Here is a 224,006-nt window from a genome sequence, read left to right as displayed (position 1 = left end):
GTGACCACCGAGTTCAGGCCCTTGAGCGCCGGGCCGATCTCCTTGCGGTTGTCCGCGACCAGGCCGGAGAGCTGGATGCCGAGCGCGGCGGAGCTCTTGAGCAGCGAGTGGATCGCCGCCCGCCGCCTGGAGATCTCCTTGAACAGCTTGTCGCCGTCCTTGATCAGAACGCCGAGGTCGCCGGAGCGGTCGGAGAGCACTCCGGTGACTCCGTTGGCGTGGTCGAGGAGTTCACGCAGGGCCTGGTCGCGCGAGGCCACCGTCCGGGAGATCTTCGAGAGACCTTTGATGGACGCCCGGACCTCGGAGGGCGAGTCCTCGAAGGTGGTGGAGATGGTGTCCAGGGCGGTCGCCAGCCGGGCCGTGTCGACCTTCTCCGTGGTCGTCGTCAGATCGCTGAATGCCGCCACGACGTCGTACGCCGGTACCGTCCGGTTCAGCGGGATCTCGCTGCCCGGCCGCAGTTGGCCCGTCCCCTTCGGCTGCAGTGCGAGGTACTTCGCGCCCAGGATCGTCTTGATCCGGATGGCCGCTCCGGTCCTGGTGCCGAATTCCGGGTCGCCCTTGACCCGGAAGGTCACCTTCACATGGTCGCCGTCCAGATCGACCTCGTCGACCTTGCCGACCTTGACCCCGGCGATCCTCACCTCGTCGCCGGGCTTGAGCCCGCCCGCTTCGGAGAAGGCCGCGGTGTACGTGTCACCGTTGCCGATCACCGGGAGGCTGTCGGCATTGAACGCGGCCGCGGCCAGCAGCGCGAGCGTGGCGGTGCCGACGGCCCCGATCACCACGGGATTGCGCTCACGGAAGGGAATCATGAGCACCTCGCCCGGGCGACGTGAAGCTCGGGAGTGATGACCTGCCTGGTCTTCGGCAGCACGATCCGGCCGTCGAAGTCACAGAGGTAGAAGTTGAACCAGGAGCCGTACGAGGCCGTCCCTGTCAGCTTGTTGAGCTTGCTCGGCAGCCGCTTCAGCACGCCCTCCACGGTCTTCTCGTTGTCGTTCAGCGTTCCGGTGAGGTCGGTCAGCCCGGCGATGTCGTCCCGCAACGGCGGACGGGCGTCCTCGAGCAGACCCGAGGTGGCGTCGGTCAGGGCACCGATGTTCACCAGCGATTCGCCGATGGGCTTGCGGTCGGCGGACAGCCCGGATATCACCCGCTGCAACTGCTTGAGCAGGGCGGAGAAGCGGGCACCGCGCTTGTCCACGGTCTTCAGCACCTCGTTGAGGTTGTCGATCACGGACCCGATCAGCTTGTCGCGGCCGGCGAGTGTGGTGGTCAGCGACGCCGTGTGGGCGAGCAGGCTGTTGACCGTCCCGCCCTCGCCCTGCAGGGTCTTGATGATCTCGGTGGCGAGCTGGTTGACGTCCTTGGGGCTCAGTGCCGCGAACAGCGGCTTGAAACCGCCGAGCAGCGCATTGAGATCGAGTGCGGGCTGGGTCCTGGACAGCGGGATCCGGCCGCCGGGCTTCAGCCGCGTACCGCTGCCGGCACCTTCCGTCAGTGCGATGTACCGCTGCCCCACCAGGCTCCGGTAGCGGATGACGGCGCCCGTGGTGGTGAGCAGCGGGCGGTCGTCGGTGACGCTGAAGGTCACCTCGGCCAGCGTCCGGTCCTTGATCTTCACCCCCTGGACCTCTCCGACCCGCACTCCGGCCACCCTGATGTCGTCGCCCTCCTCCAGGCTGGTGACATCGCTGAAGACCGCGCGGTACGTGTGCTCGGGGGCGAAGGAGATATTGACGATCGTCGCCGCGAGCAGCGTCGTCGCCAGCACGGTCACCACGGCGAAGAGAATGAACTTGACCAGCGGTGCCGTGGTGTCTGTGGCTCGGCTCACCTTCATGCGACACTCACCGCCGTTCCGCGTGCCATCGGGCCGAACAGCAGCGTGGCGACCGCCGGAACCCGGTCGGCGGGAACTCCCATGACCGGGGCCACCAGCGAGCCGATGGCCCGCTGCTCGGCCTCCGTGGCGGACACATTGGCCCCGCCGGGCAGTGCACCGCCCGAGTGCGTCCCCGACGTACCGTCATTGAGCTTGACGTCCGGTGCGGGCACTTGGGGGTGGGGCAGACCTCTGCAATCGGGTCCTGAGCGCTCTGCATAGCGCGGTTCCTCGCCGGGTCGGTACGCGGATCGTGGGCGGACGAATTCGAGCGTGATGCGCATCTCCCCGCCTCTGAAGGCCTTCTCCGATGCGGCCTCCTGCCGCACCAGGCCGTCGAGGAGACAGGGGTACTCCGGCGCGTAGCGGGCGAACAGCGACAGCGTGGGGCGGGAGACGCGGCCGAGAGTGATCAGCCGGTTGCCGTTCTCGTCGAGGAACGCGTCGGCGGTACCGGCGGTGGTGGCGGTCGCCGTGAGTGCCGAGGCCAGTTGGTCCTGCTTCTCGACAAGGGTGCGGCTCGTGGTGACGGAGTTCCGCAGGACGCGCATCAGATCGGGCGCCGCGTCGCCGTACACCTCGGCCACATCGGCGAACCGTGAAATGTCTTCCTTGAGGGACGGCATATGCGGATTGAGCTTGCTCAGATAGCCCTCCAGACGGGTGAGGTTGGCGCCGATCCGGTCGCCCCGCCCTTCGAGAGCGGTGGAGAACGCGGAGAGTGTGGCGTTGAGATCAGCCGGCCGCACGGTCCGCAGCAGCGGCAGCAGATCGTTCAGCAGCTGCTGCACCTCGATACCGGCCTTGGTGCGGTCCTGCGTGATGACGTCCCCGGCGCGGATGTGCCGGGCCGACGACCCCTGGGGCGGCATCAGATCGACGAACTTCTCGCCGAACAGCGTCTTGGGCAGCAGCCGGGCCTGCACATCGGCCGGGATACGGGAGACGTGCTCCGGCTTGAGCGCGATGTCGAGCGTCGCCTTCTCACCGTCGGCCCGCACCTCTCGCACCTCGCCGACCAGCAGCCCGCGCAGTTTGACGTCGGCCCGTGGATCCAGCTGGTTGCCCAGGGTGTCGGCCTCCAGAGTGATCCGTACGACGGAGGTGAACGCCTGCTGATAGACGGCAACGGACAGCGACAGCAGGAGCGCGATGACGGCGATGAAGACGATGCCGTACAGCCGCAGTCGCGCGCCGCGCGTCGGGACGAGTCCTGGAATGCGCATCGGCACTACCCCGCAATCCGTACGGTCGTGTTGGCGCCCCAGATCGCCAGACTGAGGAAGAAGTCCAGAAGGTTGATGGCGACGATGGACGTCCGCACCGCACGGCCGACCGCGACCCCGACGCCTGCCGGGCCGCCGCTCGCGTAGTAGCCGTAGTAGCAGTGCACCAGGATGATCACGACGGCGAAGACGATCACCTTGCCGAAGGACCACAGCACGTCGACCGGCGGCAGATACTGCTGGAAGTAGTGGTCGTAGGTGCCCGCGGACTGGCCGTAGTAGCCGGTGGTGATGGTGCGTGCGGCGAAGTACGAGGACAGCAGCCCGATCACGTACAGCGGGATGACGGCGACGAAACCGGCGATCATCCGGGTGGTCACCAGGAACGGCAGCGAGGGAACGCCCATCACTTCGAGGGCGTCGGTCTCCTCGCTGATCCGCATCGCGCCGAGCTGGGCGGTGAACCCGGCCCCGACCGTCGCGGACAGGGCGAGGCCGGCCACCAGCGGGGCGATCTCACGGGTGTTGAAGTACGCCGACAGGAACGCCACGAAGTTGGAGGTGCCCAGCTGGTTGAGCGCCGCGTACCCCTGCAGGCCGACCTCGGTGCCGGTGAAGAAGGACAGGAAGGCGATGACGCCGACGGTGCCGCCGACCACGGCCAGCGCGCCGCGGCCGAAGCTCACTTCGGCCAGCAGACGCAGGATCTCCTTCTTGTAGCGGCGCAGGGTGCGGCCGGTCCAGGCCAGCGAGCGCCCGTAGAAGGACAGTTGGGTGCCTAGCTCCTCCAGGGAGCGGAGCGGAAGCCCCACGACTCGACTGATGAGCGCCACGGTCAGCCCCTCTGCGGAACGATTTGGAAGTACACCGCGGTCATCACGAAGTTCGTCACGAAGAGCAACATGAAGGTGATCACCACCGACTGGTTCACCGCGTCGCCGACGCCCTTCGGGCCGCCCTTGGCGGTCAGGCCCTTGTACGAGGCGACGATGGCGGCGATGGCGCCGAACACCAGAGCCTTCAGCTCGGCCGCCCACAGATCCGACAGCTGGGCGAGGGTGGTGAAGGAGGCGAGATACGCACCCGGCGTGCCGTTCTGCAGGATGACGTTGAAGAAGTAGCCGCCGGCCACACCGACGACCGACACCAGTCCGTTGAGCAGCACCGCCACCACCATCGAGGCCAGCACCCTCGGCACGACCAGTCGGTGGATCGGGTCGATGCCCAGCACCTGCATCGCGTCGATCTCCTCGCGGATCTTGCGCGCCCCGAGGTCCGCGCAGATCGCCGTGCCTCCTGCCCCCGCGATCAGCAGTGCGGTGACGATCGGTGAGGCCTCCCGCAGTACCGCGAGCACCGAAGCCGCGCCCGAGAACGACTGGGCGCCGAGCTGCCGGGTCAGGCTGCCGATCTGCAGGGCGATGACCGCCCCGAAGGGGATGGAGACCAGCGCGGTGGGCAGGATCGTGACGCTCGCGATGAACCAGGCCTGCTGGATGAACTCGCGTATCTGGAACGGGCGCCTGGGCAGGGTCCGTACGACATCCAGGCCCATCGCGAACAGGCTGCCCGTATGCCTGAGGGCTCCGGTGGGGGACAGGCTCATGCGCCGGCCGCCTTCCCGCGCACCGTGGCTCGCACCTGCCGCAGCGACTCCCGTTCGGCGATCGCCTCCCAGCGAGGCGGCCGGGTGATGCCCGCAGTGGGCAGAAGACGCGGCGTCAGATCCGGTATGCCCGGCGGTGTGGGATCCGCGCCCGCGCCGAGCTGCGCCAGCTCCTGCTCGACCTGGGCCGCATCCTTCTCCTCGGCCATCCCGATCGGACCCTGCATCCGGCCGTTGAGGAACTGCCGTACGACCGGCTCCTCACTCGTCAGCAGCTTCTCCCGGGGGCCGAACATCACCAGCTCACGCCGGAAGAGGAGCCCGATGTTGTCCGGCACCTGCCGCGCCGACGCGATGTCGTGGGTGACGATCAGAAAGGTCGCGTCGATCTGCGCGTTGAGGTCGACGATCAGCTGGTTGAGATAGGCCACCCGCACCGGGTCGAGCCCCGAGTCCGGCTCGTCGAAAAGGATGATCTCCGGATCGAGTACCAGGGCGCGCGCGAGACCGGCTCGTTTGCGCATACCGCCGGATATCTCGCCGGGCAGCTTCTCCTCGGCGCCGATCAGTCCGACCATGTCCATCTTCTCGAGCACGATCCGCCTGATCTCGCTCTCCGGCTTGCGGGTGTGCTCACGCAGCGGGAACGCGATGTTGTCGTACAGGTTCATAGAGCCGAACAGCGCACCGTCCTGGAACAGCACCCCGAACAGCTTCCGCACCTCGTACAGGTCGTGCTCGCGCAGGGCGGTGATGTCCGTGCCTGCGATCCGGATCGACCCGCGTTCGGGCCGCAGCAGCCCGACGAGCGTCTTCAGGAACACCGATTTGCCCGTGCCCGAAGGGCCGAGCATCACCGAGATTTCCCCGGCGGGCAGCGTCAGTGAAACGTCCTGCCAGATGACCTGGTGGCCGAAGGACTTGGTCAGCCCTTCCACACAGATCTCGACACCCATCCGGTTCACCCTTCAGCCGTGGAGCGGTCCGACATCTGCTCTACGGGGAGGGCGGGCCCGTCCGTCGCGACGGGGCGAAGATTTTTTTACGGGCCCGGAATCTGGGCGGAATCAGGGTGGAACAGTGGATGTACGCCGGTGTGCTAGCGGCTTGGGAGCACCGGCGGGACGGACGCGTTCGCCTCCGGCACTCCGGTGGGGAGCGGCTGCGACGGCAGATCCGACGCCGTCGGCAGGTCGGGCACGTCCGGTACGGCGGGCAGGTCCGGTGCGGACGTGAGGTCGGGCACGGCGGTCAGGTCCGGGACAGGGACCGCCGGCACGGCTGTTACATCCGGAATGTTCGGTATGTCGGGCCTGGGCAGTGGCAGTTCCGGCAGCGCGGGCAGCGGCGGCACGGTGAGCCCCGGGGCGCCGTACCGCTGCGTCCCGGCCGTGCCCTGCCCGGCATCCGGGCTGCCGGGGGACGGTGCCGCGCCCCCCGCTGTCGGCGACTGCACGTCCGCGAACTCCGAGACGGCGGGCACTGCCGGACGCGATCGGTGCGGCCCGTCCCCGTTGTGGACGTACGGCAGGATCAGACCCGCGACCGCCAGTGTCGCCGCGGTCGAGGCCACCGCCACCACCTGGGCATTGCTGCCCTGCGTGCGGCTACGCCCGATCAGCCACAGCCCCAGAGCGAGCGTGGCGGCCAGCGAATTGCGCAGCGTCCGGCGGGCCCGCGCCAGCAGTGACTCGACCGTCCGGTAGCTCAGCCCCATCTTGGTGGCCACCTGGCCGACGTCCAGATCCTCGGCCTTGAGCCACAGGGCCTCGGCCTGGCGGGCCGGCAGCTCCCCGCTCCGGCGCGCCAGCCATTTCGCCTCGGCCTGGTCGCAGACCGCCTCCTCCACCGGCACCGGGACCGGTGCGAGCAGCCTGGGGCTGCTGCGCACCTCGGTCTCGCGGTTGACCTGCCGGTACCGGTCCACGCACAGCCGCATCGTCACCGTAGTCAGCCAGGCGCCCAGCCGTTCCTCGTCCAGATGAGGGTTCTCGGCAGCACGCAGCATCGCCTCGTGTACGGCGTCCTCGGCGTCCTCCAGGCTCATGGACCTGCGGCGGGCCACCTTGAGCAGCTGCTCGCGGTGGGCCCACGCGCGCTGCCACCGCTCGTGGGCCGCTTGCGTGTCCGTCGTCATGAGGGCCCCTTCGCTCTCACCCCGGCCGGACACGGTGCTTGCCCGGCGCGGGGGAGATTACCGTCCGGTAGCGGGGGTTGTGGAGGGGGAGGCGCGCATCGATTCCGTTCCGTTGCTGGTCAACGTATCCACGCCGGGCAGCCCGGCAATGGGGCTCGGGACCGGAAGCAGCGGTGCTTCCGGTTCCGGGCCGCCGTCCGCACTCTTGGACGGCGAGGGCGAAGTGGAGGGCGTGGGGGAGGACTTGGCCCCGCCGTCACGGTCGTCAGGGCGGGCAGGAGCGGCTGAGGGGACCGGCTGCCGAGGCGTGTGGGACGGCTTCGGCTTCGGGCGGACGGCCGGTCCGGAGCCGTCGTCCGGCACGACCCGGTGACCTTCGAGGTAGTAGGCGAACCATGCCCTGACCGTGCGCAGATACGCAGTGGAGTGGTTGTAGCCCAGGATCGCGCGGTCCAGGTCAGCCGCATTGGACAGATCCCGCCCGCCCGCGCACACATAGCGCCCCGCAGCGAGCGCCGCGTCGTAGACATTGCCCGGATCGCGGTGTCCGTCGCCGTTGCCGTCGGAGCCCCAGACGGCCCAGGTCGACGGAATGAACTGCATCGGGCCGACAGCACGGTCGTACGCGGTGTCCCCGTCGTACACCCCGCCGTCGGTGTCCCTGATGGCGGCGAACCCCTTGCCGTCCAGCCTCGGGCCGAGGATCGGTGTGAGCGTCGTGCCGTCCGCGGTCACCCGGCCGCCGCGCGCCTGCCCGGACTCGACCTGGCCGATCGCGGCAAGCAACTGCCAGCGCAGCCGGCAGCCCGGCCTGCTGTCCGCGAGCTCCTTCTCGGCCTGCCGGTACGCGGCCAGGACGGTGGCCGGCAGCGTGCCGCCGACCGCTGCTCCGGAGCGCTCCGCGGCCTCCGCGCCGTCGGCGCCGACTGCCGCTCCGCGCGCCCTCAGCGGCGGAAACTCGGTGCGGTACGGGGTGTCGCCGGAGACGCTCGGCCCCGGCGAGGCCGGGTGAGTCTTCGCCGGGGCCGAGGCGTGTGCCGCCGGTCCCGGGGCCTGTGAGGCGGTCAGTGCCGCCATGGCCGCTGTAACGACCGCTGTCGCCTTGACACCTTTGCGCTTGCGCCCTGTCATGATGCAGACCCCTCCCAGTGCCGCTGTTGTGCGGCGTTTCTTCACCTGCTCTACGCGACACCGGCGCAGGTCCGTCGCACGGAGTCGGACCCTTTTCGGAGCTTTTCCGTGCCGGGAGGGCCGACGACGGCGCCGGAGCGCGCGGCTAACGTGGGGGCATGGTGCGACTGAGAGTGGAGTTCACGACCGAGCCGTTCGACCTGGACGAGCCGCCGGCGCACGCCCTGGCCGTCCGCGAGGTCGTGCAGGGCGCGGATCTGGACAAGGTGGACGTCGGCCCGTTCGGCAATACGGCCGAAGGTGGCGCCGAGCAGGTGCTGAGCGCGGTCGACGCGCTGCTGCGCAGGGCCCTGGACGCCGGGGCCACCCGGGTCTCGCTGCAGGTCAATGTGGTGGAGGGCGAGGAATGACCGGGCCCGCCGACCACGCACTCGCACAGGCGGTCAAGCCGCTCGTGGACGCCATGGGCGGAGAGCTGCTCGCACCCGGCGAAGCCCGCGAGGACGACGTCATACTCAGCTGGGAGGGCGAGGAGGTCCTCGCCGTACGTCTTCCACAGCTCGCGGACTCCCTCGACCACATCCTGGCCGCGATGGAGCGCAGACACGGCATGCCGCTGTCCGGGCTGGACCGCAAGACCAAGCAGCAGGTGGTACGGACACTGGAGGCGCGCGGCGCGTTCTCCGTACGACACGGTGTGGAGACGGTGGCCGGGGCCCTCGGGGTCAGCCGCTTCACCGTCTATAACTACCTGAACAGGGAAAACGCCGCGAAGAACGACTGAGGACGTACCGGTGCGGGCCGCCGTTCGGATGTCCGGACGGCGGCTTTTGCGTTGCCGAGTTTTCAACAAAGTGTTGACGTTGTGTTGCCGGAGGGCGTTAGCTATCCGCAGCCCGTCCAAACGCACAGCGAAAAACAGCCACGGAGGCTCGCGTGACTTCGAGTCCACAGCGCTTGCCGGGGGAGGCCCCCGAACCCCCGGCGGGTCTCACCCGGTTCAACACCTCGCAGGACAGCGCGGCCCTGGCCGCACTGCACGAGGCGTGCGCCAGTTCGGCGTGGGGGAGCAAGCTGCTCGCCCAGCGCCCGTACGCCACCGTGGAAGCCCTCCTCGACGCCAGCGACGCCGCCATGGCCGAGCTGAGCGCCGATGATCTGGCCGAGGCGATGGCGGGACACCCGCCGATCGGCCGGCCGAAGCCCGGGGACCCGACCTCATCACGCGAGCAGCGTGGGATGGCCGGCGCCTCCGAGGAGCTCAAGGCCGAAATGCTCGAGGGGAACCTGGCCTACCAGGACAGGTTCGGCCATGTCTTTCTGATCTGCGCCACCGGCGCGACCGGTGAGCAGATGCTCGAGGCGCTCAGGACCCGGATCGGCAACTCGCCCGAGCAGGAGCGGGAAATCGTCCGCACCGAGCTGGGCAAGATCAACCGTATCCGGCTGACCCGCCTCGCAGAAGAAGGAGAATGACGTCTTGAGCACCGAGACCACCGCGTCGGTGTCCACGCACATCCTGGACACCAGCATCGGACGCCCCGCCGAGGGTGTCGCCATCTCGCTCGCGGCCCGCAGCGGCTTCGACGCGGAGTGGGTCGCGCTCGGCGGCTCGAAGGCCGACGCGGACGGGCGCTGCAAGGACCTGCCGGCGCTGCCGGAAGGGACGACCCATGTACGTCTCGACTTCGAGACCGAGGCGTACTTCTCAGACAAGCACGGTGCCAACCAGCAAGCCGAGGCGCAGCAGGACGCCCCCCGCGTAAGGGACAGCGGTGCGTTCTTCCCGGAGGTGGCGATCACTTTCGCCGTCGAACCGGGCGAGCATTACCACGTACCGCTGCTGCTCAACCCGTTCGGCTACTCCGTTTACCGAGGGAGCTAGCAGACATGCCCACGATTCTCGGCCAGAACCAGTACGGCAAAGCAGAGAACCGCGTCGTCAAGATCACGCGGGACGGCGACACCCACCACATCAAGGACCTGAACGTCTCCGTCGCCCTCTCCGGCGACATGGACGACGTCCACTACTCCGGCTCCAACGCCAACGTCCTGCCGACCGACACCACCAAGAACACGGTGTACGCGTTCGCCAAGGAGCACGGCATCGAGTCGGCCGAGCAGTTCGGCATCCACCTCGCCCGTCACTTCGTGACCAGCCAGGAGCCGATCCACCGGGCGCGCATCCGCATCCAGGAGTACTCCTGGGAGCGGATCGCCACCTCCGACGCCAACTCCAAGTTCATCGGCTCGGACGAGGTCAAGCACTCCTTCGTCCGCAAGGGCCAGGAGCTGCGCACCAGCCAGATCACCTTCGACGGCGAGAACTGGGAGATCATCTCCGGTCTCAAGGACCTCACGGTCATGAACTCCACCAGCTCGGAGTTCTGGGGCTATGTCAAGGACAAGTACACAACGCTCAAGGAGGCGTACGACCGCATCCTGTGCACCGATGTCTCCGCCGCCTGGCGCTACAACTGGACCAGCGACGAAGACCGGATGCCCAACTGGGAGAAGTCGTACGAGCAGGCCAGGAAGCACATCCTGCAGGCCTTCGCCGAGACGTACTCCCTCTCGCTGCAGCAGACCCTGTACCAAATGGGTTCGCGGGTCATCAACAGCCGCAGCGAGATCGACGAGATCCGCTTCTCGCTGCCGAACAACCACCACTTCCTGGTCGACCTCGAGCCTTTCGGGCTCAAGAACGACAATGAGGTGTACTTTGCGGCCGACCGCCCGTACGGCCTGATCGAGGCCACCATCCTGCGGGACGGTATCGAGCCGCGGATCCCGGTCGACATGACCAACCTGTAGTAGTTCTGCTGTACCCCCGACGTTTGCGCCGGCGTCAGTCCCAGGGGGAGAGCGGGGGCATCTGCGCAACAACAGAACCCCGGACCCGGTCGTCACCCCGCTCGCCCCCCGGGTCCGTTCAATCAACTGGGAAGAACGAGGACCCGCCATGGCGGCTTCGCGCATCGTCATCGAGAACTGTTCCATCGCGACCGTGGACGCGAACGACACCGAGTACGCCTCCGGCTACATCGTCGTCGCGGACAACCGGATCGAGTCGGTCGGAGCGGGCAAGGCCCCCGCCGACCTGGAGAACGTGGTCCGCCGTATCGACGGCACCGGCCATCTCGCCACCCCCGGCCTGATCAACACGCACCACCACTTCTACCAGTGGATCACCCGCGGACTGGCCACCGACCACAACCTCTTCAACTGGCTGGTCGCGCTCTACCCGACGTGGGCGCGCATCGACGAGCCGATGGCCCGCGCCGCCGCGCAGGGCTCCCTCGCGATGATGGCCCGCGGCGGTGTCACCACCGCGATGGACCACCACTACGTCTACCCGCAGGGCTCCGGCGACCTGTCCGGCGCGATCATCGGCGCCGCTTCGGACATGGGTGTGCGGTTCACCCTCGCCCGTGGCTCCATGGACCGCGGCAAGTCGGACGGCGGCCTGCCGCCGGACTTCGCCGTCGAGTCCCTCGAGGGCGCGCTGGCCGCCACCGAGGCCACCATCGACAAACACCACGACGCCTCCTTCGACGCGATGACGCAGATCGCCGTCGCGCCGTGCTCCCCCTTCTCGGTCTCCACCGAACTGCTGAGGCAGGGCGCCGAGCTGGCCCGCCGCAAGGGCGTTCGGCTGCACACCCACGGCTCGGAGACCGTCGAGGAGGAGGAGTTCTGCAAGGAGCTCTTCGGGATGGGCCCGACCGACTACTTCGAGTCGACCGGCTGGCTCGGCCCGGACGTGTGGATGGCGCACTGCGTCCACATGAACGACTCGGACATCGCCGCCTTCGCCCGTACGGGCACCGGCGTCGCGCACTGCCCGTCGTCCAACGCCCGCCTCGCCGCCGGTATCGCCCGGGTCCCCGACATGCTGAAGGCCGGCGTCCCGGTCGGCCTCGGCGTCGACGGCACCGCCTCCAACGAGTCGGGCGAGCTGCACACCGAGCTGCGCAACGCGCTCCTCATCAACCGCCTCGGAGCCCACCGCGAAGCCGCTCTGAACGCGCGGCAGGCGCTGCGCCTCGGTACGTACGGCGGCGCACAGGTCCTCGGCCGCGCCGACCAGATCGGCTCCATCGAGGCCGGCAAGCTCGCCGACCTGGTGCTGTGGAAGCTGGACACACTCGCCCACTCCTCCATCGCCGACCCGGTGATCGCTCTCGTCTTCGGCGCGGCCGCCCCCGTCTCGCTCTCCCTCGTCAACGGCAAGACCGTCGTCGAGGACAACCACCTGACCACGGTGGACGAGGACGCCATCGCCCGCTCCGCGCGGGACGAGGCACAGCGCCTGGCGCGGATCGCCGCGCAGGACTGACCCGAAGGAAGTCCGGTCGAGGGGGACGGCCCTCGACCGGCGCCGTGGACCCGAGCGGGGTCCATGGCAGCCGTGACCGGGAGGTGCGGCACCGCCAATCGGTGCCGCACTTCCCGGGACGGTGACTCGTGTCTTCACACCCCAGAAGCCCGCGCTCACCGCTGCACCATTCGCACCACCTCCCTGATACCCGCGTCACCGCCGACGTGTACCCGACCGGAGGAACCACCCGTGGTCGTACAGCCCAGGTTTCCGAAAGATGCAGTCGCAGAAGATGCAGTCGCGGCGCCGGAGCAGAAGCATCCGGTTGATGAGACGCTGCCTCCTCTGAAAATGTTCACCAGCGGGCTGCAGCATGTGGCCGCGATGTACGCGGGCGTGGTGGCCCCGCCCATGATCGTGGGGCCCGCCGTGGGCCTCAGCGCCAAGGAGACCGCCTTCCTGATGGGGGCGAGCCTCTTCACCGCAGGCATAGCCACCCTTCTGCAGACGCTCGGCTTCTGGAAAGTCGGCGCGCGGCTCCCCTTCGTCAACGGAGTCTCCTTCGCCGGTGTGACCCCGATGATCGCCATCGGAAAGGACCGCGGAGCCGATGGCATCACTGTCATCTTCGGCGCGATCATCGTCGCCAGCGTGCTGGGCTTCGTCCTCACTCCGTACTTCTCGAAACTGGTCCGCTTCTTCCCGCCTGTCGTCACCGGCACCGTCATCACCCTGATCGGTGTCTCGCTGCTCCCCGTCGCCTTCAACTGGTCGCAGGGCGGCAACCCCACCGCCGACGGCTACGGCTCGATGAAGAACATCGGCATGGCGGCCCTCACCCTCGTGATCGTGCTCGCGCTGCGCAAACTGCTGCGCGGCTTCCTGCAGCAGATCGCCATCCTGCTCGGACTCGCCGCCGGCACACTCATCGCCATTCCGATGGGGATGACCAGCTTCGACGCCATCAAGAACGCCGATCCGGTCGGCTTCCCGACGCCGTTCCACTTCGGCGCACCGCAGTTCGAGATCGCGGCGATCGTTTCGATGTGCATCGTGATGCTGGTCTGTATGACCGAATCCACCGCCGACATGCTCGCCCTGGGCAAGATTGTCGACCGGCCTGCGGACGAGCGGATCATCGAGGGCGGGCTGCGCGCCGACACCCTCGGCAGCGCCATCAGCCCGCTCTTCAACGGCTTCATGTGCAGCGCCTTCGCCCAGAACATCGGCCTGGTCGCGATGACGAAGGTGCGCAGCCGGTTCGTCGTCGCCGCGGGCGGCGGCATCCTGATCCTGCTGGGCCTCTGCCCGGTCGCCGCCTCCGTGATCGCGCTCGTTCCGCTGCCGGTCCTCGGCGGCGCGGGCATCGTGCTCTTCGGCTCGGTCGCCGCCAGCGGTATCCAGACGCTGGCCTCGGCCGCTCTGGAGAAGGGCGAGAACGCCCTGATCGTCGCGGCCTCCGTCGGTATCGGCCTGATCCCGATCGCCGCGCCGGACTTCTACCACGCTTTCCCGAAGGACGCGCTCGTCGTTCTCGACTCGGGCATCTCCACCGGATGCATCGTGGCGATCGTCCTCAACCTGGCCTTCAACCACCTGGGGAAGAAGGGCAGTTCACAGGAGGGACAGCCGGAAGTCACCAACATCGCCGCTCCGGCCGGTGCACACTGAGCGCCGGAGGGCCGGGTGTCCGCGCGTGTGCACGGACACCCGGCCCTCCTGGTCTTGCTCAGCGACTGCTCAGCGACTGCTCATGGGCAGTGCTCAGTCGATGTGGAAACTCTGGCCGTAGACCTTCCAGTCCAGTGGCGTGTTGAGGTTGAAGTTGTTCTTCTTGACGAAGACCCGCTGGGCCGTGTCGACCCGGCTGGTGTCCTCGTGCGCCTCTTCCTGCTTCATCGCCCAGACCCGGGCGTCCAGGAACGCGTTCAGATAGGTCTCCTCGTCGCCGCCCTGGGCCGGAGTCTTGGCCTTGGCGAGAGCCTTCTTGCGGATATTGCTGAAGCCGGTGGAGTCGCCGCCGTCGCCGTGCATCACGATGGCGTCGTAGTAGATGAACTGGCCGAGGACGCCGATGCCGTCCGCCTTGCCGCGGTTGACCGAGGGATTGAAGTAGACCCGGTCGCGCTCGTCGTTCTGGGCCTTCTTGAACTCCAAGTCCTGGGCCGCCTTCTTCCAGTCCTTGGTGAAGTTCGGGTCGAGACCGGCGTGTGAGTCACTGCCATCGACCTTGCGCAGTGCGGGCAGGTACTTGGCCAGGACGTTCCCGGGCTCGCGGTCGGTGTACAGCTCGACCAGAGCCAGCATGTCGCCGGTGCCGGAACAGAAGCCGATGATGCCGGCCGTGTAGCCGCGGCCGTCGCCGATGTCCTCGATGTACTTGTACTGCGCCTTCCAGTCCAGCGAGGAGTTCTCCGCGCTGGACACGATCTGCATGGCGATCTCCTTCTTCGCCGGGTCGTCGAGCCCGATGGCGGCGGGGGCCACGGTGGCGCCGACATGCTCGGCGGGCTCGTCGGAGGTGGCCGCGACGGCGGTGGCCGGCACGGCGAGGAGCGCCACGCCGAGCGCGATGCGGGGGAGGAACCTGAGCGGACGTGGGGCGCGTACGTGGGGGGTGGGCACCTTGCCTCCATAGGGAGTTCGTCGTTCCGTGTTCTGTTAGGAAGCTTTCCTATCAGAGTGCGGAAGCGGCGTACAACCCTTCTGCGTGCGGGAGTTGGGGCCCGCCGCACCGACCTGCGTCTCAGTTGCCCGGGTTCAGTTGCCCGGGTTCGGTTGTCCGGGTTCGGTTGCCCGGGTTCGGTTGCCCGGGTTCAGTTGCCCGGGTTCAGTAGCTCCGCGCTGCTCGCCGGCTCCACGCGGGGCTGCCCGTTGATGCGGTGCCGCTCGATCGAGGAGCGCCGGTAGACCTCCTCGCGCACCCGCTGGATCTCACCGATCGGCCGGTGGTCCTCGCGTGTGCGCCAGGGGGTGATCGACGTACCGTCCGCGGCGGTCAGATTCTCCTCGCCGCCGATGTCCTGCTGCGGGATCGCGATCCGGGCGACGGTCACCCACGGCGAGAGCTGCTCGGGCCACTCCACCGAGGTGTTGTCCACCGGCATCCGCGTCAGATCGGTGTTGAGCTGCACCTGCAGCTCGAACTCGTGGTCGCGCTCACCGGCCTCCGCCACCAGCGTGTTGCGGAACGCCTCGCCGTCCGCCCGCACATCGACGGTGAGATGCGTGACGGGCGAGACGGGAACGGTCCGCACTTTCGCGATGTGGTCGCCGTGCCGGAAGGCGCCCATGCTGTTGTACGTGTACGAGAGGAGGTTCTGCCGCGGCACCTGCGTGAAGGACAACATCGCGAACAGCTCGTCCCACAGCCACTCGTCCGAGGACTCCAAGGTCCCCCGCCTGGTGAGGAATTCGCCCATCCATGACTTCCGCCGAGCCGGGTTCACCAGCGCGTCCGGCAGCTCGCCGAACAGCTCCTCGATGACCATGTAGTCGTACGCCGTATTGGCGAAGAAGACCCGGTTGTTGATCAGGTTGAGGTCGAAGGTCGTCGCCTCGGCCTCATCGGTGAGCAGCGAGTCGCCGGGCACCCCGAACATTTTGATTCCCATGCCGCAGGCCGCACCGAGCAGCGAGTCGGCCCGCAGATGTCCGAGCCCGTTGGAGTAGCGGACGACGGCGTCGTACGTACCGGGCTCGGCGAAGATCCCCTGGGCGTAAGGCCCCGGCAGCTCACCCACCGTGACGGTGGCCTTCACCAGCCCGTACGTCTTGCCGTGCGCCGTCCTGACCGCGCGGCTCACGCCCTGCCGCTCGACGGACTTCCGGGTGCGCCGGGCGACGTTGCTGACGACCTCGTCCAGCTCCTGCTGGTAGGTGGGTCGCTCGACGGGGGTGTACGTCTCGTACCTGACGAAATCCATGGCGGGCCTCTCCTCTGTCGCGTGTTCTACGAGAAAGATAGCCTGCAATTAAGTTGTGCACGATGTAACCGGTTGTGACGGTCGCCACGTCGAATCGCCGCGGTTTCTGGTTTGCTTTTGGTTGCTTCTGGTCGTGCTTCTGGTCGGCCGGTCTTCTGTCCGGGCTCAGCTCAGGCGGTCGACCAGCTGCCGCAGCTGGTCCCGCAGCCGGTCGGCCTCATCCGCGGTCAGCCCGTACCTGAGGCCCATCGCCGTCGGGACCCGCTCGGCCGGCTCCCGCAGTGTCTCGCCCCGCTCCGTCGCCGCCACCATGACCAGCCGTTCGTCGTCCGTCCGCCGCTCCCGCCGCAGCAGCCCGGCCGACTCCAGCCGCTTCAGCAGCGGCGACAGCGTGCCGTAGTCGAGGCCGAGTGCCGCGCCGAGCTCCTTCATCGGGACCTCGCCGCGCTCCCAGACGGCCAGCATCACCAGATACTGCGGATAGGTGAGCTCCAGCTCCGCCAGCACCGGCCGGTACGCCGCGGTCACCGCCCGGGAGGCGGAGTACAGCGCGAAGCACAGCTGGTCGTCGAGCACGGTTGAGCCTGTCCGGTTCTCACCCATGGCCCTATTCTGCGTCGATGCGGTAACTGTCGCCGTACACCTTCCAGCGCAGTGGCGGCTCCAGGCCGAGCCTGCCCTCCCGTACGAAGACGCGCTGAGCCGTCTCGATGCGGCTGGTGTCCGTGTGTGAAGGCTCCTGCCGGATCGCCTCCACGCGCGCGTCCAGAAACGCGTTCAGATACGCCTTCTCGTCGCCGCCCCGCGCCGGCGGCTTCGCGGTGCGCAGGGCCTTCTCCCGCAGCGTGCGGAAGCCGACCGACCCCTTCGTGTCGCCCGACCCGTGCATCACATACGCGTCGAAATAGATGAACTGCCCAAGCGCGCCAAGACCGTCCCGCTCGGCCTGCCGCACCGAGGGCGTGAAGTACGCCCGGTCCCGCTCCGCTTCCTGCGCGGCCCGGAGAGCCGGGTCGGAGAAGGCGGCGCGCGCCCACGCGTCGGTGAACGGACGGCCGAGGCCCTCGTGCGACTCGGTGCCACGGACCGCCCGGAGCGCGGGCAGGAACGGCGCCAGTGCATTGCCGGGCCGCGCCTTCGTATAGCGCTCGACGACCGCGAGCATGTCGCCGGTGCCGGAACAGAAGCCGATGATGCCGGCGGTGTAGCCGCGGCCGTCGCCGATGTCCTCGATGTACTTGTACTGCGCCTTCCAGTCCAGCGAGGAGTTCTCGGCGCTGGAGACGAGCCGCATCGCGATCTCCTTCTTCGCCGGATCGTCCAGCCCGGCGGCGGCGGGCTTCTCATCGGACCCCGCGCACCGGGCAAGCATCAGCAGCACCAGCGCGAGCAGCGCTCTGAACAAGGACTTCATGACGTTTCCCCCTCCCGGGGTCAGCGCCCCGGCCACGCCATGAGGTTACTGAACAGCTCCGCCTGCTCGATCGCGTCGTCCAGAGCGTGGTGGGTGTGTCGCCGCTTGGAGAGCAGTCCGCGCGGCATGGTGCCCTTGGCGACGGCGCGCAGGGGGAGCCGCGCCTTGGTCGCGTACAACGTCTTCATGTCCAGACATCCGGAGTGCCCGAAGGGGCTCACCCCGGTGAAGCGCATCAGATACCAGTACAGGAAGGTCCAGTCGTACGAAGCCGGGTAGCCGCACATCACCGGCTGCGCGCCCTCGCCCACCGTGCTGCTCACCTCGCGCACCCAGGCGCTGAACTCGGCCATTGCGGCAGCCGGTTCACTGCCCTCTGCGACCAGCCGGTCCCGGTCGAGCCCGCTGACCGCGAGGGCCTCGGGTACGAAGTCTTGGCTGATGGGCCGCAGTTCGCGGTAGAAGGTGTGCGCCTCGGGGTCGGTCGGCGTATAGCTCGCGGCGTCCTGGCGGCCGGCCACTGCCGCGCCGAAGCTGATCATCGAGTACGGGCCGGGGATCGGGCCGTCGGCCTCGATGTCGACGGAGATATAGAGGCTGGGCTTTACGTGACGTGCCATGCCGGGAGCATCGCATCGGCGCTGCTCCCGGCACATCCGGATATTGGGTGCGGACTGCTCACACCCGGTCCGGCTCCAACGCCCGGTCGACTCCGGTCGGTCCGGTGTCTGGTGTCCGGTGCCGCGTCCGCTGCCGTCCGGCGCGGCGTGCGCCTGAGGCGGCGGACGCCTCCTGCGCCCCACGGGCGGTCAGTCCCCCGGCTGCCAGTCGGGGCGGCGGCCGCTGAACCCGACAACCCGGTCGAGCAGCGGCGCGTTCTCGGGCACCTCCACGACGGGGCCGAACAGCCCGCCCCGGCCCGGGGCGTCGGCCGCCGGCTTCAGCACGCCGTACGACACCTCCAGGCTTGCCTCCCCGGGGGCGTACTCCTGCCCGGTCGCACGAGCCAGGTCCCAGCCGTGGATGACGAGTTCGTTCAGGGCGACCCGCCCGGCGATCGCGGCCGGGAAGGTGATGCCACCCGCCTGGGTGTCGCCGTCCCACGCCGTCGGCGCCGTCCAGGATTCCGCCAGCTCGTCCAGTCGCTGGGGAAGGACGGTGCGCCAGTTGTCGTCGAGGACGGGCAGGACGGACCCGGGGTCGGTGTTCGTCGACGGCCCGAAGTCTTTCCGTGCGGCGTCCCGGAAGGCGGTGGACAACCCGACGAGGTGGCCCAGCAGCTCCCGTACGGCGTACTGGGGACAAGGGGTCGGGTCATCGAGCCGGGCGTCGTCGACGCCGTCGATCAGCTGAGCCACGGCGCGGGCGGCGGGGTGCAGGTCGGGGGAGGAGGTCTGTGAAGTGGTGTCCATACAGTGCAGACGTGTCGGCCCGTCGAAAGTCATCGCTCCTTCGACCGAGTCATTCGTGGCCGGGTGGGGCCGGCGGCCGCCTTGCTGCTCCGCGTCTACCATCATCCGCTCGAAATGTGTCGCGAGAGGGCACGGCTTCCCACCGCAATGGTGAGCGCGACGACGATCAGAATCGCCGCGACTGCGAACGTGATCCGCATACCGGTGGCAACCGCCTCGGGACGCGCCGTTGTGACGTCGGTCGACGCCGACGCGAGCGCGAACACGGCTCCCATGACCGATGCGCCGGTGATGAGCCCGAGATTGCGCGACAGGTTGAGCATGCCGGAAGTGACGCCCCGCTGATCCGGGCGGATATCTGTCATGACGGCGGTGTTGTTGGCCGTCTGGAACACCCCGTAGCCGACGGTGATGACCACGATGGGGGCGAGGTAGCCGAAGATGCCGAGCGTCGCCGACGTCATGGACAGAATGAAGGAACCGGCCGCTATTCCGATGAGCCCGATGATGGTCATGCGTCGTACGCCAAAACGGTCCGCAATGCGACCGGCCGGCACACCGGTCAGCGCAGTGACAAGCGGACCGACCGACAAGACGAGTCCAACAAGAGCCTCATCGAGCCCGAGCGTTCGAGAGAGATAGAACGGCCCGACCACCAGCGTAGCCATCATCACCGTCGAGACGAGCGCGCTCATGGCGAGGCTCGCACTCAGCCCTGGATCGCGGAACATCGCCAGTCGGATCAAGGGTGATGCCGCTCTCGCCTCGGCGCGCAGGAAGAGGCCGACTCCGAAGGCAGCTGTCAACAGCAGAGCCATGTTGAGCGAACCGAAACTGCCGTGCCCCATTGTCATGGCGAGCGCATAGGCCGCGAGCGTCAGAGCAAGCAGCAGTGTGCCCACATGGTCGAAGCGGGCCCGATCGGTCCTGGACTCCCGCCGGTCAACGGGCAGGTAGCGGTGCGCGAGAAGAAAAGCCAGGATGCCCAGCGGTGCGTTGACGAGGAAGATTGCCCGCCAACTGAGTCCGGAGATCAGAACGCCGCCGAGCGATGGACCGAGAGCGGTGCCCATCGCGGACATCGTTCCGAGCAGCCCCATGGCGCTACCGGTCTTTGCCTTCGGAACCGTCTCACCAACAAACGCCATGGTGAGGGCCATCATGATGGCCGCTCCGAGGCCCTGCGCCGCCCGGGCGGCAATCAGCAGCCAGAGCGTGGGCGCGACGCCGCACAGGACCGAGGCCACCGTGAACAGCAGGATTCCGGCCAGTAGCAGCCGTCGGCGGCCGATGATGTCACCGAGCCGTCCGACGCTGACGATCAGGGTGGTGATGGCGAGGAGATAAGCGAGGACGATCCACTGGACTTCCTGGAAGGAAGCGGTGAACGCCTGTGCCAACGTCGGCAGGCCAACATTGGCGATGCTGGTGCCGAGCGAGGACAGCAACATGGACAGCGAAAGGCCGGCGAGCGCCCACCGAACCGAAGGCGTCCGCTCCGCACTTCTGGCTGCTGCCTCATCCTGTCCTGCACTGATTGGCTTCAACATGAACTCCGCTCTCTGTTGACTCCCGAAGCCCGGTCGTCAGGTGACGGCGGGCAGGGCAGCCGGACGTTGCCGGCAGGTGGTGAACGCTGTGGCCCAAGGCTGAGGGGATGACCGGAGGAGTCCGACCGGTTTCCCGGATGCGGGTGTGCCGGGCAGTGGTCACGACCGACTCCGAGGACCCGCCGGACGCCATCGCCTTCCCCAGCGGGTTCATTGCGCCCGACCCTCTGCGTGCGCAGGCCCGTTCCGGCCCGGGCGCCGCCGCCCCCCCGTGTCCGGCACGGTCACCGAGCCGGGCGCACGCCCGTGAAGACCGTGGTGGCGGAGAGAAGGAAGGCGTCGGGCCGTCGCAGGATGCCCTCCGGTGCCCGGGGATCGAGCAGCACGTCGAGTGTCTTGCGGTCCTCCACGTCCAGGGAATCGCTCATCGTCTCCTGAAGCCGGGTCAGCTGGGTGTGCAGGAAGGCGCGGGCCATCTCGCTCAGAGGCGCCGGCAGGTCGAGGAGGGATGTGAAGCTGCCGACGCGGGTGAGCCCGGCGCGGCTGAGCATCGCGGGCCAGTCCTCGACCACGGTGGTGCTGCCGGGCAGCTCGGCGCGCATGATCTCGAACCAGTGCTCCAGGGCGGCGTCGAGCCGGGCCTGGAGGCCCGGCCTGCCGATGCCGATGTCGCGTGGGAGGAAGCGCATGGGCAGGCCGCCCTCCGCTACGGCGAGCAAGCCGCCCGGCCTCAGCACACCGGCGAGCGCGTTCAACGCCCCCTGCTGATCGCCGAGGTGGTGCACGGCCTTGCTGCTCCAGACCAGATCCGCCGTGCCGAGGCCGCCTTCCCCGTGCTCGTCACCGCCGTCCAGGCCCTCGGGCAGCTCCGCGTGCCGGACGGCCACCCTGCCGCCGAGGCCGAGCCGCTCGGCGCGAGCCAGGGCGCGGTCCAGCAGCCCGGGCGTCCCGTCCACGGCGACCGCCTCGGCGTCCGGGAAGGCCTCAGCGAACACGCAGGTCATCACGCCCGGCCCGCTGCCGATGTCGAGGATGCGCCGGACCTCCTTCTCCGGGGCGAGCAGTTCCCTCAGACGGGCCGCCGTCCAGCGGAGGACCGGGAGCTGCAGTTCGCCGCTGTTCTCCAGTTGGGTGGCCATGACCTCCCAGTCGATGTCGGTGTGGTGGTGTCCGTGTCCGGAATCGTTGTGTGGGCTCATGCCGAGGAGCGTGCAGCCGCCGGGTGGCGACGGCAACTCTTGTTGCCGATTCCGGGACAGCGAGGTGGAATGCCCGCATGGACAAACCATCGCCCTACCAAGCGGTCCTCGACGAGGTCGCCCCCCGGCTCAGACGGCTGCGAGCCAAGCGCGGCCTCACCCTGGCCGCGCTCTCCGAGGTGACCGGCATCTCGAAGAGCACTCTTTCCCGGCTGGAGTCCGGACAGCGCCGCCCGAGCCTGGAACTGCTGCTGCCGCTCGCCGGTGCGTACGACGTGCCCCTGGACGACCTGGTCGGTGCCCCCGAAGTGGGGGATCCCCGGGTACGGCTGACACCTCGCCCCTTGCGGAGCGGCGGTACGTTCGTACCCCTGACCCGGAGCCCGGGCCCCCTCCAGGCGTACAAGATGATCATCTCCGACCGGGGTGCCGAGCCGGATCTCCGTACGCATGAGGGCTACGAGTGGCTGTACGTGCTGGACGGCCGGCTACGGATCGTCCTCGCCGAGCACGATCTGGTCCTCGGCCCAGGCGAGGCCGCAGAGTTCGACACCCGGCTGCCCCACTGGTTCAGCAGCGCGGACGGGCGGCCCGTCGAGATCCTCAGCCTCTTCGGGAGACAGGGGGAGCGCATGCACGTCCGCGCGAAGCCCCGCGTATGACGGTGCATGGGTTCACCGGGCCGGCGGTGGCACGGTCCGGACCGGCTTGATGTGGGCAGGCGTTCGAGGTTCGGGGAGGCGCCGGTCAGAGCACTAGAAAGATGTTTCCCGCACACTCGCCCGGTCCACGGGCACTGTTGTCGCCGTGATCTCCGAGCGATGCCGGTCGCCCGCGAAGGTCACTGTCAGGGTGTCGGGCGCGCTCTGTGTGGTGCTCGCCGTGAAGCCCTGGTTCGGCACCGCCGAGATGAGGCACACCCCGCCACTTCCGTAGCGCACGGTGACCGTCCCGCCCTGGGACGAAATGGTGTGCACACCCGAGCCCCCTTCCTCGCAACCCTGCACCTGGTTCGTCCCGGACGGCTCGTCCGGTGGGCGAAGGGTCTTCCGCGCCACGGGAGTCGGCGATGCCTTACGAGGCTTCTCGGTCTTCCTGGACGGCGCCGGGGCGGGCGCAGAGCTGCTCCGTGCGGGCGTGGGGCCCGGGGAGAGGCTGGGGCGCGGTGTCGCCGAGGCGGCGAAGTCCGTTGGCGCGGACTGCGCGACCGGCGCGGTCGGTCTGGTCGATCCCACCACGAAGTGGACCGTGATGATGACGGCCGTGACACTGGCCGCCGTGCACGACAGCCAGATGAGCAGGTAGCGCAGATACCGGGACACGACACCATAGTGGCGGACCCGCTAACGTGCCTGCTCATGGCCTCCGTACTTGTCGTCGAGGACGACCCTGTGATCCGGGCCGCGCTGATCGAGGTGCTCACCGCGCACGGCTACGCGGTGAAGACCGCGCACCAGGGTTTCGAGGCGCTGCGCGAGATCACCCAGTCCCCGCCCGACATCGTGGTGCTCGACCTGGGGCTGCCCGATCTGGACGGCCTCGACGTGCTCCGCATGATCCGGGGCATCTCACGGCTGCCTGTACTGGTCGCCACGGCCCGGGACGACGACACGGAGATCATCAAGCTGCTCAACGCCGGAGCCGACGACTACATGGTCAAGCCCTTTTCGGGCGGCCAGCTCGCCGCCCGGCTCGCCGCGGTACTGCGGCGGTCCGTCCCGGCCCCGGACGAACGGGGCCGACAGTCGGTGCTGCAGGTTGCGGACCTCAGGATCGACCCGCTGGCCCGCACCGCGCATCTCGCCGACCGTGAGCTGTCGCTGACCCGGCGGGAGTTCGACCTGCTCGCCTACCTCGCGGCAAACGCCGACCAGGTCATATCCCGCAAACGCATACTCGCCGAGGTGTGGCAGCAGCCGTATCTGGAGGACCAGACGGTTGATGTCCATCTCTCGGCGCTGCGCAGGAAATTGGGTGAAAGACCCTCGGATCCCCGCTATCTGCACACGGTGCGCGGTATCGGGATCAAACTGGTCACCTCCTCATGAGACGTGCCCTCGCGGGGATCGCCCTGTCCGCGACGCTGATGGTCGCGCTGTCCTTCCTCATCCCGCTCGCCCTGCTCGTGCGCGAACAGGCGCGGGACCGGGTGACCACCGCCGCCGAACAGCGTGCCGCCGCTCTCTCGCCGGTCCTCGCCCTGACCACCCGGCCCGCCGATGTCCAGCAGGCGGTCTCGGGGCTGGGCTCGGACGACCGGCTCGCCGTACGGCTTCCCGACGGAGGGCTCGTCGGCACGTTGCACGCACCGCCGGAGGCTCTGCAGCGTGCGGTCGCCCACCGGGAGACGCTGGCTCTGGACACCGCTCAGGGGTGGGTCTATCTCCAGCCGGTCGTCCTCGCCAAGGATCGCGTCGCGGTCGTCGAGGCCTATGTGCCGGGTGCGGATCTGACCCGGGGCGTGTGGGCCTCGTGGGGCGTCATGTCGCTGCTCGCGCTGGGCCTTGTGGGTGGCTCCGTACTGGTTGCCGACCGGCTGGGCGCCCGCGTGGTCCGCTCCTCCCGGAGCCTGTCGAGCGCCTCGCTGGCACTGGGGTCGGGGGACCTGGACGTACGGGTGGAACCCGACGGGCCACCGGAACTGAAGGAGGCCGGCGTCGCGTTCAACACCATGGCCGACCGGGTGGTGGAACTCCTCGCCATCGAACGGGAGATGGTCGCAGACCTCTCGCACCGGCTCAGGACACCGCTGACCGCCCTGTATCTGGAAGCGGACCTGATGGGCAGTTCACCGGGCGCCCGGCGGGTCACGGAAGCGGTCGCGCAGCTGGAGAGTGCACTCGACTCGATCATCACCGCGGCCCGTACTCCCCTGGCCGCCGGACCGGCCACCGGGGCAGTGCCGGCGAGGCCGTGCGACGTGAACGAAGTGGTCGCGATCCGGCTCGACTTCTGGTCGGTGCTCGCCACCCAGCAGGACCGGCCCTGCGAACGCTCCTTCACGCCGCGGCCGACACCCGTCCGGTTCCCGGAGGACGATCTCGCAGCCGTCGTCGACGCCCTGATCGGCAACGTCTTTCGGCACACCCCGCAGGGCACGGCCTTCGCCGTACGAGTGGAGCGCACCGACCGGCATGTGCTTGTCACGGTGGACGACGCGGGTCCCGGCGTCGCCGATCCGGACGCCGCACTCACCCGCGGAGTCAGCGTCGGCGGCTCCACCGGCCTCGGCCTGGACATCGTGGCCCGTGCCGCCCGCGCCGCCGACGGAGAGATGCAGATCACCCGCGCTCCCATGGGCGGGGCGCGGGTGCAGGTGGCGTTCGGGCTGGCGGGCGCCGACCGCTGACGGAACTTAGCGGCCCGCCCCGAAGTCCTGCGTCCACCACGGACCGCCGTCGCCGAAGTGCACGCCGACGCCTATCTCCTTGAAGGAGCAGTTCAGTATGTTGGCGCGGTGGCCGGGGCTGTGCATCCATGCGTCCATGACCGCTGCCGCGTCGGACTGGCCCCGAGCTATGTTCTCGCCCAGCGTGGACCAGACATATCCGGCGGCGTCCACCCGGCCGGACATGGTGGAACCGTCGGGGCCGGTGTGGGACATCACACCACTGCCGGCCATGACATCGCTGTAGTCGTCCGCGGCCTTGACCAGCTTTGCGTTCGACGTCAACGGCGAGCAACCGGCCGACGCGCGCTCCTTGTTGACGAGAGCGAGGACCTGGGCCTCGGCGCCGTTCGAGGACCCGCCCGAGCCGCCGGAGCTGCCGGACCGCGCGGCCGGCCGCTCCACGCCACCCGAACCACTCGTGCCGCTCCCGCTCTTCGCCTCCACCTTCGGTGACGCGGCCGGTTTCGCCGGCTGCTTGGGCTTGGCGGAGGCCTTCACGCTCGGGGTGGGGGAGGCGGAAACGCTGGGGCTGGCTGAGGGCAGCGCAAGGGGAGTGGCGCCGTCGGTGGTGGGGTCGGAATCAGTGCCTCCGGGTATATCCCCGGCAGCGTTGGTCGTGACCCGATCCGCCGTGCCGCCGCTCGGATCTGAACCGCCGGTGGCAAGAGTGACGGCGACACCGGCCGTCACGGTGAGTGCACCCACTGCCAGGACGACATTGCGCGCTCGGAGCCCGCCCTTGGGGCGGGCGTGGGAGCGGGGCTGGGGTCGAGCGGCTCGGCGGGAACTCATGCGTACGGCACCTCGGGAGGAGTCGAATCAAGCAGGGAAACCCCGGCAGGCGCGACCGCGCCCGCCGGGATTGTGGGGGGTTGACGAGAGCGTAGGCCCGATTCGGCGCGAGAAGGCGTCCGGCCAGGTCTTCTTCAAGAAGCCCTAAGAAAGCCCTAAGACTCCGTTCGGCTAGGCCCGGATCTGTGGCCGGGCTCCCCGGCGCCGAGCGCCCTCTGGTGCGGGTCGAGTTCGGTGTCGCCGGCCGCTCGGACACGCCGAGGCGACCCGGTCCTTCCATGCTCAGTGGGACGGCGGGGGCACCCAGGCCCCACCGTCCCCCACGGTCTCGCGCAGCCACATCGGCGTCTGCACGCCCGTCCAGGACAAGGTGCGGGTGGCCGAGGACGCGCTCGCCACGGCCGCGGCGGATCAACTCGGCGGGCGTTCGGCCCGATCTCCAGGGGCCATGCGGGCGCGTGAGCGCGAGGACCGGCTGTCCCCGGATCTCATCGCGCACATTTTCGCGGGCACCGAAGGGACGTAATTCATGGTGCAGTTCGCGAGGCCCCGTCAGAGCGGCGGGCGCGGTGATGACCTGACCGGCGCCGACACCACCGTGACGGGACACGGGGGCGTGCCCCCGCTGGTGAGTGCCGGGCGTGGATGGCCTCGCTCATTACTCGAAGGCGGACCTGACGTAAATTCGTGTGCTGCCCCGCTTGAATTTGTGCGCATAAAGATCGATACAGTTGTTGAGGTGCTCACTCTCAGGAGACTCCAAGGTTTCCGGGCAGCCTCCCCACAGCAGTAGATCTTTTTCGAGTGATTTCGGCTCGGGCACGCCGAGATGAGTGAAGGGTGCATCCGAGGCTTGTTCGGCAGGCGTGGGCTGAGTATTAGGAATCATTTTCTCCCCCTTTTGGACCATGCGCGACAGATAGTCATCCGCCGCTTTGTCCGGCACGACGAAAGCCAGGATCGCGGTGTCGTACATGTCACTGCTCTTCAGCCCGGCCCGCAGGTCCGAGGCGCCCGCGGGGATTCTGATTCCTATTTTTTTGCTAATACTCGCAGGAGTGACGTCATCTTTCCAGCAGCAGTCCGCTCTCTTCCGGCCCTCCTTGGATGAGGAGTTGTCGCCGGTCGACGTAACTGCCACGACCGTCGCCACAATGGCCGCGACAACTGCTCCTAGAGAAATGAGATAGCGACGCACGATTTCCTCGCTTTGAGTTGTTGTGCAGCCCATGGCTCAACGCTTGGCTCGTTCCCGGCCGGGATCCGTGCGCCCTCCATCGCGGCCTGGCTCATCCGGCGCCGGAAGCGGACCCGGGTTCGGTTCCAGATCGTAATGCTTGACGGAGCTACTGCCTTCCATGTCGAATTCTTGAGCCAGCCCGGTGGCGTGGAGTCGCCCCATTTCTCCGTCGGGGATCTCCATGGGCCCGATGGTCACACCCTTGTTCTCGTCCCAGTTGTAGCGATCCCATGCGTTGACCTGGTAGTCGAGACCCACCTTGGGCTCACCGTCCGCCCCGGGCGTGACCGTGACCACGCCGGTGACATTCGTCCTGGTGGATCCAACCGCGTAGTACCAGTTCGGCTGGGTGTCTTTCGAGAAGCTGTAGTCGCGATTCCCGGTCTCCACAGGCATGGCGACCGGCTTGCCTCCGTTCCGCTTGAACTCCTCCAGCGCCTGCGCACGCCACTCGTCCTGCTTCAGCCCGATGCTGCCCTTGACGTGTTTCTGGAGCCCATCGTCATCGTGCATCATCTTGTCGACCGGCAGATCCATAGGGTCACCGGAGTTGCCTATGTAGTGAGCCATATGACGCGCCGCGTCGTTGTAGCCCCACGCGTCGGCGCCATGGGAGAGCGCCCTGACCTTCTCCTGGGTCAGGAAATCGCCGTATTCGGCGTCCTCCCTGCCGTGCCGACCCGAGCCGGCGTCCGGAGCGATCCGCTTGACTGTGGGGGACATGACTCCAGCCGAGATCAGGTCGTCCTTGTGTGTACTCCACAGCTCGGCGCGCGCCTGCGGGCTCAGGGAAGTCCACATCCGCGCCACTTCCGCCCGCTGCTCCGCATTCGCGTCGTCCCCGAGAGAAGCGAGCTTGAGGGCCCGCGGAATCATGTCCTCGTCCAGCGAGGTGTACGTAGCGTGGCCGGCGTTATGGGGGTCACCGCCGTGGCTCTTCCTCAAGGCTCGCGTGGTAGCTGCGTCGATCTCTGCCGCGTGCGAGACCAGCCCGGTGAGGGTGTCCGCATACCACTGCATCAGGTCCTTGGTGCGCTGGTTGGTCCCCTCGGCTGTGCACATCGCTTCCATTACCTTCACCGTGCCGTTGCCGCCGTCGGTCACGATGAGACCTGGGTCCTCCTTCGCGGCATCCGCGGCCAGGTCCTTGGCCTGCTTCTGAATGTGCGTCAGTTCGCTGTGTGCGTCATCCAGGACGCTCCAGATGCTCTTGGCCTCCTGGTGCAGATCCAGGAACTCCTTCGCCGTCATACGGACGAATTCTTTGGTTACCGTTGCGTTGATGCCCGCCCACTGCGCGCCGTCGGATTTCTGCACCAGGCCGCTGTAGACCTCCGATCTGACCTTCTCGAGGCTGCTGACCATGGCCTTCCAGTCAGCGACCGCCGAGTTGAGCTTCCCGAGATTTACCTCAAGAAGATCCGTGTACGAGAATGCCCCCACCGACGCTCAACCCCCTGTCACTTCACGTACTTTGATATCTCGGACACCGACATTGCCGAGCCGTCACGGTGCTTCAGTGCGGCGGCGATCTCCACCTCGTCCTTGGCGTGAGCCTTCTTGGAGTAGTCGAGGTGGTTGGAGATGTGCGCGCACATCTGCAGGACTGTTTTGACCTGCGTGCCCCAGACTTCGAGCGTCGTACTGAGCTCGTCGCCCATCGTGAGGTGGTGCCCTGACAGCTCGGATGCCGCCTGGGCGGTCGACCCCGCGCCACCCCTGCTCATGCCCGCGCCTGCGATGTCGGCCTTCTTCTGCAGGTCACCGTGCAGCCGGAAGGCCTCGTTGCCGACTGCGCCCAAGTCGTCTTGGTGGACGACTAGATCGGCGTTTGCTGCGGATCCGGCGCTTTCGGTGTCTGGCTCGGTCTGGTTGAGCCGCATCTCTACGGGCTGCTGGTCCTGCGTCCCGGATTTGAGCTGTGCCCACTCGTCGTCAAATGTCATCGTTGCCCCCGCCCGATTAGCATCAATGCGAACGTTACCAATGATGTTGGCAGAAGAGGCTGCAGTTACGCTTGCAGGGCATCGCTGTAGCAAACGACCGTGACGCGGGGTGATGCCCCAAGTATGGCGGCCGTTCATGCCTTACTGGCTGTCTTGGCGTGCAGGGAAGGCGAGTTTGGCCCGTAGGTCTTGCCGGGGCGGCGGGGCGTGGAGTGACGCCCCAGCGGGTGGCGATAGGCGTCGGGCACAGTGAAGGTCAGGATCCCGACGCTGTATATGTCGGTCTTCTGGAGACCTGCCCGCCGATCGGAGGCGTTCTCCGGGATTTTGATACCGATCTGTTCAACGATGCTGGCCGCCGTGACGCCCTCCTCCCAGCAGCACCCACTTCCTCTCGCCGCTCCCCCCGGCGCGGAGTCGGTACGGTTCAGCACCACGACGGCGAAGGGAAAGGCCGCGGCTGCGAGAAGTGCCGCAAGGCAATGATTGGGCGAGGCACGAAGTCCTCAAGAGGGGTCTGGGTGGGGCAGGGCGGTCAACGCTTGGGTCGTTGGCGGTCGGTATCCGTCGCACAACAGCACGGCGATGCCAACGAGGATGGGGGGAAGTCTCGTGGTGGCTCTGGAAGTTGGCGGCTGGTCAGGCCTGCGGTCGCAAGAGCCCCGGAGGTCCTGCCATACGGTCGGACCGGACTGCTTCCCCGTATCCCGCGGGCGAGTGCCCTGCCGTTTCAGGAGCAGTCGAACCAGTGGCCGATGGGCCGGTCGGGGCACGACCGTCACTCGAAGATGTACATGCCGCCCGACTCGCCCAGCATCAGTCCGGCCGCCTTCTGCGCGGCGCGGCCCTGTTCGGAGCGGAACGTCTCTTCACCGTCGACGACGGCCCGGTCCTCCAACGGGAGCCAGGTGGGCCAGGACGCCCCGTCGTACTTCCGGATCGAGATGGTGAGCCGGTGAGCCATGCGCTCCCCGTAGCCGTCGCAGTAGCAGCGAGCCGCCAACTGAGCTGTTTCGGCCCGTCGGTTCGCCGGCGCGAGGGTGGAGCAGTATCGCCTCGTTGCGGAACGGGGCCACCTCCGGGAGGAGCTGCTCGACGTCGAGGGGGCGGTGCGGGGTGGTACGGCTCACCTGCGGCTCCGACGGGTCTGCGGTACGGGAGGGCAGGACTCCACGGCCGGGGACTGACACAGGCTGCCTGCTTGCGCGCGGATCGCTTGCGGAAGTATCAGGGCGAGTGGGCGCGCGACTAGGCGAGCGGTGTATGCAGAGGCGGGGCCGGTGTCCGCGACGGACGCCGGTCGCCCTGAACGCCCGTCGCCGGTGAAGGACGCATCGTGCCCCAGCGGGCGGCAAGTGTCTCGATGAGGAGCAGACCGCGCCCCGATGTCGACGACAGCTAGGCTGATCATCATGAAGCCGATCAGTCGACGCCGTACCTTCTTACCCGCCGTCCTGGCTCTGTTTCCCCTGCTGACCCTCGGCTGTTCGGCCCGGACGGATACCGATGGCGCGGGCGGCCCCAAAGGCAAAGGGCCTTCGCCCGCCAGTGCCGACGATGCGCCTCGCCCCGTCGAGGGTCTGGGGAACATCATCGTCGCCGGCCGGCCGGTCACCGGCTCGAAGCCGTCGGGGCATGCGAAACTCCCGTACCAGCGAACCTACGCGGCGGGGCCGTTGTATGCCGCAGTCACCGGCTATCGGTCGATGGCCTACGGGCAGGCGGGCCTCGAAGGCGTGTACAACGACGTGCTGTCTGCCGGCGTCAAGGGCCACGGCAGCCTTTCGGGCAACGTGGTCACGACGATCCGCCCGGACCTTCAGACGGCCGCAGCCGACGCTCTGGGAAGCCGGAAGGGCGCCGCGGTTGCCGTCGACGCCAGCAGCGGCCGCATTCTGGCGCTGGTGAGCACGCCCTCGTACGACCCGTCCGCCTTCAGCGGGTACTTCCCCTCGGACGAGAAGGCGTGGAAGGAACTGGAGGCCGACAGCGACAAACCCAAGCTCAACCGGGCGCTGCGTGAGGCCGTGGAGCCGCGCGAGACGTTCCACCTCGTCGTGGCGGCTGCCGCGCTCGAAAAGGGGCTGTACCGGTCGGTCGACGAGGCCACGCGCGCCCCGCTGCCCTACACCCTGCCGGGAACAACGACCGAACTCACCTCGGACGCCGCTCCGTGCGCACGCGCCTCGATCCGGACCGCGATCCGGTACTCGTGCGACAACGTCTTCGCCAGCCTCGCCGTAGAGCTGGGCCACAGCAGTCTCGCGGCGACGGCCGAGGCGTTCGGCTTCAACGACGACGAGTCGGATGTCCCCGTGCGAGTGGTGGAAAGCACCTACCCCACGGGCGATGTGAGGGAATCCGAGGTCGCCCTGTCCGGTATCGGGACGGGCGGGGTGAGGGTCACGCCACTCAAGATGGCCGAGGTCATGGCGGTGATCGCCAACGGCGGTCGGTCAGTTGCCCCTTCGGTGGTCGACTCCGTCGTCCTCGGCGACGGAACCGTACAAAAGCCCAAGAACGCGGCATCCTCTGCGCCGCGGCGCCGCGTCATCGGCCAAAGCACCGCCGTGCAGCTGCAGTCGGCGCTCAAGGACGCCTCTGGTGGGAAGAGCGCCGTCGGTACGACCGGCTGGGTCGCGCCGCCCACCGGATCGTACGGCTCCGAGCCGACCGCCTGGTCCGTGTCGTACGCCCGGGACAAGAGCGGTCGGCTGATCGCAATCGCGGTACGGGTGGACGGCCCCGGCAGCGGCGGGACCGGTGGTGCGCGCCCGGCGGTCGACGTGACCGAGCAGATGTGGTCGACTTTGTCCTGAGTGGGCGTTCGTCCCGTTGTTTGCGGTCGCTACTCGGCAAGCAGGAGGGCCCGGCGGACTCGCTGATCTCGGAGTTCGAGTCGTTGATTGAAGTAAACCGGGCCGCACGCTGCTACGTACAGAGCGCGAGCGTCGTGCCGCACTCGTGGAGCTTGGTGCCCTCGTTGCTGTATGGCTCATTTGGTCGCGGACCTCGGGGCTGACCTTCGTCCGCCGGAGGAACTCGTTCAGGCCGATCAGGCAGTGATTTTGCTGGTACACGGTAGTCCACCGCATTCGGTAACAGCGCCGGTATCGGGGAATCGGTGCGATGCCCGCCGATGAGTCCGGTCACTCATTTGTGGCGAGCGTAGGACGTGCGGGCGCACCCCTTGTGGGTGGGCGCAGCCTGTGGCATATAGGTCTGGACCATTGCCGTCGTCCGCGGAGGCCCGACCGTGCAACGTCCCCCCACACTCCCCGCTTTGGCCTGCGCGGCCGCACTTCTCCTCACCGCCTGCGGTGGTGAGGAGAAGGACACCACGATCCCCAGTGCACCCTCCGGCGTGACCGCCCAGGCGGGCAGCGCCACCTCCGTTCATGTCATGTGGGAGCAGGCCACGGACGACAAGGCGGTCACCGGATACGAGGTGTTCCAGAAGGGCATCAGGGTCAAGACGCTGCCGACCGCCAAGCAGATGGTGGACATCGACGGGCTGAGCCCGAGGACCGCGTACAGCTTCACCGTGCGGGCGCGGGACGCCGCGGGGAATCTCTCGAAGCCCAGTCCCGCGATCACTGTCACCACCCCGGCCCCCACGCCGGAGGACAGGAAGGCGCCCACGCCGCCGGCCAAGCTGCGGGGCAAGGTCGACGGAGGCCGGGCGGTCACCCTCAGCTGGGGGAAGGCTGCCGACAACATGGGCGTCACGTCGTACGACATCTACCAGGAGGACTCCCGCATCCACAGCGTGCCCGGCACCGAGACCAACGCCCGCGTCACCGGCCTGCGGCCCGGCACCGTCTACACCTTCACCGTCCGGGCGCGGGACGCCGCCGAGAACTCGTCGCCGGACAGCGCCGCCGTCGATCTCACCACCCTTGCCGCGCCCGGCGAAGGCCCCAGCACGGCTCCCACCGGTCTGAAGGCCACGGCCCGCAAGGGGAACGTCGATCTGGCCTGGACCCCGCCGGAGACCGGCGGGCCCGTCAAGGAGCATCAGCTGTTCCTGAACGGGAAGTTGGCCACCACCATCGTCTGGGGAGCCGAGCCGCCCGCCGGCTCGGCGACGTACACGATGATGGTCACGGACAAGCCCGGCACCCGCTACAGCATCAAGATCCGCGCCAAGCTCCCTGACGGGAAGTGGGGAGACTTCTCCGCGCAGCGCTCGGTGGTGATCGGCGGGGGCTGAACCTGGGTCCAAAGCGGCGGAGCGCGACAGCGTCTTCGACGACTACCGGACGGCAGGACCCCGAGGTCGTGTGGATCAGGTGCGGCTCACACGCCGACCGGCGCCGCCAGTTCGCCCAGGATCAGCTCTCGCAGCTTTGCTCGCGTCTCGGCGTCCGTCGAGTAGATCACCGTGCCGACCATGCCGCGTGTCAGCAGCACCTTGTAAGTGTTGCGGATGAGCCGGTCCACATCTGCCCCGGGGGTGGCCTTCTTGAACACCGGATCCTTCGAGGCAGTCCGGTCCGTGACCCCTCCAAGAAGAGCTGGACTGGACTGTTTACGGCGCATACAGCCTCCTCAGCCCTGATGACGTGGCACGTACAACCCTTCCCCGAACTGCCGACGTGCCCGAAGTCGCCCTCGGGAGTCGGGCGTTCGAGATTGTGCTAGCCCGTGAGCTCGCCGCTGGGGAGGCCGAGACCGCGTGGTTCGAGCGGCACGGCATCTTCAGCGCGAGGAGGACGAGACGGGTCAGCGGCTCGACATCCCCGTGCCGCCGAAGTACGCGTCCGCGGACTTCCTTAAGGCGTCCTACTGGTCGCACCGCGGGAAGCTAGACGTACCCAAGGAGCGGTTCATCTCCTACCCCGACGCGTCGCCTGACTCCGACCCGACGCTCCTGCTCGGTTGGGCCGGCTGGGACCATAAGGACCAGGTGCAGGCGTTGGTCAACGTGATCAACGACCGTACCGAGCAGGCCGGTTGGGACACTCCGCGCCTCACGCCGCTCATCGCGGGCATCCAGGAACTGATGCCGCGGGTCCGCCAGTGGCACGGTGAGCATGACGAGGAGTGGGGCGGTAACCCCGCCGAGGAGTACCAGGCGTACCTGGACGAGCAGCGCGGCAAGCACGGGCTGTCGGCGGACGACCTCACGGCCTGGCGCCCGGAGAAGAAGACACGCGGCCGGGCGAAGAAGACCGACTGAGCCTCGCGTACAGGCGCGTACAAAGGCGCCCCCGTCACCGGATCGCTTCCGGTGGCGGGGCGCCGTCGTTCGTGTGCGGTCAGCCCTGCGCGGCGAACTCCACGAAGGCAGCCCAGCCATCGGAGGAAACGCGAAGGGTCGGCCCCGCCGTGTCCTTCGAATCGCGGACGCAAACGGTGCCGGGGCAGGCCGCGACCTCAACGCACTCGCCGCCCTCGCCGCTGCTGTAGCTGCTCTTGAACCAGGCCGAATCCGGAACGGACTGCACGCGCGTTTCGACGTTCATCTCTCTCCAAGCAACTTCTCGACGAGGGCCAGCGATTCGCGCGGAGTGAGTGCCTGGGCCCGGAGGATCCCGTACTGTTCCTCGATCTCCCGGACGGGCTGTCGCTCCGTGTAGAGACGGCTGTCCTTGTGCGCCTCAACGTACGCGATCCTCCGCTCTTCCTTCGTCTCGATCAAGGTGAACGGGCCAGCCAAGCAGGCGTGCTCCTCACGGTCGGTCAGCATCACTTGCAACTCGACATTGCGACGCTGGCCGCAGAGCAGCATCTGTTCCAGCTGTCCGCGCATCACGCTCCGCCCACCCAAGGGGCGGTGCAGCAAAGCCTCCTCGATGACGAAGCTGATGGTTGGGAGCGGCGTCCGGGAAAAGATCTCCTGCCTGGCAAGGCGAGCGGCAACCCGCTGGGCCACGGTTTCCTCGTCCAGGAGCGGGCGGCGCATCGCGAACACAGCCCGTGCGTACTCCTCGGTCTGCAAGAGCCCAGGCACGGCGTGCGTCGCATACACGTGCAGCTCAACCGCCTGCGCTTCTAACCTCGCCGCATCCCTGAAGAACGCCGGATACTGCGCCCGCGCCACCTCCTCCTTGCTCGCCCGCAGCAACCCGCCCGCGTCCAGCACCTCGTCCGCCTTGTCGATGAACCTCGGCGGCGGGATCCGGCGCCCCTGCTCGAACGAGGCGATCGTCGACGCCGAGTACCCGGTCAGCGTCCCGAACTCCGGCCGCTCCAGCCCCGCCCGCAATCGGCACAGCTTCAACTGCTGCCCGAAGATGTGCAGGATGCCCGATCCCGGCTCGTACTCGTGCTCCGCCTGCTGCTGATCGTCCACGACCCCCGCACCTCCCGTACCGCCACGCCCGCCGCCGTCCACCACACCTGCGCGGCCAACGCACCGCCCCGGAACCGGTCACGCCCCGAGCCGCGTACATCACCGCGCGGAACGCGTACAGCCCGTGCCCGTCAGCGCGTCCCTCCTGGTCAAAGGTATGCACGCGTCGAGATCGTTTTCCGCATGAACCGAGCAATTACCCCGCCCGTGGCAGCCCAGCAACCCCCGCCATCCGCCCACGAGTTCACGATGCACTTCATCTCCACCCCACGCGGCGCCCGCCTCGCCCGCCGGCTCGTCTCGCACCGGCTTCACGAGTGGGGTCACCCTTACGACTCCACGCCCAACGAGACGATCACGTTCATCGCCGCCGAGCTCACCGCCAACGCCGTGCGCCACGGCCACGTTCCCGGCCGGGACTTCCACCTCCGCCTCACAGCGACGGCCGCAGCGCCGGCCACCACCCTCCGCATCGAGGTCGCCGACACCCGTACCGAGCGATGCCCCGCCCCCGAGTCCGCGGAGACGCCCCCACCCCTCGACGAGGAGTCGGGCCGCGGCCTGTACCTCGTCGCCCGGCTCGCCGACCGCTGGGGCGTAACACCCCGCCCCGGCGCCCCCGGAAAGCGTGTCTGGGCGGAGCTGCGACTGCCGACCGCACGTCGGGACGACGTGGATTGCTGAGGCGTATGGAGTGCGGGTTCGCGCGAGACGGGTCTCCTGCGTGTCCGGTTGGATCCAGAGTCCAGCCGTCAGGTCTTCGACGGTGCGGGCGGTGGGCTCACGCTCGGCTCAATCGTCGAACGCATGTAGAACCGTGTGGTGCCCGGTTTCACCTGGTGCGCGAAGAGCTCGATGCAGTAGTGGACATTCATCGCCTCGGGTGTTTTGACGTCGCCTGAGCAGAGGCCGCCGAGCCGCGTCCCTTCGACGATGGTCTCCGGCTCCGGCAGCCCCAGGTGACCGAAGCCCGCTGCCGGCTTGTAGCCCTTGTCCTCCGGGTGCAGGTTCGCAATCGTCACGGTGCCTGGACGGGTCAGCGCCGCGAGGTACTTCTCCGCCTGCGGGCTGGGCAGTGTGAAGGACAGCAGCCCGGAGTCGTAGCGCATGCCGACCTTGTACCCGGCGCGCCGGTCTGCTGCCTCTTCCGGTATCCGCGCGCCCATCAGGTTGCTCGTCCAGGCGAAAGTGGCACCCTCCGGCCAGCAGCACTCGTACTCCTGCTTCGTGAGATCGGCGTCCACTTCCGCAAACAGCCACGTAAGAGCGAGAACACCGGCAGCCGCGATGCTCGCAAGCACCCCCATGACGACGAGCAGCGGGCAGATCCACGTCAGCCGCCGGGGTGTACGTCGCGACGAAGGGGTGTGCTTGTGGGGTGAGTTGATCACAAACGGAGATCCTCTCAGTCGACTCCCCGCACGTATAGGCGGCTGGTGCTGTCGTCGAGGCGAGTGCACGGCGATCGCCAAAGAGTTCAGGTCGCCTGCGCACGGCGCGCAGACCTGCCCCTCGCGGACGTCAGGCAGCGTTTCGGGCTCCTTGAGGCCAAGACGGGAGAATGGCGTGAGGGGCCTGAGTGAGGACGCAAATGAGCAGCGGTATGAGGATCCGACGCCTGGCCGCGGGGCTCGCCCTGGCCTCCTTCCTGGTAGCCGGCTGCGGCGCCGACGGCAAGGACACATCGAGCAACCCCGCAGAACCGGGAGGCACCACCATGGACATGAGCCAAGCCGAGCGCAGGGCAGAAGAGCTGATCCAGCAGGCGGTCCGCGGCGTGAGCCCGGTGCCCCGGCTGGAGTCGTTCGGCGGTGGCGTCAAACCCTGCCTGGATCCGAGCGACGGCGGTTCGGAAGACAGGGTCACACTGACGAGGAACTACTGGTTGAAGGACATCCCGCGCGAGCAGTCCAAGGACGTCGTCCGACAGGTTTTCGAGAACTGGAGGGCCGGCAGCCATGCCATCGATGCCGAACCCGACTACAACCGCAACGTCGCTGTCGCCAATCTGCGCAGCAAGCCGGACGACTTCCTGATGCAGGTGGCGGCGGGCCTCGGCGGTCAGGTGAGCGTGGGTGTCACGTCTCCCTGCTTCTGGCCCGACGAGGGCAAGAGCCCTGTCCCCAATGCACTCGGATACCCGGCGCCCGGATCCAAGGCCGAACTCCGGGCGAGGCAACAAGCCCTGAGCGGCGTACAGGGGGTCTCCAGCCAGATTCTGGACACGTTCGCCGGAGGCCGTCCGTCACACGAGGACGCGTACGTATGGGTTCGCGAACAGGACGGTTCCTGCGTGGCTCAGCACCAGTGGACCTACACCTGCGGGGACGCAGAGACAGCCGCGCAGGCCTTCCAGCGCATGTTGCGCAAACTGGGTGAACGCGGCTGGCAGCTGGTCGACCCCCCTGACGATGCGGCGGCTCCGGGCGGCGGTGCCGTACTGGCTCTGACGCCTGATGAATACGAAGCTGGGGCGACGGTGGAGCGCGAGCGCGGCCGGGCGGACATCACCGTTTCCGCGGCGTGGGAACGGGCGTGGCCACCGCCCTACAAGCGTTGACCCGACCGGTGCCCCAGTCAGTGAGCCGACGCTGCTAACCCTGGGTGGAGAAGAAGACGACCTCTGCCCCGCCTGAGGATGCGGCGACAGCGGGTGCGCCCTGCTCGTCGGATGCGCCCTCCGGCGACTCCACTCCGAGGCCCCTGGGGTGGGAAACTGCCCCTCGTGCCTCCGACGAGATCATGGGGGCTCGGCGCGGGGGGAGCACACAGCACATGGCGAGCAAGGGCCATCCGGCACAGGGCGCCGACGGGCGCGGCATCTTCGACTGCGACGGGGCCCATCGCAGTCCGCTCAAGGGCGACTGCGAGCGGGTCTTCCAGTCCGGGATGGTCGTCCTCGACACCAACGTGTTGCTCAACCTCTACCGTTCCAACGCCCGCACCCGCGAGGACACGCTCGCCGTGCTCACCAAGCTCCGGGACCGGCTGTGGGTGCCGCATCAGGTGCTCACCGAGTTCTGGCGCAACCGTGAGCCGAGGTCCGTACTGCCGTCCCGCCTCGCCGAAGCGACCCTCGCGTTCAGATTCTCCGATGTGAAGGGCGCGCAGGCCGTGTTGGGGGAGCCGACGAGATTCGTGGCAGGTCTCGGATCCTGACAGGCGCCCGGCCTGCCGGATAAACCGCCGGGAGTGCAGTGCGCACGTGGGCGTATGGATGCATACGCGCCAACAACGATTCCGCCCGCGGCGTACGGCTGGCCAGGATGATCGCTCCTGAAGGACCGGAATGAGGGGGCGTGCCGGAGGGCTGCGCGGGCGCGACGCCCCCGGTGCTGTGCGGTACCGGGGGCGTCGCGGTGAAGTGGTGTGAATCAGCCGACCAGTTGCTCGTACGCCGACAGCGTCAGGAAGTCCTCGTAGTTCTCGTCCAGCGCCACCTTCAGCAGCAGGTCGTGCGCCTGCTGCCAGTTGCCCGACGTGAAGGCCTCCTCGCCGATCTCCTCGCGGATCGCGGCCAGTTCCTCCGCCGCGACCTTGCGGGCCAGGTCCGCGGTGGCGAGTTCGCCGTTCTCGAAGACGACGCCCGCGTTGATCCACTGCCAGATCTGGGAGCGGGAGATCTCCGCGGTGGCCGCGTCCTCCATCAGGTTGAAGATCGCGACCGCGCCGAGGCCGCGCAGCCATGCCTCGATATAGCGGATGCCGACCTGGACGGCGTTGCGCAGACCGTCGTACGTCGGGCTGGCATGCAGCGAGTCGATGGCGATCAGGTCGCCGGCCGCAACCGAGACGTCCTCGCGGAGGCGGTTCTTCTGGTTGGGGTTCGCACCCAGCACGGCGTCGAACGAAGCCATCGCGATCGGCACCAGGTCCGGGTGCGCGACCCAGGAGCCGTCGAAGCCGTCGCCCGCCTCGCGGTCCTTGTCCGCCTTGACCTTCTCGAAGGCGACCTTGTTGACCTCCGCGTCGCGGCGGGACGGGATGAAGGCCGCCATGCCGCCGATCGCGTGGGCGCCGCGCTTGTGGCAGGTGCGGACCAGCAGCTCGGTGTACGCGCGCATGAACGGCGCGGTCATTGTCACCGCGTTGCGGTCCGGGAGCACGAACTTCTCGCCGCCGTCACGGAAGTTCTTGACGATCGAGAAGAGGTAGTCCCAGCGGCCCGCGTTCAGGCCGGCCGCGTGGTCGCGGAGCTCGTAGAGGATCTCCTCCATCTCGTACGCCGCGGTGATCGTCTCGATCAGGACGGTCGCGCGGACAGTGCCCTGCGGGATGCCGACGTACTCCTGCGAGAAGACGAAGATGTCGTTCCAGAGGCGGGCTTCAAGGTGCGACTCCGTCTTCGGGAGGTAGAAGTACGGGCCCTTGCCGAGCTCGATCAGGCGCTTGGCGTTGTGGAAGAAGTAGAGGCCGAAGTCGACCAGCGCACCGGGGACCGGGCTTCCGTCGAGCTGCAGATGACGCTCCTCCAGGTGCCAGCCGCGCGGGCGCATGACGACCGTCGCGAGCTCGTCGGCGGCCTTCAGCGCGTACGACTTGCCGGAGCGGGGGTCGGTGAAGTCGATCCGGCGCTCGTAGGCGTCGATCAGATTGAGCTGGCCAAGGACAACGTTCTCCCAGGTGGGAGCCGAGGCGTCCTCGAAGTCTGCGAGCCAGACCTTCGCGCCCGAGTTCAGGGCGTTGATGGTCATCTTGCGGTCGGTCGGTCCGGTGATCTCGACACGGCGGTCGTTGAGCGCCGCCGGGGCCGGGGCGACTTTCCAGGAGTCGTCCGCGCGGATCGCGGCGGTCTCCGGGAGGAAGTCCAGCGTGGAGGTGCGGGCGATCTCGGCACGGCGCTCACCGCGGCGGGCGAGCAGCTCGTCACGCCGTGGTGTGAACCGCCGGTGCAGCTCGGCCACAAAGGCGAGGGCCGCGTCGGTCAGGACCTCTTCCTGCCGGGGCAGGGGCTCGGCTTCGACGATGGCCAGCGGGGACGGCGCTGGTGCGGACATGAGCTGTCACTTCCTTCAGCGGGCGGTGCCTGGCGGCCGCCGGGCGTACAGATACGGCACTCGGTGCCGCAAGAGCCGAGGTACGGTCGCGGGCGCCGTCTGGAGAGTCGGGCGCTTCTGACCAGTGGATAGTAGTTTCCTCATGGTGGAAGTTCAATGGTTTGTTGATATCGAGATTCTCCGGGTCGACAGATCATGGCGCTGAGTGCCACGCCGTTTACTCAAGGTGCGCCAGATCCTCGGCCGTGTCGATGTCGTACGGCTCGGCGATGTCGCCGCACTCGATCAGCGCGAGCGAGGACTCGTGCGCCTTCAGATACGCGCGTGCGCCGCGGTCGCCGACCGCGCTTGCCGTGATGTCCTTCCAGTGGTGCGCGCCGAACAGGACCGGATGCCCGCGCTCACCTTCGTACGCGGCCGCCGCGAGCGAATCCCGGGATCGGTACGCGGCGCGGATGCGGGCCACCGCCGCCGCTCCGATCCCCGGCTGGTCCACGAGAGAGACGAGCGCCGCGTCCGCTGCCGTGCTCTCGAGCGATTCCAGACCCGCTCGCAGCGAGGAGCCCATGCCCTCCTTCCACTCCGGGTTGTTGACCAGTACGCAGCCGGAGAGGTCGGCCTCCTTCCGTACCCGGTCGGCAGCCGCCCCCAGCGCCACATGCACCGGAGCGCAACCGCCCTCGCGCAGCACGCGCACCGCGTGCTCGACCAGCGGCCTGCCCCGGTGCGTCAGCAGCGCCTTCGGGCGCCCTCCGAGCCGCCGACCGCCGCCGGCGGCGAGCAGCAGTCCGGCGACGACCGGTTCCTTCCATGGTTCTGCGACATGTGCCATAAGGACTCCTTACCTCATATGCGGGCGAAGCGCTGCGTCGTTTCGTGTGCCGCGGACGCCCATCCGGAACCGCCCGCTCGACGGCCGTCGTCTGACGTGGAGAGCCCGAGGTGACCTTGGATAAGGTGCACCTCCAACACTGAACTTCGCCATGGGGGACGAGAGTCGATGAGTGGGCGCGCACACGAGGGAACGGTCTTCCAGCCGCTGGGCGAAGAGGATCCGCAGCACGTCGCCGGATACAAGCTCGCCGCCCGGCTCGGCGCCGGCGGCATGGGCAAGGTCTATCTGTCGTACACACCTGGCGGCCGTGCCGTCGCCATCAAGGTGATCAGGCCCGACTTCGCCCAGGACGCCGAATTCCGCCGCCGTTTCGCGCAGGAGGTCCAGGCCGCACAGCGCGTGCAGGGCCTGTACACCGCGCCGGTCATCGACGCGGATGCGGAGGCCAAGCAGCCCTGGCTCGCCACGGCGTACGTCCCCGGGCCCTCACTGGCCGACGCGGTCAGCGAGCACGGCAAGCTGCCGGTGGAGACCGTGCTTCTGCTGGTCGCCGGGATCGCCGAGGCGCTGCATGTCATCCACGGCGCGGGCATAGTCCACCGCGATCTCAAGCCTGCCAATGTGCTGCTCGCCTCGGACGGGCCGCGCGTCATCGACTTCGGCATCGCCCGGGCCGCCGACGCGACATCGCTCACCAGCAGTGGCGTCACCATCGGTACCCCGTCCTTCATGGCCCCGGAGCAGGCGGCCGGCAGCCAAGTCACCCCGGCCACCGACATCTTCGCCCTCGGCCAGGTCGCGGCATACGCGGCGACCGGCAAGGCGGCCTTCGGCGAGGGCACTTCACACGGTGTGCTCTACCGGATCGTCCACGAGGAGCCGGACCTCACTGAACTGCCCGAGCAGCTGAGCGAGTTGGTGACTCGCTGCCTGGCGAAGGACCCCGAGGCCCGGCCTTCGGTCGCGGACCTCCTCGCCATCTGCCAGTCCGCCAATGCGGAAACAGTGCTGCGCCGGCCCGAGGAGTGGCTGCCGGGCGCCGTCGCCGCCGAGATCACCACGCGCAAGGCGGCCCCGGCGCCGCCCGCGACCGCGCCGGCCGGCCAGGCCCCGGCCGCGTACGCTCCCACCGCCCCGGCACACGCTCCGACGGCGCCCGCGACCGCCGCGCCGATGCAGGCTCCGGCACCCGGCCAGGCCCCGGCCGGGTACGCCCCGACCGCCCGCACCGCCCCGGCCACCCCGCCGCCCGGCTTCGGTCCGCCGCCGCAGAACCCGACGTACGGCTACCCGCACCAGCAGCAGGCCGTCCCGCCGCAGGCTCACGCCTGGCAGGCGCCGCCGCCGCAGTACCACCACCAGCCGGTGCAGCCGTACAACACCCTCGCCACCCCCACCGCGCCGCCCAAGAAGAAGACGGGGCGCAATCTGGCCATTGCCGTCGTCGCCACGCTGGTGGTCGGCGCGGTGGCCGGAAGTCTCCTGTACCTCGCCCTCGGGGACAAGGGCAACGACAAGGGCAAGCAGTCGCAGGGCAAGGACAAGAGCAGCAGCAGGCCGGACACGGGCGGTCGGGGAGGCACCGCCCCGACCCCGGGGCAGAGCAAGTCGTCGGCGCCGGCGAATCTGCCGGACCCGACGCCCAAGACGTACAACGGCCTCAACGTGTCGGACGATTACGGCATCAACCTCGGCGACGAGCCGGTCAAGTCGGTTCCGGAGGACTCCAACGGCGACCTCGCGTACTCCTACTACGGCGTCTGGATCAAGGCCACCAACGGAAAGATGGTCCTGCTGCGCACCGGCCAGAACGCCGACCTGGCCACCTGCCGGGCCGAGACCCGGTTCACAGAAACGCTCGACGTCGGCAACCTGTCGAAGGGCGCGAAGTTCTGTGTGCTGAGCGAGTCGGGGAACGTTGGCCTGGTGACCTTCCAGGGGAAGTCGGCCGAGTCGGATCCCAGTCACTACGTAACCCTTGATGTGACGGTCTGGCGCGGTGCGATCGACTCCGTACAGCCGTCGTCCTGAATTACGTCCACGGAGTGGCGTCCACCGCATCGGATGGCGTTAACTGGCCCGCGACCCAGGGTGGCTGACCGACACCCATGGGTCACCGGCCGGCACACCGATGTGCGAGGGGGAGACTTTGTTGCGGAGCGTGGGGCAGACGCGGGTGACAGGGAGCGGCGAGGACCCGAGGGCGACGGAGCTGCGTCTCGCCGTCTCCCGGCTCCGCCGTGAACTCGCCGGGCATCCTGCGGAGTTCCCCGACCGGGGGATCGCCGAGGACGAACTGGCCGTGCTGGCCGCGATGGTGGCCCACGGCGATCCGGAGATCCCGCGTATGCGCCGCTCGCTGCTGCTGATCGCGGGTGCGATCGGTTCGGTCAGCGCGCTGGCGCCGGCGCTGATGGGGGTACGGAACGCGGTCGACCTCTTCGGCGAGGTACCGCCGCAGCGCCGCGCCTGAGGGCCGGGTCCGTCCGGCGGCCGGGCCCGAGGGCCGGTGTCGTGCGGCAGCCATGTCTGAGGGCCGGGTCCGTCCGCCGGACGGGCCGGAGGTTCAGAGGGAGATTCGCCGTTCGTCCGCGGCGATCGGGAAGTCGTTGATGCTCGCGTACCGGCGCCGCATCAGACCGTGCTCGTCGAACTCCCAGTTCTCGTTGCCGTAGCTGCGGAACCACCTGTCGTCCTCGTTGCGCCACTCGTATTCGAAGCGGACCGCGATGCGGTTGTCGGTGTACGCCCACAGCTCCTTGCGCAGCCGGTAGTCCAGCTCGTACTGCCACTTGTCGCGCAGGAACTCCACGATCTCCGCGCGCCCGCGGAGGAACACATCGCGGTTGCGCCACTCGGAGTCCTCGGTATAGCCGAGCGCGACCCGCTCGGGGTCACGGCTGTTCCACGCGTCCTCCGCTGCCCTGACTTTCTGCAGTGCGGTCTCGGCGGTGAACGGCGGGAACGGCGGCCTGTTCGCGGTCATGGCTCTCCCCTTCGAAACCCGGAGAACGTACGTTCTCCCGTCTGTGCCGTAGCCTAGGAGAACGGTGATTCTCACGCAAGGCGGGGGTTGGCATGGAAGCCGCAGCACTCGAGGCCCGAGTCCTCGACGCAGCCGAGACGCTGTTGTACGGGCGCGGACTGCAGACGGTGGGCATGGATGAGATCCGCAACGCGTCAGGGGTGTCCCTCAAACGCCTCTACCAGCTCTTCCCCTCCAAGGAGCGCCTGGTGGAGGCCTATCTGCTCCGACGTGACGGGCGGTGGCGCGCGGCGCTGGCGAGCCATGTCGACGCCCGGCCCTCGCAGGAGAACAGGATCCTGGCGGTCTTCGACTGGCTGGAGTCGTGGTTCGAGGAGCCCGGCTTCAGGGGCTGTGCCTTCGTCAACTCATTCGGAGAGCTGGGCGCCACATCCGAGGGCGTCGCGGCTGCGGCCCGCGGTCACGTCGATGCGCTGAGACGGTATCTGGCCGGGATGGTGGCTGCGGCGGGCCGCCCCGCCTGGTTGTCGGAGCCCCTCCTGCTGCTTGTGGAGGGTGCGATCACAACAGCCGCGATCTCCGGGAGCAGCGCGCCGGCAGGTCAGGCCCGGGAGGCGGCGCGCATGCTGCTGGACGCGGACCGCTCGCAGGTCCCGACGCCGTGAACGCGACTGCGCCGACGACCCATGTTCGCCGGCGCAGTCGCGTTCTTCTGCATCAGTCGTCGAGGGTCCTAGCCCTGCGCCGCCGTACTCGCGAGGGCCGCCGAGAGGTCCTGGGCGACCTCCTGGAGGATCGGCACGATCTTGTCCGTGGCCGCCTCGGTGACCCGGCCCGCCGGGCCCGAGATCGAAACCGCCGCTGCTGTCGGAGAGTTGGGCACCGAGACCGCGAGGCAGCGGACCCCGATCTCCTGTTCGTTGTCGTCCACCGCGTAGCCCGCGCGCCGCACCTGCTCGAGCGCATCGAGGAAGGCCTCGGGCGTCGTGATCGTCTTCTCGGTGGCGGCCGGCATGCCGGTCCGGGCGAGCAGGGCCCGCACCTCTTCCGGCGGGGTGTGCGCGAGCAGCGCCTTGCCCACGCCCGTGGAGTGCGGCAGAACCCGTCGGCCGACCTCCGTGAACATGCGCATGGAGTGCTTGGACGGCACCTGTGCGACGTACACGATCTCGTCGCCGTCGAGCAGTGCCATGTTCGCCGTCTCGCCGGTCTCCTCGACCAGGCGGGCGAGGTAGGGGCGGGCCCAGGTGCCGAGCAGCCGGGAGGCGGACTCGCCCAGGCGGATCAGGCGGGGGCCGAGCGCATAGCGGCGATTGGGCTGCTGGCGTACATAACCGCAGGCCACCAGCGTTCGCATGAGACGGTGGATCGTGGGCAGCGGCAGGCCACTGCTGGCGGAGAGCTCGCTCAGCCCGACCTCGCCACCGGCGTCGGCCATTCTTTCGAGCAGGTCGAAGGCGCGCTCCAGGGACTGCACGCCACCGCTGGAAGCGGTCTTGGCGGCGTCGGTGGTGCTGGCGCTGGACGTCGGCACGTCAACGGTCCTTTCGGGCAGGCGGGCAAGTCAGCAGCCTACCGGGCGCCTGCGCCCGGCACACCGCTCTCGTCAAGGCGTCCTTGCCGGTCAGGCACCGTTTGTCCCAGTGCCGGCGGTCGCCTCCGGCGATCTTCTGCCGGTCTCTTCAGTCAAATCTACCTTCTGCTTCGCGAAATTTCAGTTTCACCTTGTGGAAACATCCAGGCGTCCGGAGGTGGATCAGGAGGGTCTTGACGGACCGGAGTCCGGAGTGAAGACTTCTTCAACAGTTCGTTGAATTTCACAGTGCGGATTCGCCGTACAGGATCGCCGTCAGGATCGCTGAACGGAATGGATTCGCTGTACAACAGAAGGGAAGTGAGGATACGGGTGTCCGACAGGGACGTGAACCTGGTACTGCGCTCCACGCGCGTCATCACCCCGGAGGGGACCCGCGCCGCATCGGTCGCCGTCGCCGCCGGGAAGATCGCGGCGGTACTGCCGTACGACGCCGAGGTGCCGTCCGGGGCCCGGCTGGAGGACTTCGGGGACGATGTCGTGCTCCCCGGCCTCGTCGACACCCATGTCCATGTGAATGACCCCGGCCGCACTGAGTGGGAGGGCTTCTGGACCGCCACCCGCGCGGCGGCTGCCGGCGGCATAACGACCCTGCTGGACATGCCCCTCAACTCCCTCCCGCCGACCACCACGGTCGAGAACCTCGCCACCAAGCAGGAGGTGGCCCGCATCAAGGCGCATATCGACGTCGGCTTCTGGGGCGGCGCGATCCCGTCCAATGTGAAGGACCTGCGGCCGCTGTACGACGCCGGTGTCTTCGGCTTCAAGAGCTTCCTGTCGCCGTCGGGCGTGGAGGAGTTCCCGGAGCTCGACCAGGAGCAGCTCGCCCGTTCCATGGCCGAGATCGCCGGCTTCGGCGGACTGCTGATCGTGCATGCGGAGGACCCGCACCATCTGGCCGCCGCGCCGCAGGAGTCCGGACCGAAGTACGCCGACTTCCTCGCCTCCCGGCCGCGCGACGCCGAGAACACCGCGATCGAAGGCCTGATCGCGCAGGCGCAGCGGTTCAACGCCCGCGTACACGTACTGCACCTGTCCTCCTCCGACGCGCTGCCGCTGATCGCGGCCGCCAAGCGGGACGGCGTCAAGATCTCGGTCGAGTCCTGTCCGCACTTCCTCACCCTCACGGCGGAGGAAGTCCCGGACGGGGCAACGGAGTTCAAGTGCTGCCCGCCCATCCGAGAGGCGGCGAACCAGGACGCGCTGTGGGAGGGCCTGGCGGACGGGACGATCGACTGCATTGTCTCCGACCACTCGCCCTGCACCACCGATCTGAAGACCCCGGACTTCGCGTCCGCCTGGGGCGGCATCTCCTCGCTCCAGCTGGGCCTCCCGGCGATCTGGACCGAGGCCCGCAAACGCGGCCGCACGCTCGAGGACGTCGTCCGCTGGATGTCGGCGGCTCCCGCAGAGCTCGCGGGCCTGAGCCGGAAGGGCGCCATCGAGGCGGGCCGTGACGCGGACTTCGCGGTCCTCGCGCCGGACGAGACCTTCACCGTCGACCCGGCCGAGCTCCACCACCGCAATCAGGTCACGGCCTACGCCGGCAAGACCCTGCACGGAGTCGTCAGGTCGACGTGGCTGCGCGGCGAACGCATCGTGGAGAACGGCACCCTGGCCGAGCCGACCGGCCGGCTGCTCGAAAGGAACAACTGATCGTGTCCATACCTTCCTTCACCGGTGACGCCGGCCCGTTCGGCGGCGGCGACCCGTACGCCGACTACCGCACGGCCGACTTTCCCTTCGCCCACTACGCCGACCTCGCCGACCGCCGGCTCGGCGCGGGCGTCATCGCCGCCAACGACGAGTTCTTCGCCGAGCGCGAGAACATGCTGAAGCCCGAGGCCGCGGAGTTCGACCCGGAGCACTTCGGCCACAAGGGCAAGATCATGGACGGCTGGGAGACCCGCCGTCGCCGCGGTGTGAGCGCCGCGCAGCCGCACCCGACCGACGAGGACCACGACTGGGCGCTGGTACGGCTCGGTGCGCCCGGCGTCGTACGCGGCATCGTCGTCGACACAGCCCACTTCCGCGGCAACTACCCGCAGGCGGTGTCGGTCGAGGCCGCGTCGGTGTCCGGTTCACCCTCGCCCGAGGACCTCGTCGCCGACGACGTGAAGTGGACGACGCTCGTTCCCCGTACCGCCGTCGGCGGCCACGCGGCGAACGGCTTCGCGCTCGACGTCGAGCAGCGCTTCACGCACCTGCGTGTCAACCAGCATCCCGACGGCGGCATCGCCCGCCTGCGGGTCTACGGCGAGGTCGCGCCCGACCCGGCGTGGCTCGGCGTGCTGGGCACCTTCGACCTCGTGGCGCTGGAGAACGGCGGCCGGGTCGAGGACGCCTCCGACCGCTTCTACTCCCCGGCCACCAACACCATCCAGCCGGGCCGCTCCCGCAAGATGGACGACGGCTGGGAGACCCGCCGCCGCCGGGACAAGGGCAACGACTGGATCCGCTACCAGCTGGTGGAGCAGGCCGAGATCCGCGCGGTGGAGATCGACACGGCGTATCTGAAGGGCAACAGCGCGGGCTGGGCGGCGGTTTCGCTCCGCGACGGTGAGACGGGGGAGTGGGCGGAGATCCTCCCGCGCACGCGCCTGCAGCCGGACACGAATCACCGCTTCGTGCTGGCTGCCCCGGCGGTGGGCACGCACGTCCGGGTGGACATCTACCCCGACGGCGGCATTTCGCGCCTCCGCCTTTTCGGTTCGCTGACGGAGGAGGGCGCGAACCGCCTGGCGGCGCGCCACCAGGAACTGGGCGGCTGAGCCCGGGGGTCTTTCCCCTGCCCGCCCCTTCCCGTAGCTGGGGCTCCGCCCCAGACCCCGCGCCTCAATCGCCGGCGAGGCTGGTATGTCCGTCGGCGAGGAGCCCGTCCGGCGATTGAGGACACCCCGGAAGGGCGTACGGGGGCCTGGGGCGGAGCCCCGGTCACGCCGCGTGGCCGCCGTCCACCGACAGCTCCGCGCCCGTGATGTATGCCGCCTCGTCGCTCGCCAAGTACGCGACCAGGGACGCCACTTCCTCCGCGCTGCCGAAACGGCCCAGCGCCGTGTCCGCCTTCTGCGGCTCGGCGTACGGGCCGTCAGCCGGGTTCATGTCCGTGTCGATCGGGCCCGGGTGGACCAGGTTCGCCGTGATGCCGCGCCCGCCCAGCTCCCGGGCCAGCGCCTTGGTCAGGCCGGTCAGTGCGGACTTGCTCATCGCATAGAGCGTGCCGCCGGGACCCGGCACATGCTGCGCCATGCAGCTGCCGATGGAGACGATCCGCCCGCCGCGCTCCATCCGGGCGGCCGCCGCCTGCGCGGCGAGGAACACCGCCCGTACATTCACATCGAGCACCTGGTCCACATCGCCTGCGGACAGGCCCTCGATGGGACCGAGTACGCCGACGCCCGCGTTGTTGACCAGGATGTCGAGCCGCCCCAGCCGGTCCGCGGCCCGGCCGACGGCCGCGCCGGGCGCTTCGGCGTCCGCCGCGTCCGCCCGCAGCGCGAAACCCCGCTGCCCCGTCGCCTCGATCTTGTGGACCACCGCCTGAGCGGCCTCCTCGCCGCGCACATACGTGATCGCCACATCGACGCCCTCCCGCGCGAGCCGCAGCGCGATCGCCGCCCCCATGCCGCGACTGCCACCGGTCACCAGAGCCGTCCTGGACATTCCGTACCCCTTTTGTCAGTAGTGGTTACGACCTCAAGGAAAGCGGCCCTGCCTCCTCGGTGCTGGCGGCAAACGGACGTTGAATCCCCGTGTGACCCCCTCAGCAAGAGATCGTCGGCATCGCCATGCGGATGACTGTCATCTCGCTCGAGCCGGGCCGACCGATGAATTCCCGGCACGGGCGGGGTCCGAGTTGATGAACGGAACACCGCACCCAGGAAGCAGGCACTTGCCATGGCACAGCTCTCGATCACCACCTTTGCCACCCTCGACGGCGTGATGCAGGCCCCTGGCGGACCGAACGAGGACCCCAGCGGCGGCTTCGAGCTCGGCGGCTGGTCCGTGCCGTACGGCGACGACGACTTCGGCCGGTTCATCACGGAGGTCTTCGACCAGGCCGGCGCCTTCCTGCTCGGCCGCCGTACGTACGAGATCTTCGCGAGCTACTGGCCCAAGGTGACCGACCCCGCCGACCCGGTCGCGTCGCGGCTCAACTCCCTGCCGAAGTACGTCGCCTCGCGCACGCTCGGCAAGGCCGACTGGGCCGGCACCACGATCATCGACGGTGACCTCGCCAAGGAGGTCGCGGCGCTCAAGGAGCGCACGGACGGTGAGCTCCAGGTCCATGGCAGCGGCGGTCTCGCCCACTTCCTCATGGCGCACGACCTGATCGACAAGCTCAATCTGCTCATCTTCCCCGTCGTTCTGGGCACGGGCCGCCGTCTCTTCGCCAACGGCGCGGTACCGACCGCGTTTCGGCACGCCGGGGCCCGTGTCACGGGCGCGGGCGTGGCCATCCACACGTACGAGCTGGCGGGCCGCCCCGAGTACGGCACATACGAGGCCGAATAAAGCTTGTAGTACTCACGCGTCCACCCGGGTACGGTGATCGCTCCGCGTGCGAGCCGCCGAAGTCTCCACCCTGCCGGAACCCTTGGAGACCCAGGTGTCGTCGATCGCCGTACCCGCTGCTGCCCTCGCGCCCCGACGCGCCTGGCTCACCGACCTGCCCGTGCTGCTGGTGGCCGTGGTGTGGGGCGCCAGCTATCTCGCGGCCAAGGGCATCACCACCACGCACACGGTCGTCGCTGTGCTGGTGCTCCGCTTCGCGCTCGTCCTGCCGGTGCTGGCCGCGGCAGGCCACCGCAAGCTGCGGGCGCTGACCGGCGCGCAGTGGCGCGGCGCCGCTCTCCTCGGGCTCGTGCTGAGCGGGATCTTCCTGCTCGAGACGTACGGCGTCGTGCACACGTCCGCCACCAACGCCGGGCTCATCATCAGCCTCACCATGATCTTCACGCCGCTCGCCGAGGCAGCGGTGAGCAGGGCCCGGCCGCCTCGGGCATTTGTGGCCGCGGCCGGCCTCTCCGTCGCCGGTGTGGTGCTGCTGACCCAGGGCGGCGGCTTCAGCGCGCCTTCGCTCGGCGATCTGCTGATGCTGCTGGCCGCACTGGCCCGTACCGTCCATGTGCTGGCGATGGCCAGGATCAAGGCGGTGCAGAGTGCGGACTCGCTCTCCCTGACGACGGTCCAACTGGGCAGCGCGGTCGCCGTGTTCGCGGTACTGGCCGCCGTCCCCGGTACCGGGGCCTCGCCCTGGTCGGTGGCCGCCGGCTTCGGCCCGCGCGAATGGGCCGGGCTGCTGTTCCTCTCCCTGTTCTGCACGCTGTTCGCCTTCTTCGTGCAGATGTGGGCGGTACGCCGCACCTCGCCGTCGCGCGTCAGCCTGCTGCTCGGCACCGAACCGCTGTGGGCGGCCGCTGCCGGTATCGCGATCGCGGGCGAACACCTCGGCGCGCTCGGGCTGCTGGGCGCCGGCCTGGTCCTGGCGGGCACCACCTGGGGCAGGCGCGCGGCCGACCTGGCGGATTGCTAGGTTCTGGCGCCATGCGATCACTGACGTACGACATAGAGTTCCGGGCACGTGCCAAGCGAGTCCGGGCCTGGGGCTTCGGGCTGCTCTCCGCCGCGGCACTGCTGTGGGTGTGGTTCGGCGTCCAGCTGCTCACGCCGTACGACGCGGGGTATCAGTCCCTGTGCGAGGCGCGGCTCTTCACGGACCGCTCGACGGCCAACGAGGGGTCGTACAACGGCGACAACAGGTGCACGGCCGAACGGGACTGGCCCGAACTTCTGGGCGTACTCGGCCTGTCCGTCCCGGTCTCCGTCGTCGGCGCCGTGCTCTACACCAGCGGCAGCGTCAGCAACCGCATGAGCGAGCACCTCGCCGAAGTGACCAGGCTGAACGAAGCCGCCGCATAGGGCGCGTTTGAGAAGTAGCGCCGTCCGCCCGCAGAGCGGGCCGGATTTCCAAAATCCGCCCTAAGCCCTCCGGTAATGGTCCGCCATCATCAGCACCGCGAAGCCGACCACGGCGATCACAATGTTCGCGAAGATCTCCCGGCCGTGCAGAAAATCGAAGTACTCCGTGACGAAGCGCGCGAGCCCGAGAAAGCGGAACCAGCCCGTCAGCTCGCGGAGCACTCCACAGACACCCACGACCAGCAGCACCATGCCGATGCCTTCGAGAATCTTCTTCATACGTTGATCGTGGTCCGGTCCGCCGGGCCGTCGCGTCGGCCCTCGGGATGGGCCGCAGCTCCGAAAGTCTGAGCCCGCGCGACTTTGGTAGCTTCCTTCGGCCGCACGGCCGCATCCGGCTCCCACCTGCGTAGCTTTGTCGATATGACCCGCACGGAGTACCCCTGGCTGCTGCCCTCAGCGATGTCCGACCCGCGGGACCCGGACCTGTCCGGCGACCGGAGCAGGGCCAGGCCGCGCCGTACCGCACGCGACTGGATCGTCGACACCTCCGTCTTCGTCATCGCCGCGGTCATCGGCCTGCTCGCCTCCGAGGCGAGCCAACAGGCCGGCAACTCCGAGCTCGTCGTCTTCGCCGACCAGTTGGTGGGCGCGGCGGCCTGCTGCGCGCTCTGGGCGCGGCGGCGCGCACCGCTCGGGCTCGCGATCACCCTGATCGTCGTCAGCGTGGTGGTGCCGGTCGCCGCCGGCGCGCTTTTGGTGAGCCTGTTCAGCCTCGCCGTGCACCGCCCCTTCAAACCCGTTGCGATCGTCGGTGCCCTTGCCATCGGGGGCTCGGCCGCACAGGCCGCTGTCCGTCCCGACCCGGGCATGTCCTTCCTGGCATCGGTCGTCACCGGACTCATCCTGATTCTGCTGGTCATCGGCTGGGGCATGCTCGTACGAGCCCGCCGTCAGCTCGTTGTCGCCCTGCGCGAGCGCGCCTGGCGGGCCGAGACCGAGGCCGAGCTGCGCGCCGAGCAGGCGCAGCGCCTGGCCCGTGAGGCGATCGCCCGCGAGATGCACGATGTGCTCGCTCATCGGCTGACCCTCCTCAGCGTGCACGCGGGCGCCCTCGAATTCCGGCCGGACGCGCCGCCCGCCGAGGTCGCCCGGGCCGCAGGAGTGATCCGCGACAGTGCGCACGAGGCGCTCCAGGATCTGCGCGAGATCATCGGCGTGCTGCGCGCACCGGGCGACGGCGACGGGGCCGACCGGCCGCAGCCCACCCTCGCCACGCTCGACGCGCTGGTCGCCGAGTCCCGCGAGGCGGGCATGAAGGTCACCCTCGACAACCGCATCACCGACCCGGCCGCCGTCCCCGCAGCCACCGGCCGCACCGTCTACCGGATCGCCCAGGAGGGGCTGACCAACGCCCGTAAGCACGCGCCCGGCACGGAGGTCACCGTCGCCGTGAGCGGCGGACCCGGCCGCGGTCTCACCGTCGACGTGGCCAATCCAGCCCCTCTCGGTGAGGTGGCGAAGGTGCCGGGCTCGGGCCAGGGACTGATCGGTCTGACCGAACGCGCCACCCTCGCGGGCGGCAGGCTCGAGCACGGGGCGACGGCCGACAGCGGATTCCGTGTCCAGGGCTGGCTACCGTGGCCCTCATGACAATCCGGTTGATCGTCGTCGATGACGACCCTCTCGTACGGGCAGGGCTCGCTCTCATGCTCGGCGGGGCGGACGACCTCGAGATCGTGGGGGAGGGGGCCGACGGCTCCGAGGTCGAGGCGCTCGTCGACCGGCTCTCGCCCGATGTGGTGCTGATGGACATCCGGATGCCGGCCGTGGACGGTCTCACCGCCACCGAGACGCTGCGCCGCCGCCCCGACGCGCCCGAGGTCGTCGTCCTGACCACCTTCCACGCCGACGAACAGGTGCTGCGGGCGCTGCGCGCGGGTGCGGCCGGATTCGTGCTGAAGGACACTCCGCCGACCGAGATCGTCGCGGCGGTACGGCGGGTGGCGGCCGGCGATCCGGTGCTCTCCCCGGCCGTTACCCGTCAGTTGATGACGCACGTGGCGGAGCGCACGCACCAGACCCGCAGAGCCGCGGCGACCGAGCGGCTCACCTCGCTCGCGGAACGCGAACGGGAGGTGGCGGTCGCCGTCGGCCGCGGCCGGTCCAATGCCGAGATCGCCGCGACGCTCTATATGAGCGTGCCGACGGTCAAGACGCACGTCTCCCGCATCCTGGCCAAACTGGGGCTCAACAATCGCGTCCAAATCGCCCTGTTGGCCCATGATGCCGGTCTGCTCGACGAGGAGGAGCCGACGTAGGCTGACGCGATGACAATCGTCGATCTGGGGGAGTACGGAACGGACTTCATCGCGAACCCGTATCCGTACTACGCGCGCCTGCGTGAGTCCGGGCCCGTCCATGAGGTGCGCCTGTCGAACGGTGAGGAGATGCGGCTGATCGTCGGCCATGACGAGGCGCGGGCCGCGCTCGCCGTACTCTGCTGGAACGCTGTCCGGACCTGGCCCTCGACCCGGCCGCCGGTCCGCTCGACTGGCTGCCGGGCATTCTGATGCGCGGGGGTGCGAAGCCTTCCGGTGCGGTGGTAGCGGATCATCGACGAGTGAGCGCTTGGCCGGACTCCTCCGCCACCGACTTCCCAAGGAGCACGACGATGCCCGCACTTGACCTCGAAGTGGCCCGGAAGATTCTCGAAAGCCAGCCGTTCAGCCGGCTGCTCCAGGCACGGATCACCGGGTTCGGCGGCGGCGAGGCCGTGCTCGAAGTGGACATCCGCGAAGAGCTGCACCAGCAGAACGGCTATCTGCACGGGGGAGTGCTCGCGTACGCCGCCGACAACTCCATCACCTTCGCCGCCGGTACGACCCTCGGGCCCGCGGTGCTGACCGGCGGTTTCTCCGTCCAGTACATCCGCCCCGCGACCGGGCGCACCCTGGTGGCCCGTGCCGCCGTCGTGCACACTGGCCGCCGTCAGGCCGTCGTCCGCTGCGATCTGTACGCGGTGAACGCGGACGGCGAGGAGACACTCTGCGCCGTCGCGCAGGGCACCGTACTGTCCGCGCAGCAGTCCTGAAGGGGAGACGATGACCACCGAAGCAGCCATCGTCGATCTTGCCGCGCTCGGCGAGGACTTCACCCGCGACCCCTATCCCGTCTACGCCGGGTTACGGGCCCGGGGCCCGGTCCACCGGATACGGATGCCCGAGGGCTACGCGGCCTGGCTGATCGTCGGACACGAAGCGGGGCGTGCCGCGCTCGCCGATCCGCGGCTGTCCAAGGAGTGGCGCAATGTCTCCCCGGAGCTCGGAATCCGCCAGATCGCCTCGGGTGTCACCATGCTCAGCTCCGACGCACCGATGCACACCCGGCTGCGCAAGCTCGTGGCGCGTGAGTTCACGATGCGGCGGGTGGAGCAACTCGCCCCGCGCGTCCAGGAGATCACCGACCGGCTGCTGGACGAGATGGTGCCTGCCGGGCGCGCGAACCTGGTGGACGCGCTCTCCTTCCCGCTGCCCATGGCCGTTATCTGCGAACTGCTCGGCGTGCCGTTCCTGGACCGGGACACCTTCCGGTCCTGGTCCAACACGGCGCTCGCCGCAACCGACGGCGAGGCGCGGATGGACGCCTCCGCGAAGATGACGCAGTATCTGGCGCAGCTGCTCGCGGACAAGCGTGAGCAGCCCTGCGACGACCTGATGAGCGCGCTGATCCATACGGCGGACGAGGACGGCGACCGGCTCAGCCGTGAGGAACTGCTGGGCATGGCCTGGCTGCTGCTCGTCGCCGGGCACGAGACCACCGTCAACCTCATCTCCAACGGGGTGCTCGCCCTGCTTGCCCACCCTGACCAACTGGCCGCTCTGCGTGCCGACTTCTCGCTGCTCGACGGCGCGGTCGAGGAGATGCTGCGCTACGAAGGCCCGCTGGAGACGCCGACGTACCGCTTCACCACCGAGCCCCTGGAGATCGGCGGCACGACGATCCCGGGTGGCGGCGAACTGGTGCTGATCGCACTGGCGGACGCCGACCGCGACCCGGCGCGCTTCGCCGACCCGGACCGTTTCGACATCCGGCGCGACGGCCGCGGCCACCTCGCCTTCGGGCACGGCATCCATTACTGCCTGGGCGCCCCGCTGGCCAGGTTGGAGGCGCGGATCGCGATTCGTTCGCTGCTGGAGCGCTGCCCCGACCTGGCGCTGGACGCGCATCCGGCGGCCCTGACCTGGCGCACCGGCATGCTGATCCGCGGCCCGGAGAGTCTGCCCGTCACCTGGTAGGGGGTCCGGTCGTCAGGCGGTCGGTCGGCAGGTCAGGCGGTCGGTCGGCAGGTCAGGCGGCCGGTCGGTTGTCAGTCGGAGGGGATCTCCTCGAGCCGCACCGGACGGCGCTCCCGCCGCGACAGCTCGCACGCCTCCGCGATCCGCAGCGCCGCCAGTGCCTCCCGCCCGTCGCACGGATTCTCCGCCTCGCCCTGCACCATCCGTACGAACGCGTCCAGCTCTGCCTCGTACGCCGGGGCGAACCGCTCCAGGAAGCCCGGCCACGGCTTGTCCGCCGCGCGCGGGCCCTTGGGCTCGGTCGAGCTGATCGGCGTACGGTCGTCCAGGCCGACCGCGACCTGGTCGAGCTCGCCGACCAGTTCCATCCGTACGTCGTAGCCCGCGCCGTTGCAGCGGGTGGCCGTGGCGGTGGCCAGGGTCCCGTCGTCCAGAGTGAGCACCGCCGCAGCCGTGTCGACGTCGCCCGCCTCGCGGAACATCGCGGGCCCCGCGTCCGAACCGGTCGCGTACACCTCCACGACCTCGCGGCCCGTCACCCAGCGCAGGATGTCGAAGTCATGGACCAGGCAGTCCCGGTACAGGCCGCCGGAGAGCGGCAGATACGCGGCGGGCGGCGGGGCGGGGTCGGAGGTGATGGCCCGTACGGTGTGCAGCCGGCCGAGCGCACCCGACCGTACGATCTCGCGGGCCTTCGTGTAGCCCGCGTCGAACCGGCGCATGAAGCCCAGCTGGAGCAGGGTGCCGGCCTGCTCGACCTCATGGAGCGCGCCGAGCGTGCCCGGTAGGTCCAGCGCGATCGGCTTCTCGCAGAAGGTGGGCAGACCGGCGCGGGCGGCGCGGGCGATGAGTTCGGCGTGGGCGGCGGTCGCCGAGGCGATCACCACGGCGTCCACGCCCCAGGTGAAGATCTCGTCGGCACTCGGCGCGGCGGTGGACCCGGTGCGCTCGGCGACCTCGGCCGCCCGTGCCGCGTCGGCATCCGCCACGACCAGTGAACCGACCTCCCGATGGCGGCTGAGCACACCCGCGTGGAAAGAACCGATTCGTCCCGTACCGATGAGTCCGATGCGCATGGCCCAAAGGTGATGCCCGGCCCGCCGCCATGTCAAGACTTTGTCCTGACAACCGAACTTCACGACTTCCCGTCAACATTCACTGCGACTACGCTCGCTCCGTGCCCAAGCAGCCCAGACACGTGACGGACCCGTCCCTGTCTCTCCAGCTGAGCGTGGACCGCACCAGTCCGGTCCCGCTCTACTTCCAGCTCTCGCAGCAGCTGGAAGCAGCCATCGAGAGAGGGACCCTCACCCCCGGCAGCCTGCTCGGCAACGAGATCGAGCTGGCCAACCGGCTCGGGCTGTCCCGCCCGACCGTCCGCCAGGCCATCCAGTCCCTCGTCGACAAGGGCCTGCTGGTGCGCCGCAGGGGCGTCGGCACCCAGGTCGTGCACAGCCAGGTCAAGCGCCCGCTGGAGCTCAGCAGCCTTTACGACGACCTGGAGGCGGCCGGCCAGCGCCCGGCCACCATCGTGCTGCGCAATGCCTTCGAGCCCGCGAGTGCCGAGGTCGCGGCCGCCCTCGGCGTACCGGAGGGCAGCGACGTCCAGCTGATCGAGCGGCTGCGCTTCGCTCACGGCGAGCCCATGGCCCGGCTGCGCAACCATCTGCCGGCCGGCCTCTTCGAATGCGACACGGAGCGGCTCGAGGCCACCGGCCTGTACCGGATGATGCGGGCCGCCGGGATCACCCTGCACAGCGCCCGGCAGTCGGTCGGGGCGCGGGCCGCCACCGAGCTGGAGGCGGAGCTGCTGACCGAGGCGACCGGCGCTCCGTTGCTGACCATGGAGCGCACCACCTTCGACGACACAGGCCGCGCGGTCGAGTTCGGCTCCCACATCTACCGCGCCTCGCGCTACGCCTTCGAGTTTCAGCTCCTCGTCCGGCCGTGACCCGCCGGTCCTGGCGCCGCCCGGCCGTTTCCGTGCCTCGCGGTGACCCGGTCCACCCGCACGATTCGGTCACGTAAGAATGTCCTTCGCGTAAGAATGTTCGGACAAAGTCTTGACTGCGTCTCGGGACCGCCGTAAAAACGCATCCAGCCGCAACCGGGCGGCCGGGAGATAAGGCGGACCCACCATGCGTACCACCCGCACGGCAGCAGCCCTGCTCGCCGCATGTGCCCTGGTCGTCGTCGCTGGATGCAGCAGTTCCGGCGGCAAGGAGGCGAAGGACAGCCCCTCCAAGGGCGGCGGCGGAGGCGAACCGGCCACCACCGGCCGCCTCAAGATCGCCATGGTGACGCACTCCGGCGAGGGCGACACCTTCTGGGACATCGTCCAGAGCGGCGCCAAGGTCGCGGCCCGCAAGGACAACGTCGAGTTCCTCTACGCAGCCAACAAGGAGGGCAAGGAGCAGGCCCAGCTCGTCCAGACCTACATCGACCAGAAGGTCGACGGCATTGTCGTCACCCTTGCCAAGCCGGAAGCGGTCAAGGAAGTCGTCAAGAAGGCCGTCGCGGCCGGCATACCCGTCGTCACGATCAACTCCGGCGCCGAGTTCTCCAAGGATGTCGGTGCACTCAGCCATATCGGCCAGGACGAGTCCGTGGCCGGCGAGGCCGTCGGCGAGGAGCTCAACAAGCGCGGCAAGAAGAAGGCGATCTGTGTCATCCACGAGCAGGGCAATGTCTCGCTCGAGGCCCGCTGCGCAGGAGTGAAGAAGACCTTCAAGGGCACCGTCGAGAACCTCAACGTCGAAGGCACCAACATGCCCGCCTCCACCTCCTCCATCGAGGCGAAGCTGCAGAGTGCCAAGGACATCGACGCCGTCGTCACACTCGGCGCGCCGTTCGCCGCCGCATCCGTCAAGGCCAAGGAGGGCGCGGGCTCCAGCGCCGAGGTCAACACCTTCGACCTCAACGCCGAAGTGGTCAAGCAGCTCAAGGGCAAGCAGATCGGCTTCGCCGTCGACCAGCAGCCCTACCTCCAGGGCTACCTGGCCATTGACGAGCTGTGGCTCAACAAGACCAACGGCAATGTGATCGGCGGCGGCAAGCCGATCCTCACCGGTCCCGCCCTCGTCACCGAGAAGGACGTGCCCGCGCTGGAGAAGCTCACCGCCGACGGCACCCGATGACCTACGAGGCATACCCGATGCCCACCCTCCGACCTGCTGTGACACATACTTGGGCGGCCGGGGCGCGTCACCACGCCCCCCGGCCGCACCGGGAAGCACAGCGAGTTCGGCAAGAAGGGCACGGGGTCGTGGCTAGGGCAAGGACAGGGGTACGCGCGCTCGGCGCGGTGCTGGCAGCGGTACTCGGAGCCTCCCTGGCGGGATGCAGCAGCACAGGCGGCAAGCGCGCGGAGGACGCCCGCAAGGCACAGGCCGCCGCCGGCAAGGCCGCGGTGACCACCCCTCGCTGGACCTTCGCCATGGTCACCCACTCCGGCGACGGCGACACCTTCTGGGACATCGTCCAGAACGGCGCCGAGCAGGCCGCCGTCAAGGACAACATCAACTTCCTATACTCCCACAGCGACGAGGGCCAGCAGCAGGCCCAGCTCGTCCAGGCGGCGATCGACAAGAAGGTCAACGGCCTGATCGTCTCGCTCGCCAAGCCCGACGCGATGAAGGACGTCATCGCCAAGGCCGAGAAGGCCGGCATCCCGGTGATCACCGTCAACTCCGGCTCCGAGCAGTCCAAGGCGTACGGCGCGCTCACCCATATCGGCCAGGACGAGACGATCGCCGGCGAGGCCGTCGGCGACGAACTCGACAGACGCGGCAAGAAGAAGGCCCTGTGCGTGCTGCACGAACAGGGCAACGTCGGCCACGAGCAGCGCTGCGCCGGAGCGAAGAAGACCTTCGGCGGCCAGATGCAGAACCTGTATGTCGACGGCACCAACATGCCCGACGTCCAGGCGTCCATCGAGGCGAAGCTCCAGGCCGACCGCTCCATCGACTCCGTCGTCACTCTGGGCGCGCCGTTCGCGGACGCCGCCGTCCAGGCCAGGAAGACCGCGGAGAGCGAGGCCGAGGTCGACACGTTCGACCTCAACGCCAAGGTCGCCACCGCTCTGACGGCCGGCACCCTCGGATTTGCCGTCGACCAGCAGCCGTACCTCCAGGGGTACGAGGCTGTGGATCTGCTCTGGCTCTACAAGTACAACGCCGATGTCCTCGGCGGCGGGCGGCCCGTCCTCACCGGACCGCAGATCATCACCAAGAACGACACCGCCGAGCTGCAGCAATACACGGAGCGGGGGACCCGATGAGCGCTACCGCACCACCTGCCACACCGGACAGCACACCGGACAAGACCGACGAGCGGCTGCTGCGCACCTCGCCGCTTCGCAAGCTGCTGGGCCGGCCCGAACTGGGCTCGGTCGTCGGCGCCGTGGCGGTCTTCATCTTCTTCTCGATCATCGCCGAATCGTTCCTGCGGGCGTCCAGTCTGTCCACCGTCCTGTACGCGGCCTCGACCCTCGGCATCATGGCCGTACCCGTCGCGCTGCTGATGATCGGCGGCGAGTTCGACCTCTCGGCCGGCGTCCTGGTGACCAGCTCCGCGCTGATCTCCTCGATGTTCAGCTACCAGATGACGGCCAACGTCTGGGTCGGCGTGCTCGTCTCGCTGCTCGTCACGCTCGCGGTCGGTGTCTTCAACGGCTTCATGCTGACCCGTACGAAACTGCCCAGTTTCATCATCACGCTCGGTACGTTCCTGATGCTGACCGGCCTCAACCTCGGCTTCACCAAGCTGATCAGCGGCACGGTCTCGACCAAGTCCATCGCCGACATGGAGGGCTTCGAGTCGGCCAAGAAGCTCTTCGCCTCGCAGCTCACCCTCGGTGACGTCACGCTGAAGGTAACCATCCTGTGGTGGTTCGTCCTGGTGGCGCTGGCCACCTGGATCCTGCTGCGTACACGCTTCGGCAACTGGATCTTCGCGGTCGGCGGCGGCGCCGACGCGGCCCGCGCGGTCGGTGTCCCGGTCAACAAGACCAAGATCGGCCTCTACATGGGCGTCGCCTTCGCCGCCTGGATCTCCGGCCAGCATCTGCTCTTCTCGTTCGATGTGGTGCAGTCCGGCGAGGGCGTCGGCAATGAGCTGACGTACATCATCGCGGCCGTCATCGGCGGCTGTCTGATCACCGGCGGCTACGGCTCGGCGATCGGCTCCGCGGTCGGCGCGTTCATCTTCGGCATGACCAGCAAGGGCATCGTGTACGCGGAGTGGAACCCGGACTGGTTCAAGTTCTTCCTCGGGGCGATGCTCCTTCTGGCCACCCTGCTCAACGCATGGGTCCGTAAGCGTGCGGAGGCAAGCAAATGACGGCCCTCGTCGAGCTCGACAACGTCAGTAAGTACTACGGCAATATCCGCGCGCTGGAAGGCGTCTCGCTCGAGGTCCACGCCGGGGAGATCTCCTGTGTGCTCGGCGACAACGGCGCCGGCAAGTCCACCCTGATCAAGATCATCGCGGGTCTGCACCGGCACGACACGGGCACCTTCCTGATCGAGGGGGAGCAGGCGAACCTGGCCAGCCCGCGCGAAGCCCTGGACCGCGGTATCGCCACGGTCTACCAGGACCTCGCGGTCGTACCGCTGATGCCGGTCTGGCGGAACTTCTTCCTCGGCTCCGAGCCGACCAAGGGCGCGGGTCCCTTCAAGCGCCTCGACGTCGAGCTGATGCGCGAGACGACCCGTTCCGAACTGCTCCGGATGGGCATCGATCTGCGCGATGTCGACCAGCCCATCGGGACGCTCTCGGGCGGTGAGCGCCAGTGCGTGGCGATCGCCCGGGCCGTCTACTTCGGCGCGAAGGTCCTGGTTCTGGACGAGCCGACCGCCGCGCTCGGCGTCAAGCAGTCCGGCGTTGTACTGAAGTATGTGGCGGCGGCACGCGACGCGGGTCTGGGCGTCGTGCTGATCACCCACAACCCGCACCACGCCTATCTGGTCGGCGACCGCTTCGTACTGCTCAAGCGCGGCACCATGTCCGCCAGCCACACCAAGGACTCGGTCACCCTCGACGAGCTCACCCGGCAGATGGCGGGCGGCAGCGAGCTCGAGGACCTGCGGCACGAGCTGGAGAGGGCGCCGATGCCGACGCACCTGGGCGGTCACCCGGTGAAGGACGGGCCGCCCACGCCGTAGCGCGCCTGCGGTGGTCCGAACCGGGGCTCCGCCCCAGACCCTGCGCCTCAAACGCCGGCAGGGCTGGGTTTTCAGCCCGTCCGGCGTTTGAGCACCGGGGGTACCGGGGCGGAGCCCCGCGCCCCCGACCCCGCCGGATGGCAGAATCGGGCCCGGTGGGCACCGCCCACTCCGGGCCGTGACAGCACCCGGCCCCCGACACCCCACAGGGACATGAGCACGTACCGCGACTTCGCCCACCGAGGCTCTGCCCGCGCCACCGTCCTGAAGACTGTCGGCACCCGGGAACGGCGCTCTCACCTCTCCGCGCCCCGGGTTCCCACGGTCGGCATCGACATCGGCGGTACGAAGGTGATGGCGGGCGTCGTCGACGCCGACGGGGTCATCCTGGAGAAGATCCGCACCGAGACGCCGGACAAGTCCAAGAGCCCCAAGGTCGTCGAGGACACCATCTGCGAGCTGGTGCTCGATCTCTCCGACCGTCACGATGTGCACGCCGTCGGTATCGGCGCGGCCGGCTGGGTCGACGCCGACCGCTCCAAGGTCCTCTTCGCGCCCCATCTGGCCTGGCGCAACGAGCCCCTGCGCGACGCCGTCGCGGCCCGGCTCGCCGTGCCCGTACTGGTCGACAACGACGCCAACGCCGCCGCCTGGGCGGAGTGGCGCTTCGGCGCGGGCCGCGGCGAGGACCACCTCGTGATGATCACCCTCGGCACCGGCATCGGCGGCGCGATCCTCGAGGGCGGCCAGGTCAAGCGCGGCAAGTACGGAGTCGCGGGTGAGTTCGGTCATATGCAGGTCGTGCCCGGTGGCCACCGCTGCCCCTGCGGCAACCGTGGCTGCTGGGAGCAGTACAGCTCCGGCAACGCGCTCGTGAGAGAGGCCCGCGAGCTCGCCGCCGCCGACTCCCCGGTCGCGCACAGCCTCATCGAGCGCGTCGGCGGCAACATTCCCGAGATCACAGGCCCGCTCATCACCGAACTCGCCCGCGAGGGCGACGCCATGTGCATCGAGCTCTTCCAGGACATCGGCCAGTGGCTCGGCGTCGGCATCGCCAACCTCGCCGCCGCCCTCGACCCCTCCTGCTTCGTCATCGGAGGTGGGGTCAGCGCCGCCGACGACCTGCTCATCGGGCCCGCCCGCGAAGCCTTCCGCCGGCATCTCACCGGCCGTGGCTACCGCCCGGAGGCCCGGATCGCCAAAGCCCAGCTCGGCCCCGAGGCGGGTATGGTCGGCGCGGCCGATCTCGCGCGGCTCGTGGCGCGCCGCTTCCGCCGGGCCAACCGGCGCCGTGTGGAGCGCCATGAGCGGTATGAGCGCTATGCGCAGGCCATCCGTAACTCCAGCACCACCCGCCCCACCCAGGAACCGTAGCCATGACCGTGCCCCGACAGTCCACCTCTCCGGACGACAGCGCCCACCCTCCCGAGAACCGGCGCCATATGATCCGCCGCCGCTGGCTGACGGCGATCATCATCGTGCTGCTCGTCGGAGTCCCGGCCGGCTATCTGGTGATCTCCGCCGAGCAGAGCCGCGACAGCGGCCGGGACAAGGAGGCGGAGTCCTCGGCCACCAGCCTGCGGGAGACCTGGCCCTCCCAGACGAAGCGCCGTGTGTTCGAGGTGCCCATCCCGCCGAAGTCCACGGACGTCGCCTACTACGAGACGAGCAACTGGAAGACCAGCCGGCTGTTCGTGCAGTTCCGCACCACCTCCGGCGGGCTCGACCTGTTCCTGGAGGGCGTGGGGACGAGCCGCGCCAAGCTCCACGACGGCGTGGTCGCCATCAGCGCGCGTGACGCCGCGACGGCGGGCTGGGACTTCAGCGCCGGTCAGGGCGACTGGGCGGGCACCAGCCACCCGCAGAAGGACCCGCGGCCCACCCAGGACATCACCGTCGACCTGAGCGACACGGCCCGCCCCACGGTGTACGTGGTAGCGACAGCGACCCCCTGACCGGACGACGAAACTTCACTGGATAGCGTGGAGAGGGTGAGTGAGACGCAGACGCCCCCGAAGACCCTGCAGTACCGGATCGACGGTCCCGACGACGCCCCCGTGCTCATCCTCGGCCCCTCTCTGGGTACCACATGGCACATGTGGGACCGGCAGATTGCCGAGCTCTCCCGCCGGTGGCGGGTGTTCCGGTTCGACCTGCCCGGTCACGGCGGCGCGCCCGCCCATCCGGCCACCGCCGTCGCCCAGCTCGCCGACCGGCTGCTCGCGACCCTTGACGAGCTGGGCATCCAGCGCTTCGGTTACGCGGGCTGCTCCATCGGCGGCGCGATCGGCATCGAACTGGCACTGCGCCAACCGCAGCGGGTGGCCTCCCTCGCACTGGTCGCCGCCTCGCCCCGGTTCGGCACCGCCGACGAGTTCCGCCAGCGTGGTGTGATCGTCCGCACCAATGGCCTGGACCCGATTGCGCGCACCGCGCCCGAGCGCTGGTTCACCCAGGGCTTCGCCTCCGCCCAGCCCGCGATCGTCGAGTGGGCCGTCCAGATGGTCCGCACCACCGACCCCGGCTGCTACATCGCCGCCTGCGAGGCACTCGCGGCCTTCGACGTCCGCGGCGAACTCGGCCTCGTCGGCGTCCCCACGCTGGTCCTGGTCGGCTCCGAGGACCAGGTCACCGGGCCCGCGGAGGCCCGCACGCTGGTCGCCGGGATTCCGGACGCCCGGCTCGCGCTGGTCCCGGGTGCCTCCCACCTCGCCCCCGTCGAGCAGCCCGCCGCAGTATCCGATCTGCTCGAACGCCACTTCTCCACGGCGTGGCAGGACACGCTGTCGGCCATTCCGGCGCCGCCGGTCGTGCCCGCGATCTCCGCACCCGTGGCGCCCGTCGCCGAGATCGCCGCGGCCGCGCCCGAGCAGCCGCAGGCCGTGCGGACAGGGCGCCCCGACCCGTACATCGCCGGGATGAAGGTGCGCCGCGAGGTTCTCGGCGACGCGCATGTGGACCGGGCGACGGCCGAGGCCGACGACTTCACGGGCGATTTCCAGGAGCTGATCACCCGCTACGCCTGGGGCGAGGTCTGGACCCGCGAGGGCCTGGACAGACGCACCCGCAGCGTGGTGACGCTCACCGCACTGGTCGCGGGCGGACATCTGGACGAGCTGGCCTTCCACACCCGCGCCGCGCTGCGCAACGGACTGACCCCCGCCGAGATCCGGGAAGTCCTGATCCACGCGGCCGTGTACTGCGGCGTCCCCGCGGCGAATTCCGCCTTCAAGGTGGCCCAGGCCGTGATCCAGCAGGAGACCACCCCCAAGGCGTAGCAGGATGGGGAGCATGAGGCTCACGAAGAAGACGCATGCCTGCATCCGGCTCGAGAAGGACGGGCAGACGCTCGTCATCGATCCCGGCACCTTCAGCGAACAGGACGCGGCCATCGGCGCGGACGTCATCCTGGTCACCCACGAGCACCTCGACCACTTCAACGAGGACCGGCTGCGAGCCGCCCTCGAGGCGAACCCGGCAGCCGGGATCTGGACCCTGCGGAGCGTCGCCGAGAAGATCTCGGCGGCCTTCCCGGGCCGCGTCCACACGGTCGGCCACGGCGACACCTTCAGCGCGGCCGGCTTCGACGTACAGGTCCACGGAGAGCTGCACGCGGTGATCCACCCGGACATCCCGCGGATCACCAACGTCGGCTTCCTGGTGGACGGTTCGGTCTTCCACCCCGGCGACGCGCTCACCGTCCCGGACCACCCGGTCGAGACGCTGATGATCCCGGTACAGGCCCCCTGGAACAAGATCTCCGAGGTCATCGACTACGTACGCGAAGTGAAGCCGCAGCGCGCCATCGACATCCACGACGCGCTGCTCACCGATCTCGCGCGCCCCGTCTACGACAACCAGATCGGTGCCCTGGGCGGCGCGGAGCACGGTCGGCTGGCCCCGGGCGAGGCGACCGATCTGTGACACCACAACCCTGACCGCCACGCTCCGACCGGCCCCCTGGCTGCCCCCTGACCGCCGCACCGCTCACTGTCAGACCCCCCGGATAGGCTGTCGGGCATGCGCATCGCCACCTGGAACGTCAACTCGATCACCGCTCGGCTGCCCCGGCTGCTGGCCTGGCTGGAGAGCACCGGCACGGACGTGCTGTGCATCCAGGAGACCAAGTGCACCGAGGAGCAGTTCCCCGCCGACGAGCTGCGAGAGCTCGGCTACGACTCCGCGGTCAACGCCAACGGCAGGTGGAACGGCGTGGCCCTGGTCTCCCGGGTCGGCCTGGACGAGGTCGTCAAGGGCCTGCCCGGCGGACCGGACTACGGGGGTGCGCAGGAGCCGCGGGCGATCTCCGCGACCTGCGACGGCGTCCGTGTCTGGTCGGTCTATGTGCCCAACGGCCGCGAGATCGCCCACGACCACTACGCCTACAAGCTGCGCTGGCTGGAGGCGCTGAAGGCCTCGGTGGCCGAGGACGCGGCGGGCGAGCGCCCGTTCGCGGTCCTCGGCGACTTCAATGTCGCACCGACCGACGAGGACGTCTGGGACCCTGCGCTCTTCGAGGGCGCCACGCATGTCACCCCGGCCGAGCGTGCGGCGCTCGCCGCGCTGCGCGAGGCCGGGCTGTCCGATGTGATGCCCCGCCCGCTGAAGTACGACCGTCCGTACACCTACTGGGACTACCGCGAGCTGCGCTTCCCCAAGAACAAGGGCATGCGTATCGACCTGGTCTACGGCAACGAACCCTTCACCAAGGCGGTCGAGGACAGCTATGTCGACCGCGAGCAGCGCAAGGGCAAGGGTGCCTCGGACCACGCACCTGTTGTTGTCGATCTGGACATCTGACGGCGGTTGACGCGCGCCCTGTGGTGCGTACGGCCGCGGGGATGCGAGGCTGAGCAGTATGAACATCCCTTTCTTGGACAACTGGCTCAAGCGGCACGGCGGTGACCTGGAGGAGATGGCGGTCACCGCCGGAGCCGAGAACGACCCGGAGAGAGCGGCGGCCATCGCCGAGCTGCTCTCCGAGTGTGAGCTGCTGCGTGTCCGAGCGGGGCAGGCCGGGCTCGAACTGGACGACTCCCCGGCCTCGTTGACCGCCCTCGACCAGTTGCCTCCGCGCTGGCGCGACGACCCGGAGGAGCTGCCCTGGCTGGGCAACGACGCGGGTCTCTACCTCGGCACCGTGATCGTCCGTACGGTCCCCGGCGCGACCTGGCACATCTGGCCGGCCGGCCATCCCGTGGTGCGGCTCGTCTCCGGCCGCGAGATCGGGGTCGTGGAGGCGGGTCTTGACTGGGCGGTCAATGGAGCGCCCGAGCTCTCCCAGGTGTACGCGGAAGCGGCAGAAGCCTGACGTCGCGCCGGCTCGCCGGCCCGGCGACGATCATGGACGGCCGTACTTAATACGGCTTATGCCCCATTTATGCGTGTCGAGTGCGAAGTCTCTTATCGGGCTGGATAGTTTGCGCTGACCTCGACACAGCTGAGAGTGGGTGGGGCAACGTATGGCCGTCGATCCGTTGATCGAGCTGCGTAACGTCAACAAGCACTACGGACAGTTGCACGTTCTCCAGGACATTGATCTCACCGTCGGACGCGGTGAGGTCGTTGTGGTCATCGGCCCCTCCGGCTCCGGCAAATCAACACTCTGCCGTACGGTCAACCGGCTCGAGACGATCGAGTCGGGTCACATCAGCATCGACGGTCAGCCGCTGCCCGAGGAGGGCCGCGCGCTCGCCAAGCTCCGCGCCGACGTCGGCATGGTCTTCCAGTCCTTCAATCTCTTCGCCCACAAGACCGTGCTGGACAATGTCTCGCTCGCGCCCGTCAAGGTCCGCCGCCGCAAGAAGGAGGAGGCGGACAGGCGCTCCCGCGAACTCCTGCAACGCGTAGGCCTCGCCGACCAGGCCGAGAAGTACCCGGCCCAGCTCTCCGGGGGTCAGCAGCAGCGCGTGGCCATCGCCCGCGCGCTCGCCATGGACCCCAAGGTCATGCTCTTCGACGAGCCGACCTCGGCCCTCGACCCGGAGATGATCAACGAGGTGCTCGAGGTCATGCAGCAGCTCGTCCGCGACGGAATGACCATGGTCGTCGTCACCCACGAGATGGGCTTCGCCCGGTCCGCCGCGAACCGCGTCGTCTTCATGGCGGACGGCCGCATCGTCGAGGACCGCACCCCGGAGGACTTCTTCACCAACCCCGAGAGCAACCGCGCCAAGGACTTCCTCTCCAAGATCCTCAAGCACTGACGGGGGTGAGGACTCATGATGCGTACGAGACGTATGAGACGTGCTCTCGCGGTGCTGGCGCTCGTCCTGGCCGTCGCCGCCACCGCGGCCTGCGGAAAGGAGGGCAGCCCGCCCGTCAAGGGCCCGCAGACCGAGCGGCTGCCGCGGTACACCGTGGCCACCGGCTTCCAGCTGCCCGACTCGCCGACCTGGAACAAGGCCAGAAAGCGCGGCCATCTTGTCGTCGGCGCCAAGGAGGACCAGCCCTACCTGGGCGAGAAGGACCCGGCGAGCGGTCGCTACACCGGGTTCGACATCGAGATCGCCAAAATGGTCTCCGCCTCACTGGGCTTCGACCCGAACACCGTCCAGTTCATGACGATCGCCTCGGCGAACCGCGAAACCGCCCTGCAGAACGGGCAGATCGACTACTACGTCGGCACCTACACCATCAACGACAACCGTAAGAAGCTCGTCGGTTTCGCAGGCCCGTACTACCTGGCCGGCCAGTCCCTCCTCGTACGGGCCGACGAGCACGACATCAAGGGCCCCCAGGACCTGGCCGGCAAGCGCGTCTGCTCGGCCGCCGGATCGACGCCGTACCAGCGGATCGCGGCCGACTACCCGAAGGCCGACCTCGTCGCGTACGACACCTACTCCATCTGCGTGGACAACCTGCTGACCTATCAGGTCGACGCCGTCACCACCGACGACGCCATCCTCACCGGCTACGCGGCCAAGGTGCCCGAAGAGCTCAAGGTGGTCGGCAAGCCCTTCTCCAAGGAGCCGTACGGCATCGGTGTCCCGCGCAGCGACAACGCCCTGCGCTTCGCCATCGACGACGCCCTCGAGGCCAACGAGAAGAACGGGAACTGGAAGAAGGCCTACGAGGCGACACTCGGCCTCTCCGGAGTGCCGGCCCCACAGCCGCCACCGATCGACCGCTACCCGGCGAGCTGAGGACACCGTGTACGTACTGATCGACAACTTCTCCCTGTACTCCGAGGGCTTCTTCGGCACCGTCAAGCTGACGGTCTACGCCTCGCTGCTCGCCCTGGTCCTCGGCTTCATCATGGCCTCCTTCCGGGTCGCGCCCGTCCGCTCCCTCCGGGTGCTGGGCACGGTGTGGGTGACCGTGCTGCGCAACACCCCGCTGACGCTGCTCTTCTTCGCCGTTCTGCTCGGCCTGCCGCGCTTCGGACTCGTCCTGCCCTTCGAGCTCTTCGCGGTGATCGCGCTGGGCTGCTACACCTCCGCGTTCATCTGCGAGGCACTTCGCGCCGGCATCAACACCGTGCACAAAGGGCAGGGCGAGGCGGCCCGCAGCCTCGGCATGAACTTCGGCCAGACCCTCAACAGCGTCGTCCTGCCACAGGCATTCAGGAGCGTCATCCCGCCGATCGGCTCCACGCTCATCGCGCTCGCCAAGAACTCCGCGATCGCCGGCGCGTTCAGCGTCACCGAGCTGCTCGGCACCTACAAACCCCTCAGTGAGCTGGGCTACAGCATCATCTGGACCTTCGTCTGGATCGCCGTCGGCTACCTGATCATCACCCTGACCATCAGTGCGTTGTTCAATGTGCTGGAGAAGCGCTATGGAGTCGCCCGATGACCGATTCCACCGCCCTCTACGACATCCCGGGTCCCAACACCCGCAAACGTCACCGCACTTATGGTGTCGTCTCGACCGTCGTGGTCGTGGCGCTGTTCGGCTGGATCCTCTATCTGCTCTTCGACACCGGACAGTTCACCGCGACCAAATGGACTCCGTTCGAGTACAAGGGCATTCAGGAGCTGCTGCTGCGCGGACTTGGCAACACACTCATCGCCTTCGCCTGTGCCGCGGTGCTCTCGCTCGCCCTCGGCGGGGTCCTCGCCACCGGCCGGCTCTCCGACCACCGGCCGGTGCGCTGGGCGGCCACCGCGGTGGTCGAGTTCTTCCGCGCCATGCCCGTACTGGTGATGATCTTCTTCATCTTCGTGGCGCTCAAGGTGCAGCCGCTGCCCGCGCTGGTGGCCGGACTGACGCTCTACAACGGCTCGGTGCTCGCCGAGGTGTTCCGGGCCGGCGTCAACTCGGTCGAACGCGGACAGCGGGAGGCCGCGTACACCCTGGGGATGCGCAAGACCCAGGTCATGTCATACGTCCTGGTTCCACAGGGAGTTCGCGCCATGTTGCCGACGATCATCAGCCAGCTGGTGGTGACTCTGAAGGACACCTCGCTCGGCTATCTGATCACCTATGAGGAGTTCCTCCACGCGGGCAAGCTCATCGCCTCGAATCTCGACTACGATTTGCCGTTCATCCCTGTGGTGATGGTGATCTCGCCTATCTACATCGGGATGTGCATGCTGCTCTCCTGGTTCGCCAACTGGATGGCCAGGCGACAGCGGCGCAACCCGAAAACAGAGGCCGCGGATGTCGCCCCGGCCGAACCAGGGACGCTGCTGCCGGGTGTGCAGTAGCTCAGGGGCAATGGCCCGCCCGGCAGCAGCCGGTGATCACTTCTCGTGCAGCGGGACCGACAGATATGACGGGTCGGCTGCGGACGAGGAGAAGGTCAGCTGCGCGCCGGACGGGTTGTGCTCGATGTAGAGCGGGTCGACGGTGTCGACGACCACGGCGAGACGGTGGCCGGCCGGTACGTCGTAGGCGGTGGAGAACAGCTCCAGGTCGACGGTGAACGGCTTTCCGGGTGTCTCGCCGTGGAAGGTGTACGGCGCGTTGCTGACCAGCTTGCCGAGGCCGAGCGGGCCCACGTCGTAGAGATACGCGACGAGGGTGCCGCTCTCCTTGGTGCCGGTGACCGTGGTGTGCAGCTTCGTGGTGCCGCGCACCCGCTGCTCGGAGCCGTACCGCTCCGACTGCCAGACGGCGGCGAAGGCGCGCGGCAGCAGCGGGATCCACGCCATCGGGGGCACCTTGGCGAACTGGTCCAGGATGCTGGAGAGGAAGATGATCCCGCCGTCGGCGCCCGAGTCGATGTTGGCGTGGATCTTCTTGGTGCCGTCCAGCTCGATCTTCCGCTCCGTCGCCGCCACCGACTTCCAGTCCGGATAGCTCTCGTACGCGCCGGTGGAACGGGACTTGAGGCGGACCGGCTGCTCGCGCTCGACGCCGTTGTCGACGCCCTTGAGGTAGTGGTCGAGCCAGCGATGGGTGCTGGTCCAGGTGTCGTTGGGCAGGCCGAACAGTCCGGTGCCTTCGGCAGTGGCGTGGTCACCGGGGCGGAACTCCAGCCGCTTGGGGCCGGTGAGCTTCTCGTAGAAGTCCGCGTACTGGTTGGGTGGGAAGATCGTGTCGCCCCAGGCGTTGCCGAGCATGATGGCGGCGCCGTTGGCGTTGATCCGGTCCAGATAGGTGAGGGGAGAGCGCTTCTTCCCCCAGGCGATCAGTCCCGGTTCCTTGCTGACGTCGGCGGAGAAGAAGTCTGCCGTGATCCGCTGGAACTCCTCGCTCGGCCGGCCGGTGAGATACCCCGCTCCGGCGAGCATCGCCGTTGCCTGCAGATGCTGGGTGCGGCGGCTGTAGATGGACTCGCCGAGGTCGGCCCAGCCGCTGAGCGCCGCGACCGCCTTGATCCGCTTGTCGTGGCCGGCGGCCAGCAGACAGATGCCGGCGCCGTACGACATCCCGGCCATGCCGACCTTGGCGGGGTCGGCAGGGGTGTTCGCCAGGGCCCAGTCGATCACCTTGGACGCGTCCGCGATATCGGGCGGACCGGCCACCTCGATTTTGCCGCCGGACTGCCAGAAGCCGCGGACGTTGTAACTCACCACGACATAGCCCGAGTCGGCGAGCTGCTTGGCCTGGGCGAGATATTCGATCTGGGGCAGGCCCCAGCTCGTGGGCAGCACGATCACGGGGTACTTCCGTGTGCCGTCCGCGTCGGCGGGCGTAACGACATTGGCCTTGAGTACGGTGCCGCCATCACCCTTGATGTCGACGAACTGTACGTCCGGGGCGGCGGATTGGGCCTGAACACCGGCCGTCCGGGCAGCGGGTGCCACCCCGGCGGCCGCCCCTACGGCCGGTCCGGCGAGAAGCGCCACGGAGACCGTACCGATCGCGGTCGTGCGCAGAGCCTTGCGCGACTGTCCCACGGGTCACTCCTCACTCGTGTCAATGCAAAGTGACCCGACGGTAACCTGGGGGACTTACTTGAGGTAACTACTCGGTAAGTTACGCGAGGGTAACGATTATTGGACGTCGTGTCAGTGGGAGTGGAGTCCGGCGCCTGCGCCGGCCATCGCCGTGAGGTTCACCCCAACACGTCCTGCCGTGGCTGATGTTGCGCGGTGCGCACGACCTCGGCGCCGACGGCCACGTCATGCGCGAGGTACCCTCCACCCTTGACGATGATGATCGTCTCTTCGGGCTAGGCGTGCTGCAGGCTCGGTACCGGAGGCCAGGTCGTCGAGACCCTCGGCGAGTGGGAGAGACCAGTGGGCGGAGCCACCGACAACGCGCTGTGCCGCGCCTTCCAGATGTGTCCGGCCCGCCGATGACGGCCACCGTCGAGGCGCCGGCCGCGCGGCCCGCGTCCGTACTGCGCAGCGGCGCGGCGATGGTCGCCGGTTCCATCGCCTCCCGGGCCACCGGATTCGTACGGTCCGCCGTCGTCGTCGCGGCCCTTGGCACCGGCCTCCTCGCCGACGGCTACACGGTCGCCAACACCGTCCCGAACGTCCTCTACACCCTGCTCATCGGCGGAGCGCTCAACGCGGTCTTCGTTCCCGAACTCGTCCGGGCCGCCAAGGAACACGAGGACGGTGGAACCGCGTACACCGACCGGCTGCTGACCGCCTGCACCGTCGCACTGCTGCTCATCACGGCGGCGGCCATCCTCGCCGCGCCGTCGCTGGTCGCCTTCTACACCGACTACACGGGCGCGCAGGCAAGTCTGACCGTGGCCCTCGCCCGCTACTGCCTGCCACAGATCCTCTTCTACGGTCTCTTCACCCTGCTCGGACAAGTACTCAACGCCCGCAGCCGCTTCGGCGCGATGATGTGGACGCCGGTCCTCAACAACCTGGTCGTCATAGGGGTGTTCGGGCTGTACCTCGGGGTCGCGGCCGGCAGCGGCGGCACACTCGGCCGGTCCGGGGCCCGGCTGCTCGGCTGGGGCACCACGGCCGGCATCGTCGTCCAGGCGCTCGCGCTGATCCCCTCGCTGCGCGCGGCCGGATTCCGCTGGCGGCCGCGCTTCGACTGGCGCGGCAGCGGGCTCACCCGGCCGCTGCGGTCGGCCGGCTGGCTATTGCTGCTCGTACTGACCAACCAGTTCGCCTACTGGGTGGTGACCCGGCTGTCGACGTCCACCGCTAAGCACGCGGTGGAGGCGGGACTCGCGGGCGGGGCCGGGTACACGGCGTACACCAATGCCTATGTGCTGTGGGCCGTTCCGCAGGGCATCGTCACCGTCTCCCTCGTCACCGCGCTGCTGCCGCGGATGAGCCGGGCCGCGGCCGACAGCGATCTCCCGGCCGTCCGGCGCGATGTCTCGTATGCGCTCGGCTCCAGCGCGGCGGTCGTGGTCCCGGCGGCCTGCGCGATGTTCGCGCTGGCGCCGTGGGTGATGGGGAGCGTTTACGGGTACGGCAGGACCGGGCCGGACGACATCGCGGTGCTGGCCGGGATGCTGATGGCGTTCGCGCCCGGACTGATCGCCTTCTCAGGCCAGTACGTGCTCTCGCGCGGCTTCTACGCGCTCTCCGACACCCGCACCCCCTTCTTCCTCAACCTGGTGATCGTCGGACTCAACGCCGGGCTCTCCGTGGTCGCTTATCTGCTGCTGCCCGCGCGCTGGGCGGTGACCGGAATGGCCGGGGCGTACTCGGTCGCGCTCTTCGCGGGCTTCGCGGTCACCGCGTACACCCTGAACCGCAGACTCGCGACCGGCGGCCGGCCCGCGCTGCTGCGCTCGCCCGGCCTGAGGATGCACGGACGGCTGCTGCTCGCCTGCCTGCCGGCGGGCGCGCTCGGATACGCGGCGGCCCGGTTCGCCGACGCTGCCGGGGACTTCGCGGCGGCGGGCGCCGGGACGCTGACGCTGGCCGCGGTCGTCGCGCTGCTCGCGCGTCCGCTGGGCCTCACCGGAATCACCGCACTGCTGACCGGCGCCCGCCGGCGCCTGCGCCGCTGAACCACGCCGAATCGCCGGAAGGCACCACCGAGGTGACCGCCACCGGCACCGACGGTTCCTGCGGGCCGGAGCGCTGCTCGCTCGCCACCGGATGAGCGGAATTCAGCCGACCTCTGGTGTTCCCGTGGCGGACGTCCCAAGCTCTCGGTGTGGAGAATCCAACGGGCGACACCCCGCCGGCGGCGCTGGTGACCCTCCGGCTGCGCCGGCAGGTCGAGTGGGTGCCCGTCGCGGCGCTCGTGCTGGCCGTCGTCTGGGCCATCGCCGCCGGGGCGATCGTCGACGGCCCCAATGGCACGGCCGGCGGGATCGCCATGTCGGTGATCGGGGTGCCGATCGCCGTCCTCGCGGTCAGCTGCGTGGGCCATCTGGTGCGGCCGCTGCGGGTGAGTGCCGACGCGGCCGGGCTGACCGTGCGGCTGCCGGTCTGGCCGGCCAGAACAGTGCCCTGGTCCGGCATCTCGCGGGTGACCGCACTGCCGCAGTACGTCGTCGTCGGCTGTCGCGCGCCGGTCGGGAAACTGCCGCGGACCTGTCGGCTGCGGGCCGCGTACCGCAGACTCGCTCCCGCCCCTGACAGTGTGGCGAGCGGCCAAGGGCTCTGTTTCGAGACACTGGTATTCGAGCTGGATCCGGCCGAACTGCTGGACGCCATCAGGCAGTATGCGCCGGTGGGGCTCATGGTGACGGACGAAACGCGCCAGTAGGCCTCCACAAGCCCCTCTCCGCCCTTGCCCGGCGGGGCAGTTGACACCACCGTGGTGGTGTAGGCCTCTTCCGGCGATCGGAGCAGCCGTGGCCCCTTTCCTCCTGCCCCATTCACTGTACGGATCGGGCCCGCACCGGATCATCGCCGTGCACGGCTGGCTCGCCGACCGTGCCGACTACGCCGCGATGCTGCCGGACCTCGACCGGCACAACTTCACCTATGTCTTCGTCGATCTGCGAGGCTACGGCGAGGCGCGGGAAGCCCCCGGCACGTACACCACCACAGAGGGCGCCGCCGACATCCTCGCCCTCGCCGACCGGCTCGGCTGGGACTCCTTCTCGCTCATCGGGCACTCGATGGGCGGATCGGTCGTCCAGCGCGTCCTGGCCGCGGCCCCGCACCGGGTACGGCGGCTGGTCGGGATCTCGCCGGTGCCCGCGAGCGGGCTGCACATGCCGCCGGAGCAGCGGGAGCTGTTCGCCTCCGCGGCCACGAAGCCGGAGAGCCGGCGCGCCATCATCGACTTCACCACCGGGTCGGTGCGGCCGGACGCCTGGCTGGACCGGATGGTCGACCGGTCCGTGGACCGCAGCGACCCCGACGCCTTCCGTGCCTGGCTCGACTCCTGGGCGGAGGAGGACTTCCATGACGAGGTGGCGGGCTCGACGACGCCGGCGCTCGCGGTGACCGGGGCCCTCGACCCGGCGATCAGCGCGGACTTCATGCGCCGCACCTGGCTGCGGTGTTACGCACGCGCGAAGCTGGCCGAGCTGGCCTGCGCCGGACACCACGCGATGGACGAGACTCCGCTCCAGCTCATCCGAACGGTCGAGGACTTCCTTCGGGCGGACGGCCGCGTATGAGGCGTATGACAATGCCCGTATGACAAGGCCCGACCGGACCGTGCCGGACGTCTTCGATCCGCGGATCTACGCCGCCGGGCTGCCGCACGACGCCTTCCGCGAGCTGCGCGACCACCACCCCGTGGCCTGGCAGGAGGAGTACGAGGTCCTCGGCTGGCCCGCCGGACCCGGCTTCTGGGCGGTCACCCGCCACGCGGACGTCGTGCGGGTCCTCAAGGACTCCGGGACCTTCTCGTCACACCTCGGCGCCACCCAGATCCGCGACCCCGACCCGGCCGATCTGCCGTTCATCCGCCGCATGATGCTCAACCAGGACCCTTCCCCTCACTTCGCGGGGGAGACCCCGTCGGACCACGGGCGGCTGCGGCGGCTGGTGAGCCGCGCCTTCACGCCGGGACGCATCGACCGCTTCACCCGAGCGGCCCGGATCCGGGCGCGTCAACTCCTTACCGTGGCACGGGATATGGGTCCTGTCATCGACCTGGTCAGCGCCGTCACCGACGATTACGCCCTGCTCAACCTCTCCGATCTGCTGGGCGTCCCGGAGAGCGACCGGGGACTGCTGCTGAAGTGGACCGAGCGCGTCATCGCCTACCAGGACCCCGACGAGCCGCCGGTGCTCGGACCCGACGGCACGCCCGTCAACCCGCGCTCACCCGCCATGCTCCAGGAGATGTTCAGTTACGCCCAGCAGCTCGCCGCGTACAAACGGCGCCGGCCTGCAGACGACGTCATGACGTCGCTCGCGGCGTCGGAACTCTCCGACGCCGAGCTGGAGATGTTCTTCTTCCTGCTCACTGTGGCGGGCAACGACACCGTTCGCAGCGCAGCTCCGGGCGGCTTCCTGACGCTGGCGGAGCACCCGGACGAGCAGCGCAGGCTGCGGGCCGGAGAGGTGGCTCCGGACAGCGCCGTCGACGAACTGCTGCGCCGCCAGCCGCCCGTCCTCAGCTTCCGCCGCACCGCCACCCGGGACATCCGCCTCGCCGGGCAGCAGATCCGCAAGGGCGACAAGGTCGTCGTCCTCCACGCCTCCGCCAACTACGACGAGCGTGTCTTCGAGGCCCCGCACGGCCTCGACCTCTCCCGCTCCCCGAATCCGCACGTCTCCTTCGGTGACGGCCCGCATGTCTGTCTCGGCGCCCACTTCGCCCGGCTTCAGCTGCGCGTCCTGCACGAGGAGGCGCTGGATGTGCTGCCGCCATTGACGACCGCGGGCCCGCCGCGCCGGCTGGTGTCCAACTTCATCAACGGCATCAAGTCGCTGCCGCTGACCGAGGCCTAGCTTGCGGCGCGGTGGGAGTTGCGCGTGGCCGGGGCGGGCGTCTGCGCCGTCCGGGTCACATCGGCGACCAGCTCCACCACATCGGGGCCGTACGCCTGGGAGTTGACGACCTTGAGCAGCAGGCAGAAGGAGTTGTCGCCGTGCTTGCGGGCGAGCTTCTCGTGGTTGCGGGCCAGATAGCGGGTGGCCGCCTGGTTGGTGATCGCGCGCTGGCCGCAGAAGAGAAAGACGGGCCGCGCGTCCTGCCCCGCCGTGAGCCGCGCCAGCATGACGTACTCGGCGACGCCCGGCTCCATGCGGTAGCGCTCCGGGCCGATCTGGAAGGCGCCCTGGTCGGGGCCCGGCTCAGGGTCCGTGTTGACCTTCACGCTGGGGAGCAGCGACTGCAGATGCGCGGCCATCCGGCGATTGGAGAACGGGCCGCCCACACAGAATTCAGTACGCTCGCCGAAGCCCTGCTGGGCTATGTCGTGCCAGATGATCTGGGCATGCGAACCGCAGTCCTTGATCAGCGCGGAGAGCTCGAGCAGCGCGAAGACGTCGAAGCGGTGCACGGACCCGTCGCGGCCGGCCTCGCGGTTGACAACGAGCAGGGACTCGGAGTTCCCCGGCAGCCCGAAGAAGGCCTGCTTGCGGTGGAGTCTGCGCCGCCAGAGGTACGTGCGGGTGAGCCAGCCGAGTGTGGCGCTGACCCCGGCGGCCACCACGCCGAGCACGATATTGCGTACGTCGTCATTCATGGGCGCGCATGCTAGCGGTCTTGCGGACCATTGTTCGAGACGGGCCTGACGGGGCGGTCGCGGTAAAGTTACGCTGCGCGGACGTACGTTGACTGGAGGTACGGATGCGTCGCTCTACCGCACGGAATGTGTCGGTTCTGGCCGTTGCCGCGGCCGTGGTCTCGATCGGCGCCGCGGCGCCGCCGAGCCACTCGCCGCCGGTAACGCCCCCGGTCAAGACGCCCGTGGCGGCCGGCTACGGCGGCGCCGTCGCGAGCGTCGACGCGGATGCTTCGGCCGCCGGCATAGAGGTGCTGCGGCGCGGCGGCAACGCCGTGGACGCGGCGGTGGCCACCGCGGCCGCCCTCGGCGTCACGGAGCCGTACTCCGCGGGCATAGGCGGTGGCGGCTTCTTCGTCTACTACGACGCCACATCCCGTACGGTCCAGACCATCGACGGTCGCGAGACCGCGCCCCGGTCCGCGGACGCCTCTCTCTTCCTCGAGAACGGCAAGCCGATCCCGTTCGAGGAGGGCGTGACGAGCGGTCGCGGCGTCGGCACACCGGGCACCCCGGCGACCTGGGACACCGCGCTGGACGCCTGGGGCAGCAGGCCGCTGCGGCAACTGCTGCGGCCCGCCGAGCGGCTGGCGAAGGACGGCTTCACCGTGGACGCCACCTTCCGCTCGCAGACCGAGGCCAACCAGGCGCGCTTCGCGGACTTCCCGGACACGGCGAAGCTCTTCCTGCCGGGCGGGAAACTGCCGGTGGTCGGCTCGGTCTTCAAAAACCCCGATCTGGCGCGTACGTACAAGGAACTGGGACGCAAGGGCGTCGGCAGTCTCTACCGCGGTGAGCTGGCCCAGGACATCGTCCGTACGGTGCGCAAGCCTCCGGTGGCCCCGGGCGCGGCGCGGGTCGTGCGGTCCGGCGATCTGACGGCCGAGGATCTGAAGTCGTACGAGACGGAGCGCCGGGCCCCGACCAGGGTCAGCTACCGGGGTCTTGATGTGTACAGCATGGCGCCCTCCTCGTCGGGCGGTACGAGCGTCGGCGAGGCGCTCAACATCCTGGAGCGGAGCGACCTTTCGAAGGCCACGCAGGCGCAGTATCTGCACCGCTTCATCGAGGCGAGCCGGATCGCGTTCGCGGACCGCGGGCGGTGGGTCGGTGACCCGGCCTTCGAGGACGTGCCGACGAAGGAGTTGCTGTCGCAGCGGTTCGCGGACTCGCGCGGATGCCTGATCAAGGACAACGCGGTGCTCACCAGCCCGCTGCCTCCCGGTGACCCGCGCAGTCCCGGGGCGTGCGGGTCGTCGGGAACGGCCGCCCCCACCACGTACGAGGGCGAGAACACCACCCATCTGACCGCCGCCGACAAGTGGGGCAATGTCGTCGCGTACACCCTGACGATCGAGTCGACGGGTGGCAGCGGAATCACCGTGCCGGGGCGCGGCTTCCTGCTCAACAACGAGCTGACCGACTTCTCCTTCGCTCCGGCCGACCCGGCCGTCCACGACCCGAATCTGCCGGGCCCGGGCAAGCGTCCGCGCTCGTCCATCTCTCCGACGATCGTGCTCGACCACGGCCGTCCGGTGCTTGCGGTGGGCTCCCCGGGCGGCGCGACGATCATCACCACGGTGCTGCAGACGCTCACGGGCCGTCTGGACCGGAGTCTGCCGCTGGTCGACGCGATCGCGGCGCCACGCGCGAGCCAGCGCAACCAGGCGACGACGGAGCTCGAACCGGCGCTGTGGAACAGCCCGCTCCGCGCCGAGCTGGAGGCAATCGGCCATGCCTTCCGGCAGAACCCGGAGATCGGCGCGGCGACGGGCATCGAGCGGCTGCCCGACGGGCGGTGGCTCGCGGCTGCCGAGAAGGTACGGCGGGGCGGTGGCTCCGCGATGGTTGTCCACCCGAGCGGTACTCAGTCCGGCGGCTGACCAAAAAGGGCGAACGCCCGCGGCCCCGGCCTCAATGGTCGGTCGGGTCGCGGGCGTTGTGCTGCCAGGGGTTGACGCGGTCATGCAGAGGGCTCACATTTGGTCGCGAACGGGTAAGGAAACTTTCCTAACAGAAAGGCCACCCCCATGCGCACTCGTACGCTCGCGCTGGCCGCTGCTTCCGGCGTCGCCCTCCTCGCGGCCGCGGCGCTGCCTGCCACCGCCAGCTCGGCGCAGCATGCCGCCGTTCCGAAGGCCGCCGGCGTCAAGGAAGGTTCGGTCAGCGCGGCCGACCTGCTGGCCAAGGTGAAGAACTGTTCGCAGATCTCCAACGGCAAGTACAAGTCGGACACCGAGACTTCGGCGAACATTCCGGTCTGCGGGAAGAACGGAGCCGTGTTCTGGAAGGCCGACCTGGACGTCGACTGCGACGGCCAGGTCACCAGCAAGTGCAATGCCAACACCGACCCCTGGTTCCAGGACGACACGGCCTTCCACCAGTCCAACGGCAAGCCGCTGAACGCCGAGAAGCTGCCGTATGTCGTCGTGCCGAGCAGCAGTGGCATCTGGAACTACTCGAGCGCCGGGATCAAGGGTGGCGGTGTCGTCGCCGTCATCTACAACGACAAGGTGGAGTACGCCGTCGTGGGGGACACCGGCCCCAACAAGATCATCGGCGAAGCGTCCTACGCCACTGCGCAGGCGCTGGGCATCGACCCGGACCCGGAGACCGGCGGTGCCGAGTCCGGTGTCACGTACATCCTGTTCAAGAACTCCAAGGTCTCTCCGATCGAGAGCCACAGTGCCGCGGTGAGCCTCGGTGACTCCCTCGCCAAGAAGTTCCTGCAGGACAACTAGGCGGACGGTGGGGTGGGGCGGCGGCCGGGCGGGCTGCTGGGCGGGCCCGCTCGGCGGGACTTCCACAACCCGCTCTAGAGCGCGGTCAGGATGCGCGGGCCGTCGTCCGTGATCGCCACCGTGTGCTCCGCGTGGGAGGCGCGGCTGCCGTCCGCGGTGCGCACCGTCCAGCCGTCGCGTGCCGTGTAGTGGTCGTCGGTGCCGCCGCCGATCACCATCGGCTCGATCGCCAGCACCATGCCGTGCCGCAGGGGCATTCCCCGGCCCGGGCGTCCCTCGTTGGGGACGCCCGGGTCCTCGTGCATTTGGCGGCCCACACCATGGCCGCCGAAGCCGTCCGGGATCCCGTACCCGGCCTTCCGGCACACCCGGCCGACGGCATGGGCGATGTCGCCGATGCGGTTGCCGACGACGGCCGCCGCGATGCCCGCCGCCAGTGCCTCCTCGGCGGTACGGATCAGCTTTGTGTCCTCGGCGCGGGCGCGGCCGACGGTGAAGCTGACGGCCGCGTCGCCCGCCCAGCCGCCGTGGATCGCGCCGCAGTCGATGCTCACCAGGTCGCCGTCGCTCAGCCGGTAGTCGCCGGGGATGCCGTGCACGATCGCGTCGTTGACGGAGGCGCAGATGACGGCGGGGAAGGGGGTCGGTGCCCACTCGGGGCGGTAGTCGAGGAAGGGCGATGCGGCGCCGGCTTCACCCAGGACCGCGCGGGCGGCCCGGTCGAGATCGCGGAGGCTGACGCCGACGGCCGCGGCTTCCCGGACCGCCGTGAGTGCCTGGGCCACGATGCGGCCGGCCTCGCGCATCGCGTCGATCGATGTATCGGTTTTGATCTCCACCATGCCAATTACTATACCGGTTCCTCCGGTATTTCAATACCGGCATTAGAATAACGGCATGGTGCGTACTCCTCTCACTCCCGAAGAGCGTGAACGCGGCGAACGGCTCGGCCGCTTGCTGCGCACGGCGCGCGGTGACCGCAGCATGGTGGAAGTGGCCGCCGCCGCCGGACTGTCCGCCGAGACTCTGCGCAAGATCGAGACGGGCCGCGCCCCGACCCCCGCCTTCTTCACCGTCGCAGCACTCGCCGCGGTCCTCGGCCTGTCCATGGACGAACTGGTCGCGAGCTGCGCGCCGGCGCCCGCCGCCTGAACCGGACCCCCTGACGCACGCCTCGGACCCCGGCGCGGCGTACCCTCGCGTCGTGACTCCCGAAGACTTCGCCGACGCCAGGTACATCAGCGTGACCACGTTCTGCAAGGACGGGACGGGCGTCGCCACGCCCGTGTGGTTCGCGGTGGACGGCGGTGAGATCTTCTTCTGGACCCGCTCCGACTCCTGGAAGGTCAAGCGCCTGCGCAACAACAGCCGCGTCCTCGTCACAATTTGCGACGTACGCGGCCGGATCGCGGACGGCGCCCCGAGCGCGGAGGGCACGGCGCGGCTGCTGGAGGGGGACGCGATGGGCGCGATCCGTAAACTCCTCGCCCGCAAATACACCTGGCAGTTCTGGCTGGTCGACTGGCCCGCGACGATCGTGCGACGCGGGAAGCGGCCGCACACCGGCATCGCGGTGACCATCTGAAAACTGTCCGTAGCAGAGCCGTAACACGACTGCGGTCGAATGCCTCCGGACCGGATGCTTTCGGGTGGCGCAGGGGCGGCGATGACGGTGCATCAACTTCCGGTAGAGGCCGGGACGTTCGCGCGGTACTTGAGAGATCTGACCGCGCTGCTCGACCCGGGCGACGGCTGGTACGGGATCTTCTGCCAGCGGGACCCCGAGGGGATGCGGGCCTGCCTGGACGGTGTCGAGATCCCGCCCTGGGACGTGGTGGAGTCGCTGCTCCAGGACCTTGCGACGGGGCGCGGGACGCAGTTCGCCGAGCCCGAAACCGCGCGCGCGAGACGGCTCCACACAGCCTCGGCGGCGGTGCACGACCGGCAGCCGGGCGGCCGCGAGGCACTGACGGAACGGCTCGAACTGATGCGCCGCGAGCAGGTGTACGCGAGGGGCCGGGCGGAAGAGCTGGTGCGCCGCCTGGCCGGGGAGCCGGAGGGCACACCGGCGTCGGAGCAACTCGCCAACGAACTGGCCTGGACACGTGACGACCACGCGAGGGCGACCGCCCGGGTGAGGGAGCTGCAGGGCCGACGTGCGGCGGTACCTGACGGGCCCGGCGCGGACGAGGAGACGTCCGTGCTGCCGGACAGCTGGTACAGCCGGGCGGACACCTCGGCGGGCCGCGGGCCGACGTGGGTGCCGGACGGACGCGCGCGCTCGGGCGTGGGGTGGGCCGCGGTCCAGGAGGAGTCCGCCGCGCCGGACGGGTATGCGCACGCCGCCCCCGCGGACGGCCGGCCCGGCTGGGTGCATGAGACGGCCGAGGGGCCCGGATCTGCCCCGGTTGTCGGCGGACCCGCGCGCCTGGCGGACGGACCGGGCGAGCCGAACGGGCCGGGCGGACCGGGCAGGCCGCACGGACAGGGCGGACCGGGCAGGCCGCACGGACAGGGCGGCGGAGCGGAGCACGGCCGGGAGGCGGACGACTGGTCCGGCTTCGCTCGGCCGTACGAACGGCCCACCGCGGCCGAGGCCCAGGCGGCCGTCGCCGACGGCTGGGACGCCCTCCGGGAACGACCGGGTGCGGACCCGGCGTACGACGCGTACCCCAGTCCGGACAGCGATGCCACTCACCGGTCGGGCAGACCCTCGTTGCCCGACGACTGGTTCCGGCCGGAGCCCGCCGCGGCCGAGCCCGGCGCCGCGGCGGCACCCCGTCCAACCGCGTTCGGTCCAACCCCTCCCGGTCCAGCGGCGTCCGGCGGCACCCGAACCGGCCCCGCCCGCCCCGAGGCACAGCCCGACCCCCCGGTCGCTCCGCCCCGCCGGCCCGAGACCCGTTCCGCCAAGAAGCGGCGGCCCCGTGGGGGCGCCCGGTTCGCCGGCGTCGAGGGGAGCGGGGACGAGATCGCCGCCGTGCCCGTGCTGCCCGTCACCGACGACGTCCCGCGCGGTGCCAGATACGGTGGCGCCGCACCCAGTCAGGAAACGCCCGCCGCCCCCGCCGTATCGGACGGCGCGCGCAGGGCCGCGCGGGAGACCGTCGCCGCGCTCAGCCGGCTCCGGGCCGAGGGGCTGAGCGGTGAGGCGCACGCCATGATCTGCGAGGCCGCCGTCCGGCCCGCCTCCTGGCTGCCCCTCCTGGCGGCCGAACTGCAGCGCGCCGGCCTCGACGCCGACTGGGCCACCCTGCTGTGGGAGGCCGCCTCGCAGCCCGCCCTGCGGCTCGCGTCGGCCGCCGGAGCACTCGCCGCCGCCGGCCGGACCGAGGACAGCCGGCAGCTGCTGCGCCAGGGCGTGGCCCGCCCCGCCGACGACATCGCCGCCGCCGTACTCGCCCTCGAGGACGAGAGCCGGAATCCCGAGGCGAGGGCTCTACTGACCGCCTACGTACAGGTGCACACCGCCGAGGACACGGCCGGAATCGCCGAACGGGATCCGCGCCGCCTTGTGCCGCAGCTGCTCGCCGCCGCACGCGCTCAGTCCCCGGCGCACGAGCGCGATCTCGTCCACGCGCTGCGCGTAGCGGGTCACCTCAGCGGCTGAAGCAGTCCGGAGTGGACCGCTCGGGTGTGAAACATGATCGACTCTGCGGGTTAACGACGATGGTCTTGCCCCGCCGTGTGACGGGGCTTACGTTCTCCTCCTACGCACCGCATCTACGTGCGTAGAAGCTCTCTGACGCGCCGTCGAAGGAGCAACTCATGGCCAATGTCGTACGCGCCGCACTCGTCCAGGCGACCTGGACCGGCGACACCGAATCCATGATTGCCAAACACGAGGAACACGCCCGCGAGGCGGCCCGCCAGGGCGCCAAGATCATCGGTTTCCAAGAGGTGTTCAACGCGCCGTACTTCTGCCAGGTCCAGGAGCCGGAGCACTACCGCTGGGCCGAGCCCGTTCCGGACGGCCCGACCGTCCACCGGATGCAGGAGCTCGCCCGCGAGACCGGCATGGTGATCGTGGTCCCGGTCTTCGAGATCGAGGGCGCCGGCTTCTACTACAACACCGCCGCCGTGATCGACGCCGACGGCTCCTATCTCGGCAAGTACCGCAAGCACCACATTCCGCAGGTCAAGGGCTTCTGGGAGAAGTACTACTTCAAGCCGGGGAATCTGGGCTGGCCGGTCTTCGACACGGCGGTCGGCAGGGTCGGGGTGTACATCTGCTACGACCGTCATTTCCCGGAGGGCTGGCGTCAACTAGGCCTGAACGGAGCTCAGTTGGTCTACAACCCGTCCGCCACCTCGCGCGGGCTCTCCGGGTACCTCTGGCAGCTGGAGCAGCCCGCGTCCGCCGTCGCCAACGAGTACTACATCGCCGCCATCAACCGCGTCGGCCAGGAAGAGTACGGCGACAACGACTTCTACGGCACCAGCTACTTCGTCGATCCACGAGGCCAGTTCGTCGGTGAGGTCGCCAGCGACAAGGAGGAGGAGCTGCTCGTACGGGACCTCGACTTCGACCTGATCGATGTCGTACGACAGCAGTGGGCGTTCTACCGGGACCGTCGCCCCGACGCGTACGAAGGGCTGGTGCAGCCGTGACCAACCTGCACGACCGCCACAAGGCCGTCATCCCCGACTGGGTCGCCCTCTACTACCAGCAGCCGATCGAGATCACGCACGGCGAGGGCCGGCACGTCTGGGACGCGAACGGCAACCGCTACCTCGACTTCTTCGGCGGCATCCTCACCACCATGACCGCTCACGCTCTCCCCGAGGTCACCAAGGCGGTGAGCGAGCAGGCCGGGCGGATCATCCACTCCTCCACGCTCTACCTCAACCGCCCGATGGTCGAGCTCGCCGAGCGGGTCGCGACCCTCTCCGGCATCCCCGACGCTCGGGTCTTCTTCACCACCTCGGGCACCGAGGCCAATGACACAGCCCTGTTGCTCGCGACCGCGTTCCGCCGTTCCAACCAGATCCTGGCCATGCGCAACAGCTACCACGGCCGGTCCTTCTCCGCGGTCTCCATCACCGGCAACCGCAGCTGGTCGCCCACCAGCCTCTCCCCGCTGCAGACGCTGTACGTGCACGGCGGCGTCCGCACCCGCGGCCCCTACGCCCGGTTGTCCGACGCGCAGTTCATCGAGGAATGCGTCGCCGACCTCGAGGATCTGCTCGGGCAGACCCGCGGCGTCGCCGCGCTGATCGCCGAGCCCATCCAGGGCGTCGGCGGTTTCACCTCGCCGCCCGACGGTCTGTACGCGGCCTTCCGCGAGGTCCTCGACAGGCACGGCATCCTGTGGATCTCCGACGAGGTGCAGACAGGCTGGGGCCGCACGGGCGAGCACTTCTGGGGCTGGCAGGCGCACGCCGAGAACGGGCCGCCGGACATGCTCACCTTTGCCAAGGGCATCGGCAACGGCATGTCCATCGGCGGCGTCGTCGCCCGCGCCGAGATCATGAACTCCCTCGACGCCAACTCCATTTCGACCTTCGGCGGCTCCCCGGTCACCATGGCGGCCGGCGCCGCCAACCTCTCGTATCTCCTGGAGCACGACCTCCAGGGCAACGCCCGCCGCGTCGGCGGTCTGCTGATCGAGCGGCTGCGGGCCATCGGAGCGAGTGCCGCGTCCGTACGGGAAGTACGCGGCCGAGGCCTGATGATCGGCATCGAGCTGGTCAAGCCCGGCACGGACGAGGCGAACCCCGAGGCGGCCTCGGCCGTCCTGGAAGCGGCCCGCGAGGGCGGGCTGCTGATCGGCAAGGGCGGCGGCCACAACACCAGCGTCCTGCGCATCGCCCCGCCGCTGTCGCTGACCGTCGCGGAGGCGGAAGAGGGCGCCTCGATCCTCGAACGGGCCCTGCACAGCGTTTAGTCGAGGAATCAGTTCATCCTCCAGTTCAGCGTACGAGAGGGAGCGCACCAGCATGAGCAGCACCCGCACCCTGATCCGCGGCGGTCTGGTCATCACCGCCGCGGACGAGATCCACGCGGACGTACTGATCGAGGACGGCCGGATCGCGGCCCTCGCCGCCCATGGCTCCGCCGTGTCCGAGGCCTGGACCGCCGGCCGCACCATCGACGCGACGAACAAGTACGTCATTCCGGGCGGCGTCGACGCCCACACTCATATGGAACTGCCCTTCGGCGGCACGCACGCCTCCGACACCTTCGAGACCGGGACGCGGGCCGCGGCCTGGGGCGGCACCACCACCATCATCGACTTCGCGGTGCAGTCGGTCGGCCACGCCCTGCGCGAAGGCCTGGACGCCTGGTACGCCAAGGCCGACGCCAAGTGCGCCATCGACTACGGCTTCCACATGATCCTCTCCGACGTCAATGAGTCGTCGCTGAAGGAGATGGACAAGCTGGTGGAGGAGGGCATCACCTCCTTCAAGCTCTTCATGGCCTACCCCGGCGTCTTCTACAGCGACGACGGCCAGATCCTGCGCGCCATGCAGCGCTCCGCCACCAACGGCGGGCTGATCATGATGCACGCCGAGAACGGCATCGCCATCGACGTCCTGGTGGAGCAGGCGCTGGCCGAGGGCCGCACCGATCCGCGCTACCACGGCGAGGTGCGCAAGGTCCTGCTGGAGGCCGAGGCCACGCACCGCGCCATCCAGCTGGCACGGGTCGCGGGAGCTCCGCTGTACGTCGTCCATGTGTCGGCCGAGGAAGCCGTCGCCGAGCTGGTGGCCGCCCGCGACAAGGGGCTGAACGTCTTCGGCGAGACCTGTCCGCAGTACCTCTTCCTGTCCACCGACAACCTCGCTGAGCCGGACTTCGAGGGCGCGAAGTACGTCTGCTCCACGCCGCTGCGGCCGCGGGAGCACCAGGCCGCGCTCTGGCGCGGGCTGCGGACCAATGACCTGCAGGTCGTCTCCACCGACCACTGCCCGTTCTGTTTCGAGGGCCAGAAGGAACTCGGCCGCGGCGATTTCTCCAAGATCCCCAACGGGCTGCCGGGCGTGGAGAACCGGATGGATCTGCTCCACCAGGCGGTCGTCGACGGACACCTCACCCGTCGCCGCTGGATCGAGATCGCCTGCGCGACACCGGCCCGGATGTTCGGCCTCTATCCGAAGAAGGGCACCATCGCTCCCGGCGCCGACGCCGACGTCGTCATCTACGACCCGCACGCCGAACAGACCCTCTCGGCCGAGACCCACCACATGAACGTCGACTACTCCGCGTACGAGGGCAAGCGGGTCACCGGGCAGGTGGAGACCGTGCTGTCGCGCGGCGAAGTGGTCATCGACGGGCGGGAGTTCACCGGCCGGGCGGGCCACGGCCAGTACACCCCGCGCGGGACCTGCCAGTACCTCAACTAGCCACTTCATCCACGCACCTCGTCCTGGAACTTCATCCGGGCACCTCGTCCAGGAACCTCATCTAGGAGCGGCCAGGCCATGGACTTCGGACTTGTCCTGCAGACCGACCCGCCGGCCTCGGCCGTCGTCGGACTGATGCGACGCGCGGAACGCAACGGCTTCCGCTACGGCTGGACCTTCGACTCGGCAGTGCTCTGGCAGGAGCCCTTCGTCATCTACAGCCGCATTCTCGAACACACGGAGAAGCTCATCGTCGGCCCGATGGTGACCAATCCGGGCACCAGGACCTGGGAGGTCACCGCCTCCACCTTCGCGACGCTGAACGACATGTACGGCAACCGCACCGTGTGCGGTATCGGACGCGGCGACTCCGCGATGCGGGTCGCGGGACGCAAGCCCAACACCCTGGCCAGGCTCGGCGAGGCGATGGGCGTCATCCGCGATCTGGCCGAGGGCCGGGAAGCCGTCGTCGACGGCCAGCCGCTGCAGCTGCCATGGGTGCGAAACGGAAAGCTGCCGGTGTGGATGGCGGCGTACGGACCCAAGGCGCTGGCGCTCGCGGGCCAGCAGGCAGACGGGTTCATCCTCCAGCTCGCCGACCCGTATCTGACCGCGTCGATGGTCACGGCCGTACGCACCGCCGCCTCCGACGCCGGACGTGACCCCGACTCCATCACCATCTGCGTTGCCGCGCCCGCGTACGTCAGTGACGACCTGGCGCACGCCCGTGAACAGTGCCGCTGGTTCGGCGGAATGGTCGGTAACCACGTCGCCGACCTGGTCTCCCGCTACGGCGAGCACTCCGACCTGGTGCCCGAGGCACTCACCTCCTACATCAAGGCACGCGAGGGTTACGACTACAGCCACCACGGCCGCGCCGGGAACCCGTCCACGGACTTCGTCCCGGACGAGATCGTCGACCGCTTCTGTCTGCTGGGGCCCGCAGCGGCGCATATCGAAAAGCTGACGGCGCTGCGCGAGCTGGGCGTCGACCAGTTCGCGGTCTACAACATGCACGACGCGAAGGAAGCGACCATCGACGCGTACGGCTCCGAGATCATCCCGGCACTCAACCGCTGAAAGGTCCAGCAGCAATGACCGCGACCGTCCCGCCCGCCCCGCCCGAAGGATCGATACAGGACCTGTCGGGACGCGTCGAGCTCGCGCCCGGCGCGGCCCCCGCCGACCATCGCTTCGTCAACGACGATCTGCTGCCCGTCCCGGTCGCGCAGCGCCGCTGGACGACATACAACTTCGCCGCGCTGTGGGTCGGCATGGCCCACAACATCCCGTCCTGGCTGCTCGCTTCGGGCCTGGTCACGCTGGGGATGGACTGGAAGCAGGCGGTGTTCACCATCGGCCTCGCCAATCTGATCGTGCTGGGGCCGATGCTGCTCACCGGGCACGCGGGACCCAAGTACGGCATTCCCTTTCCGGTGCTCGCGCGGGCGTCCTTCGGGCTGCGCGGCGCGAATCTGCCGGCGCTGATCCGGGCCGGGGTGGCCTGCGCCTGGTTCGGCATCCAGACCTGGATCGGCGGTCAGGGCATCTTCATCCTGCTCGGCAAGATCTTCGGTGGCTGGGCCAAGGCCTCGGAGGTCGGCGGGCAGCCGTGGACCCTCTGGGTCTGCTTCCTGCTCTTCTGGGTGCTCGAACTCGCGATCATCTACCGGGGGATGGAGACGCTGCGGCGGTTCGAGAACTGGGCCGCGCCCTTCGTCATCGTCGGCGCGCTGGCGCTGCTGGTGTGGATCACAGCGAAGGCGGGCGGCCTCGGACCGCTGCTCGACCAGCCCTCCAAGCTCGGCTGGGGCGCGGACTTCTGGACGGTCTTCTTCCCTTCGCTGATGGGGATGATCGCCTTCTGGTCGACGCTGTCGCTGAACATCCCCGACTTCACCCGCTTCGGGGCGGGCCAACGCGCCCAGATCTGGGGGCAGTCGCTGGGTCTGCCGACGACGATGACGCTCTTCGCGCTGCTGTCGGTCTTCGTCACCTCAGGCTCCCAGGCCGTGTACGGGGCGCCGGTATGGGACCCGGTCCAGCTCGCCGCCAAGACCGACAATGTGTTCGGTCTGCTCTACGCGCTGGTGACGGTGCTGATCGCGACGATCTCGGTGAACATCGCGGCGAACGTCGTATCGCCCGCGTACGATCTGGCGAATCTGGCGCCGAAGATCGTCAACTTCCGCAGGGGAGCGCTGATCACGGGCGTCGTCGGCGTCGTGATAATGCCGTGGAAGCTGACCGAGACCCCCGAGCTCTACATCTTCACCTGGCTCGGTCTGGTCGGCGGACTGCTCGGCACGGTCGCGGGCATCCTCATCGCCGACTACTGGATCGTCCGCCGCACCGTCCTCGACCTGGCCGGCCTGTACACCCCGGGCAGCCGCTACTGGTACACCTCCGGCTGGAATCTGCGCGCGGTGGCGTCGTTCGTGGTCGGCGGGTTGCTGGCGGTGGGCGGTTCGCACTCGGCGGAGGGGAAGGGGCCGTTCCCCGAGGACGGGTTGATCCCCTTCCTGAAGCCGCTCGCGAACTACGGGTGGGCGGTGGGGCTGGCGGCGTCGCTGGTGCTCTATGTGGTGCTGATGCTGCCGGAGCGGGGCCGTGCGGCGCATTCAAGCGCGTCCGGGGTTTGAGAACGAACGCGCTGCCGGGGGCCTGGTCGGGGCTTCGCCCCGAACCGCGCGCCTCAATCGCCGGCGGGGCTGGTTCTTGCTCCCGTCGGGCGGAAGATCCAGCCCGTCCGGTATTTGAGGACGAACCGGCTGACGGGCAGGTCCAGCCCGTCCGGCGTTTGAGGACGAACCCGCTGCCGGGCGGCCTGGTCGGGGCTTCGCCCCGAACCGCGCGCCTCAATCGCCGGCGGGGCAGATTTCCCTCCCCTCAGCGGCTGTCGCGCTGCGCCTCCACGATGTCCCGGACCGTGCGGTCCGCGCCGCTCGCGCGGCGCTGGACGCGCTCGGAGAAGCCCGGGAACTGACCCCCGATCGCGGTGAGCACCTTCATCTCGACCGGGGCGACGTTCACTTCGGCCCGGTCCTGTTCGATGGCGCGGAAGACGCCCGCCACGACCTGCCGGGGCGAGACCGTGCGCAGGCCCGCAGGGGCCTCCGCGCCGGTTGCCGCGAACATGCCCGCGTCCCTCACGAACCCGGGCTGGACGATCGATACGCCGACCCCGTGGTCGTGCAGATCCTGGCGCAGCGAGAGTGCGAAGCCGCGCAGACCGAACTTGGTGGCGTCGTACAGCGCGGAGTACTTCGTCGCCGTCTTGCCCGACATCGAGCCGACGAACGCCAGATGTCCCCGTCGCGCCTCGACCATGGCGGGGGCGAGCAGCCGGGCCAGCATCGCGGGGGCGCGAAGGTTCACCGCCAGGGCGCGGTCGATCTGCTCCGGGGTGTAGTCCAGCAGGTCGCCGCTGGAGGGCAGCGCGGCGTTGGCGATCAGGATGTCCGTGCCGGCGGCCTCGGCGGCGAGCCGTGTCACATCCGCCGGGTCGGCGAGGTCGGCGATGATCGTGCGGGCCCCGTACCGGTCGGCGAACGGTTCCAGCGCGTCGGGCCGGCGCCCGGTCAGCACCAACTTGGCGCCTTGTTCCGCGAGTTCGGCGGCGAGTGCGCCGCCGATACCGCCGGTGACCCCGGTCAGCAGAACGGTTGCTCCGGTGATGCGCATCTGGTTACCCTCCAGTTCTGTTCGTTCGAACGAACAATAGGGAGGCGGGGCGGTCGTGTCCACAGATGAATTCGCCGGACTGACAGAGCACGTGCGGGAGTTGAGGGAGGGGCGGACCACGTCCGAGGAGCTGGTGACCAGCGCGATCGAGCGCATTCAGGCCAGCCAGAGCACCATCAACGCCTTCCGCTGGGTGCGCGGCGAACGGGCGCTCGACGAAGCCCGTGACGCGGACCGGCGACTGGCGGCGGGGGAGCGGCTGCCGCTCCTCGGCGTGCCGCTCGCCGTCAAGGACGACACCGATGTGGCCGGGCTGCCCACTCTCTTCGGCTGCAACGGTGAACTCGCCCCGGCCGCCGCGGACGGTGAAGCGGTACGCCGCCTCCGCGCGGCCGGCGCCGTGATCGTCGGCAAGACCAACTCCTGCGAACTCGGCCAGTGGCCGTTCACCGAGGGACCTGCCTTCGGAGCGACCCGTAACCCCTGGTCCACCGACCACACCCCGGGCGGTTCCTCCGGCGGCTCCGCGGCCGCCGTCGCCGCGGGGCTCGTACCCGCGGCGCTCGGCTCGGACGGCGCCGGATCGGTTCGCATCCCGGCCGCCTGGTCCCATCTCGTCGGCATCAAGCCACAGCGCGGACGCGTCTCCCTGCATCCCTACGCCGACGCCTTCCAGGGCCTCGCCGTGAACGGCCCGCTCGCCCGCACCGTCGCCGACGCCGCCCTGCTCCTCGATGTGGTGCAGGGCCCGCACCCCGAGGATCTGCACCAGCCGGACGCGATCGACGCCTCCGCCGCCGCGCGCCGCGATCCGGGCCGGCTGCGCATCGCGCTCGCCTGGCGCCCCCCGCTCACCCTCACCCGCGCCATGCCCCACCCCGAAGTGCGCCGCGCCGTCACCGCACTTGCCGAGGCCCTCGCCCGCCTCGGCCACCAGGTGGAGGAAGCCAGACCGCGCTACGGGCTGATCGGCCTCGCCTTCGTGCCGCGCGCCACCGCCGGGATCGCCGAAGTCGCAGCCCTGCACCCCGATCCCGCCCTCCTCGACCCGCGCACCCGCAGCGCCATGCGCAACGGCCGACGGCTCGGCGGCCGTGTGGTGCGGGCCGCCCGCGCCCGTGAGGCGCGTCAGCACCAGAGGGTCGGCGCGATCTTCGACACCTACGACGTCGTGATCACCCCGACCACCGCCGCGCCGCCGCCGCGCATCGGCACCTTCGACGGGATGAGCGCCTGGCGCACCGACTCGACGATGGCGGCGGCGTGCCCGTACGCCTGGCCCTGGAACGTACTGGGCTGGCCCGGCGTCAATGTCCCGGCCGGCCTCACCAATGACGGACTGCCTGTCGGTGCCCAGCTGCTCGGCCCGGCCGGCAGCGAGGAGCGACTGATCTCACTCGCCGCCCAACTCGAGGCGGACCAGCGGTGGCACGAGAAGCGGCCGCCCGCCCCGGTGATCAGAGGGAGCGCACCGGTGGAACAATGACCGTCATGTCCAACCCCGCCCGCTCCGCCCCGACCCGGCAGCGCATCATCACCGCCGTCCTGCACATCATCGGCAAGGACGGCGTCGCGGCGGTCACCAACCGGCGGATCGCCAAGGAGGCGGGCGTCTCGCTCGGCTCGGTCACGTACCACTTCGAGACCCAGCACGAGCTGCTGCGCGAGAGCCTGCTGCACTTCGTGCGCGAGGAGACCCGCCGCTTCACCGAGCTCGCGGACCAGTGCCAGAGCGACGGCGTCGACATCGCGGGCGCCGCCGCTCTGGCCGGGCAGGTGGCGGGCGGCACGTCCTTCGACAGCGAGCACATCGCGCCCTTCGAGCTGTACGTCGAGGCCGGGCGCGACGAGCGGCTGCGGGAGGCGGCCGCAGAGGCCTTCGCGGCGTACGACCGGCTGGCGGCGCAGATTCTCACCGGCCTGGGCGTCCCGGACGCCGAGCACCTCGCCGCGACCACCGTGGCGCTGGTGATGGGCCTGCAACTGCGCAGACTGGCCACGGGCGGGCCGGCCGAGGACCTGGTCGACGCGCTGCTGCTGCTCGCGCGGGGCGCGATCGGCCAGGACGCCGGGCGGTAACCACCCACACCCCGCCACCGGCTCGCGGGAGAGACCGCCCGTCATGCCGACCGGGCGAGGCGCGGGTGGCACGCGGCCTGTCCGACCGTGTCAGCCGCGGTCGAGGACGAGATCCACGACCGGGCGGTACGCGTACTCCTCCGCGCCGCCAAGTGTCGCGGGGGTGGCGATACGGAAGACCAAGGCGCGAACGAGCAGTTGACGCCAGTCGGGCAGATGCGCCCACCGGTCGAGCAGCGCGGGCTCGGCCTCGTACCAGCACAGCGCGTCGACGGCGACGACCGCCGAGGCCCAGCCTGCGGGCCGCCAGTAGGGCGGCCAGTCGACGATGGCGGGCGGCAGGCCGGGTTCGAAGAGGACATTGCCCAGCAGATCACCGTGGATGATCTGGGCAGGGGCCGAGACAGGGCGCAGCGCCGCGAGGAGCGGTTTGAGCAACGGGTAGTCCGGGGCCCGGTCCGTCTCCTGCCAGGCCAGTCGCTCGGCGCGGGACCAGGGATTGTCGCGTAGGCCGAGGAAGCGCGGCCGGGGCAGGTCCGCCAGTGCCGCGTGGAATGCCTCGCCCGCCCGGATGACGTCGTCGGCGCGGTGCGGATCGCTGGATCCGCCGATCAGCCGCCAGGCCTCCCAGCCGTGCGCCGCCCAGGATCCGTCGGCGGCCGGGACCGGCCGGCCCACGCGGAAGGCGGAGGTCTCTGGCAGATGGTGCAGCACGCCCGCGCGCCACGCGGTCTCCGGCGCCGTCGCAACAGGCCTCAGCACCAGCGCGCCGGAGCGCCAGGCCGAGCCCCGGCAGCCGGGGAGAAGGGCCGGCGCTTCGGCTGCGCCGAACGCCGTGAGCACAACAGATGGTGGGGCCGCGGAGGCGGGGGACTGGCTCATGGACGGGGAGCGTAGGTGGCTACCCTGCACGGATGTCGAACACTCTCTTCGTGCCCGATGAATTCGTGGTGCCGCGCGAACTCGACTGCGGGCCATTCCGTCTCGAACCGCTGGGGCCCGAGCACAACGAGGCCGACCTGGCCGCGTGGACGTCGAGTATCGAACACATCCGCAAGAGTCCTGGTTTCAGCCGGAGTTGGCCACCGGCCGAGGGGATGACGGCGGAGGAGAATCTGGCTGATCTGGTCGGGCACGCCGGGGACTTCGAGCAGCGGCGGGGCTTCACGTACACCGTTGTCGAGACCGGGACCGATGTCGTCGTCGGCTGCGTCTACATCTACCCGGACCGGGACGACCCGGCCGTCACCACAGTGCGTTCGTGGGTACGGGCAGACCGTGGGAGCCTCGACCAGCCGCTGTACGAGGCCGTCAGCGCCTGGCTCACCGCCGACTGGCCGTTCGCCGACATCCGCTACCGCTGAGGTTCAGCGCCGAGGTTCTTCAGTACGGGTGCCGGTCGGGCTTTGAGCTCCACGCCTCGTAGGCCTCCGCGCCCAACTCGGGATGGATCTGCTCGATCTGGATCCTGCGCTCGTCGAGGGGCTTCATGAAGTCCTCGTACTGGAAGGCGTCGTCGAATCCGATCTCACGCGTGGCCTTCAAATCGCAGCTGAAATAGACGTTGTCGATCCGCGACCAGTAAATGGCGCTCATGCACATCGGGCACGGGGCGCCGCTGATGTAGATCGAGCACCCTTTGAGCATCCGGGCCCTTTCCGATACCGGATCGGGGGATCCTTCCGGGCGCTGCACGTATTCCAGCGTGCTCTCGTTCTGGTGCTCCTGCGATATGGAGGGCGCCTCGGGATTGAGTCGCTGAACCGCCTTGCGAATGGTCTCCACTTCGGCGTGCGCGGTGGGGTCGCCGGTGAGGAGCACGCGATTCTGCCCGCGGGCCAGAATCTCGCCGTCACGGGTGATGACCGCGCCGAATGGGCCGCCCCATCCCTCTTCCACGGACTCGGTGGCCAGCCGTACTGCCTCGGTCAGAAACTCCTTGTGCCCCATGTCGAACCTCCGCTTCACACTCACTGAGGTGTAATCCCCCATTTGTCCGATAACTCCCCTACGTAGTAGGCTACTCCGTATGGGTGTTGCTGCAAGCCGTGTCGCCGGCGGCGACGGCGCGACCGTCGTGACCTCCCAGAAAGTCCGGGAAGGTCGGGTTGACGCGTATAAGCGCTGGCAGGAGAAGACCAACCACGTTGCCGAAGGCTTTGACGGCTTCGAGGGCGCGGAGGTGTATCCACCGGGCTCCGGCGAGGAGAACGAGTGGGTGGCGGTCTTCCGGTTCTCCCGTATCGATGAGCTGACCACATGGCTGGACTCCGGCGCGCGCCGCGAGCTCCTGAATGAGGCGAGCCCGCTGTTCGAGGGTGCCCCGACGCAAGAGGTGCTTGCCGGCGGGGCGGCTGCCCCACAGGAGCAGGAGGTTGTCACTGCGGTCATCTCCCATTCCGTGCGGCCGGGGAAGGAGTCCGACTTTGTGCGGTGGCAGGACAAGGTCCTGAAGGTGCAGGAAAAGCATCCCGGCTTCATGGGGAGCGAGTTGTTCCAGCCGGTGGAGGGAATCCAGGACAAGTGGGTGGTCGCTTTCCGTTTTGACACCCGCGACAACCTCGACGATTGGCTCGCCTCCGCCGACCGCGAAAAGATGCTCGAAGAGGGGCGTCAGTACTTCTCCTCGTACAACGTACGCAAGGTCGGGTCGGCGTTCAGCGGCTGGTTCCGCTTCGGGGAGGGCGACGAGGAAGGGATTCCGTCCAACTGGAAACAGACCATGTCCGTCGTCCTGGCTCTGTATCCGACCGTGATGGTCCTGAATCTGACGGTGGGAAAGGTATTCGCCGACTGGGGCATACCCGGGTATCTGGGCCTGTTCTTCTCCAATGTGCTGAGCGTCTCCATCCTGACCTGGGTGCTGATGCCGCTGGTCAACCGAGCCCTCGCATTCTGGCTGCTGCCCAACGGGGCACGTCCCGTGCGTACGAATGCGGCGGGCGCCTTGGTCGTGATGGTGTGCTGGGCGATCTTCCTCGTGATATTCGGCCTGACCGAGGGCTGACGACGAGTCGACCAATGGGGTCATCATGGGCGGACAGACGCCGACGCGGCGTATCGAGGGAGACATCGTCCGGCGAGGCGACCCCGGATACGAGAGCGCCTGGCAGGGCATCCTGTGGAACGGTGTCAAGCCCCCGCGGTTCCCGGATGTGATCGTCCGCGTCGCCTCGGAACGCGATGTCCCGGAAGCCGTCGCCCTGGCCCGCTCCGAGGGTCTGCGCATCGCCGTACGGTCGGGCGGGCACAGCTGGTGCGGCTCGCCACTGCGCGACGGGGGCATGCTCATCGACCTCTCCGCACTCAACCGGATCCGTATCGACCCGGACTCCGCCACGGCGACCGTCCAGCCCGCCGCCACCGGCCGCGCACTCGCCTCCGAACTCTCCCGGCACGGCCTGGCCTTCCCCACCGGGCACTGCGGACCCGTCGCCCTCGGCGGTTATCTCCTCGGCGGCGGTCTCGGCTGGAATTCCGGCGCGCTGGGACCGGCTTGTGCGAGCGTGCGGCAGATAGAAGCCGTGACCGCCGCCGGCGAGGTCGTCAGCTGCGACACGGACGAGAACTCCGACCTGTTCTGGGCGGCGCGGGGAGCCGGCCCCGGCTTCTTCGCGATCGTCACCGGCTTCCGCCTCGCCCTGTACCCGCGCCCGGCGGCGATCGTCACGACCACATACGCCTTTCCGCTGGCGGACGTCGTACCCGTGACCCGCTGGGTCAGCGAGGCCGCAACCGAACTTCCGCCGACCGTCGAGCTGTCCTTCGTGCTGGGCACCGCCGACCCGGCCATGTCGGCGGCCACACCGAGGCCCAAGGTCGTCATCGTCGCTGCCACCGCCTTCGCGGACAGCCAGGATGAGGCGATCCGCTCCCTCGGGCCGCTGCGGGTCTGCCCGCTCGCCGACCACGCCATCTTCCAGCAGGCCGACGAGCCGACCACCCTCGAGGCCCTGTACGAGACGTCGGGGACCATGTGGCCGACGAGTCACCGCTGTGGCGTCGACACCCTGTGGTCGGGCGCGGACTACGAAACCCTGCTGTCGAGGCTCGCCCCTGTGGTCGCGGTGGCCCCCTCGGAGAAGTCCCTCGTACTCGCCCCCGTGTCACCGGTCTCACAGGAGAAGTCACTTCAGCACGACATGGCCTTCTCGGTGCTCGGCGACAGCTACGTCGTCCCGTACGCGATCTGGGACTCCGCGGCGCAGGACGACGCCAACATCAGCTGGCTGCGCGACGCCATGCGCATCGTCGAACCCCTCGGTACGGGCCACTACATCGCGGAAGCCGACCTCACGGCCGACCCCTCCCGAGCCCGCCGCTCCTTCAGCCCGTCCGACTGGGACCGCCTGGGCCGGCTGAAGGCACGCTACGACCCCGAGGACGTCTTCTTCTCCTACCTCGGGCGATCGACAACCTGGGCCGCTTGACAGGCACAAGCGGCATTTGTGTTGCGCCGCCGTGGGCGTGCCGTACGGGGATTCCCCACGGGCGTGCTGCGTGCACTGCTGCAGCGACTCGGCCGAGCGAACCTCCGTACCGCCGACGGGAAGAAGACCGCCAACAGCGCCGGCGGCAACACCTGCGCCTACGCCTCGCGTGCGCGTTCACCGTGACTGGGGCCATCCCCGCGGGTGCGGGGCCGGCCACCCGCAGACCGAGGGCCGGACGCTTCCGTCTCGCGCCGCCCGGCCGGGGCCGGGGGCGCTCCGGCCTCGTCCGTACGGGACCGGGCCGGTCGTCCGCGCACGGACCACCGGTGCCTACCGCCCGCGGAGGGCACGGGTCACTGTCTGTGATGCCCTGAATCGCGGCATTTCCGGTGTATGGGTAATTTCTTGACCAGGCCCCCTCTTGCGCGGATGCCCGTGACGGCCCTCGTGACGGTCCTCGCAAGAGCCCGAGGCAAGGAGAGCAGCATGTCCCGACCCGTCGCTGTGGGAGTGGACGACTCCGACGAGAGCCTGGCGGCAGTGGACTGGGCCGCGGACGAGGCAGCGGCGCGTGGCACCGGCCTCCGGCTGGTGAACGCCTCGCAGTGGCCGGAGCACCAGCTCCAGGCCGTGAAGCCGTCCCGCGAGACCTGGACCGACCGGGAGCAGAGTCTGCTGGGTGCGATGGAGGAGCGCGTCCGGGCGCGTCAGTCGGGGGTCGCCATGGCCACGGAGGAGGTCGAGGACGCCCCCGCCAGGGTGCTGCTGGCCGCAGGCGCCGACGCGGACCTGCTCGTCCTGGGGTCGCACGGACTCGGCGGCGTCGGCGGCTTCATCGTCGGCTCGGTGGGGCAGGAGGTCGTGGCGGAGGCGAAGCACCCGGTGGTGCTCGTACGGCCGGACTACGGCGACCGCGAGCCAAGCGCCGGCGCCCCCGGCGGCGATGGACGCCGAAAAGTGGTCCTCGGTCTGGACGTACGCGATGTGAAGGACGAACTTCTCGACTTCGCGTTCGCCTTCGCGGAACGACACGCCGTCCCGTTGCACATCGTGCACACCTGGCACTTTCCGGGCCTTCACCACCATGCCGCGGCTGCCGGGCACGGCGGCCCCGACCCGGGGACCAAGGCGGAGCGGGAGTCGGCGCTGTCGGGCGCGGTGCACCCCTACCGGGACAGGTTCCCGGGCGTGAAGGTGTCCGAGGAGGCCGCTCCCGGGCGGGCGGGCAGCCACCTCGTCCATGCCGCGTCCGACGCGGGACTTGTTGTCGTCGGCCGGCGCAGGGCGGCATCGGGCACGCACATCGGTTCGGTCACCCACGCGGTGATCCACCACGCTCCCTGTCCCGTCGCCGTCGTTCCGCACGTCTGACGCATTTCACCCGTCGCGGGTGAGGCATCGCAGCGGGAGCTCCCGGCATCCTCCGAGCAGGATCGCCAACGCTGCGCGGCCCACCCGGTGCCGGACTGCCGTCGCCAGGCGCGCCGGGCGGCGGACCGACCTGAACCCATCGAGATCGGGGAACGCTCATGACCGACCTGGACATGCTGTCGGTGAACACTGTCCGCGGTCTCTGCATGGACGCCGTCCAGAAGGCCCAGTCCGGCCACCCGGGCACGCCCATGGGGATCGCGCCCGTCGCCTACACCCTCTGGCAGCGGTTCCTGCGGTTCGATCCCCAGGACCCGATCTGGCCCAACCGCGACCGCTTCGTGCTCTCCGAGGGGCACGCCTCGACGCTGCTGTGGTCCCTGCTCCATCTGACCGGCGTCCGTGCCGTCGACCCGGACTACGAGGTGCTGGGACGGCCGGCGGTGACGCTCGACGACCTGAAGTCGTTCCGTCAGCTCGGCTCCCGCTGCCCCGGTCACCCCGAGTACCGCTGGACGAGCGGTGTCGAGGCCACGACCGGGCCGCTCGGCCAGGGAGTGGCGAACTCCGTCGGGATGGCGATGGCCGGCAGGTGGCTCGCCGCGCGGTACAACCGGGAGGACTTCCCCCTCTTCGACTTCGATGTGTACGCGCTCGCCGGGGACGGCTGCATGATGGAGGGCGTCGCCTCGGAGGCCGCCTCGCTCGCAGGGCATCAACGGCTGTCCAAACTGTGCTGGATCTACGACTCGAACCGGGTCACCATCGAGGGCCACACCAGCATCACCTTCACCGAGGACGTCGCCGCCCGCTTCCTCGCGTACGGCTGGAACGTGACCACCGTCGCCGACGCCAACGACCTCGACGCCGTCGCCCGCGCCTTCCACACCTTCCGGGCCGAGACCGAGCGCCCCACCCTGGTCCTGGTCCACAGCCACATCGGCTACGGCTCACCCGTCGAGGACTCACCGAAGGCCCACGGAGCACCATTCGGACCGGACGGCGTCCTGGCGACCAAGCGCTTCCTCGGCATACCCGAGGACGAGCAGTTCTGGATTCCCGAGGAGGTCCGTGACTGGTTCGGCCAGGGCATCGGTGCGCGTGGTGCACAACTGCGCACCGCCTGGGAGGAACGGTTCGACGCATACCGCGCCGCCTGGCCCGAACTCGCCGACGAGCTGGAGCGCATGCAGCGCCGTGAACTCCCGGACGGATGGGACAGCAAGCTTCCCGACTTCCCCGCCGACCCCAAGGGCCTGGCCACCAGGGACTCCTCGGCCCAGGTGCTCAACGCCCTCGCGCAGAGCATTCCCTGGCTCCTCGGCGGCTCCGCCGACCTCGCGCCGTCGACCAAGACCCATCTCACCTTCGACGGCGCGGGAGACTTCCAGCCGGAGAGCCCGTCCGGGCGCAACCTCCACCTCGGCGTCCGGGAGCACGCAGCGGCGGCCGTCGCCAACGGTATGGCCCTGACCAAGCTGCGGCCGTACTGGTCGGGATTCCTCATCTTCTCCGACTACGCCAAGGGAGCCATCCGGCTCTCCGCGCTGATGGAGATCCCGGTCGTCCACATCTTCACGCACGACTCCATCGGCGTCGGCGAGGACGGACCCACCCACCAGCCGGTCGAACAGCTTGCGGGCCTGCGCGCGATGCCGGGACTGCTGGTGTTCCGCCCCGGCGACGCGGGCGAAGTCGTCGAGACCTGGCGGCTGGTCGCCGGCCTGCGCCACGAGCCGGCGGCACTGGTCCTCTCCCGCCAGGCGCTGCCCACGCTCGACCGAACGCGGCTGGCCGCCGCTTCGGGTGTCGCACGCGGTGCCTATGTGCTGGCGGACCCGCCCTCCGGCGAGCCACAGGTGATCCTGCTCGCCACCGGATCCGAAGTGTCCCTGGCGCTGGCCGCCCGGGACGAACTCGCAGCCGACGGCATCGGGGCCCGGGTGGTCAGCATGCCGTGCTGGGAGCTGTTCGACCGTCAGCCGCGGGAGTACCGCGACCAGGTACTGCCGCCGGCGGTGACCGCGCGGGTCGGCATCGAGCAGGCATCGACGTTCGGCTGGGACCGCTACGTGGGAGACGCGGGCGCTCTCGTCGGCATGCACACCTACGGTGCCTCGGCGCCCCTGAAACAACTGCTCACGAAGTTCGGGTTCACCCCGCAGCGGGTGGCCGAGGTCGCACGGGAGCTGGTGGAGTCCCGGCAGGAGGCGAGGACATGAGCCGGACCTCGGCCACGAGCCGTCCACCAACGCCCTCATCCGTCATCATCACCGCGCTCTGAAGAACGGGGAAGCCGGACATGACCACTGACACACCCATGCAGCTCGGCATGATCGGGCTCGGCCGGATGGGCGCCAATCTCGTGCGCCGGCTGATGCGTGACGGTCACCGATGCGTCGTCTACGACCTCGACCGGGAGGCCGTGCAGGAGCTGGAGAAGGAGGGGGCGACGGCCGCCAACTCGCTCCATGACTTCGTCGACAAGCTGGAAAAGCCCAGGAACGTCTGGCAGATGCTCCCCGCCGGAGTGGTGCAGCCGACACTGGACCAGCTGGCCGCGCTGCTCGACCCCGATGACACCGTCGTCGACGGCGGCAACTCGTACTACCGGGACGACATCGCCCGGGCGCAGCAGCTCGCTCCCCGCGGAATCCACTACGTCGACTGCGGGACCTCGGGCGGCGTCTGGGGCCTCGAAAGGGGCTACTGCCTGATGATCGGCGGCGAGGACGACGCGGTGGCACGGCTGAACCCGATCTTCCGCACCATCGCCCCCGGCGCCGGGAGCGTCGAGCCCACCGCGGGCAGGACCCGCGCCGACGGGACGGCGCCCGAGGGCTACCTGCACTGCGGCCCGAGCGGCGCGGGCCACTTCGTGAAGATGGTGCACAACGGAGTGGAGTACGGGATGATGGCCGCCGTCGCCGAGGGGCTCAGCATCATCAAGCACGCGGACGCGGGCATGCGCCGCAGGGCCGTCGACGCCGAGACCGCCCCGCTGCGCGAGCCGGAGGCCTACCAGTACGAGATCGACGTCGCCGAGGTCGCCGAGGTGTGGCGCCGGGGCTCGGTCGTCAGTTCATGGCTTGTCGACCTGGTCGCCGACGCGCTGGCGCGCTCGCCCGAGCTCGACACGTTCACCGGCCGCGTCTCGGACTCGGGGGAGGGCCGCTGGACGGTCCTGGCGGCGGTCGACGAGAGCGTGCCCGCCCCGGTCATCATCTCTGCGCTGACGCAGCGGTACGAATCGCGCGGGCTGGGCGAGTTCACCGACAAGCTGCTGTCCGCGATGCGCGGCGAGTTCGGCGGTCACGCCGAGAAGGCGGGGTGAACCGTGGCCAGCCCTTCCCAGCCGGAAAGCCGTCCCCCGGTCCCGGAGGACCATGTCATCGTGCTCTTCGGCGCGACCGGCGACCTGGCCCGGCGCAAGCTCCTGCCGGGGCTTTTCCACCTGGCCAAGGCGGGGCTGATGCCGCCCCGCTTCCGTGTCATCGGCTCGGCGCCCGCCCAGGTCGCGCTCAGCGACGACGAATTCCGCAAGCGGGCACGGGAGGCGGTCGCCGAGTTCGGCAGGTCGAAGCCCGAGGGCAAGGCGTGGCAGGAGTTCGAGGACGCACTGTCCTTCGGCGCGGCCGACCCCGACGCCCCCGAGCCGCTTCTGGAGGCCGTACGGGAGGCCGAGCGGGCCGTCGGCGGCAACCCGCGGCGCCTGTTCCACCTCGCCGTGCCGCCCAAGGCCTTCGGCTCCGTCGTGGAGCTGCTCGGCACGACCGGCCTCGCCGACAACGCCCGTGTCATCGTGGAGAAACCGTTCGGCACGGATCTCCCCTCGGCCCAGGCCCTCAACGCGACCATCCACGCGGTCTTCGACGAGTCCCGCGTCTTCCGCATCGACCACTTCCTCGGCAAGGAGTCGGTCGACAACATCCTCGCCCTCCGCTTCGCCAACGGACTCCTCGAGCCCGTGTGGAACCGCGACCACATCAGCCATGTGCAGATCGACGTGCCGGAGAAGATCGGCATCGAGGGCCGCGCACAGTTCTTCGAAGGGACTGGCACCTTCCGGGACATGATCGTCACTCACCTCTTCCAGCTCATGGGGTTCGTGGCGATGGAACCCCCGACCGCCCTTGCGGCGAAGCCCCTGCGGGACGAGAAGGAGAAGGTCTTCGAGAGCATGCGGCCGCTGGATCCGGCACAGGTCGTCCGCGGCCAGTACGAGGGCTATCGCGACGAGCCGGGCGTCGATCCACGGTCGGACACCGAGACCTTCGTCGCACTGCGCGTCGAACTCGACAACTGGCGGTGGGCCGGAGTGCCCTTCTACCTGCGCTCGGGAAAGGCGCTCGGTCAGGGGCGGCACGTCGTGACGCTCGGCTTCCGGGAACCGGCGCTGCGTATGTTCCCCCTGGCCGCGCAGAGCGGCACGGAATCCCGGAACAACGAATTTGTGATCGATTTCGCTGACCCCGGCCGGATCGCCGCCCGTTTCCTGGTGAAGGAGCCAGGACCCGCCATGCGCCTGAGCGAGGCCGAGATGGTCTTCAACTACGCCGACTCCGTCAACTCGATGTACGCGCTGGAGGGATACGAGCGCCTCATCCTGGACGCGATGCTCGGGGACCAGTCCCTGTTCACCCGCTCCGACGGGATCGAGCGGCTCTGGAAGGCGTCCGCCCCGCTGCTGGAGAACCCGCCGCCGGTCGAGCCCTACGCACCGGGCTCCTGGGGCCCCGAGTCGGTCGACCGGCTCATCGCGCCCTACCGGTGGAGCCTGCCGGACGCTCAGTGACACCCGCGAGCGACCCCGTGCGGCCGGGCCCGGTGCCCGGCCGCGCCCGCGGCTGCTCCGGATGACACTGGTACATCATCCCCACGGGCTACGCATGGCGCGGCGGGCGGCATCCGCCGCCCCCGGCGACCGCCTCACCCTTCTAGCCTCGACGGCATGCTGGGGCTTCCGGATCACGTACGCACTTGCCTGTTCGACCTCGACGGCGTCCTCACGCGCACCGCGAAGGTGCACGCGGCGGCATGGAAGGAGATGTTCGACGACTACCTCCGCCGGCGCGCCGAACGTGAAGGCGTTCCCTTCGAACCGTTCGACGCCGTGCACGACTACGACGAGTACGTGGACGGCCGGCCGCGCGAGGACGGGGTGCGCACCTTCCTCGCGTCGCGGGAGATCCGGCTGCCCGAGGGTGCGCCCGACGACGGGCCGGACAGGGAGACGGTGAACGGCCTGGGCACCCGTAAGAACGCGCTGGTGCTCCGTAAGATCCGTGAGCAGGGTGTGGAGGCCTACGAGGGCTCGGTGGCGTATGTGAGCGCCGCCAGGGACGCGGGTCTGCGGCGTGCCGTGGTCTCCTCGAGCGCCAACTGCCGCGATGTGCTGGCCGCGGCGGGCATCGAGGATCTCTTCGAGGAGCGCATCGACGGGATCGTCGCCAGGGAGCAGCGTTTGCGGGGAAAGCCGCAACCGGACACCTATCTGGCCGCGGCCCGTGCTCTGGGCGCCGAACCGGGGGCCGCGGCGGTCTTCGAGGACGCCCTGGCGGGCGTGGAGGCCGGCCGGGCAGGGGGGTTCGGCCTTGTCGTGGGCATCGACAGGACCGGGCAGGCCGCGGAGCTCCGGCGGCACGGCGCGGACATCGTCGTGAAGGATCTCGCCGAACTGCTGGAGTCACGATGATCACCCATCCCGGCTATGTGGTCGAACCGTGGTGCCTGCGCGAGACCGAGCTGAACCTCGACGTCCTCGCCCAGAGCGAGTCCCTGTTCGCGCTCGCCAACGGCCATATCGGATGGCGCGGCAATCTCGACGAGGGTGAACCGCACGGGCTTCCCGGCGCCTATCTCAACGGTGTCCACGAACTGCACCCGCTGCCCTACGCCGAGGCCGGCTACGGCTATCCGGAGTCCGGTGAGACGATGATCAACGTCACCGACGGGAAGATCATCCGGCTGCTGGTGGACGACCACCCCTACGACCTGCGGTACGGCGAACTCACGGCACACGAGCGGGTGCTGGACTTCCGCACAGGAGTCCTCCGCCGCACCGCGGAGTGGACCTCCCCGGGCGGCTGCGCCGTCCGCATCACCTCGTACCGGCTGGTGTCGTTGACCCAGCGCGCCATCGCGGCGATCGCCTACGAGGTGGAGCCGCTGGACGCCGGGGCCACCGTGGCCGTCCAGTCCGAGCTGGTCGCCAACGAGCAGATGCCGCACGACACCGGCGACCCGCGGGTCGCGGCCGCGGTCGAGTCCCCGCTCGAGGCGGAGGAGGACTTCGCCCAGGACACGCGGCTGCGCCTGGTGCACCGCACCCGGAAGAGCGGCCAGCGGGTGGCGGCCGCGGCCGACCACATCATCGAGGGCCCCGAGGGGACGGCCTGGTCGGTCGAGAGCGAGCCCGACGTCAGCAGGCTCACGGTCACCGCCGCACTGGCACCCGGCGAGCGGCTGCGGCTGGTGAAGTTCGTGGCGTACGGGTGGTCCGCGGAGAGATCGCTGCCCGCCGTCCACGACCAGGTCGACGGCGCGGTCGCCGCCGCCCGCAGCACCGGCTGGGACGGGCTGCTCGCCGAGCAGCGGGCCTATCTGGACAACTTCTGGTCCGGCGCGGACGTGGAGGTGGACGGGGACGCGGAGATCCAGCAGGCCGTGCGCTTCGGGCTGTTCCATGTGCTGCAGGCCGCGGCCCGCGGCGAGGAACGGGCGATCCCCGCCAAGGGGCTGACGGGGACGGGCTACGACGGGCACTCGTTCTGGGACGTGGAGTCCTTCGTCCTCCCGGTGCTCACCTACACGGCCCCCCAGTCCGTCGCCCCGGTCCTGCGCTGGCGGCACGCGACCCTGCCCGCGGCCCGGGACCGCGCCCATCAGCTCGGGCTGGCCGGAGCGGCGTTCCCGTGGCGGACCATCACCGGCGCGGAATGCTCGGCGTACTGGCCGGCGGGCACGGCCGCGTTTCATGTCAACGCCGACATCGCCGACGCCGTGCTGCGGTATGTGACCGCCACCGGCGACGAGGCGTTCGAGCGGGGGCCGGGACTGGAACTGCTGGTGCACACCGCGCGGCTCTGGCACTCGCTCGGCCACCACGACGCGGAGGGCGTCTTCCATATCGACGGCGTCACGGGCCCCGACGAGTACAGCGCCATCGCCCGCGACAACCTCTACACCAACCTGATGGCGCGCCGGAATCTGGTGGCTGCCGCGGAGGTGGCGGTGCGCCACGTCGAACGCGCGGAGGAACTGGGGGTCGACGACGAGGAGACCGCCGCATGGCGGGACGCCGCCGCCCGGATCGCCGTGCCGTACAACGAGATGCTCGGTGTGCACGAGCAGTCGGCCGGGTTCACGGGCTTCCAGCGGTGGGACTTCGACAACACCTCCCCGGAGCAGTACCCGCTGATGCTGCATTTCCCGTACTTCGACCTCTACCGCAAACAGGTCGTGAAACAGGCAGACCTGGTCCTCGCCATGCTGACCTGCGGCGACGCCTTCACCGCCGAGGAGAAGGCACGCAACTTCGCCTACTACGAGCAGCTGACCGTACGGGACTCCTCGCTGTCGGCGTGCTGCCAGGCCGTCATGGCCGCTGAGACGGGACACCTCCGACTGGCCTATGCCTATCTGGGCGAGGCGGCCCTGATGGACCTGGAGAACCTGGAGCACAACACCCGCGACGGTCTGCACATCGCCTCCCTTGCGGGCACCTGGATGGCGCTGGTGCTCGGGCTCGGAGGACTGCGCCAGTGCGACGGGGAGAGCGGTGCGGGCGAATTGGGGTTCTCCCCGCGGCTGCCCGAGCGTCTCTCCGGCCTTCGGTTCACCGTGCTGGTGCGGGGGCGCAGGCTGCATGTGGACATCCGCAGCTCCGCAGCCGTCTACACCCTGGTGGAGGGGGACCCGCTGAAGATCCTGCACCACGGCGAGCCGCTCACCGTCACGGTGTCCCGGCCCGTGGAGCGTCCCCTGCCGCCGGTGCCCGTTCAACCGGAACCGCAGCAGCCCAGGGGCCGTCGGCCTGCCGACCGTATGGGCGGCGCGGCGATGACCGGCGGGGAGGCGGTCGGCTGACCTGTCAGCCCGCCGTCCGCTCCAGAGAGGCGGGATGTGACACGACCACGCGGCAGAGCCTGGCACGATCCCCAGTGGGCTGGTAATGCTTGGTGGTCGGCTCCGGAAATCCTTCGGGGGACGACGTGGGGGTGTGGCCAGGCGCGGTATCGGTCGTCGGCCGGGCGTGGCGATGTCCCGGCCGGTGGTCCGATCGAGCCGTGGGGATGCGGAGCACGAACCGGTCCGGCAGGAAGAGCATGGCCGACCGGACCGATGGATTCGCCCCAACACAAGGTGGCACATGGCATGTTCACCACCCGGCCGACCCTCCAGGGCACCTTCGGCATGGTGTCCTCCACCCACTGGCTCGCCTCGCAGTGCGCGATGGCTGTCCTCGAGGACGGCGGCAACGCCTACGACGCCGCCGGCGCCGCGGGATTCGTCCTGCATGTCGTGGAGCCGCATCTGTGCGGTCCCGCCGGCGAGGTGCCGATCATCCTCGCGCCGGCTGACGGCGAGGTGCGGGTGCTGTGCGGGCAGGGGCCCGCACCCGCCGGAGCGAGCGCCGACCACTACCGCTCCCTGGGCCTCGACCTCGTGCCCGGCACGGGACCGCTGGCCGCCGCCGTGCCCGGGGCGTTCGACGCGTGGATGGTGCTGCTGCGCGACTACGGCACCAAGTCCCTCTCCGACGTGCTGCGTTACGCGATCGGATATGCGGAGGACGGACACGCGCCCGTCGAGCGGATCGGCGAGACCGTGGAGAGCGTCCGCGAGCTGTTCGAGACGGAGTGGACGTCGTCCGCCGAGGTGTATCTGCCGGGCGGCAACACCCCTGCCCCCGGTGAGCTGCTGCGCAATCCGGCGCTCGCCGCGACCTGGCGACGGCTGATCGCCGAGACGTCCGGCGGCGGGCGCGTCGCCGAGATCGAGGCCGCGCGGAAAGTATGGAGCGAGGGCTTCATCGCCGAGGCGCTCGTGCGCCAGGCCGCCCGCCCCACACTGGACACCAGCGGCGAACGCCACACGGGCACGCTGACGGCGGCCGACCTGGCGGACTGGTCCGCATCCTACGAAGCACCGGCGACGTACGACTGGAACGGCTGGACCCTGTGCAAGGCGGGCGGCTGGAGCCAAGGTCCCGCCTTCCTCCAGCAGTTGGCGCTGCTCCCCGACGAGCTGCCGGAGTACGGCTCGGCCGCCTACGTCCATCTGCTCGTCGAGGGCTGCAAGTTGGCGATGGCGGACCGGGAGGCCTGGTACGGGGACGCGGCCGAAGTGCCCCTCGACGCGCTGCTGTCGGAGCCGTACAACGCAGCCCGCCGCGCGCTCATCGGCGACAAGGCCTCGTACGAACTGCGCCCCGGCAGCCCCGGCGGCCGCACGCCCGTACTGAGCACGCACGCTGGGTACGCGGCCGACGACGAGCCCGAATTCAGCCCCATGGGGGTAGGCGAGCCCACCGTCGCCAAGGATGGCGCGACCCGCGGCGACACCTGCCACCTCGACATCGTCGACCGCTGGGGCAACCTGATCGCCGCCACACCGAGCGGTGGCTGGCTGCAGTCCAACCCCGTCGTCCCCGAGCTGGGCTTCCCGCTCGGCACGCGCCTCCAGATGGCCTGGCTCGACCCCGGTCTGCCCAACACCCTCACGCCGGGCCGCCGGCCCCGCACCACCCTCACGCCCTCGCTCGCGCTGCGCGACGGCGTGCCCGTGATGGCCTTCGGGACGCCCGGCGGCGACCAGCAGGACCAGTGGCAGCTGCACTTCTTCCTGGCTGTGGCGCTCCGCCCGGCGGTACGCGGCGGGCTCGACCTCCAGGGCGCGATCGACGCGCCGGGCTGGCACAACGACAGCTTCCCGAGCTCCTTCTACCCGCGCGGGATGCGGCCGGGCAGCGTGACCGTCGAATCCCGGACGGACCCGGACGTGATCACCGAGCTGCGGCTCCGTGGTCACGGTGTGACGGTCGGTGACGGCTGGTCGGAGGGCCGGCTGTGCGCGGTAGCCCGGGACCCGCGGACGGGCGTGCTGTCGGCCGCGGCGAACCCGAGGGGAATGCAGGGTTACGCGGTGGGGCGCTGAGCGGACAGCCCGATGTCAGCGGGCCGTGCTTAGCTGGCAACATGATCGATGACTTCCTGAACGGTGATCTCTCCGACGTCGAGGAGGCGGTCCGCAAGGCGGCCGCCACCGAGATCACGCCGCGCTTCCGGCAGCTTGCCGCGCACGAGATCGTCGAGAAGAGCGGCCCGCACGACCTGGTGACGATCGCCGACCGGCTCGCCGAGGAGCACCTCACGAAATCACTGACGGCGCTGCTCCCCGGCTCCGTGGTGGTCGGCGAGGAAGCGGTGCACGCGGATCCGTCCGTGTACGAGGCGCTGCGCGGCGACGCGCCCGTGTGGATCGTCGACCCGGTCGACGGCACCCGGCAGTTCGTCCGCGGCGAGGCGGGCTTCTGCACACTGGTCGCCCTCGCCCAGCACGGCGAGGTGCTCGCCTCCTGGACGTACGCGCCGGTGCTGGAGGAGATGGCGATCGCGGTACGCGGCGGTGGAGCCCGGCTCAACGACGCGCCGATACGGTCGGGTTCGCCCGCGCCCGACGCGGTGCTCGAGGTGGCCATGTCCCACCCGGACTACACGACCCCGGACCAGAAGCGCGCCCTCCTGGGCCTGGACGTGCTCGGAGTGCGTGGTCGTCCCTGCGGTTCGGCGGGCCTGGAGTATCTGGCCGTTGCCCGGGGCGAGCTGGACGCGGTGGCCTTCTCCTGGGAGAACGCATGGGACCACGCGGCGGGGCTCCTGCTGGTGACGGAGGCGGGCGGGGCGCATATGACGGTGGCGGGTGAGCGGTTCCGTATCGGGGGAGGCAATGCGCTCCCGTTCACGGCGGCGCGCGACGCGGACACGGCACGCCGGGTACGGAGCCTGTTGCTGGGGTGACGGGGGTGCTTTCCCCCACCCCGCCCCTTCCCGAACTGTGGGCGGTGCCCCCAGGCCGCAGCGCCGGGGGAGGGCTACGTGGGGGCTGACGCCTCCGCACCCCCGGGAGCGGCAGCTCCGCGCCGCAGTGCGACGCCCCCGGGCCCGGGCCCCGCGGCGCGGGCAACAACAGGCCCGCGAGCGCCTCGACGTCCACCCCGTCCCGGGCGAGGCTGCCGCCCAGAGCCACTGTGCGGACTCCGCGTACCGCGGTGAGCTGCTGCGCCATCGATTCGATCGTGCAATTCATCACGGCGGAGGCCATCGCCGCGCCCGCTGTCGGTGCCCGGGAATATCCTGGGGACCTTGGCCGTCGGCTGACAAAGGAGTCCGAAGGTGCCGTCGATGCTCGATGCCGTCGTCGTGGGGGCGGGACCCAACGGACTGACCGCCGCTGTCGAACTGGCCCGCCGTGGCTTTTCGGTAGCGGTGTACGAGGCCATGGACACGGTCGGTGGGGGAGCGAGGACCGAACAGCTCACCCTCCCCGGCTTCCGCCATGACCCGTGCTCCGCCGTCCACCCGCTCGGCGTCGGCTCGCCCGCCTTCGCCGCCATGCCCCTGGCGCGACACGGCCTCGAGTGGTTGCATCCCGAACTACCGCTCGCCCACCCCTTCCTCGACGGCACGGCCGCCGTGCTGAGCCGCTCGGTCGGCGAGACCGCCATGTCCTTCGGTGCCGGTGACGCGGGAGCGTACCGACGCCTCGTCGCCCCCTACATCGGCCACTGGGACACCCTCGCCGCCGATTTGCTGCGCGCGCCCTGGGACGGGCTGCCCCGGGACCCGTACCGCTTCGCCCGCTTCGGGCTGACCGCGCTGCAGCCGGCCAGCTTGCTCTCGCGCCGCTTCGAGGGCGAGCGGGCGCGCGGCCTGTTCGCCGGGCTCGCCGCCCACGCCATCGCCCCCATCAGCGGGCTTGCCACCGGCGGCATCGCCCTGATGTTCGCGCTGGCCGCCCATGAGGTGGGCTGGCCGGTGCCGCGTGGCGGTTCGCAGGCGATCTCCGACGCGCTCGCCTCGTATCTGCGGGAACAGGGCGGCGTGATCCACACCAGCACGGAGGTGAAGCGGCTGGACGAGCTGCCTCCGGCCCGCGCGTACATCTTCGACACCTCGCCGACCGCGCTCGCCCGGATCGCCGGTCTCGGCCAGGCATACAAGCACTACCGGTACGGCGCCGCCGCTTTCAAGATCGACTATGCGCTTTCGGGGCCGATGCCCTGGACCGCGAAGGAGGCCCGCGCTGCAGGCACCGTCCATATCGGTTCCACGGCCGGTGAGATCGAGGCGGCCCTGGCCGCCGCCGTCGGGGGTCGCGACCCCAAGGTCCCCTTCCTGATCACCGCCCAGCCGAGCGTGATCGACCCGTCCAGGGCCCCGGCCGGCAAGCATGTCCTGTGGGCGTACGGCCATGTGCCGGCCGGCTGGGAAGGCGACGCCACCGAGGTCATCGAGCGGCAGCTGGAACGCTTCGCGCCCGGTTTCCGCGATCTCGTGCTGGCCCGCGCCGTCGCCGGTCCGCCCCGGATCGCCCAGCGCAACGCCAACTACGTCGGCGGTGACATTGCCTGCGGTGCCTACGCCGGACTCCAGACGGTGATCCGCCCCAAGCTCGCCCGCGTCCCGTACGCGACCGCGCACCCCGCCGTTTTCCTCTGCTCCTCCGCGACCCCGCCGGGCCCAGGGGTGCACGGCATGTCCGGCCACCACGCGGCGAAGGCGGTGTGGCGCCGCCTCCGCGCCGCCCGCTGAGACGGCGCATCATGGCCGTATGACACAGCACCACCCGGCCATCACCCTCGTACGCGGCGACATCACCCAGCAGCAGGTCGACGCCATCGTCAACGCCGCCAATTCCTCGTTGCTCGGCGGCGGTGGCGTCGACGGGGCGATCCACCGGGGCGGCGGCCCGGAGATCCTGGCCGAGTGCCGCGCCCTGCGCGCCTCGCACTACGGAAAGGGCCTGCCCACCGGCCGGGCCGTCGCCACCACCGCTGGCAACCTCGATGCCGGCCATGTGATCCATACGGTCGGCCCCGTCTGGTCCCGCCAGGAGGACCGGTCCACCCTCCTCGCCTCCTGCTACCGCGAATCGTTGCGCGTGGCCGCCGAGTTGGGAGCCGAGACCGTCGCCTTCCCCGCCATCTCGACCGGCATCTACGGCTGGCCGATGGACGACGGGGCACGCATCGCGATCCGTACGGTGCGCGATGCGGCCGCGGCACCCGTCACCGAGGTACGGTTCGTGCTCTTCGACGAGCAGGCGTATACGGAGTTCGAGACGGCCCTGGCAGCGCAAGGCTGATGTCGTTTTCTCGCTAGCTCCAGCCGTTCGGCATCCCTGATGCTTGAGCCATGCACACCGACACCGAGCGCTGCGTACGCGCCGTCCAGTCGAAGGACGCCCGATTCGACGGCTGGTTCTTCACGGCCGTACTGACCACGCGGATCTACTGCCGTCCCAGCTGCCCGGTGGTGCCGCCGAAGGTCGAGAACATGACCTTCTACCCGAGCGCCGCCGCCTGCCAGCAGGCCGGATTCCGGGCCTGCAAGCGCTGCCGCCCGGACACCAGCCCCGGTTCGCCGGAGTGGAACGCCCGCGCCGACGCCGTCGCCCGCGCCATGCGGCTCATCCGTGACGGGGTCGTCGACCGCGAAGGCGTGCCGGGCCTCGCCGCCCGCCTCGGCTACTCCACCCGGCAGATCGAGCGCCAGCTCCTCGCCGAGCTGGGCGCGGGCCCGCTCGCCCTGGCCCGCGCGCAGCGCGCCCAGACCGCCCGCCTCCTCATCGAGACCACCGGCCTCCCCATGGCCGAGGTCGCCTTCGCGGCCGGTTTCTCCACCATCCGCACCTTCAATGACACCGTTCGAGAGGTGTTCGCGCTGGCCCCGAGCGAACTGCGCACCCGCGTCGCGCACAGCAGGTCCGCGCCACCGCAGACTCCCGGCGTGATCGCACTGCGCCTGCCGTACCGCGCGCCGCTCAACCCCAGCAACCTCTTCGGGCATCTCGCCGCGACCGGGGTCCCCGGCGTCGAGGAGTGGCGCGACGGCGCGTACCGCCGCACCCTGAGCCTCCCGTACGGACACGGCATCGTCGCCCTCACCCCGCGGCCCGACCACATCGCCTGCCGGCTCTCCCTCACCGACCCGCGCGACCTCACCATCGCGATCAGCCGCTGCCGCTGGATGCTCGACCTCGATGCCGACCCGGTAGCCGTCGACGACCAACTGCGTACGGACGAGTTGCTCGCCCCGCTGGTCGACAAGGCCCCCGGCCGGCGGGTGCCGCGGACTGTGGACGCCGCGGAGTTCGCGGTACGGGCGGTGCTCGGCCAGCAGGTCTCGACGGCCGCCGCCCGCACCCACGCCGGCCGGCTGGTCACCGCGCACGGCCGGGCGATCGACGACCCCGAGGGCGGCCTCACCCATCTCTTCCCGTCCTCCGGGGCGCTGGCCGCACTGGACCCGGAAACCCTGGCGCTGCCGCGCAGCCGCCGCACCACGCTGACGACCCTGGTCGGCGCGCTCGCCGGCGGCTCGCTGCAGCTCGGCCCGGACAGCGACTGGGAGCAGGCGCGCGCCCAGCTGACCGCGCTGCCCGGATTCGGCCCCTGGACGGTCGAGGTGATCGCTATGCGCGCCCTCGGCGACCCCGACGCCTTCCTGCCCGGCGACCTCGGGATGCGGCGCGCCGCGGCCGAACTCGGTCTGCCCTCGACCCCGGCCGCCCTCACCGGGCGCGCCGCGGCCTGGCGACCGTGGCGGGCATACGCCGTCCAGTACCTCTGGGCCACCCACGACCACGCCATCAACCGCCTCCCCGAGTAAGGAAGTTCCCCCATGACCAGGCAGCACACGGTCGTCGACAGCCCCTACGGCCCGCTGACCCTCGTGGCCACCGACGGGATGCTGAGTGGCCTCTACATGGTCCAGCAGCGCCACCGCCCGGACGAGGAGACGTTCGGTGAACCCGACGCCGCCCCGTTCGGCGGGACGATCCGGCAGCTCGATGCGTACTTCGCCCGCGAGCTGACGGAGTTCGACCTGCCGATGCGGCTGGACGGTACGCCGTTCCAGCGAGCTGTCTGGGACCAGTTGCGGCAGATCCCGTACGGCGAGACACGTACGTACGGCGAGCTGGCGGAGTCGCTCGGCAATCCCGCCGCATCCCGCGCGGTGGGACTGGCCAACGGCAGAAACCCGATCGGGATCATCGTGCCGTGCCACCGGGTCATCGGCTCGACGGGCAGCCTGGTCGGCTACGGCGGCGGGCTCGACCGCAAGCAGCGTCTGCTGGCGTTCGAGTCCGGCACGCCGGACGACGCACTGTTCTGAGAAGACTCGCTGTGCCAAGACCGGGGATCCGCCCCGTACCTCACGCGTCAATCGCCGGCGGGGCCCGGAATCAGCCGCTTCAGCAGTGCCGGGAGCGCCTCGCCGATCGGCTCGCGCACTATCTCGTCCGCCAGTTCGTCGTACGGCGTCGGCTCCGCATTGACGATGACGAGCCGCGCCGCGTGCTCCGCCGCGATGCCCGCCAGCGAGGCGGCGGGCTGCACCTGCAGGCTCGTACCGACCGCGATGAAGACCTCGCAGGCCTTCGCGATCGCCATCGCCTCGGCCAGCACCGTCGGGTCGAGCCGCTGCCCGAACATCACCGTCGCGGACTTCAGGATCCCACCGCATGCCAGGCACGGCGGATCCTCCTCGCCCGCCTCAACCCGTACCAACGCGTCCTCCATCGAGGAGCGGACATGGCAGCGCGTACACACCACCGTCCGTGCCGTGCCGTGCAGTTCGAGCACCTTGCGGTCGGGCATACCGGCCAGCTGGTGCAGTCCGTCGACGTTCTGGGTGATCACCCGCACGGCGAACCCGGACTGCCGGTCCAGCTCGGCGACGGCACGGTGCGCGGGGTTCGGCTCGGCGCGCCAGGTCGTGCTGTCGCGCCGCATCAGCCAGGAGCGGCGGCGGATCGCCGGATCGGCCATGTAGTAGTCGTACGTGACGAGCTTCTCGGCCTCCGGATCGCGCCGCCACAGGCCGTTGGGCCCGCGGTAGTCGGGAATGCCGGAGTCCGTGGAGATGCCGGCGCCGCTGAGGATCGCGACGAGAGTCATGCGGCGAGCCTACGCAGCGGTCCCCCCGGCGGCGAGCCGATTTGGCCCGCCCTGGACCGGCCCGACGGTCCGCGCGGTCAGGCGGGCGGTTGCCCGTTCTCCAGCTCCACCGTCCCGCTGCCCCTCTCCAGCGCGTCGAGAGCGGCCAGCACACGGTGCCCCAGCGCCCCCAGCAGGTGCTCGCCGATCTCGTCACGGGACACCAGCCGCCAGGAAATCAGCTCCTCCTCCTGCAGCCGGATCGCCGCGAACTGCGCCTCGGTCAGCACCCCGCCGTCGTACACATACGCGGCGATGGGTGGCCGCGACTCGCCAGGCACCCAGTCGACCGCAAGCAGCGCGCCCGGCTCCACATCGAGCCCGATCTCTTCGAGCGTCTCGCGCCGCGCCGCCTGCCGGGGGGTCTCGCCCCGGTCCGACTCGATCGTCCCGCCCGGCAGCGCCCAGCCGTCACGGTAGTTGGGCTCGACGATCAGTACCCGCCCCTGACCGTCACGGATGAGCGCGGCGGCGCCGGCGAGGATGCGGGGCAGGGAGGCGATGTACGTGGCGTAGTCAGAAGTAGTCACTCGGGGAAGCGTAATGGGATGCAGGGCTCAGCCCTTGGGACCAGGAGGGCGTTCGCCGGACGGTGGGCTGCCGAGCCGGGTACGGGCCCGGTCGGCATCGCGCTGAGCGGCGTGGGTGTCGGGGTGGTCGGGTGGCGGGCTCTCGGACGCTGACACCGCACCGTGGACCTCGTCCAGCAGCGGACCGAGCGGGCGAAGCGCCGTGCGCAGTGCGTCCGCCGCGAGCGTCGCCGCCCGTCCGGCGCCGCTCGCCACGGGCTCGGCCGCACCGAACCCTTCCGGCAGATCGGCCCTGCCGTTGCTCTGCGACGGTACGGCGAGGGGCTCTCCGGCCTCGGACAACTCGAGGCGGTACGCAGGCATCTGACCATGGTGCAGACAACGCCCCCCGACAGCAGCGGTTTCAGCTCAACCGGCGGAGACCGCCGCCAACCGCACCGTACGCTTGGCCAGTTCGCTGATCCGTACGCCGTCGAACCCGAACACCGCGCTGCGCACCCGGTCCTCCAGCGGGTCGGTCCACTGCGGCGGGATGGCGGAGGCCCCGCACAGCACGCCCGCCACCGAGCCTGCCGTCGCCCCGTTGGAGTCGGTGTCCAGCCCCCCGCGGACCGTGAGGCCGATGGTCGGGGTGAAGTTGCCGGCGCCGTACAGCAGTCCTGCCGTGATCACTGCGGCGTTCGGAACGGTGTGGATCCAGCCGAGGCTGCCCGTCTCCGCTGCCAGCTCGCTGAGCGTGTCGGACCAGGATGTCCCGGAGGCGTGCAGGGCGACGGTGTGGCGTACCGCGCGGGCGAGGCGGCATCTGGCAGGGATGGCTTCCAGCGCCGCTTCGATCGCCTCGCGCGGGGTGTTCGCGGTGAACGCGGCGGCGATCAGGGCGGCCGCCCACATCGCGCCGTACACGCCGTTGCCGGTGTGCGAGAGGACCGCGTCGCGGCGGGCGAGCGCGGCGGCGCGGCGCGGGTCGCCGGGGGAGGACCAGCCGAAGATGTCGGCGCGGATGAGGGCACCGATCCACTCCTGGTAGGGATTGTCGTGGGTGGCGGTGAGCGGGGGTTTGAGGCCGTTCGCGAGGTTGCGGTAGGCGGCCCGCTCGGCGGTGAAGGTCTGCAGGAACGGCAGATGCAGCAGCCACGCCTCGCCCACCTGCTCGGTCGTGAAGCCGAAGCCGTGGGTCTGAAGGAGATGCAGGCCGAGGATGCTGTAGTCCACGTCGTCGTCCCGGCAACTGCCGTGGATCCGGCCCCGTACGCACTGGCGCCACTCGGGACGCAGCTCGAACCCTTCGGCGTCCGCGTCGGGCGGCGGCTCGGGGAGATAGTCGGTGAGCGGAAGGGCGTCGGTGCGGCGCAGATAGCGGTCGATGCGGTCGCGGGTCCAGTGGTCGCCGCGCTCGACGGGCTTGCCGAGCATGTTGCCGGCGACTCTGCCCAGCCAGCCGCCGAGAATCCGGTCGGCGAGGTCGGCGTGCTGTAGGCCCATACGTCCGGTTTACCGAATGGGCGCCGGAACCGCGCGGTGGTGGGTGCGTGAAGGCTTTCAGCTGCCGGTCGGCGACGGCTCCCGGGCGGTGCGCCGGATATGCGGCTCGCGGACGTCGGCCGACCGAGCGGCACCCGGCTATGTGGCGGAATGTCGCATCATGATGGGGTGGCATGCCGTCTGACCTGGCGGATAGGGTCGGGGAGGCGCGACTGCCTGTTCGAAAGCAAGGGATAGCAAGGTGACGGACGGAGCAGTTATTCAGCCCGCGCGTGTGCTCGTCGCGGCTGACAAGTTCAAGGGCTCTCTCACGGCCGTACAGGTCGCTGAGCGGGTGACGGCGGGCCTCCAGCGGGTGGTGCCCGGTCTGGCGGTCGAGACCCTGCCCGTCGCGGACGGCGGTGACGGCACGGTCGCCGCCGCGGTGGCGGCCGGGTTCGAGCGCCGCGAGGTCCGGGTGACCGGGCCGCTCGGCGAGTCCCTGACCGCGGCGTACGCCCTGCGGGAGGGCACCGCGGTGGTGGAGATGGCGGAGGCCTCGGGCCTCCAGCACCTCCCGGAGGGCGTGTTCGCGCCACTCACCTCGACGACATTCGGCTCCGGCGAACTGTTGCGCGCGGCGCTCGACGCGGGAGCGCGGACGATTGTCTTCGGCGTCGGCGGCAGCGCGACGACGGACGGCGGCGCGGGCATGCTGGCCGCGCTCGGCGCGCGCTTCCTGGACGCGGACGGCGAGCCGGTGGGGCCGGGCGGCGGCGGACTGCGCGACCTTGTGTCCGCGGACCTGTCCGGCCTGGACCCCCGCTTCAAGGACGTGGAGCTGGTCCTGGCGAGCGACGTGGACAACCCGCTGACGGGGCCGAAGGGCGCGCCGGCGGTGTACGGCCCACAGAAGGGCGCGACACCGGAGGACGTCGCCACGCTGGACGCGGCGCTGGCGCACTACGCCTCCGTCCTCGGCCCGGAGCAGGCGGAACTGCCCGGCGCGGGCGCGGCGGGCGGCATCGGCTACGGCGCGCTGGTCGCCCTCGGCGCGAGCTTCCGGCCGGGCATCGAGATCATGCTCGACGTGCTCGGCTTCGCGCCGGCGCTGGAGCGGGCGACCCTGGTCATCACGGGCGAGGGCTCCCTCGACGAGCAGACGCTCCACGGCAAGGCCCCGGCGGGCGTCGCCGCGGCGGCGCGCGCGCAGAACATCGACGTCGTGGCGGTCTGCGGCCGCCTGACCCTGCCACCGGAGGCGCTGGGTCGCGCGGGCATCCGCCGCGCGTATGCCCTCACGGCACTGGAACCGGACCCGGCCCGCTGCATGGCGGAGGCGGGGCCGCTGCTGGAACGGGTGGCGGCGAGCATTGCGCGGGACTTCCTGATCTGAGGCTGTGGGCCGGGGCGGGGGGCTTCCCCCACCCCGCCCCGTCCCGAAACCGGGTCGCCGTCCCGGACCCGGCTGGAGGCGGACGCGACGGCTGACGCCCCCGCACTCCCAGGGCGCCGGCTCGGGTGCACGGCCCGAGGATGAGGTGTGGCTGAGGCCCAACACCTACACGGCGCGGCGCATGACAACGCACCCAGGCGCCGACCGCACCACCGCAGGGGCCCGGGTCCCCGACCGAAGCGGGGGCTTCACGGGCGGTTCGCGAGCGGACGGGGCAGACCCGGTCCTTGCCGGTGACGGGCGGGGGGACGCGCAGCGGGTGGAGTCGGGACGTAGAGCGTGATGTGTGGCGCACGGGAATCGGCCGCCCTCCACCCGCCCCCAACGCGCCGTAAATCATGCAGTCCCTGCGCAACCCCGGAGCGGACCCCAAACGGCCACCGGACAGGATCGGGTCCCCCCGGCGGCTGAGACACCGAGCGCGGCCACCGGACAAGACCGGGTCACCCGGGGCGAAGGCCCCACACGCGGCCACCCCGCACAAGACCGGGCACACCCGCATCACCCCCGGTCAGGCGAAACGCGTCGAGTGCCAAGGTCATTCCGGCCGGGTCGCGGCAGGCGCCTCGATCGGCACGCGCTCCAGAAGCACCTGGGCGGCGCTCACGAGGACGGACCACTCACGCTCGGTGCGCGCTCTGCGACCACCCATGACCTGTGAGGATGCCGGCCCTTGTGCCGGTGCACAATGCGCGCGCCGCACCCCTGGTCATCCGCAGCGAGTCGGGCATACCGCCTGGACGGTACGTCCGACCGGTGCTGATGTGTGCCCCCACAGGCAATTTCGAACAAGCTTGGAAAGGGGGTCTGCATGGCAGCCGCCTCACTCGAAGTGCGTGCGCTGTCCGTCGGCTACGGGCCGGTGCGGGCACTGCGCGACGTCACCATCGACGTACCCGAGGGCGCGATCGTCGCCGTCCTCGGCGGCAACGGTGCCGGCAAATCGACCCTGCTGCGCGCCGTCTCCCGCACCCTCGGCTTTCAGCGCGGACACGTCACGTCCGGCAGCATCCGCTTCGACGGCCGCCCGCTCGAAGGACTGAGCGCCGCTCGGGTCGTTGCTGCGGGCGTCGTCCAGGTCCCGGAGGGACGGCAGGTCTTCGCGCGGATGACGGTTGCGGACAATCTCCGGGCGGGCGCCCTGGGTGCGACCGGCGGGCGCCGGTCGAGCACCGAGGCCCTCGCCCGGGTGCATGAGCTCTTCCCCGTCCTCGCCGACCGTGCCCACCAGCGGGCCGGACTGCTGTCGGGCGGGGAGCAGCAAATGCTCGCGATGGGACGGGCGTTGATGGCCCGGCCACGGCTGCTGCTGCTCGACGAGCCGTCGCTCGGCCTCGCCCCGCTGATGGCGGCGCGGATCGCCGAGACCGTGCAGGAGATCAACGCCGCCGGCACATCGGTCCTGCTGGTCGAGCAGAACGCGGCGATCGCGCTGCGGCTCGCTTCGACGGCGTACGTACTCGACGTCGGCGAGGTCGCCCTCTCGGGCTCCGCGGACCAGCTCGCCACCTCGGACGAGGTGCGCCGGCGGTATCTGGGAGTGGTGGACGAGGACGCGGCCGCGGATGCGTCCCGCGCGCAGACGGCGGCGCCGGCGCTGAGCAGGTGGTCGGCATGAGCATGGTGGAAACCGGCCGACAGACGAGGCGCGGGATCCGGGGCGCAGCCCCGGTCAGCGGACTGCGGCCCGCATCCGGCAGGGGGCAGCGATGACCGACACCGCATCCGGCGGCGCCGTGCCCGCCCTCGACGTCACCGACCTCACCGTCCGCTTCGCCGGGCTCACCGCCCTCGACTCCGTCTCCTTCACCGTCCAGCCCGGCAGCGTCCACGCCCTCATAGGCCCCAACGGCGCCGGCAAGTCCACCTCCTTCAACGTTCTGTCCGGCGTCTACCGGGCCACCTCCGGCAGCGTCCGCTTCGGCGAGACGGAGCTCACCGGGCTTACTTCCGACCGCATCGCCGCCCTCGGCATCGCCCGTACCTTCCAGAACCTCGCGCTCCCGCCGCACGCCACCGTCGCCGACAGCCTGCTGCTCGGCCGGCACCGGCTCACCCGCGCCGGGTTCCTCGCCGCCGGACTGCGGCTGCCGTCCGCCGCTCGCGAGGCGCGCGAACACCTGGAGCGGGTACGGGAGATCGCGGAGTTCACCGGACTCGGCGGCGATCTGGACCGGCCCGCGGGAGCACTCCCGTACGGAAAGCAGAAGCTCGTCGAGCTCGGCAGGGCCCTGTGCATGGAGCCGCGGCTGCTGCTCCTCGACGAGCCCGTCGCCGGGATGACCGCGGACGAGCGGCGGCAGACCGCCTCCATCATCGCGGGCGTACGCGACAGCCTCGGCATATCCATCGTGCTCGTCGAACACGACATGGGGATGGTGATGCGGCTCGCGGACGCCGTGACCGTACTCGACTTCGGGCGCCGGATCGCCGACGGCACCCCCGCCCACGTACAGAGCGACCCGGCCGTCGTACAGGCCTATCTAGGAACGGAGGCCCAGGTATGACGACCTTCACCGAACTACTCCTCGGCGGACTCTCCATCGGATCCGTCTACGCGCTGATCGCGCTCGGCTTCGTCGTCATCTTCAAAGCCACCGAAGTCGTCAACTTCGCCCATGCGTCCCTGCTTCTCGCGGGCGGCTACGTCACGGCCGTACTCCACGACGTCATCGGCTTCTGGGGCGCGCTCGCCGTCGGCATCGCGGGCGCGGCCCTCGTCGGCGCGGCCGTGGAATTCCTCGTCATGCGCCGCTACCGGGGCTCCGACCACAGCGTCCTGGCCATCGTCACCATCGGCGTCGACATCCTCCTGACCACCGAACTCACCCGCCGCATCGGCACGGAGGTCCTTGCGCTCGGCGACCCGTGGGGCGACCGCGTCGTCACCATCGGGGACATCACCATCGCTCAGACCCGTATCGCCGCCTTCGTTTCGGCGGCCCTGCTGATCACCGCGTTCCTGCTCGCGTTCCGGTACACCTCGTGGGGCGTGTCGATGCGCGCGGCGGCCGAGAATCCGGAGACCGCGGCGCTGATGGGGGTACGCCTGGGCCGGGTGTCGCTCGCCGCCTGGGCGGTCGCGGGCGCGCTCGCTGCGGTCGCCGCGCTCTTCCTCACCGTGTTCCCGACCCCGGGGCTCGAACGCGCCACCTCGCTCGCCGCACTCAAGGCCTTCCCGGCGGCGATCCTCGGTGGACTCGACTCCACCACCGGCGCGCTCGCCGGCGGTCTGATCGTCGGCGTCACCGAGTCCTTCGCCACCGGCTACCAGAGCGAACTGTCCTTCCTGGGCCGGGGGATCGGCGATCTCGCACCGTATCTGGTGATGGTGCTCGTCCTGCTGCTCAGGCCTGCCGGACTCTTCGGCACAAAGGAGCCCGCCCGTGTCTGAGACGCTGAAGAACCCCGAGGCAGACGTGGCAAAGAGCCTCAAGGCGTACGTGAAGAGCCCCAGGGCGTACCTGAAGAGTCCCCATGCCTACATCTGGTTCGCCGGCACCGTCCTGCTCCTCGCCCTGCCCTTCTACCTCGACCGCTTCTGGCTGCAGGCCGGACTCTTCGCGATGGCCGCCGCGATCGGCTCGATCGGCATCAACCTCCTCACCGGCGCCACTGGGCAGCTGTCCATGGGGCACGCGTTCTTCCTGGCGGTGGGCGCCTACAGCTACTGCATCCTCGCGGGCGACAGCGGCGACGAGAACGGTCACCGCCTCATCGGCCTCGGACTCCCGACCTGGCTCGCCGCCGTACTCGCGGTGCTCGTCGCGGGCGCGGCGGGCGGCCTGTTCAGCCCCATCGCGGGACGGCTGCGCGGCGCGTATCTGGGCATCGCCACGCTCGCGCTGATCTTCATCGGTCAGCACGTCCTCTTCAACGCCCGTGATCTGACAGGAGGGTTCAACGGCCGGGCGGTTCCGCCCCTCTCGCTCTTCGGCATCGACTTCGACGACAGCGAGACGGTCATCGCAGCCGTCCCCTTCCAGTCCGCCGAGAAGCTCTGGTACGTGGCACTGCTCGCCCTTATCGGCTGCGGCCTCTTCGCCCGCGGAGTGCTACGGGGCCGCCCCGGCCGCGCCATGAACGCCATCCGCGACCACCGCATCGCCGCGGGTGTCATGGGCGTCCCGGTCGCCCGCTACCGGGCCGCCGTCTTCGTCCTGTCCTCGATGTACGCGGGACTCGCCGGCGTACTGATCGCCCTGGTCTTCCAGCGGACCGTCCCCGAGTACTTCGGTGTGATCCTGTCGCTCGAATTCCTCGCGATGATCGTGATCGGGGGTCTCGGCACGGTCGCCGGCGCCGTCGTCGGCGCGGCCTTCGTCTCTCTGCTGCCCCAGCTCCTCACCCACTACAGCGACACCCTCCCGCTGGTCTCCGCCCCCGGCACGGGCGGCGTCTCACCCGGCGAGGCATCGCGCTATCTGTACGGCGCCGCGATTGTCGCGGTCGTCCTCTTCCTGCCCGGCGGACTCACCCGTCTCATCACCTCTCGGGAGAAGTAATGAAGCCACGTCTGTACGCGGCGGCGCTGGCCGCCGCCCTGACCCTGACCAGCGCCGGACTCGCCGGATGCAGCTCGAAGGCCACCGACGGCGGCGGGGGCGAGAAGGACGCCGGGGGAGTGAAGACCGGCGAAGGCGTCACGGCCAAGACCATCAGCCTCGGCGTGCTCACCGACATGACCGGCGTCTACGCCTCGCTCGGCAAGAGCGTCACCCAGGCGCAGCAGCTGTGGGCGAAGCAGACCAACGCGGCCGGCGGCATCTGCGGCCGCACTATCGAGCTCACCGTCCGGGACCACGGCTACGACCCGCAGAAGGCCGTCGCCGCGTACACCGAACTCGAACCGAAGGTGCTCGGCTTCTCCCAGTTCATCGGCTCGCCCTTCGTCGCCGCGGTCAAGGGCCGTATCGACGGCCAGGACAAGGCACTCGTGGTGCCCCAGGCCTGGTCGGCATCGCTGCTGGGCAGCCCGTACATCCGGGTCGTGGGAGCGACGTACGACATCGAGACGATCAACGCGGTCGACTATCTGCTCAGCCAGAAGCGCATCGCCAAGGGCGACAAGATCGGTCATGTCTACTTCGAGGGCGACTTCGGGGAGAACGCGCTGAAGGGCTCGAAGTACGCTGCGAAGCAGACGGGTCTGACCGTCGTCGAGCAGAAGATCAAGCCGACCGACAACGACATGTCCGCCCAGATCGCCGCGCTCAAGAAGGCAGGCGTCAAGGCGGTCCTGATCAGCGCCGGACCACGCCAGGCGGCCTCGCTGGTCGGTGTTGCCGCGGCGGGCGGCTTCAAGGTCCCCATGATCGGCAACAACTCCGCCTTCGCGCCGCAGCTGCTGGCCACCCCGGCGGCGGCCGCGCTGACGAAGGACTACTACGTCGCGGCCTCCACCCTCCCCATCGGCGACCCGGGCGCGGGCCCGGCGAAGCTGGCCAAGGAGTACAAGGCCGCCTACCCCAAGGACGGGCTCGACAACGGCGTGGTCGCGGGCTACACGGCGGCGAGCGTCTACGGCGAGGTGCTGAAGAAGGCCTGCGCGGCCAAGGACCTGACTCGAGAGGGCATCGACAAGGCGCTGCTCACCGTCTCCTCGTACGACAACGGCTTCGGCATCACGAACAACTTCTCGGACCCGGCGGCGCCGTCGACCCGGCAGAGTCTGATCATGAAGCCGGACCTCAAGGTGCCGGGGGGTCTGAAGGTGGTGCGGCCGGCGGCGGTGTCCAAGTCGGCGGAGTCGTACAAGTCGGGCGGCTGAGTCACCCGTCTGGGGGCAAGCCCCCGCCCCCTGCGCCGGCTTAGCGGCGCGGACCAGGGGCGCTTCGCCCCCGTATGCGACCTTCGGCCGCATGTCCTCAATCGCCGGACGGGCTTGAAAATCAAGCCCGTCCGGCGATTGAGGCGCGTCCACATAGGCGATCAGCCGTCCACCGTGACACGGTGCGCCATCCGGCCCCGGAACTCCAGCGGGCCCGAGCCGTCCTGCCGCCCGAGATCGCCGGTGGGCACCGCATCACCGCCGCCGGGCGGTGAGAGCCAGATCTGCCCCTGGCGGATCTGCGCTGCGCAGCCGGGGAACGGCTGCCCGAGACAGGCGTGCCGCGCGGGATCCTCGACCGGCCCCGGCAGCCGGCCGGTCTTGAACCAGGTCTCGCACCCGGCGACCTCGGTGGGCCCGTACCCGCTGATCAGCCGCGCGCCCGGGGCGAGCCCCCGCCCCAGCCGCACCTGCGCGTCGAGCCGGAGCCGTTCCGCGCCGATCGCGACCGGCCGGCCACAGCCCCGGCAGCTCCGTGCCGTCGTCCAGCAGCGAGGCCGCGGTGACCGGATCGGTGTCGGCCACCGGACATGACGAGGGCCCGGGTGCGGATCGCACCCGGGCCCTTCAGCACATGCACTGCTCTAGGGGAGTTGAGCAGCCCTTGCCTCACGGTTCTCGCGGCGGTTGTCGCGGAACGTGTTCACACGCCGTGCCGTCGCGAAGAGCGGAATCGTCGCCGCCATCACGATCTGCAGCGCGCAGCCGGTCTGGAGGAGCACCTGACCGCCCGGAGCGTCGAACGCCCACGCCGCCAGCATCCCCATCGCCGAGACGATCCAGCCGAGCATCGCCACCGCGAGGACACCTCGCGGCTTGGGGTACTCGACCCGGCTCACCATCAGCCATGCAGTACCGATGATCGCCAGCAGCGTCGGGATGAACGGCAGCTCGAGCAGGATGATCGAGACGACCGTGAGCGCACCGAAGGGGCTCGGCATGCCCTGGAACATGCCGTCCTTCATGGTCACGCACGAGAATCTGGCAAGCCGCAGCACCACAGCCAGCAGCACGACGATCGCGGCCACCGCCGAGACCTTCTGCTGGGCGTCGTCCGCGACCATTCCGTACACGAGTACGAAGTACGCCGGGGCCAGCCCGAAGCTGATCAGGTCGGAGAGGTTGTCCAGCTCCGCGCCCATCGGCGAGCTGCGCAGCTTGCGCGCCACGAGCCCGTCACAGAGATCGAAGATCGCCGCCAGCAGCATCAGGATCACGGCGGTGGCGGCGCTGTTGCGCGCCATGCCGCTCTCGTTGCTGCCGGTGAGGTGCGGGATGAGGATCCCGGTGGTGGTGAAGTACACCGCCATGAAGCCACACGTGGCGTTACCCAGCGTGAGGGTGTCCGCTATCGACAGCCGCAGAGAGAGCGGCATGTCCTCCGCGTCGTCCTCGGCCTCGGCCTCTGCGACCCAGCCGGCCTGTGTGTCAGGATCAATCACGGTCAATTCGAGTCACCCCCGCGGTCGTGGTCTGACCGACCTCGACAGCGACGTCGACACCTTCCGGAAGGTAGATGTCAACGCGCGATCCGAAGCGGATCAGACCAATGCGCTCGCCCTGCTCGACCTTGGTCCCTTGCGGGAGATACGGCACGATCCGCCGGGCGACTGCGCCCGCGATCTGCACCATCTCGATGTCGCCGAGCTCGGTGTCGAAGTGCCAGACAACGCGCTCGTTGTTCTCGCTCTCCTTGTTGAACGCGGGAACGAAACCGCCGGGGATGTGCTCGACGGACGTCACGGTGCCCGCGAGGGGAGCGCGGTTGACGTGGACGTTCAGCGGGCTCATGAAGATCGCGACGCGAGTGCGTCCGTCCTTCCACGGCATGATGCTCTGCACCACACCGTCGGCGGGCGAGATGACCCGGCCCTGGGTGATCTCGCGCTCAGGGTCGCGGAAGAACCACAGCATGCCCGCCGCGAGCGCGGTGGTGGGCACGGCGATGGCCGCGGCGCGCCTGGAGCGACGCGATCGGGCCAAGCTGAGTGCGGCGGTGGCGACGGTCGGCAGAAGCCACGGCGATGCTCCGCGCGCGAGGCGTACGCGGCCGCGTGGTGCAGAGGTTTGGCTGTGGGGCATGGATGACCTTCGTAGCGGATGATGCCGCGCTGGCAACGGGGGACGGCGGCTTTCGGGCGATGTTATCGGTTGCGAGCCGCAACTGGGTAAGCCAGCAATCGAGTCGGCGGCCGGAAGATAATGACACGGTGTGATTCTCTTCGCGGCCGTACCGACTCAAATACGACAATCAACCCTGGAATCGGTACTCCTCCAGCAGCCGGCGACCAATGATCATTTTCTGGATCTCGGCGGTACCTTCACCGATCAGCAGCATCGGCGCCTCGCGGTAGAGGCGTTCGATCTCGTACTCCTTGGAGAAGCCGTAACCGCCGTGGATACGGAAGGCGTCCTCGACGACTTCCTTGCAGTATTCGGAGGCGAGGTACTTCGCCATCCCTGCCTCCAGGTCGTTTCGTTCCCCGGAGTCCTTTTTGCGTGCCGCGTTCACCATCATCGCATGAGCGGCCTCGACCTTGGTAGCCATCTCGGCCAGCTTGAACTGAATGGCCTGGTGCTGAGCGATGGCCTTGCCGAAAGTGTGACGCTGCTGCGCATACGAGACGCCCAGCTCGAACGCACGCTGCGCCACTCCGCAGCCACGCGCCGCGACATTGACGCGGCCGACCTCGACGCCGTCCATCATTTGGTAAAACCCTCGGCCAGTGGTGCCGCCGAGTACCCGATTGGCCGGAATGCGCAGTCCGTCCATGATGAGCTCGGTGGTGTCGACACCCTTGTAGCCCATCTTGTCGATCTTCCCGGGGATGGTGAGGCCCGGGCGGACCTCTCCGAAGCCGGGTTCCTTCTCGACCAGGAAGGTCGTCATCGACTTATGGGGGGCGGTGCCCTCCGGGTGTCCTTCGTCACTCCGGCACAGAACGGCGACCAGATTGGACGTTCCGCCGTTCGTGAGCCACATCTTCTGGCCGGTCAGGACGTACTCGTCGCCGTCCTTGACGCCCTTGGAGGTGATCGCCGACACATCGGAGCCGAGAGCCGGCTCGGACATCGAGAACGCGCCACGCGTCTCGCCCAGCGCCATCCGCGGCAGGAAGGTGTCCTTCTGCTCCTGCGTGCCGTGCTGCTTGAGCATGTACGCCACGATGAAATGCGTATTGATGATGCCCGAGACGGACATCCAGCCACGCGCGATCTCCTCGACGCACAGCGCGTAGGTGAGCAGCGACTCGCCCAGGCCGCCGTACTCCTCCGGGATCATCAGCCCGAACAGGCCGAGTTCCTTGAGGCCTTCGACGATCTGTGTCGGGTACTCGTCGCGGTGCTCCAGCTCGGTGGCGACAGGAATGATCTCCTTGTCGACGAAATCCCGGACGGTGGCCAGGATTTCCTGCTGGACGTCGGTCAGACCGTGGGTCTGGGCGAGTCGGCTCATGGCTACTTCTCCTGTGCCTTCAGCTCCGGGCGGCCGGGCTGCTCGCCGCCGCGCTCCTTGATGTACGTCTCGGTCGGGACCATCACCTTGCGCCGGAAGACGCAGACGAGGGTGCCGTCCTGCTTGTAGCCCTTGGTCTCGACGTAGACGATCCCGCGGTCGTTCTTGGACTTTGACGGAGTCTTGTCGAGGACCGTCGTCTCGCCGTAGATCGTGTCGCCGTGGAAGGTCGGCGCGACGTGCTTGAGCGACTCGACCTCCAGGTTGGCGATGGCCTTGCCGGAGACATCCGGGACCGACATGCCGAGGAGCAGCGAGTAGATGTAGTTCCCGACGACGACGTTCTTCCCGAAATCGGTCGTCTTCTCCGCATAGTTGGTGTCCATGTGGAGGGGGTGGTGGTTCATGGTGAGCAGACAGAAGAGGTGGTCGTCGTACTCGGTGACCGTCTTCCCGGGCCAGTGCCGGTAGACGGCGCCGACCTCGAACTCTTCGTATGTGCGTCCGAACTGCATCGCTTACGCCTCCGGGGCTTCGAACTTGGACGTGCGCTGCAGGCCCGCCGCGCGGCCCTTGCCCGCGACGACCAGTGCCATCTTGCGGCTGGCCTCGTCGATCATCTCGTCGCCGAGCATCGCCGAGCCCTTCTTACCGCCGGCCTCCGAGGTGCACCACTCGTAGGCGTCCAGGATCAGCTCGGCGTGGTCGTAGTCCTCCTGGGAGGGCGAGAAGACCTCGTTGGCGGCGTCGACCTGGCCGGGGTGCAGCACCCACTTGCCGTCGAAGCCCAGCGCCGCCGCACGGCCCGCGACCTCGCGGTACGCGTCCACGTCGCGGATCTGCAGGAAGGGGCCGTCGATCGCCTGGAGGTCGTGCGTACGGGCCGCCATCAGAATCCGCATCAGGATGTAGTGGTAGGCGTCCGCGCCGTAGCCGGGCGGCTGCTGGCCGACGACCAGCGTCTTCATGTTGATGGAGGCCATGAAGTCGGCCGGGCCGAAGATGATGGTCTCCAGACGCGGCGAGGCGGCGGCGATCTCGTCGACGTTCACCAGACCCTTGGCGTTCTCGATCTGCGCCTCGATGCCGATCCTGCCGACCTCGAAGCCCATCGTCTTCTCGATCTGGGTCAGCAGCAGGTCGAGCGCCTTGACCTGGGTGGCGTCCTGGACCTTCGGCAGCATGATGCAGTCGAGATTGGGGCCCGCGCCCTCGACGACCGTCACCACATCGCGGTACGTCCAGTGCGTCGTCCAGTCGTTGACCCGCACGACCCGGGTCTTGCCCGTCCAGTCGCCATTGTTGAGCGCGTCGACGATGGTGTGCCTGGCGCCCTCCTTGGCGAGCGGCGCGCATGCGTCCTCCAGGTCGAGGAAGACCTGGTCGGCCGGGAGGCCCTGGGCCTTCTCCAGGAAGCGCGGGTTGCTGCCCGGCACGGCGAGGCAGGAACGCCGCGGACGGAGACGGTTCACGGGCGTGGTCATGCGGGGACCTCCAGAGGGTCGAGCTTGTTCGCTTTCCGGATCTCGTCGACGATACGGCCGATGATCTCCGTGATGCCGAAGTCCTTCGGGGTGAAGACGGCGGCGACACCTGCCGCCTTCAGATCGGTGGCGTCGGCGTTCGGGATGATCCCGCCGACGATCACCGGAATATCGGCCGCGCCGGCCTCGCGCAGCCGGTCCAGCACATCGGGGACCAGCTCGGCGTGCGAGCCGGAGAGGATCGACAGGCCCACACAGTGGACGTCCTCCGCGAGCGCGGCGTTGACGATCTGTTCGGGCGTGAGCCGGATGCCTTGGTAGACCACTTCGAAGCCCGCGTCACGGGCGCGTACGGCGATCTGCTCGGCGCCGTTGGAGTGACCGTCCAGGCCGGGCTTGCCGACCAGCAGCCGCAGCCTTCCGGAGCCCAGCTCGTCGGCCGTACGCGACACCTTCTCGCGTACGAGAGCGAGCGGCGTGCCCTTCTCGGCGGTGACCGCGACCGGCGCGCTGCTCACGCCCGTCGGCGCGCGGAACTCGCCGAACACATCGCGCAGCGCCCACGACCACTCGCCGGTGGTGACACCCGCACGGGCGCACTCGACGGTGGCGGCCATCAGGTTGGTGGAGCCCGCGGCCGTCTTCTTCAGCGCGGCCAGGGCCTCGCTCGCCCGGGTCTCGTCGCGATTGTCGCGCCACTCGTGGAGCTTTGCGACGACGCGCGCCTCGTTCGCCGGGTCGACCGTCATGATCGCGGTGTCGAGGTCCGCGGTGAGCGGGTTCTCCTCGGTGGTCTCGAAGATATTGACGCCGACTATCTTCTCCACGCCGCCCTCGATCCGGGCCCGGCGCTCGGCGTGCGAGGAGACCAGCTGCGACTTGAGATAGCCGGACTCGACGGCCGCCATCGCGCCGCCCATCTCCTGGATCCGGCCGATCTCGGCGAGGCACTCGGTGACCAGGGACTCCACCTTGGCCTCGATGACATGCGAGCCCTCGAAGATGTCCTCGTACTCCAGCAGATCGCTCTCGTGCGCCAGCACCTGCTGGATACGGAGCGACCACTGCTGGTCCCAGGGCCGGGGCAGACCCAGGGCCTCGTTCCACGCCGGGAGCTGTACGGCCCTGGCGCGCGCGTCCTTGGAGAGCGTGACGGCCAGCATTTCGAGAACGATGCGCTGGACGTTGTTCTCCGGCTGGGCCTCGGTCAGACCGAGGGAGTTGACCTGGACGCCGTAGCGGAAGCGGCGCTGCTTCTCGTTCTCGATGCCGTACCGCTCGCGCGTGACCTGGTCCCAGATGCGGCCGAAGGCACGCATCTTGCACATCTCCTCGATGAAGCGGACGCCCGCGTTCACGAAGAAGGAGATACGTGCGACCACATCGCCGAACTTCTCCGCCGGCACCTGGCCGGAGTCCCGTACCGCGTCGAGCACGGCGATCGCCGTGGACATCGCGTACGAGATCTCCTGGACCGGAGTGGCGCCCGCTTCCTGCAGGTGGTAGCTGCAGATGTTGATCGGGTTCCACTTGGGGATGTTGGCCACCGTGTACGTGATCATGTCGGTGGTCAGGCGGAGCGAAGGACCGGGCGGGAAGACATGCGTCCCGCGCGACAGGTACTCCTTGACGATGTCGTTCTGCGTCGTCCCCTGGAGCTTGGTGATGTCGACGCCCTGCTCCTCGGCGACCACCTGATAGAGCGCCAGCAGCCACATGGCGGTGGCGTTGATGGTCATCGAGGTGTTCATCTGCTCCAGCGGGATGTCCTGGAACAGCCGGCGCATGTCACCGAGATGCGAGACGGGGACCCCGACCCGGCCGACCTCACCGCGGGCGAGGATGTGGTCGGGGTCGTAGCCCGTCTGCGTCGGCAGGTCGAACGCGACCGACAGGCCGGTCTGCCCCTTGGCGAGGTTGCGCCGGTAGAGCTCGTTGGACGCCTCGGCGGTCGAGTGACCGGCGTACGTCCGCATGAGCCAGGGCCGGTCCTTCTGACGTTCAGTCATCTAAGGGCCTCAGATGTTCCGGAAGCGGTTGATGGCGTCGATGTGCTTCTCGCGGAGCTCCTCGTCGCGCACACCCAGACCCTCGCGGGGTGCCAGTGTCAGCACGCCGACCTTGCCCTGGTGCAGGTTGCGGTGCACGTCGTACGCGGCCTGGCCGGTGTCGTCGAGGGAGTAGACCTTCGACAGCGTCGGGTGGATCTTGCCCTTGGCGACCAGTCGGTTGGCCTCCCACGCCTCGCGGTAGTTGGCGAAGTGCGAGCCCACGATCTTCTTCAGTGACATCCACAGGTAGCGGTTGTCGTACTCGTGGTTGTAGCCCGACGTCGATGCGCAGGTGACGATCGTGCCGCCCTTGCGGGTCACGTACACGCTCGCGCCGAAGGTCTCGCGGCCCGGGTGCTCGAAGACGATGTCCACGTCCTCGCCGCCGGTCAGCTCACGGATGCGCTTGCCGAAGCGCTTCCACTCGCGCGGGTCCTGGTTGTGCTCGTCCTTCCAGAACTTGTAGCCCTCGGCGTTGCGGTCGATGATCGCCTCCGCGCCCATCGCGCGGCAGATGTCCGCCTTCTGCGGGCTGGAGACCACACAGATCGGGTTGGCGCCACCGGCCAGCGCGAACTGGGTGGCGTACGAGCCGAGGCCGCCGCTGGCGCCCCAGATCAGGACGTTGTCGCCCTGCTTCATGCCCGCGCCGTTGCGCGAGACGAGCTGGCGGTACGCGGTGGAGTTGACCAGGCCCGGAGCCGCGGCCTCCTCCCAGCTGAGGTGCTGGGGCTTGGGCATCAGCTGGTTGGACTTGACGAGCGCGATCTCGGCGAGACCGCCGAAGTTCGTCTCGAAGCCCCAGATGCGCTGCTCGGGGTCGAGCATCGTGTCGTTGTGGCCGTCCGAGGACTCCAGCTCGACCGAGAGGCAGTGCGCGACGACCTCGTCGCCCGGCTGCCAGGCGTTGACGCCGGGACCGGTGCGCAGCACGACGCCCGCCAGGTCGGAGCCGATGATGTGGTACGGCAGGTCGTGGCGCTTGGTGAGCTCGGAGAGCCTTCCGTAGCGCTCGAGAAAGCCGAAGGTGGACATCGGCTCGAAGATCGAGGTCCAGACGGAGTTGTAGTTCACCGAGCTCGCCATGACCGCGACGAGGGCCTCGCCCGGGCCGAGCTCGGGCACCGGCACGTCCTCGACATGGAGGGACTTGCGGGGGTCCTTCTCCCGGGTCTCGAGGCCGGCGAACATCTCGACCTCGTCCTTGTGCACGGTCACCGCGCGGTAGGACTCGGGGATGGGCAGTGCGGCGAAGTCGGCGGACTTGCTGTCCGTCGACTGGATCGCGTCCAGGATTTCCTTCACGGGGTGCCTCCGGCGAAGCGCGTTTGAGGGAACGCTGAGGGGAAACGTCGGGGTGGTGCTGCTGTGGAGGTGTGCCGTCGGTTCGGCGGGTGGTGCTGTGGCAGCGCTGGTGGGCGCGTGAGGTTGCCTGTGACGCAGGCGTCCGGGCGCACAAACCGATGGTTTGCGGGGACAGCCGGCGTACGAAAGGTCTCTGCACGCCGGCCGCCCGGACAACATCAACGTATGGCACCCCGTGCCAGGCCGCAAGACACTCGGTGCCAGGAATTTCTCTCGCTTGTCATCTGGCGGGCACGTATGAGCAACAAACGGCCGTCCCGGAAGAAGAGAATGTCACGTTCCGTGTGCTCTTGTGTGCGGTCGGTTCGCACCCTGGCGTGGGTCGACGCCGCTGACGGTACCCACCGGCTCGAGGGTGGCGGAACTGATGGTGCGTCAAGAGGGCTGATTCATCGGGGGGATTGGCCGGCGGTGATGCGGAGCGGCCAACAGGTCTCCCAGACGCGCCGGATACAGCGCGATCGCCGCACTCGGCTCGCGCACCGCCGCCCCGACAGCTGCCCGATCTTGTCCAGCCGGTACAGCAGCGTGTTGCGATGCACTCCGAGGCGCTCCGCCGCGCGCAGCAGACTGAAACCGCCCTCGCTCCAGGCGATCGGCGTCTCGCGCAGCGCCGCCCAGTCGCCACGCTCACGCAGCGTGCCGAGCACTGACTCCGTGTACCGGGAACGCTCCTGGCGCGCCGCCGCCACCAGCTGCGGCACGCGCAGCCCGGCGACCGCGAAGACCCTGGCGCCCGGGTTCAGCGCCGGGCCGTTCCGCAGTGCGGCGGCCGCGTCCCGGTACGAGCCGCACATCCCCGCCACGCCCGTCCCCGGGTCCCCGACCGCGATCCGGGCATCCAGGCCGTGCCGCTCTCCTATGACCTCCACCAGCCACTCGCACCGCTCGAGCAGGAGAGCGCCGCCGACGGCGGCCGAGGCGTGCAGGACGGCGGGCCGGGGCCATCGGGCCCGGGCCCGATGGCCCCGGACGGACTGCCGCTCATCGGACGCGTACCCGGCACATCCGGGGTGTTGCTGGCCACCGGGCACAACATGCTCGGCCCGGCGCGCACCGCCAGGAGGCGGTGGGGCGGCGCGGGCTTGACGCCTGCGGCGGGCCTTTTCCCCGTCCCGCCCCTTCTCGTACCGGGGGCAGGCCCCCAGACCCCCGGTACGGCCTTCGGCCGTGTCCTCAATCGCCGGACGGGCTGGATATGCCAGGGCAGATCAAGCCCCGCCGGCGATTGAGGCGCGGGGTCCGGGGGGAGCCCCGGGGTCAGGCCCTGCGGTCGCCCAGGGCCCGCTCGATGGTGCGCATGACCTCGTCCAGCGGCGCGTCGGTACGGGCCACCGTCACCAGGACGTTGCCACTGGTCCGCGCCGACACCGCCGCGGGACCCGGTCGCTCGGCCTGCGCGGTGCGGCCCGCCCCGATGCCCGTGCCGAAGGCGTCGCGGACGATCGCGAACGCGTGGTCCAGCTGGGACTCCACATCGCCCTGGCCGCCCGCCCGCAGCCAGCGGCGCAGCACATGGTTGTGCGCCGTGACGACCGCGGACGCGGCCACCTCCGCCAGCAGCGGATCGTCGTTGCCGTCGTGGTGGTCGCGCTCGTCGAAGTGGCCCAGCAGATAGCGGGTGAACAGCCGCTCGTAGCGGGCCACCGAGGCGATCTCCCGCTCCCGCAGCGTGGGAACCTCACGGGTCAGCCGGTAGCGCTCGACGGAGACCGCCGGAGAGGCCGCGTACATCCGCATGACCTCCTTGATACCCCTGCAGACGGTGTCCAGCGGATGCTCATGGGCGGGGGCCGCGTTCAGCACCGCCTCGGCCCGTACGAGCGTGTCGTCGTGGTCCGGGAAAATCGCCTCTTCCTTGGAACGGAAGTGGCGGAAGAAGGTCCGGCGGGCGACCCCGGCGGTGGCCGCGATCTCGTCGACGGTCGTTGCCTCGTACCCCTTGGTCGCGAACAGCTCCATCGCCGCGGCCGCCAACTCGCGCCGCATCTTGAGGCGCTGAGCGGCGGCGCGGCTGCCTGCCGCACTTTCCGGAGCGTCGGGAGTGGCCTTGGCGCGGGTGGACTTGGCGGGCTGGGGCATGACCTGAACGTACTGCATCTGTGCAGGAGAGCGCGCCTGCGGGGACGGGCCGCCCGAAGGGCCGAGCAGCCCGCCCCAGCCCGCGCCGCGATCAGCGCCGGGCATATTCGCGGAAGCCACGCCCCGTCTTGCGGCCGAGGCAGCCCGCGGCGACCAGGTGCTCGAGCAGCGGCGCCGGGGCCAGGCCCGGGTCGCGGAATTCGCGGTGCAGAACCTTCTCGATGGCGAGCGAGACATCGAGTCCGACCACGTCGAGGAGCTCGAACGGGCCCATCGGATAGCCGCCGCCCAGCTTCATCGCGGCGTCGATGTCGTCGAGCGTGGCGTAGTGCTCCTCGACCATCTTGATCGCGTTGTTGAGGTACGGGAAGAGCAGGGCGTTGACGATGAAGCCGGCCCGGTCGCCGCAGTCCACCGGGTGCTTCTTGATCTTCGTGGTGACCTCGCGGACGGTGGCGTGGACCTCGTCGGAGGTCAGCACCGTCCGGACCACCTCGACCAGCTTCATCGCCGGGGCCGGGTTGAAGAAGTGCATCCCGATGACGTCCTGCGGGCGCGAGGTGGCGCGGGCACAGGCGACGACGGGCAGCGAGGAGGTGGTGGTGGCGAGCACCGCACCCTCCTTGCAGATCTTGTCGAGGGTGGCGAAGAGCGCCTGCTTGATCTCCAGATCCTCGGCCACGGCCTCGACGGCGAGGTCGACCTCGGCGAAGGCGTCGAGCGAACCGGCCGGTGTGATCCGGGCCAGGGTCGCCGCACTGGCCTCGGCCGTCATCCGGCCCTTGTCGACCGAGCGCGCAAGGGACTTGGCGATACGGGCCTTCGCCGTCTCCGCCTTCTCCGGGCTGCGGGCGGCGAGCACGACGTCGTAACCGGCCTTGGCGAAGACCTCCGCGATACCGCTCGCCATGGTGCCGGAGCCGGCCACGCCGACGGAGCGGACCTCGCGGCCGCCCGTTGACGCCGCTTCCGGCTGCGGCGTGAGGGCGTCCGGGACCAGCACCGAGGTGTCGGGAGCGGCGTACGTGTAGAAACCGCGGCCCGTCTTGCGGCCGGTCAGGCCCGCCTCGCTGAACTGCTTGAGGATGGGGGAGGGCGCGTGCAGCCGGTCGTGGGACTCGGCGTACATCGCGTCCAGGACGGTACGGGCGGTGTCGATGCCGATCAGGTCGAGCAGGGCGAGCGGGCCCATCGGCAGTCCGCAGCCGAGCTTCATCGCGGCGTCGATGTCCTCGCGGGAGGCGTACTTGGCCTCGTACATCGCGGCGGCCTGGTTGAGGTAGCCGAACAGCAGACCGTCTGCGACGAAACCGGGGCGGTCGCCGACCGCGACGGGCTCCTTGCCGAGCTCGCGGGCGAGCGCGGTGACGGTCTCGACAGCGAGCGGGGAGGTCAGCACCGAGGAGACGACCTCGACGAGCTTCATGGCCGGGGCAGGGTTGAAGAAGTGCAGGCCGAGCACGCGCTCCGGGTGCTCGGAGTCGGCGGCGAGCCGGGTCACCGAGAGAGCGTTGGTGCCGGTGGCGAGGATCGCGTCCGGGCGGACGATGCCGTCCAGCGCACGGAAGACCTGGTGCTTGGCCTCGTACGACTCGGGCACGACCTCGATGACGAGATCGGCCTCGGCCGCGGCCTGCAGATCGGAGAAGGTACGGAAGCGGGCGAGGGTGTTCCGGCGCTCCTCCTCGGTGATCCGCTCGCGCTCCACGGCGCGGGCGGTGGAGGCCTCGAGCGCGGTGACGGCGTGGCGGGCCGCGCTGTCGCTGATGTCGATGCCGATGACCTCACGGCCGGCGTGGGCGAGGACTTCGGCGATGCCGGTGCCCATGGTGCCGAGGCCGACGACGGCAATGGTGTGGAGAGGGGTGTCCATCGGGGGACTCCAGGGATGAGTGACGACTGATGAGGAGCGCGCGCGAGCGGGAACGCCGAAGGGCGCGTGCCTGGCGGCATGACTGCGCAGAACCGCGCACGGAAATTCGGCGCACGGCAAATGCGTCTCGTGGTGCGGGGCCGACGGACTCTGTCCCTGAGTCACGTCGTACGTGGTGCAGAACTACCGAACCGACAAAGCACTCGCGGCGGCTGCGTCACCAGGCCACCGTGAGCTGCGGGGGTTACCCGCTCACCTGAGGTTAACTCGCTAGTAACGAGCGCGCCAGGCCTGGGCGGGTGTGATCTGGATCGCCGGTCCGTGGCTGGCTCTCGCCGGTCTCTGGCCGGTTTCGGCCGGTCTCCGGCCGGCCTCGGGTTGATCCCTGGTGGTTCCTGGTTGGTCCTGGCAGGTCCTTCGCCGGTCTCTCGCCGATACGCTGGCCGCCATGGACGAGGAGTTACGGTCGCTCGCGGGGCGGCTGCGCGGTGAGTCGGGCGGCTCGGTGGCGTATGAACGGCTACTGGTGACCGAGGACCGGGAGGAGCTCGCCGGAGTCCTCACCGAACATGAACGGCCTCTGTGGGCACGGGAGATCGCCGCCTTCCGGCTGGGATGCGCGGGGGACCGGCGGGCCTTCGAGGCGCTGGTACTGCTCCTCAACCACCGCGATCCCGGGCGCTGTGTCTCGGCGGCACACGCTCTGGCGAGGCTGAACGACCCCCGCACGCCCCGGGCGGCGGCCGCCCTCGCCACGAATGAGCTGCGCGTCGCCTACGCCCTGCTCCCGGTCCGGCTGCTCACGCGGCTGCACGCGCCGGAGTCCGTACCGGCGCTGATCACCGTCCTGAGACGCAGGCTCGCTCCGGGTGACCCGCACTGGCGGGTGGCCCTTGCCTGCGTCGAGGGCCTCGGCGCACTGGGTGACAAACGAGCGGCCGGCATCCTCCGCTCGGCCCGCACGCACCCCCGGCTCATGGCGGCGGCGGAGGCGGCACTGGCCCGGCTGGACTGAGCGGCTGGGAGGGGCCGAGAGGTGGGCGGCTGGGCCGAGGGCCGAGCTGAACCGGCTGGGCGGCGCGGCTGGGTGCGGGCCGCACGGTGGCGCGGGCTCGGCCCGACCGCGTATGGCTCTACACGGTCAAGGCGCGGGCGTACCGAACCTCCGGGACCGCAACGCCGTCCACCTCGAACGGCTCCTCCGCGCCGTCGGGTGTGAAGCCCGCCTTCTCGTAGAAGCTGCGCGCGCGGTCGTTCTCCTTGAGGACCCAGAGCCGCATCTCAGGGAACCCGTCAGCCGTGGCCCGCTCCGTCAGCTCCGCCATCAGCGCCCGCCCCACGCCCGTGGATATCTGTTCCGGCAGCACGTAGATCGTGTACAGCTCGCAGATACCCGCCGTCGCGTCCTCGTCCCCGCTCGGTCCGCAGCAGCCCCACCCGACCACTTCGCCGTCCCGCTCGGCGACCACATTGGTCACCCGCCTGCCACCCTTCGCGAGGAAGGCGCGGCGCTTCGCCGCGTCCTCCTCGATGCTCATCGCGTCCAGGTACGACGACGGCATCAACCCGGCGTACGCGTGCTGCCAGCCCCGGACCCGGACCGTAGCGACCGCTTCGCAGTCGTCGATGCCCATGTCCCGTATACGTACCGGCATCCGCTAGCCCTCCTCTCCGGTGATCGCGAACGCCTCGATCTCGACGAGCAGTTCGGGCCGGAACAGGGCCGCCACCTGGACCGCCGAGCTGGCCGGCAGCCGTCCGGCGTCGATCACCTCGTCCCGCGCCGCACGGACCGCCGGAAGGTGCGCGACATCGGTGACGAAGTACGTCAGCTTGACCACATCGTCGAAGGAGGCGCCCGCCGCGGCCAGACAGCGGCGGAGGTTCTCGAAGACCTGCCGCGCCTGCGCCGCCGGGTCTCCCTCGCCCACGACCTTGCCGTCCTGGTCGAAGGCGCACTGCCCCGATATCGCCACGAACCGGCCGGTGCCCCAGACGACATGGCTGTATCCCGTGCCGGGAGCCACGCCTTCGGGAGCCTGTACATGCGTGAGTCGCGAAGTCATGCGTTCATCCTTGCGCACACCACTGACAATCCCGATCAATTTCCCGGCCCGCCCGCCTCAGAGCAGAGTCAGCTGCGTCGGCTCCGGCGTTGCGAGCTCCGGCTCCTCCGGTACCGGGACCCGCCGCGGCACACCCCGGTCGGTCGGGCCTATGCCGAACTCCCGGGCCAGTTCATGGACATGGCGCGTGATCCGGCGCTGGTACCACTTCGGCGCATACGCTCCCTCCGCGTACAGCCGCTCGTAACGCCGTACCAGATGCGGATGGTGCTGTGCCAGCCACGCCATGAACCACTCGCGCGCACCCGGCCGCAGATGAAGGACGAGCGGCGTCACCGATGTCGCTCCGGCCGCGGCGATCGCCCGTACGGTCGCGCGGAGTTGGTCCGGGTGGTCGCCGAGGAACGGGATGACCGGCGCCATCAGCACCCCGCAGCCGATGCCGTGCTCGGTGAGGGTGCGTACGACGTCGAGACGCCGCTCCGGCGAGGGTGTGCCCGGCTCGACCGTCCGCCACAACTCGGGGTCGGTGAAGCCGACCGAGACGGAGATCCCGACCTCGGTCACCTCCGCAGCCTGCCGCAGCAGCTCCAGATCGCGCAGGATCAGCGTGCCCTTGGTGAGGATGGAGAACGGGTTCGCATGGTCGCGCAGCGCGGTGATGATGCCCGGCATCAGCCGGTAGCGCCCTTCGGCCCGCTGATAGCAGTCGACGTTCGTCCCCATGGCGATATGAGCGCCCTGCCACCGCCGGGACGCCAGCTGCCGGCGCAGCAGCTCCGGCGCGTTGATCTTCACAACGATCTGGGAGTCGAACCCGAGCCCGGTGTCGAGGTCCAGATAGCTGTGGGTCTTGCGGGCGAAGCAGTACACACAGGCGTGCGTGCAGCCCCGATAGGGATTGACCGTCCACTCGAACGGCATCCGCGAGGCGCCCGGCACCCGGTTCAGGATCGAACGGGCGCGGATCTCGTGGAAGGTGATACCCCGGAATTCGGGGGTGTCGAAGGTCCTGGTGGTCACCGCGGACGTAGCGAAAAGCGCGGTGTCCCCGGCCATCGTGGGGTTCTCGACCAGATTGTCCCAGCGCATGAGCGGCTCCTCGGTAGCACTGGCCACAGAATAGAACACATGTTCCCTTGATCGCTTGCGCCACCGATTCCCTGGTGACGGTCACCGACAGGTGGCCGTTGGCAGCGACGCCAGTTGGCCACCTCGGATGGTCGGCGCGACCGAGTGCCCGGAGTGGCTGTGAGCGCGCTTTCGTGCGTCGGTCACAGACTCGTGAGGAGATCGTCGAGCGGGGTCGGTACCTGTTCGGGGTCAAGGGCCTCGACGAGGAGGCGGCCGTAGCGGATCTTGCGGCCTTTCTTCGTGCCGAGGAAGCGCCGCAACTGCTGCTGCCGGGGCCGACCGTGCTGTGCGGGCTGGCGCAGGAAGGTCTGCCAGGCGCGGAGGTCGCCCTCGGCCCGGACGATCTCCTCGACTCTTGCTGTGCCCAGCGCGCGGATGAGCTCGTCCTCCAGGTCCGTCACGCACACGAAGAAGCCCCGGTGCGGCACCCGTGCCCGCTTCAGGCCGCGGTCGTAGAAGCGCTGCTCGCCCTCGTCGCACAGTCCAACCAGGCGCAGGCCAAGGCCGGGTGGCCCGAGGAGGCCGGCGTAGCGGCCGACGCTCATCGCCCCGCCCATCGGCACGACGCACACCCCCTCGGCGGCCAGGTCCCGGCCACGCCGTGCGGCCAGAGCCTCGACGGCCGCGAGGTCACTCGGCCCTTCCAGCAGCACCGCCGTACGCACCCTCAGTCGTACAGCCAGCTCACTCGCCGACCCGCCGGGGTCGCCGTTCGCCCAGCCACTGACCGCGTCCCGGAATGCCCGTATGTCCGCCATGGGGCGAGTCTGCACCTCCACCGACGGCACGGCACGGAATATTCGACGGCCCCACTCGACATGCCCGACGCCCTCGTCACCTGGGCAGCCATCACCCTGATAATCCGTCCCATCACCTGACTCCGGCGCTCACCACACTGCTTCGATGCTGGCGGAGTCTCGGGCTCCGATGCCGGAGCGGCCAACTATTTCTGACAACGTGGCCAGATACCGCTGACCAGCAGGGTCCGTGACCTGGGGCTTACTGCCCGTGCGGGTGAACCGGCCGCTGGCCGGCCGCGAACGAGCTTCGCCGTCGGCGTACTGATCGCTCCCGCTGTTCGCTCCCGCCGCCTACGGCCCGGCGTCGAAGAAGCCGGACTTCAGGTCCCCGATCACGGCGTCGAGTGGATGCCCATTCACGATGAACGGTCCACTCCAGGGCGCGCTGAGTGCGAAGAGCAACGCCAGGCTCAGCCCGACCACACTCGCAATGCCCACGACGAGCAGTGACGTTCGCAGGCTGCTGCGGAAGATTAGTGCGCCGGCGTTCACGATCAAGGCCAGTCCGCTGGCCACAAGCGTGACGACGTAGAGCGCGGGAACGTCACGCGAGGCGGCCGCGACGCGGGCGCGACGACTACTGGTGACGCTGTCCAGGGAAACCAGCAGCTCCGTGCTCGCCGGGGTTCCCAGCTCGGGCCGGGCCGCCTCGGCGCGCACGTTCCGCTCCAGCCGTGCGATCGCGCGAGCGGTGGCCGGGTCGTCACCGGACGCCGCTGCCGCACCCTCCCATTCCCCGACACGTGTGGTCTGCAAGTAGTCCATCAGTGCCGCATGGATCGGCTCCGACTGGACTCGCGGACTGGTCGCCGCCCACGCCAGGCGAGAGGCTGCGGCCGCCTCGTCGCTCACCAACCCCTCTGCTGCGCGCAGATAGCCGGCCTCGCTGGCCAGTGAGAGTGCCGCAAAGATCGCGAAGGCAGCGCCGAGTGTAGGCATCAGGGGCGTGGCGATCTGCGGCACCCGGTCCTGTTCCCCGACCGGTACGAGCGCACGGACGCCGACCCGCGCCACGGACGCGACGAGTAAGGCGAGGAAGAGCCAGCCCACAACCAGCACCACCGCCGGCAGCGAGATCAACCAGTTCACCACATCACCTACAGCGCGTTTCCACGAGCGTCACACGGCGGCGAAACATCGGCCCCCGCGACCTGGAGCTCCTCATCGATCACCTTCAACGAACGCTCCATGATCACAGGTCGAAGACCTCTGCTGTCCGCCCAAGGTTGCGAGACGAAGGCCCGACGGTCTTCTCCGCGACGAGCCCCTGCCGCTGCATCCACGGGGGCCGTTCCGGCCCGACTACGACGCGCCCCTACGAATAGGCCAGGACCTCGCCGGCCGTGACCTGGGGAGGGTTGGGGAGCAGGGAGGCGAGGTGGTCGCGTACGAAGTCCACCGCTTTGTCGGTCGACGCTTCGGCGCCGGCCCGGTCCTGGAAGACAGTCGTCGAAACCAGTACCCCGCCCCCGGCGTCGAGCCAGTAATAGGCCACGAAACCTTGGACCTGGCGGAGGAGCGGCACGAACCCCTCGTTCACCTGGCGTCCCGCCTCGGCCGGATCAGTCACCCCTTCGTACCGCCGAATCACTGCGTACATGGTTGATCTCCTCATGGATCGCGGGACCGTCTTCTGTGGAGACGACGTACCCGCTGCGGCACGTGCGGCGTGCGCGCGCCGTGCGGTAATCACCGGAAGGGCCTCCATCGGTAATCCAAACGGCGGCTTCCGGCGCCGTCCCGGTGCCCTCTCCGGCGCCCGCCAGCATGCGGCGCACCTCCGCTTCGGCGTCCGGGGCGGCCGCGCCGCAGGCGTCCTCGTCCGTGACTCCAGGAATTCCCAGCGGTCGGTGCCGCGATCGCGTCGTCCCGCGCCGCGGCTCGGCGCGGGACGCACCCACTGCCACCGTTGCTGATCCGTACGGGCATTGTGGCCGGAATCTCGATGCTCTGACTGACGCTCTCTCCGGTGGCCCCGGTGGCCCCGGTGGCCCCGGTGGCCCCGGTGGCCCCGGGGGCCCGGCAGGCGACGGCTACCGCTTTGAGTGGGGTGCAACCACGAGGCTTCTCGTCGTCGACTCAGGGATGGTGCAGCAGCGCCACCGTGCCCGCTCCCACCAGGGCGGGCAGCGCATAGAGGTCCCGGTCTCAGCGCATCGACGGCGGGATCTCGCGCCATCGCGACCCGCCTGGGCTGCCTGCGGGAGCGTCCGTAGCGCCGCCGGTGCGCGGGGCACGGCGCCTCGGTCCGCGACGTACCCGCGTCCATCCGGGTCCGCACAGGGAAACCCACCAGCCAGAGCACCCCCCACGCCCCCCGGCCCACGGTGACCACGGGTGCGGTGTCCCGGGGTCCGCACAGGGAAACCCACCAGCCAGAGCACCCCCACGCCCCCGGCCCAGGGTGACCACGGGTGCGGTGTCCCGGATTTGGGAGGTCGGACCCGAGGTGATTGGCTAGCGGCACCCCCGAAGAACCGAGTGCTGGAGGAACGCGAATGGCGCAGGTCGAGGCCACCACGGAACGGATCATCGCGGCAGACGCGGAGAAGGTGTTCGATGCGCTGGCCGACTACGAGAACACCCGCGCCAAGCTGCTGCCCGAGCACTTCAGCGAGTACGAGGTCCGTGAGGGCGGCGACGGCGAGGGCACTCTCGTCCACTGGAAGCTCCAGGCGACCAGCAAGCGGATCCGCGACTGCCTGCTCGAGGTGACCGAGCCGACCGACGGTCAACTGGTCGAGAAGGACCGCAACTCCTCGATGGTCACCACCTGGACCGTCACCCCGGCCGGCGAGGGCAGGTCGAAGGCCATCGTCAGCACCGTCTGGAACGGCGCGGGCGGTATCGGCGGCTTCTTCGAGAAGACCTTCGCGCCCAAGGGACTTGGCCGGATCTACGACGCGCTGCTCGCCAAGCTGGCGGCCGAGGTCGAGAAGTAGCCCGTGAAGTAGCCCTGCGGGGTTGCGGTAACGCTCACCGTTTCGAGTGGTTTTCCCCGCGGCACCGTGATGCGCCCCGCGCACCACGGGTCGCGGGAAAGCCCCTGATGAGCGCCCGAAGTGCGCCCCGCCAGAGCCAGTTGGGCCCGGTCGTGCGCCCCCGGCACGGATAGCGTCCCGCTTGCTCCCCCTTGGCGTGGAATGCGAAGAATTGCGCCGCGCAGGCGTGACGAGGGGAGCAGATACGTGGGCGGCATCACTCTGGTGAAGGACGAGCAGACGGCTCCGGCTGCGGCTGCACCGCCTCCGCCTGCCGGACCGGCCGGGGCCACCGCGCTCAGCCCGCGCCGCGTACGCCTCGTCTTCATCGGGCTGATGCTCGCGCTGCTGCTCGCCGCGCTCGAGCAGATGATCGTCGCCACCGCCCTCCCGAAGATCGTCGGCGAACTGCAGGGCCTGGACCGGATGCCCTGGGCGATCACCGCCTATCTCCTCACCGCCACCATCGGCCTGCCCGTCTACGGCAAACTCGGTGATCTCTTCGGCCGCAAGGGCGTCTTCCAGTTCGCGATCGTCGTCTTCGTCATCGGCTCCGCGCTGGCCGGCCGGTCGCAGAGCATGGACCAGCTCATCGCCTTCCGCGCCATCCAGGGCATCGGTGCCGGCGGCCTCATGATCGGCGTGCAGGCGATCATCGCGGACATCGTGCCGCCCCGGGAACGCGGCCGTTTCATGGGCCTCATCGGTGCCGCCTTCGGGCTCGCCTCCGTCGCGGGACCACTGCTCGGCGGCTTCTTCACCGACCACGCCTCCTGGCGCTGGTGCTTCTACTTCAACGTCCCCTTCGGCCTGGTCACCCTGATCGTGGTCACCGCGGTGCTGAAGCTCCCGAAGCCTGCTGCCAGAGCCCGGCTCGACGTCCTCGGCGCGCTGCTCCTCGCCGCCGCGTCCACCTGCCTCGTCCTGCTGACCAGTTGGGGTGGTACCGAGTACGCGTGGGGCTCGCGCGTCATTCTGGGACTGGCGGCCGGGGCTGCGGGAACCATCCTGCTCTTCCTGGTCGTTGAGTCCTTCGCCCCCGAACCGATCATCCCGCTCCGGCTGTTCCGCGAGTCGATCTTCACCATCACCAGCCTCGTCGGCGCCATCGTCGGCGTCGCACTCTTCGGCGTGGCCAGCTATCTGCCGACGTTCATCCAGATGGTCGACGGAGCCAGCGCCACCGAGTCCGGGCTGCTGATGCTCCCGATGATGGGCGGCATCGTCGGAGCCTCGGTCATCTCCGGCCGGCTCATCAGCCGTACCGGGCGTTACAAGATCTACCCCGTCCTCGGCAGCGCGATCTCGGCCGTCGGTATGTGGCTGCTGTCGCGCCTTGACGCCGACACACCCCGGCTCGACCACAGCCTCGGGCAGGCCGTGCTCGGCGTCGGCATCGGACTGGTGCTGCCGGTGCTGATCCTCGCCGTGCAGAACGCCGTACCGCCCGCCGACCTCGGCACCGCCACCAGCGCCAACAACTACTTCCGGCAGATCGGCGGCAGCGTCGGCGCCGCCGTCTTCGGCACGCTCTTCGCCAACCGGCTCACGGACGCGCTCGCCGACCGCCTCCCGGCCGGCGCGGGCCTGCCCACTCAATCCATTCCGAACGTCGAATCCATCACTCCGCAGATGGTCCGTGCGATGGAGCCCGCGCTGCGTGACGCCTACATCCAGGCGTACGCAGACGCGATGCCGCGGATCTTCCTCTATTTCGTGCCGGTGCTCGCGCTCGGCCTCTTCATCGCCTTCTTCCTCAAGGAGAAACCGCTGGTGTCCCAGAACGCCCAGGCCGCCGAGCCCGCTGTCACCTCCGCCTCCGTCCCGTCGGCCCGTGCCGCGCGCGCCGATCGCGCCGCGCGCACCACGCCCGCGTACACCTCCGGCGTCCCGGTCTGCGGCACCGTCCAGCACCACGACGGCAGTACCGTCCCGCGCGCCGCCCTGACCCTCATCGACGTACAGGGACAGCAGATCGGACGCGGCGCGAGCGGCGAGGACGGGCGGTACGCGCTCAGCGTGCCGGGCGCCGGCTCGTACGTCATGATCGCGGCGGCCGGTGGACACCAGCCGCAGGCCGTCACCGTCACCGTCGGCGAGCGGCCCGTCGAGCTCGATGTGGTCCTCGGCGGCGCGGGCAGGCTCGCCGGGACCGTCGTCACGGCCGACGGATCGCCGGTACGCGACGCGGCTGTCACCCTCACCGACGTACGCGGCGACGTCGTCGTCACCACCCGCAGCGGCCGCGAAGGCGGTTACGCGATCACGGAGTTGGTGGCGGGGGAGTACACACTGGCCGCGAGCGCGCCCGCCTTCCGCCCCGCCGCGCAGACCGTGAGCGTGCAGGCGTCCCGCGAGACCCGGCAGGACATCGAGCTCGCGGGCGGAGCCGTGCTGCGCGGCACCGTACGGGCCGGTGGCGGCCGTCCGGTCGAGGAAGCGCGGGTCACGCTGCTCGACGCGGCGGGCAATGTGGTGGACACCCTCACCACGGGCCCCGACGGCAGCTTCCGGTTCGTGGATCTGTCGTCGGGGGAGTACACGGTGATCGCGGCGGGTTACCCGCCGGTCGCGACAGTACTGCAGGTCGCGGGCGGCGGACGGGCCGAGCGCGATCTCCAGCTGGGGCACGAGGACTGACAATTCGTCAGTTTCACGCGGGGGCGCACCACCCATTTCGGCGTTGCCCGGCGCGATTCCCGCGCCGCGCCGTACCGTAGAGGCAAGGCCGCAGATCCTGGCGGCGGGGAAGGAGCCTCCCACCTATGGGCAGTGGTGTTCCGCCGACACCGCCACGGGAGTACGCCGTGGCCGGCCGGATCCCGCTTGCCGTGGTCGTCGTGGACGGCGACGGCTTGGTGTCGCACTGGTCGACCGGTGCGAAGCGCCTCTTCGGTCCCACCAGGGAGCAGGCGGTGGGACAGCCCGCCGTCGAACTGCTCCCGGTCACCGGCGCGCTCGCGGGGGACGGTGAGTACGAGGCGTACCACGACTACAGCGGTCTGGGCCCGGGCCTCGACGCCTCACTGAACGGCCTCACCTCCTACCCCGCGGCAGGCCGGGCCCGCCTCTCCGAAGCCGGACGCGACCGGGTCGATGTGCTGTGGTGGGCGTACCCCATGATCGGTCCGGGCGACGAGCGTCTGCTCGTACTGGCCGCGGACGCCGCGCAGTTCGGCCCCGAGGACGAGAGTGTCGAGCGCATCGCGCCCGGATTCGCCCTGCACACCGAGTTTCCCGGCTCCGACGAGCTGGCGCGCCGGCTCCCCGAGATCCTGCCGAGCATGAGCGTCCCGGAGTCGGCGCGGATCGTCTCCCAGATCCTGGACCTGGGCTATCCCGTGCTCGAGTTCAGCCATCACGACCGGGTGCCGGTCACCCCGGACTGGGGTGTCCCCAGGCGTACGGAGCGCAAGGCGCGGCAACGGGCCGCAGAGGAGGCGGCAGCGGCGGGGCAGCCGGTCGACACGGCCGATCTCCAGCAGGATCTCGAGTACGCCGCGGTCCGTGAGCGGCTCGAATTCCTCAACGAGGTCAGCGGCCGCATCGGTTCCTCGCTCGACCTCGCCCGTACGATTCAGGAAGTCAGCGCGGCCGTCGTGCCGCGCTTCACCGATGTCGCGGGCACCTATCTGCGTGAACAGGTCATCGCGGGCGAGGGCTTCCCCGACGGACCGCCGGACGCGACCACCATGTGGCACCGCGTCGCCGTCGAGCATGTGGACGAGCCGGGCCGCTGGGACGACGTGGTGCCGGTCGGCGAATCCATGCCGTTCCCCGAGCGCACCCCGTTCTTCCAGTGCATGACCACCGGCGATCCGGTGCTGGTGCCGCGTATCAGCGAGCAGATGGGCAATGCCATCGCCTCGCAGTTCGAGAAGCGCGACATCCGGCCGCTGATCACCAACCGTTCGATGCTCGTTGTGCCGCTGAAGGCGCGCAATGTGGTGCTGGGCTTCATGATCCTGCTGCGCCATGCGGGGCGCGCTCTGTTCAACGACATGGACCGGGTCACCGGGGCCGAACTGGCCGCCCGCGCCGGGCTCGTCCTCGACAACGCCCGTATGTACACCTACCAGGAGAGTGTGGCCGAGACCCTCCAGGACTCGATGCTGCCGCAGGTCACCCCGCGGATGGCCGGCTGTGACACCGCCACCCGCTATCTGCCGGGCACTCTGCTGGGGCGGGTCGGCGGCGACTGGTTCGACTCCGTCAAGCTGCCCGGCTCGCGCACCGCGCTGGTGGTGGGCGATGTGATGGGGCACGGGCTCAACTCTGCGGCGATGATGGGCCAGTTGCGTACGGCGGTACAGACCATGGCCGCCCTGGACCTGCCACCCGAGCAGCTTCTGCGGAACCTCGACGACCTCGCCCAGCGCCTCGGCGAGCACTACCTCGCGACCTGTCTGTATGCGGTCTACGACCCGATCCGCAATGAACTCCGGATGGCGAACGCCGGCCATGTGCCCCCGGTGATCGTCCGCGCGGCGGACGGGCGCAGCGAGCTGCTGGAACTGCCGACCGGTGCGCCGATCGGCGTCGGCGGAGTGCCGTTCGAGAGCGTACGAGTGCCCGTGGCACCCGGCGACCGCCTCGTGATGTGCACCGACGGCCTGGTGGAGGTCCGTGGCGAGGACATAGGCGTCGGGCTTGCGACGCTCTGCGAATCCGCGGCCCATCCCGCCGCCTCCATGGACGACGCCTGCGACACCATCATCCGCTCGCTGAACGTCCGAGGCGGACGCAAGGACGACGTCGCCCTGCTGATGGCCCGGCTGAACGGCATCGAGGCCGAGTCGGTGGCGGCCTGGGAGCTGTCGCTGGAGCCGCGCGAAGCGGCGCGGGCCCGGCGGCTGGTCCGTGGACAGCTGCGGTCCTGGGGACTCGCTGATCTGACGGAGATCGTGGAGCTGCTGGTCAGCGAAGTGGTCACCAACGCGGTGCGGCACGCGCAGGGCCGTCGCGCTGAGCTGCGGCTGGTACGGGCCGGATCCCTGCTGTGTGAAGTGGCCGACGAGGACCACACTCTGCCCACGCTGCTCGACGCCCGCCCCGACGCCGAACTGGGCCGGGGGCTGCACGTGGTGAGCAGCCTGGCGCGGGAGTGGGGCACCAGCCGGACAGCCGACGGCAAGACGGTCTGGTTCGAGCTGGCGCTGCCGTAGCCGCGCTCGGTGCGGGTGCGGGTGCGGGTGCGGGTGCAGGTGCGGGCTCGGCCGCGGACTCGGCTGTGGGCTCGAACGCCACGTAAAGGAATGCGCCGGGTACTTGTCGCCGTAACTCGTGAGCGATAGACCGATCTTGACGTCGTGTCATATCCTGGGGAGCTGGTCATGAGCGTGACGAGTCGGTACAAGGACGCCTGGGAGGGCTTCTGGAGCGAGGCCTCCGGCGAGCCGGGCGAGGTCTTCTGGGATGCGGAGCCGGCACTCACAGCGGGACCCCATCTCGCGGTCTACGAACCGCATGTGACGGATCCCGGGCTGACTCTGGTGGATCTCGGCTGCGGCAACGGCACACAGACCCGTTTCCTGGCCGACCGCTTCCCTCAGGTGCTCGGCCTGGACCTGTCGGCCGCCGCGATCGAGCTGGCCAGAGGGCAGGACAAACAGAGCGAGACACGGTTCCGGGAGATCGACGCGGTGGACGGGGCCATGGTGGCGCAGCTGCACGCCGAGCTCGGCGACACCAATGTCTATATGCGCGGGGTGCTCCACCAGTGCGACGCGGAGGACCGGCAGGCGCTGGCCGACTCGATCGCCCTACTGGTGGGTGAGCGTGGACGCGCCTTTGTGGTGGAGCTCGCGGAGGCGGCCGGGCAGCATCTGAGGACCCTGGCGCAGGCACCGGCGGGACCGCCGCCGAAGCTTGAGCCGGTGTTCCGCCACGGCCTCCAGCCGGGTTCGGTGCCCGACGCGGACGTGGCGGAGTTCTTCACCACGGCGGGACTCGGGGTGATCGCTCGAGGTGAACTGCCGCTGACGACAACGGAGTACGCATCGGACGGCTCCCGCATCGAGCTGCCGTCGACATGGCTGATCCTCGGCCGGAACGGGTAACGCCCGAACTGCCTCTTCCCGGTCTGGCAACCGCCGACGAGAGGAGGGCCTGTGGTGCGCCGTCGCCGTCGCCGGTCTTGCCCTGCTTCCACCGCTGGGCTCCGCACCCGGTGCGGCGGCGGACGGGCATTCGCCTGCTGTGACATCTCACCGGGGGTGTATACGGCGACGGCCACCAGAACGGCGCCGCAGACGAGGACTCCCTCTCCGTCAAGTCCAAGGCATTCGCGACGAGCCTTTGACCATCAGGACAGAGAGCCCGGACAACCCCTATTGCAAGTGTGACGACGGGTCCACCGTGTACGCGGGACACACGACATTGCGGGACGGCATCCCGGGCGGGACGTACTCGCTCACCGTGGTCAGCCACCACGGCGAGAAGACCAGCAAGGCACAACTGGTCGTGGCGGGCGAACCTGTCACGCACTACCGCCTCTGGCTGATCGGGGCAGCCGTCGTCCTGGCGTCGGCAGGGGCCGGAGGGCTTGTCGTGCGCCGCCGCCGTCGGCCTGAGAGCGCCGGACAGGCGTAGGCCCCTTCGTTTCGGCGGCCGACCGGACTCCCTTGGCCGAGCCGACCGGCATTCGGCGGACCAGACCTCTGGCACTGTCAACAGTCCTGGCCGGGGCGTTCGCCGACGCGTACCGTGATGCCGTGAAGATCCTCATCAGCGCCGACATGGAAGGCGCCACCGGTGTGACCTGGCCGGCCGATGTGCTGCCCGGCACCCCCCAGTGGGAGCGCTGCCGGTCCATGTTCACTTCCGATGTGAACGCAGCGGCCCTCGGTTTCTTCGACGGTGGTGCCGATGATGTGCTCATCAACGAAGCGCACTGGACCATGCGCAATCTCCTGCTCGAGCGGCTCGACGAGCGGGCCCAGATGCTCACCGGCAAGCACAAGTCACTGTCCATGGTGGAAGGCGTGCAGCACGGCGACGTGGACGGCATCGCCTTCGTCGGCTACCACACCGGCGCGGGCACGGAGGGCGTGCTGGCGCACACCTACCTCGCCAACTCCATCACCGGCGTGTGGCTGAACGGCGCGCGGGCGAGCGAGGGCCTGCTCAACGCCCATGTCGTCGCGGAGTACGGCGTGCCGGTGGTGCTGGTCACCGGCGACGACCTGACCTGCGTGGATGCCGGCGGCTATGCGCCGGACGCCCGCAAGGTCGCGGTGAAGGACCATGTGTCGCGGTACGCGGCGGTGTGCCGCACTCCGGCCCGTACCGCCTCCGACATCCGCGCCGCCGCGAAGGAGGCCGCGGCACTCGCCGTACGGCACGAGCCGGTGCGCGGCGGCCCGTTCACCGTGGAGCTGGAGTTCGACGCGGAGCATCTCGCGGCGGCCGCGACGGTCGTCCCCGGGGTGACAGGCAGCGGTGAGCGACGTGTCGCGTACACCAGCGAGACGATGTATGAGGCCATTCGCACCTTTAAAGCGGTCACGACGATCGTCTCTGCGGCGGTGGAGGAGCAGTATGGCTGACGTGACAACGCCCATGGACAGCCGGGCACTCGACGAGGTGGTCACCTTCACCTCCGAGCTGATCCGCATCGACACCACCAACCGCGGCGGCGGGGACTGCCAGGAGCGGCCCGCCGCGGAGTATGTCGCCGAGCGGCTGGCCGGCGCCGGCCTCGAACCCACCCTGCTGGAGCGCACGCCCGGGCGCACCAATGTCGTCGCCCGGATCGAGGGCACCGACCCGTCCGCCGACGCGCTCCTCGTCCACGGCCATCTGGACGTGGTGCCTGCAGAGTCCGCCGACTGGTCCGTGCACCCCTTCTCCGGAGAGGTCCGCGACGGCGTGGTGTGGGGCCGGGGCGCGGTCGACATGAAGAACATGGACGCGATGGTCCTCGCGGTCGTACGGGCGTGGGCGCGCGCGGGTATCAGGCCCCGGCGCGACATCGTCATCGCGTACACCGCCGACGAGGAGGCCAGCGCCGTCGACGGCTCAGGCTTCCTCGCCGACCACCATCCCGGCCTCTTCGAGGGCTGTACGGAGGGGATCAGCGAATCGGGGGCCTTCAGCTTTCACGCGGGACCCGGGATGACGCTCTACCCGATCGCGGCCGGAGAGCGCGGCACGGCATGGCTCAAACTCACCGCACGGGGCACCGCCGGCCATGGCTCCAAGGTCAACCGCGCCAATGCGGTGAGCCGGCTGGCCGCAGCCGTCGCCCGGATCGGCGAGCATCAGTGGCCGGTGCGCCTCACCCCGACCGTACGGGCCGCGCTGGCCGAGCTCGCCGTACTGCACGGCATCGAGACCGATGTGCACGCGGACGGCTTCGACGTGGACGCGCTGATGGCGAAACTCGGCCCGGCCGCCGCGCTGGTCGAGCCGACCGTGCGCAACAGCGCCAACCCGACGATGCTGGAAGCCGGTTACAAGATCAACGTCATTCCCGGGCACGCCATCGCGTATGTCGACGGGCGGATGCTGCCCGGCGGCGAGGCCGAGTTCCACGACACGATGGACCGGCTGACCGGACCGGACGTCGAGTGGGAGTTCCACCACCGCGAGGAGGCTCTGCAGGCCCCCGTCGACTCCCCGACCTACGCCAGGCTGCGGGCGGCCGTCGAGCGCTTCGACCCGGCCGGCCATGTCGTGCCGTACTGCATGCCGGGCGGCACCGACGCCAAGCAGTTCTCCCGGCTCGGCATCACCGGCTACGGCTTCTCACCGCTGAAGCTGCCCGTGGGCTTCGACTACGCGGCGCTGTTCCACGGGGTCGACGAGCGCGTCCCGGTCGAGGCACTGCACTTCGGCGTAAAGGTTCTCGACCACTATCTGCGGTCCGCATAGGGCCTGGGGAGAGTCGGCAATGGTACCCACGGGAGCCTACGGAACCTGGCCTTCACCGATCGACGCGGCGCTTGCCGCCTCGCACGACGGGCGCCCGGAGTATCTCGGCATGGTCGGCGACGAGGTGTGGTGGACCGCGCCACGCCCCACCGAGGGCGGCAGGCGGGCCCTGATGCGCAGACGGGTCGACGGCGGCGAGGAGTCGGTGCTCCCGGCCCCGTGGAACGTACGCAGCAGGGTCATCGAGTACGGGGGCCGGCCCTGGGCCGGAGCCCTGCTCGCCGAAGGCGGCCCGCTCATCGTCTTTGTCCACTTCCCCGACCAGCGGCTGTACGTGTACGAGCCGGACACGCCCGAGGCCGAGCCCCGTCCGCTCACGCCGGTGTCGGCACTCGGCGGCGGGCTGCGCTGGGTCGACCCGCAGCTCCGGCTGGACCGCGGCGAAGTCTGGTGCGTACTCGAGGAGTTCACCGGCGCGGCGCCCACGGACGTACGCCGGGTGATCGCGGCCGTGCCGCTGGACGGCTCGGCCGTCGAGGACCGTGCCGCGGTGCGGGAGCTCTCCGACGACCGGCACCGCTTTGTCACCGGGCCGCGGCTCTCGCCGGACGGGCGCCACGCCGCCTGGATCGCCTGGGACCATCCGCAGATGCCCTGGGACGGCACGGTGGTGATGCTCGGCGAGGTGACGGAGAGCGGCCCGTTCGGCAGTGTGCGGCCCGTCGTCGGGGAGACGGACGAGTCGGTCGCCCAGGTCGACTGGGCCCCGGACGGCTCGCTGCTCTTCGTCTCCGACCTCGGCAACTGGTGGGAGCTGCAGCGCATCCGGCTCGAGGGGCTGGCGCCGGGGGTCGTACCGAGTACCGGTCTCTGTCCCGGCCGCGGGGAGGAGTTCGGCGGGCCGCTGTGGAAGATCGGCCTCAAGTGGTTCCACCCCCTGGAGAACGGGCTGATCGCCGTCATCCACGGCAAGGGCGCCACCGCGCTGGGGATTCTCGACCCGGAGACCGGCGAGCTTGTCGACGCCGCCGGACCCTGGACCGAGTGGTCGTCCACCCTCGCCGTGCACGGTGACCGGGCGATCGGGGTCGCGGCCAGCCCGCGCAGCGCGTACGAGGTCGTCGAGCTCGACACCCGTACCGGGCGGACCCGCGTCATAGGCTCGGCGCACGACGATCCGGTGGACCCGGTGTACTACCCGGAGCCGCAGATCCGTACCTTCGTCGGCCCCGACAACCGCGAGATCCACGCCCATATCTATCCGCCGCACAGCCCGGACCGGATCGCGCCCGACGACGAACTGCCGCCCTTCGTGGTGTGGGCGCACGGCGGCCCCACCGGTCATGCCCCGCTCGTCCTCGACCTCGAGATCGCCTACTTCACCTCGCGCGGCATCGGCGTCGCCGAGGTCAACTACGGCGGCTCCACCGGCTATGGCAGGGAGTACCGCAACCGGCTGCGCGAACAGTGGGGCGTCGTCGATGTCGAGGACTGCGCGGCTGTCGCCGAGACGCTGGCCGCCGAAGGCACGGCGGACCCGGCGCGGCTCGCCATCCGCGGCGGCAGCGCGGGCGGCTGGACCACTGCCGCCTCCCTCACCAGCACTGACGTCTACGCCTGCGGCACCATCATCTATCCGATCCTCGACCTGATGAGCTGGGCCACCGACGGGACCCATGACTTCGAGTCGCAGTACCTGGAATCGCTGATCGGCCCGCTCGCCGAAGTCCCCGGCCGCTACCGCGAGCGCTCGCCGCTGCACCACGTCGACCGGATCACCACGCCGTTCCTGCTGCTGCAGGGCCTGGACGATGTGATCTGCCCGCCCGTGCAGTGCGAGCGGTTCCTGGCACAGATGGCGGGCCGCGGCGTCCCGCACGCGTTCATCGCCTTCGAGGGCGAGGGTCATGGCTTCCGCAGGGCCGACACGATGGTCCGCGCGCTCGAGTCCGAACTCTCCCTCTACGCCCAGACCTTCGGCATCATCCGCCGCGACATTCCCCCGCTGGAGCTCAAGAAGTGACCCTGCCGCGTCCTGCCGGGGTACAACTCCCGGGCCCCCGATCCCTGACCCGGCCCGCGCGGCTGAGGCCGGGGGCCAAGGTCGCCGTCGTGGCGCCCAGCGGACCCGTCCCCGAAGAGCGGCTCGAAGCGGGCCTGGAGATCCTGCGGAGCTGGGACCTGTTTCCGGTCGTGATGCCGAATGTCCGCGGCCGGCACCCGGAGCTCTCGTATCTCGCCGGCTCGGACGAGGAACGGGCCCGGGACCTGACCGAGGCCTGGTGCGATCCGTCCGTCTCCGCGGTGATCTGCGCCCGCGGCGGATACGGCGCACAGCGCATGGTCGATCTCCTCGACTGGACGGCGATCCGCGCGGCCGGCCCCAAGATCCTCGTCGGCTACAGCGACACGACGGCCCTCCATGAGGCTTTCGCCGTGCGGACGGGGCTGGCCACGCTGCACGGTCCCATGGTCGGCGCGGTGGCTTTCCTCAAGGACGCCCGCACCCAGGAGTCGCTGCGTGCCACGCTCTTCGAGCCCGAGTCGGTCCGGACGCTCGGCCTGGAGACCGCCCGCACGATGGTCCCCGGCCGGGCCGGCGGTATCACGCTCGGCGGCTGTGTCAGTCTGCTCGCCGCCGATCTCGGTACACCGCAGGCCCGCACCTCGGCCCGCGGTGGTCTGCTGCTGATCGAGGACGTGGGGGAGGAGGACTACCGGCTCGACCGGGTCCTCACCCAACTTCTGCGCTCCGGCTGGCTGGAGGGCGTGGCGGGTGTCGCGCTCGGCTCGTGGGCTGAGTGCGGTCCGTACGAGCGGGTGCGTGCGGTGCTGCAGAACCGGCTCGGCGGCCTTGGCGTGCCGGTCGTGGAGGAGTTCGGCTTCGGGCACGGGGTGCCCGCACTGACGTTGCCGTTCGGGGTGCCGGCGGTGCTGGACGCGGACGCGTGCACGCTGACACTCGAGGTGCCCGCGCTGGTCTGACACCGTCGCGTGCTCCAACTCCCCTTCGACAGGGCGAGGTTGCGGACCTCAGGCGCAGGACGGTGAAGGACATCCGCACCCGGACCGGCGGCTGAATCAGCGGATCAGCCGCCGGGCGTCCTCCGGGTTACCGGCCGAGAGCCGCGTACCCCGGCCGGATCACCTCGTCGATCAGCCGACGGCGCTCCGGCAGCGGCAGGAACGCCGACTCGACCGCGGCGACCGTGAACTCCTCGAAGACCTCCGGGCCGTAGCCGAAGGCGTCCACCATGTGCTGGAACTCCTGGCTCATGGTGGTGCCGGAGACCAGGCGGTTGTCCGTGTTGAGAGTGACGCGGAAGCCGAGGCGGCGCAGCAGGTCGATGGGGTGCGTGGCGTAGTCCTTCGCCGCGCCCGTCTGGAGGTTCGAGGTCGGGCAGACCTCCAGGGCGATGCGGTTGTCGCGTACGTACGCAGCCAGATGACCCAGGTCCGCCGTGCCGTCGTCGTGGACCGTGATGTCGTCGGTGATGCGGACGCCGTGCCCGACCCGCTCGGCGCCGCAGATCTGCACCGCCTCGTGGATCGACTCGGCGCCGACGGCCTCGCCCGCGTGGATCGTGAAGTGGCAGTTGTGCCGCTTCAGATGCTGGAAGGCGGGCAGGTGGCGGGTCGGCGGGTTGCCGATCTCACCGCCCGCGATGTCGAAGCCCGCCACCCCGCGGTCGCGGTGCGCCACCGTCAACTCGGCTATCTCCAGGGAGCGTTCGGTGTGCCGCATGCCGGTGAGCAGAGCGCGGACCGTGATCCGGCCGCCGCTGCGACGCTCGCCCTCGCGGAAGCCCGCGTTGACCGCGTCGACGACCTCGTCGAGGGTCAGACCGCGCTCCAGATGCTGCTCGGGGGCGTACCGCACCTCGGCGTAGACGACTCCGTCCGTCGCCAGGTCCTCCGCGCACTCGGCCGCGATCCGCTGCAGCGCCTCGCGAGTCTGCATCACCGCGCAGGTGTGGGCGAAGGTCTCCAGATACCGCTCGAGCGAGCCGGAGTCCGCGGCGTCGCGGAACCAGATCGCGAGCGCGGCCGGGTCCTCGGTGGGCAGTTCGCGGTAGCCGCACTCCCGGGCCAGCTCGATGATCGTGGCGGGGCGCAGACCGCCGTCCAGGTGGTCGTGGAGAACGGCCTTGGGTGCGCGGAGGATGTCAGACAAGTGCATGGCCCGGGAGTGTACGGCACGTCCGGGAATGGCGCCGTGACGGCCGTCTCGCGGCTCGACCGCAGTCGGTCCCAGCGCTCAGTTCGACTGGAGTACGGGCATGGCGGGCGCCCCGGTCGGCAGCATGTGCTTGGCCGCCAGGATCGGCATGTCCTCGACTCGTACCACCTGTGTGACCAGCACGGCAGGGGTGTCGGCCGCCCGGCCCAGCTGCTCTCCGCGGCGCTGTCCGAGCAGCGTCGCCGTCACCCCGCTGTGTGCGGTGAGCGCCACACCGCGCGAGGCCGCGGACAGCACCGCGAGCATCGAGGTGGCCGGTGCGGGTGCGGCCCGCAGTGCCGCGGCGAAGGCCGGATGCACGTCGTCCAGCACCTGCTCCGCCGCCGCCCACTCCTGGCTGAGCGCCGCCGCGGTACCTTCCCCGACCAGCAGTGACTCCCAGAACCGCAGCTCCGCCCCGGCCGGTGCGAGCAGATGCTGGGTGGTGAAGTCGGTGGGCTCCTCCACGGCGCGCAGCAGCGGTCGGACGCGGAGCGGGGAGCCGGTGGACAGCAGCTCCTCCAGCGGCTGGATGTGCTCGTAGCCGCGGCGCGGTGGACGGTCGTTGACGGTGCGGCCGACCCCGCGGCGCACCGAGAGCAGCCCGTCCTCCTGGAGCAGCAGCAGTGCCTCGCGCAGCGCGGGCCGGCTGACCCCCAGTTCGGCGGCGAGCCGGGGCTCGGACGGCAGCGTGGAGCCCGGCGGATAGGTGCCTTCGTGGATGGCGTCCGCGATCCGCTCGTACAGGACGACGACCGGCCTTCGCTGCTGCCCGCTGACTACCACTGATCCTCCTCGGCTCACTTGTCAGCAAGTTATGTGAGCCCGCCCGGCGGAGCAATGGCCGCTGGATCTCAGGTGAGCTGCGATTTCGGTTCACGCCTAATTCACAGCGGGAGGGTCTTGACGTTCTACGCACGTAGATTCCAGTCTGTCTGAGCGCAACTTGTCTGACAAGGTTGTTTGCGCTGTTCCTATCGAGGCATGACCATCCAAGGCAAAGGGGCCGACATGTCACCCACGCTCGGCCGGACACGTTCCGGAGCCGCATCCGATCCGGCGGGCCGCGGGCCCATGCTGCTGGCCATGGTGCTGGCCGTGCTCGGCTACCAGATCAACGCGACCATGCTCAGCCCCGCGCTGCCCGATGTCATCGAGCGTCTCGGCACCACCACCGCGGCCGCCGGCCTCTCCCAGACCCTCTTCTTCCTGATGGCGGCCATCGGCCAGGTCACGATCGCCCGCCTCAGCGATCAGCGCGGCCGGAAGCCCATGATGGTGGTCTGCGCGTTCGTCCTGATCGCCGGCAATCTGCTCTGCGTCTTTGCCCCGAACATCGAGATCTTCATCGCGGGCCGCATCCTCCAGGGCATCTCCGCCGCGATGTTCACGCTTGCCTTCCTCACCCTGAACCAGCTGCTGACCCCGGCCGGCTTCGGCAAGGCCGCAGGCATCATCACCGCCGTCAACGGCGGCCTCGCGGGAGTCGACGCCATCGCCGGCGGCCAGATCGCCGACACCATCGGCTTCCGCGGCATCTTCGTCTGCTCCACGCTGATCGCGGTCGCGGGCCTGATCGGCGTACGGAAGTACGTCCCCGATGTCCCGCCCACCACCGCCGACGCCCGCTTCGACGCGCGCGGCATCGCCGCCCTCTCCCTCGGGCTCACCGGCGTCCTCGTCGGCCTCGCCCAGGGCGCGAGCTGGGGCTGGGCCTCGCCGCTCACTCTCGGGTTCCTGTTCGGCGGCCTCGTGGCCCTGGTCCTCTTCGTCGTCTCGCAGAAGAGCGCCGCCAACCCGGTCATCGACATCGAGGTGCTCGCCTCCCGCCGCGCCTGGCCGCTGCTGATCACCACGGTCTGCACGCTCGGCGGCGCCTTTGGCGCGGTCGCACTGACCATTCCGCTCTTCTCGCAGGACGCCCGTGTCGGCCTCGGTCTGTCCGCCGTCACCGCCGCCGTCCTCTTCCTCACGCCCATCCAGCTGATCGGTGTGATTTCCGCGCCGCTGACCGGCCGGCTCGGCCCGAAGATCGGCTGGCGCAGGGTCGTGGTCAGCGGCGCCGCCGCCACCTTCGCGATCTTCGTCTTCGCCACGTTCTTCCTGGACAACCAGTGGATACTGGTGACCTCGCTGGCCGCGCTCGGTGTGACGTACGGCGGCTTCATGCTCACCGGCCTCAACGGTCTCGCCGTCACGACGGCGCCCAAGGACAAGCCCGGCTCGCTCTCCGGTCTCAACGGAGCGTGCTTCGGCATCGGAGCCTCGCTCGGCATCGCCATCGCCTCCGCGATGATCACCGCGGGCAGCGATGCGCACGGGCCCACCCAGGCCGGATACCAGCACGCGATGTATGCGGCCCTCGCGCTGCTCGGGATCGGTGTCGTCTCCTCGCTGCTGATCCAGCGTCCCGACCCGGAGACGGTCGCGGCGGAGGAGGAGCCGCAGCTGGTCCTCGCCCACCACTGACGGACGGACACGGCTCACCCGTACGGCGCGCTCCACCGCCCTCATGGGACCAGGATCCGTTCGTCCTGGTCCCATGAGCCACAGCGAAGCACCGAGCAGCAGGAAGTTCGGCGGCCAGGGCCCGGCTCACGCGCGCCAGGTGAGAGCAGCCGGTTAGTCTGGCGCGATGCCGGAGACCTCCACCGCCGCCCCCTACCTCTCCGCGGGTCCGCGGGTCGGCATACGCCACTACGCGTACGAGGACAGCGAGGAGTTCACGCAGCTGGCGAGCCTGAGCACCGAGCATCACAGGCCCTGGCTCTTTCCGCCTGCCTCGGCGGAGATGTACGCCGTGTACGCGCGGAAACTCATCGAGGACCCGACGAAGGCCGGCTTCCTGGTCTGCGCGCGTGACTCCGGCCGGATCGCGGGCTTCATCAACGTCAACAACATCGTCGAAGGCGCGTTCCGCAGCGGGGCGATCGGCTACGGCGCCTTCGCGCACGCCGTTGGCAGAGGTCTGATGGGCGAAGGCCTCGGCCTGGTCCTGCGGTACGCCTTCGGCCCGATGGGCCTGCACCGGCTGGAGGCCAACATCCAGCCGGGCAACGAGGCTTCGATCGGACTCGTACGCGGCGCGGGCTTCCGGCTCGAGGGTTTCTCGCCCGACTTCCTCTACATCGACGGGGCCTGGCGCGACCACGAGCGCTGGGCCATCACAGCGGAGATGCTCAAGCGCTGACGCGCCACTGCCCCGGCCTTCAGCGGCCCTTGCGGTTGATCTTCATGGTGTCCATGTCGGTCACCGTCGAGCGCAGTTCGCCGAAGCCGCAGCCGAAGGCCTTCAGCGCCGTCTCCGCCCGGTCCTCGGCGATCGCTGCGGCCATCTCCTCGCCGTCCGCCGCGTCCGAGACGACGACACAGCGGACCGAGAAGTGCTTGAGCGCACGGTCGTAGGTGAGCGAGCCCTCCTCGGTGAACCGCATCTGCGTGAGGCCGTGGTTGTCCACGTCGGCGAGCAAACTGCCGCGCGACTCGTCCGTCAGCCCGTCCCAGGTCCCGCGCACGATCACCCGGTACGTGTGCTGCGTGCTCATCTCTTCCGCTGCCTTCCGCTCGTCGAACACTCCGTGGAAACGCATTGAAGATGCAGGGTACGGCGGTGAGGATGGACCGCATGCGGAATATCGTGGTCGTCGACGCTCCCTCCAACCTGGGTCTGCGGCCCCCGGCCCCGGGCACCGTTCCCGGCTGCCACAAGCTCGCCGGCGCCCTGCGTGAGCAGCGGATCGTGCAGCGGCTCGGGGCGTTCGAAGGCGGGGTGGTCGTACCGCCGCGCTATGACCGCGGCGACTGGAAGGAGGGCGACGGAGTCTTCAACGCCGCCGCCATCGCCTCGTACACCCGGCGTCTCGCCGACCGGATCGAGCATCATGTGCGGGCCGGTGACTTCCCGTTGGTCCTCGGCGGCGACTGCTCGATCCAGCTCGGCGCCTCGCTCGCGCTGCGCCGTCTCGGCAGATACGGGCTGGCCTCGGTCGACGCGTCCGCCGACTTCAGGCACCCCGGCAACTCCCAACGGGTCGGGGCCGCCGCCGGGGAGGAGCTGGCGCTCGCGACCGGGCGTGGACAGGAGGACCTGACGAATCTGGAGGGGCTCAGGCCCTATCTGCGCGACGAGGATGTGCGGCTGTTCGGGATCCGGGACGCCTTCGACGAAGACCGGGCCGAGCTCGCCGAGTTGAAGATCCCGACGGTGACCGTGGGGGGACTGCGCGAATGGGGCCCGGCGGAGCTCGCGGGGGCCGTGGTGCAGACCCTCGAAGTGCCGGTGCTCGACGGATTCTGGGTGCATCTGGACGCGGACGTACTGGATCCAAGTGTGATGCCCGCCGTCGACAGCCCCGATCCGGAAGGTCTGCTGCCGCCCGAACTTGCCTTGCTGCTGAAGGCGTTGGTGCGCTCTCCGCGCTGCGTGGGGCTGAACGTGACTGTCTACGACCCCGACCTCGACCCGGAGGGCACGGCGGGCGAGATGTTCGCCGACCTGATCGTGGGCGCCTTTGCCGAAGACTGACCCACGGAGCCCCTGGTCAGTGCAGAGCCCACCGTGTTCCATGGTCGTCGGGAGTGCCGGCCGTCAGGAGCTGTCGGCAGCCCGCGCGAGCGAAGCGAGGTTGCCTTGGCCACCACTGTGCGGCGTACCGTACTGACCCTGCCCGCAGCCCCGGTCGGGGCGCCGAACCCGCTGCCCGCCCTGCGGCCGCTGGACGAGATGCACTCTCTCGACGAGCGCGCCAGACAGGAGCTGCCGCGCGAGATGGCACGGCAGATCGGATACGAGCCGCTGCGTACCCTGCTGCCGGTGCGGGTGCTCGACGGGTACGGCCGTGAGCGCACGCAGACGGACCTCGACGCGATCGTGATCGAGAACGAACGGTTGCGGGCCACTGTGCTGCCGGGCCTCGGTGGCCGTATCCACTCGCTGCACCACAAGCCGACCGGGCGTGAACTCCTTTACCGCAACCCGGTGTTCCAGCCCGCGGATTTCGCGCTCAACGGCGCCTGGTTCTCCGGCGGCATCGAGTGGAACATCGGCGCCACCGGCCACACCACGCTCTCCTGCGCCCCGCTGCACGCCGCACTCGTCCCGGCCCCCGACGGCGGTGAGATGGTCCGGCTCTGGGAGTGGGAGCGGCTGCGGGATCTGCCGTTCCAGGTCGATCTGTGGCTGCCTGCCGACTCCGAGTTCCTGCATGTCGGCGTGCGGATCCGGAATCCGCACGAACGGCCCGCGCCCGTCTACTGGTGGTCCAACATTGCCGTCGACGAGCACGAGGCGACGCGCGTGCTCGCACCCGCCGAGGAAGCCTGGCACTTCGGATACGAGCGCAGCCTGCGCCGGGTTCCGGTGCCGGAATTCGAGGGCGAGGACCGTACGTATCCGCTGCGCAGCGAGTATCCCGCCGACTACTTCTACGAGGTGCCGGCGGAGGCACGTAAGTGGATCGCATCGCTCGACGCTGAGGGGAAGGGGCTCGTACAGACCTCGACCGATGCGCTGCGCGGCCGCAAGCTCTTCCTCTGGGGCTCGGGGCGCGGCGGACGCCGCTGGCAGCAGTGGCTGACCGAGCCGGGCACGACCGGTTACGCCGAGATCCAGGCCGGGCTCGCCCGCACCCAGCTGGAGCACGTACGCCTGGACGGGGGCGGAGAGTTCAGCTGGCTGGAGTCGTACGGACCGCTCGACACCGATGCGGAGACCGTGCACGGCGAGGACTGGGGCGCGGCGCGCGCCGAGGTGGAGGACCGGCTGTCCGAGGTACTGCCCCGGGCGGCCGTGGACGCCGCGTACCTGGCATGGCGGCCCTACGCGGACGCCCAGCCGACCGAGTCGCTCGCCACCGGCTCCGGCTGGGGGGCGCTCGAGGTGCTGCGGGAACGGCACAAGCTGCCCGGCACGCCCTTCGAGGAGTCGACACTCGGCGAAGAGCAGGCGCCCTGGCAGGAGTTGCTGAGGACCGGCGTCTTCCCCGAGCCCCGCAGGGTCACCCCGCCAGGACCCTCGCTCGTCGCACCGCACTGGCGCGACATGCTGGAGACCGCCCCGGCCGACCCGCTGACCGAGTACCACCTCGGCATTGCCCAGTGGCACGCGGGCGACCTCGCGCAGGCCGTCCGCAGTTGGGAACGCGGCCTCGGACTCGCGCCGTCCCGCTGGCCGTTGCTGCGCTGCCTGGCTGTCGCCGACTTGGAGGGCGGCAATGCCGTACGGGCAGCCGAGCGCTACGCCGAGGCCTTCGACGACCTCTGCGAGGAGCGCCGCGACGACGGCGAGTCCTGGACGGCGGCGACGGCGGCCCTCGGCCGGGAGGCGATCGCCGCACTGCTCGCGGTCCGCCGTACCGCCGAGGCCCGCGCGGTCTGGTCCCGGCTGCGTCCGGCGGTGCAGCAGCGCGGCCGCTTCCGCCTGATCGACGCCCAGCTGCTGATCGCCGAGGGCCGTACGGACGAGGCTCGCGCCGTCTTCGAGGGGGGTTTCGAGGTGGCGGACCTGCGCGAGGGCACGGAGATCCTGGAGGAGGTGTGGTCGGCGCTCACCGACGAGCCGCTGTCGGACGCGTACGACTACCGGATGCGTCCTCGGCGGCCGCGGCTGAGCTAGCCCGGGTGCGTCGGGTGCGTCGGGTGCGTCGGGTGCGTCGGGGGACGCCTGGGGTGTCGGGTGCGTCGGGCGAGCAGCGACTTCCGAGTCTCTGCCCGCCGGCGACGGGCGGGCGGTGCCAGGCCGGCCTGCCCGGCCCCGGCGACGCTGTGCGCCGATCCGACCGGCACGGGTTCGTCACACCGCTTGACAGTTCCCCCCTGCGCGGTCGACGATCGCAAGGTGAACCTGTCAGACAGCCAGACAGCTGGCGATGTGCCCAGGCGGATCAGCGCGCTCGAAGCGGTGCTGACGCACTTGCGCGGCGCCATCGAGCGGGGCGACTACGCGGTGGGGGAGAAGCTGCCCTCGGAGGCGGAACTCTGCCGGCGCCTGGAAGTGAGCAGGCCCGTACTGCGTGAGGCTCTGCGCGCTCTGCAGACGATGGGGCTCACGGTCTCGCGTACTGGTAAGGGCACCTTCGTCCTCGCCAACGGCCCGGTGGAGGACCCCACCTTCGGCGACTACTCGGCCAGCGACCTCCTCGAGGTCCGCCGGCACGTGGAAATCCCGGTGGCCGGGTACGCAGCCCTGCGACGTACCCCCGAAGACCTCGACCATCTCTCTCATCTGCTGGAGCGGATGGAGCGGGAGACCGACACCACCGCGTGGGTGGCGATGGACACGCTCTTCCACCTCGCGGTCGCCCAGGCGGCCCAGAACCCGGTTTTCCGCAGAGTCATCGAGGAGATCCGCGACGCGCTGGCCCGCCAGTCGGCATTCCTCAACGAGCTCGGCGGCCGGCGCGAGCAGTCGAACCGGGAGCACCGGGCGATCGTCGAGGCGCTGCTCGACAGTTCCGAGCACGACGCCGTGGAAGCCATGACGCACCATCTCGCGCGCGTCGAGTCGACGCTGACGACCATCGTGCGGCCGCCACACCTGAGCGGCGCGTACGAGCGTCTTGGGCCCAAGAACCTTGAGCCCAAGAACACCGAGCGCAAGAGCAACGAGAACACCGAAAGCTGAGCATGAGCCACACCACCCCGTTCCGCCGCACCCCGGCAGAGCCGCCCGCCGTCCGCACCCCGGCCCACGTCCCGCTCGCCCACGTAGTGCGCGGAGGCGTCGTCGAGGGCGTCCACCACGGCTCCGTCGTCGTGCTGGCCGCGGACGGGAGTGTGGAGTTCAGCGCGGGCGACATCGAGGCCGCCTTCTACCCGCGCTCGGCGCTCAAGCCGCTCCAGGCCGTCGGCCTGCTGCGCGCGGGACTGCCGCCGCTGGACGCCGAGGCGATGGCTCTCACCGCTGCCAGCCACTCCGGTGAGGAACGCCATCTGGCCACGGCCCTGCGCATCCTGCACACCGCCGGGCTGAGCGAGGACGACCTGCGCAATGTCCCCGATCTGCCGTACGGCACGGCGGTGCGCGAGGAGTGGATCAGCCGTGGCCTCGGGCCCACCCGGCTCGCCCAGAACTGCTCGGGCAAGCATGCCGCGATGCTGATGACGGCCCGGGCCCGTGGCTGGCGTCTGGAGAACTATCTCGATCCCGGACATCCGCTGCAGTGGGCGATCGCCGCGACCGTGGAGGAGCTCACCGGGCAGGGCATCGCCCGGGTGACGGTCGACGGATGCGGCGCGCCGCTGTTCTCCGTATCGCTGCACGGCCTCACCCGGGCCGTCGCCCGGCTGGCGAGTGCCGCGCCCGACACCCAGGAGGGCCAGGTCGCGCAGGCCATGCGCGAGCACCCGGAGATGGTCTCCGGCAGCGGGCGGGACGTCGCGCGCCTGATGCGCGCGGTGCCGGGCCTGATTGCCAAGGACGGGTTCGAGGGCGTGCAGATCGCGGCGCTCCCGGACGGGCGGGCCATCGGCGTGAAGATAGCCGACGGCGCCGACCGCGCCCGGATGCCTGTGACGGCGGCGGCCCTCGCGCTGTGCGGAGTCGACCCGCAGATCCTCGCCGGATTCGCCGAAACGCCGGTCATCGGGGGCGGCGTGGCGGTCGGGAGCCTGCGGGCGGCGGGCGCGCTGGCCGGCCTCTCCGCTCCGGCTGCCTCCTCCGTCGCCTAGGGCGGGACTTCCAAAACCCGCCCCAGGGCCCGCGGCACAGAACTCTCACCACCTCACGAAGGAACACCGTCACCATGACTGCCGGCCACCGCCGCGAACACGACCTGCTCGGCGATCGCGACATCCCCGCCGACGCGTACTGGGGAGTCCACACCCTGCGCGCCACGGAGAACTTCCCCATCACCGGTACGGCGATAGCGGCGTACCCACATCTGATCAACGCGCTCGCCGCCGTCAAGGAAGCCGCGGCCCGCGCCAACGAGGACCTCGGGCTGCTCACCTCGGAGAAGGCCGACGCCATCGCCGCCGCCTGTCAGGAGATCCGGGACGACGGCCGGCTGCACGATCAGTTCGTCGTCGACGTGATCCAGGGCGGCGCAGGTACGTCGACCAATATGAACGCCAACGAGGTGATCGCCAACCGGGCGTTGGAGATCCTGGGCCATGGCAAGGGCGACTACGGCCGCCTGCATCCGAACGAGGACGTCAACCTCAGCCAGTCGACGAACGACGTCTACCCGACCGCCGTCAAGGTCGCCACGATCATCGCCGTGCATGAACTGCTCGATGCGATGGCGATCCTGCGCGAGGCCTTCGCCGCCAAGTCCGAGGAGTTCCGCGACATCCTCAAGATGGGGCGCACCCAGCTCCAGGACGCGGTACCGATGACCCTGGGCCAGGAGTTCTCCGCGTACGCGGTGATGCTGGAGGAGGACCAGAGTCGCCTGGCCGAGGCCGTCCTCCTCATCCATGAGATCAACCTCGGTGCGACCGCCATCGGCACCGGCCTCAACGCCCCCGCGGGCTACGCCGAAGCCGCCCGCCGACACCTCGCGGCCAACACCGGCCTGCCGTTGGTCACCGCCGCCAACCTCGTCGAGGCCACCCAGGACTGCGGCGCCTTCGTCCATCTGTCCGGCGTGCTCAAGCGCATCGCCGTCAAGCTCTCCAAGAGCTGCAACGATCTGCGTCTGCTCTCCTCCGGTCCGCGCGCGGGCCTCGGGGAGATCAACCTGCCGCCGGTCCAGGCGGGTTCCAGCATCATGCCCGGCAAGGTCAACCCGGTGATTCCCGAGGTCGTCAACCAGGTCGCCTTCGAAGTGATCGGCAACGACGTCACCATCACCATGGCCGCAGAGGCGGGGCAGCTGCAGCTCAACGCCTTCGAACCGATCATCCTGCATTCGCTGTCGGAGAGCATCACCCACCTGCGGGCGGCCTGCCTCACCCTCGCCGAACGCTGTGTATCCGGCATCACCGCCAATACCGAGACGCTGCGCGCGACCGTGGAGAACTCCATCGGGCTCGTCACCGCCCTCAACCCGCACATCGGCTACACCGCGGCCACCGTTATCGCCAAGGAGGCCCTCGCCACCGGGCGCGGCGTCGCCGAACTGGTGCTGGAGCGAGGGCTGCTCCCGGCCGACCGGCTCGCCGCTCTGCTGCGCCCGGAAGAGCTCGCGGGCACGGGCACTCCGGCAACCGGCAACGGATCGGCCGTCTCTCAGAGCTGAGGTGGCGGCCGGCCCTCTCGGAGCGAGGTTGCGCGCCCGGTCCTTCGGCCGCTCATTCGGCCGCCTTCCTGTCGACGTATTCGAAGACCGATCCGTCGGGGTGGACGGCGATCAGATTGCGGCCCACCGGCGTCGGCACGGGGCCCGCGATGATCCGTGCGCCCACCTCGGTGAGCGTGGCGCACGCGTCGTCCACGTCCTTCACCGCGATGGTCGCCGTCACCTTGCGCAGCACCTCCAGCTCCAACTCCGGGCCGCTCATCAGCAGGAAGCAGCCGACCGCGGCGACCGAGACCCCGGCGCGCTCGAAGCGCAGCGGCGTGGCACCGGTGAGGCGTTCGTAGAAGGCGACCGCGGCCTCCAGGTCGTCGACGCAGATACGGAGCGTGGTTCCGAGGATCTCCATACGGGCGAGCGTAGTTCGCGGTGCCGGGACGCGAAATCGATTGCCCGATTGTGGGCGGGATACGCAGGTCCCCGGCCCAGGCATGCGCGCCCCTGCCGGCCGGAGCTGCCGCGCCAACTCCGAGCCGCGCTCGGGCCTGATCGGCTTTCCGCCCAGCGGCACTTCCGCCGCGCCGGACGTCAGGCCCGGCAGAGTACTTCGCCGTGCGGGACCATGAACCAGGCGTCGTCCTCGCCGCCCCACTCCCGCCACGCGTCGGCGATCGCGGCCAGCTGCTCCGCAGTGGCATGGCCGCCGTCGACCGCGAGCTTCGCGTACACCGACGCGGTCGTACGGTCCGCCCACAGCCCGCTCCACCAGGCGCGCTCCTCGGGTGTGGCGAAACACCACGTGGCGGCCGTGGCGGTGATGTCGGTGAAGCCCGCGGCGCGTGCCCAGGACAGCAGCCTGCGACCGGCGTCCGGCTCACCGCCGTTGGCGCGCGCCACCCGCTGGTACAGGCTCCGCCACCCGTCCAGGGCCGGGACTTCGGGGAACCAGGTGAAGGCGCCGTAGTCGCTGTCGCGTGCCGCGACGATGCCGCCGGGCCGGCAGACCCGCCGCATCTCCCGCAGCGCCCGCACCGGATCGCCGACGTGCTGCAGCACCTGGTGGGCGTGGACGACATCGAAGGAGTTGTCGGGGAAGTCCAGTGCGTGGACATCGGCGACCGCGAAGCGGACCTGGTCGAGGCCGCGTCCGACGGCGGCCTCACGTGCCTGGTGCAGTACGTCCTCGGCGGCGTCGACCGCCGTCACCCGCCCCGGCGCGACCAGCTCGGCCAGATCGGCGGTGATGGTGCCGGGTCCGCAGCCCACGTCCAACAGATCCAGGCCCGGGCGGAGTTCACCGATGAGATACGCCGCGGAGTTGGCGGCGGTCCGCCAGCGGTGCGAGCGCAGCACCGACTCGTGGTGCCCATGGGTGTAGACGGCGGTCTCCTTCGACATGGCCGAACTCCTTCTCCTGAGGCGAGTACGGCCACGGTACGTCGTTGTTCCGCATGGCAAGACCCGTATCTTGCTATATGGACAGCCTGACAACGGCCGGAGCCATCAGGGACCGCTTCGGCCCCGTCGACATCGCCGTGCTCTTCCCCGGCGGCGCACGCACCCCGCTGCTCGGCGACGCCTGTCTGACGCTGCCCAGCGCGAACGCTGCGGGGGCGGCAACAATTCTCGGGGCGTGCCGGTGCGGGACCTCCCCCGTCAGAGCAGGGCCTGCGGACGGTAGACCGTGAGCACTTGAACGGCCTTGTCCACCAGTAACTCCCTCGGGGCTTGCGTCACTTCACCGTCGTACGCCATCGGGGTCCCCGGTGCCAGCCCGCCGATCCGCAGCTGCCGCAGCTGCTGCGCCGCGTGCACCGGCGAGCGGCTCAGCGGCCCTGCGAGAGCCGCGGCCAACAGCCGCAGCCCCGGCCACCTGCCGCCGTGCACCACCCGGACATCCAGTAGGCCGTCCGCCAGATCCTGGCGATGGCCGGGCGTCGGCCCCACCCGCTGGTAGATGCCGTTCCCGGCGAACAGCAGCCACATGGGGCGGCGTCGGCCCTGGACCTCGGCCTCCAGCGGGTGTTCGCCGCGCAGCACCAGCGCCGCTGCCAGTACACCGGCCGGCCAGCCGCCGATGCGAGGCGACCAGCGCTCGCGGATCCGCACCAGCTCCGGATAGACGCCCAGGCTGAAGGTGTTGAGGAAGAAGCCCGGCTCCTTGTCGCCTGCCGGTCCCGGTGTGAAGCGCCCCAGATCGACCCGGACGGCCTCGCCGCCGACGAGGGCCCGGCTGGTGTCATCGACCGACTCGATGCCCAGGTCGTACGCGAAGTGATTGAACGTGCCGCCGGGGAAGACGGCGAGCGGGATGCCGTGCGCGACAGCGACGGCAGCCGCCCGGTTGATCGTTCCGTCTCCGCCGAGGATGCCCAGCGCCCGGCCGCCGGCCGCCGCCTTCTCCAGCTCCGCCGACAGCTCGTCCGGAGCGCACTCCACCACCTCCGCGAGCGGCAGCGCCCGACGCACCAGAGCGGCGGAGTCCGCCGAGCCCGCCTCCCGGTTGACCACGACCACGAGATCCTGGCCGCCGGGCAGGGCGGGCGCTGAGGCATGCGGCCGGCCCGGCGCGGGCAGCTGCGACCTGGTCGGCACGACCCCGCGTACCGCGAACGCCGCGCCCACGCCCAGCGCCGCGCCCACCAGCACATCGCTCGGATAGTGCGCGCCCGTGTAGACGCGCGAGAAGGCGACCGAGGCGGCCACCGGTGCGACGATCGCACCCCAGGTCTTCGACTCCAGTGCGACACCGGTCGCGAAAGCCGCCGCCGACGCGGCGTGCCCGGAAGGGAAGGACGATGTGAACGGCTGCCGCTTCAGCCGCCGTATCACCGGCACCGTGTCGAGCAACGGCCGCGCCCTGCGCACCGAGCGCTTGCCAATGGTGTTGATGGTGGCGGAGGCGAGCGCGAGGGACGCGACACCGCGTGCGGCGCCCCGGCGCGAGCGCACCCCGCGCCCCAGCGCCACCATTCCGGCGGCCATGCCGAACCACAGCAGCCCGTGGTTGGCGCTACGGCTCAGCCGCGGCAGCACCGGCTCCGCGCCGGGCCATCGCCGGGCGGCGACGGTGTGCAGGATCTGTCGGTCCCAGCCACTGAGCAGCGCCGCGACCCGTGCGCGGACCTGCGGATTTCCGTGTGCGTAAGCGTCTGACATGCATCGCGGGTACCCCGTGCATCCGGCCGCCACTCGGGGCGGGGACCAAACGGGGACCTTCGGCCGCGGCAGCGCCCGGGCCGGGGGAGAAGGGGCTGTCTCCGCCCGCCGGTCGCGAACACCGCCGCTCCCGCGCGGCGGGCTCACCCAAACCTCCGTATAAAGGGCTCGTGGGCCGGGCGGAGGTTCCGGGATCCGAGCAGCGGAGGTGACGGCATGCAGCGGACCGCTCCGGAAGGCCGCGGCCCCGTCCGTTACGGTCCGCCCGCGCCCGAACCGGGACTGCCCGTGCTGCCCGAGCTCGCCACCGTGCTCGCGTCCGCCGCGGGCCGTGCCCACGGTGAGCCGCCCGGCGGCGGTTTCGAGCTGCGCGAGGCGGCCTGCGGCTACTGGTGGCGGCGTGGTCTGCGCAGCCGGCCCGATGAGGTGGCCGCCGCGTCCGGCCCGCAGCCGCTGCTGTTCGCGCTGATCGGTGCGTACGGCGGAGATGTGCTGATGCCCCGTCCGTGCCCCGCCTGGTGGACTCCGCAGGCGCGGCTGTTGGGGCGGCCCGCCTACCATGTGCCGACCCCGGCGGAGTGCGGTGGTGTGCCGGATCCGTTCGCGCTTCTCGAGACCGTACGCAGAGTGCGCGCCGAGGGCGGTGTGCCCCGGCTGCTGCTGCTCTCCGTCGTCGACGACCCCACCGCGACCGTCGCGCCGCCCGAGACCGTGAGCGAGGCCTGTGAGGCCGCGGTCGGCGAGGGGCTGCACATCATCAGCGACGAGACCTGGCGGGACACGCTGCACCGGCCGCAGGAGACGGTGCTGCTCAGCCCGGCCGAGATGTTCCCCGAGGATGTGACCGTCATCAGCGATCTGGCCGGCGCGCTCACTCCCGCCTCCTGGCCGGTCGCCGTCGCCCGATTCCCGTCCACCGAGCGAGGGACCGTCCGCCGCGCGAGGACGCTCGACATCCTCACCGCCCTCGGCGCGGTGGTGTCGGCACCCGTCGCGGCCGCCGCCGCCCACGCACTCGGCGAGCCCGGACCGGTCACGGCCAGGACGGATCAGGCCGCCGAGCTGCACGCGCGCGTGGCGGCCGCGGCGCACCACGCGGTGCTCGCCGCCGGCGCGCTGGCCCGACCGCCGCAGGCGGGCCGCCATCTGTATGCCGACCTCGGACCGCTGCGCGCCCGTCTCGCCGAGCGGGGCGTAAGCGACTCCATGGAGCTCGAGGAGTATCTGACCGACCGCCTCGGGACCCCCGTGCCCGGCGGCCACCGGTTCGGCGACGAGCTGGGCGCGCTGCGCGTACGGCTGGCCACCGGGCCGTTGCTGGGAGCGACTCCCGAGCAGCGCCTGGAATCTCTCACCTCTCCGGCACCTCTGGAATTGCCGCATATGGCCGAGGCGTTGAGGATTTTTGGAACGGCCTTCGACGAACTGCGTTGAACGGAGCCCCGGATGACGGAACAGACGGAGCAGGCGGAGCACTCGGGACAGGCAGGCCAGACAGGGCACGCAGGGCGAGCGGGTACGGCGGGTACGGCGGGTACAGAAGAAGCGGCGGGTACAGAAGAAGCAGCGGGTACAGAAGAAGCGGCGGGCGTGGCGGGAGCGCCGGGTGCGGCGGGTCGCACCGCAGCCGCGCGCCCCTCCCATGGCACCGCCGGAGGTGTACGGCCCCGCCCCCTCACCCGCCCCCTCGGCGAGATCCGCCACTGGCCCCGATCCTTTGCCGACCGCCTCACCGCTCCGCTCCCCGGCGTACGCGCCATGGCCCGCCTCGCCAGGGAGGGCGCCGTACGCCCCGGCCCCGACGGGCTCCAGGACATTCCGCTGCTGCCGTTCGCGCCGGAACCGCTGCCCGCAGTGGACACCGCGACCGTCGCCGTCACGTGGGCGGGACACGCCAGTTGGGTGCTGAGCATCGGCGGGCTCACCGTGCTCACCGACCCCGTCTGGTCGCGCCGGATCCTCGGCACTCCGGTCCGGATCACCCCTATCGGGGTGCGCTGGGAGGATGTGCCGCCCGTCGACGCCGTGGTCATCAGCCACAACCACTTCGACCATCTGGACGCCCCCACCCTGAAAAGACTTCCGCGCCGCACCCCGCTCTTCGTCCCGGCGGGCCTCGGGCGCTGGTTCCGGCGCCGGCGCTTCACCCGGGTGACGGAACTCGACTGGTGGGAGGGTGCGGAGTTCAAAGGTGTCCGCTTCGACTTCGTACCGGCCCACCACTGGTCCAAGCGCACCCTCACCGACACCTGCCGCTCCCTGTGGGGCGGCTGGGTGTTGGCCGACCAGCACGGCCAGTCGGTGTACTTCGCGGGCGACACCGGCTACGGCCACTGGTTCAAGGAGATCGGCCTCCGTCACCCGGACCTCGATCTGGCGCTGCTGCCGATCGGCGCCTACGACCCGCGCTGGTGGCTCAGTGATGTACACACCGATCCGGAGGAGGCCGTGCGCGCGTTCGAGGACCTCGGCGCGCGGAACATGGCACCGATGCACTGGGCGACGTTCGTGCTCTCCGCGGAACCGGTTCTTGAGCCGCTCACCCGAGTGCGTGCTGCCTGGGAACGCACCGGCCGCCCGCGCGGACAGCTGTGGGACCTGCCGGTCGGCGGCTCACGCGTGCTGACCGGATGAGCCGGGTGAATCGCGTGGCCTGGTGAATCGGATGGGCCCGGTGAACCGGACGAGCCGGACGAGCCGGACGAGCCGGACCGCGGCGCCCGCCGCACCCAGCGCCAGAGCGCCGGCGCCCCGCTGATCGCCACCGTCAGCGCCACCGCGACGACCACGCCCTTCCACGGCTCGTCGAAGAGCGAACCGCCCAGGATCCCGATCAGCTGATACGTCGCCGCCCAGGCGAGACACGCAGGGATGTCCCCGCGCACGAACCGGCGCAGCGGCATCCTGCTGAGCAGACACGCCAGCATCACCGGTATCCGCCCTGCGGGCACCAGCCGGGAGAGCACCAGCACCATCACCCCGTGCTCGTCCAGCTTGCGCTTCGCCTGCTCGATACGGTCGGGCGCGGCGCGGTCGCGCAGCGCCGCCAGCCAGCGCGAACCGTTCCTGGACCGGGTCCCGCGCTGCCCGAGCCAGTACAGCCCGACATCCCCGAGGAAGGCGGCGGACGACGCCACCAGGAAGACGAACAGCAGGGAAAGCGGAGTCGACTGATGGAAGGCCACCACCGCGGCCGAACTCACCACCGCTCCCGTCGGCACCACCGGCACCAGCGCACCCAGCGCCACCAGCAGAAACAGCGACGGATAGCCGACTGCCTGCTGTGTCGACTCCGGTGGCAGCCTCCCCACCACCTCCGAAAGCTGCCCGAGGGTCCGCGACAACTCCGAACTCACCGGGCGGCCTCCGGTCTGACCCGCTCGCCGTGCCCCAGCAGATGCACCGCCACCTGCGGAGCCAGCCGCGCCGCCCTCCGTACGAACTCCTCGCCCGGCGCGTAGAACTCATGAGGCCGGATCCCGTCCATCCCGATCGGCCAGTAGGTGCCGAAGTGCACCGGCACGGCCGCGCGCGGTGCGAGTGCGGCGAGTGCCTGCGCGGCCCGGACCGCGTCCAGATGCCCACGCCCGAGATACGGCCCCCAGCCGCCGACCGGCAGCAGCGCCACATCGACCGGGCCGACCTCCTCGGCCATCGAGTCGAAGAGCCCGGTGTCCCCGGCGAAGTACGTACGCCTCTCACCGCTGATCACATAGCCGAGCGCGGGCGAACGGTGCGGCCCCAGCGGCAGCCGCCGCCCGTCGTGCAGCGCGGGCACGGCCCGCACCCGCAGCTCGTCGACGCTCACCTCGTCGCCGGGCGCCACCTCCGTAACCCGCAGCCCGGCCGCGCTCGTCAGCCGCTTCAGCCCGGGCACGGAGCGGCGCGCACCGCTCGGCAGCAGCAGCCGGGTACCGGGCGCGAGCCGGGCGAGCGACGGCAGATGGAGATGGTCGGCGTGCAGATGGGAGACGAGGACCGCCTCGGCGACCGCGGCCTCGGCCGGCGGCAGCTCACCGCGCCTTCGGCGCAGATGCGCGAGCCGTTGCACGAACAGCGGGTCGGTCAGCACCCGGACCCCGGAGTCCTCGATCGTGCAGGTGGCATGACCCCACCAAGTGACCTCCACCGGCACGCAGCGCCTCCTTGTTCCCGCTCCCTGCTCCCTCTCCCCGCTCCCGTACGAGCCTAGATGTCCCGCGGGCTGAGCGCGCCGGTGCGCGCCTCCTCGGGCGGGGGCGATCGGAGTAGGGTCGGCGGGACAGGCGAGCACAGGGGGACGGCCATGGACGGCGTACGAGTGGCGGCGATCGCCAGCCTGACCCCTCTCGAGGAGCTGGACCGCGACCCTTTCCTGGTCGACACCCGCAGTCAGCACGCGATGTGCGCCCGCTGGGCGGCCGACAAGGGCTATGTCGTCACCCGTCAACTGCTCTTCTACGGTCTGCGGCCCGACCACAGCGGACTCTGGTCCGACGTCGAGGCGGGCCAGGTGGACCGCTTCGTCGCCCCCAACGAGCGAGTGTTGTCGCGGGCGTTGACGTCGGTGTCCGACTTCTTCGCCGAATGCGGGCGCAGAGGCGTACAGCTGGAGACCGCGGGCCTGGACGAGCCCGCCTACGACGCGGCGATGAAGGCCAATGTCCACCGCAGGCTCTCGATGCCGACGGCCGGTTACGACGGCTGCTGACCGCGGCTCCCGCCCGCCCGACCGCCCTGCCCACGGCCCGGCGGCGGCTCCACCGGATCGCCGCGCGCCGCTGTGCCACGCTGGAGATCTGCTCCACGGGTGAGGTGAAGACGGCGTGGTCGAAGGGCGATGGCGTACGGCGGGCAGAGCCCTGCTGCGCGTGATCGTGGTGTGGGCGGTGTCCACGCTGACGATGCTCGCGCTCGCCGGGCTGCTGCCCGACTTCCAGCTCCAGTCCGACGACGGTGACAGCATCACCAGGACCGCGGTCACCGCCGCCTGGGGCGCGGGGGCCTTCGGTCTGCTGACCGCGCTGGTCTGGCCGGTCGTCGTACGGGCGCTGCTGCTCGTATCCGCCCTGGTACTCGGCCTGTTGGTCTTCTTCCTCAACGGTTCACTGCTGCTGATCGCCCTCTGGCTGATACCCGACGGACGCGGCGCGGCCGACCTGGATACCGCCGTGGTCGTCGCCGCGGTGATGTCCGCCGTCGCATCGGCGACCTCCACCGCGCTCGCCGTCCGGGACGACGACGCCTACCGCCGCAGGCTCTCCCGGCTCGCCGACCGCCGTCGGCGACGGCGCGGCGAGGACGGTGGCCGCGCGGGTACCCCCGGCACGGTTTTCCTGCAGCTCGACGGCGTCGGGCACGAGGTACTGCGACGCGCGGCCAAGGACGGTGTGATGCCGACCGTCGCCGCCTGGATGGACGAGAGCCACCGACTCACGCCCTGGCGCACCGACTGGTCCAGCCAGACCGGCGCCAGCCAGCTCGGCATCCTGCACGGCTCCAACCACGATGTGCCCGCCTTCCGCTGGTACGAGAAGGACAGCGGCCGGGTCCTGGTCAGCAACCGGCCCGCGAGCGCCGCCGAACTGCAGCGCCGCGCCGTCCAGCGCACCGGCGAAGGGGGGCTGCTCACCGTCGACGGCGCCAGCCGCGGCAATCTCTTCAGCGGCGGAGCCGAACAGGTCGCCGTCGTTCTGTCGGTGGCCGCCAGGCGCGGCCGGGCCACCCGCTCCCGGGCCGGCTACTTCGCATACTTCTCCGATCCCGCCAACGCCGTCCGTACCGCCATGTCCTTCGTCGCCGAAGTCGCCCGCGAGATCGGCCAGTCGACGCGGGCGCGGCTGCGCGGCGACCGGCCGCGGATCAAACGGGGCGGGCTCTACCCCCTCATCCGGGCGTTCGCGACCGTTGTCGAGCGGGATGTGGTGGTGGCCGCAGTGATAGGGGACATGCTCGCCGGACGTAACGCCGTCTACGCCGACCTCGTCGCCTACGACGAAGTGGCACACCACTCCGGACCGCACAGCCGGGACGCTTCGATGGTGCTCGAGCGCCTCGACCGTTCGCTCGCGATGATCGCCAAGGTCGCCGAACACACGCCGCGCGGCTACCGGATCGTGCTGCTGTCCGACCACGGCCAGAGCCCGGGGGAGACCTTCGAGGGCGCGTACGGACTCTCCCTCAAGGACCTGGTGCGGGCCGGGTGCGGACTGCCGGTCTCGCGTCGGGCGGAACGCTCCAAGCGCGGCGCTGAGGCGCGCGACGCCGCCGGCGACGCCCTGCGCAGCGCGCTCCACCGGCGGGTGGCGGAGGAAGCCGACGAACATCCGGCGCCCGGCCCGGATCCGATCGTGCTGGCCTCCGGGAATCTCGCGTTGATTTCCTTCCCCGATACGGCGGAACGCCTCAGCCGCGAGCAGATCGAGCACCGCCATCCCGCACTGCTCAGTACGCTCGCCAACCATCCCGGCATCGGCTTCCTGCTGGTACGCAGCGAGGAGCACGGCTCGGTGGTGCTCGGCCCCGGCGGTGTGGAGGTGCCGGTCACCGCGATGGCGGACAGCGGTCCGCTGGCCGTCTTCGGCAGGGGCGCGGCTGACGCCGTACGCCGCAGCGACTCCTTCCCGCATGTCGCCGACATCATGGTCAACTCGATGCACGACCCGGAGGCGGGCACGGTGCACGCCTTCGAGGAGCAGATCGGCTCGCACGGCGGGCTCGGCGGTGAACAGTCCCAGCCCTTCCTGCTGTCGCCGGTCGATCTGTCGGCGCCTGTCGCGGACGGCGCGGAACTGGTCGGCGCGGAACGGGTGCACCGGGTACTGAGGCGCTGGCTGCGCGAGTGCGCGGGGCCGCAGGTGCCGATCGGTTCTGCTGAGGCTTCCCCGCCGGACCGCGCAGCCTGAGCCGGGGGGGAGGACCAGGAGGACCCGGGGCCGGGAGGTCCGGGGAGCAGGAGGGCCCGGGGCCAGGAGGACCAGGGGTTTTCCTTCCGTGGGGCCAGGTATCCCGGATACGTTGAGGCGACGGAAGATCCGGCGGACCAGGGAGTGCCTGTTGCGTGCTGTGGTGTTCGAAGAGTTCGGCAAGCCGCTCGAGGTACGGGAGGTTCCCGACCCCGTACCGCCCCACGACGGCGCGGTCATCCGGGTCGAGGCGACGGGTCTCTGCCGCAGCGACTGGCACGGCTGGATGGGCCACGACTCAGACGTCACCCTCCCGCACGTACCCGGTCATGAACTGGCCGGCGTGATCGAGTCGGTCGGCGCGGACGTCGTCAACTGGCGGCCCGGCGACCGGGTCACGATGCCCTTCATCTGCGCCTGCGGCCGATGCGCCGCCTGCGCGCGCGGCGCCCAGCAGGTGTGCGAGCGCCAGGAGCAGCCCGGATTCACCCACTGGGGTTCCTTCGCCGAGTACGTCCCGGTGCACCACGCCGACACCAACCTGGTGGCCCTTCCCGAGACGATGTCGTTCGCCACGGCCGCGAGCCTGGGCTGCCGGTTCGCCACCGCCTTCCGCGCCGTGGTCGGACAGGGCAGGGTGCGGCCGGGGGAGTGGGTGGCGGTGCACGGCTGCGGCGGGGTGGGCCTGTCCGCGGTGATGATCGCCGCGGCGTGCGGGGCCGGAGTCGTCGCCGTCGATGTCTCGCCCGGCGCGCTGGAGCTGGCCGGGACGTTCGGCGCGACCGTGTGCGTGGACGCCTCCAGGCTGACCGGTAGCGTCGCCGATGCGGTCCACGAGGCGACCGGCGGCGGCGCCCATCTCTCGCTCGACGCCCTGGGCGCGCCGGTGACCTGCGTGAACTCTGTACAGAGCCTGCGCCGCCAGGGCCGGCATGTGCAGGTCGGACTGCTGCCCGACGGTGTACACCTGCCGATGGACCGGGTCGTTCCGCTGGAGCTGGAGATCCTCGGCAGCCATGGCATGGCCGCGCATGCCTACCCGGAGATGATGGCGATGGTGGCCTCCGGCGCACTGCGACCGGATCTGCTGGTGACAACGGAGATCGGCCTCGACGACGTACCGGCGGCGCTCGTTGCCCTGGGCGGCGCGTCCGGAACGGGCGTCACGGTGATCACGCCGCACGCCTCCGTGAATTCGGCGTAATACGCGTACCCCGGTAGAGCGGATCTCGCGCCTGCAGGGGAGGAACGGGGCGGTTCCTGGGAAGTGGAGGCATGTCCAGGAGGTCGTGCCTCATGCAGCAGCCCACGCCCGTTGCCGCGTCCCGCCGTGCCGCCCTGCTGCTGATGCTGTTCCTGGCCCTGCTGATCGTGATCCAGTCCTCCGCCGCTCCGGCCGGGGCCATGGAGACCGTGGCCTCGGCGCCTGCCGAGCCCGTGGGAGAGAGCCACCAGGACGAGGCCGACACGGAACAGCCGGCGCCAGGCCGCCGGGCCTTCCGCCCGGCGTCGTCGGCCGCGCCGGAGCCCCGGCTCCGGCAGCGTCCGGGGACCGTCGGCCCCGCCCCGTACCGTCCCCGCACACACCGGTCGACGGAACCGCGGCTTCCTCCGCGCACCGCGCGCTGTGTGGTCCTGCGCTGCTGACGAGCCCGGTCTTCGCCGAGCCCCCATCAGCCACGGCACATCGTGAGGTGCACAGCCATGCCCATCGACCCCTTCGCAGCACTCAACGCCATGCTCCGCGCCGAAGCCGCCCGCTCCACCGAACCGGAGGAGCACGGACGCTCCGCCAAGGCCGAGCCCGACGATCCCGAGGCCCCGTTCGACGCCGGCCGGCCGTCGACCGATGCCGACGGCGCTGTCTGACGCCTCTGCCCACGAGCCCACACGTCAACAGGTCGGCTGCCGAGTGGGATCGGCGGCCGACCCGTTGGCTCTGCCAGGCACGAAAAATAGTAGCCATGTACATAGTGTCTATGTACTGTATTTCTCATGAGTGAAGCTGCATCCGAAAGCCCGACGCCCGGCTTCCTGGTCTGGCGCCTGTCGATGAAATGGCGGCTGGCTGTCGACCGGGCCGTCGCGCCGCTGGGTCTGACGCACGCGCAGTACTCACTGCTGGCGTCACTGCACGGCATGCGGTCCGGGCTGCGGCCCAGTCAGCGCCAACTCGCCGACCGCACCGGCCTCGAAGCGCTCTATGTCTCCAAGCTGGCCCGCACCCTGGAGGCCGCCGGCCTCATCGAGCGCGCCCCGGACCCCGCCGACACTCGGGCGGTTCGGCTGTCGCTCACCGACCATGGGCGCGAGGTCACCCGACGCGCCATCACCGTTGTCCACCAGCTCCTCGACCAACTCATGGCGCCCCTGGGCGGGCTGGACGGCCGGCGGGCCGAAGTCTTCTCCCGCGAACTCGCGATCCTGCTCGACACACCACTCGACTTCCCGACCGAGGAGTAGCCATGTCCACCACCCCGACCCTCAATGGCCAGGTCATAGGCCAGGCCCACTACGCCACCCGGGCCGTCCTGGAGCGCCTGGTGGCCGGCACCGGCGCCACGTTCCACCAGGTGGTGGCGCTCAACGCCACCGCGGACAGCGGCGCGTCCATGGATCGCGACCGGCTCGTCCTCCGGATGACAAGCACTTTGAAGATCGACGAATCGACGGCGCTGGCGACGATCGCCGACCTGACGGCCTCGAAGCTGGTGGAGACGCTGCCGGGCGACGAGTCCCGTATCCGGCTCACGGATGCGGGCCGGGCACTGCAGAACCGGATAAGCGCCGCCACCGCCGGGATCACCGAGCGGCTGTACGGCGGCCTCCCGGCCGAAGACCTGGCGGCGGCGAGCCGCGTACTGACCGCGGTCACCGCCCGGGCCAACGCCGAACTGGACGGCGCCCAGCCTCCGTCGGCCTGACCCCCGCTCGCCGGCAACGCGCCCCGGTCAGGAAACCAGGAGCGCGCGCCCGATCTGAGCCCCGCCGCACCAGCGCGCGCCCTTGGCAGTGGATGCGGCCAGTCGCATGCTGGAGCGGCAGCGGCAGCGGCGGTTGGCTGGGGGAGGGGCCTCACTGTGCAGCCACAGGATCAAACTCGCAAGATCGGTACAAGTCTGGTGACGTTCTGGTATCCAATGATTCTCGTGTGCGCGCTTTCCGTGATCATGATATGGGAGATCGTCCGCACGAATCTGACGAGCTCGAGGGGATCGGGGGTCTGGGACTTCACAATCCTGGATCGCCAATCTGCCGCGAACTTATTGGCCGTGGCAATGGGCCTCACCTTCGCCCGTGCTCAATACGCCCGTGCAGTGCGCCCATTGATCGGATGGAGCGCGACACCCAGGGAGAACGACTACGGGATGACCAGCCGTCATATCTGGTACGTCGAGATGGCCAATGGCGGTACACACAACGTTGCGGTCAATGAAGTTCACTACCGGTTGGGTTACCGAAACGCAACGCAGAGTCAATGGGTGGGCCACTACACGGCTGTTCAGCTTCTTGAGAACCATGGCCTTCAGATCGGCACGGACTTCGATCTCAACACCATTGGGCAAGGCGCTGTGCTGGGATCCGTGTACATCGGACGCTTCTCGGAGAAGGCCACCAGGGAGATAGGGGACGTCGAGCTCCGAGTGAGGGTCACCGACGCCGTTGGGGACCGTCATGAGCGCACGCTGCACTGCCTGCGCGGTGCAGAGACGGAGCTACGCAGCGCGTCCGCAAGTGGATAGGTTCATGGCCCCGGGTGACGGGGAGGGCGAAAGAGCATACCCAACGTAAGGTGCCGACGCCCGCAGTGGGCGGCTCCGGGCTGTTTCCCTCCGTACACTGCGTGTCAGCATCGACCAGCAGCCGCCCCACGCGGTACCGGAGCGGCGGGAATGAGGAGCGTTGCCCACAACCTCTACCAGCACCCAAGTCTCTGAGTCCCAGCTCGCGCACCAGCTGAACGAACTGGGGATCCAGCGTGGCGGCACCCTGATGGTCCACGCAGCCCTGAGCGCCGTCGGAAGAGTGAACGGTGGTCCGGCAACGCTTCTCCGCGCGCTGCGCCGCGTGCTCGGGCCTGACGGCACGGTTGTGGTTCCGACGTTCACATCCGACAACTCGGATTCGTCGAGTGCTCACTTGGAACGCGTCCGTGGACTTAGCGAAGAAGCCCGGGCGGCCGTGCGGGACAGCCTGCCGCCCTTCGATTCGGCGAGTACACCGTCAACTGGAATGGGGATCTTTGCCGAGACAGTCCGACGGCACCCGGACTCCTTGCGCAGTGCACACCCACAAACCTCATTCGCCGCGCTGGGGCCCAAGGCTGAGGACGTCATCGCCGATCATCGCCCCGACTGCCATCTGGGAGAGGATTCGCCACTCGCCCGGCTGTACGAAATGAGGGCGGAAATTCTGCTGATGGGTGTTGGATTTGACCGGTGCACCGCCTTCCATCTCGGTGAGTATCGCGTCAGTTCTCCCCCGCGCCGCACCTATCGGTGTGTGATCCGCGTGGACGGCCAACGTCAGTGGTGGGCGTACGACGATGTCGCCTTGGACGACAGTGACTTTGGCGTACTGGGAGAACACTTCGAACGCGCGGAGATCCCCGGTGCCGTGCGCAGCAGCAGCGTGGGCGCGGCCACATGCAGACTCGTGCAGTTCGTCGACGCCGTCGAATACGCCAAGAGGTGGTTTCCTGACCACCGGCCCATCGCTTGAAACGACGCCTGAGCACGCCTCCCGAGGGCGCCGCCCGCACCGGGGCATTACCTCTCGCGTAATCGACCGCCCCCGCGCTGCCCGGCAGTCTTGCGGTACCGGAACTCGGGCGGCGCACTCCGTCCGAGCTCCGGGCCCCCGACCGGCCCGTACGACCTCGATGGAGGCTGATCCGCCATGTCCGCCACTCTGCTCGCCGGTATCTCCCGCACCACCGAGCCGCAGGCGATGCTGCGCCGGTTTCTCGCTCTCGACGCCGTCGTCACCGGTGTCAACGGACTGGCCTACGTCGCGGCCTCCGGGCCCCTCGGCCGGCTGCTCGGCGTCGAATCCGCCCTCCTCCTCGAACTGGGCGTCTTCCTCACCGTGTTCGCCGCGGGCGTCGGCTCTCTCGCTTCGCGCCGGCAGCCGCCGCGGTTGCCCGTGACGTTCCTCATCGACGCCAATCTTTTGTGGGCCGTACTCAGCGTCGCCGCCCTCACGCTCTGGTTCGAGCCGACCACCGCCGGTGCCGTCTGGATCCCCATGCAGGCGATCGCCGTCGCCGGTTTCGCCGCGCTCCAGTGGTCCGCGCTGCGCGCCACCACTACGGCGTGAGCGACTGCAGGTACTTGACCGTCGCCGGGTCGGCCGGGAGGAACGTCTCGATGGCGAGCTCGGCGACGGTCACATCCATCGGCGTGTTGAAGGTGGAGATGGACGACACGAAGGACAGCACCCGGCCCTCGTGCTCGATCTGCAGCGGAAGTGCGAAGTGCGGATGCGGCGCCGGGTCTGTCACGTCGCCGCCGCCGGTCTCCGGGAGCGGATACGCGGCGACCTCGTCGTACAGCTTGCGCAACGGCTCGGAGCGGGCCAGGGCGATCTGGCGTTCCATCTGGGCCAGCAGATGACCGCGCCACTCCCGCAGATTGCGGATCCGCGGGGCCAGCCCCTCGGGGTGCAGCGTGATCCGCATGGCGTTGAGGGGCGGCGTCAGCAGGTGCTCAGGCAGGCCCTCCAACAGCATCGCGATACCGCGGTTCGCGGCGACCACGGTGTACGTGCCGTCGACGACGACGGCCGGATACGGCTCGTAGCCGTGCAGCAGCCGCTCCATGCCCTCGCGCAGTGACCCCATCGCCGGATCGTCGAGGGGTGTCTCGGCGTACCGCGGCGCGTAACCGGCCGCCAGCAGCAGTGCGTTGCGCTCGCGTACGGGGACCTCGAGGTGCTCCGCGAGGCGCAGGATCATGTCCTCGCTCGGGCGGGAGCGGCCCGTCTCGATGAAGCTGATGTGGCGGGCCGAGGAGTCGGCGCGCAGGGCCAGCTCCAGCTGGCTGACCCGGCGCCGCTCGCGCCAGCCGCGCAGCAGCGGCCCTACTCCCGAGCCGGACGCGACAGTTGTCATACCCAGACCGTAATACGGCCTGTCCGCGTGGTGCGGCCTCGGCCGTGCGCCTCGCGGTCGGCGGGGCCGGTCGCGCAATGAGAAGCCCCAGCCGGAGCGGGGGTCTCCGGCCGGGGCAGCCCAGGGGTGGGTGTGCATGGCGGTCGCCTCTCGGCGAAACGCTTCACAGGGCTTCAGCCGAACGATCGTCCCTGCGAGCAAAAGGTGAGGCCCGGGGACACTGTCCCATCCACACCCACATGTAGATGAACGGTAAACCATCGCTGGCTGTTCCGTCGCACCGCCCCCATCTGCTGTGATGTGGGTAACCCCCGGTTACTGGCCGCCGCCCCGCGGAACCACCGTGGCGAGCACCGACGGCAGCGGATACCAGTCGGCCGAGACCACGCTCGCATGGCGGCCCGCCAGCAGCCCCACGCGGTCCCGGGCCTGCGTCTCGGTCGGATTCGTGTCGTCGATCGCGGGCGCCACACTGTGCGCGGACGTCATGACGACCAGGTAGTGGTTCCGGTCGTACCAGGCGGTGTCGACCGAGCCGCCCGCATACGTACCGGCGTCCCCGTCGAAGAGGACGAACCAGGGGCGGATGCCGGCGTCGGCGTACCGGGTGCGGGGATCGCCGACGGCCGCGCCGTGGACCGCCGGGAACGCGGCAGCCTCGCGCAGTCGGCCCGCCGCCGCGAGATCCCGCAGATGGGTGGCGTACTCGCGGTCGGTCCACAGCGAGTCGGCGGGGTTGCCCTCCTCGACCGTGCCCGGGATGAGCTCGATCACGAACTTGCCCGCGAGCGCCGAGCGCGCGGGCCAGCCGTCCGTCCGTACCGCCGTGTCGAGCTCCGGGCGGCCGCCCGCCAGGTCGGCCGGGCGGAACAGGGCGTCACCGAGCCGCGCGGAGAGCAGCGCGTCGAGTGCGGCGGGACCGCGTCCGTTGTTGGCCTGGAAGCCGTCCTTCATCTCGATCTTGATCAGTACGGGACGGTGGCCGGGGTGGGCGTTGTGCCACGCCTTCATGTCCGCGAGGCAGCCGCCGAGGTCCTGGTTCCTGGCCTTGGTGCGCAGCTCCGCCGCGGTCGCCGCGTTCACGCAGTTGTTGTTGTTGCCTATGGGGTTGCTGTGCGAAACCCGCCACGATCTTCCGAACACATTGGTCCACACATCGAGTTCGAGCATCCCGGCGCCGGAGTCGAGCGCATCCGCGAAGTACGGGTACTTCGCCTTCTCGTACGCGTTGTGCACGCCGACCCAGGTGGCGGAGGAGTAGGGCAGCTGCCCCGGGTCCGCCGACCGGGGCGTGGACGCCTCCGCCGGGGCGAGTGCGACGGCGAGCAGCCCGGCCGCGACTGTGGTCGTCGCGGCCGCGCGTGAGAGCTTCCCCATGGGTTCCCTGCCTTCAGGTCGATTGCATCGGTTCGATCAAATCGACGGAAGGCTATGGGAGTTGAGTTAACCGTGGGGAGACTGGACTCGGCCGTTACCGCTTTTGCAGAAACTCGTCCAGAATCCCCGGTGCCGCCGTCGCTGCGAAGATGGGCGCCTCGTCTGCGGCGAAGTCCCTCACCCGGTAACCGTGTTCGCCCGCGGCCACCGCCGCGGTGAGCGTGCTGGACCTGCACATGGCGCGGCTGTTCGAGAGGTAGGGGGGTCACCCGGTCATGTGGCCAGGGTGGGCCGGGGGCGTTGATGGAGTCACCCGGTCATGTGGTCGAGGTGGGCCGGGGGCGTGGTGGGTTGCTCTTCGTGGGTGGTTTCCTCCGGCGAGCCGCTGTACCCCCGCGGCGAGCGGTTTTGTCTCGTTCGGGTGGGGAGGTGCCGTGCAGTGTCGCCCCCGTCAGTCACCCGGTCATGTGGCCAGGGTGGGCCGGGGACGTTGGTGGAGTCGCCCGGTCATGTGGTGAGCGTGGGCCGGGGGCGTTGGTGGTTGCTGTCCGGTGGGTGGTTTCCTCCGGCGAACCGCTGTACCCCCGCGGCGAGCGGTCTTGTGGGGATTGGCGGCAAAACCGGGGTCACGCACCAAGAGCCTGTACGCAGCCGAACCCGAGGAGTCGAGCCCGGAGGGGCACCGGAGCCCGGACCCGACAAGACCCCGTCTGAGCCGGAGGCAGCCCGCACCCGACAAGAACCCGCACCCCGCCGGAGGCAACCCGGGCCACAGGACCCCGCCCCCGCCGGAGGCAACCCGCGCCGGACAGGACCGGAGGACCCCGGGCTCGGGCAACAAGACCCCGCACCCCGCCGGAGGCGCCCCGTCGCGCCGCACGGCACCATGGGTACCATGCTGCTGGCCCGACTCGCCGATGTGTCTCAACAGGTCGCCGCCACCTCCGCGCGCTCGCGCAAGATCGGCGCGCTCGCCGAGCTGTTCGCCGATACCCGCCCCGCCGACGTCGCCCTCGTCATCTCGTACCTCGCCGGACGCGTCCCCCAAGGCCGCATCGGCATCGGCTGGAGCGTCCTCAAGGACCCCCCACCGCCCGTCGGCACCCCGAGCCTCACCGTCTCCGACACCGACGCCGCCCTCACCCACCTCGTCGACGTCGCCGGTCCCGGCTCCCAGGCCGAGCGCAAGCGCCTCGTGCGCGAGCTCATGGCCGCCGCCACCGCCGAGGAGCAGCAGTTCCTGATGCGGCTGCTCTTGGGCGAAGTACGCCAGGGCGCGCTGGACGCGATCGCCCTGGAGGCCGTCGCCAAGGCCGCGGACGCGCCGGCGGGTGACGTACGCCGTGCCGTGATGCTGGACGGTTCCCTGCCCCGCGTCGCCCGCGCGCTGCTCGCCGACGGGCCGGTCGCGCTCGAACAGTTCCGGCTGCACGTGGGCAGTCCCGTGCAGCCGATGCTCGCCCACACCGCGAAATCGGTGACCGAAGCGGTCCAGGCACTGGAAGTCGCGTGCGCCGTCGAGGAGAAGCTCGACGGCATCCGCGTCCAGGTGCACCGCAGCGGCGAGGACATCCGCATCTACACAAGGTCCCTCGACGACATCACCGACCGCCTCCCCGAAGTCACCGCTGCGGCAAGCGAGATGACAGGTGATCACTTCATTCTCGACGGTGAGGTGATCGCCCTCGACGACGCCGGAAGGCCGGTCCCCTTCCAGGACATCGCGTCCCGCGTCGGCTCCCGCGTCGACGTGGACGCGGCCCGCGCCACGCTGCCCCTGTCACCCGTCTTCTTCGACGTCCTCGCCGCCGACGGCGAGCCGACCCTCGACCTCCCGGGCAGTGACCGGCACGCTGTCCTCGCCCGCCTCGTCCCCGAACCGATGCGGGTCCGCCGTACCGTCGTCGAAGATCCGGCATCCGCCCAACAGGTCGCCGCTGCCGAGGAGTTCTTCGCCGACACCCTGCGCCGCGGGCACGAGGGGGTCCTGGTCAAAGCCCTCGACGCGCCGTACGTCGCCGGCCGCCGCGGCCGCTCCTGGCTCAAGGTCAAACCCGTCCACACGCTCGACCTCGTCGTCCTGGCCGCTGAATGGGGTCACGGCAGACGCACCGGGCTGCTCTCCAACCTCCACCTCGGCGCACGCACCGCCCACGGTACGTATGTGATGCTCGGCAAGACCTTCAAGGGCCTCACCGACGAGATGCTGCGCTGGCAGACGGAGCGGCTGCGTGAACTGGCAACCGGAGACGACGGGTTCACGGTGACGGTCCGTCCGGAACTCGTCGTCGAAATCGCCTACGACGGAGTGCAGCGCTCCCCGCGCTACCCGGCCGGTGTCACCCTGCGCTTCGCGCGTGTCCTGCGTCACCGCCCCGACAAGCCGGCCGAGCAGGCCGACACCATCGACCAGGTCCTGGATTCGCGCGGCTGAACCCAGTCAGCGCAGCCCCATCACCTTTTCGGCAAAGGCCGTCAGATTGTCGACCGTACGGGTGATCCGCTCCTCGAGCGTGAGCGTCTCCTCGTGCAGTCCGCCGCGCAGCTTGGGCTGCTTCCTGCCGCGGATGTACAGCGAGCATGCGAGATCGGCACAGAGATACGTACCCAGGGTGTTCCCCTCCCGTCCCGCGGCCCCGGCCAGCGGGGCGGCGAACAGGGTCACCCCGGACGAGGCATGCCCCGTGAGGCAGGCCTGGCAGATACTGGACTTGACGGCACTGGTCCGTCTGGTGGAAGGCACCCGTAGGGTGACGCCCACCGGGCGGCCCTCCCGTGGCAGCACGAAATGTGCGCGCAGGGGCGCACCCGGGTCGGTCCAGCCGAGGAAGTCGAGGTCGTCCCAGGGGAGTTCACCGAAGTCGGCGGGCAGCTTCATACGGGTTGCCTCGCCCTTCGTGCAGTTGACGAAGGATCCGCGTATCTGCTTTTCGGTCAGTGATTCCACCGGTGGAACGTACACATAGCGCGTCTGAGCGGGCATCCCATTTATGGTGGCCGAAACCGCTGCCGCTTCCTGAGCCGCCTGCTGAAGGGATCCCGTTCATGCCCACAGAGCCGCTGTCACAGAAGGAGATCGAGGACCGCCTGCGGGAGCTCCCCGGCTGGACCTTGGAGGGCGACCGGATCGCCCGCGCCTACCGTCTCTCCACGCACTTCGCGGCGACCGCGATGGTCGTGCACATCGCACAGATCCAGGATGAGCTGAACCATCACTCGGATCTCACCCTGGGCTACAACACGCTGGCCCTGTCGGTGAACAGCCACGACGCGGGCGGCGCGGTCACCGAGAAGGACTTCGGGCTCGCCCAGCGGGTGGAGGAGATCGCCGCGGGGCATGGCGCGAGCTGACGGCCGTCACGCGGCCCAGGACGCGGGGCGCGACAGCTCCATCACCCAGTTCGTCACCCACGTCCGCTCGCCGTCGACGGAGAACGCCTGCTCCCAGCGGGCCGCCGATTCGCTGATGCCCGACCAGATGAAGCGGACCCTGACGTCCTTGCCTCCGTGGGTGTCGTCCCCGTAGAACTCGCCTCGCCCGTCCGTGCCGAACCGGCCGACCACGGGCGGGAAGAGTACGCCGGCGCGGTCGTTCGACCAGTACAGGGACCACTCCTCGCGCTCGGCGTCGTACAGCCGCAGCGTCAGGCCGCTGAAGCCCTTCGTCGGGAACTCGATCTCGTCGAAGTTCGCCCGGCCGCCGAAGTGGCGCGACGCGCGGCTCACGGCCGGGAACTCCTCCCACGCGCTCGCCTCGGCGAGGAAGTCCGCACGGCGACGGTTGGCGACCGCCCACTCGCCGTGCAGGAAGTCGAAGTCGTGGGTGGTGCTCATGAGCGGTCTCCTGTGGTGCCGTCGGGAAGGGAGTCGGTCAGGTAGGCGTCCAGGTCGGGACGGTCCGGGGCGAGCATGTGGCGTACCCATGCGTCCCGTTCGTGCTGGATCGGCGGCAGCTCCCAGACACAGCCGATCCAGGATCTGTCGAGCCTGACGAAATGCGTCGGATCGCTGTCCGGGCAGTCCAGGACCGGCTGGCCCGCGGCCGCGGCACCGAAGTGCAGGACGTTGTCCCACACCCAGCTGTACGCATTGAGGTACGCGCCGTCGTCCCCTCCCCTGTGGAGGACGACGAATGTGGCCGGCGGGGTGCCGTCCGGATCCGGCAGCAGCTCGGGGAGGATCGCGTACGCGGCCTTCTCCACCGCGGGATCGATTCCGTCCGGGTCGCCGGTGACGTGGTAGCGCTTGATGTGACGGCCGCCGACCTCGATCGGCGGCGGCGACCACAGCCGTTTCTCTGTGAAGGTCATGCCAGGACGCTAAGCCCGCTTCACTGACATCCTGTGTCAGTGAAGTCCAGCCGTCTTGTGTCGATCCTGCTGCTGCTCCAGACCCGGGGCCGACTGACAGCCGCCCAACTCGCGCAGGAGCTCGAAGTATCGGTACGCACCGTCTACCGGGACGTCGAGGCGCTGCACGCGGCCGGTGTGCCGCTGTACGGGGACGCGGGCCATGCGGGCGGCTACCAGTTGCTCGCCGGCTACCGCACCCGGCTGACCGGGCTCTCCGCCGGGGAGGCGGAGGCGCTGTTCCTCTCCGGGATCCCCGGGCCCGCCACCGAACTCGGGCTCGGCTCGGCCCTCGCCGCCGCCCAGCTCAAGCTGCGTGCGGCAGTCCCCGCCGAGCTGCGTGACCAGGCCGACCGGATGCGCTCGCGGTTCCACCTGGACGCGCCCGGCTGGTACGCGCCGGACGAGGAGGTTCCGTATCTGACGGCCGTCGCGGACGCGGTGTGGCACAGCAGGGTGCTCCACATCCGCTACCGCCGATGGAAGGAGCCGACCGATGTGGACCGGCGTCTCGAGCCGTACGGACTGGTGCTCAAGGCGGGCCGCTGGTACGTCGTCGCGGGACCGGGACCACGAACGTACCGGGTCGATCAGATCCTTGAAGTCGTCGCGGGGGAAGGGGAGTTGGCGGAGGAGTTCGAGCCGCTGGAGGACTTCGACCTGGCCGCGTACTGGCAGCGCTACCAGGCGGACTTCCACACCCGCCTGTACGGGGGCGAGGCGCTCGTCCGGCTCTCGCCGGGCGCCGCGGCCCGCCTGAAGGGGCCGGCCGCCCGTGCCCTCGCCGACAGCGGCACGGTGGAACCGGACGGCTGGACCCGCGTGCTGCTGCCGATCGAGTCCACCGACCACGCGCACGGCGACTTTCTCGCCATGGGCGCGGAGATCGAGGTCCTCGGACCACCCGAACTCCGCGCCCGTATGGCCGCGACGGTCGACGCGCTGGCGGCGACGTACGCCTCCGGCTGATCCTCGGCAGACACTCGCCGACGCCGACGCCGACGCCGACGCCGACGGTCGCCGGGAGCAGACCGTCATTGATCCGTACCGTGCCGCCGCTGGTCACGTACTCCAGGCACCTGCCCGTGCCGCGTCCCGCGCGAACGCCGCGAAGGCCTTCGGCTCGCGGCCGAGCAGTTGCCGCACATCGTTCGTCAGCGACGCGTTGTGACCGTCGAGCAGCATCGTGAAAAGGTCCGCCAGCCACTGCGACTCCGGCTCCGGGAACCCGAACTGCTGGAGCATCTCGGCATACTGTGCGCCGGACACCGGGACGTACCGCACCTCCCGGCCCGTGGCCAGGCCGATCTCCGCCGCCACCTCCTCGAAGGTGACCAGCCGCGGACCCGTCACCTCGTGCGCGCGCCCGGCATGGCCCTCCTCGGTGAGCACCGTGACCACCACGTCCGCCAGGTCGTCCGCGTCGATGAACGGCTCAGCCGTCTCACCCGCGGGGAAGGGGATCTCACCCGCCAGCACCCCCTCGTACATCGCGCCCTCGCTGAAGTTCTGCGCGAAGAAACTGGACCGCACCACGGTCAGCTCCACGCCGGACTCCCGCAGCGCGCCCTCGGCGACCACCGCGTCCGGCTCGCCGCGGCCGGAGAGCAGCACCAGCCGCCGCACTCCGCTCTCCGCCGCCACCCGTCCGAAGGCCCGCATCACCTCGGGCGCGCCAGGAGCCGCCAGATCCGGGTAGTACGCGACGTACGCCGCGTCCGCGCCGTCCAGCGCCTGCGCCCAGCCGGACTCGTCCTCCCAGTCGAACCGCACCTCCCCCTTGCGCGAGCCCGCCCGCACATCCACTCCGCGCGCCGCGAGCCGCTCCGCCACCCGGCGGCCCGTCTTGCCCGAGGCCGCCGTCACCAACACCGTCTCCTGCTTCAGGTTCTCTGCCATGCGTCAAGGTTCGCGGTTCCCGTTTGGACTCTCCATGCTCCAGAGGCTCAATGCCATATGCGTGCGTCTACGCTGTGAGCCATGGACGCTCTTGCCGGACTTCTGGACGGGCCGCGCGCCAGGGGAGCATTTCTGCTCCGCATGGTGATGGAGCCGCCATGGTCCGTACGGATCGAGGACCACGCGCCGCTCAGCCTGCTCTGCATGACCGCGGGCGAGGCCTGGATCATTCCGGACGCCGGTGACCCGGTGCTGCTGCGCCGCGGCGACGTCGCGGTCGCCCGCGGCCCGGATGCGTACACCACGGCGGATCAACTCACCCGCGAGCCAATGGCGTTGATCGGGCCCGGCGGCACCTGCCACACCCTGCAGGGCGAACCGCTCGCGCAGTCCATGCACTTGGGCGTACGGAGCTGGGGCAACGACCCCGAAGGATCGGCCACCATGCTGGTCGGGACGTACCAGATGAAGGGCGAGGTCAGTGGGCGGCTGCTGGACGCGCTGCCCATGCTGCTTCATCTGCCCGCCGAGGTCTGGAACTGCCCGCTGATGCCGGTGCTCGACGACGAGATCTCCCGGGACGAGCCGGGCCAGAGCGTGGTGCTCGACCGGATCCTGGATCTGGTGCTGATCGCTGTGGTGCGCTCCTGGTTCTCACGCCCGGACGCCGAGGCTCCCGCCTGGTACCTGGCCATGGGCGACCCGGTGGTCGGCCGCGCGCTGCGGCTGCTGCAGGACGATCCCGCGCACCCCTGGACCGTCGCCTCACTGGCCGCCAAGTGCGGAGTCTCCAGGGCCGGACTGGCCCGCCGTTTCCACGAGTTGGTGGGGGAGCCCCCGATGGCGTACCTCACGGACTGGCGGCTCGCGCTCGCTGCCGATCTCCTGCGGGAGACGGACGCTACGGTGGAGGCGGTGGCCAGGAAGGTCGGCTACAGCGGTTCGTTCGCACTGAGCGCGGCCTTCAAACGGGTACGCGGCATCAGCCCGCTGGAGCACCGTACGGGAACCGTTCTGCCGGAACGGAAACAACGCTCGCCGTGACGGCACCGGCCGCGCGATATCGGCATCGGCCGACCGGGCCCGGAGAGAACCCGGACGACCCACAGGGGCTGCGGCACCGCCCGGACGCGCACTGGTGACGGCGCGCACGGTGCACACCGCTTGCCGGGGCTGAATCAGCGGCAGGATGGCCTCATGGCCAAGCAGACCAAGCAGACCAAGCAGACCAAGCAGACCAAGCAGACCGTGCAGTCCAGCCGGTCCACGAGGTCCACATCAACGCTGTCCCTCTGGTCGAAGGACTCCGTGCTGTCGATCGGCTCGGTGGGGTCAGTGCTCTCCATCGGTTCCGTCGGGTCGGTACTTTCGGTCGGCTCGGTCGGCAGCACCCTGTCGGTCGGCTCGATCGGGTCCGCCCAGTCGCTGCTCTCGGCGGGTTCGTGGCTGAGCACAGGGTCGCTGTTGTCCGCGCAGTCGAAGTCGTCAGTGCTCTCCTGGCGCTCCTCACGCGGCTTCCTGGCCGCGGGCGCGATCGGCGCGGGCGGGGTCGGATTGGCCGCATGCGCCGTCGGGGCGGCCGTGCTGCTGCTCAGGAAATGACACGCTCCAACTGCCACCACTGTCCCGGTGAGTCGGTGTCCTCCCACTGCTGCACATTCGCGCCGTCGTCCGTACTGCCGTCGGCGACTTCGAGCAGCAGCGCGCTGATGAAGCTGACGATGGTGACCGTGCCCGGCGCGTCCAGGTGCTGCTCGATGATCCACTCCTGGGCGCCGAAGTTGTTGGCCTTCCACTGCTGGATGTTGGCGCCGTTCTCGGTCGACGCGTTCGCGACGTCGAGTCGTTTGCCGCTGGCCGCGTTCACGAAGTGGTAGAGCCCGCTGCCATTGGGCACCGGGGCGATCTGCCACTGCTGGGCCGGAGCCCCGGTCGCCTTGCCCTGCTGGACATTGGCGCCGCTGCCCTTGGCTCCGCCGTACACCTCGAGCAGCAGTCCGCTGCCGACATTGCGCACCAGGTGGAGACCGGGCGTCATCTTCGTAGACATGGGCCGATTGTGGACCGTCCGGTGAGCAGGGTGCTCATCGGCGTACTGCGCCGGCTGGTGCGGCGAGGGCAGCGAAGCCGTGGGCGCCCGCTCTCTGACTCCTGCCCCGCGGCAGTCAGTACACCGTGACGGTGAAGGGGTCCGAGACGACGCCGCCGCCGACCATCCGGAGATCGTTCCGACCCATGAGGCCGAGGAGGACCCGCATATTGTAGGTGGACCTGTGCGTGGTGTTCATCGACGCGGGCAGGGTCACCCAGCGGTCGCCCTGCCACTGCTGCAGCGTCACCTCCGTGCCCGGTGCCAGCAGCCGGGCGGCGCCGTACACGCGGAACTGCTCCCATGCTCCGACGCTGCTGACCGTGGCTCCCGCCGTCAGCGCCGGCTGTGCCATCGCCGGCTTCGTGACCGTCGTCGGCGTGGGATGTGTCGGGGCGACCACGGCCATGGCCGCACCGACCGACACGGCAAGCGCGGCGGCCGTCGCGACAGCCGCAACCGATGCGAGCTTGAAACGCTCCATTGAGACTCTCCAGGGTGAGGGAACTTCCGAGCGCCGACCCTAGGCATATTGGCAGCAAATATGATGAATCGACACGCTCGGCATGGATCAACCTTGAGTCGCATTGCGTATCAAAGGCGCGAGCTGCGCAGGTCGCGCTGCTGCAGTCGGGTTGTGCACGGGCGGCGGCGATCGTGTTCCTGCCTGGCAGCGGTGGTCGCCTCGTACCGGCTGGATTTCGCCACCGGGCACGCGTGCCTCCGGCTGCGGGAACACCATCGCCGCCCGGCGTGAACCGGGCGGCGATGTGGCCGTTGATGCGTGGGAGTCAGGCGCCGTAGTCGAACGTCGCCGGGTCGGGGCCGAGCCGCTTGCCCTCGTCCAGCGCCGCGAACGCCGCCAGATCGTCGGCGTCCAGCTCGAAGCCGAAGACGTCGAAGTTCTCCCGGATCCGTGACGGGGTAACGGACTTGGGGATCGCGACATTGCCGATCTGCAGATGCCAGCGCAGTACCACCTGGGCCGGCGTCCTGCCGTGCTTCTGTGCGATCGCCACGACCGTCGGGACCTCGAGGAGGCCCTTGCCCTGGCCCAGCGGCGACCAGGCCTCGGTCTGGATGCCGTGCTCCGCGTGGAAGGCGCGCAACTCGGCCTGCTGCAGCTGCGGGTGGAGCTCGATCTGGTTCACGGCCGGGACGACCGAGGTTTCGCCGATGAGGCGCTTGAGGTGCTCCGGGGGGAAGTTCGAAACGCCGATGGCCTTGGCGCGGCCGTCCGCGTAGATCTTCTCGAAGGCCTTGTACGTCTCCACATAGGCGTCCTTGGACGGCACCGGCCAATGGATCAGATACAGGTCGATGTAGTCGAGGCCCAGCTTGTCCAGCGAAGTGTCGAAGGCGCGCAGCGTCGAGTCGTATCCCTGCTCGCTGTTCCACAGCTTCGTGGTGATGTAGAGGTCCTCGCGGGCGATGCCGGAGTCGGCGATTGCCCGGCCGGTGCCCTCTTCGTTCTCGTAGATCGCCGCGGTGTCGACGCTGCGGTAGCCGGCCTCCAGAGCCGTGCCGACCGCCTTCGCCGCCTCGTCGTCGGGCACCTGCCAGACGCCGAAACCGAGCTGCGGCATCGCGACGCCATTGTTGAGGGGGATGGAGGGGACCTTGCTCACGAGCGGTCGATCCTTACGTCGTCGGTTGGTTCTTTCATGCTCAACGACCGTCTCCCTGGACGCATTCCCGACCTCGAAGTTGGCCTGATACAGCCGACCTTATCGGTCCGGACCATTGACCGCGTCTCATCAAGACGCAACTCTATGGCACATAACTGAACGCCGGACACTCATGTGAACGGATGTTCAGTCCTGCTCAACCATGCGTTACGGAGCAACCACTCCTGAATCACTCCTGACCCCCACATCTCAGGAAGGCAGGTACTGCACATGAAGGACACCAAGGAAACATCGGAGGAGACGGTCAACTGGCAGACTCCCGAGTTCGTGGTCGTCGAGACCGCGCTCGAAGTCACCGCCTACGCCCTCACCGACCGGTAGACCCCGCCGCCATGCTGCTGCAGGTGCTCGGCACCGCGGCGGGCGGCGGACTGCCCCAGTGGAACTGTGCGTGTCCCGGCTGCGCCGGGGCACGCGCACACCCGCACTGGCGCCGTCGTCACGCCTCACTCGCCCTGTGCGCGGACGAGGGCCGCTGGTATCTCGTCAACGCCACCCCCGACATCGGTGACCAGATCGAGGACAGCCACGCGCTGCGGCCCGGGCCGGGGCCGCGCGAATCCCCCGTGGCCGGAGTGATCCTCACCGACGCCGAACTCGACCACACGCTCGGCATCGCCCGGCTGCGCGAGGCCGACGGATTCGACATCCTCGCCACCCGGCCGGTACGGGACGCGCTGCTCGGCCGGCTGCGCCTGGGTGAGGTACTCGCCCCGTACACCCGTATCGAGTGGCGCGAGTTGAGCCGTGAAACGGAACCGCTCGTCAAGGGCGGCACCGTAGAAGTAGATGCCGTACCCGTCTCGGCCAAAAGGCCGCGCTACGCCGTCGGCACCGGTACCGAAGAGCGCACCTGGGTGGTCGCACTGCGGCTGCGCGAGACCACCACCGGCCGCAGCCTGCTCTACGCGCCCGCGCTCGCCCGCTGGACCGACGACTTCCAGGACGCGGTCGAGCAGGCCGACTGCGTCATTCTCGACGGCACCTTCTGGGACGACGACGAGCCGGTACGGGCCGGAATCTCGGCCAAGACGGCAACCGGAATGGGACATCTGCCGATCGCCGGGCCGAACGGCACTGCACGGCGGCTCGCCGGGCTGCGCGCCCGCTGTCTCTATACGCACCTCAACAACACGAACCCCCTCGTGGACCCGGACGCCCCGCAGTACGCGCTGCTCGGCGAATGGGGACTCGAGGTTGCCGCCGACCGGATGGTGATCGAGCTGTGAGCACATTCGCTCTGCCCGCGACGGAAGCAAAGGGATCGACGGGCGCAACGGGAGCAGCGGAGGCCGGTCAGCCGTGGAGCCCGGAGGACTTCACGGCGCGGCTGCGTGCCGTACCCGCCGAGCGCTACCACGACCGCCATCCGTTCAACGTACGCATGCACGAAGGCGCCCTCACCCCCGACGAGCTGCGGCGCTGGATCCTCAACCGCTTCCACTACCAGCGCCACATCCCCGTCAAGGACGCCCTGATCCTCGCCAAGTTCGACGACTCCGCGCTGCGGCGCTCCTGGCTGCGCCGGATCCAGGACCACGACGGGGCGGTGGAGGGTGAGGGAGGCATCGAGCGCTGGCTGCGGCTCGGCGAGGCCGCCGGGATCGACCGGGCGCGGCTACGGTCGAGCGCGGAAGTACTTCCGGGCGTACGGCTCGCGGTCGACGGATACGTCAACTTCTGCCGGCTGCGCTCGCCGCTCGAAGCCGTCGCCGCCTCGCTGACCGAACTTGCCGCGCCCGGCATCATGAGCACGCGCATCGCGGCCTTCGAGCGCCACTACCGGTGGATCGAGGCCGACGGGCTGAGCTACTTCCGCAACCGCATCGGGCAGGGCGGCCGCGACAGTGCGGAAGCACTCGAGCTCGTCCTCGAGTGGGCCGTGACCCGGCACGAGCAGGAGGCGGCCGTGGCGGCGCTCTCCTTCAAGTGCGAGGTCCTCTGGTCGTTGCTGGACGCCGTGGACCACGCGGGGGAGCGGGCATGAGCGAAACCTGGAAGCCGGTGCTCTCGCGGTCCGTCGTCTTCCGGCACGACCGGGTGCGCGGCGCCGATCTGCTCGTACTGCCCGAGCGCGTGGTCGTGCTCCAGGGCAATGCCGGATCCATCGTGCGGCTCTGCGACGGCGCACGCGACGTCGACGCGATCGTCGCGGAGCTGGCCGAGCGACACCCGGGCGCGCCCGTGGCCGATGAAGTGCCCGCTTTTCTGGGGCGGTTGCGCAAGGAGGGCTGGCTGAAGTGACAGCTGAGACAACCGCCGAAGGAACCGCTGAAACGACCGCCGAAACAACATGTCAGAAATCAGCGGAGGTCGATCCGCCGTGGGCACTGCTCGCCGAGCTCAGCCACGGCTGTCCGCTGCACTGCGCGTACTGCTCCAACCCCGTCGAACTGGTCAGTCGGTCAGATGAGTTGACCACCGCTCAGTGGGCCGAGGTGTTCCAGCAGGCCGCTGACCTGGGCGTCGTCCAGAGCCATCTCTCGGGAGGCGAACCGCTGCTGCGCCGCGATCTCACCGAGATCGTCGCTGCGGCCGACGGCGCGGGCATCCATACGCAGCTGGTCACCAGCGGCGTCGGGCTGCACGAGAAGCGACTGGCGGCCCTGATGGCGGCCGGGCTGCGCAGCGTGCAGCTCTCCGTCCAGCACGTCGAGCCGGTCGCCTCGGAACTCATCGCGGGAGCCCGCTCCTTCGCGGCGAAGGAGCGCGCCGCCCGGCTCGTAGGGGAGGCGGACCTGCCGCTCGGCCTCAACGTCGTACTCCACCGGGCCAACCTCGCGGCCCTCGACGACCTCGTCGAACTCGGGCTCGCCTGGGGCGCGGAGCGGATCGAGCTGGCCAACACCCAGTTCTACGGCTGGGCCCTGCGCAACCGCGACGCCCTGCTGCCGGACCGCGAACAGATCGCCGAGGCCCGCGAGTCCGTCGAGCGATGGCGCACACGGCTGGCCGGCCGGATGGACCTGGTCTGGGTCGTGCCGGACTACGTCGACGGTACGGCCAAGCCCTGCATGGGCGGCTGGGGAGCGGTCTCGCTCACCGTCCAGCCGGACGGCACGGTCTATCCGTGCCCGGCCGCCGCCGCACTGCCCCACCTGGACGCACCCAGCGTCAAGGACCACTCCCTGGAGTGGATCTGGCGCGAATCCAAGGCCTTCAACATCTACCGCGGCGAGGAGTGGATGCAGGACCCGTGCCGCAGCTGCCAGCTGCGCACCAAGGACTTCGGCGGCTGCCGCTGCCAGGCGTACGCCCTCACAGGCGACGCCACCCGCACCGATCCGGCCTGCCATCTCTCGCCCGACCACGCGTTCGTAAGCGACCTCGTCGACCGTCCGCGTATCCCCGAACGCGTCGCGGCCCCCGCGTACGCCTACCGCAAGGAAGGATCATGAAGCGATTAACGACTCTGCTGCTGGCGGCCACGCTCGCGGGCAGCACACTCTCCGCCGTGCCGGCGGCCGCGAACCCCGCCGCGCCGGCGACGACCATACGGTACGAGGCCGAGGACGCCGCCATCAGCCTCGGCGTCGTCGAGAGCAACCACGCCGGATTCACCGGCTCCGGATTCGTCAACTACGACAATGCGGCCGGTTCTCAGGTCGAATTCACGGTGGACTCCGCACAGGCCGGAAACGCCACGCTGGGCCTGAGATTCGCCAACGGGACCTCCGCCAACCGGCCCCTCGACATCAGGGTCAACGGCCAGCTGGTCGCCGACGACCTGGCCTTTCCCACCACCGGCAGCTGGACCGGCTGGCAGATCAAGAACCTCACGGCCGAGCTGAAGGCGGGGACCAACACCGTACGAGTGTCCTCAGCCACCGCGTCCGGCGGCCCGAATCTCGACTCGCTCACCGTCACCGACGACGGCTCCGCCGCCACGGACTGGTCGGTCGCGATGGCCGAGTCCACGATGGCGCGCTACTCCCCGAACACCATCGGAGGCTGGTCCTACCCCGTCGGGCTGTATCTCTACGGCCAGTACCTCGTCTATCAGCGCACCCACGACGCCCGCTATCTCAACTACATCAAGAGTTATGTCGACCGCTTCGTCGACGGCAGCGGAAATATCGGGCAGAGCTTCAACAACCTCGACAGCATGCAGGCCGGCAGACTGCTGAACATCCTCCACCACGAAACAGGCCAGGCGCGCTACCAGAAAGCGGCGCAGAAGATCCGGAACCGCCTGAACAGCTATCCGCGCACCGCGGACGGAGGATTCTGGCATTCGACATCGGACTCGCGGCGCAGCCAACTGTGGGCCGACGGCGTCTACATGGTGAATCCGTTCCTCGTCGAGTACGGGAAGGAATTCGGCGACTCGGCGTACACGAGCAATGAGGCGACCGGACAACTCGCCGTCTACGGAGGCCATCTGCAGGTCGGGAACGGGCTGCTGAAGCACGCCTTCGACGAGTCGCGCGACGCGAGCTGGTCCGATCCGAAGACCGGTCTCGCGCCCGAGCACTGGTGCCGTGCGATCGGCTGGTACTCCATGGCGATCGTCAATGTCCTGGACGCCGTACCGGCCGGCCATCCGCGCCGCGCCGAACTCATCGGCCTGCTGCAGAGGCTTGCCGCCGGTATCGAGAAATACCAGGACCCGGCCACCGGCCGCTGGTTCCAGATCGTCGACAAGGGCTCGCAGAGCGACAACTGGACCGAGACCTCCTGCTCCAGCATGTTCACTTTCGCCCTTTCCCGCTCGGTGCAGCGGGGGTATGTCGACGCGCACTACGCACAGGTGGCGCAGCGCGGCTACCAGGGCGTGCTGGCGAAGGTTGCACTCGGCGGCGACGGCCGCACCAATCTCACCGACATTTCCATCGGGACGAATGTCGGGAACTACAGCTACTACATCAAGCGCGACCGGAAGACCAATGACTTCCACGGTCTCGGCGCCTTTCTCATCATGAACGAACAACTCCGGGCGAGGTGAGGGAAATGACCGCATCCCGAAGAGCGATACTCGGCGCCGCACTCGGCGGTGCCGCAGCCGCGGGACTGCCCGCGACCCCGGCGAGCGCCGCAAGCTGGCAGCTGCGCTGGTCGCCTTCCGCGAGCAGCGACAAGCTGAAGGCCTTCGAGACGATCGAGGACGACCGGGCGCACTCCCATCCGGCCGGCGCGCCGCATATCTTCGCCGAGGGCGACAACTTCCGGTTCAACATGCACACGGTGGACCGGGACACCAGCACCGACCGGCAGCGCCACGAGGTGACCGGCCTGCGCAACGGCAGCTCCTATCTCCAGTGGAAGTCCGGCCAGACCTGGCGGGTCACGTACTCGATGTACATCCCGAGCACGCTGAAGGCGACCACCAGCTTCACGCACATCATGCAGATGAAGCAGCCAGGCGCGGGCTCCTCGCCGATCGTCGTGCAGTCGCTGCGTCGCGTGAACGGTGTGCAGACCATCGAGCTCAAGGTCATCGAGGGCGACGTCCTGGTCGGCCGTACGAACCTCGAGCCACTGCACAACAAGTGGACCGACGTCGACTTCCAGATCAAGATCGGCAACGGTACATCCGGCTCGGTCCGCTGGATCCTCAAGAGCGGCGGCGCCACGGTGATCGACAAGTCGAAGTCCGGCGTCGACACCTTCCTCGCGGACCGGGTGCGCCCCAAGTGGGGCATCTACCGCTCCCTGGACGACAGTTCGGGCTCGCTGCAGAACTGCCACATGCTCCTCACCAATATGCGCGGCTACCAGCTCGTCTGAGGAGGACGACGACATGAAGAGCTTACGGAGAACCGCCGCCATCGCCCTACTGGGCTTCGCGGTCGCCCTGGGCATCGCCCAGCCGCCGGCCGGGGCCGAGCCGCCCGTACCACCCCCACTCGCCGCCCCCGCGGCGGCAGCGGCACCCGCACCCGCTGCCGCCGAGTTCAACGTCCGTGACTACGGCGCGGTCGGCAACGGCTCCACCAACGACACCGCCGCCATCAACAAGGCCATCACGGCCGCCAATACGTCAGGCGGCGGCATCGTCCGCTTCCCCTCGGGGACGTACGAGTCGAAGAACACGATCAGGATGAAGAGCAATGTCACCCTGCAGTTGGACGCCGGGGCGACGATCAGCGGCAACGCCGCGGACACCTATGACCCGCCCGAGTCGAACCAGTGGGACGACTACCAGGACTACGGTCACAGTCACTTCCACAACGCCATGATCTACGGCGACAACCTCACCAACATCGGCTTCACCGGCTCCGGCGTCATCGACGGCGACGGCGCACTGATCACCGGTAACCCGAAGTCGGGCGAGGCGGACAAGATCATCTCGCTGACGCGCTGCAAGAACCTCACCCTCAGCGGGATCACCCTGCGCGAGGGCGGCCACTTCGCGGCGCTCCTCAACAACTGCGACAACGTCGTATCCGACCGCCTCACCATCGACACGGCGATGGACCGCGACGGCTGGAACATCATCTCCACCACCAACGTCAAGATCACAGGCGCTCATCTCGAGGCCAACGACGACGCGCTCGCCTTCAAGAGCGACTACGCGCTCGGCGCCAAGCTCAACAACGGGCATGTCACCGTCACCGACTCCTATCTCTCCGCCGGCTGCTGCAATGCGCTGATGTTCGGCTCCGAGACCTGCGGCGACTTCACCGACTACAACTTCGAGCGGATCACCATCAAGGGCTCCGACAAGTCCGGCCTCGGCCTGGTCTCCATGGACGGCGCGAAGATCTCCGACGTCCACTACAAGGACATCACCATGACCGATGTCCGCTCGCCGATCATGCAGAAGGTCGGTACGAGAAAACGGTGCGGGAACAACCCGGGCGTCGGTTCCATCAGCAACATCACGTACACCAACATCAAGGCGACCGGCACCACGCCGTCCTTCTCGCCGACCCTGTGGGGCGAGTCCGGCAGCGGCCGTATCCACGACATCACCTTCAACAACGTCGACATCACCGTGCCCGGCGGCAACGGCACCATGTCCACCAACCCGCCGAGCAACGACCCGAAGGACTACAACCCCAAGGCCATCGGAACCCGTCCCGCCTACGGCTGGTACGTCCGTAACGCCGACAACATCCGTTTCACCGACAGCGAGGTGCGGTTCGCCTCCAACGACGGCAGGCCCGCCGTCATCGCCAACAACAGCACCGGCATCCGCTTCGACCGCTTCACCGCCCAGCGCGGCAGCAACAGCCCCTCCGACCTGCTGTTCCAGACGGTCAACGGCTATTGCGTCGCCAACAGCACCAACACCGGCGGCGGTGCGCTTCGGGTCAGCCAGACCGGCTCCAGCCAGAACTGCGACGGCGGCGGCCCCGCGCCCACCGCCCGCTACGAGGCCGAGAACGCCACATACTCCGGGGGATCGACCGTCGACTCCGACCACGCCGGCTTCAGCGGCACGGGCTTCGTCAACACACCCAACGCGGCAGGCGCATACGTCGAGTGGACGGTGAACGCCACCGCCGCAGGCAGCGCCGATCTCGCCCTCGCGTACGCCAACGGCACCTCCACCGCCCGTCCGATGGACATCGCCGTCAACGGTGTCACCGTCGCGGCCGCATCGCCCTTCGGAGGCACGGGCGCCTGGACCACCTGGCGCACCCTCACCCTGCCCGTCGCGCTCAAGGCGGGTGCCAACATCGTCCGCGCCACCGCCACCAGCGCCAACGGTGCACCCAACATCGACTACCTGGACGGCCCCGCATGACCGGACGCCTCTGGGCGCGTCTGGTGCTGGTGGGCGCGCTGCTGCTCGGCGCGCTCACCCTGCCGGGACCCGCCCGCGCCGATCTGCAGCACCCGCGCCAGGACTTCCTGCGCTCCTCCGTCGGCGGACTCTTCCTGCACTGGGGCCAGCGGACCGCCCCGTCGCACAACAGCTGCAGCCAGTGGGAGACCGATGTCACGGGTGGCGGCTGGACCCCCGACTACTGGGTCCAGGAAGCGCAGAAGCTGCACACTCAGTACCTGGTGCTCGCCACCTTCCACAGCCGCCTCGGCTACGCGCGCCCCTGGCCGTCCAAGATCCCCGGCAGCTGCAGTACGAAGCGGGATTTCCTCGGTGAGCTGATCACCGCGGCCAAGGCCAAGGGCCTCAAGACGATCCTGTACATGACCGACGACCCGCAGTGGCACAACGAGGGCGGCCATGAGTGGCTCGACTCGGCCGGCTACTCCGCGTACAAGGGACGCAATGTCGATCTGACCGGCCGGGACGGCTTCGGGGAGTTCAGTTACGACAACTTCTTCGAGGTCATGGACCGCTATCCGGAGCTCGGCGGCTTCTGGATCGACAACGACAACGCGTACTGGGAGAGCCACAACCTCTACGCGCAGGTGTACCAGAAGCGCCCCAACTACACGATCAGCAACAACAACGAAGACACGCCGATCATGGACATGATCAGCAATGAGCAGAAGACCGGGATGAGCCCGTCCTACGACTACCCGCAGGCGGTCTACACCGCTCAACCCCGGCTCACCGAGGCCGACTTCAAGCTTCCCTCCACCGGATCCTGGTGGTACACCGGCTCCGATCCCGCGGTCGACCGAAAACTCACCATCGGCCGGCTCATCACCAACGCCGGATCGTCGGTGAAGGCACTGATGGCCGAGACCGCCATGCTCAACGGCAAACTCCCCGCCAACCAGGTCGCGTTCAACAACTTCGCCAAGGGCTATCTCGACGCCATCGGCGAATCGCTGCACGGCACCGAGGGCGGCGGCTATATGTACGGCGGCCTCGCTCCCGGGTTCTGGAACGACGGTGCGCACGGCGTCACCACCATCAGCAGGACCGACCCCGACAAGCACTACATCCATGTGCTGACCCCGCCGTCCACATCGACCCTGCGGCTGCGGGACAACGGCTACCGGGTGACCAGGGTGACCAACCTCCGTACCGGCACGCCCATCGCGTACAGCCAGAGCGGCGGCACGCTCAGCCTCAGCGGGCTCGGCGGCTGGGACATGTACGACACAGTCTTCAAGGTCACCACCGGCGGCCGCGAAGGGATCATCCCCGCGTCCTCGTACACGATGAGCGCCGGCGCGTCGGCGAGCGGGCACGGCGCCGCAGCCGCGGCGGACGGCGACTACCGCACCTACTGGGACAGCAACAAGACCACACCGGTGTCGCTGAGCTTTGACCTCGGCTCGGCCAAGCGGGTGCAGTACCTCGGCGTCAACCAGCGTGAGGACTCGGTGAGTTACGCACGCTCCGGCACCGAACAGTCCGCGCGGATCAGGGACTACCGGGTGTATGTGAGCAGCGACGGCACCAACTGGGGGAGCCCGGTGAAGACCGGCACCCTGCCCAGCCGGCGCGGCGTCGCTGTCATCGACCTCCCTGCGACAACCACCCGCCATGTCCGGCTCGAAGTCGTCAACACCCATGCGGCATCGAGCGATTCGACCCGTTACAAGCGGCTGCGGATCGACGAGGCGTGGATCGGCAGCGCGTACGCGGCCGGCGGCAGTACGACTCCGACGCCGAACCGCTACGAGGCCGAGAACGCCGTCTACTCGGCGGGCTCGACGGTCGACTCGGACCACACCGGCTACACCGGAACCGGCTTCGTCAACACTCCGAACGCGGTCGGCGCCTCCGTGGAGTGGACGGTCGAATCGGCGACCGCCCGCACCGCCTCGATCGCGATCCGCTACGCCAACGGCTCCACCGCGGGCCGCCCGCTGGACATCGCCGTCAACGGCACGGTCGTCTCCGCGAACCGGGCCTTCAACGGCACCGGCGCCTGGACCACCTGGGCCGACTCGAACCTCACCGTCCCGCTCACCGCCGGAGCCAACTCCGTACGCGTCACCGCCACCACCGCGAACGGCGCACCCAACCTCGACCACCTCGATGTGGAGGCGCCATGAGATCGCCGAGATCGCTCAGAGCAGTGCTGGTCGCGACGCTCGCGCTACCGCTCGCCGCCGGACTGACGGCAGCCCCGACACCGGCCGCCGCCTCGGACAACGGACTGTCCGTCCGTCCCGCCATGGGCTGGTCCAGCTGGAGCTTCGTACGCCGCCAGCCCACCGAGGCCAAGCTGAAGGCCCAGGCCGACGCCCTGGTCGGCAGTGGTCTCAAGGACCACGGCTACGTCTACATCAACCTCGACGACTTCTACCAGAAGTGTGACTCCAACGGCTTTGTCGTCGACCAGTACGGGCGCTGGGCCGTCGACGAGGCGAAGTTCCCGTCCGGCATCAAGGCACTGGCGGACTACATCCACTCCAAGGGGCTGAAGTTCGGCTTCTACGTCACTCCCGGCATCGCCAAGAACGCCGTCACCAGGAACACCCCGGTCGAAGGGACCTCGTACCACGCCAAGGACATCGCAGACACGTCCAAGCAGGAGAAGAACTACAACTGCAAGAACATGTACTACATCGACTACAGCAAGCCGGGCTCCCAGGAGTTCGTGAACTCCTGGGCCCGCCAGTTCGCTTCCTGGGGAGTCGACTACCTCAAGATCGACGGCGTCGGCAGCCATGACATCCCCGACGTCCGCGCCTGGGACAAGGCACTGCGCGCCTCCGGCCGTCCCATCAACTACGCCCTCTCCAACAACCTCGCCATCACCGACGCGCCCACCTGGCGACAGCTCGCCAACAGCTGGCGTACCCAGGGCGATGTCGAGTGCTACTGCGGTCCAGGCCCCAACGGCAGTGGCTTCCCGCTCACCGACTGGAACCATGTGACCTCCCGCTTCACCTCGGCGGCGAACTGGCAGCAGTACGCGGGACCCGGCGGCTGGAACGACCTGGACTCGCTGGAGATCGGCAACGGCGACCAGGTCGGCCTCAACGCCGACCAGCGGCGCTCCCACATGACGCTGTGGGCGATGGCAGCGTCCCCGCTGTTGCTCGGCACCGACCTCACCGCACTCAACGCCACCGACAAGGCGATGCTGACGAACGACCGGCTGATCGCGGTCAACCAGGACGGTATCGCCGCCAAACGGATCGTCAACTCCAGTCCCAAGCAGGTCTGGAGCAAGCGCGAGTCCAATGGCGACTACATCGTCGCGCTCTTCAACACCGGCACCTCCGGCAACCAGACCCTCAGCGTGAACTGGTCCCAGGTCGGCTTCTCCGGAGCCGCGGCCGTGACCGACCTCTGGTCCGGCCAGAGCGGCGGCACGGTCAGCGGCTCCTACAGCGTCACGCTGCGGCCGGGGGAGACCCGGCTGATTCGGGCCACCCCGCAGTCGGGCACCACCGTGCGCTACGAGGCCGAGAACGCTTCGTACAGCGCGGGATCGACCGTCGACACCGACCACGGCGGCTTCAGCGGCACGGGCTTCGTCAACACGCCCAACGCCGCTGGCGCGTATGTGGAGTGGACTGTCGAATCGGCGACGGCCCGGGATGCCGCACTGAGCATCCGCTACGCCAACGGCACCACTGCGGGACGCCCCATGGACGTGTCCGTCAATGGCGCGGTCGTCTCCGTGAACCGGGCCTTCAACGGCACGGGCGCCTGGACCACCTGGGCCGATTCCACCCTGAACGTCCCGCTTCAGACAGGTTCCAACACCGTACGCGTCACCGCCACCACAGCGAACGGCGCACCCAACCTCGACTACCTCGACAGGGGATAACAGACGTGCGACCCGCCACCTCAACGCTCCGTAAATCCGCGATCGGCGCGGCGGCCCTCGGGCTGCTGGGCTCAGTGGCTCTGACGGCTTTCCCTGCCGCCGGCGCGGTCCCGGAGGCCCCGCAGGCTGTGGCTCCCGCGGCCTCGGGCGCGATGGCCGCAGCACCGTACGAATATCTCGGCTGGGGCAGCCCCCAGAAGCCGACCGACGTCATGGCGGCGACCGGCGTGAAGTGGTTCACGCTCGCCTTCATCCTCTCCGACGGCGGCTGCAACCCGAAGTGGGACGGCAGTCGCGCGCTCAAGGGCGGCTCGGACGAGAGCGCCATCAAGTCCATACGGGCGGCGGGCGGCGACATCGTCGTCTCCGTCGGCGGTTGGAGCGGCGCGAAGCTCGGCGAGAAGTGCTCCAGCGCCACCGCGCTCGCCGCGGCGTACCAGAAGGTGATCGACGCGTACAAGCTCAAGGCCTTCGACATCGACATCGAGAACACCGAGTTCGGCAACGCGGCGGTGCGTCAGCGGGTCGTCGACGCGCTGAAGATCGTCGAGCAGAAGAACCCCGGCATCGTCACCTACATCACCATGGGCACCACCCCGAGCGGCCCGGACGCCACCGGCAAGGACCTGATCAAGCGCGGCGCCAAGACGGGACTGGCCGCCGACGCCTGGGTGATCATGCCCTTCGACTTCGGCGGCCACAGCGGCAGCATGGGCCAGGCCTCGGTCAGCGCCCTCGAAGGCCTCAAGGGTGCCGTCAAGAGCGCGTACGCATACAGCGACTCCGTCGCCTACCAGCACATCGGCGTCTCGTCGATGAACGGCAAGACGGACGAGGCCGGAGAGACCGTCACCCAGGGCGACTTCAAAACGATCCTCGCCTACGCCCAGCAGCACCACATCGCGCGCTACGCCTTCTGGTCGGTCAACCGCGACCGCAGCTGCGGCTCCGGCGGCGACGCGGACGCCTGCAGCGGCGTGGCCCAGTCCCCCTACGCCTACACCAAGATCGTCGCGCAGTACGCGGGCTGACGCCCCACCCCCACACCCCCCACGGAGGAACACATGCGACGCAGGAACTCAGTCGGCACGGCGGCTGTGGCGGGCGCGGCAGCGCTTGTCGCAGGGCTCGTCCAGTCGGCGAACGCCGGCGAACCGGCGGCCGCCGGAGCGAAGGGCGCCCCGACCGGCATCACCACCATCTCCACAGGCTGGACGATCCCGTGGGGCACCTCCTGGATGCCCGACGGCTCCACGGCCCTGGTCACCGAGCGCAACTCGTTCAAGGTCTTCAAAGTGACACCCGCCGGTGCCAGGACGCAGGTCGGAGCCGTCCCCAACTCCCAGACCACGGGCGGCGAAGGCGGACTGATGGGCGTCGCCGTCGACCCGGACTGGGCGTCGAACCACTACGTGTACTTCATGCACACCTCGTCCGACGGCAACCGCATCGCCCGCATGACGTACGACGGTTCCACGCTCAAGGACTACAAGGCCCTGCTCCAAGGGATCAAGAAGAACAAGTACCACAACGGAGGACGGCTGGCCTTCGGCCCCGACGGCTATCTGTATGCCACGACGGGCGACGCCCAGACCGGCTCCAACGCCCAGGACAAGAACTCCCTCAACGGCAAGATCCTGCGGATGACGAAGGACGGCAAGCCCGCGCCGGGCAACCCGTTCAACAACTATGTCTTCAGCATGGGCCACCGCAACCCGCAGGGCATCGCCTTCGACCCGCAGGGCCGGCTGTGGGAGGCCGAGCTCGGCCAGAGCTCCAAGGACGAGCTCAACCTCATCAAGGCGGGCAAGAACTACGGCTGGCCGACCTGTGAGGGCAACTGCTCCGTCTCCGGGATGACCAACCCGAAGACGACCTGGAGCGTCTCCGAGGCCTCGCCCAGCGGTGTCGCGATCGTCGACGGCGCGGTGTACATGGCGGCGCTGAAGGGCGAACGGCTCTGGCAGATCCCGATCAACGCGGGCAACGAGAACGTCGGCACGGCGAAGGCATTCTACGTCGGCACATACGGGCGGCTGCGCGCGGTCACCAAGGTGCCCGGGGCGAACCAGCTCTGGCTCTCGACGACGAACGCGGACGGGAACGGGGGTGAGCCGGCCGGCTCCGACAAGATCTTCCGGGTGACGATCGGCTGACCGGTCTCGGTGACCGGTCGTCAAGACCGCTGCCCGGCGCGGGGCGCCTGCCCCGCGCCGGGCACCGCGAGAGGTGCAAAGAGATCACGTCAGTGGTAGAGCGCGTCCACCTCGACCGCGTACGCCGCCTCGATCGCCTTCCGCTTGAGCTTGAGCGAAGGGGTGAGCAGCCCGTGCTCCTCGCTGAAGGGATGCGCCAGGATCCGGAACGTACGGATCGATTCGGCCTTCGACACCAGGGTGTTGGCGGCCACCACCGCCCGCCGGACCTCCGTCTCCAGCTCCGGGTTGCGCACCAGCTCGGCCGCCGGGAGCGGCGGCTTGCCCTGCATCGCCAGCCAGTGGTCGACGGCCTCCTGGTCGACGGTGACCAGTGCCGCGATATACGGCCGGTCGTTGCCGACGACGATGCACTGCGACACCAGCGGATGGTTGCGTACCCGCTCCTCCAGGCCCGCGGGCGAGACGCTCTTGCCGCCCGAGGTCACCAGGATCTCCTTCTTCCGCCCGGTGATCGTCAGATAGCCGTCCTCGTCGAGCGCTCCGAGGTCCCCGGTGGCCAGCCAGCCGTCGTGCAGGACGGCGTCGGTGGACTTCGGGTCGCCGAGATACCCGGAGAAGACATGGGCGCCGTGCAGCCACACCTCGCCGTCCTCCGCGATGTGCACCGTGGTGCCGGGGATCGGCTGACCGACCGTGCCGTACCGGGTGCGCTCGGGCGGGTTGGCCGTCGCCGCGGCGGTCGTCTCGGTGAGTCCGTACCCCTCGAAGACAGTGACGCCCGCGCCTTCGAAGAAGAGGCCGAGCCGCCGGTCCATACCTGAGCCGCCGGACATCGCGTGCCGTACGCGGCCACCCATCGCGTCGCGGACCTTCCCGTACACGACCTTCTCGAAGAACTGGTGCTGCAGCCGAAGTCCGGCGGAGGGCCCGGGGCCGAGTCCGAAGGCCCGGTGCTCGACGGCCTCCGCGTACTTCACCGCCACCTCGACGGCCTTGTCGAAGGGGCCCGACTTGCCGTTGGCCTCGGCCTTGCGGCGCGCGGCGTTGAAGACCTTCTCGAAGATGTACGGCACGGCCAGGATGAAGGTCGGCCGGAACGCGGCCAGGTCGGGAATGAGCGCGCTCGCCTGCATCACCGGCTGATGGCCGAGTTTGACCCGGCCGCGGACGGCCGCGATCTCGACCATCCGCCCGAAGACGTGCGAGAGGGGGAGGAAGAGCAGTGTCGAGGGCTCGTCGCCCGGCCGGGTGTGGAAGACCGGCTCCCACCGGTCGATCATGGTGTCGGTCTCGAACATGAAGTTGGAGTGGGTGAGCACACAGCCCTTGGGACGGCCGGTGGTGCCGGAGGTGTAGATGATGGTGGCGATGGAGTCGGGGGTCACCGCCCGCCGGTGCCGCTGCACCACCTCGTCGTCGATGTGCGCGCCCGCCTGGACCAGTTCGGCCACCGCGCCGGCGTTCAGCTGCCAGAGCCGCTTCAGCTGCGGCAGCCGGTCGATCACCGAGCCGATGGTCATGGCGTGGTCCTCGTGCTCCACCATGCAGGCCGTGACCCCGGAGTCGTGCAGCATCCAGAAGACCTGCTCTGCGGAGGAAGTGGGGTAGACCGGCACGGACTGGGCGCCGACCGTCCACAGTGCGAAGTCGAACAGCGTCCACTCGTAGCGCGTAGGGCACATCAGCGCGACGCGGTCCCCGAACCGCACCCCGTGCGCGAGCAGCCCCTTGGCCAGCGCCAGCACCTCGTCACGGAACTGGGCGGAGGTGACGTCCTGCCATTGTCCGGCATCGTCCTTGCGGGCGAGCGTAATCCGGTCAGGGTCGTCCAGGGCATGGTCGAAGACCACATCCGCCAGTCCGCCGACCTGAGGCGCCGCGGCCATGGGTGGGACAGTGAACTCGCGCAATGGCCTGCTCCTTGTGGCGCTCCGCACAGCGCCGTGACGCTACCCCACGCCGCCGCCGGGCGGGAGAGGCTTGTGGAAGTGTGGACGAATGGCATCACCACAGGTCAGCCATAGATATCCAGCCACAACAAGGAGCGCTCGGGCGCGGTTCTGACCTCAGAGTCAGAATGCCGCGCCCGAATCTCCACCGAATCTGTACGGTGCGCTCACCTGCGCTCTACGGGTACCGGGGTGTTGGTCTGGACCAGTCCCGCCGGGGCGGTGGAGGCCCGCACCCACACCAGCACCGCGAGGCCGGCCAGCAGCCCGGCGATCCCCGCGGCGGTGTTCAGCCCCGAGGCGAAGGCCGCGCGCAGCACCTCATCCGTCGCTGTACCGCGCAGCGCACCGGCACCGCCGCCCGCGAGCGTGTGCGCCGCGTCCGCGGCTCCATCAACGCCGGCGGCATCCAGCGACCGGGTCATCCGGGCGGCGGCGATCGTACCGAAGATCGCGACGCCGAGCGCGAAGCCGAGCTGGCGGAAGGTATTGACCGCGCCGCCCGCCATGCCGGCGTTCCGCTGCGGTACGGAAGCCAGCGCAGCGCCCGCAAGTCCGGGCGAGACCAGACCCACGCCGACACCCGACACGGCGAGCCCGGCGCTCAGGGCTGCCCAGCCCGAATCCGCGTCCAGCACGGCCTGCGCCAGCGTGCCGCCGCCGATGAGCAGCAGCCCGCCCCCGATCACCCACCGGTGCGGGGCGCCGTGCAGCAGCCGGCCGGACGCCGCGGCCACCACGAACGCCGTGGCGGCGAGCGGCAGCAGCGCGAGACCGGCCCGGACCGGGCTCATGCCGAGCACTGTCTGCAGCCAGATCGAGATGTACGGCATGACGCCGAAGGCGGCCGCGTTGTACGCCAGACCCGCCGCCATCACGGCCATGAACGACGGCCGCCCGAACAGCGACAGATCGATCAGCGGATCGGCGACGCGGCGCTCCACCGCGACGAAGGCGGCAAGCGCGACAGCCGCCACGGCGAACGTCGCGCCGGTCCGCGCCGACGCCCAGCCCTCCTCGCCGGCCCGCACCACGGCGTACGTCGTGGCCCCGGCGAACAGTGCGAAGGCCGCCGTACCGGCCCAGTCGACCCGCCGCGCGCCGCGCCCGGAGGGCCGTATCGCGCGGAGCGTCAGCCAGATCGCCGCCACACTCACCGGCAGATTGATGAAGAAGATCCACCGCCAGCCCAGGCTCTGCGTGAGCACTCCGCCGAGCACGGGACCGAGCGCCGCGGCCGCCCCACTGACCGCGCCCCACACCCCGAGGGCCAGGGACCGGTCCCTGCCCTCGTACGCCGCGCTCAGCAGCGACAGGGTGGTGGCGAACATCGCGGCCGCGCCGAGCCCCTGGACGCCGCGCATCGTGATCAGCGCGACCGGCCCCGAGGCCAGGCCGCAGCCCAGCGACGCCGCGGCGAACAGCGCCGTGCCCGCCACATACATCCGGCGTCGCCCGATCACATCGGCCGCCGCCCCGGCGCCGAGCAGCAGCGCCGCCAGCACCAGCGCATAGATGTCGATCACCCACTGGAGATCGGTGAGCGAGGCATCCAGCGCGCCCGCCATGTCGGGCAGCGCGACGATCACCACCGTCACATCGAGCAGCAGCATGAATGTCCCCAGACAGACCGCTGTCAACGGTCCCCACTTGTGCATTGACGTCCTCCGTCGGTATCGGTTCGCTACGCGTCGTACGATCGAGGAAGCGCCCCTGATCCGGCAGTCAGCGCGCGTTCGCCGCCGGAATCCGACATGAGGAGTGTGTGCAGCGGTGGAATCCCACCTGCCGGACGCGCTTGACCTGCAGTTGCTGCATGCTCTGGACACCGACGGACGCGCCTCCTTCAGCCGCATCGCCGCCGTGCTGGGCGTCTCCGACCAGACGGTCGCCCGCCGATTCCGGCGGCTGCGTGCGGAGTTCGGTGTACGTGTCGTCGCCGTCCGCGACGTCGAACGCCTCGGCCAGGAGCAGTGGATGCTGCGGCTGCGCTGCACCCCCGACGCCGCCGACTCCATTGCCCGCGCCCTCGCACGCCGCCCCGACACCGCCTGGATCGGCCTCACTTCGGGCGGTACGGAGGTGGTCGGCATGACGCGGATGCGTACCCGGGGCGAACACGACGACCTGCTCCTCGGCAAGCTCCCGCGCACCCCGAGCATCGTCGAGATCCGCGCCCACCAGCTGCTGCACGGTTTCTACGGCGGCCCCTCGGGGTGGCTGGGCAAAAGACGCGCGCTCACACCCGACCAGGTCGATGCCCTGCGCCCGGTGTTCAGCGAGGCGCCGACCCCGGACGGGGGAACGCGCATCACCGCCGACGACGAACCGCTGGTCGCCGCGCTCGAAGGCGACGGCCGGGCGAGCTTCGCCGAACTGCAGGCGGCCACCGGCCGCTCGGAGTCCGCCGTCCGCCGCAGGCTCGACCAACTCCTGCGCTCGGGCGCGCTCTTCATCGACGTGCAGTTCGACTCGGGCGCCTTCGGCTTCGGGACCAGGGCCCTGCTGTGGATCACCGCGGCCCCTTCGGCGATGGATGCCGTCGGCCGAGCGCTCGCCACCCATCCGGAAGTGGCCTTCGCCGCCGCGACGGCCGGCCACTGCAATCTGGTGGCGGTCATCGTCTGCCGCGACACGGCCTCCGTCTACCGCTACTTGAACGAGGATCTGGGCCGTCTTGAGGGTGTGCAGCATGTGGAGTGCGCGCCGGTGCTGCGAACGGTGAAGCAGCTGCGGTACGAGGAGCGCCGCTGAGCGGCTGCCGCCGAGTTCACCGAAGGATCGTGGCGGGCTTCGTGCTCACGGACCGCCTCGGCGACCGGCCGGGCGACTCACCGGGCGCCGCGGTCCGGCGGGACGGTGCAGCCGGTCGCCGGCCGCCAGGATGGCCGACGCCAGGGCGTCCGCGGCCTCCTGGGCGGCATCGTGGCGATGGCCGTGCAGCAGGACGAAGTCCACATCGCCCAGCTCGGGCAGTCCCGCGCGGGCCGGGACCGGGACCAGTCCGGGTGGGATCAGTCCGCGGGTGTGGGCCATCACGCCGAGCCCGGCCTGCGCCGCCGCGATCAGACCGCTCAGGCTGGTACTCGTGCACGCGATGTGCCAGGCGCGGCCGTGGAGTTCCAGGACCTCCAGGGCGCGGGCACGTGTGATGCCCGGAGGCGGGAAGACGATCAGCGGCACCGGGCGGTCCGGGTCCAGCCGCAGCCGAGGTGCGCCGATCCAGGTCAGGGTGTCCTGCCAGACCAGTTCGCCGTGGGTGTCGCCCGCCCGGCGCTTGGCGAGCACCAGATCGAGCCGGCCCGCCTCCAGGCGCTCGTGCAGGGTGCCCGACAGCTCGACCGTGAGCTCCAGATCGACCTCGGGGTGGTCGCGGCGGAAGGACTCCAGGATCTCGGGGAGCCGGGTCAGTACGAAGTCCTCGGAGGCCCCGAAGCGGAGCCGTCCGCGCAGCCGGGTGCCCGCGAAGAACGCGGACGCGCGCTCGTGCGCCAGAAGGATCGTGCGGGCGAAGCCGAGCATCGCCTCGCCGTCCTCGGTGAGCTCCACGCTGTGGGTGTCCCGGCTGAACAGCTGGCGCCCGGTCGCGTCCTCCAGGCGGCGCACATGCTGGCTGACCGTCGACTGGCGCAGGCCGAGACGGTGGGCGGCCTGGGTGAAGCTCAGGGTCTGGGCGACCGCCAGGAAGGTACGGAGCTGGGCCGGGTCGTACATACGTCGAGGCTAGCGCGCTATCGCGATCCGTGATGACAGTCAGAGTGGTGTACGGGATTCCCGATCGCGCGGATCAGGAGGAGCATGGGGCGGGCACGCCCTGAACCGGGAGCCACCGGCACGCCCTGAACCGAGAGCACGTGGAGCACATGAGCCGCCGCACGCTGCAGTTGCCGTCCTGGCTGCCGGATCCGTACATCATGGCGCTGCTCGGGACGGTGGTCCTCGCGGCACTGCTTCCTGCATCGGGGGCGGCGGCCGACGTGGCCGGCGGGGCGTCGTCCGGGGCCGTGGCACTGCTCTTCTTCCTGTACGGTGCGCGGCTGTCGACGCGCGAGGCGCTCGACGGACTCAAGCACTGGCGGCTCCATCTGACGGTGCTGGGCTCGACGTTCCTTCTCTTCCCGCTGCTGGGTCTCGCGGCGAAGGGTCTCGAGCCGCTGGTGCTGACGCCGCAGCTCTACAGTGGCCTGTTGTTCCTGTGCCTGGTGCCGTCGACGATCCAGTCGTCGATCGCCTTCACCTCCATCGCCCGCGGCAATGTACCGGCGGCGATGTGCGCGGGGTCCTTCTCCAGCCTCGCCGGCATCTTCATGACGCCGCTGCTGGCGGCGCTGCTGCTGGGCGGCAGCGCGGGCGGCTTCTCGGCGGACTCGCTGCTGAAGATCGTGCTGCAGCTGCTGGTGCCGTTCCTCGCGGGGCAGCTGCTGCGGAGGTGGGTCGGCGGCTTCCTGACGCGTCACAAGAAGGCGCTCGGGTACGTCGACCGTGGGTCGATCCTGCTGGTGGTCTACACGGCCTTCAGCGAAGGCATGGTCGCGGGCGTCTGGCACCAGGTGACACCCGTCCGCCTCGGTGCGCTGCTGCTCGTCGAGGCGCTGCTGCTCGCGGCGATGCTGGCGCTGACGTGGTACGGGTCGAAGCGGCTCGGCTTCGTCCGGGAGGACCGGATCGCGATCCAGTTCGCGGGGTCGAAGAAGAGCCTGGCGGCGGGGCTGCCGATGGCGAGCGTGCTGTTCGGGACCCATGCGAGCCTGGCCGTGCTGCCGTTGATGCTGTTCCACCAGATGCAGCTGATGGTCTGCGCCGTGCTGGCGAAGCGGCGGGCGCGGGATGTGCCGGTGGGCGCGGCGGAGGCGGGCGAGGCGCGGGTGGCGCGGCCGGAGAAGGCGGCGGCGCGGGGCTGAGGGGGCCCGGGGCGAGGACCCCAAGCCCACCCGGGGCCGCGGTCTCGTCGCGAAAGCCCTCGCCGACGAGTGCATGAAGATGTGGCACCATGCGGTGCTCTCCGCAGTCGTCGAACTCGGCCCGGCCGCCCAGGCCGAGCTCGGCCGCGTGCTGTCCGTCGACCTCAAGGACATGGTCGGCATCCTCAACGACCTCCAGGACGTCGGGCTGGTCAGCCGCGCCCCCGACCCCGCCGACCGGCGCAAGAACGCCCTCACCGCCACCACCGCGGGCCGCCGCAGGCTCCGGCCCTGCGAGACCGTCGCCGACCGCGCCAACGACGAGCTGCTCGCGGCGCTGACGCCCGCCGAACGTGACCAATTCCTCGCGCTGCTGAGGCGGATCGCGGACCCCGCCGCGCCCTGCGACTGACAAGATCGCCGAGTGACGACGACGTACGCCATACCCCCTTTCGGCGCCCGCCCTTGCACCCTGGTCGTCTGCCGTGGGTGCTGCTGCGGTGACGCCCGGAAGAACCCCGGCACCGACCACGAGGGCCAGTTGGCCAGGCTGCGGGAGGCGGCCGCGGCCTCCGACGGCCGGCTCGCAGTCCGTACGAGCGACTGCCTCGGCCCCTGCGGTCAGGCAAATGTGATCGTGGTCCAGCCCTCCACGGAGGGCCGTCGCCGAGGAGCTCGCGCGGCCTGGATCGGCTGGGCGCTGGACGACGACTGCACGGCCGACATCCTGGCCTGGGTGCGGGCGGGCGGCCCCGGCCTCGCGGAACTCCCGGCCACGCTCGAACTCCAGAGGATCCCGGCCCCGGCGGAGACCCGCCGGCGCGCTCGCACTTCGCGCCGTGCGTAGTGGATCGACGCGCATGTGCCGGGTAACCGATGTGCTGCCGGTCAGCAGTCCCGGCGGGGCGGCATGTCACCACCGGCCGCGGGCCCGTCTGAAGCGCAGCATGGAGTCAGGCCCCCGGCCGCTCCCGGCTGCCCGGCGGGTTTGCGTTCGCTGCGGCGGACCGGCAGACGCGGAAGAGGTGCATGTGCATGGGTGCGAAGTCGCACGGCCCCGATGAGCCGACCGAGGCCATCCATGAGGTGGACCGGGCGGTGCAGAATGCCCTGGACCGGCTGACGCTGCTGACCAACGCCTCTGAGGCGCTGGCCAGCACCCTCGACATCGACGAGGGTCTGCGACGCCTGTGCCGCACACTGGTGCCGGGCCTCGCGGACTGGTGCGCGGTCGATCTGCTCGATGAGCACGGCGGCCTGCGCCGGCAGGTGATCGAGCACCGTGAGCCGGATCTGCTGTCACCCGGCCTCTACGAGGGTGAGCTGCCACCCGTGTCCGAGAATTCCGCCGCCGCGGTGGCCCGCGCGCTGCGGGGCGCCGGACCACTGCTCGTCACGACCTTCACCGCACCCGACAACGCGGCCGATCCTCTGCATGCCAGGGAGCTGGAACTCTTCGACCATCTGGGAGCCGACACGGTGGTGATCGCGCCGCTGCGGGCCCGCCGCCAGGTGCTGGGCGCCCTGACCCTGGCACGCACAGCGAGTACCGGCGCTCTGGACGACGACAGTCTTCCGCTGGCGGAGGACCTGGCACACCGCGTCGCGCTCGCCGTCGAGAACGCGCGTCTGCACGCCGAGGTCCAGCACACGGGCGAGCGCATCCAACGTTCCCTGCTGCCCGATCTGCCCACGCGCGGTCCCCTCGAGTTGGCCGCCCGCTACCAGCCCGCCCTGGCCACCTCCCAGGTCGGCGGAGACTGGTACGACTCGTTCGTGCTGCCCGGCGGTGCCATGACCCTCATCATCGGAGACGTCGCGGGCCACGACCTGCAGGCCACCGTGACCATGAGCCATATGCGCAACATGCTGCGCGGCATCGCCAGCGACCGCAAAGAGCCACCGGGCAAGATCCTGGGCCGGCTGGACGCGGCCATCAGCATTCTCTATCCCCACCAGACCCTGACCTGCATCTACGCACTGCTTGAGAAGTCTGACGCGCATCAGCCGTGGAGGCTGCAATACGCCGCCGCCGGCCATCCCGCTCCGCTGTTGATCAGCGCCAAAGGCGACACGCGATTCCTGACCGATGGCCGCAGCATGCTGCTGGGAGTGGATCCCGCCCGACTACGTCCTGACGCCACCGAGGTCCTGCCGTCGAACTCCACCATCCTGTTCTATACCGACGGCCTCATCGAACGACGCACCGAAAGCCTCGACCGCGGTGCCGCACGGCTGCGCCAGCACGCCGCCGCCCTCGCCCAGGAACCCCTGGAGTCCTTCTGCGACGAGCTGCTCACCGGCCTCGCACAGCCCGGCAGCGACGATGTGGCACTCATCGCCGTCCGCATCCCTGCGCCGCACGCCAGCCCCAAGTCGGCTACCGCCACCACCGACTGAGGCCGGAAAGCAGGCGCCCGGCGGCGCTGGAGGAACCGGTCGATCGGTTCCTGACGCCAGATCAGCGGCATACCAGCTCACCGCGGGGCTGCGGGAGCGGCTCTCGAAGGGCCTGCGGTAGCACAGCCTGACGGCCATGCGCTGCCCGGAACAGGACCCGGGCGGCGTGCCCATCACGAACGTTGCCCGATACGGCCCCGGCGGGGCCGCCCGGCCCGACCGACCGAATCCAGCCACCCGCATTCACTGATTCTTTGTTCAGTAGTCGCCATTTTTGCCCCGCCCCGCCCGACGCTCCTCGCTACCGTGCACTCGATCACCCCGACGATCGTCCCGCGGAGAGTCCATGTGCAGTCCGCTCCACCAGCCCGACGGCCCGCTCCTCGCCGCCTCCAGCCGTCGAACGTTCCTCCGCGCCACCGGGCTTACAGGCGCCGCGACCGCTGCCGGGGGACTCGGGCTCGGCGCCGCCACCCCCGCCGCGGCCCTGCCTCACCAGAACGTTCCTGACAACGTTGCCAGTTGGCGTCCGGACCCCGACAGCCCCAGATTCACGCTCGTCGTCATGCCGGACACCCAGTACCTCTTCGACGGCGCGAGCATCCGGACCGCGCCCGTCGAGGCCTCGTTGCGTTACGTCCTCGACCAAGGGCGCAACGAGAACATCGTCTTCCTGTCCCATCTCGGCGATCTCACGGAGAACGGGCAGCCGGGCGAATTCGGGCCGCTGAGCGAGGCCTTCGAGCTCCTGGACCGGCGGCGCGTCGGCTACAGCGTCGTCGCCGGCAACCACGACATCAAGTCCTCGACCGACGACCAGCGCGGCCGCACCCCGTACCTGGACGCCTTCGGCCCGCAGCGGCTGCGCCGGCTGCCCACCTTCGGCCCGCAGCGGCTGCGCCGGCTGCCCACCTTCGGCGGGGCCACACCGGACGGCTACAACACGTACCACCTCTTCCGCGCGGCCGGCCGCGAATGGCTGGTGCTCGCGCTCGACTGGCGTCCGTCGGCGGCCGGTCTCGCCTGGGCCAAGGGCGTCATCGCCAAGCATCCGACGACGCCGGTCATCCTCACCACCCACGAGATCGTGTACGCGGACAAGTCAGGTGACGAGGCGGACTTCTCACCGCACGGCAAGCACCTCTGGGACGAGCTGATAGCCGGCCACGACCAGATATTCCTCACGCTCAACGGCCATTACTGGCCCGCCGCCCGCACCACCCGCAAGAACGACGCGGGCCGCGACGTGCATCTGCACATCACCAACTACCAGAACCGGTACTACGGCGGCAGCGCGATGATCCGCCTCTACCGCTTCGACCTCGCAAGGAACACCATCGACGTCGAGACGATCTCCCCGTGGATCCTCGGCCGCGCGGGCGAGGACCTCAACGAGCTGGAGCGCCGCGAGATCGAACTGACCGGCCCCGAAGACCTCTTCTCCGTCCCCATCGACTTCGAGAAGCGGTTCGCGGGCTTCGCGCCCGTGCCTGCCCGCGGCCCCCGCCCCGCCGCCAGGATGCTCGTCCCCGGCACCGTCGCGTACTGGCGCTTCGACGGCTGGCACCCCGACGGCTCCCCGGCCGACGCCGCCCTCCGCGTCCCCGATCTGTCCGGGCACCGCAACGACCTGACGCGGGAGCCCGTTCCCGGCAGTCCGGCCGACGCCCTGCGCTGGTCCGACAGCCACCACCCCGACCAGCCCGGACACGGCAGCCTGTACTTCGACGGCGGCAAGCCCCCGCTGCACGGCGCGTATCTGCGTACGGCCAAGGACGCCCCGCTCAACGCCAAGACCTTCCGCTCCGGCTACACCATCGAGGCCTTCCTCAACCTCCCCGCCGACTGGGACGCCGGACACCACGCCTGGGGGTCGATCCTCAGCCGCCGCGGCACCCTCGGCGCGGCAGGCAAGACCGGGGGCGACCCGGAAGAGCCCGTCGCCACCCTCTCCCTCTCCGACGGACCCGGCATCCAGTGGGCCGCCGCCCCGCTCAACCAGCCCGGCCTGATCACCAACTGGAGCCATGAGCTGGAGCGCGACAGATGGTGGCATGTCGCCGTTGTCAACGACGCAAAGCACACCACGATGTACGTCGACGGCTGTCAGGTCGCCCGCAACCCCGCCACCCGCACTACAGGAATCGCCACACTCGGCCTGCCCTGGCTGCTGGGCGCCTATGAGTACGGCGGCGCCCTCGACCAGCTGATGCACGGTTGGCTCGGCGACATCCGGATCGTCGAACGCGCCCTGCCCGTAAGCGACTTCATGAACGCATGACCCCTCCGCGCCAAGAGAGAAGCACGCCATGCCGAGACCGATACAGCCCCTGCCGCACTGGGCAGACCCCGACGTACCCCCCGGTTCGCTCGACCCGCAGGGACTCTCGCGGCGCGGACTGCTCCGCAGCGCGGGCCTGTTCGGCGCCGCCTTCGCGGGTGGTGCCGCCTTCGCCGGCGGCGCCCTGCTCGCGCCCACCGCGGCCGAGGCGCACACCCCGGCCTCCGGCGACCCGAACCTCGTCTACCTCGTCGGCGACCACCATGTGCACTCGGTCTACAGCCATGACGCGAAGTACACCTTCTCCCAGCTGGCCGGCGCCGCATCGCGGTACGGCCTGGACTGGATGGTCTTCACCGAGCACAGCAACATCGGCCACGCCCGGGCCGGCGGCGCCGAGGCCGAGCACCGCGAGATCCTCAAGGCCCGCGTCGACAACAAGCGCATGCTGATCTTCCAGGGCCTGGAGTGGTACATCCCCGGCGCCGAGCACTGCACGGTCTTCTCACCGCCCGGCCGCCACGAGGTCGAGCTGCTCACCCGCTTCGAGCAGGCCTACGACGGCAAACTCCTCGGCTACACCGCCGGTGGACCCAACCACCCCGACACCCCGCGCAACGAGGCCCACGCCGTCAAGGCGCTCCAATGGCTCGACCAGCAGCGCCGCTGCGGATACGTCGACGACATCCTCGTCCTCGCCAACCACCCGCTGCGCCTCGGCATCGACTCCCCGCACGAAATGCGAGCCTGGCGGGACGCGGCCCCCGGCATCATGATCGGCATGGAGGGCGCGCCCGGCGCCCAGGCAGGCGCGTTCCCCGGCTGGGCAGGACCGAACAGCATCCGTGGCGAGTACGTCAACAAGCCTTCCGAGAACTCCTGGCCCGGCTACCCGGCCGCGGCCTATGTGACGTACGGCGGCTTCGACTGGGCGACCGCGACCGTCGGTGGCCTGTGGGACGCGATGCTCGCCGAGGGCCGGCTGTTCTCCATCACCACCAACTCGGACGTCCACCGCGTCGCGTACGACACCTGGAAGAACGGCGACTGGCTGCCCGGCCAGAACTTCGACAACACCGGCAGGCTGCCCGACCCGGTCAACACCGCAGAGCCGCAGCCCGGCGGCGACTTCTGGCCCGGCCAGTTCAGCCGTACGCATGTCGGCGTGACCCGCTACGGCTACCGGGACGTGATGGCGGGCCTCAGGGCCGGCCGCGTCTGGGTCGACCACGGTCAGCTCATCGACGGCATCGACGTACGGGTCAACAGGGAGCACGGCATCGGCCGAGGCGTCACTCTCGGCGGGCGGCTGCGCGTACGCCGCGGAGAGAAGATCGTCCTGAATGTCACCGTCACCACGGCATCCCGCCCCAACCACCACGCTGAGGTGCCGCGCCTCGCCCACCTCGACGTGATCCGTGGCGCCGTACACGGCCCGGTCGCCGACCGCGACGAATGGCGCGCGCCCGACACCCGCGTCGTCCACACCGCCGATGTCGAGGGCCGCACCGGCCGCTGCACGCTGCGCATCCCGGTCGGGAAGGCCGAGGAGTCGTTCTATCTGCGGCTGCGCGGCAGCGACGGCAAGCGCAACGGCCCCGGCTTCCTGGGCGCGGCGATCGACCCGCACGGGCCGATCCCGCACGAGCCCGGCAACGGCGACCCGTGGCTGGACACCTGGTGCTACACCAACCCGGTCTTCGTGGACGTCGTGCACTGAGTGGACCTCGTGCACTGAGTGGACCTCGTGCTCCGAGCTGTCACGGAGGGACCCGGCCGGCGCAGGGGGCGCTCCCCGTCGGCCGGGTCCGTACCCCGTGCAGCGGGGGCGCTTCAGACCTCGGTGCTCAAGGCGATGCGCTCGTCGCCCGCGTACACGTTCATATTGGCGCCGCGCAGAAAACCGACCAGGGTCAGACCCGTCTCGGCAGCCAGATCTACGGCGAGCGAGGAGGGCGCGGAGACCGCGGCAAGGACCGGGATACCGGCCATCACCGCCTTCTGCGCCAGCTCGAACGACGCCCGCCCCGACACCAGCAGGATCACCCGCGACAGCGGCAGTCTGCCGTCCTGGAGCGCCCGGCCGACGAGCTTGTCGACCGCGTTGTGCCGGCCGACGTCCTCCCGTATGTCGAGCAGTTCGCCGTCCTCCGAGAAGAGCGCGGCCGCGTGCAGGCCCCCGGTCCGGTCGAAGACCCGCTGGGCCGCACGCAGCCGGTCGGGGAGGGCGGCGAGCAGAGCGGGCTCGACGCGGACCGGGGGAGTGTCGGCGATCGGGAAGCGGGCGATGGTGCGTACGGCGTCGAGGCTGGCCTTTCCGCACAGTCCGCAGGACGAGGTGGTGTAGACGTTGCGCTCGAGCGTGATGTCCGGGACCGGCACGCCCGGCGCGAGCTGGACGTCCACCACGTTGTAGGTGTTGGATCCGTCGGCGGTGGCCCCGGCGCAGTACACGATCGACTGCAGCTCGTCCGCGGAACCGAGCACACCCTCGCTGACCAGGAATCCCGCCGCGAGCGCGAAGTCGTCGCCCGGCGTGCGCATGGTGATGGCGAGCGGCTTGCCGTTGAGCCGGATCTCCAGCGGTTCCTCGGCCACGAGGGTGTCGGGACGGGTCGATACCACGCCGTCCCTGATGCGGATCGTGCGGCGGCGCTCGGTGACCCGTCCCATGGCGATCACATCCGATTCTGTACGTGCTGGAAGCCGAAGCGGCCCTTGATGCAGAGGTTGCCGTGGGTCACCGGGTTGTCGTGCGGTGAGGTGACCTTGACGATCTCATTCTCCTGCACATGGAGAGTGAGGTTGCAGCCGACGCCGCAGCAGGTGACCGCTCGTACCCTGGAGTGGATGCCTGCGGTCGTCCATGTCCACGGGAACTCGGCTCACCCGGTACGCAATGCTCGAGATTCCTGTCCGGCAGCCGGTGGAGCGGCGGGAGGTCACCCCATGAGCAGGCGCTGGACCGCGCGTCTGGCCCTGGCGGCGGGCGCAGCGGCGCTTCTGGTGCTGGTGGTCTTCGCCGGGCTCGGAAGCCTTGTGCTCATGGGGGTGGGGTGGGCAGGACTGGCGCTCACGGCGGCCGGCGTGTGGTGGATGCTCACCCACACCGGCTGGATCAGGGTGCTGGCCGCGCTGCTGGTGGTCGCCGCGCCGCTCGGTGTCCTGCTTCTGTACACGGCTGCCGGGCTGCTG

Annotated in this window: 217 protein-coding genes and 5 pseudogenes (2 of these 222 cut by a window edge); 139 read left to right on the top strand and 83 right to left on the bottom strand. The window is 69.7% G+C overall.

The annotated features are described in order from the left end of the window. The 8 genes from AB0D12_RS04680 to AB0D12_RS04645 all read right to left on the bottom strand — a co-directional run. Positions 1 to 818, bottom strand: the 5' portion of a protein-coding gene (locus tag AB0D12_RS04680; RefSeq protein ID WP_362677051.1) for an MCE family protein. It extends 166 nt beyond the left edge of the window; the window shows 818 of its 984 coding nt (coding positions 1-818); the start codon lies at positions 816 to 818; the stop codon falls past the left edge of the window. After that, positions 815 to 1,849 carry an MlaD family protein gene (locus AB0D12_RS04675; protein ID WP_362677049.1) on the bottom strand — a complete coding sequence of 345 codons (1,035 nt, stop codon included), beginning with the start codon at positions 1,847 to 1,849 and terminating at the stop codon, positions 815 to 817. Before AB0D12_RS04675 ends, AB0D12_RS04680 begins: the two co-directional genes overlap by 4 nt. Beyond that, on the bottom strand, positions 1,846 to 3,117 hold the full coding sequence (locus AB0D12_RS04670; RefSeq protein ID WP_362677047.1) for an MCE family protein: 1,272 nt from the start codon (positions 3,115 to 3,117) through the stop codon (positions 1,846 to 1,848). Before AB0D12_RS04670 ends, AB0D12_RS04675 begins: the two co-directional genes overlap by 4 nt. Before the next feature lie 5 nt (positions 3,118 to 3,122). Beyond that, complete coding sequence (locus AB0D12_RS04665) at positions 3,123 to 3,950, bottom strand: ABC transporter permease (protein WP_362677045.1); 828 nt, start codon at positions 3,948 to 3,950, stop codon at positions 3,123 to 3,125. 2 nt (positions 3,951 to 3,952) lie between these two features. Further along, on the bottom strand, positions 3,953 to 4,723 hold the full coding sequence (locus tag AB0D12_RS04660; RefSeq protein ID WP_362677043.1) for an ABC transporter permease: 771 nt from the start codon (positions 4,721 to 4,723) through the stop codon (positions 3,953 to 3,955). Then, the gene (locus AB0D12_RS04655) at positions 4,720 to 5,679 is read right to left on the bottom strand and encodes an ABC transporter ATP-binding protein (RefSeq protein ID WP_362677041.1); all 960 of its coding nucleotides are present in this window, start codon (positions 5,677 to 5,679) and stop codon (positions 4,720 to 4,722) included. Before AB0D12_RS04655 ends, AB0D12_RS04660 begins: the two co-directional genes overlap by 4 nt. A 143-nt stretch (positions 5,680 to 5,822) precedes the next feature. Continuing rightward, on the bottom strand, positions 5,823 to 6,860 hold the full coding sequence (locus tag AB0D12_RS04650; RefSeq protein ID WP_362677039.1) for a sigma-70 family RNA polymerase sigma factor: 1,038 nt from the start codon (positions 6,858 to 6,860) through the stop codon (positions 5,823 to 5,825). A 57-nt stretch (positions 6,861 to 6,917) separates the two neighbouring features. Beyond that, positions 6,918 to 7,991, bottom strand: a complete 1,074-nt coding sequence (locus AB0D12_RS04645; RefSeq protein WP_362677037.1) for a lytic transglycosylase domain-containing protein — start codon at positions 7,989 to 7,991, stop codon at positions 6,918 to 6,920. 161 nt (positions 7,992 to 8,152) lie between these two features. On the opposite strand from AB0D12_RS04645, the gene AB0D12_RS04640 reads away from it, so the two are divergent. The 7 genes from AB0D12_RS04640 to AB0D12_RS04610 all read left to right on the top strand — a co-directional run bounded on the left by AB0D12_RS04640 (position 8,153) and on the right by AB0D12_RS04610 (position 13,983). Continuing rightward, positions 8,153 to 8,401: a hypothetical protein gene (locus AB0D12_RS04640; RefSeq protein ID WP_362677276.1), complete on the top strand. Its 249-nt coding sequence runs from the start codon at positions 8,153 to 8,155 to the stop codon at positions 8,399 to 8,401. Continuing rightward, the gene (locus tag AB0D12_RS04635) at positions 8,398 to 8,775 is read left to right on the top strand and encodes a helix-turn-helix domain-containing protein (RefSeq protein WP_362677035.1); all 378 of its coding nucleotides are present in this window, start codon (positions 8,398 to 8,400) and stop codon (positions 8,773 to 8,775) included. Before AB0D12_RS04640 ends, AB0D12_RS04635 begins: the two co-directional genes overlap by 4 nt. A gap of 152 nt (positions 8,776 to 8,927) precedes the next feature. After that, positions 8,928 to 9,467: a 2-oxo-4-hydroxy-4-carboxy-5-ureidoimidazoline decarboxylase gene (gene uraD / locus AB0D12_RS04630; RefSeq protein WP_362677033.1), complete on the top strand. Its 540-nt coding sequence runs from the start codon at positions 8,928 to 8,930 to the stop codon at positions 9,465 to 9,467. A gap of 4 nt (positions 9,468 to 9,471) precedes the next feature. Beyond that, a complete protein-coding gene (gene uraH, locus AB0D12_RS04625; RefSeq protein WP_362677031.1) occupies positions 9,472 to 9,876 on the top strand; it encodes a hydroxyisourate hydrolase in 405 nt (134 codons plus the stop codon). Positions 9,877 to 9,881: 5 nt separating this feature from the next. Continuing rightward, positions 9,882 to 10,805 carry a factor-independent urate hydroxylase gene (gene pucL, locus AB0D12_RS04620; protein ID WP_362677029.1) on the top strand — a complete coding sequence of 308 codons (924 nt, stop codon included), beginning with the start codon at positions 9,882 to 9,884 and terminating at the stop codon, positions 10,803 to 10,805. A gap of 148 nt (positions 10,806 to 10,953) precedes the next feature. Further along, the gene (locus tag AB0D12_RS04615; RefSeq protein WP_362677027.1) at positions 10,954 to 12,330 is read left to right on the top strand and encodes an 8-oxoguanine deaminase; all 1,377 of its coding nucleotides are present in this window, start codon (positions 10,954 to 10,956) and stop codon (positions 12,328 to 12,330) included. Between the two features lie 318 nt (positions 12,331 to 12,648). Further along, positions 12,649 to 13,983 (top strand): nucleobase:cation symporter-2 family protein, encoded by a 1,335-nt coding sequence (locus AB0D12_RS04610; protein ID WP_362677274.1) that lies wholly within the window; start codon positions 12,649 to 12,651, stop codon positions 13,981 to 13,983. A 93-nt stretch (positions 13,984 to 14,076) separates the two neighbouring features. Here the strand turns inward: AB0D12_RS04610 and AB0D12_RS04605 are convergent, their stop codons facing one another. The 8 genes from AB0D12_RS04605 to AB0D12_RS04570 form a co-directional block, all read right to left on the bottom strand. Next, positions 14,077 to 14,937, bottom strand: a complete 861-nt coding sequence (locus tag AB0D12_RS04605) for a chitosanase (protein WP_362677025.1) — start codon at positions 14,935 to 14,937, stop codon at positions 14,077 to 14,079. A 191-nt stretch (positions 14,938 to 15,128) separates the two neighbouring features. Continuing rightward, positions 15,129 to 16,238 (bottom strand): catalase family protein, encoded by a 1,110-nt coding sequence (locus AB0D12_RS04600; RefSeq protein WP_362677023.1) that lies wholly within the window; start codon positions 16,236 to 16,238, stop codon positions 15,129 to 15,131. A gap of 165 nt (positions 16,239 to 16,403) precedes the next feature. Next, on the bottom strand, positions 16,404 to 16,841 hold the full coding sequence (locus tag AB0D12_RS04595; RefSeq protein WP_362677021.1) for a MarR family winged helix-turn-helix transcriptional regulator: 438 nt from the start codon (positions 16,839 to 16,841) through the stop codon (positions 16,404 to 16,406). A 4-nt stretch (positions 16,842 to 16,845) separates the two neighbouring features. Then, positions 16,846 to 17,652: a chitosanase gene (locus tag AB0D12_RS04590; RefSeq protein ID WP_362677019.1), complete on the bottom strand. Its 807-nt coding sequence runs from the start codon at positions 17,650 to 17,652 to the stop codon at positions 16,846 to 16,848. Between the two features lie 20 nt (positions 17,653 to 17,672). Next, a complete protein-coding gene (locus AB0D12_RS04585; RefSeq protein ID WP_362677017.1) occupies positions 17,673 to 18,272 on the bottom strand; it encodes an exonuclease domain-containing protein in 600 nt (199 codons plus the stop codon). Positions 18,273 to 18,461: 189 nt separating this feature from the next. Then, positions 18,462 to 19,097, bottom strand: coding sequence for a TIGR03086 family metal-binding protein (locus AB0D12_RS04580; RefSeq protein WP_362677015.1), 636 nt, complete (start codon positions 19,095 to 19,097; stop codon positions 18,462 to 18,464). A 68-nt stretch (positions 19,098 to 19,165) separates the two neighbouring features. Continuing rightward, complete coding sequence (locus AB0D12_RS04575; protein ID WP_362677013.1) at positions 19,166 to 20,614, bottom strand: MFS transporter; 1,449 nt, start codon at positions 20,612 to 20,614, stop codon at positions 19,166 to 19,168. A gap of 284 nt (positions 20,615 to 20,898) precedes the next feature. Beyond that, positions 20,899 to 21,813, bottom strand: coding sequence for a class I SAM-dependent methyltransferase (locus tag AB0D12_RS04570; RefSeq protein WP_362677011.1), 915 nt, complete (start codon positions 21,811 to 21,813; stop codon positions 20,899 to 20,901). 77 nt (positions 21,814 to 21,890) lie between these two features. Here AB0D12_RS04570 and AB0D12_RS04565 point away from each other — a divergent pair, with 77 nt between their 5' ends. Continuing rightward, positions 21,891 to 22,475, top strand: coding sequence for an XRE family transcriptional regulator (locus AB0D12_RS04565; RefSeq protein ID WP_362677009.1), 585 nt, complete (start codon positions 21,891 to 21,893; stop codon positions 22,473 to 22,475). Between the two features lie 93 nt (positions 22,476 to 22,568). Here AB0D12_RS04565 and AB0D12_RS04560 read toward each other — a convergent pair whose 3' ends face one another. Continuing rightward, on the bottom strand, positions 22,569 to 22,790 hold the full coding sequence (locus AB0D12_RS04560; RefSeq protein ID WP_362677007.1) for a hypothetical protein: 222 nt from the start codon (positions 22,788 to 22,790) through the stop codon (positions 22,569 to 22,571). On the opposite strand from AB0D12_RS04560, the gene AB0D12_RS04555 reads away from it, so the two are divergent. Genes AB0D12_RS04555 through AB0D12_RS04545 form a run of 3 tightly spaced genes read left to right on the top strand, consistent with a single transcriptional unit; the run spans position 22,780 to position 25,162 of the window. Continuing rightward, the gene (locus AB0D12_RS04555) at positions 22,780 to 23,118 is read left to right on the top strand and encodes a hypothetical protein (protein ID WP_362677005.1); all 339 of its coding nucleotides are present in this window, start codon (positions 22,780 to 22,782) and stop codon (positions 23,116 to 23,118) included. The two genes, AB0D12_RS04560 and AB0D12_RS04555, sit on opposite strands and share 11 nt — an antisense overlap. Before the next feature lie 53 nt (positions 23,119 to 23,171). Beyond that, positions 23,172 to 23,861, top strand: coding sequence for a response regulator transcription factor (locus tag AB0D12_RS04550; protein WP_362677003.1), 690 nt, complete (start codon positions 23,172 to 23,174; stop codon positions 23,859 to 23,861). Beyond that, the gene (locus AB0D12_RS04545; RefSeq protein WP_362677001.1) at positions 23,858 to 25,162 is read left to right on the top strand and encodes a HAMP domain-containing sensor histidine kinase; all 1,305 of its coding nucleotides are present in this window, start codon (positions 23,858 to 23,860) and stop codon (positions 25,160 to 25,162) included. Before AB0D12_RS04550 ends, AB0D12_RS04545 begins: the two co-directional genes overlap by 4 nt. A 6-nt stretch (positions 25,163 to 25,168) precedes the next feature. Here the strand turns inward: AB0D12_RS04545 and AB0D12_RS04540 are convergent, their stop codons facing one another. After that, entirely contained in the window at positions 25,169 to 25,996 is an 828-nt protein-coding gene (locus tag AB0D12_RS04540; RefSeq protein WP_362676999.1) for a CAP domain-containing protein, read from the bottom strand. 376 nt (positions 25,997 to 26,372) lie between these two features. On the opposite strand from AB0D12_RS04540, the gene AB0D12_RS04535 reads away from it, so the two are divergent. Further along, on the top strand, positions 26,373 to 26,522 hold the full coding sequence (locus AB0D12_RS04535) for a hypothetical protein (RefSeq protein ID WP_362676997.1): 150 nt from the start codon (positions 26,373 to 26,375) through the stop codon (positions 26,520 to 26,522). Positions 26,523 to 26,654: 132 nt separating this feature from the next. Here AB0D12_RS04535 and AB0D12_RS04530 read toward each other — a convergent pair whose 3' ends face one another. The 4 genes from AB0D12_RS04530 to AB0D12_RS04515 all read right to left on the bottom strand — a co-directional run bounded on the left by AB0D12_RS04530 (position 26,655) and on the right by AB0D12_RS04515 (position 30,146). After that, positions 26,655 to 27,227, bottom strand: a complete 573-nt coding sequence (locus tag AB0D12_RS04530) for a hypothetical protein (protein WP_362676995.1) — start codon at positions 27,225 to 27,227, stop codon at positions 26,655 to 26,657. A 3-nt stretch (positions 27,228 to 27,230) separates the two neighbouring features. After that, the gene (locus AB0D12_RS04525; protein ID WP_362676993.1) at positions 27,231 to 28,679 is read right to left on the bottom strand and encodes a hypothetical protein; all 1,449 of its coding nucleotides are present in this window, start codon (positions 28,677 to 28,679) and stop codon (positions 27,231 to 27,233) included. A 17-nt stretch (positions 28,680 to 28,696) separates the two neighbouring features. Next, entirely contained in the window at positions 28,697 to 29,182 is a 486-nt protein-coding gene (locus tag AB0D12_RS04520; RefSeq protein WP_362676991.1) for a hypothetical protein, read from the bottom strand. 778 nt (positions 29,183 to 29,960) lie between these two features. After that, positions 29,961 to 30,146 carry a hypothetical protein gene (locus tag AB0D12_RS04515; RefSeq protein ID WP_362676989.1) on the bottom strand — a complete coding sequence of 62 codons (186 nt, stop codon included), beginning with the start codon at positions 30,144 to 30,146 and terminating at the stop codon, positions 29,961 to 29,963. A 448-nt stretch (positions 30,147 to 30,594) separates the two neighbouring features. On the opposite strand from AB0D12_RS04515, the gene AB0D12_RS04510 reads away from it, so the two are divergent. Beyond that, complete coding sequence (locus tag AB0D12_RS04510) at positions 30,595 to 32,001, top strand: penicillin-binding transpeptidase domain-containing protein (protein ID WP_362676987.1); 1,407 nt, start codon at positions 30,595 to 30,597, stop codon at positions 31,999 to 32,001. A gap of 437 nt (positions 32,002 to 32,438) precedes the next feature. Further along, positions 32,439 to 33,395, top strand: coding sequence for a fibronectin type III domain-containing protein (locus AB0D12_RS04505; protein WP_362676985.1), 957 nt, complete (start codon positions 32,439 to 32,441; stop codon positions 33,393 to 33,395). A gap of 86 nt (positions 33,396 to 33,481) precedes the next feature. Here AB0D12_RS04505 and AB0D12_RS04500 read toward each other — a convergent pair. After that, positions 33,482 to 33,685: pseudogene (locus AB0D12_RS04500) on the bottom strand (DNA/RNA helicase domain-containing protein); the annotation flags it as partial. Between the two features lie 175 nt (positions 33,686 to 33,860). On the opposite strand from AB0D12_RS04500, the gene AB0D12_RS04495 reads away from it, so the two are divergent. Further along, positions 33,861 to 34,364, top strand: a complete 504-nt coding sequence (locus AB0D12_RS04495) for a hypothetical protein (protein ID WP_362676983.1) — start codon at positions 33,861 to 33,863, stop codon at positions 34,362 to 34,364. Positions 34,365 to 34,443: 79 nt separating this feature from the next. On the opposite strand, the gene AB0D12_RS04490 is transcribed toward AB0D12_RS04495, so the two are convergent. Next, complete coding sequence (locus AB0D12_RS04490; protein ID WP_362676981.1) at positions 34,444 to 34,650, bottom strand: DUF397 domain-containing protein; 207 nt, start codon at positions 34,648 to 34,650, stop codon at positions 34,444 to 34,446. Further along, positions 34,647 to 35,480 carry a helix-turn-helix transcriptional regulator gene (locus AB0D12_RS04485; RefSeq protein WP_362676979.1) on the bottom strand — a complete coding sequence of 278 codons (834 nt, stop codon included), beginning with the start codon at positions 35,478 to 35,480 and terminating at the stop codon, positions 34,647 to 34,649. Before AB0D12_RS04485 ends, AB0D12_RS04490 begins: the two co-directional genes overlap by 4 nt. Before the next feature lie 183 nt (positions 35,481 to 35,663). Between AB0D12_RS04485 and AB0D12_RS04480 the strand changes: the two genes are divergently transcribed. Next, the gene (locus tag AB0D12_RS04480) at positions 35,664 to 36,164 is read left to right on the top strand and encodes an ATP-binding protein (protein WP_362676977.1); all 501 of its coding nucleotides are present in this window, start codon (positions 35,664 to 35,666) and stop codon (positions 36,162 to 36,164) included. 68 nt (positions 36,165 to 36,232) lie between these two features. On the opposite strand, the gene AB0D12_RS04475 is transcribed toward AB0D12_RS04480, so the two are convergent. Then, positions 36,233 to 36,871 carry a hypothetical protein gene (locus tag AB0D12_RS04475; protein ID WP_362676975.1) on the bottom strand — a complete coding sequence of 213 codons (639 nt, stop codon included), beginning with the start codon at positions 36,869 to 36,871 and terminating at the stop codon, positions 36,233 to 36,235. A 212-nt stretch (positions 36,872 to 37,083) separates the two neighbouring features. Between AB0D12_RS04475 and AB0D12_RS04470 the strand changes: the two genes are divergently transcribed. Together AB0D12_RS04470 and AB0D12_RS04465 are read left to right on the top strand one after the other, a co-directional pair. Further along, positions 37,084 to 38,040 carry a hypothetical protein gene (locus tag AB0D12_RS04470; protein WP_362676973.1) on the top strand — a complete coding sequence of 319 codons (957 nt, stop codon included), beginning with the start codon at positions 37,084 to 37,086 and terminating at the stop codon, positions 38,038 to 38,040. Between the two features lie 215 nt (positions 38,041 to 38,255). Further along, positions 38,256 to 38,639 (top strand): PIN-like domain-containing protein, encoded by a 384-nt coding sequence (locus tag AB0D12_RS04465; RefSeq protein WP_362676971.1) that lies wholly within the window; start codon positions 38,256 to 38,258, stop codon positions 38,637 to 38,639. Positions 38,640 to 38,854: 215 nt separating this feature from the next. Here AB0D12_RS04465 and aceB read toward each other — a convergent pair whose 3' ends face one another. Together aceB and AB0D12_RS04455 are read right to left on the bottom strand one after the other, a co-directional pair. Next, positions 38,855 to 40,477 carry a malate synthase A gene (aceB, locus tag AB0D12_RS04460; protein WP_362676969.1) on the bottom strand — a complete coding sequence of 541 codons (1,623 nt, stop codon included), beginning with the start codon at positions 40,475 to 40,477 and terminating at the stop codon, positions 38,855 to 38,857. A 217-nt stretch (positions 40,478 to 40,694) separates the two neighbouring features. Continuing rightward, entirely contained in the window at positions 40,695 to 41,309 is a 615-nt protein-coding gene (locus tag AB0D12_RS04455) for a nucleotidyltransferase family protein (RefSeq protein ID WP_362676967.1), read from the bottom strand. Positions 41,310 to 41,477: 168 nt separating this feature from the next. Between AB0D12_RS04455 and AB0D12_RS04450 the strand changes: the two genes are divergently transcribed. Then, complete coding sequence (locus AB0D12_RS04450) at positions 41,478 to 43,343, top strand: protein kinase (protein ID WP_362676965.1); 1,866 nt, start codon at positions 41,478 to 41,480, stop codon at positions 43,341 to 43,343. Positions 43,344 to 43,461: 118 nt separating this feature from the next. Continuing rightward, positions 43,462 to 43,785: a DUF5955 family protein gene (locus AB0D12_RS04445; protein WP_362676963.1), complete on the top strand. Its 324-nt coding sequence runs from the start codon at positions 43,462 to 43,464 to the stop codon at positions 43,783 to 43,785. A 93-nt stretch (positions 43,786 to 43,878) separates the two neighbouring features. Here the strand turns inward: AB0D12_RS04445 and AB0D12_RS04440 are convergent, their stop codons facing one another. Next, complete coding sequence (locus AB0D12_RS04440) at positions 43,879 to 44,298, bottom strand: nuclear transport factor 2 family protein (protein WP_362676961.1); 420 nt, start codon at positions 44,296 to 44,298, stop codon at positions 43,879 to 43,881. A gap of 92 nt (positions 44,299 to 44,390) precedes the next feature. Here AB0D12_RS04440 and AB0D12_RS04435 point away from each other — a divergent pair, with 92 nt between their 5' ends. After that, a complete protein-coding gene (locus AB0D12_RS04435) occupies positions 44,391 to 44,963 on the top strand; it encodes a TetR/AcrR family transcriptional regulator (RefSeq protein WP_362676959.1) in 573 nt (190 codons plus the stop codon). A gap of 68 nt (positions 44,964 to 45,031) precedes the next feature. On the opposite strand, the gene AB0D12_RS04430 is transcribed toward AB0D12_RS04435, so the two are convergent. Continuing rightward, a complete protein-coding gene (locus AB0D12_RS04430; RefSeq protein ID WP_362676957.1) occupies positions 45,032 to 45,832 on the bottom strand; it encodes an IclR family transcriptional regulator in 801 nt (266 codons plus the stop codon). Between the two features lie 372 nt (positions 45,833 to 46,204). Between AB0D12_RS04430 and allB the strand changes: the two genes are divergently transcribed. Both allB and alc read left to right on the top strand, forming a co-directional pair. Beyond that, positions 46,205 to 47,548 carry an allantoinase AllB gene (allB, locus tag AB0D12_RS04425; protein ID WP_362676955.1) on the top strand — a complete coding sequence of 448 codons (1,344 nt, stop codon included), beginning with the start codon at positions 46,205 to 46,207 and terminating at the stop codon, positions 47,546 to 47,548. Beyond that, complete coding sequence (gene alc / locus AB0D12_RS04420; protein ID WP_362677272.1) at positions 47,548 to 48,663, top strand: allantoicase; 1,116 nt, start codon at positions 47,548 to 47,550, stop codon at positions 48,661 to 48,663. Before allB ends, alc begins: the two co-directional genes overlap by 1 nt. 163 nt (positions 48,664 to 48,826) lie before the next feature. On the opposite strand, the gene AB0D12_RS04415 is transcribed toward alc, so the two are convergent. Continuing rightward, entirely contained in the window at positions 48,827 to 49,555 is a 729-nt protein-coding gene (locus AB0D12_RS04415; RefSeq protein ID WP_362676953.1) for an SDR family oxidoreductase, read from the bottom strand. Between the two features lie 234 nt (positions 49,556 to 49,789). Between AB0D12_RS04415 and AB0D12_RS04410 the strand changes: the two genes are divergently transcribed. From AB0D12_RS04410 to AB0D12_RS04400, 3 genes are all read left to right on the top strand, one after another. Beyond that, the gene (locus tag AB0D12_RS04410) at positions 49,790 to 50,407 is read left to right on the top strand and encodes a dihydrofolate reductase family protein (RefSeq protein ID WP_362676951.1); all 618 of its coding nucleotides are present in this window, start codon (positions 49,790 to 49,792) and stop codon (positions 50,405 to 50,407) included. A gap of 94 nt (positions 50,408 to 50,501) precedes the next feature. After that, positions 50,502 to 51,428, top strand: a complete 927-nt coding sequence (locus tag AB0D12_RS04405) for a DMT family transporter (RefSeq protein ID WP_362677270.1) — start codon at positions 50,502 to 50,504, stop codon at positions 51,426 to 51,428. An 11-nt stretch (positions 51,429 to 51,439) separates the two neighbouring features. After that, positions 51,440 to 51,814 carry a hypothetical protein gene (locus AB0D12_RS04400; RefSeq protein WP_362676949.1) on the top strand — a complete coding sequence of 125 codons (375 nt, stop codon included), beginning with the start codon at positions 51,440 to 51,442 and terminating at the stop codon, positions 51,812 to 51,814. Positions 51,815 to 51,874: 60 nt separating this feature from the next. Here the strand turns inward: AB0D12_RS04400 and AB0D12_RS04395 are convergent, their stop codons facing one another. Continuing rightward, a complete protein-coding gene (locus tag AB0D12_RS04395) occupies positions 51,875 to 52,093 on the bottom strand; it encodes a hypothetical protein (RefSeq protein ID WP_362676947.1) in 219 nt (72 codons plus the stop codon). Between the two features lie 144 nt (positions 52,094 to 52,237). On the opposite strand from AB0D12_RS04395, the gene AB0D12_RS04390 reads away from it, so the two are divergent. The 5 genes from AB0D12_RS04390 to AB0D12_RS04370 all read left to right on the top strand — a co-directional run bounded on the left by AB0D12_RS04390 (position 52,238) and on the right by AB0D12_RS04370 (position 56,112). After that, positions 52,238 to 53,467 carry a histidine kinase gene (locus AB0D12_RS04390; RefSeq protein ID WP_362676943.1) on the top strand — a complete coding sequence of 410 codons (1,230 nt, stop codon included), beginning with the start codon at positions 52,238 to 52,240 and terminating at the stop codon, positions 53,465 to 53,467. Then, positions 53,464 to 54,135: a response regulator transcription factor gene (locus tag AB0D12_RS04385; RefSeq protein ID WP_362676941.1), complete on the top strand. Its 672-nt coding sequence runs from the start codon at positions 53,464 to 53,466 to the stop codon at positions 54,133 to 54,135. The genes AB0D12_RS04390 and AB0D12_RS04385 overlap by 4 nt, the downstream gene beginning before the upstream one ends. A 9-nt stretch (positions 54,136 to 54,144) precedes the next feature. After that, positions 54,145 to 54,387, top strand: coding sequence for a hypothetical protein (locus AB0D12_RS04380; RefSeq protein WP_362676939.1), 243 nt, complete (start codon positions 54,145 to 54,147; stop codon positions 54,385 to 54,387). Positions 54,388 to 54,488: 101 nt separating this feature from the next. Continuing rightward, positions 54,489 to 54,908, top strand: a complete 420-nt coding sequence (locus tag AB0D12_RS04375) for a PaaI family thioesterase (RefSeq protein WP_362676937.1) — start codon at positions 54,489 to 54,491, stop codon at positions 54,906 to 54,908. A gap of 10 nt (positions 54,909 to 54,918) precedes the next feature. Further along, positions 54,919 to 56,112 (top strand): cytochrome P450, encoded by a 1,194-nt coding sequence (locus tag AB0D12_RS04370; protein WP_362676935.1) that lies wholly within the window; start codon positions 54,919 to 54,921, stop codon positions 56,110 to 56,112. Between the two features lie 71 nt (positions 56,113 to 56,183). Here AB0D12_RS04370 and AB0D12_RS04365 read toward each other — a convergent pair whose 3' ends face one another. Then, the gene (locus AB0D12_RS04365; RefSeq protein WP_327326888.1) at positions 56,184 to 57,188 is read right to left on the bottom strand and encodes a Gfo/Idh/MocA family oxidoreductase; all 1,005 of its coding nucleotides are present in this window, start codon (positions 57,186 to 57,188) and stop codon (positions 56,184 to 56,186) included. Between the two features lie 155 nt (positions 57,189 to 57,343). On the opposite strand from AB0D12_RS04365, the gene AB0D12_RS04360 reads away from it, so the two are divergent. The 15 genes from AB0D12_RS04360 (at position 57,344) to AB0D12_RS04290 (ending at position 70,927) form a co-directional block, all read left to right on the top strand. Then, positions 57,344 to 58,063: a GntR family transcriptional regulator gene (locus tag AB0D12_RS04360; protein ID WP_362677268.1), complete on the top strand. Its 720-nt coding sequence runs from the start codon at positions 57,344 to 57,346 to the stop codon at positions 58,061 to 58,063. A gap of 187 nt (positions 58,064 to 58,250) precedes the next feature. After that, a complete protein-coding gene (locus AB0D12_RS04355) occupies positions 58,251 to 59,249 on the top strand; it encodes a sugar ABC transporter substrate-binding protein (RefSeq protein WP_362676933.1) in 999 nt (332 codons plus the stop codon). Positions 59,250 to 59,377: 128 nt separating this feature from the next. Further along, positions 59,378 to 60,391 carry a sugar ABC transporter substrate-binding protein gene (locus AB0D12_RS04350; RefSeq protein WP_362676931.1) on the top strand — a complete coding sequence of 338 codons (1,014 nt, stop codon included), beginning with the start codon at positions 59,378 to 59,380 and terminating at the stop codon, positions 60,389 to 60,391. After that, on the top strand, positions 60,388 to 61,452 hold the full coding sequence (locus AB0D12_RS04345; protein ID WP_362676929.1) for an ABC transporter permease: 1,065 nt from the start codon (positions 60,388 to 60,390) through the stop codon (positions 61,450 to 61,452). The genes AB0D12_RS04350 and AB0D12_RS04345 overlap by 4 nt, the downstream gene beginning before the upstream one ends. Then, complete coding sequence (locus tag AB0D12_RS04340) at positions 61,449 to 62,276, top strand: ATP-binding cassette domain-containing protein (RefSeq protein WP_362676927.1); 828 nt, start codon at positions 61,449 to 61,451, stop codon at positions 62,274 to 62,276. The genes AB0D12_RS04345 and AB0D12_RS04340 overlap by 4 nt, the downstream gene beginning before the upstream one ends. Before the next feature lie 213 nt (positions 62,277 to 62,489). Continuing rightward, positions 62,490 to 63,650, top strand: a complete 1,161-nt coding sequence (locus AB0D12_RS04335; RefSeq protein WP_362676925.1) for an ROK family glucokinase — start codon at positions 62,490 to 62,492, stop codon at positions 63,648 to 63,650. A 2-nt stretch (positions 63,651 to 63,652) separates the two neighbouring features. Beyond that, positions 63,653 to 64,231, top strand: a complete 579-nt coding sequence (locus AB0D12_RS04330) for a hypothetical protein (protein ID WP_362676923.1) — start codon at positions 63,653 to 63,655, stop codon at positions 64,229 to 64,231. A gap of 27 nt (positions 64,232 to 64,258) precedes the next feature. Further along, positions 64,259 to 65,554: a 4-carboxymuconolactone decarboxylase gene (gene pcaC, locus AB0D12_RS04325; RefSeq protein WP_362676921.1), complete on the top strand. Its 1,296-nt coding sequence runs from the start codon at positions 64,259 to 64,261 to the stop codon at positions 65,552 to 65,554. A gap of 13 nt (positions 65,555 to 65,567) precedes the next feature. After that, positions 65,568 to 66,200, top strand: a complete 633-nt coding sequence (locus AB0D12_RS04320; protein ID WP_327326897.1) for an MBL fold metallo-hydrolase — start codon at positions 65,568 to 65,570, stop codon at positions 66,198 to 66,200. Between the two features lie 96 nt (positions 66,201 to 66,296). After that, entirely contained in the window at positions 66,297 to 67,076 is a 780-nt protein-coding gene (locus AB0D12_RS04315) for an exodeoxyribonuclease III (RefSeq protein ID WP_362676919.1), read from the top strand. Between the two features lie 58 nt (positions 67,077 to 67,134). Further along, a complete protein-coding gene (locus tag AB0D12_RS04310; RefSeq protein WP_327326899.1) occupies positions 67,135 to 67,587 on the top strand; it encodes a DUF6278 family protein in 453 nt (150 codons plus the stop codon). Positions 67,588 to 67,738: 151 nt separating this feature from the next. Beyond that, the gene (locus AB0D12_RS04305) at positions 67,739 to 68,482 is read left to right on the top strand and encodes an amino acid ABC transporter ATP-binding protein (RefSeq protein ID WP_327326900.1); all 744 of its coding nucleotides are present in this window, start codon (positions 67,739 to 67,741) and stop codon (positions 68,480 to 68,482) included. Positions 68,483 to 68,497: 15 nt separating this feature from the next. Beyond that, positions 68,498 to 69,421 carry a glutamate ABC transporter substrate-binding protein gene (locus tag AB0D12_RS04300; RefSeq protein ID WP_362676916.1) on the top strand — a complete coding sequence of 308 codons (924 nt, stop codon included), beginning with the start codon at positions 68,498 to 68,500 and terminating at the stop codon, positions 69,419 to 69,421. 7 nt (positions 69,422 to 69,428) lie between these two features. After that, complete coding sequence (locus AB0D12_RS04295; protein WP_362676914.1) at positions 69,429 to 70,073, top strand: amino acid ABC transporter permease; 645 nt, start codon at positions 69,429 to 69,431, stop codon at positions 70,071 to 70,073. Continuing rightward, positions 70,070 to 70,927 (top strand): amino acid ABC transporter permease, encoded by an 858-nt coding sequence (locus AB0D12_RS04290; RefSeq protein WP_362676912.1) that lies wholly within the window; start codon positions 70,070 to 70,072, stop codon positions 70,925 to 70,927. The genes AB0D12_RS04295 and AB0D12_RS04290 overlap by 4 nt, the downstream gene beginning before the upstream one ends. 36 nt (positions 70,928 to 70,963) lie before the next feature. Here the strand turns inward: AB0D12_RS04290 and AB0D12_RS04285 are convergent, their stop codons facing one another. Next, the gene (locus AB0D12_RS04285; RefSeq protein ID WP_362676910.1) at positions 70,964 to 72,565 is read right to left on the bottom strand and encodes an alpha/beta fold hydrolase; all 1,602 of its coding nucleotides are present in this window, start codon (positions 72,563 to 72,565) and stop codon (positions 70,964 to 70,966) included. 401 nt (positions 72,566 to 72,966) lie between these two features. Between AB0D12_RS04285 and murJ the strand changes: the two genes are divergently transcribed. The 4 genes from murJ (at position 72,967) to AB0D12_RS04265 (ending at position 77,464) form a co-directional block, all read left to right on the top strand. Beyond that, the gene (gene murJ, locus AB0D12_RS04280) at positions 72,967 to 74,607 is read left to right on the top strand and encodes a murein biosynthesis integral membrane protein MurJ (protein WP_362676908.1); all 1,641 of its coding nucleotides are present in this window, start codon (positions 72,967 to 72,969) and stop codon (positions 74,605 to 74,607) included. Between the two features lie 149 nt (positions 74,608 to 74,756). Beyond that, positions 74,757 to 75,314: a hypothetical protein gene (locus AB0D12_RS04275; RefSeq protein WP_362676906.1), complete on the top strand. Its 558-nt coding sequence runs from the start codon at positions 74,757 to 74,759 to the stop codon at positions 75,312 to 75,314. An 88-nt stretch (positions 75,315 to 75,402) separates the two neighbouring features. Continuing rightward, positions 75,403 to 76,179: an alpha/beta hydrolase gene (locus AB0D12_RS04270; RefSeq protein ID WP_362676904.1), complete on the top strand. Its 777-nt coding sequence runs from the start codon at positions 75,403 to 75,405 to the stop codon at positions 76,177 to 76,179. Positions 76,180 to 76,198: 19 nt separating this feature from the next. Next, positions 76,199 to 77,464 carry a cytochrome P450 gene (locus tag AB0D12_RS04265; RefSeq protein ID WP_362676902.1) on the top strand — a complete coding sequence of 422 codons (1,266 nt, stop codon included), beginning with the start codon at positions 76,199 to 76,201 and terminating at the stop codon, positions 77,462 to 77,464. Here the strand turns inward: AB0D12_RS04265 and AB0D12_RS04260 are convergent. Next, positions 77,461 to 78,204: a hypothetical protein gene (locus tag AB0D12_RS04260; RefSeq protein WP_362676900.1), complete on the bottom strand. Its 744-nt coding sequence runs from the start codon at positions 78,202 to 78,204 to the stop codon at positions 77,461 to 77,463. The genes AB0D12_RS04265 and AB0D12_RS04260 overlap by 4 nt on opposite strands. A gap of 104 nt (positions 78,205 to 78,308) precedes the next feature. On the opposite strand from AB0D12_RS04260, the gene ggt reads away from it, so the two are divergent. Next, positions 78,309 to 80,126, top strand: coding sequence for a gamma-glutamyltransferase (gene ggt / locus AB0D12_RS04255; RefSeq protein WP_362676898.1), 1,818 nt, complete (start codon positions 78,309 to 78,311; stop codon positions 80,124 to 80,126). 147 nt (positions 80,127 to 80,273) lie between these two features. Further along, positions 80,274 to 80,984, top strand: coding sequence for a glycoside hydrolase family 75 protein (locus AB0D12_RS04250; protein WP_362676896.1), 711 nt, complete (start codon positions 80,274 to 80,276; stop codon positions 80,982 to 80,984). Between the two features lie 74 nt (positions 80,985 to 81,058). Here the strand turns inward: AB0D12_RS04250 and map are convergent, their stop codons facing one another. Continuing rightward, positions 81,059 to 81,826 carry a type I methionyl aminopeptidase gene (gene map, locus AB0D12_RS04245; RefSeq protein WP_362676894.1) on the bottom strand — a complete coding sequence of 256 codons (768 nt, stop codon included), beginning with the start codon at positions 81,824 to 81,826 and terminating at the stop codon, positions 81,059 to 81,061. Between the two features lie 55 nt (positions 81,827 to 81,881). Between map and AB0D12_RS04240 the strand changes: the two genes are divergently transcribed. The 8 genes from AB0D12_RS04240 (at position 81,882) to AB0D12_RS04205 (ending at position 90,973) form a co-directional block, all read left to right on the top strand. Further along, entirely contained in the window at positions 81,882 to 82,136 is a 255-nt protein-coding gene (locus AB0D12_RS04240; protein ID WP_362676892.1) for a helix-turn-helix transcriptional regulator, read from the top strand. A gap of 52 nt (positions 82,137 to 82,188) precedes the next feature. Further along, positions 82,189 to 82,569, top strand: a complete 381-nt coding sequence (locus AB0D12_RS04235; RefSeq protein ID WP_362676890.1) for a PPOX class F420-dependent oxidoreductase — start codon at positions 82,189 to 82,191, stop codon at positions 82,567 to 82,569. 81 nt (positions 82,570 to 82,650) lie between these two features. Next, entirely contained in the window at positions 82,651 to 84,594 is a 1,944-nt protein-coding gene (locus AB0D12_RS04230; protein ID WP_362676888.1) for a hypothetical protein, read from the top strand. A 158-nt stretch (positions 84,595 to 84,752) separates the two neighbouring features. Beyond that, complete coding sequence (locus tag AB0D12_RS04225; protein ID WP_362676886.1) at positions 84,753 to 85,595, top strand: nitrilase-related carbon-nitrogen hydrolase; 843 nt, start codon at positions 84,753 to 84,755, stop codon at positions 85,593 to 85,595. Then, a complete protein-coding gene (locus AB0D12_RS04220) occupies positions 85,592 to 86,872 on the top strand; it encodes an aspartate aminotransferase family protein (RefSeq protein WP_327326917.1) in 1,281 nt (426 codons plus the stop codon). Before AB0D12_RS04225 ends, AB0D12_RS04220 begins: the two co-directional genes overlap by 4 nt. A 52-nt stretch (positions 86,873 to 86,924) precedes the next feature. Further along, on the top strand, positions 86,925 to 88,331 hold the full coding sequence (gene hydA / locus AB0D12_RS04215) for a dihydropyrimidinase (protein WP_362676884.1): 1,407 nt from the start codon (positions 86,925 to 86,927) through the stop codon (positions 88,329 to 88,331). A 78-nt stretch (positions 88,332 to 88,409) separates the two neighbouring features. Continuing rightward, complete coding sequence (locus AB0D12_RS04210; protein WP_362676882.1) at positions 88,410 to 89,411, top strand: TIGR03842 family LLM class F420-dependent oxidoreductase; 1,002 nt, start codon at positions 88,410 to 88,412, stop codon at positions 89,409 to 89,411. A 14-nt stretch (positions 89,412 to 89,425) separates the two neighbouring features. Next, the gene (locus AB0D12_RS04205) at positions 89,426 to 90,973 is read left to right on the top strand and encodes an NCS1 family nucleobase:cation symporter-1 (RefSeq protein ID WP_362676881.1); all 1,548 of its coding nucleotides are present in this window, start codon (positions 89,426 to 89,428) and stop codon (positions 90,971 to 90,973) included. Between the two features lie 247 nt (positions 90,974 to 91,220). On the opposite strand, the gene AB0D12_RS04200 is transcribed toward AB0D12_RS04205, so the two are convergent. After that, positions 91,221 to 92,015 (bottom strand): SDR family NAD(P)-dependent oxidoreductase, encoded by a 795-nt coding sequence (locus tag AB0D12_RS04200; protein WP_362676879.1) that lies wholly within the window; start codon positions 92,013 to 92,015, stop codon positions 91,221 to 91,223. Positions 92,016 to 92,070: 55 nt separating this feature from the next. Here AB0D12_RS04200 and AB0D12_RS04195 point away from each other — a divergent pair, with 55 nt between their 5' ends. After that, on the top strand, positions 92,071 to 93,501 hold the full coding sequence (locus tag AB0D12_RS04195) for an amidase (RefSeq protein ID WP_362676877.1): 1,431 nt from the start codon (positions 92,071 to 92,073) through the stop codon (positions 93,499 to 93,501). 5 nt (positions 93,502 to 93,506) lie between these two features. Then, the gene (locus AB0D12_RS04190; protein ID WP_362676875.1) at positions 93,507 to 94,094 is read left to right on the top strand and encodes a TetR family transcriptional regulator; all 588 of its coding nucleotides are present in this window, start codon (positions 93,507 to 93,509) and stop codon (positions 94,092 to 94,094) included. Between the two features lie 90 nt (positions 94,095 to 94,184). On the opposite strand, the gene AB0D12_RS04185 is transcribed toward AB0D12_RS04190, so the two are convergent. Then, complete coding sequence (locus tag AB0D12_RS04185; RefSeq protein ID WP_362676874.1) at positions 94,185 to 94,976, bottom strand: TIGR02569 family protein; 792 nt, start codon at positions 94,974 to 94,976, stop codon at positions 94,185 to 94,187. Positions 94,977 to 95,008: 32 nt separating this feature from the next. Between AB0D12_RS04185 and AB0D12_RS04180 the strand changes: the two genes are divergently transcribed. Next, complete coding sequence (locus tag AB0D12_RS04180) at positions 95,009 to 95,458, top strand: N-acetyltransferase (RefSeq protein ID WP_362676872.1); 450 nt, start codon at positions 95,009 to 95,011, stop codon at positions 95,456 to 95,458. 19 nt (positions 95,459 to 95,477) lie between these two features. Here the strand turns inward: AB0D12_RS04180 and AB0D12_RS04175 are convergent, their stop codons facing one another. After that, positions 95,478 to 96,044 carry a nucleoside deaminase gene (locus AB0D12_RS04175; protein ID WP_362676870.1) on the bottom strand — a complete coding sequence of 189 codons (567 nt, stop codon included), beginning with the start codon at positions 96,042 to 96,044 and terminating at the stop codon, positions 95,478 to 95,480. A 79-nt stretch (positions 96,045 to 96,123) separates the two neighbouring features. On the opposite strand from AB0D12_RS04175, the gene AB0D12_RS04170 reads away from it, so the two are divergent. The 15 genes from AB0D12_RS04170 (at position 96,124) to AB0D12_RS04100 (ending at position 115,299) form a co-directional block, all read left to right on the top strand. Beyond that, on the top strand, positions 96,124 to 97,101 hold the full coding sequence (locus tag AB0D12_RS04170) for an antibiotic biosynthesis monooxygenase (RefSeq protein WP_362676868.1): 978 nt from the start codon (positions 96,124 to 96,126) through the stop codon (positions 97,099 to 97,101). Between the two features lie 25 nt (positions 97,102 to 97,126). Next, on the top strand, positions 97,127 to 98,524 hold the full coding sequence (locus AB0D12_RS04165) for an FAD-binding oxidoreductase (protein ID WP_362676866.1): 1,398 nt from the start codon (positions 97,127 to 97,129) through the stop codon (positions 98,522 to 98,524). Between the two features lie 63 nt (positions 98,525 to 98,587). Next, a complete protein-coding gene (locus AB0D12_RS04160; protein WP_362676864.1) occupies positions 98,588 to 98,710 on the top strand; it encodes a hypothetical protein in 123 nt (40 codons plus the stop codon). Between the two features lie 303 nt (positions 98,711 to 99,013). Beyond that, a complete protein-coding gene (locus tag AB0D12_RS04155) occupies positions 99,014 to 99,898 on the top strand; it encodes a universal stress protein (RefSeq protein ID WP_362676863.1) in 885 nt (294 codons plus the stop codon). A 158-nt stretch (positions 99,899 to 100,056) separates the two neighbouring features. After that, complete coding sequence (tkt, locus tag AB0D12_RS04150; protein WP_362676861.1) at positions 100,057 to 102,120, top strand: transketolase; 2,064 nt, start codon at positions 100,057 to 100,059, stop codon at positions 102,118 to 102,120. A gap of 98 nt (positions 102,121 to 102,218) precedes the next feature. Continuing rightward, positions 102,219 to 103,232 (top strand): phosphogluconate dehydrogenase (NAD(+)-dependent, decarboxylating), encoded by a 1,014-nt coding sequence (gene gnd / locus AB0D12_RS04145; protein WP_362677266.1) that lies wholly within the window; start codon positions 102,219 to 102,221, stop codon positions 103,230 to 103,232. Positions 103,233 to 103,235: 3 nt separating this feature from the next. Continuing rightward, the gene (gene zwf / locus AB0D12_RS04140) at positions 103,236 to 104,693 is read left to right on the top strand and encodes a glucose-6-phosphate dehydrogenase (RefSeq protein ID WP_362676859.1); all 1,458 of its coding nucleotides are present in this window, start codon (positions 103,236 to 103,238) and stop codon (positions 104,691 to 104,693) included. A gap of 156 nt (positions 104,694 to 104,849) precedes the next feature. After that, a complete protein-coding gene (locus tag AB0D12_RS04135; RefSeq protein ID WP_362676857.1) occupies positions 104,850 to 105,593 on the top strand; it encodes a beta-phosphoglucomutase family hydrolase in 744 nt (247 codons plus the stop codon). Further along, positions 105,590 to 107,986, top strand: coding sequence for a glycosyl hydrolase family 65 protein (locus AB0D12_RS04130; RefSeq protein WP_362676855.1), 2,397 nt, complete (start codon positions 105,590 to 105,592; stop codon positions 107,984 to 107,986). The genes AB0D12_RS04135 and AB0D12_RS04130 overlap by 4 nt, the downstream gene beginning before the upstream one ends. Before the next feature lie 288 nt (positions 107,987 to 108,274). Then, complete coding sequence (locus AB0D12_RS04125) at positions 108,275 to 110,056, top strand: gamma-glutamyltransferase (RefSeq protein WP_362676853.1); 1,782 nt, start codon at positions 108,275 to 108,277, stop codon at positions 110,054 to 110,056. Between the two features lie 41 nt (positions 110,057 to 110,097). Further along, the gene (locus AB0D12_RS04120; protein ID WP_362676852.1) at positions 110,098 to 110,919 is read left to right on the top strand and encodes an inositol monophosphatase family protein; all 822 of its coding nucleotides are present in this window, start codon (positions 110,098 to 110,100) and stop codon (positions 110,917 to 110,919) included. A gap of 375 nt (positions 110,920 to 111,294) precedes the next feature. Beyond that, entirely contained in the window at positions 111,295 to 112,713 is a 1,419-nt protein-coding gene (locus tag AB0D12_RS04115; RefSeq protein WP_362676850.1) for an NAD(P)/FAD-dependent oxidoreductase, read from the top strand. Between the two features lie 19 nt (positions 112,714 to 112,732). Next, entirely contained in the window at positions 112,733 to 113,266 is a 534-nt protein-coding gene (locus tag AB0D12_RS04110) for an O-acetyl-ADP-ribose deacetylase (protein ID WP_362676848.1), read from the top strand. A gap of 50 nt (positions 113,267 to 113,316) precedes the next feature. Then, complete coding sequence (locus AB0D12_RS04105) at positions 113,317 to 114,792, top strand: AlkA N-terminal domain-containing protein (protein WP_362676846.1); 1,476 nt, start codon at positions 113,317 to 113,319, stop codon at positions 114,790 to 114,792. A gap of 12 nt (positions 114,793 to 114,804) precedes the next feature. Further along, positions 114,805 to 115,299 carry a methylated-DNA--[protein]-cysteine S-methyltransferase gene (locus AB0D12_RS04100; protein ID WP_362676844.1) on the top strand — a complete coding sequence of 165 codons (495 nt, stop codon included), beginning with the start codon at positions 114,805 to 114,807 and terminating at the stop codon, positions 115,297 to 115,299. 47 nt (positions 115,300 to 115,346) lie between these two features. On the opposite strand, the gene AB0D12_RS04095 is transcribed toward AB0D12_RS04100, so the two are convergent. From AB0D12_RS04095 to AB0D12_RS04080, 4 genes are all read right to left on the bottom strand, one after another. Further along, a complete protein-coding gene (locus AB0D12_RS04095; protein ID WP_362676842.1) occupies positions 115,347 to 116,084 on the bottom strand; it encodes a Sir2 family NAD-dependent protein deacetylase in 738 nt (245 codons plus the stop codon). A gap of 77 nt (positions 116,085 to 116,161) precedes the next feature. Next, a complete protein-coding gene (locus AB0D12_RS04090) occupies positions 116,162 to 116,653 on the bottom strand; it encodes an NUDIX hydrolase (RefSeq protein WP_362676840.1) in 492 nt (163 codons plus the stop codon). 27 nt (positions 116,654 to 116,680) lie between these two features. After that, positions 116,681 to 117,016 (bottom strand): hypothetical protein, encoded by a 336-nt coding sequence (locus AB0D12_RS04085; protein ID WP_362676838.1) that lies wholly within the window; start codon positions 117,014 to 117,016, stop codon positions 116,681 to 116,683. A gap of 45 nt (positions 117,017 to 117,061) precedes the next feature. Next, positions 117,062 to 118,138 (bottom strand): ADP-ribosylglycohydrolase family protein, encoded by a 1,077-nt coding sequence (locus AB0D12_RS04080; RefSeq protein WP_362676836.1) that lies wholly within the window; start codon positions 118,136 to 118,138, stop codon positions 117,062 to 117,064. Positions 118,139 to 118,397: 259 nt separating this feature from the next. Between AB0D12_RS04080 and AB0D12_RS04075 the strand changes: the two genes are divergently transcribed. From AB0D12_RS04075 to AB0D12_RS04050, 6 genes are all read left to right on the top strand, one after another. Next, complete coding sequence (locus tag AB0D12_RS04075; protein WP_362677264.1) at positions 118,398 to 119,513, top strand: glycerate kinase; 1,116 nt, start codon at positions 118,398 to 118,400, stop codon at positions 119,511 to 119,513. A gap of 871 nt (positions 119,514 to 120,384) precedes the next feature. Then, positions 120,385 to 121,191, top strand: a complete 807-nt coding sequence (locus tag AB0D12_RS04070) for an ABC transporter ATP-binding protein (protein ID WP_362676834.1) — start codon at positions 120,385 to 120,387, stop codon at positions 121,189 to 121,191. A gap of 91 nt (positions 121,192 to 121,282) precedes the next feature. Next, on the top strand, positions 121,283 to 122,080 hold the full coding sequence (locus tag AB0D12_RS04065) for an ABC transporter ATP-binding protein (RefSeq protein ID WP_362676832.1): 798 nt from the start codon (positions 121,283 to 121,285) through the stop codon (positions 122,078 to 122,080). Further along, positions 122,077 to 122,967, top strand: a complete 891-nt coding sequence (locus AB0D12_RS04060; RefSeq protein ID WP_362676830.1) for a branched-chain amino acid ABC transporter permease — start codon at positions 122,077 to 122,079, stop codon at positions 122,965 to 122,967. Before AB0D12_RS04065 ends, AB0D12_RS04060 begins: the two co-directional genes overlap by 4 nt. A gap of 49 nt (positions 122,968 to 123,016) precedes the next feature. Then, positions 123,017 to 124,078, top strand: coding sequence for a branched-chain amino acid ABC transporter permease (locus tag AB0D12_RS04055; RefSeq protein ID WP_362677262.1), 1,062 nt, complete (start codon positions 123,017 to 123,019; stop codon positions 124,076 to 124,078). Continuing rightward, positions 124,078 to 125,343, top strand: coding sequence for an ABC transporter substrate-binding protein (locus AB0D12_RS04050; protein ID WP_362676828.1), 1,266 nt, complete (start codon positions 124,078 to 124,080; stop codon positions 125,341 to 125,343). Before AB0D12_RS04055 ends, AB0D12_RS04050 begins: the two co-directional genes overlap by 1 nt. 161 nt (positions 125,344 to 125,504) lie before the next feature. Here the strand turns inward: AB0D12_RS04050 and AB0D12_RS04045 are convergent, their stop codons facing one another. From AB0D12_RS04045 to AB0D12_RS03995, 11 genes are all read right to left on the bottom strand, one after another. Further along, on the bottom strand, positions 125,505 to 125,813 hold the full coding sequence (locus AB0D12_RS04045) for a hypothetical protein (protein ID WP_362676827.1): 309 nt from the start codon (positions 125,811 to 125,813) through the stop codon (positions 125,505 to 125,507). 174 nt (positions 125,814 to 125,987) lie between these two features. Beyond that, on the bottom strand, positions 125,988 to 126,845 hold the full coding sequence (pssA, locus tag AB0D12_RS04040) for a CDP-diacylglycerol--serine O-phosphatidyltransferase (protein ID WP_362676825.1): 858 nt from the start codon (positions 126,843 to 126,845) through the stop codon (positions 125,988 to 125,990). Further along, positions 126,838 to 127,485 (bottom strand): phosphatidylserine decarboxylase, encoded by a 648-nt coding sequence (locus tag AB0D12_RS04035; RefSeq protein WP_362676823.1) that lies wholly within the window; start codon positions 127,483 to 127,485, stop codon positions 126,838 to 126,840. Before AB0D12_RS04035 ends, pssA begins: the two co-directional genes overlap by 8 nt. Positions 127,486 to 127,654: 169 nt before the next feature. After that, entirely contained in the window at positions 127,655 to 128,860 is a 1,206-nt protein-coding gene (locus tag AB0D12_RS04030; RefSeq protein ID WP_326653642.1) for an acyl-CoA dehydrogenase family protein, read from the bottom strand. A gap of 2 nt (positions 128,861 to 128,862) precedes the next feature. Further along, the gene (locus AB0D12_RS04025; RefSeq protein WP_362676821.1) at positions 128,863 to 129,375 is read right to left on the bottom strand and encodes a MaoC family dehydratase; all 513 of its coding nucleotides are present in this window, start codon (positions 129,373 to 129,375) and stop codon (positions 128,863 to 128,865) included. A gap of 3 nt (positions 129,376 to 129,378) precedes the next feature. Then, positions 129,379 to 130,344 carry a CoA ester lyase gene (locus AB0D12_RS04020; RefSeq protein ID WP_327326957.1) on the bottom strand — a complete coding sequence of 322 codons (966 nt, stop codon included), beginning with the start codon at positions 130,342 to 130,344 and terminating at the stop codon, positions 129,379 to 129,381. Beyond that, positions 130,341 to 132,353, bottom strand: coding sequence for a protein meaA (locus AB0D12_RS04015; RefSeq protein WP_362676819.1), 2,013 nt, complete (start codon positions 132,351 to 132,353; stop codon positions 130,341 to 130,343). The genes AB0D12_RS04020 and AB0D12_RS04015 overlap by 4 nt, the downstream gene beginning before the upstream one ends. A 9-nt stretch (positions 132,354 to 132,362) precedes the next feature. Continuing rightward, the gene (gene ccrA / locus AB0D12_RS04010; RefSeq protein ID WP_362676817.1) at positions 132,363 to 133,700 is read right to left on the bottom strand and encodes a crotonyl-CoA carboxylase/reductase; all 1,338 of its coding nucleotides are present in this window, start codon (positions 133,698 to 133,700) and stop codon (positions 132,363 to 132,365) included. Between the two features lie 449 nt (positions 133,701 to 134,149). Next, entirely contained in the window at positions 134,150 to 134,632 is a 483-nt protein-coding gene (locus AB0D12_RS04005; protein ID WP_362676815.1) for a helix-turn-helix domain-containing protein, read from the bottom strand. A 388-nt stretch (positions 134,633 to 135,020) separates the two neighbouring features. Further along, positions 135,021 to 135,842 carry a TetR family transcriptional regulator gene (locus AB0D12_RS04000; RefSeq protein WP_362676813.1) on the bottom strand — a complete coding sequence of 274 codons (822 nt, stop codon included), beginning with the start codon at positions 135,840 to 135,842 and terminating at the stop codon, positions 135,021 to 135,023. 91 nt (positions 135,843 to 135,933) lie between these two features. Continuing rightward, positions 135,934 to 137,715: a 3-hydroxyacyl-CoA dehydrogenase family protein gene (locus tag AB0D12_RS03995; protein ID WP_362676811.1), complete on the bottom strand. Its 1,782-nt coding sequence runs from the start codon at positions 137,713 to 137,715 to the stop codon at positions 135,934 to 135,936. Positions 137,716 to 138,163: 448 nt separating this feature from the next. On the opposite strand from AB0D12_RS03995, the gene AB0D12_RS03990 reads away from it, so the two are divergent. After that, positions 138,164 to 138,730: an adenylosuccinate lyase gene (locus AB0D12_RS03990; RefSeq protein ID WP_362676809.1), complete on the top strand. Its 567-nt coding sequence runs from the start codon at positions 138,164 to 138,166 to the stop codon at positions 138,728 to 138,730. A 118-nt stretch (positions 138,731 to 138,848) separates the two neighbouring features. Here the strand turns inward: AB0D12_RS03990 and AB0D12_RS03985 are convergent, their stop codons facing one another. The 6 genes from AB0D12_RS03985 to AB0D12_RS03960 all read right to left on the bottom strand — a co-directional run bounded on the left by AB0D12_RS03985 (position 138,849) and on the right by AB0D12_RS03960 (position 143,315). Further along, complete coding sequence (locus tag AB0D12_RS03985) at positions 138,849 to 139,370, bottom strand: GNAT family N-acetyltransferase (RefSeq protein WP_362676807.1); 522 nt, start codon at positions 139,368 to 139,370, stop codon at positions 138,849 to 138,851. Between the two features lie 3 nt (positions 139,371 to 139,373). Continuing rightward, complete coding sequence (locus AB0D12_RS03980; RefSeq protein WP_362676805.1) at positions 139,374 to 139,781, bottom strand: RidA family protein; 408 nt, start codon at positions 139,779 to 139,781, stop codon at positions 139,374 to 139,376. 57 nt (positions 139,782 to 139,838) lie between these two features. Further along, entirely contained in the window at positions 139,839 to 140,873 is a 1,035-nt protein-coding gene (locus AB0D12_RS03975) for an Rv2578c family radical SAM protein (protein WP_362676803.1), read from the bottom strand. 182 nt (positions 140,874 to 141,055) lie between these two features. Then, on the bottom strand, positions 141,056 to 141,673 hold the full coding sequence (locus tag AB0D12_RS03970; protein WP_362676801.1) for a TOPRIM nucleotidyl transferase/hydrolase domain-containing protein: 618 nt from the start codon (positions 141,671 to 141,673) through the stop codon (positions 141,056 to 141,058). 333 nt (positions 141,674 to 142,006) lie between these two features. After that, entirely contained in the window at positions 142,007 to 142,804 is a 798-nt protein-coding gene (locus tag AB0D12_RS03965) for a hypothetical protein (protein WP_362676799.1), read from the bottom strand. Positions 142,805 to 143,030: 226 nt separating this feature from the next. Next, positions 143,031 to 143,315, bottom strand: a complete 285-nt coding sequence (locus AB0D12_RS03960) for a hypothetical protein (protein WP_362676797.1) — start codon at positions 143,313 to 143,315, stop codon at positions 143,031 to 143,033. Positions 143,316 to 144,213: 898 nt separating this feature from the next. On the opposite strand from AB0D12_RS03960, the gene AB0D12_RS03955 reads away from it, so the two are divergent. From AB0D12_RS03955 to AB0D12_RS03915, 9 genes are all read left to right on the top strand, one after another. After that, positions 144,214 to 144,657, top strand: coding sequence for an SRPBCC family protein (locus tag AB0D12_RS03955; protein WP_362676795.1), 444 nt, complete (start codon positions 144,214 to 144,216; stop codon positions 144,655 to 144,657). A 246-nt stretch (positions 144,658 to 144,903) separates the two neighbouring features. Further along, positions 144,904 to 147,336 carry an MFS transporter gene (locus tag AB0D12_RS03950; protein ID WP_362676793.1) on the top strand — a complete coding sequence of 811 codons (2,433 nt, stop codon included), beginning with the start codon at positions 144,904 to 144,906 and terminating at the stop codon, positions 147,334 to 147,336. 125 nt (positions 147,337 to 147,461) lie between these two features. Further along, entirely contained in the window at positions 147,462 to 149,861 is a 2,400-nt protein-coding gene (locus AB0D12_RS03945) for a SpoIIE family protein phosphatase (protein ID WP_362676791.1), read from the top strand. 168 nt (positions 149,862 to 150,029) lie between these two features. Beyond that, positions 150,030 to 150,755 carry a class I SAM-dependent methyltransferase gene (locus tag AB0D12_RS03940; RefSeq protein ID WP_362676789.1) on the top strand — a complete coding sequence of 242 codons (726 nt, stop codon included), beginning with the start codon at positions 150,030 to 150,032 and terminating at the stop codon, positions 150,753 to 150,755. A gap of 238 nt (positions 150,756 to 150,993) precedes the next feature. Continuing rightward, positions 150,994 to 151,287, top strand: a complete 294-nt coding sequence (locus tag AB0D12_RS03935) for a hypothetical protein (RefSeq protein ID WP_362676787.1) — start codon at positions 150,994 to 150,996, stop codon at positions 151,285 to 151,287. Positions 151,288 to 151,409: 122 nt separating this feature from the next. Further along, positions 151,410 to 152,243 (top strand): M55 family metallopeptidase, encoded by an 834-nt coding sequence (locus AB0D12_RS03930; protein WP_362676785.1) that lies wholly within the window; start codon positions 151,410 to 151,412, stop codon positions 152,241 to 152,243. After that, positions 152,236 to 153,570, top strand: a complete 1,335-nt coding sequence (locus AB0D12_RS03925; protein WP_362676783.1) for a M20/M25/M40 family metallo-hydrolase — start codon at positions 152,236 to 152,238, stop codon at positions 153,568 to 153,570. The genes AB0D12_RS03930 and AB0D12_RS03925 overlap by 8 nt, the downstream gene beginning before the upstream one ends. A gap of 19 nt (positions 153,571 to 153,589) precedes the next feature. Then, positions 153,590 to 155,593, top strand: a complete 2,004-nt coding sequence (locus tag AB0D12_RS03920; protein ID WP_362676781.1) for a prolyl oligopeptidase family serine peptidase — start codon at positions 153,590 to 153,592, stop codon at positions 155,591 to 155,593. A 2-nt stretch (positions 155,594 to 155,595) separates the two neighbouring features. Next, entirely contained in the window at positions 155,596 to 156,555 is a 960-nt protein-coding gene (locus AB0D12_RS03915) for an LD-carboxypeptidase (RefSeq protein WP_362677260.1), read from the top strand. Between the two features lie 127 nt (positions 156,556 to 156,682). Here AB0D12_RS03915 and AB0D12_RS03910 read toward each other — a convergent pair whose 3' ends face one another. Further along, on the bottom strand, positions 156,683 to 157,750 hold the full coding sequence (locus tag AB0D12_RS03910) for an adenosine deaminase (RefSeq protein WP_362676779.1): 1,068 nt from the start codon (positions 157,748 to 157,750) through the stop codon (positions 156,683 to 156,685). A gap of 78 nt (positions 157,751 to 157,828) precedes the next feature. Continuing rightward, positions 157,829 to 158,575, bottom strand: coding sequence for a GntR family transcriptional regulator (locus AB0D12_RS03905; RefSeq protein ID WP_362676777.1), 747 nt, complete (start codon positions 158,573 to 158,575; stop codon positions 157,829 to 157,831). A 225-nt stretch (positions 158,576 to 158,800) separates the two neighbouring features. Between AB0D12_RS03905 and AB0D12_RS03900 the strand changes: the two genes are divergently transcribed. Both AB0D12_RS03900 and AB0D12_RS03895 read left to right on the top strand, forming a co-directional pair. After that, positions 158,801 to 160,258, top strand: coding sequence for an MFS transporter (locus AB0D12_RS03900; RefSeq protein WP_362676775.1), 1,458 nt, complete (start codon positions 158,801 to 158,803; stop codon positions 160,256 to 160,258). A 166-nt stretch (positions 160,259 to 160,424) separates the two neighbouring features. Further along, the gene (locus tag AB0D12_RS03895; protein ID WP_362676773.1) at positions 160,425 to 160,979 is read left to right on the top strand and encodes a GNAT family protein; all 555 of its coding nucleotides are present in this window, start codon (positions 160,425 to 160,427) and stop codon (positions 160,977 to 160,979) included. A 19-nt stretch (positions 160,980 to 160,998) separates the two neighbouring features. On the opposite strand, the gene AB0D12_RS03890 is transcribed toward AB0D12_RS03895, so the two are convergent. Beyond that, positions 160,999 to 161,334: a DUF6204 family protein gene (locus AB0D12_RS03890; RefSeq protein WP_362677258.1), complete on the bottom strand. Its 336-nt coding sequence runs from the start codon at positions 161,332 to 161,334 to the stop codon at positions 160,999 to 161,001. Between the two features lie 80 nt (positions 161,335 to 161,414). On the opposite strand from AB0D12_RS03890, the gene AB0D12_RS03885 reads away from it, so the two are divergent. From AB0D12_RS03885 to aspA, 5 genes are all read left to right on the top strand, one after another. After that, positions 161,415 to 162,314, top strand: a complete 900-nt coding sequence (locus tag AB0D12_RS03885) for an arginase family protein (protein WP_362676771.1) — start codon at positions 161,415 to 161,417, stop codon at positions 162,312 to 162,314. 105 nt (positions 162,315 to 162,419) lie between these two features. Beyond that, positions 162,420 to 164,402, top strand: a complete 1,983-nt coding sequence (locus tag AB0D12_RS03880; protein ID WP_362676769.1) for a DUF5107 domain-containing protein — start codon at positions 162,420 to 162,422, stop codon at positions 164,400 to 164,402. A gap of 222 nt (positions 164,403 to 164,624) precedes the next feature. Next, positions 164,625 to 165,410 carry a FadR/GntR family transcriptional regulator gene (locus AB0D12_RS03875; RefSeq protein WP_362676767.1) on the top strand — a complete coding sequence of 262 codons (786 nt, stop codon included), beginning with the start codon at positions 164,625 to 164,627 and terminating at the stop codon, positions 165,408 to 165,410. 2 nt (positions 165,411 to 165,412) lie between these two features. Further along, positions 165,413 to 166,456, top strand: coding sequence for an asparaginase (locus AB0D12_RS03870; protein WP_362676765.1), 1,044 nt, complete (start codon positions 165,413 to 165,415; stop codon positions 166,454 to 166,456). A 74-nt stretch (positions 166,457 to 166,530) separates the two neighbouring features. Then, positions 166,531 to 167,970, top strand: coding sequence for an aspartate ammonia-lyase (gene aspA, locus AB0D12_RS03865; protein ID WP_362676763.1), 1,440 nt, complete (start codon positions 166,531 to 166,533; stop codon positions 167,968 to 167,970). Between the two features lie 52 nt (positions 167,971 to 168,022). On the opposite strand, the gene AB0D12_RS03860 is transcribed toward aspA, so the two are convergent. Then, positions 168,023 to 168,376 carry a VOC family protein gene (locus AB0D12_RS03860; RefSeq protein ID WP_362676761.1) on the bottom strand — a complete coding sequence of 118 codons (354 nt, stop codon included), beginning with the start codon at positions 168,374 to 168,376 and terminating at the stop codon, positions 168,023 to 168,025. Positions 168,377 to 168,555: 179 nt separating this feature from the next. Beyond that, a complete protein-coding gene (locus tag AB0D12_RS03855; protein WP_362676759.1) occupies positions 168,556 to 169,365 on the bottom strand; it encodes a methyltransferase domain-containing protein in 810 nt (269 codons plus the stop codon). A gap of 104 nt (positions 169,366 to 169,469) precedes the next feature. On the opposite strand from AB0D12_RS03855, the pseudogene AB0D12_RS03850 reads away from it, so the two are divergent. After that, positions 169,470 to 169,601 (top strand): annotated as a pseudogene (locus AB0D12_RS03850) (MBL fold metallo-hydrolase); the annotation flags it as partial. A 22-nt stretch (positions 169,602 to 169,623) separates the two neighbouring features. Here the strand turns inward: AB0D12_RS03850 and AB0D12_RS03845 are convergent. After that, the gene (locus AB0D12_RS03845) at positions 169,624 to 171,126 is read right to left on the bottom strand and encodes a phosphatase PAP2 family protein (protein WP_362676757.1); all 1,503 of its coding nucleotides are present in this window, start codon (positions 171,124 to 171,126) and stop codon (positions 169,624 to 169,626) included. Between the two features lie 216 nt (positions 171,127 to 171,342). Here AB0D12_RS03845 and AB0D12_RS03840 point away from each other — a divergent pair, with 216 nt between their 5' ends. Together AB0D12_RS03840 and AB0D12_RS03835 are read left to right on the top strand one after the other, a co-directional pair. Beyond that, positions 171,343 to 172,560: an aminotransferase class I/II-fold pyridoxal phosphate-dependent enzyme gene (locus AB0D12_RS03840; protein ID WP_362676755.1), complete on the top strand. Its 1,218-nt coding sequence runs from the start codon at positions 171,343 to 171,345 to the stop codon at positions 172,558 to 172,560. 12 nt (positions 172,561 to 172,572) lie between these two features. Continuing rightward, positions 172,573 to 173,760, top strand: a complete 1,188-nt coding sequence (locus AB0D12_RS03835; RefSeq protein WP_362676753.1) for an MBL fold metallo-hydrolase — start codon at positions 172,573 to 172,575, stop codon at positions 173,758 to 173,760. Between the two features lie 89 nt (positions 173,761 to 173,849). On the opposite strand, the pseudogene AB0D12_RS03830 reads toward AB0D12_RS03835, so the two are convergent. Continuing rightward, positions 173,850 to 174,482 (bottom strand): annotated as a pseudogene (locus tag AB0D12_RS03830) (VTT domain-containing protein); the annotation flags it as partial. Continuing rightward, positions 174,479 to 175,261, bottom strand: a complete 783-nt coding sequence (locus AB0D12_RS03825) for an MBL fold metallo-hydrolase (protein WP_362676751.1) — start codon at positions 175,259 to 175,261, stop codon at positions 174,479 to 174,481. The pseudogene AB0D12_RS03830 and the gene AB0D12_RS03825, both read right to left, overlap by 4 nt. Before the next feature lie 150 nt (positions 175,262 to 175,411). Between AB0D12_RS03825 and AB0D12_RS03820 the strand changes: the two genes are divergently transcribed. The 10 genes from AB0D12_RS03820 (at position 175,412) to AB0D12_RS03775 (ending at position 183,329) form a co-directional block, all read left to right on the top strand. Then, positions 175,412 to 175,816 (top strand): hypothetical protein, encoded by a 405-nt coding sequence (locus AB0D12_RS03820; protein WP_362676749.1) that lies wholly within the window; start codon positions 175,412 to 175,414, stop codon positions 175,814 to 175,816. 115 nt (positions 175,817 to 175,931) lie between these two features. Then, positions 175,932 to 178,010, top strand: a complete 2,079-nt coding sequence (locus AB0D12_RS03815; RefSeq protein WP_362676747.1) for an alkaline phosphatase family protein — start codon at positions 175,932 to 175,934, stop codon at positions 178,008 to 178,010. Between the two features lie 151 nt (positions 178,011 to 178,161). Then, positions 178,162 to 179,214, top strand: coding sequence for a zinc-dependent alcohol dehydrogenase family protein (locus tag AB0D12_RS03810; protein WP_362676745.1), 1,053 nt, complete (start codon positions 178,162 to 178,164; stop codon positions 179,212 to 179,214). Positions 179,215 to 179,306: 92 nt separating this feature from the next. Next, the gene (locus AB0D12_RS03805) at positions 179,307 to 179,657 is read left to right on the top strand and encodes a hypothetical protein (protein WP_362676743.1); all 351 of its coding nucleotides are present in this window, start codon (positions 179,307 to 179,309) and stop codon (positions 179,655 to 179,657) included. A 57-nt stretch (positions 179,658 to 179,714) separates the two neighbouring features. Further along, positions 179,715 to 179,879 (top strand): hypothetical protein, encoded by a 165-nt coding sequence (locus AB0D12_RS03800; protein ID WP_362676741.1) that lies wholly within the window; start codon positions 179,715 to 179,717, stop codon positions 179,877 to 179,879. 126 nt (positions 179,880 to 180,005) lie between these two features. Then, complete coding sequence (locus tag AB0D12_RS03795; RefSeq protein ID WP_362676739.1) at positions 180,006 to 180,473, top strand: MarR family transcriptional regulator; 468 nt, start codon at positions 180,006 to 180,008, stop codon at positions 180,471 to 180,473. 2 nt (positions 180,474 to 180,475) lie between these two features. Then, on the top strand, positions 180,476 to 180,934 hold the full coding sequence (locus AB0D12_RS03790; protein ID WP_362676737.1) for a hypothetical protein: 459 nt from the start codon (positions 180,476 to 180,478) through the stop codon (positions 180,932 to 180,934). Positions 180,935 to 181,090: 156 nt separating this feature from the next. Further along, complete coding sequence (locus AB0D12_RS03785) at positions 181,091 to 181,753, top strand: hypothetical protein (protein ID WP_362676735.1); 663 nt, start codon at positions 181,091 to 181,093, stop codon at positions 181,751 to 181,753. Between the two features lie 160 nt (positions 181,754 to 181,913). Further along, on the top strand, positions 181,914 to 182,732 hold the full coding sequence (locus AB0D12_RS03780) for an AAC(3) family N-acetyltransferase (protein WP_362676733.1): 819 nt from the start codon (positions 181,914 to 181,916) through the stop codon (positions 182,730 to 182,732). A 177-nt stretch (positions 182,733 to 182,909) separates the two neighbouring features. After that, positions 182,910 to 183,329: a hypothetical protein gene (locus tag AB0D12_RS03775; protein WP_362676731.1), complete on the top strand. Its 420-nt coding sequence runs from the start codon at positions 182,910 to 182,912 to the stop codon at positions 183,327 to 183,329. Here the strand turns inward: AB0D12_RS03775 and AB0D12_RS03770 are convergent. The 3 genes from AB0D12_RS03770 to AB0D12_RS03760 all read right to left on the bottom strand — a co-directional run bounded on the left by AB0D12_RS03770 (position 183,319) and on the right by AB0D12_RS03760 (position 185,737). Further along, positions 183,319 to 184,122 (bottom strand): helix-turn-helix transcriptional regulator, encoded by an 804-nt coding sequence (locus AB0D12_RS03770; RefSeq protein ID WP_362676729.1) that lies wholly within the window; start codon positions 184,120 to 184,122, stop codon positions 183,319 to 183,321. The genes AB0D12_RS03775 and AB0D12_RS03770 overlap by 11 nt on opposite strands. A 315-nt stretch (positions 184,123 to 184,437) precedes the next feature. Beyond that, a complete protein-coding gene (locus AB0D12_RS03765; protein WP_362676727.1) occupies positions 184,438 to 185,499 on the bottom strand; it encodes a phosphatidylinositol-specific phospholipase C domain-containing protein in 1,062 nt (353 codons plus the stop codon). 94 nt (positions 185,500 to 185,593) lie between these two features. Then, entirely contained in the window at positions 185,594 to 185,737 is a 144-nt protein-coding gene (locus AB0D12_RS03760) for a hypothetical protein (RefSeq protein WP_362676725.1), read from the bottom strand. A gap of 657 nt (positions 185,738 to 186,394) precedes the next feature. Here AB0D12_RS03760 and AB0D12_RS03755 point away from each other — a divergent pair. Continuing rightward, positions 186,395 to 187,933 (top strand): ATP-dependent DNA ligase, encoded by a 1,539-nt coding sequence (locus AB0D12_RS03755; RefSeq protein WP_362676723.1) that lies wholly within the window; start codon positions 186,395 to 186,397, stop codon positions 187,931 to 187,933. Positions 187,934 to 187,939: 6 nt separating this feature from the next. On the opposite strand, the gene AB0D12_RS03750 is transcribed toward AB0D12_RS03755, so the two are convergent. Beyond that, entirely contained in the window at positions 187,940 to 188,446 is a 507-nt protein-coding gene (locus AB0D12_RS03750; RefSeq protein WP_362677256.1) for an FBP domain-containing protein, read from the bottom strand. 98 nt (positions 188,447 to 188,544) lie between these two features. On the opposite strand from AB0D12_RS03750, the gene AB0D12_RS03745 reads away from it, so the two are divergent. Then, complete coding sequence (locus tag AB0D12_RS03745; RefSeq protein WP_362676721.1) at positions 188,545 to 188,850, top strand: 4a-hydroxytetrahydrobiopterin dehydratase; 306 nt, start codon at positions 188,545 to 188,547, stop codon at positions 188,848 to 188,850. Positions 188,851 to 188,856: 6 nt separating this feature from the next. Here the strand turns inward: AB0D12_RS03745 and AB0D12_RS03740 are convergent, their stop codons facing one another. Together AB0D12_RS03740 and AB0D12_RS03735 are read right to left on the bottom strand one after the other, a co-directional pair. Beyond that, complete coding sequence (locus tag AB0D12_RS03740) at positions 188,857 to 189,333, bottom strand: hypothetical protein (protein ID WP_362676719.1); 477 nt, start codon at positions 189,331 to 189,333, stop codon at positions 188,857 to 188,859. Continuing rightward, the gene (locus tag AB0D12_RS03735; protein ID WP_362676717.1) at positions 189,330 to 189,809 is read right to left on the bottom strand and encodes a hypothetical protein; all 480 of its coding nucleotides are present in this window, start codon (positions 189,807 to 189,809) and stop codon (positions 189,330 to 189,332) included. The genes AB0D12_RS03740 and AB0D12_RS03735 overlap by 4 nt, the downstream gene beginning before the upstream one ends. Before the next feature lie 39 nt (positions 189,810 to 189,848). Here AB0D12_RS03735 and AB0D12_RS03730 point away from each other — a divergent pair, with 39 nt between their 5' ends. Then, positions 189,849 to 190,817 carry a YafY family protein gene (locus AB0D12_RS03730; protein ID WP_362676715.1) on the top strand — a complete coding sequence of 323 codons (969 nt, stop codon included), beginning with the start codon at positions 189,849 to 189,851 and terminating at the stop codon, positions 190,815 to 190,817. Positions 190,818 to 190,910: 93 nt separating this feature from the next. Here AB0D12_RS03730 and AB0D12_RS03725 read toward each other — a convergent pair whose 3' ends face one another. After that, positions 190,911 to 191,747 (bottom strand): NAD(P)H-binding protein, encoded by an 837-nt coding sequence (locus AB0D12_RS03725; RefSeq protein WP_362676713.1) that lies wholly within the window; start codon positions 191,745 to 191,747, stop codon positions 190,911 to 190,913. A gap of 81 nt (positions 191,748 to 191,828) precedes the next feature. Between AB0D12_RS03725 and AB0D12_RS03720 the strand changes: the two genes are divergently transcribed. Both AB0D12_RS03720 and AB0D12_RS03715 read left to right on the top strand, forming a co-directional pair. Beyond that, positions 191,829 to 192,791: an AraC family transcriptional regulator gene (locus AB0D12_RS03720; protein ID WP_362676711.1), complete on the top strand. Its 963-nt coding sequence runs from the start codon at positions 191,829 to 191,831 to the stop codon at positions 192,789 to 192,791. 153 nt (positions 192,792 to 192,944) lie between these two features. Further along, the gene (locus AB0D12_RS03715; protein WP_362676709.1) at positions 192,945 to 193,349 is read left to right on the top strand and encodes a hypothetical protein; all 405 of its coding nucleotides are present in this window, start codon (positions 192,945 to 192,947) and stop codon (positions 193,347 to 193,349) included. Here the strand turns inward: AB0D12_RS03715 and AB0D12_RS03710 are convergent. From AB0D12_RS03710 to AB0D12_RS03700, 3 genes are all read right to left on the bottom strand, one after another. Further along, the gene (locus tag AB0D12_RS03710) at positions 193,339 to 193,797 is read right to left on the bottom strand and encodes an RICIN domain-containing protein (RefSeq protein ID WP_362676708.1); all 459 of its coding nucleotides are present in this window, start codon (positions 193,795 to 193,797) and stop codon (positions 193,339 to 193,341) included. The genes AB0D12_RS03715 and AB0D12_RS03710 overlap by 11 nt on opposite strands. 115 nt (positions 193,798 to 193,912) lie before the next feature. Further along, positions 193,913 to 194,320, bottom strand: coding sequence for a hypothetical protein (locus tag AB0D12_RS03705; protein WP_362676706.1), 408 nt, complete (start codon positions 194,318 to 194,320; stop codon positions 193,913 to 193,915). 307 nt (positions 194,321 to 194,627) lie between these two features. Beyond that, a complete protein-coding gene (locus AB0D12_RS03700) occupies positions 194,628 to 195,464 on the bottom strand; it encodes an aldo/keto reductase (protein WP_362676704.1) in 837 nt (278 codons plus the stop codon). 270 nt (positions 195,465 to 195,734) lie between these two features. Between AB0D12_RS03700 and pqqA the strand changes: the two genes are divergently transcribed. The 12 genes from pqqA (at position 195,735) to AB0D12_RS03640 (ending at position 209,277) form a co-directional block, all read left to right on the top strand. After that, a complete protein-coding gene (gene pqqA / locus AB0D12_RS03695; RefSeq protein WP_327327021.1) occupies positions 195,735 to 195,845 on the top strand; it encodes a pyrroloquinoline quinone precursor peptide PqqA in 111 nt (36 codons plus the stop codon). An 11-nt stretch (positions 195,846 to 195,856) separates the two neighbouring features. Beyond that, positions 195,857 to 196,753: a pyrroloquinoline quinone biosynthesis protein PqqB gene (gene pqqB, locus AB0D12_RS03690; RefSeq protein WP_362676702.1), complete on the top strand. Its 897-nt coding sequence runs from the start codon at positions 195,857 to 195,859 to the stop codon at positions 196,751 to 196,753. A gap of 101 nt (positions 196,754 to 196,854) precedes the next feature. Beyond that, complete coding sequence (gene pqqC, locus AB0D12_RS03685; protein WP_362677254.1) at positions 196,855 to 197,511, top strand: pyrroloquinoline-quinone synthase PqqC; 657 nt, start codon at positions 196,855 to 196,857, stop codon at positions 197,509 to 197,511. Further along, positions 197,508 to 197,768 (top strand): pyrroloquinoline quinone biosynthesis peptide chaperone PqqD, encoded by a 261-nt coding sequence (gene pqqD / locus AB0D12_RS03680; RefSeq protein WP_362676700.1) that lies wholly within the window; start codon positions 197,508 to 197,510, stop codon positions 197,766 to 197,768. The genes pqqC and pqqD overlap by 4 nt, the downstream gene beginning before the upstream one ends. Next, positions 197,756 to 198,922, top strand: coding sequence for a pyrroloquinoline quinone biosynthesis protein PqqE (pqqE, locus tag AB0D12_RS03675; protein WP_362677252.1), 1,167 nt, complete (start codon positions 197,756 to 197,758; stop codon positions 198,920 to 198,922). Before pqqD ends, pqqE begins: the two co-directional genes overlap by 13 nt. After that, positions 198,919 to 200,469, top strand: coding sequence for a glycoside hydrolase family 88 protein (locus AB0D12_RS03670; protein ID WP_362676698.1), 1,551 nt, complete (start codon positions 198,919 to 198,921; stop codon positions 200,467 to 200,469). Before pqqE ends, AB0D12_RS03670 begins: the two co-directional genes overlap by 4 nt. Before the next feature lie 5 nt (positions 200,470 to 200,474). Continuing rightward, on the top strand, positions 200,475 to 201,251 hold the full coding sequence (locus AB0D12_RS03665) for a Tat pathway signal sequence domain protein (RefSeq protein WP_362676696.1): 777 nt from the start codon (positions 200,475 to 200,477) through the stop codon (positions 201,249 to 201,251). Between the two features lie 13 nt (positions 201,252 to 201,264). After that, complete coding sequence (locus AB0D12_RS03660; protein ID WP_362676694.1) at positions 201,265 to 203,217, top strand: glycosyl hydrolase family 28 protein; 1,953 nt, start codon at positions 201,265 to 201,267, stop codon at positions 203,215 to 203,217. Continuing rightward, the gene (locus AB0D12_RS03655; RefSeq protein WP_362676692.1) at positions 203,214 to 205,391 is read left to right on the top strand and encodes a discoidin domain-containing protein; all 2,178 of its coding nucleotides are present in this window, start codon (positions 203,214 to 203,216) and stop codon (positions 205,389 to 205,391) included. The genes AB0D12_RS03660 and AB0D12_RS03655 overlap by 4 nt, the downstream gene beginning before the upstream one ends. Beyond that, positions 205,388 to 207,121, top strand: coding sequence for an alpha-galactosidase (locus tag AB0D12_RS03650; RefSeq protein WP_362676691.1), 1,734 nt, complete (start codon positions 205,388 to 205,390; stop codon positions 207,119 to 207,121). Before AB0D12_RS03655 ends, AB0D12_RS03650 begins: the two co-directional genes overlap by 4 nt. A 5-nt stretch (positions 207,122 to 207,126) precedes the next feature. Then, on the top strand, positions 207,127 to 208,152 hold the full coding sequence (locus tag AB0D12_RS03645) for a chitinase (protein ID WP_362676689.1): 1,026 nt from the start codon (positions 207,127 to 207,129) through the stop codon (positions 208,150 to 208,152). A 33-nt stretch (positions 208,153 to 208,185) separates the two neighbouring features. After that, positions 208,186 to 209,277: a PQQ-dependent sugar dehydrogenase gene (locus AB0D12_RS03640; RefSeq protein ID WP_362676687.1), complete on the top strand. Its 1,092-nt coding sequence runs from the start codon at positions 208,186 to 208,188 to the stop codon at positions 209,275 to 209,277. An 89-nt stretch (positions 209,278 to 209,366) separates the two neighbouring features. On the opposite strand, the gene AB0D12_RS03635 is transcribed toward AB0D12_RS03640, so the two are convergent. Together AB0D12_RS03635 and AB0D12_RS03630 are read right to left on the bottom strand one after the other, a co-directional pair. Next, positions 209,367 to 211,166, bottom strand: a complete 1,800-nt coding sequence (locus AB0D12_RS03635) for an AMP-dependent synthetase/ligase (RefSeq protein WP_362676686.1) — start codon at positions 211,164 to 211,166, stop codon at positions 209,367 to 209,369. Between the two features lie 230 nt (positions 211,167 to 211,396). Beyond that, the gene (locus tag AB0D12_RS03630) at positions 211,397 to 212,887 is read right to left on the bottom strand and encodes an MFS transporter (protein ID WP_362676684.1); all 1,491 of its coding nucleotides are present in this window, start codon (positions 212,885 to 212,887) and stop codon (positions 211,397 to 211,399) included. Between the two features lie 115 nt (positions 212,888 to 213,002). Between AB0D12_RS03630 and AB0D12_RS03625 the strand changes: the two genes are divergently transcribed. Continuing rightward, the gene (locus tag AB0D12_RS03625) at positions 213,003 to 213,983 is read left to right on the top strand and encodes an Lrp/AsnC family transcriptional regulator (protein WP_362676682.1); all 981 of its coding nucleotides are present in this window, start codon (positions 213,003 to 213,005) and stop codon (positions 213,981 to 213,983) included. 45 nt (positions 213,984 to 214,028) lie between these two features. Here AB0D12_RS03625 and AB0D12_RS03620 read toward each other — a convergent pair whose 3' ends face one another. Further along, the gene (locus AB0D12_RS03620; RefSeq protein WP_362676680.1) at positions 214,029 to 214,943 is read right to left on the bottom strand and encodes a LysR substrate-binding domain-containing protein; all 915 of its coding nucleotides are present in this window, start codon (positions 214,941 to 214,943) and stop codon (positions 214,029 to 214,031) included. Positions 214,944 to 215,092: 149 nt separating this feature from the next. On the opposite strand from AB0D12_RS03620, the gene AB0D12_RS03615 reads away from it, so the two are divergent. From AB0D12_RS03615 to AB0D12_RS03590, 6 genes and pseudogenes are all read left to right on the top strand, one after another. Then, the gene (locus tag AB0D12_RS03615) at positions 215,093 to 216,130 is read left to right on the top strand and encodes a bile acid:sodium symporter family protein (RefSeq protein WP_362676678.1); all 1,038 of its coding nucleotides are present in this window, start codon (positions 215,093 to 215,095) and stop codon (positions 216,128 to 216,130) included. A gap of 31 nt (positions 216,131 to 216,161) precedes the next feature. Beyond that, positions 216,162 to 216,542, top strand: a pseudogene (locus tag AB0D12_RS03610) (MarR family winged helix-turn-helix transcriptional regulator); the annotation flags it as partial. 12 nt (positions 216,543 to 216,554) lie between these two features. Next, entirely contained in the window at positions 216,555 to 216,977 is a 423-nt protein-coding gene (locus AB0D12_RS03605) for a (2Fe-2S) ferredoxin domain-containing protein (RefSeq protein WP_362676676.1), read from the top strand. A gap of 188 nt (positions 216,978 to 217,165) precedes the next feature. Beyond that, on the top strand, positions 217,166 to 218,530 hold the full coding sequence (locus AB0D12_RS03600; protein WP_362676674.1) for a GAF domain-containing SpoIIE family protein phosphatase: 1,365 nt from the start codon (positions 217,166 to 217,168) through the stop codon (positions 218,528 to 218,530). Between the two features lie 346 nt (positions 218,531 to 218,876). Beyond that, positions 218,877 to 220,811 (top strand): LamG-like jellyroll fold domain-containing protein, encoded by a 1,935-nt coding sequence (locus AB0D12_RS03595; RefSeq protein WP_362676672.1) that lies wholly within the window; start codon positions 218,877 to 218,879, stop codon positions 220,809 to 220,811. A gap of 28 nt (positions 220,812 to 220,839) precedes the next feature. After that, positions 220,840 to 222,531, top strand: a complete 1,692-nt coding sequence (locus AB0D12_RS03590; protein WP_362676670.1) for a PHP domain-containing protein — start codon at positions 220,840 to 220,842, stop codon at positions 222,529 to 222,531. Between the two features lie 113 nt (positions 222,532 to 222,644). Here the strand turns inward: AB0D12_RS03590 and fdhD are convergent, their stop codons facing one another. Next, complete coding sequence (gene fdhD / locus AB0D12_RS03585; RefSeq protein WP_362677250.1) at positions 222,645 to 223,484, bottom strand: formate dehydrogenase accessory sulfurtransferase FdhD; 840 nt, start codon at positions 223,482 to 223,484, stop codon at positions 222,645 to 222,647. Between the two features lie 5 nt (positions 223,485 to 223,489). Then, positions 223,490 to 223,633: pseudogene (locus tag AB0D12_RS03580) on the bottom strand (Fe-S-binding domain-containing protein); the annotation flags it as partial. 127 nt (positions 223,634 to 223,760) lie between these two features. Here AB0D12_RS03580 and AB0D12_RS03575 point away from each other — a divergent pair. Then, positions 223,761 to 224,006, top strand: partial view of a diacylglycerol kinase family protein gene (locus AB0D12_RS03575; RefSeq protein WP_362676668.1) — the 5' portion only. Its footprint extends 1,095 nt past the window's final position; the window shows 246 of its 1,341 coding nt (coding positions 1-246); it begins with the start codon at positions 223,761 to 223,763; its stop codon lies beyond the right edge, outside the window.

The sequence above is a fragment of the Streptomyces sp. NPDC048479 genome (assembly GCF_040651435.1).
In the GTDB taxonomy this organism is placed as follows: Bacteria; Actinomycetota; Actinomycetes; order Streptomycetales; family Streptomycetaceae; genus Streptomyces.
This window is presented reverse-complemented; position numbering and strand designations above follow the sequence as displayed.

What these genes read in the sequence shown, in the direction of transcription:
- AB0D12_RS04410 (WP_362676951.1), top strand. Translation starts at nt 49,790, where the DNA reads ATGGCACAGCTCTCGATCACCACCTTTGCCACCCTCGACGGCGTGATG.
- AB0D12_RS04615 (WP_362677027.1), top strand. Translation starts at nt 10,954, where the DNA reads ATGGCGGCTTCGCGCATCGTCATCGAGAACTGTTCCATCGCGACCGTG.
- AB0D12_RS03600 (WP_362676674.1), top strand. Translation starts at nt 217,166, where the DNA reads ATGGGTGCGAAGTCGCACGGCCCCGATGAGCCGACCGAGGCCATCCAT.
- AB0D12_RS04335 (WP_362676925.1), top strand. Translation starts at nt 62,490, where the DNA reads ATGAGCACGTACCGCGACTTCGCCCACCGAGGCTCTGCCCGCGCCACC.
- AB0D12_RS04450 (WP_362676965.1), top strand. Translation starts at nt 41,478, where the DNA reads ATGAGTGGGCGCGCACACGAGGGAACGGTCTTCCAGCCGCTGGGCGAA.
- AB0D12_RS03920 (WP_362676781.1), top strand. Translation starts at nt 153,590, where the DNA reads ATGGTACCCACGGGAGCCTACGGAACCTGGCCTTCACCGATCGACGCG.
- AB0D12_RS03595 (WP_362676672.1), top strand. Translation starts at nt 218,877, where the DNA reads ATGTGCAGTCCGCTCCACCAGCCCGACGGCCCGCTCCTCGCCGCCTCC.
- AB0D12_RS04185 (WP_362676874.1), bottom strand. Translation starts at nt 94,976, where the DNA reads ATGAGCCAGTCCCCCGCCTCCGCGGCCCCACCATCTGTTGTGCTCACG.
- AB0D12_RS04465 (WP_362676971.1), top strand. Translation starts at nt 38,256, where the DNA reads ATGGCGAGCAAGGGCCATCCGGCACAGGGCGCCGACGGGCGCGGCATC.
- AB0D12_RS04520 (WP_362676991.1), bottom strand. Translation starts at nt 29,182, where the DNA reads ATGACATTTGACGACGAGTGGGCACAGCTCAAATCCGGGACGCAGGAC.
- AB0D12_RS03740 (WP_362676719.1), bottom strand. Translation starts at nt 189,333, where the DNA reads ATGAGCACCACCCACGACTTCGACTTCCTGCACGGCGAGTGGGCGGTC.
- AB0D12_RS03635 (WP_362676686.1), bottom strand. Translation starts at nt 211,166, where the DNA reads ATGGCCGCGGCGCCTCAGGTCGGCGGACTGGCGGATGTGGTCTTCGAC.
- AB0D12_RS04065 (WP_362676832.1), top strand. Translation starts at nt 121,283, where the DNA reads ATGACCGACACCGCATCCGGCGGCGCCGTGCCCGCCCTCGACGTCACC.
- AB0D12_RS03870 (WP_362676765.1), top strand. Translation starts at nt 165,413, where the DNA reads ATGAGCCACACCACCCCGTTCCGCCGCACCCCGGCAGAGCCGCCCGCC.
- ggt (WP_362676898.1), top strand. Translation starts at nt 78,309, where the DNA reads ATGCGTCGCTCTACCGCACGGAATGTGTCGGTTCTGGCCGTTGCCGCG.
- AB0D12_RS04565 (WP_362677009.1), top strand. Translation starts at nt 21,891, where the DNA reads ATGGACAAACCATCGCCCTACCAAGCGGTCCTCGACGAGGTCGCCCCC.
- AB0D12_RS04490 (WP_362676981.1), bottom strand. Translation starts at nt 34,650, where the DNA reads ATGAACGTCGAAACGCGCGTGCAGTCCGTTCCGGATTCGGCCTGGTTC.
- AB0D12_RS04550 (WP_362677003.1), top strand. Translation starts at nt 23,172, where the DNA reads ATGGCCTCCGTACTTGTCGTCGAGGACGACCCTGTGATCCGGGCCGCG.
- AB0D12_RS04080 (WP_362676836.1), bottom strand. Translation starts at nt 118,138, where the DNA reads ATGGGCCTACAGCACGCCGACCTCGCCGACCGGATTCTCGGCGGCTGG.
- AB0D12_RS03660 (WP_362676694.1), top strand. Translation starts at nt 201,265, where the DNA reads ATGAAGAGCTTACGGAGAACCGCCGCCATCGCCCTACTGGGCTTCGCG.
- AB0D12_RS03925 (WP_362676783.1), top strand. Translation starts at nt 152,236, where the DNA reads ATGGCTGACGTGACAACGCCCATGGACAGCCGGGCACTCGACGAGGTG.
- AB0D12_RS03615 (WP_362676678.1), top strand. Translation starts at nt 215,093, where the DNA reads ATGAGCCGCCGCACGCTGCAGTTGCCGTCCTGGCTGCCGGATCCGTAC.
- AB0D12_RS03820 (WP_362676749.1), top strand. Translation starts at nt 175,412, where the DNA reads ATGGACGGCGTACGAGTGGCGGCGATCGCCAGCCTGACCCCTCTCGAG.
- AB0D12_RS03630 (WP_362676684.1), bottom strand. Translation starts at nt 212,887, where the DNA reads ATGCACAAGTGGGGACCGTTGACAGCGGTCTGTCTGGGGACATTCATG.
- AB0D12_RS04340 (WP_362676927.1), top strand. Translation starts at nt 61,449, where the DNA reads ATGACGGCCCTCGTCGAGCTCGACAACGTCAGTAAGTACTACGGCAAT.
- AB0D12_RS04205 (WP_362676881.1), top strand. Translation starts at nt 89,426, where the DNA reads ATGACCGCGACCGTCCCGCCCGCCCCGCCCGAAGGATCGATACAGGAC.
- AB0D12_RS04180 (WP_362676872.1), top strand. Translation starts at nt 95,009, where the DNA reads ATGTCGAACACTCTCTTCGTGCCCGATGAATTCGTGGTGCCGCGCGAA.
- AB0D12_RS04515 (WP_362676989.1), bottom strand. Translation starts at nt 30,146, where the DNA reads ATGGCTCACCGGCTCACCATCTCGATCCGGAAGTACGACGGGGCGTCC.
- AB0D12_RS04555 (WP_362677005.1), top strand. Translation starts at nt 22,780, where the DNA reads ATGGTGTGCACACCCGAGCCCCCTTCCTCGCAACCCTGCACCTGGTTC.
- hydA (WP_362676884.1), top strand. Translation starts at nt 86,925, where the DNA reads ATGAGCAGCACCCGCACCCTGATCCGCGGCGGTCTGGTCATCACCGCC.
- AB0D12_RS03590 (WP_362676670.1), top strand. Translation starts at nt 220,840, where the DNA reads ATGCCGAGACCGATACAGCCCCTGCCGCACTGGGCAGACCCCGACGTA.
- AB0D12_RS03755 (WP_362676723.1), top strand. Translation starts at nt 186,395, where the DNA reads ATGCTGCTGGCCCGACTCGCCGATGTGTCTCAACAGGTCGCCGCCACC.
- AB0D12_RS03910 (WP_362676779.1), bottom strand. Translation starts at nt 157,750, where the DNA reads ATGCACTTGTCTGACATCCTCCGCGCACCCAAGGCCGTTCTCCACGAC.
- AB0D12_RS03745 (WP_362676721.1), top strand. Translation starts at nt 188,545, where the DNA reads ATGCCCACAGAGCCGCTGTCACAGAAGGAGATCGAGGACCGCCTGCGG.
- AB0D12_RS04330 (WP_362676923.1), top strand. Translation starts at nt 63,653, where the DNA reads ATGACCGTGCCCCGACAGTCCACCTCTCCGGACGACAGCGCCCACCCT.
- AB0D12_RS04575 (WP_362677013.1), bottom strand. Translation starts at nt 20,614, where the DNA reads ATGTTGAAGCCAATCAGTGCAGGACAGGATGAGGCAGCAGCCAGAAGT.
- AB0D12_RS03710 (WP_362676708.1), bottom strand. Translation starts at nt 193,797, where the DNA reads ATGTCTACGAAGATGACGCCCGGTCTCCACCTGGTGCGCAATGTCGGC.
- AB0D12_RS04030 (WP_326653642.1), bottom strand. Translation starts at nt 128,860, where the DNA reads ATGAGCCGACTCGCCCAGACCCACGGTCTGACCGACGTCCAGCAGGAA.
- AB0D12_RS04265 (WP_362676902.1), top strand. Translation starts at nt 76,199, where the DNA reads ATGACAAGGCCCGACCGGACCGTGCCGGACGTCTTCGATCCGCGGATC.
- AB0D12_RS03845 (WP_362676757.1), bottom strand. Translation starts at nt 171,126, where the DNA reads ATGTCAGACGCTTACGCACACGGAAATCCGCAGGTCCGCGCACGGGTC.
- pqqA (WP_327327021.1), top strand. Translation starts at nt 195,735, where the DNA reads ATGAAGGACACCAAGGAAACATCGGAGGAGACGGTCAACTGGCAGACT.
- AB0D12_RS04110 (WP_362676848.1), top strand. Translation starts at nt 112,733, where the DNA reads ATGACACAGCACCACCCGGCCATCACCCTCGTACGCGGCGACATCACC.
- AB0D12_RS03945 (WP_362676791.1), top strand. Translation starts at nt 147,462, where the DNA reads ATGGGCAGTGGTGTTCCGCCGACACCGCCACGGGAGTACGCCGTGGCC.
- map (WP_362676894.1), bottom strand. Translation starts at nt 81,826, where the DNA reads ATGGTGGAGATCAAAACCGATACATCGATCGACGCGATGCGCGAGGCC.
- AB0D12_RS04165 (WP_362676866.1), top strand. Translation starts at nt 97,127, where the DNA reads ATGGGCGGACAGACGCCGACGCGGCGTATCGAGGGAGACATCGTCCGG.
- AB0D12_RS04590 (WP_362677019.1), bottom strand. Translation starts at nt 17,652, where the DNA reads ATGAAGTCCTTGTTCAGAGCGCTGCTCGCGCTGGTGCTGCTGATGCTT.
- AB0D12_RS04455 (WP_362676967.1), bottom strand. Translation starts at nt 41,309, where the DNA reads ATGGCACATGTCGCAGAACCATGGAAGGAACCGGTCGTCGCCGGACTG.
- AB0D12_RS04660 (WP_362677043.1), bottom strand. Translation starts at nt 4,723, where the DNA reads ATGAGCCTGTCCCCCACCGGAGCCCTCAGGCATACGGGCAGCCTGTTC.
- tkt (WP_362676861.1), top strand. Translation starts at nt 100,057, where the DNA reads ATGACCGACCTGGACATGCTGTCGGTGAACACTGTCCGCGGTCTCTGC.
- AB0D12_RS04345 (WP_362676929.1), top strand. Translation starts at nt 60,388, where the DNA reads ATGAGCGCTACCGCACCACCTGCCACACCGGACAGCACACCGGACAAG.
- AB0D12_RS03775 (WP_362676731.1), top strand. Translation starts at nt 182,910, where the DNA reads ATGTCCGCCACTCTGCTCGCCGGTATCTCCCGCACCACCGAGCCGCAG.
- AB0D12_RS04600 (WP_362677023.1), bottom strand. Translation starts at nt 16,238, where the DNA reads ATGGATTTCGTCAGGTACGAGACGTACACCCCCGTCGAGCGACCCACC.
- AB0D12_RS04130 (WP_362676855.1), top strand. Translation starts at nt 105,590, where the DNA reads ATGATCACCCATCCCGGCTATGTGGTCGAACCGTGGTGCCTGCGCGAG.
- AB0D12_RS04470 (WP_362676973.1), top strand. Translation starts at nt 37,084, where the DNA reads ATGAGGATCCGACGCCTGGCCGCGGGGCTCGCCCTGGCCTCCTTCCTG.
- AB0D12_RS04230 (WP_362676888.1), top strand. Translation starts at nt 82,651, where the DNA reads ATGACGGTGCATCAACTTCCGGTAGAGGCCGGGACGTTCGCGCGGTAC.
- AB0D12_RS04135 (WP_362676857.1), top strand. Translation starts at nt 104,850, where the DNA reads ATGCTGGGGCTTCCGGATCACGTACGCACTTGCCTGTTCGACCTCGAC.
- AB0D12_RS03900 (WP_362676775.1), top strand. Translation starts at nt 158,801, where the DNA reads ATGTCACCCACGCTCGGCCGGACACGTTCCGGAGCCGCATCCGATCCG.
- AB0D12_RS04380 (WP_362676939.1), top strand. Translation starts at nt 54,145, where the DNA reads ATGACAATCGTCGATCTGGGGGAGTACGGAACGGACTTCATCGCGAAC.
- AB0D12_RS04375 (WP_362676937.1), top strand. Translation starts at nt 54,489, where the DNA reads ATGCCCGCACTTGACCTCGAAGTGGCCCGGAAGATTCTCGAAAGCCAG.
- AB0D12_RS04015 (WP_362676819.1), bottom strand. Translation starts at nt 132,353, where the DNA reads ATGACTGAACGTCAGAAGGACCGGCCCTGGCTCATGCGGACGTACGCC.
- AB0D12_RS03955 (WP_362676795.1), top strand. Translation starts at nt 144,214, where the DNA reads ATGGCGCAGGTCGAGGCCACCACGGAACGGATCATCGCGGCAGACGCG.
- AB0D12_RS04440 (WP_362676961.1), bottom strand. Translation starts at nt 44,298, where the DNA reads ATGACCGCGAACAGGCCGCCGTTCCCGCCGTTCACCGCCGAGACCGCA.
- pqqB (WP_362676702.1), top strand. Translation starts at nt 195,857, where the DNA reads ATGCTGCTGCAGGTGCTCGGCACCGCGGCGGGCGGCGGACTGCCCCAG.
- AB0D12_RS04050 (WP_362676828.1), top strand. Translation starts at nt 124,078, where the DNA reads ATGAAGCCACGTCTGTACGCGGCGGCGCTGGCCGCCGCCCTGACCCTG.
- AB0D12_RS04400 (WP_362676949.1), top strand. Translation starts at nt 51,440, where the DNA reads ATGCGATCACTGACGTACGACATAGAGTTCCGGGCACGTGCCAAGCGA.
- AB0D12_RS04070 (WP_362676834.1), top strand. Translation starts at nt 120,385, where the DNA reads ATGGCAGCCGCCTCACTCGAAGTGCGTGCGCTGTCCGTCGGCTACGGG.
- AB0D12_RS04320 (WP_327326897.1), top strand. Translation starts at nt 65,568, where the DNA reads ATGAGGCTCACGAAGAAGACGCATGCCTGCATCCGGCTCGAGAAGGAC.
- AB0D12_RS04260 (WP_362676900.1), bottom strand. Translation starts at nt 78,204, where the DNA reads ATGAATGACGACGTACGCAATATCGTGCTCGGCGTGGTGGCCGCCGGG.
- AB0D12_RS04190 (WP_362676875.1), top strand. Translation starts at nt 93,507, where the DNA reads ATGTCCAACCCCGCCCGCTCCGCCCCGACCCGGCAGCGCATCATCACC.
- AB0D12_RS03765 (WP_362676727.1), bottom strand. Translation starts at nt 185,499, where the DNA reads ATGGGGAAGCTCTCACGCGCGGCCGCGACGACCACAGTCGCGGCCGGG.
- AB0D12_RS03640 (WP_362676687.1), top strand. Translation starts at nt 208,186, where the DNA reads ATGCGACGCAGGAACTCAGTCGGCACGGCGGCTGTGGCGGGCGCGGCA.
- AB0D12_RS04580 (WP_362677015.1), bottom strand. Translation starts at nt 19,097, where the DNA reads ATGACTTTCGACGGGCCGACACGTCTGCACTGTATGGACACCACTTCA.
- AB0D12_RS03970 (WP_362676801.1), bottom strand. Translation starts at nt 141,673, where the DNA reads ATGGCGGACATACGGGCATTCCGGGACGCGGTCAGTGGCTGGGCGAAC.
- AB0D12_RS03980 (WP_362676805.1), bottom strand. Translation starts at nt 139,781, where the DNA reads ATGACTTCGCGACTCACGCATGTACAGGCTCCCGAAGGCGTGGCTCCC.
- AB0D12_RS04540 (WP_362676999.1), bottom strand. Translation starts at nt 25,996, where the DNA reads ATGAGTTCCCGCCGAGCCGCTCGACCCCAGCCCCGCTCCCACGCCCGC.
- AB0D12_RS04365 (WP_327326888.1), bottom strand. Translation starts at nt 57,188, where the DNA reads ATGCGCATCGGACTCATCGGTACGGGACGAATCGGTTCTTTCCACGCG.
- AB0D12_RS04645 (WP_362677037.1), bottom strand. Translation starts at nt 7,991, where the DNA reads ATGACAGGGCGCAAGCGCAAAGGTGTCAAGGCGACAGCGGTCGTTACA.
- AB0D12_RS04310 (WP_327326899.1), top strand. Translation starts at nt 67,135, where the DNA reads ATGAACATCCCTTTCTTGGACAACTGGCTCAAGCGGCACGGCGGTGAC.
- AB0D12_RS03995 (WP_362676811.1), bottom strand. Translation starts at nt 137,715, where the DNA reads ATGGACACCCCTCTCCACACCATTGCCGTCGTCGGCCTCGGCACCATG.
- AB0D12_RS04530 (WP_362676995.1), bottom strand. Translation starts at nt 27,227, where the DNA reads ATGGGCTGCACAACAACTCAAAGCGAGGAAATCGTGCGTCGCTATCTC.
- pucL (WP_362677029.1), top strand. Translation starts at nt 9,882, where the DNA reads ATGCCCACGATTCTCGGCCAGAACCAGTACGGCAAAGCAGAGAACCGC.
- AB0D12_RS04675 (WP_362677049.1), bottom strand. Translation starts at nt 1,849, where the DNA reads ATGAAGGTGAGCCGAGCCACAGACACCACGGCACCGCTGGTCAAGTTC.
- AB0D12_RS03885 (WP_362676771.1), top strand. Translation starts at nt 161,415, where the DNA reads ATGCGGAATATCGTGGTCGTCGACGCTCCCTCCAACCTGGGTCTGCGG.
- AB0D12_RS04370 (WP_362676935.1), top strand. Translation starts at nt 54,919, where the DNA reads ATGACCACCGAAGCAGCCATCGTCGATCTTGCCGCGCTCGGCGAGGAC.
- AB0D12_RS03760 (WP_362676725.1), bottom strand. Translation starts at nt 185,737, where the DNA reads ATGTGCAGGTCCAGCACGCTCACCGCGGCGGTGGCCGCGGGCGAACAC.
- AB0D12_RS04650 (WP_362677039.1), bottom strand. Translation starts at nt 6,860, where the DNA reads ATGACGACGGACACGCAAGCGGCCCACGAGCGGTGGCAGCGCGCGTGG.
- murJ (WP_362676908.1), top strand. Translation starts at nt 72,967, where the DNA reads ATGACGGCCACCGTCGAGGCGCCGGCCGCGCGGCCCGCGTCCGTACTG.
- AB0D12_RS04125 (WP_362676853.1), top strand. Translation starts at nt 108,275, where the DNA reads ATGTTCACCACCCGGCCGACCCTCCAGGGCACCTTCGGCATGGTGTCC.
- AB0D12_RS04585 (WP_362677017.1), bottom strand. Translation starts at nt 18,272, where the DNA reads ATGGCACGTCACGTAAAGCCCAGCCTCTATATCTCCGTCGACATCGAG.
- AB0D12_RS03940 (WP_362676789.1), top strand. Translation starts at nt 150,030, where the DNA reads ATGAGCGTGACGAGTCGGTACAAGGACGCCTGGGAGGGCTTCTGGAGC.
- AB0D12_RS04480 (WP_362676977.1), top strand. Translation starts at nt 35,664, where the DNA reads ATGAACCGAGCAATTACCCCGCCCGTGGCAGCCCAGCAACCCCCGCCA.
- aceB (WP_362676969.1), bottom strand. Translation starts at nt 40,477, where the DNA reads ATGTCCGCACCAGCGCCGTCCCCGCTGGCCATCGTCGAAGCCGAGCCC.
- AB0D12_RS03725 (WP_362676713.1), bottom strand. Translation starts at nt 191,747, where the DNA reads ATGGCAGAGAACCTGAAGCAGGAGACGGTGTTGGTGACGGCGGCCTCG.
- AB0D12_RS04120 (WP_362676852.1), top strand. Translation starts at nt 110,098, where the DNA reads ATGATCGATGACTTCCTGAACGGTGATCTCTCCGACGTCGAGGAGGCG.
- AB0D12_RS04175 (WP_362676870.1), bottom strand. Translation starts at nt 96,044, where the DNA reads ATGGGGCACAAGGAGTTTCTGACCGAGGCAGTACGGCTGGCCACCGAG.
- AB0D12_RS03665 (WP_362676696.1), top strand. Translation starts at nt 200,475, where the DNA reads ATGACCGCATCCCGAAGAGCGATACTCGGCGCCGCACTCGGCGGTGCC.
- AB0D12_RS03670 (WP_362676698.1), top strand. Translation starts at nt 198,919, where the DNA reads ATGAAGCGATTAACGACTCTGCTGCTGGCGGCCACGCTCGCGGGCAGC.
- AB0D12_RS04570 (WP_362677011.1), bottom strand. Translation starts at nt 21,813, where the DNA reads ATGAGCCCACACAACGATTCCGGACACGGACACCACCACACCGACATC.
- AB0D12_RS04385 (WP_362676941.1), top strand. Translation starts at nt 53,464, where the DNA reads ATGACAATCCGGTTGATCGTCGTCGATGACGACCCTCTCGTACGGGCA.
- AB0D12_RS04210 (WP_362676882.1), top strand. Translation starts at nt 88,410, where the DNA reads ATGGACTTCGGACTTGTCCTGCAGACCGACCCGCCGGCCTCGGCCGTC.
- AB0D12_RS04435 (WP_362676959.1), top strand. Translation starts at nt 44,391, where the DNA reads ATGGAAGCCGCAGCACTCGAGGCCCGAGTCCTCGACGCAGCCGAGACG.
- AB0D12_RS04635 (WP_362677035.1), top strand. Translation starts at nt 8,398, where the DNA reads ATGACCGGGCCCGCCGACCACGCACTCGCACAGGCGGTCAAGCCGCTC.
- AB0D12_RS04020 (WP_327326957.1), bottom strand. Translation starts at nt 130,344, where the DNA reads ATGACCACGCCCGTGAACCGTCTCCGTCCGCGGCGTTCCTGCCTCGCC.
- AB0D12_RS03650 (WP_362676691.1), top strand. Translation starts at nt 205,388, where the DNA reads ATGAGATCGCCGAGATCGCTCAGAGCAGTGCTGGTCGCGACGCTCGCG.
- AB0D12_RS04240 (WP_362676892.1), top strand. Translation starts at nt 81,882, where the DNA reads ATGGTGCGTACTCCTCTCACTCCCGAAGAGCGTGAACGCGGCGAACGG.
- AB0D12_RS03840 (WP_362676755.1), top strand. Translation starts at nt 171,343, where the DNA reads ATGCAGCGGACCGCTCCGGAAGGCCGCGGCCCCGTCCGTTACGGTCCG.
- AB0D12_RS03655 (WP_362676692.1), top strand. Translation starts at nt 203,214, where the DNA reads ATGACCGGACGCCTCTGGGCGCGTCTGGTGCTGGTGGGCGCGCTGCTG.
- AB0D12_RS03620 (WP_362676680.1), bottom strand. Translation starts at nt 214,943, where the DNA reads ATGTACGACCCGGCCCAGCTCCGTACCTTCCTGGCGGTCGCCCAGACC.
- AB0D12_RS04300 (WP_362676916.1), top strand. Translation starts at nt 68,498, where the DNA reads ATGATGCGTACGAGACGTATGAGACGTGCTCTCGCGGTGCTGGCGCTC.
- AB0D12_RS04655 (WP_362677041.1), bottom strand. Translation starts at nt 5,679, where the DNA reads ATGGGTGTCGAGATCTGTGTGGAAGGGCTGACCAAGTCCTTCGGCCAC.
- aspA (WP_362676763.1), top strand. Translation starts at nt 166,531, where the DNA reads ATGACTGCCGGCCACCGCCGCGAACACGACCTGCTCGGCGATCGCGAC.
- AB0D12_RS04545 (WP_362677001.1), top strand. Translation starts at nt 23,858, where the DNA reads ATGAGACGTGCCCTCGCGGGGATCGCCCTGTCCGCGACGCTGATGGTC.
- AB0D12_RS03985 (WP_362676807.1), bottom strand. Translation starts at nt 139,370, where the DNA reads ATGCCGGTACGTATACGGGACATGGGCATCGACGACTGCGAAGCGGTC.
- AB0D12_RS04095 (WP_362676842.1), bottom strand. Translation starts at nt 116,084, where the DNA reads ATGACTCTCGTCGCGATCCTCAGCGGCGCCGGCATCTCCACGGACTCC.
- AB0D12_RS03720 (WP_362676711.1), top strand. Translation starts at nt 191,829, where the DNA reads ATGGACGCTCTTGCCGGACTTCTGGACGGGCCGCGCGCCAGGGGAGCA.
- AB0D12_RS04670 (WP_362677047.1), bottom strand. Translation starts at nt 3,117, where the DNA reads ATGCGCATTCCAGGACTCGTCCCGACGCGCGGCGCGCGACTGCGGCTG.
- AB0D12_RS04415 (WP_362676953.1), bottom strand. Translation starts at nt 49,555, where the DNA reads ATGTCCAGGACGGCTCTGGTGACCGGTGGCAGTCGCGGCATGGGGGCG.
- AB0D12_RS04200 (WP_362676879.1), bottom strand. Translation starts at nt 92,015, where the DNA reads ATGCGCATCACCGGAGCAACCGTTCTGCTGACCGGGGTCACCGGCGGT.
- AB0D12_RS04305 (WP_327326900.1), top strand. Translation starts at nt 67,739, where the DNA reads ATGGCCGTCGATCCGTTGATCGAGCTGCGTAACGTCAACAAGCACTAC.
- AB0D12_RS04395 (WP_362676947.1), bottom strand. Translation starts at nt 52,093, where the DNA reads ATGAAGAAGATTCTCGAAGGCATCGGCATGGTGCTGCTGGTCGTGGGT.
- AB0D12_RS03895 (WP_362676773.1), top strand. Translation starts at nt 160,425, where the DNA reads ATGCCGGAGACCTCCACCGCCGCCCCCTACCTCTCCGCGGGTCCGCGG.
- AB0D12_RS04035 (WP_362676823.1), bottom strand. Translation starts at nt 127,485, where the DNA reads ATGCCCCACAGCCAAACCTCTGCACCACGCGGCCGCGTACGCCTCGCG.
- AB0D12_RS04315 (WP_362676919.1), top strand. Translation starts at nt 66,297, where the DNA reads ATGCGCATCGCCACCTGGAACGTCAACTCGATCACCGCTCGGCTGCCC.
- AB0D12_RS04170 (WP_362676868.1), top strand. Translation starts at nt 96,124, where the DNA reads ATGGGTGTTGCTGCAAGCCGTGTCGCCGGCGGCGACGGCGCGACCGTC.
- AB0D12_RS04510 (WP_362676987.1), top strand. Translation starts at nt 30,595, where the DNA reads ATGAAGCCGATCAGTCGACGCCGTACCTTCTTACCCGCCGTCCTGGCT.
- fdhD (WP_362677250.1), bottom strand. Translation starts at nt 223,484, where the DNA reads ATGGGACGGGTCACCGAGCGCCGCCGCACGATCCGCATCAGGGACGGC.
- AB0D12_RS04355 (WP_362676933.1), top strand. Translation starts at nt 58,251, where the DNA reads ATGCGTACCACCCGCACGGCAGCAGCCCTGCTCGCCGCATGTGCCCTG.
- AB0D12_RS04225 (WP_362676886.1), top strand. Translation starts at nt 84,753, where the DNA reads ATGGCCAATGTCGTACGCGCCGCACTCGTCCAGGCGACCTGGACCGGC.
- AB0D12_RS03735 (WP_362676717.1), bottom strand. Translation starts at nt 189,809, where the DNA reads ATGACCTTCACAGAGAAACGGCTGTGGTCGCCGCCGCCGATCGAGGTC.
- AB0D12_RS04060 (WP_362676830.1), top strand. Translation starts at nt 122,077, where the DNA reads ATGACGACCTTCACCGAACTACTCCTCGGCGGACTCTCCATCGGATCC.
- pqqD (WP_362676700.1), top strand. Translation starts at nt 197,508, where the DNA reads ATGAGCGAAACCTGGAAGCCGGTGCTCTCGCGGTCCGTCGTCTTCCGG.
- AB0D12_RS03990 (WP_362676809.1), top strand. Translation starts at nt 138,164, where the DNA reads ATGGACGAGGAGTTACGGTCGCTCGCGGGGCGGCTGCGCGGTGAGTCG.
- AB0D12_RS04390 (WP_362676943.1), top strand. Translation starts at nt 52,238, where the DNA reads ATGACCCGCACGGAGTACCCCTGGCTGCTGCCCTCAGCGATGTCCGAC.
- AB0D12_RS03795 (WP_362676739.1), top strand. Translation starts at nt 180,006, where the DNA reads ATGAGTGAAGCTGCATCCGAAAGCCCGACGCCCGGCTTCCTGGTCTGG.
- AB0D12_RS04085 (WP_362676838.1), bottom strand. Translation starts at nt 117,016, where the DNA reads ATGCCTGCGTACCGCCTCGAGTTGTCCGAGGCCGGAGAGCCCCTCGCC.
- AB0D12_RS04595 (WP_362677021.1), bottom strand. Translation starts at nt 16,841, where the DNA reads ATGGGTGAGAACCGGACAGGCTCAACCGTGCTCGACGACCAGCTGTGC.
- AB0D12_RS04290 (WP_362676912.1), top strand. Translation starts at nt 70,070, where the DNA reads ATGACCGATTCCACCGCCCTCTACGACATCCCGGGTCCCAACACCCGC.
- AB0D12_RS03770 (WP_362676729.1), bottom strand. Translation starts at nt 184,122, where the DNA reads ATGACAACTGTCGCGTCCGGCTCGGGAGTAGGGCCGCTGCTGCGCGGC.
- AB0D12_RS04105 (WP_362676846.1), top strand. Translation starts at nt 113,317, where the DNA reads ATGCACACCGACACCGAGCGCTGCGTACGCGCCGTCCAGTCGAAGGAC.
- AB0D12_RS04100 (WP_362676844.1), top strand. Translation starts at nt 114,805, where the DNA reads ATGACCAGGCAGCACACGGTCGTCGACAGCCCCTACGGCCCGCTGACC.
- AB0D12_RS03805 (WP_362676743.1), top strand. Translation starts at nt 179,307, where the DNA reads ATGCAGCAGCCCACGCCCGTTGCCGCGTCCCGCCGTGCCGCCCTGCTG.
- AB0D12_RS04025 (WP_362676821.1), bottom strand. Translation starts at nt 129,375, where the DNA reads ATGCAGTTCGGACGCACATACGAAGAGTTCGAGGTCGGCGCCGTCTAC.
- AB0D12_RS04155 (WP_362676863.1), top strand. Translation starts at nt 99,014, where the DNA reads ATGTCCCGACCCGTCGCTGTGGGAGTGGACGACTCCGACGAGAGCCTG.
- AB0D12_RS04250 (WP_362676896.1), top strand. Translation starts at nt 80,274, where the DNA reads ATGCGCACTCGTACGCTCGCGCTGGCCGCTGCTTCCGGCGTCGCCCTC.
- AB0D12_RS03975 (WP_362676803.1), bottom strand. Translation starts at nt 140,873, where the DNA reads ATGCGCTGGGACAATCTGGTCGAGAACCCCACGATGGCCGGGGACACC.
- AB0D12_RS03855 (WP_362676759.1), bottom strand. Translation starts at nt 169,365, where the DNA reads ATGTCGAAGGAGACCGCCGTCTACACCCATGGGCACCACGAGTCGGTG.
- AB0D12_RS03835 (WP_362676753.1), top strand. Translation starts at nt 172,573, where the DNA reads ATGACGGAACAGACGGAGCAGGCGGAGCACTCGGGACAGGCAGGCCAG.
- AB0D12_RS04000 (WP_362676813.1), bottom strand. Translation starts at nt 135,842, where the DNA reads ATGCCCCAGCCCGCCAAGTCCACCCGCGCCAAGGCCACTCCCGACGCT.
- gnd (WP_362677266.1), top strand. Translation starts at nt 102,219, where the DNA reads ATGCAGCTCGGCATGATCGGGCTCGGCCGGATGGGCGCCAATCTCGTG.
- AB0D12_RS03715 (WP_362676709.1), top strand. Translation starts at nt 192,945, where the DNA reads ATGGCCAAGCAGACCAAGCAGACCAAGCAGACCAAGCAGACCAAGCAG.
- AB0D12_RS03705 (WP_362676706.1), bottom strand. Translation starts at nt 194,320, where the DNA reads ATGGAGCGTTTCAAGCTCGCATCGGTTGCGGCTGTCGCGACGGCCGCC.
- AB0D12_RS03960 (WP_362676797.1), bottom strand. Translation starts at nt 143,315, where the DNA reads ATGTACGCAGTGATTCGGCGGTACGAAGGGGTGACTGATCCGGCCGAG.
- AB0D12_RS03860 (WP_362676761.1), bottom strand. Translation starts at nt 168,376, where the DNA reads ATGGAGATCCTCGGAACCACGCTCCGTATCTGCGTCGACGACCTGGAG.
- AB0D12_RS03790 (WP_362676737.1), top strand. Translation starts at nt 180,476, where the DNA reads ATGTCCACCACCCCGACCCTCAATGGCCAGGTCATAGGCCAGGCCCAC.
- AB0D12_RS03890 (WP_362677258.1), bottom strand. Translation starts at nt 161,334, where the DNA reads ATGAGCACGCAGCACACGTACCGGGTGATCGTGCGCGGGACCTGGGAC.
- AB0D12_RS03800 (WP_362676741.1), top strand. Translation starts at nt 179,715, where the DNA reads ATGCCCATCGACCCCTTCGCAGCACTCAACGCCATGCTCCGCGCCGAA.